Source organism: Paenibacillus rhizosphaerae, from assembly GCF_014192015.1.
GTDB lineage: Bacteria > Bacillota > Bacilli > Paenibacillales > Paenibacillaceae > Paenibacillus_AQ > Paenibacillus_AQ rhizosphaerae.
The window spans coordinates 1-230,686 of record NZ_JACHXJ010000004.1 but is presented as its reverse complement, the minus strand read 5'-3'; the positions used below and the strand labels follow the sequence as shown (position 1 = coordinate 230,686).

General features: G+C 54.4%; 203 protein-coding genes, 9 tRNA genes, 1 rRNA gene, 1 other RNA gene and 2 pseudogenes. 63 read left to right on the top strand and 153 right to left on the bottom strand.

The window, feature by feature from the left end; genetic code table 11:
* Nucleotides 1–1,261: 1,261 nt before the first annotated feature.
* The 5 genes from FHS19_RS23170 to FHS19_RS23150 are packed head-to-tail and all read right to left on the bottom strand — an operon-like array spanning nucleotide 1,262 to nucleotide 10,971.
* Nucleotides 1,262–1,927 (bottom strand): beta-mannanase, encoded by a 666-nt coding sequence (locus tag FHS19_RS23170; protein WP_183584179.1) that lies wholly within the window; start codon nucleotides 1,925–1,927, stop codon nucleotides 1,262–1,264.
* Nucleotides 1,928–1,946: 19 nt separating this feature from the next.
* On the bottom strand, nucleotides 1,947–3,227 hold the full coding sequence (locus tag FHS19_RS23165) for a vWA domain-containing protein (RefSeq protein WP_183584178.1): 1,281 nt from the start codon (nucleotides 3,225–3,227) through the stop codon (nucleotides 1,947–1,949).
* A gap of 37 nt (nucleotides 3,228–3,264) precedes the next feature.
* Nucleotides 3,265–5,751: a transcription initiation factor TFIID gene (locus tag FHS19_RS23160; protein WP_183584177.1), complete on the bottom strand. Its 2,487-nt coding sequence runs from the start codon at nucleotides 5,749–5,751 to the stop codon at nucleotides 3,265–3,267.
* Nucleotides 5,752–5,754: 3 nt separating this feature from the next.
* Nucleotides 5,755–9,144, bottom strand: a complete 3,390-nt coding sequence (locus tag FHS19_RS23155) for a tubulin-like doman-containing protein (RefSeq protein WP_183584176.1) — start codon at nucleotides 9,142–9,144, stop codon at nucleotides 5,755–5,757.
* Nucleotides 9,145–9,186: 42 nt separating this feature from the next.
* Nucleotides 9,187–10,971 carry a vWA domain-containing protein gene (locus tag FHS19_RS23150; protein WP_183584175.1) on the bottom strand — a complete coding sequence of 595 codons (1,785 nt, stop codon included), beginning with the start codon at nucleotides 10,969–10,971 and terminating at the stop codon, nucleotides 9,187–9,189.
* Nucleotides 10,972–11,314: 343 nt separating this feature from the next.
* Here FHS19_RS23150 and FHS19_RS23145 point away from each other — a divergent pair, with 343 nt between their 5' ends.
* The 4 genes from FHS19_RS23145 to uvrA all read left to right on the top strand — a co-directional run bounded on the left by FHS19_RS23145 (nucleotide 11,315) and on the right by uvrA (nucleotide 17,056).
* Entirely contained in the window at nucleotides 11,315–11,464 is a 150-nt protein-coding gene (locus FHS19_RS23145; protein ID WP_163880163.1) for a hypothetical protein, read from the top strand.
* Entirely contained in the window at nucleotides 11,457–12,392 is a 936-nt protein-coding gene (locus tag FHS19_RS23140) for a hypothetical protein (protein WP_183584174.1), read from the top strand. Before FHS19_RS23145 ends, FHS19_RS23140 begins: the two co-directional genes overlap by 8 nt.
* Nucleotides 12,393–12,407: 15 nt before the next feature.
* Nucleotides 12,408–14,198: a hypothetical protein gene (locus tag FHS19_RS23135; RefSeq protein ID WP_183584173.1), complete on the top strand. Its 1,791-nt coding sequence runs from the start codon at nucleotides 12,408–12,410 to the stop codon at nucleotides 14,196–14,198.
* Between the two features lie 314 nt (nucleotides 14,199–14,512).
* Nucleotides 14,513–17,056, top strand: a complete 2,544-nt coding sequence (gene uvrA, locus FHS19_RS23130; protein WP_183584172.1) for an excinuclease ABC subunit UvrA — start codon at nucleotides 14,513–14,515, stop codon at nucleotides 17,054–17,056.
* A gap of 210 nt (nucleotides 17,057–17,266) precedes the next feature.
* Here uvrA and FHS19_RS23125 read toward each other — a convergent pair whose 3' ends face one another.
* Nucleotides 17,267–19,651, bottom strand: a complete 2,385-nt coding sequence (locus FHS19_RS23125; RefSeq protein ID WP_246426774.1) for an Ig-like domain-containing protein — start codon at nucleotides 19,649–19,651, stop codon at nucleotides 17,267–17,269.
* Between the two features lie 251 nt (nucleotides 19,652–19,902).
* Between FHS19_RS23125 and FHS19_RS23120 the strand changes: the two genes are divergently transcribed.
* Nucleotides 19,903–20,958 (top strand): serine hydrolase domain-containing protein, encoded by a 1,056-nt coding sequence (locus FHS19_RS23120; RefSeq protein WP_183584171.1) that lies wholly within the window; start codon nucleotides 19,903–19,905, stop codon nucleotides 20,956–20,958.
* 149 nt (nucleotides 20,959–21,107) lie between these two features.
* Here the strand turns inward: FHS19_RS23120 and FHS19_RS23115 are convergent, their stop codons facing one another.
* The 8 genes from FHS19_RS23115 to FHS19_RS23080 all read right to left on the bottom strand — a co-directional run bounded on the left by FHS19_RS23115 (nucleotide 21,108) and on the right by FHS19_RS23080 (nucleotide 29,436).
* Complete coding sequence (locus tag FHS19_RS23115) at nucleotides 21,108–21,833, bottom strand: DsbA family oxidoreductase (protein ID WP_183584170.1); 726 nt, start codon at nucleotides 21,831–21,833, stop codon at nucleotides 21,108–21,110.
* 198 nt (nucleotides 21,834–22,031) lie between these two features.
* Nucleotides 22,032–23,441, bottom strand: a complete 1,410-nt coding sequence (locus tag FHS19_RS23110; protein WP_183584169.1) for an MATE family efflux transporter — start codon at nucleotides 23,439–23,441, stop codon at nucleotides 22,032–22,034.
* Between the two features lie 149 nt (nucleotides 23,442–23,590).
* On the bottom strand, nucleotides 23,591–24,538 hold the full coding sequence (locus tag FHS19_RS23105) for a helix-turn-helix transcriptional regulator (RefSeq protein WP_183584168.1): 948 nt from the start codon (nucleotides 24,536–24,538) through the stop codon (nucleotides 23,591–23,593).
* A gap of 67 nt (nucleotides 24,539–24,605) precedes the next feature.
* A complete protein-coding gene (locus tag FHS19_RS23100; protein WP_183584167.1) occupies nucleotides 24,606–25,505 on the bottom strand; it encodes a sensor histidine kinase in 900 nt (299 codons plus the stop codon).
* Between the two features lie 21 nt (nucleotides 25,506–25,526).
* Nucleotides 25,527–26,291 (bottom strand): DUF2705 family protein, encoded by a 765-nt coding sequence (locus FHS19_RS23095; RefSeq protein ID WP_183584166.1) that lies wholly within the window; start codon nucleotides 26,289–26,291, stop codon nucleotides 25,527–25,529.
* A complete protein-coding gene (locus FHS19_RS23090; RefSeq protein WP_183584165.1) occupies nucleotides 26,284–27,207 on the bottom strand; it encodes an ABC transporter ATP-binding protein in 924 nt (307 codons plus the stop codon). The genes FHS19_RS23095 and FHS19_RS23090 overlap by 8 nt, the downstream gene beginning before the upstream one ends.
* A complete protein-coding gene (locus FHS19_RS23085; RefSeq protein ID WP_183584164.1) occupies nucleotides 27,204–28,652 on the bottom strand; it encodes a serine hydrolase domain-containing protein in 1,449 nt (482 codons plus the stop codon). Before FHS19_RS23085 ends, FHS19_RS23090 begins: the two co-directional genes overlap by 4 nt.
* 88 nt (nucleotides 28,653–28,740) lie before the next feature.
* On the bottom strand, nucleotides 28,741–29,436 hold the full coding sequence (locus tag FHS19_RS23080; RefSeq protein WP_183584163.1) for a response regulator transcription factor: 696 nt from the start codon (nucleotides 29,434–29,436) through the stop codon (nucleotides 28,741–28,743).
* Nucleotides 29,437–30,069: 633 nt separating this feature from the next.
* Between FHS19_RS23080 and FHS19_RS23075 the strand changes: the two genes are divergently transcribed.
* The 6 genes from FHS19_RS23075 (at nucleotide 30,070) to FHS19_RS23050 (ending at nucleotide 37,071) form a co-directional block, all read left to right on the top strand.
* On the top strand, nucleotides 30,070–30,960 hold the full coding sequence (locus FHS19_RS23075; RefSeq protein ID WP_312887307.1) for a carbohydrate ABC transporter permease: 891 nt from the start codon (nucleotides 30,070–30,072) through the stop codon (nucleotides 30,958–30,960).
* Complete coding sequence (locus FHS19_RS23070) at nucleotides 30,961–31,845, top strand: carbohydrate ABC transporter permease (protein ID WP_183584162.1); 885 nt, start codon at nucleotides 30,961–30,963, stop codon at nucleotides 31,843–31,845. It begins immediately after the preceding gene.
* A gap of 187 nt (nucleotides 31,846–32,032) precedes the next feature.
* A complete protein-coding gene (locus FHS19_RS23065) occupies nucleotides 32,033–33,418 on the top strand; it encodes an ABC transporter substrate-binding protein (protein WP_183584161.1) in 1,386 nt (461 codons plus the stop codon).
* Nucleotides 33,419–33,678: 260 nt separating this feature from the next.
* Entirely contained in the window at nucleotides 33,679–34,677 is a 999-nt protein-coding gene (locus tag FHS19_RS23060; RefSeq protein WP_183584160.1) for a LacI family DNA-binding transcriptional regulator, read from the top strand.
* 66 nt (nucleotides 34,678–34,743) lie between these two features.
* Nucleotides 34,744–35,733 (top strand): N-acetylglucosamine kinase, encoded by a 990-nt coding sequence (locus FHS19_RS23055; protein ID WP_183584159.1) that lies wholly within the window; start codon nucleotides 34,744–34,746, stop codon nucleotides 35,731–35,733.
* A gap of 12 nt (nucleotides 35,734–35,745) precedes the next feature.
* Complete coding sequence (locus FHS19_RS23050; protein WP_183584158.1) at nucleotides 35,746–37,071, top strand: 6-phospho-beta-glucosidase; 1,326 nt, start codon at nucleotides 35,746–35,748, stop codon at nucleotides 37,069–37,071.
* A 220-nt stretch (nucleotides 37,072–37,291) separates the two neighbouring features.
* Here FHS19_RS23050 and FHS19_RS23045 read toward each other — a convergent pair whose 3' ends face one another.
* The 11 genes from FHS19_RS23045 to FHS19_RS22995 all read right to left on the bottom strand — a co-directional run bounded on the left by FHS19_RS23045 (nucleotide 37,292) and on the right by FHS19_RS22995 (nucleotide 53,837).
* Complete coding sequence (locus FHS19_RS23045; protein ID WP_246426806.1) at nucleotides 37,292–38,491, bottom strand: multidrug effflux MFS transporter; 1,200 nt, start codon at nucleotides 38,489–38,491, stop codon at nucleotides 37,292–37,294.
* A gap of 544 nt (nucleotides 38,492–39,035) precedes the next feature.
* Nucleotides 39,036–39,869, bottom strand: a complete 834-nt coding sequence (locus FHS19_RS23040; protein ID WP_183584156.1) for a carbohydrate ABC transporter permease — start codon at nucleotides 39,867–39,869, stop codon at nucleotides 39,036–39,038.
* A gap of 26 nt (nucleotides 39,870–39,895) precedes the next feature.
* Nucleotides 39,896–40,774 carry a carbohydrate ABC transporter permease gene (locus tag FHS19_RS23035; RefSeq protein WP_183584561.1) on the bottom strand — a complete coding sequence of 293 codons (879 nt, stop codon included), beginning with the start codon at nucleotides 40,772–40,774 and terminating at the stop codon, nucleotides 39,896–39,898.
* Between the two features lie 194 nt (nucleotides 40,775–40,968).
* On the bottom strand, nucleotides 40,969–42,303 hold the full coding sequence (locus FHS19_RS23030; protein WP_183584155.1) for an ABC transporter substrate-binding protein: 1,335 nt from the start codon (nucleotides 42,301–42,303) through the stop codon (nucleotides 40,969–40,971).
* A gap of 163 nt (nucleotides 42,304–42,466) precedes the next feature.
* Entirely contained in the window at nucleotides 42,467–43,285 is an 819-nt protein-coding gene (locus FHS19_RS23025; protein ID WP_183584154.1) for a response regulator transcription factor, read from the bottom strand.
* Complete coding sequence (locus FHS19_RS23020) at nucleotides 43,263–44,948, bottom strand: sensor histidine kinase (protein ID WP_312887306.1); 1,686 nt, start codon at nucleotides 44,946–44,948, stop codon at nucleotides 43,263–43,265. Before FHS19_RS23020 ends, FHS19_RS23025 begins: the two co-directional genes overlap by 23 nt.
* Nucleotides 44,949–45,291: 343 nt before the next feature.
* Nucleotides 45,292–45,753 (bottom strand): pyridoxamine 5'-phosphate oxidase family protein, encoded by a 462-nt coding sequence (locus tag FHS19_RS23015; protein ID WP_183584560.1) that lies wholly within the window; start codon nucleotides 45,751–45,753, stop codon nucleotides 45,292–45,294.
* 194 nt (nucleotides 45,754–45,947) lie between these two features.
* A complete protein-coding gene (locus FHS19_RS23010) occupies nucleotides 45,948–46,361 on the bottom strand; it encodes a YugN-like family protein (RefSeq protein ID WP_076173024.1) in 414 nt (137 codons plus the stop codon).
* Between the two features lie 91 nt (nucleotides 46,362–46,452).
* Entirely contained in the window at nucleotides 46,453–47,418 is a 966-nt protein-coding gene (locus tag FHS19_RS23005; protein WP_183584152.1) for a LacI family DNA-binding transcriptional regulator, read from the bottom strand.
* Nucleotides 47,419–47,722: 304 nt separating this feature from the next.
* Nucleotides 47,723–50,329 (bottom strand): WD40/YVTN/BNR-like repeat-containing protein, encoded by a 2,607-nt coding sequence (locus FHS19_RS23000; RefSeq protein WP_183584559.1) that lies wholly within the window; start codon nucleotides 50,327–50,329, stop codon nucleotides 47,723–47,725.
* 289 nt (nucleotides 50,330–50,618) lie between these two features.
* Nucleotides 50,619–53,837 carry a copper amine oxidase N-terminal domain-containing protein gene (locus tag FHS19_RS22995; RefSeq protein ID WP_183584151.1) on the bottom strand — a complete coding sequence of 1,073 codons (3,219 nt, stop codon included), beginning with the start codon at nucleotides 53,835–53,837 and terminating at the stop codon, nucleotides 50,619–50,621.
* A gap of 248 nt (nucleotides 53,838–54,085) precedes the next feature.
* Between FHS19_RS22995 and FHS19_RS22990 the strand changes: the two genes are divergently transcribed.
* The 4 genes from FHS19_RS22990 (at nucleotide 54,086) to FHS19_RS22975 (ending at nucleotide 58,741) form a co-directional block, all read left to right on the top strand.
* Entirely contained in the window at nucleotides 54,086–54,781 is a 696-nt protein-coding gene (locus FHS19_RS22990; protein WP_183584150.1) for a response regulator transcription factor, read from the top strand.
* 2 nt (nucleotides 54,782–54,783) lie between these two features.
* Nucleotides 54,784–55,788 (top strand): sensor histidine kinase, encoded by a 1,005-nt coding sequence (locus FHS19_RS22985; RefSeq protein WP_183584558.1) that lies wholly within the window; start codon nucleotides 54,784–54,786, stop codon nucleotides 55,786–55,788.
* 270 nt (nucleotides 55,789–56,058) lie between these two features.
* On the top strand, nucleotides 56,059–56,832 hold the full coding sequence (locus FHS19_RS22980; RefSeq protein ID WP_183584149.1) for an ABC transporter ATP-binding protein: 774 nt from the start codon (nucleotides 56,059–56,061) through the stop codon (nucleotides 56,830–56,832).
* Nucleotides 56,807–58,741, top strand: a complete 1,935-nt coding sequence (locus FHS19_RS22975; protein WP_183584148.1) for an ABC transporter permease — start codon at nucleotides 56,807–56,809, stop codon at nucleotides 58,739–58,741. The genes FHS19_RS22980 and FHS19_RS22975 overlap by 26 nt, the downstream gene beginning before the upstream one ends.
* An 86-nt stretch (nucleotides 58,742–58,827) precedes the next feature.
* On the opposite strand, the gene FHS19_RS22970 is transcribed toward FHS19_RS22975, so the two are convergent.
* Nucleotides 58,828–59,877: a CotH kinase family protein gene (locus FHS19_RS22970; RefSeq protein ID WP_183584147.1), complete on the bottom strand. Its 1,050-nt coding sequence runs from the start codon at nucleotides 59,875–59,877 to the stop codon at nucleotides 58,828–58,830.
* A gap of 348 nt (nucleotides 59,878–60,225) precedes the next feature.
* On the opposite strand from FHS19_RS22970, the gene FHS19_RS35045 reads away from it, so the two are divergent.
* The 4 genes from FHS19_RS35045 to FHS19_RS22950 all read left to right on the top strand — a co-directional run bounded on the left by FHS19_RS35045 (nucleotide 60,226) and on the right by FHS19_RS22950 (nucleotide 66,207).
* Nucleotides 60,226–61,008, top strand: coding sequence for a hypothetical protein (locus FHS19_RS35045; protein ID WP_183584146.1), 783 nt, complete (start codon nucleotides 60,226–60,228; stop codon nucleotides 61,006–61,008).
* A gap of 205 nt (nucleotides 61,009–61,213) precedes the next feature.
* Nucleotides 61,214–62,557, top strand: a complete 1,344-nt coding sequence (locus tag FHS19_RS22960; RefSeq protein ID WP_183584145.1) for an arsenic transporter — start codon at nucleotides 61,214–61,216, stop codon at nucleotides 62,555–62,557.
* Between the two features lie 13 nt (nucleotides 62,558–62,570).
* Entirely contained in the window at nucleotides 62,571–63,233 is a 663-nt protein-coding gene (locus tag FHS19_RS22955; protein WP_183584144.1) for a YwrJ family protein, read from the top strand.
* A gap of 337 nt (nucleotides 63,234–63,570) precedes the next feature.
* Nucleotides 63,571–66,207, top strand: coding sequence for a winged helix-turn-helix domain-containing protein (locus tag FHS19_RS22950; RefSeq protein WP_183584143.1), 2,637 nt, complete (start codon nucleotides 63,571–63,573; stop codon nucleotides 66,205–66,207).
* Here FHS19_RS22950 and FHS19_RS22945 read toward each other — a convergent pair.
* The 4 genes from FHS19_RS22945 to FHS19_RS22930 form a co-directional block, all read right to left on the bottom strand.
* A complete protein-coding gene (locus FHS19_RS22945; RefSeq protein WP_312887305.1) occupies nucleotides 66,176–67,399 on the bottom strand; it encodes a sensor histidine kinase in 1,224 nt (407 codons plus the stop codon). The two genes, FHS19_RS22950 and FHS19_RS22945, sit on opposite strands and share 32 nt — an antisense overlap.
* A complete protein-coding gene (locus FHS19_RS22940) occupies nucleotides 67,396–68,070 on the bottom strand; it encodes a response regulator transcription factor (protein ID WP_183584142.1) in 675 nt (224 codons plus the stop codon). The genes FHS19_RS22945 and FHS19_RS22940 overlap by 4 nt, the downstream gene beginning before the upstream one ends.
* A 110-nt stretch (nucleotides 68,071–68,180) precedes the next feature.
* Entirely contained in the window at nucleotides 68,181–68,978 is a 798-nt protein-coding gene (locus tag FHS19_RS22935) for an ABC transporter permease (RefSeq protein WP_183584141.1), read from the bottom strand.
* Nucleotides 68,979–69,947 carry an ABC transporter ATP-binding protein gene (locus FHS19_RS22930; protein ID WP_183584140.1) on the bottom strand — a complete coding sequence of 323 codons (969 nt, stop codon included), beginning with the start codon at nucleotides 69,945–69,947 and terminating at the stop codon, nucleotides 68,979–68,981.
* 447 nt (nucleotides 69,948–70,394) lie between these two features.
* Here FHS19_RS22930 and FHS19_RS22925 point away from each other — a divergent pair, with 447 nt between their 5' ends.
* Both FHS19_RS22925 and FHS19_RS22920 read left to right on the top strand, forming a co-directional pair.
* Entirely contained in the window at nucleotides 70,395–72,140 is a 1,746-nt protein-coding gene (locus FHS19_RS22925) for an ABC transporter ATP-binding protein (protein ID WP_183584139.1), read from the top strand.
* Nucleotides 72,137–73,942 (top strand): ABC transporter ATP-binding protein, encoded by a 1,806-nt coding sequence (locus tag FHS19_RS22920; RefSeq protein ID WP_183584138.1) that lies wholly within the window; start codon nucleotides 72,137–72,139, stop codon nucleotides 73,940–73,942. Before FHS19_RS22925 ends, FHS19_RS22920 begins: the two co-directional genes overlap by 4 nt.
* Before the next feature lie 257 nt (nucleotides 73,943–74,199).
* Here FHS19_RS22920 and FHS19_RS22915 read toward each other — a convergent pair whose 3' ends face one another.
* From FHS19_RS22915 to FHS19_RS22900, 4 genes are all read right to left on the bottom strand, one after another.
* A complete protein-coding gene (locus tag FHS19_RS22915) occupies nucleotides 74,200–75,108 on the bottom strand; it encodes a phosphotransferase family protein (protein ID WP_183584137.1) in 909 nt (302 codons plus the stop codon).
* A 187-nt stretch (nucleotides 75,109–75,295) separates the two neighbouring features.
* Nucleotides 75,296–75,682 carry an inositol monophosphatase family protein gene (locus tag FHS19_RS35040; protein ID WP_281382583.1) on the bottom strand — a complete coding sequence of 129 codons (387 nt, stop codon included), beginning with the start codon at nucleotides 75,680–75,682 and terminating at the stop codon, nucleotides 75,296–75,298.
* A 235-nt stretch (nucleotides 75,683–75,917) separates the two neighbouring features.
* Nucleotides 75,918–76,154 carry a phospholipase D-like domain-containing protein gene (locus FHS19_RS22905; protein WP_183584136.1) on the bottom strand — a complete coding sequence of 79 codons (237 nt, stop codon included), beginning with the start codon at nucleotides 76,152–76,154 and terminating at the stop codon, nucleotides 75,918–75,920.
* 139 nt (nucleotides 76,155–76,293) lie between these two features.
* Nucleotides 76,294–77,157: an SGNH/GDSL hydrolase family protein gene (locus tag FHS19_RS22900; RefSeq protein WP_183584135.1), complete on the bottom strand. Its 864-nt coding sequence runs from the start codon at nucleotides 77,155–77,157 to the stop codon at nucleotides 76,294–76,296.
* Nucleotides 77,158–77,574: 417 nt separating this feature from the next.
* Between FHS19_RS22900 and FHS19_RS22895 the strand changes: the two genes are divergently transcribed.
* On the top strand, nucleotides 77,575–77,742 hold the full coding sequence (locus FHS19_RS22895) for a hypothetical protein (RefSeq protein ID WP_183584134.1): 168 nt from the start codon (nucleotides 77,575–77,577) through the stop codon (nucleotides 77,740–77,742).
* Nucleotides 77,743–77,885: 143 nt separating this feature from the next.
* Here FHS19_RS22895 and FHS19_RS22890 read toward each other — a convergent pair whose 3' ends face one another.
* On the bottom strand, nucleotides 77,886–79,184 hold the full coding sequence (locus FHS19_RS22890; RefSeq protein WP_076173052.1) for an alpha-glucosidase/alpha-galactosidase: 1,299 nt from the start codon (nucleotides 79,182–79,184) through the stop codon (nucleotides 77,886–77,888).
* A 323-nt stretch (nucleotides 79,185–79,507) separates the two neighbouring features.
* Here FHS19_RS22890 and FHS19_RS22885 point away from each other — a divergent pair, with 323 nt between their 5' ends.
* The gene (locus FHS19_RS22885) at nucleotides 79,508–80,386 is read left to right on the top strand and encodes an AraC family transcriptional regulator (RefSeq protein WP_183584133.1); all 879 of its coding nucleotides are present in this window, start codon (nucleotides 79,508–79,510) and stop codon (nucleotides 80,384–80,386) included.
* A gap of 267 nt (nucleotides 80,387–80,653) precedes the next feature.
* Here the strand turns inward: FHS19_RS22885 and FHS19_RS22880 are convergent, their stop codons facing one another.
* From FHS19_RS22880 to FHS19_RS22845, 8 genes are all read right to left on the bottom strand, one after another.
* The gene (locus FHS19_RS22880; RefSeq protein WP_183584556.1) at nucleotides 80,654–81,133 is read right to left on the bottom strand and encodes an SRPBCC family protein; all 480 of its coding nucleotides are present in this window, start codon (nucleotides 81,131–81,133) and stop codon (nucleotides 80,654–80,656) included.
* 116 nt (nucleotides 81,134–81,249) lie between these two features.
* On the bottom strand, nucleotides 81,250–81,564 hold the full coding sequence (locus tag FHS19_RS22875) for an ArsR/SmtB family transcription factor (protein ID WP_183584132.1): 315 nt from the start codon (nucleotides 81,562–81,564) through the stop codon (nucleotides 81,250–81,252).
* A gap of 296 nt (nucleotides 81,565–81,860) precedes the next feature.
* A complete protein-coding gene (locus FHS19_RS22870; RefSeq protein ID WP_183584131.1) occupies nucleotides 81,861–83,234 on the bottom strand; it encodes an alpha-L-fucosidase in 1,374 nt (457 codons plus the stop codon).
* A gap of 16 nt (nucleotides 83,235–83,250) precedes the next feature.
* Nucleotides 83,251–84,924, bottom strand: coding sequence for an ABC transporter substrate-binding protein (locus FHS19_RS22865; protein ID WP_183584130.1), 1,674 nt, complete (start codon nucleotides 84,922–84,924; stop codon nucleotides 83,251–83,253).
* Between the two features lie 13 nt (nucleotides 84,925–84,937).
* Nucleotides 84,938–85,837: a carbohydrate ABC transporter permease gene (locus FHS19_RS22860; RefSeq protein ID WP_089549307.1), complete on the bottom strand. Its 900-nt coding sequence runs from the start codon at nucleotides 85,835–85,837 to the stop codon at nucleotides 84,938–84,940.
* 12 nt (nucleotides 85,838–85,849) lie between these two features.
* Nucleotides 85,850–86,812, bottom strand: a complete 963-nt coding sequence (locus tag FHS19_RS22855) for an ABC transporter permease (protein WP_183584129.1) — start codon at nucleotides 86,810–86,812, stop codon at nucleotides 85,850–85,852.
* 222 nt (nucleotides 86,813–87,034) lie between these two features.
* Nucleotides 87,035–89,365, bottom strand: a complete 2,331-nt coding sequence (locus FHS19_RS22850; RefSeq protein WP_183584128.1) for a helix-turn-helix domain-containing protein — start codon at nucleotides 89,363–89,365, stop codon at nucleotides 87,035–87,037.
* Between the two features lie 174 nt (nucleotides 89,366–89,539).
* On the bottom strand, nucleotides 89,540–89,992 hold the full coding sequence (locus tag FHS19_RS22845; protein ID WP_183584127.1) for a VOC family protein: 453 nt from the start codon (nucleotides 89,990–89,992) through the stop codon (nucleotides 89,540–89,542).
* A gap of 172 nt (nucleotides 89,993–90,164) precedes the next feature.
* On the opposite strand from FHS19_RS22845, the gene FHS19_RS22840 reads away from it, so the two are divergent.
* Nucleotides 90,165–90,590 (top strand): Lrp/AsnC family transcriptional regulator, encoded by a 426-nt coding sequence (locus FHS19_RS22840; RefSeq protein WP_312887330.1) that lies wholly within the window; start codon nucleotides 90,165–90,167, stop codon nucleotides 90,588–90,590.
* A gap of 154 nt (nucleotides 90,591–90,744) precedes the next feature.
* Nucleotides 90,745–91,296 (top strand): GNAT family N-acetyltransferase, encoded by a 552-nt coding sequence (locus tag FHS19_RS22835; RefSeq protein WP_183584125.1) that lies wholly within the window; start codon nucleotides 90,745–90,747, stop codon nucleotides 91,294–91,296.
* Between the two features lie 13 nt (nucleotides 91,297–91,309).
* Here the strand turns inward: FHS19_RS22835 and FHS19_RS22830 are convergent, their stop codons facing one another.
* From FHS19_RS22830 to FHS19_RS22815, 4 genes are all read right to left on the bottom strand, one after another.
* The gene (locus FHS19_RS22830) at nucleotides 91,310–91,585 is read right to left on the bottom strand and encodes a hypothetical protein (protein WP_183584124.1); all 276 of its coding nucleotides are present in this window, start codon (nucleotides 91,583–91,585) and stop codon (nucleotides 91,310–91,312) included.
* Nucleotides 91,586–91,637: 52 nt separating this feature from the next.
* On the bottom strand, nucleotides 91,638–93,236 hold the full coding sequence (locus FHS19_RS22825) for an ATP-binding protein (RefSeq protein ID WP_183584123.1): 1,599 nt from the start codon (nucleotides 93,234–93,236) through the stop codon (nucleotides 91,638–91,640).
* A 196-nt stretch (nucleotides 93,237–93,432) separates the two neighbouring features.
* A complete protein-coding gene (locus FHS19_RS22820; protein WP_183584122.1) occupies nucleotides 93,433–94,281 on the bottom strand; it encodes a MurR/RpiR family transcriptional regulator in 849 nt (282 codons plus the stop codon).
* 67 nt (nucleotides 94,282–94,348) lie between these two features.
* Nucleotides 94,349–95,485 (bottom strand): serine hydrolase domain-containing protein, encoded by a 1,137-nt coding sequence (locus FHS19_RS22815; protein ID WP_183584121.1) that lies wholly within the window; start codon nucleotides 95,483–95,485, stop codon nucleotides 94,349–94,351.
* A 355-nt stretch (nucleotides 95,486–95,840) separates the two neighbouring features.
* Between FHS19_RS22815 and FHS19_RS22810 the strand changes: the two genes are divergently transcribed.
* Both FHS19_RS22810 and FHS19_RS22805 read left to right on the top strand, forming a co-directional pair.
* Nucleotides 95,841–96,158: an LSm family protein gene (locus FHS19_RS22810; protein WP_183584120.1), complete on the top strand. Its 318-nt coding sequence runs from the start codon at nucleotides 95,841–95,843 to the stop codon at nucleotides 96,156–96,158.
* A 46-nt stretch (nucleotides 96,159–96,204) separates the two neighbouring features.
* Nucleotides 96,205–96,498, top strand: coding sequence for a transporter (locus FHS19_RS22805; protein WP_183584119.1), 294 nt, complete (start codon nucleotides 96,205–96,207; stop codon nucleotides 96,496–96,498).
* A gap of 116 nt (nucleotides 96,499–96,614) precedes the next feature.
* Here FHS19_RS22805 and FHS19_RS22800 read toward each other — a convergent pair whose 3' ends face one another.
* The 5 genes from FHS19_RS22800 to FHS19_RS22780 all read right to left on the bottom strand — a co-directional run bounded on the left by FHS19_RS22800 (nucleotide 96,615) and on the right by FHS19_RS22780 (nucleotide 101,694).
* Nucleotides 96,615–97,793 (bottom strand): MFS transporter, encoded by a 1,179-nt coding sequence (locus tag FHS19_RS22800; protein WP_246426773.1) that lies wholly within the window; start codon nucleotides 97,791–97,793, stop codon nucleotides 96,615–96,617.
* Nucleotides 97,794–98,117: 324 nt separating this feature from the next.
* Nucleotides 98,118–98,789, bottom strand: a complete 672-nt coding sequence (gene msrA / locus FHS19_RS22795) for a peptide-methionine (S)-S-oxide reductase MsrA (RefSeq protein ID WP_183584118.1) — start codon at nucleotides 98,787–98,789, stop codon at nucleotides 98,118–98,120.
* A 21-nt stretch (nucleotides 98,790–98,810) separates the two neighbouring features.
* Nucleotides 98,811–99,317, bottom strand: coding sequence for a DedA family protein (locus FHS19_RS22790; protein ID WP_183584117.1), 507 nt, complete (start codon nucleotides 99,315–99,317; stop codon nucleotides 98,811–98,813).
* A 140-nt stretch (nucleotides 99,318–99,457) separates the two neighbouring features.
* The gene (locus FHS19_RS22785) at nucleotides 99,458–100,555 is read right to left on the bottom strand and encodes a threonine aldolase family protein (protein WP_183584116.1); all 1,098 of its coding nucleotides are present in this window, start codon (nucleotides 100,553–100,555) and stop codon (nucleotides 99,458–99,460) included.
* Between the two features lie 236 nt (nucleotides 100,556–100,791).
* A complete protein-coding gene (locus FHS19_RS22780) occupies nucleotides 100,792–101,694 on the bottom strand; it encodes a hypothetical protein (protein WP_183584115.1) in 903 nt (300 codons plus the stop codon).
* 164 nt (nucleotides 101,695–101,858) lie between these two features.
* Between FHS19_RS22780 and FHS19_RS22775 the strand changes: the two genes are divergently transcribed.
* Together FHS19_RS22775 and FHS19_RS22770 are read left to right on the top strand one after the other, a co-directional pair.
* Complete coding sequence (locus FHS19_RS22775) at nucleotides 101,859–102,596, top strand: response regulator transcription factor (RefSeq protein WP_183584114.1); 738 nt, start codon at nucleotides 101,859–101,861, stop codon at nucleotides 102,594–102,596.
* Entirely contained in the window at nucleotides 102,574–103,935 is a 1,362-nt protein-coding gene (locus FHS19_RS22770; protein ID WP_183584113.1) for a sensor histidine kinase, read from the top strand. The genes FHS19_RS22775 and FHS19_RS22770 overlap by 23 nt, the downstream gene beginning before the upstream one ends.
* Nucleotides 103,936–104,027: 92 nt before the next feature.
* Here the strand turns inward: FHS19_RS22770 and FHS19_RS22765 are convergent, their stop codons facing one another.
* From FHS19_RS22765 to desA, 3 genes are all read right to left on the bottom strand, one after another.
* Nucleotides 104,028–104,627: a response regulator transcription factor gene (locus tag FHS19_RS22765; protein WP_116233021.1), complete on the bottom strand. Its 600-nt coding sequence runs from the start codon at nucleotides 104,625–104,627 to the stop codon at nucleotides 104,028–104,030.
* Nucleotides 104,624–105,766, bottom strand: a complete 1,143-nt coding sequence (locus tag FHS19_RS22760; protein ID WP_183584112.1) for a sensor histidine kinase — start codon at nucleotides 105,764–105,766, stop codon at nucleotides 104,624–104,626. Before FHS19_RS22760 ends, FHS19_RS22765 begins: the two co-directional genes overlap by 4 nt.
* 68 nt (nucleotides 105,767–105,834) lie before the next feature.
* Nucleotides 105,835–106,893 (bottom strand): Delta(5) desaturase DesA, encoded by a 1,059-nt coding sequence (desA, locus tag FHS19_RS22755; RefSeq protein WP_183584111.1) that lies wholly within the window; start codon nucleotides 106,891–106,893, stop codon nucleotides 105,835–105,837.
* A 283-nt stretch (nucleotides 106,894–107,176) separates the two neighbouring features.
* Between desA and FHS19_RS22750 the strand changes: the two genes are divergently transcribed.
* Together FHS19_RS22750 and FHS19_RS22745 are read left to right on the top strand one after the other, a co-directional pair.
* Nucleotides 107,177–108,145 (top strand): hypothetical protein, encoded by a 969-nt coding sequence (locus tag FHS19_RS22750; protein ID WP_183584110.1) that lies wholly within the window; start codon nucleotides 107,177–107,179, stop codon nucleotides 108,143–108,145.
* A 203-nt stretch (nucleotides 108,146–108,348) separates the two neighbouring features.
* Entirely contained in the window at nucleotides 108,349–109,092 is a 744-nt protein-coding gene (locus FHS19_RS22745) for an MBL fold metallo-hydrolase (RefSeq protein WP_246426772.1), read from the top strand.
* Nucleotides 109,093–109,200: 108 nt separating this feature from the next.
* On the opposite strand, the gene FHS19_RS22740 is transcribed toward FHS19_RS22745, so the two are convergent.
* Both FHS19_RS22740 and FHS19_RS22735 read right to left on the bottom strand, forming a co-directional pair.
* Complete coding sequence (locus FHS19_RS22740) at nucleotides 109,201–112,653, bottom strand: S-layer homology domain-containing protein (RefSeq protein ID WP_183584109.1); 3,453 nt, start codon at nucleotides 112,651–112,653, stop codon at nucleotides 109,201–109,203.
* Nucleotides 112,654–112,980: 327 nt separating this feature from the next.
* Nucleotides 112,981–113,952, bottom strand: a complete 972-nt coding sequence (locus FHS19_RS22735) for an acetylxylan esterase (RefSeq protein ID WP_183584108.1) — start codon at nucleotides 113,950–113,952, stop codon at nucleotides 112,981–112,983.
* 293 nt (nucleotides 113,953–114,245) lie between these two features.
* Here FHS19_RS22735 and udk point away from each other — a divergent pair, with 293 nt between their 5' ends.
* Nucleotides 114,246–114,881, top strand: coding sequence for a uridine kinase (udk, locus tag FHS19_RS22730; protein ID WP_183584107.1), 636 nt, complete (start codon nucleotides 114,246–114,248; stop codon nucleotides 114,879–114,881).
* A gap of 193 nt (nucleotides 114,882–115,074) precedes the next feature.
* Here the strand turns inward: udk and FHS19_RS22725 are convergent, their stop codons facing one another.
* Nucleotides 115,075–115,989: a polysaccharide deacetylase family protein gene (locus tag FHS19_RS22725; RefSeq protein WP_183584106.1), complete on the bottom strand. Its 915-nt coding sequence runs from the start codon at nucleotides 115,987–115,989 to the stop codon at nucleotides 115,075–115,077.
* Complete coding sequence (locus FHS19_RS22720) at nucleotides 115,961–117,283, bottom strand: MFS transporter (RefSeq protein WP_183584105.1); 1,323 nt, start codon at nucleotides 117,281–117,283, stop codon at nucleotides 115,961–115,963. The genes FHS19_RS22725 and FHS19_RS22720 overlap by 29 nt, the downstream gene beginning before the upstream one ends.
* A 252-nt stretch (nucleotides 117,284–117,535) precedes the next feature.
* Between FHS19_RS22720 and FHS19_RS22715 the strand changes: the two genes are divergently transcribed.
* Nucleotides 117,536–117,820, top strand: a complete 285-nt coding sequence (locus tag FHS19_RS22715; RefSeq protein WP_183584104.1) for a hypothetical protein — start codon at nucleotides 117,536–117,538, stop codon at nucleotides 117,818–117,820.
* 95 nt (nucleotides 117,821–117,915) lie between these two features.
* On the opposite strand, the gene FHS19_RS22710 is transcribed toward FHS19_RS22715, so the two are convergent.
* From FHS19_RS22710 to zwf, 6 genes are all read right to left on the bottom strand, one after another.
* Nucleotides 117,916–120,123 carry an ABC transporter ATP-binding protein gene (locus FHS19_RS22710; protein ID WP_183584103.1) on the bottom strand — a complete coding sequence of 736 codons (2,208 nt, stop codon included), beginning with the start codon at nucleotides 120,121–120,123 and terminating at the stop codon, nucleotides 117,916–117,918.
* Nucleotides 120,124–120,164: 41 nt separating this feature from the next.
* A complete protein-coding gene (locus FHS19_RS22705; protein ID WP_183584102.1) occupies nucleotides 120,165–120,728 on the bottom strand; it encodes a DUF1854 domain-containing protein in 564 nt (187 codons plus the stop codon).
* Nucleotides 120,725–123,019: an ABC transporter ATP-binding protein gene (locus tag FHS19_RS22700; RefSeq protein WP_183584101.1), complete on the bottom strand. Its 2,295-nt coding sequence runs from the start codon at nucleotides 123,017–123,019 to the stop codon at nucleotides 120,725–120,727. Before FHS19_RS22700 ends, FHS19_RS22705 begins: the two co-directional genes overlap by 4 nt.
* Before the next feature lie 295 nt (nucleotides 123,020–123,314).
* Nucleotides 123,315–123,980, bottom strand: coding sequence for a fructose-6-phosphate aldolase (gene fsa, locus FHS19_RS22695; RefSeq protein ID WP_183584100.1), 666 nt, complete (start codon nucleotides 123,978–123,980; stop codon nucleotides 123,315–123,317).
* Nucleotides 123,981–124,021: 41 nt separating this feature from the next.
* On the bottom strand, nucleotides 124,022–124,915 hold the full coding sequence (gene gnd, locus FHS19_RS22690; protein ID WP_183584099.1) for a phosphogluconate dehydrogenase (NAD(+)-dependent, decarboxylating): 894 nt from the start codon (nucleotides 124,913–124,915) through the stop codon (nucleotides 124,022–124,024).
* Nucleotides 124,916–124,991: 76 nt separating this feature from the next.
* Complete coding sequence (gene zwf / locus FHS19_RS22685) at nucleotides 124,992–126,494, bottom strand: glucose-6-phosphate dehydrogenase (RefSeq protein WP_183584098.1); 1,503 nt, start codon at nucleotides 126,492–126,494, stop codon at nucleotides 124,992–124,994.
* 300 nt (nucleotides 126,495–126,794) lie between these two features.
* On the opposite strand from zwf, the gene FHS19_RS22680 reads away from it, so the two are divergent.
* Complete coding sequence (locus FHS19_RS22680; protein WP_076173085.1) at nucleotides 126,795–127,112, top strand: winged helix-turn-helix transcriptional regulator; 318 nt, start codon at nucleotides 126,795–126,797, stop codon at nucleotides 127,110–127,112.
* A gap of 133 nt (nucleotides 127,113–127,245) precedes the next feature.
* Here the strand turns inward: FHS19_RS22680 and FHS19_RS22675 are convergent, their stop codons facing one another.
* The 4 genes from FHS19_RS22675 to FHS19_RS22660 form a co-directional block, all read right to left on the bottom strand.
* Nucleotides 127,246–128,064 (bottom strand): SDR family oxidoreductase, encoded by an 819-nt coding sequence (locus tag FHS19_RS22675; protein ID WP_183584097.1) that lies wholly within the window; start codon nucleotides 128,062–128,064, stop codon nucleotides 127,246–127,248.
* Nucleotides 128,065–128,139: 75 nt separating this feature from the next.
* Nucleotides 128,140–128,718, bottom strand: a complete 579-nt coding sequence (locus FHS19_RS22670; RefSeq protein WP_183584096.1) for a TetR/AcrR family transcriptional regulator — start codon at nucleotides 128,716–128,718, stop codon at nucleotides 128,140–128,142.
* Nucleotides 128,719–128,954: 236 nt separating this feature from the next.
* Nucleotides 128,955–129,530 carry an NADPH-dependent FMN reductase gene (locus FHS19_RS22665; protein ID WP_183584095.1) on the bottom strand — a complete coding sequence of 192 codons (576 nt, stop codon included), beginning with the start codon at nucleotides 129,528–129,530 and terminating at the stop codon, nucleotides 128,955–128,957.
* Nucleotides 129,531–129,668: 138 nt separating this feature from the next.
* Nucleotides 129,669–130,007 (bottom strand): antibiotic biosynthesis monooxygenase family protein, encoded by a 339-nt coding sequence (locus FHS19_RS22660; protein WP_183584094.1) that lies wholly within the window; start codon nucleotides 130,005–130,007, stop codon nucleotides 129,669–129,671.
* A 268-nt stretch (nucleotides 130,008–130,275) separates the two neighbouring features.
* On the opposite strand from FHS19_RS22660, the gene FHS19_RS22655 reads away from it, so the two are divergent.
* The gene (locus tag FHS19_RS22655; protein WP_183584093.1) at nucleotides 130,276–131,349 is read left to right on the top strand and encodes an LCP family protein; all 1,074 of its coding nucleotides are present in this window, start codon (nucleotides 130,276–130,278) and stop codon (nucleotides 131,347–131,349) included.
* Nucleotides 131,350–131,565: 216 nt separating this feature from the next.
* Here FHS19_RS22655 and FHS19_RS22650 read toward each other — a convergent pair whose 3' ends face one another.
* The 10 genes from FHS19_RS22650 to FHS19_RS22605 all read right to left on the bottom strand — a co-directional run bounded on the left by FHS19_RS22650 (nucleotide 131,566) and on the right by FHS19_RS22605 (nucleotide 140,490).
* Nucleotides 131,566–132,159 carry a YdhK family protein gene (locus FHS19_RS22650; protein ID WP_183584553.1) on the bottom strand — a complete coding sequence of 198 codons (594 nt, stop codon included), beginning with the start codon at nucleotides 132,157–132,159 and terminating at the stop codon, nucleotides 131,566–131,568.
* A 305-nt stretch (nucleotides 132,160–132,464) separates the two neighbouring features.
* Entirely contained in the window at nucleotides 132,465–133,250 is a 786-nt protein-coding gene (locus FHS19_RS22645; RefSeq protein ID WP_183584092.1) for an AraC family transcriptional regulator, read from the bottom strand.
* A 7-nt stretch (nucleotides 133,251–133,257) separates the two neighbouring features.
* Complete coding sequence (locus tag FHS19_RS22640) at nucleotides 133,258–133,854, bottom strand: LysE family translocator (protein ID WP_183584091.1); 597 nt, start codon at nucleotides 133,852–133,854, stop codon at nucleotides 133,258–133,260.
* 190 nt (nucleotides 133,855–134,044) lie between these two features.
* Entirely contained in the window at nucleotides 134,045–134,428 is a 384-nt protein-coding gene (glxB, locus tag FHS19_RS22635) for a methylglyoxalase (protein ID WP_183584090.1), read from the bottom strand.
* A gap of 63 nt (nucleotides 134,429–134,491) precedes the next feature.
* On the bottom strand, nucleotides 134,492–134,770 hold the full coding sequence (locus FHS19_RS22630) for an ArsR/SmtB family transcription factor (protein WP_183584089.1): 279 nt from the start codon (nucleotides 134,768–134,770) through the stop codon (nucleotides 134,492–134,494).
* A 127-nt stretch (nucleotides 134,771–134,897) separates the two neighbouring features.
* A complete protein-coding gene (gene phnX, locus FHS19_RS22625) occupies nucleotides 134,898–135,743 on the bottom strand; it encodes a phosphonoacetaldehyde hydrolase (protein ID WP_183584088.1) in 846 nt (281 codons plus the stop codon).
* Nucleotides 135,740–136,834, bottom strand: coding sequence for a 2-aminoethylphosphonate--pyruvate transaminase (gene phnW, locus FHS19_RS22620; protein ID WP_183584087.1), 1,095 nt, complete (start codon nucleotides 136,832–136,834; stop codon nucleotides 135,740–135,742). Before phnW ends, phnX begins: the two co-directional genes overlap by 4 nt.
* Before the next feature lie 53 nt (nucleotides 136,835–136,887).
* On the bottom strand, nucleotides 136,888–137,886 hold the full coding sequence (locus FHS19_RS22615) for an extracellular solute-binding protein (protein ID WP_183584086.1): 999 nt from the start codon (nucleotides 137,884–137,886) through the stop codon (nucleotides 136,888–136,890).
* 242 nt (nucleotides 137,887–138,128) lie between these two features.
* Nucleotides 138,129–139,748: an ABC transporter permease gene (locus FHS19_RS22610; protein ID WP_183584085.1), complete on the bottom strand. Its 1,620-nt coding sequence runs from the start codon at nucleotides 139,746–139,748 to the stop codon at nucleotides 138,129–138,131.
* On the bottom strand, nucleotides 139,741–140,490 hold the full coding sequence (locus FHS19_RS22605) for an ABC transporter ATP-binding protein (protein WP_183584552.1): 750 nt from the start codon (nucleotides 140,488–140,490) through the stop codon (nucleotides 139,741–139,743). The genes FHS19_RS22610 and FHS19_RS22605 overlap by 8 nt, the downstream gene beginning before the upstream one ends.
* A 306-nt stretch (nucleotides 140,491–140,796) precedes the next feature.
* Between FHS19_RS22605 and FHS19_RS22600 the strand changes: the two genes are divergently transcribed.
* Nucleotides 140,797–141,561, top strand: a complete 765-nt coding sequence (locus FHS19_RS22600; protein ID WP_183584084.1) for a DeoR/GlpR family DNA-binding transcription regulator — start codon at nucleotides 140,797–140,799, stop codon at nucleotides 141,559–141,561.
* A gap of 69 nt (nucleotides 141,562–141,630) precedes the next feature.
* On the opposite strand, the gene FHS19_RS22595 is transcribed toward FHS19_RS22600, so the two are convergent.
* Nucleotides 141,631–143,022, bottom strand: a complete 1,392-nt coding sequence (locus tag FHS19_RS22595; RefSeq protein WP_183584083.1) for an MATE family efflux transporter — start codon at nucleotides 143,020–143,022, stop codon at nucleotides 141,631–141,633.
* Nucleotides 143,023–143,428: 406 nt separating this feature from the next.
* On the opposite strand from FHS19_RS22595, the pseudogene FHS19_RS35365 reads away from it, so the two are divergent.
* Together FHS19_RS35365 and FHS19_RS22585 are read left to right on the top strand one after the other, a co-directional pair.
* Nucleotides 143,429–143,590: pseudogene (locus FHS19_RS35365) on the top strand (S-layer homology domain-containing protein); the annotation flags it as partial.
* A 157-nt stretch (nucleotides 143,591–143,747) separates the two neighbouring features.
* Complete coding sequence (locus FHS19_RS22585) at nucleotides 143,748–144,122, top strand: hypothetical protein (protein ID WP_183584082.1); 375 nt, start codon at nucleotides 143,748–143,750, stop codon at nucleotides 144,120–144,122.
* Nucleotides 144,123–144,176: 54 nt separating this feature from the next.
* Here FHS19_RS22585 and vanT read toward each other — a convergent pair whose 3' ends face one another.
* The 5 genes from vanT to FHS19_RS22560 all read right to left on the bottom strand — a co-directional run bounded on the left by vanT (nucleotide 144,177) and on the right by FHS19_RS22560 (nucleotide 148,461).
* A complete protein-coding gene (gene vanT, locus FHS19_RS22580; protein ID WP_221224072.1) occupies nucleotides 144,177–145,388 on the bottom strand; it encodes a serine racemase VanT catalytic subunit in 1,212 nt (403 codons plus the stop codon).
* Nucleotides 145,385–146,209 carry a D-alanyl-D-alanine carboxypeptidase family protein gene (locus FHS19_RS22575; protein ID WP_246426771.1) on the bottom strand — a complete coding sequence of 275 codons (825 nt, stop codon included), beginning with the start codon at nucleotides 146,207–146,209 and terminating at the stop codon, nucleotides 145,385–145,387. The genes vanT and FHS19_RS22575 overlap by 4 nt, the downstream gene beginning before the upstream one ends.
* The gene (gene vanG / locus FHS19_RS22570; RefSeq protein ID WP_183584081.1) at nucleotides 146,206–147,267 is read right to left on the bottom strand and encodes a D-alanine--D-serine ligase VanG; all 1,062 of its coding nucleotides are present in this window, start codon (nucleotides 147,265–147,267) and stop codon (nucleotides 146,206–146,208) included. The genes FHS19_RS22575 and vanG overlap by 4 nt, the downstream gene beginning before the upstream one ends.
* Before the next feature lie 254 nt (nucleotides 147,268–147,521).
* Nucleotides 147,522–148,136 (bottom strand): DUF2812 domain-containing protein, encoded by a 615-nt coding sequence (locus FHS19_RS22565; RefSeq protein ID WP_183584080.1) that lies wholly within the window; start codon nucleotides 148,134–148,136, stop codon nucleotides 147,522–147,524.
* Nucleotides 148,123–148,461 (bottom strand): PadR family transcriptional regulator, encoded by a 339-nt coding sequence (locus FHS19_RS22560; RefSeq protein WP_183584079.1) that lies wholly within the window; start codon nucleotides 148,459–148,461, stop codon nucleotides 148,123–148,125. Before FHS19_RS22560 ends, FHS19_RS22565 begins: the two co-directional genes overlap by 14 nt.
* A 249-nt stretch (nucleotides 148,462–148,710) precedes the next feature.
* Between FHS19_RS22560 and FHS19_RS22555 the strand changes: the two genes are divergently transcribed.
* Complete coding sequence (locus FHS19_RS22555; RefSeq protein ID WP_183584078.1) at nucleotides 148,711–149,043, top strand: hypothetical protein; 333 nt, start codon at nucleotides 148,711–148,713, stop codon at nucleotides 149,041–149,043.
* 40 nt (nucleotides 149,044–149,083) lie between these two features.
* Here FHS19_RS22555 and FHS19_RS22550 read toward each other — a convergent pair whose 3' ends face one another.
* On the bottom strand, nucleotides 149,084–149,812 hold the full coding sequence (locus FHS19_RS22550; protein ID WP_183584077.1) for an amino acid ABC transporter ATP-binding protein: 729 nt from the start codon (nucleotides 149,810–149,812) through the stop codon (nucleotides 149,084–149,086).
* Nucleotides 149,805–151,256 carry an amino acid ABC transporter substrate-binding protein/permease gene (locus FHS19_RS22545; protein WP_183584076.1) on the bottom strand — a complete coding sequence of 484 codons (1,452 nt, stop codon included), beginning with the start codon at nucleotides 151,254–151,256 and terminating at the stop codon, nucleotides 149,805–149,807. Before FHS19_RS22545 ends, FHS19_RS22550 begins: the two co-directional genes overlap by 8 nt.
* A 352-nt stretch (nucleotides 151,257–151,608) precedes the next feature.
* Between FHS19_RS22545 and FHS19_RS22540 the strand changes: the two genes are divergently transcribed.
* Genes FHS19_RS22540 through FHS19_RS22530 form a run of 3 tightly spaced genes read left to right on the top strand, consistent with a single transcriptional unit; the run spans nucleotide 151,609 to nucleotide 154,751 of the window.
* Entirely contained in the window at nucleotides 151,609–152,274 is a 666-nt protein-coding gene (locus FHS19_RS22540; RefSeq protein ID WP_183584075.1) for an ArsR/SmtB family transcription factor, read from the top strand.
* Complete coding sequence (locus tag FHS19_RS22535) at nucleotides 152,247–153,392, top strand: cysteine desulfurase family protein (protein ID WP_183584074.1); 1,146 nt, start codon at nucleotides 152,247–152,249, stop codon at nucleotides 153,390–153,392. The genes FHS19_RS22540 and FHS19_RS22535 overlap by 28 nt, the downstream gene beginning before the upstream one ends.
* A 54-nt stretch (nucleotides 153,393–153,446) precedes the next feature.
* Nucleotides 153,447–154,751, top strand: a complete 1,305-nt coding sequence (locus FHS19_RS22530; protein ID WP_183584073.1) for an MFS transporter — start codon at nucleotides 153,447–153,449, stop codon at nucleotides 154,749–154,751.
* Nucleotides 154,752–154,973: 222 nt separating this feature from the next.
* Here FHS19_RS22530 and FHS19_RS22525 read toward each other — a convergent pair whose 3' ends face one another.
* The 4 genes from FHS19_RS22525 to FHS19_RS22510 form a co-directional block, all read right to left on the bottom strand.
* On the bottom strand, nucleotides 154,974–155,354 hold the full coding sequence (locus FHS19_RS22525; protein WP_246426770.1) for an SgcJ/EcaC family oxidoreductase: 381 nt from the start codon (nucleotides 155,352–155,354) through the stop codon (nucleotides 154,974–154,976).
* Nucleotides 155,355–155,778: 424 nt separating this feature from the next.
* Entirely contained in the window at nucleotides 155,779–157,167 is a 1,389-nt protein-coding gene (locus tag FHS19_RS22520) for an FAD-dependent oxidoreductase (protein WP_183584072.1), read from the bottom strand.
* A 355-nt stretch (nucleotides 157,168–157,522) separates the two neighbouring features.
* Entirely contained in the window at nucleotides 157,523–157,969 is a 447-nt protein-coding gene (locus FHS19_RS22515; protein WP_183584071.1) for an Hsp20/alpha crystallin family protein, read from the bottom strand.
* Nucleotides 157,970–158,167: 198 nt separating this feature from the next.
* Nucleotides 158,168–159,109, bottom strand: a complete 942-nt coding sequence (locus tag FHS19_RS22510) for a helix-turn-helix transcriptional regulator (RefSeq protein ID WP_183584070.1) — start codon at nucleotides 159,107–159,109, stop codon at nucleotides 158,168–158,170.
* 142 nt (nucleotides 159,110–159,251) lie between these two features.
* Here FHS19_RS22510 and FHS19_RS22505 point away from each other — a divergent pair, with 142 nt between their 5' ends.
* Complete coding sequence (locus tag FHS19_RS22505) at nucleotides 159,252–160,430, top strand: epoxide hydrolase family protein (RefSeq protein ID WP_204797571.1); 1,179 nt, start codon at nucleotides 159,252–159,254, stop codon at nucleotides 160,428–160,430.
* Between the two features lie 68 nt (nucleotides 160,431–160,498).
* On the opposite strand, the gene FHS19_RS22500 is transcribed toward FHS19_RS22505, so the two are convergent.
* Together FHS19_RS22500 and FHS19_RS22495 are read right to left on the bottom strand one after the other, a co-directional pair.
* A complete protein-coding gene (locus FHS19_RS22500; RefSeq protein ID WP_183584069.1) occupies nucleotides 160,499–161,386 on the bottom strand; it encodes an ADP-ribosylglycohydrolase family protein in 888 nt (295 codons plus the stop codon).
* Nucleotides 161,387–161,488: 102 nt separating this feature from the next.
* Entirely contained in the window at nucleotides 161,489–162,067 is a 579-nt protein-coding gene (locus FHS19_RS22495; protein WP_246426769.1) for a TetR/AcrR family transcriptional regulator, read from the bottom strand.
* 251 nt (nucleotides 162,068–162,318) lie between these two features.
* On the opposite strand from FHS19_RS22495, the gene FHS19_RS22490 reads away from it, so the two are divergent.
* From FHS19_RS22490 to FHS19_RS35760, 4 genes and pseudogenes are all read left to right on the top strand, one after another.
* On the top strand, nucleotides 162,319–162,753 hold the full coding sequence (locus FHS19_RS22490) for a DUF6526 family protein (protein WP_183584067.1): 435 nt from the start codon (nucleotides 162,319–162,321) through the stop codon (nucleotides 162,751–162,753).
* Between the two features lie 25 nt (nucleotides 162,754–162,778).
* A complete protein-coding gene (locus FHS19_RS22485) occupies nucleotides 162,779–163,270 on the top strand; it encodes a DUF6022 family protein (protein ID WP_183584066.1) in 492 nt (163 codons plus the stop codon).
* Complete coding sequence (locus FHS19_RS35765) at nucleotides 163,270–163,674, top strand: DUF6220 domain-containing protein (RefSeq protein WP_221224071.1); 405 nt, start codon at nucleotides 163,270–163,272, stop codon at nucleotides 163,672–163,674. The genes FHS19_RS22485 and FHS19_RS35765 overlap by 1 nt, the downstream gene beginning before the upstream one ends.
* Before the next feature lie 88 nt (nucleotides 163,675–163,762).
* Nucleotides 163,763–163,861: pseudogene (locus tag FHS19_RS35760) on the top strand (S-layer homology domain-containing protein); the annotation flags it as partial.
* Nucleotides 163,862–163,939: 78 nt separating this feature from the next.
* On the opposite strand, the gene FHS19_RS22470 reads toward FHS19_RS35760, so the two are convergent.
* The gene (locus FHS19_RS22470; protein ID WP_183584064.1) at nucleotides 163,940–164,725 is read right to left on the bottom strand and encodes a hypothetical protein; all 786 of its coding nucleotides are present in this window, start codon (nucleotides 164,723–164,725) and stop codon (nucleotides 163,940–163,942) included.
* 292 nt (nucleotides 164,726–165,017) lie between these two features.
* Here FHS19_RS22470 and FHS19_RS22465 point away from each other — a divergent pair, with 292 nt between their 5' ends.
* Nucleotides 165,018–165,710 (top strand): hypothetical protein, encoded by a 693-nt coding sequence (locus FHS19_RS22465; protein WP_183584063.1) that lies wholly within the window; start codon nucleotides 165,018–165,020, stop codon nucleotides 165,708–165,710.
* A gap of 127 nt (nucleotides 165,711–165,837) precedes the next feature.
* Here the strand turns inward: FHS19_RS22465 and FHS19_RS22460 are convergent, their stop codons facing one another.
* The 3 genes from FHS19_RS22460 to FHS19_RS22450 all read right to left on the bottom strand — a co-directional run bounded on the left by FHS19_RS22460 (nucleotide 165,838) and on the right by FHS19_RS22450 (nucleotide 168,878).
* Nucleotides 165,838–166,914, bottom strand: a complete 1,077-nt coding sequence (locus FHS19_RS22460; RefSeq protein WP_183584062.1) for a bifunctional glycosyltransferase family 2/GtrA family protein — start codon at nucleotides 166,912–166,914, stop codon at nucleotides 165,838–165,840.
* A gap of 31 nt (nucleotides 166,915–166,945) precedes the next feature.
* The gene (locus tag FHS19_RS22455; protein ID WP_183584061.1) at nucleotides 166,946–167,962 is read right to left on the bottom strand and encodes a phosphodiester glycosidase family protein; all 1,017 of its coding nucleotides are present in this window, start codon (nucleotides 167,960–167,962) and stop codon (nucleotides 166,946–166,948) included.
* A 286-nt stretch (nucleotides 167,963–168,248) separates the two neighbouring features.
* Nucleotides 168,249–168,878, bottom strand: a complete 630-nt coding sequence (locus FHS19_RS22450) for an HD domain-containing protein (protein ID WP_183584060.1) — start codon at nucleotides 168,876–168,878, stop codon at nucleotides 168,249–168,251.
* Nucleotides 168,879–169,137: 259 nt separating this feature from the next.
* On the opposite strand from FHS19_RS22450, the gene FHS19_RS22445 reads away from it, so the two are divergent.
* On the top strand, nucleotides 169,138–169,467 hold the full coding sequence (locus tag FHS19_RS22445) for an ArsR/SmtB family transcription factor (protein ID WP_183584059.1): 330 nt from the start codon (nucleotides 169,138–169,140) through the stop codon (nucleotides 169,465–169,467).
* Nucleotides 169,468–169,569: 102 nt separating this feature from the next.
* On the opposite strand, the gene FHS19_RS22440 is transcribed toward FHS19_RS22445, so the two are convergent.
* Nucleotides 169,570–169,713 carry a hypothetical protein gene (locus FHS19_RS22440; protein WP_183584058.1) on the bottom strand — a complete coding sequence of 48 codons (144 nt, stop codon included), beginning with the start codon at nucleotides 169,711–169,713 and terminating at the stop codon, nucleotides 169,570–169,572.
* Nucleotides 169,714–169,857: 144 nt separating this feature from the next.
* Here FHS19_RS22440 and FHS19_RS22435 point away from each other — a divergent pair, with 144 nt between their 5' ends.
* From FHS19_RS22435 to FHS19_RS22415, 5 genes are all read left to right on the top strand, one after another.
* Nucleotides 169,858–170,280, top strand: a complete 423-nt coding sequence (locus FHS19_RS22435; protein WP_183584057.1) for a hypothetical protein — start codon at nucleotides 169,858–169,860, stop codon at nucleotides 170,278–170,280.
* A 130-nt stretch (nucleotides 170,281–170,410) separates the two neighbouring features.
* Nucleotides 170,411–171,202 carry an ATP-binding cassette domain-containing protein gene (locus FHS19_RS22430; RefSeq protein WP_246426767.1) on the top strand — a complete coding sequence of 264 codons (792 nt, stop codon included), beginning with the start codon at nucleotides 170,411–170,413 and terminating at the stop codon, nucleotides 171,200–171,202.
* 2 nt (nucleotides 171,203–171,204) lie between these two features.
* On the top strand, nucleotides 171,205–172,086 hold the full coding sequence (locus FHS19_RS22425) for an ATP-binding cassette domain-containing protein (protein ID WP_183584055.1): 882 nt from the start codon (nucleotides 171,205–171,207) through the stop codon (nucleotides 172,084–172,086).
* A complete protein-coding gene (locus FHS19_RS22420; protein ID WP_183584054.1) occupies nucleotides 172,068–172,811 on the top strand; it encodes an energy-coupling factor transporter transmembrane component T family protein in 744 nt (247 codons plus the stop codon). Before FHS19_RS22425 ends, FHS19_RS22420 begins: the two co-directional genes overlap by 19 nt.
* A 19-nt stretch (nucleotides 172,812–172,830) precedes the next feature.
* Entirely contained in the window at nucleotides 172,831–173,403 is a 573-nt protein-coding gene (locus FHS19_RS22415) for a hypothetical protein (RefSeq protein ID WP_183584053.1), read from the top strand.
* A gap of 45 nt (nucleotides 173,404–173,448) precedes the next feature.
* Here the strand turns inward: FHS19_RS22415 and FHS19_RS22410 are convergent, their stop codons facing one another.
* Entirely contained in the window at nucleotides 173,449–174,339 is an 891-nt protein-coding gene (locus tag FHS19_RS22410; protein ID WP_183584052.1) for a cation diffusion facilitator family transporter, read from the bottom strand.
* A gap of 240 nt (nucleotides 174,340–174,579) precedes the next feature.
* Nucleotides 174,580–176,763, bottom strand: a complete 2,184-nt coding sequence (locus tag FHS19_RS22405) for an alpha-galactosidase (protein WP_183584051.1) — start codon at nucleotides 176,761–176,763, stop codon at nucleotides 174,580–174,582.
* A 305-nt stretch (nucleotides 176,764–177,068) separates the two neighbouring features.
* On the opposite strand from FHS19_RS22405, the gene FHS19_RS22400 reads away from it, so the two are divergent.
* Nucleotides 177,069–177,926: an AraC family transcriptional regulator gene (locus FHS19_RS22400; RefSeq protein ID WP_183584050.1), complete on the top strand. Its 858-nt coding sequence runs from the start codon at nucleotides 177,069–177,071 to the stop codon at nucleotides 177,924–177,926.
* Between the two features lie 124 nt (nucleotides 177,927–178,050).
* Here the strand turns inward: FHS19_RS22400 and FHS19_RS22395 are convergent, their stop codons facing one another.
* Complete coding sequence (locus FHS19_RS22395) at nucleotides 178,051–178,539, bottom strand: MarR family transcriptional regulator (protein WP_183584049.1); 489 nt, start codon at nucleotides 178,537–178,539, stop codon at nucleotides 178,051–178,053.
* 165 nt (nucleotides 178,540–178,704) lie between these two features.
* Between FHS19_RS22395 and FHS19_RS22390 the strand changes: the two genes are divergently transcribed.
* Entirely contained in the window at nucleotides 178,705–179,448 is a 744-nt protein-coding gene (locus tag FHS19_RS22390) for an NADPH-dependent oxidoreductase (RefSeq protein ID WP_183584048.1), read from the top strand.
* 49 nt (nucleotides 179,449–179,497) lie between these two features.
* Here the strand turns inward: FHS19_RS22390 and FHS19_RS22385 are convergent, their stop codons facing one another.
* From FHS19_RS22385 to FHS19_RS22330, 12 genes are all read right to left on the bottom strand, one after another.
* On the bottom strand, nucleotides 179,498–179,710 hold the full coding sequence (locus FHS19_RS22385) for a cold-shock protein (protein ID WP_183584047.1): 213 nt from the start codon (nucleotides 179,708–179,710) through the stop codon (nucleotides 179,498–179,500).
* An 80-nt stretch (nucleotides 179,711–179,790) separates the two neighbouring features.
* The gene (locus tag FHS19_RS22380) at nucleotides 179,791–179,991 is read right to left on the bottom strand and encodes a cold-shock protein (protein WP_108463893.1); all 201 of its coding nucleotides are present in this window, start codon (nucleotides 179,989–179,991) and stop codon (nucleotides 179,791–179,793) included.
* Between the two features lie 364 nt (nucleotides 179,992–180,355).
* Nucleotides 180,356–180,722: a transfer-messenger RNA gene (gene ssrA / locus FHS19_RS22375) on the bottom strand.
* A 233-nt stretch (nucleotides 180,723–180,955) separates the two neighbouring features.
* Nucleotides 180,956–181,438 (bottom strand): SsrA-binding protein SmpB, encoded by a 483-nt coding sequence (gene smpB / locus FHS19_RS22370; RefSeq protein WP_076173150.1) that lies wholly within the window; start codon nucleotides 181,436–181,438, stop codon nucleotides 180,956–180,958.
* A 235-nt stretch (nucleotides 181,439–181,673) separates the two neighbouring features.
* Nucleotides 181,674–184,289 (bottom strand): ribonuclease R, encoded by a 2,616-nt coding sequence (gene rnr, locus FHS19_RS22365; protein WP_183584046.1) that lies wholly within the window; start codon nucleotides 184,287–184,289, stop codon nucleotides 181,674–181,676.
* A gap of 210 nt (nucleotides 184,290–184,499) precedes the next feature.
* Nucleotides 184,500–184,733 (bottom strand): preprotein translocase subunit SecG, encoded by a 234-nt coding sequence (gene secG / locus FHS19_RS22360; protein ID WP_183584045.1) that lies wholly within the window; start codon nucleotides 184,731–184,733, stop codon nucleotides 184,500–184,502.
* 345 nt (nucleotides 184,734–185,078) lie between these two features.
* Entirely contained in the window at nucleotides 185,079–186,365 is a 1,287-nt protein-coding gene (eno, locus tag FHS19_RS22355; protein WP_183584044.1) for a phosphopyruvate hydratase, read from the bottom strand.
* 192 nt (nucleotides 186,366–186,557) lie between these two features.
* The gene (gpmI, locus tag FHS19_RS22350) at nucleotides 186,558–188,102 is read right to left on the bottom strand and encodes a 2,3-bisphosphoglycerate-independent phosphoglycerate mutase (RefSeq protein WP_183584043.1); all 1,545 of its coding nucleotides are present in this window, start codon (nucleotides 188,100–188,102) and stop codon (nucleotides 186,558–186,560) included.
* A 1-nt stretch (nucleotide 188,103) separates the two neighbouring features.
* Nucleotides 188,104–188,856 carry a triose-phosphate isomerase gene (tpiA, locus tag FHS19_RS22345; RefSeq protein WP_183584042.1) on the bottom strand — a complete coding sequence of 251 codons (753 nt, stop codon included), beginning with the start codon at nucleotides 188,854–188,856 and terminating at the stop codon, nucleotides 188,104–188,106.
* A 64-nt stretch (nucleotides 188,857–188,920) separates the two neighbouring features.
* A complete protein-coding gene (locus FHS19_RS22340; RefSeq protein WP_183584041.1) occupies nucleotides 188,921–190,102 on the bottom strand; it encodes a phosphoglycerate kinase in 1,182 nt (393 codons plus the stop codon).
* A gap of 173 nt (nucleotides 190,103–190,275) precedes the next feature.
* Nucleotides 190,276–191,286, bottom strand: a complete 1,011-nt coding sequence (gene gap / locus FHS19_RS22335; protein WP_076173156.1) for a type I glyceraldehyde-3-phosphate dehydrogenase — start codon at nucleotides 191,284–191,286, stop codon at nucleotides 190,276–190,278.
* Between the two features lie 79 nt (nucleotides 191,287–191,365).
* A complete protein-coding gene (locus tag FHS19_RS22330; protein WP_183584040.1) occupies nucleotides 191,366–192,403 on the bottom strand; it encodes a sugar-binding transcriptional regulator in 1,038 nt (345 codons plus the stop codon).
* 240 nt (nucleotides 192,404–192,643) lie between these two features.
* On the opposite strand from FHS19_RS22330, the gene FHS19_RS22325 reads away from it, so the two are divergent.
* Both FHS19_RS22325 and clpP read left to right on the top strand, forming a co-directional pair.
* Nucleotides 192,644–192,718 (top strand) — tRNA-Arg (locus FHS19_RS22325).
* Between the two features lie 207 nt (nucleotides 192,719–192,925).
* A complete protein-coding gene (clpP, locus tag FHS19_RS22320; protein ID WP_076173158.1) occupies nucleotides 192,926–193,522 on the top strand; it encodes an ATP-dependent Clp endopeptidase proteolytic subunit ClpP in 597 nt (198 codons plus the stop codon).
* A gap of 556 nt (nucleotides 193,523–194,078) precedes the next feature.
* Here clpP and FHS19_RS22315 read toward each other — a convergent pair.
* The 12 genes from FHS19_RS22315 to FHS19_RS22260 form a co-directional block, all read right to left on the bottom strand.
* Nucleotides 194,079–195,182 (bottom strand): PdaC/SigV domain-containing protein, encoded by a 1,104-nt coding sequence (locus FHS19_RS22315; RefSeq protein WP_183584039.1) that lies wholly within the window; start codon nucleotides 195,180–195,182, stop codon nucleotides 194,079–194,081.
* A gap of 342 nt (nucleotides 195,183–195,524) precedes the next feature.
* The gene (locus FHS19_RS22310) at nucleotides 195,525–196,580 is read right to left on the bottom strand and encodes an ABC transporter substrate-binding protein (protein WP_312887297.1); all 1,056 of its coding nucleotides are present in this window, start codon (nucleotides 196,578–196,580) and stop codon (nucleotides 195,525–195,527) included.
* Between the two features lie 80 nt (nucleotides 196,581–196,660).
* The gene (locus FHS19_RS22305; RefSeq protein WP_183584037.1) at nucleotides 196,661–197,467 is read right to left on the bottom strand and encodes an ABC transporter permease; all 807 of its coding nucleotides are present in this window, start codon (nucleotides 197,465–197,467) and stop codon (nucleotides 196,661–196,663) included.
* Entirely contained in the window at nucleotides 197,464–198,315 is an 852-nt protein-coding gene (locus FHS19_RS22300) for an ABC transporter permease (RefSeq protein WP_183584036.1), read from the bottom strand. The genes FHS19_RS22305 and FHS19_RS22300 overlap by 4 nt, the downstream gene beginning before the upstream one ends.
* Nucleotides 198,312–199,286 carry an ABC transporter ATP-binding protein gene (locus tag FHS19_RS22295; protein ID WP_281382574.1) on the bottom strand — a complete coding sequence of 325 codons (975 nt, stop codon included), beginning with the start codon at nucleotides 199,284–199,286 and terminating at the stop codon, nucleotides 198,312–198,314. The genes FHS19_RS22300 and FHS19_RS22295 overlap by 4 nt, the downstream gene beginning before the upstream one ends.
* Nucleotides 199,287–199,570: 284 nt before the next feature.
* Entirely contained in the window at nucleotides 199,571–200,326 is a 756-nt protein-coding gene (locus FHS19_RS22290) for an SIMPL domain-containing protein (protein ID WP_183584034.1), read from the bottom strand.
* A gap of 155 nt (nucleotides 200,327–200,481) precedes the next feature.
* On the bottom strand, nucleotides 200,482–202,020 hold the full coding sequence (locus tag FHS19_RS22285; protein ID WP_183584033.1) for a methyl-accepting chemotaxis protein: 1,539 nt from the start codon (nucleotides 202,018–202,020) through the stop codon (nucleotides 200,482–200,484).
* A gap of 239 nt (nucleotides 202,021–202,259) precedes the next feature.
* Nucleotides 202,260–202,529, bottom strand: a complete 270-nt coding sequence (locus FHS19_RS22280) for an HPr family phosphocarrier protein (RefSeq protein WP_076173171.1) — start codon at nucleotides 202,527–202,529, stop codon at nucleotides 202,260–202,262.
* Between the two features lie 100 nt (nucleotides 202,530–202,629).
* The gene (gene whiA, locus FHS19_RS22275; RefSeq protein ID WP_183584032.1) at nucleotides 202,630–203,559 is read right to left on the bottom strand and encodes a DNA-binding protein WhiA; all 930 of its coding nucleotides are present in this window, start codon (nucleotides 203,557–203,559) and stop codon (nucleotides 202,630–202,632) included.
* Between the two features lie 5 nt (nucleotides 203,560–203,564).
* Entirely contained in the window at nucleotides 203,565–204,551 is a 987-nt protein-coding gene (mgfK, locus tag FHS19_RS22270) for a gluconeogenesis morphogenetic factor MgfK (protein ID WP_183584031.1), read from the bottom strand.
* Nucleotides 204,552–204,565: 14 nt separating this feature from the next.
* Nucleotides 204,566–205,465: an RNase adapter RapZ gene (rapZ, locus tag FHS19_RS22265; RefSeq protein WP_076173174.1), complete on the bottom strand. Its 900-nt coding sequence runs from the start codon at nucleotides 205,463–205,465 to the stop codon at nucleotides 204,566–204,568.
* A gap of 97 nt (nucleotides 205,466–205,562) precedes the next feature.
* Nucleotides 205,563–206,513, bottom strand: a complete 951-nt coding sequence (locus FHS19_RS22260; protein ID WP_183584030.1) for an ROK family glucokinase — start codon at nucleotides 206,511–206,513, stop codon at nucleotides 205,563–205,565.
* Between the two features lie 402 nt (nucleotides 206,514–206,915).
* Between FHS19_RS22260 and FHS19_RS22255 the strand changes: the two genes are divergently transcribed.
* The 4 genes from FHS19_RS22255 to FHS19_RS22240 are packed head-to-tail and all read left to right on the top strand — an operon-like array spanning nucleotide 206,916 to nucleotide 210,341.
* Nucleotides 206,916–207,869 carry an ABC transporter ATP-binding protein gene (locus tag FHS19_RS22255; RefSeq protein WP_183584029.1) on the top strand — a complete coding sequence of 318 codons (954 nt, stop codon included), beginning with the start codon at nucleotides 206,916–206,918 and terminating at the stop codon, nucleotides 207,867–207,869.
* On the top strand, nucleotides 207,869–208,606 hold the full coding sequence (locus tag FHS19_RS22250) for an ABC transporter permease (protein WP_183584028.1): 738 nt from the start codon (nucleotides 207,869–207,871) through the stop codon (nucleotides 208,604–208,606). The genes FHS19_RS22255 and FHS19_RS22250 overlap by 1 nt, the downstream gene beginning before the upstream one ends.
* On the top strand, nucleotides 208,606–209,742 hold the full coding sequence (locus tag FHS19_RS22245) for a sensor histidine kinase (RefSeq protein ID WP_183584027.1): 1,137 nt from the start codon (nucleotides 208,606–208,608) through the stop codon (nucleotides 209,740–209,742). Before FHS19_RS22250 ends, FHS19_RS22245 begins: the two co-directional genes overlap by 1 nt.
* On the top strand, nucleotides 209,739–210,341 hold the full coding sequence (locus FHS19_RS22240) for a response regulator transcription factor (protein WP_183584026.1): 603 nt from the start codon (nucleotides 209,739–209,741) through the stop codon (nucleotides 210,339–210,341). Before FHS19_RS22245 ends, FHS19_RS22240 begins: the two co-directional genes overlap by 4 nt.
* 145 nt (nucleotides 210,342–210,486) lie before the next feature.
* On the opposite strand, the gene FHS19_RS22235 is transcribed toward FHS19_RS22240, so the two are convergent.
* Nucleotides 210,487–211,041, bottom strand: a complete 555-nt coding sequence (locus tag FHS19_RS22235; protein WP_183584025.1) for a helix-turn-helix domain-containing protein — start codon at nucleotides 211,039–211,041, stop codon at nucleotides 210,487–210,489.
* A gap of 118 nt (nucleotides 211,042–211,159) precedes the next feature.
* On the opposite strand from FHS19_RS22235, the gene FHS19_RS22230 reads away from it, so the two are divergent.
* Nucleotides 211,160–211,744 (top strand): LysE family transporter, encoded by a 585-nt coding sequence (locus FHS19_RS22230; RefSeq protein WP_183584024.1) that lies wholly within the window; start codon nucleotides 211,160–211,162, stop codon nucleotides 211,742–211,744.
* Between the two features lie 67 nt (nucleotides 211,745–211,811).
* On the opposite strand, the gene trxB is transcribed toward FHS19_RS22230, so the two are convergent.
* The 27 genes from trxB to FHS19_RS22095 all read right to left on the bottom strand — a co-directional run.
* Complete coding sequence (trxB, locus tag FHS19_RS22225) at nucleotides 211,812–212,759, bottom strand: thioredoxin-disulfide reductase (protein ID WP_183584023.1); 948 nt, start codon at nucleotides 212,757–212,759, stop codon at nucleotides 211,812–211,814.
* 39 nt (nucleotides 212,760–212,798) lie between these two features.
* On the bottom strand, nucleotides 212,799–214,526 hold the full coding sequence (locus FHS19_RS22220; RefSeq protein ID WP_183584022.1) for a tetratricopeptide repeat protein: 1,728 nt from the start codon (nucleotides 214,524–214,526) through the stop codon (nucleotides 212,799–212,801).
* Nucleotides 214,527–214,791: 265 nt separating this feature from the next.
* Nucleotides 214,792–215,739, bottom strand: coding sequence for a ribose-phosphate diphosphokinase (locus tag FHS19_RS22215; protein ID WP_183584021.1), 948 nt, complete (start codon nucleotides 215,737–215,739; stop codon nucleotides 214,792–214,794).
* Between the two features lie 165 nt (nucleotides 215,740–215,904).
* Complete coding sequence (hisJ, locus tag FHS19_RS22210) at nucleotides 215,905–216,729, bottom strand: histidinol-phosphatase HisJ (protein ID WP_183584020.1); 825 nt, start codon at nucleotides 216,727–216,729, stop codon at nucleotides 215,905–215,907.
* A gap of 12 nt (nucleotides 216,730–216,741) precedes the next feature.
* Nucleotides 216,742–217,440 carry a bifunctional phosphoribosyl-AMP cyclohydrolase/phosphoribosyl-ATP diphosphatase HisIE gene (hisIE, locus tag FHS19_RS22205; protein ID WP_183584019.1) on the bottom strand — a complete coding sequence of 233 codons (699 nt, stop codon included), beginning with the start codon at nucleotides 217,438–217,440 and terminating at the stop codon, nucleotides 216,742–216,744.
* Nucleotides 217,437–218,195 carry an imidazole glycerol phosphate synthase subunit HisF gene (hisF, locus tag FHS19_RS22200; protein WP_183584018.1) on the bottom strand — a complete coding sequence of 253 codons (759 nt, stop codon included), beginning with the start codon at nucleotides 218,193–218,195 and terminating at the stop codon, nucleotides 217,437–217,439. The genes hisIE and hisF overlap by 4 nt, the downstream gene beginning before the upstream one ends.
* Nucleotides 218,196–218,291: 96 nt before the next feature.
* On the bottom strand, nucleotides 218,292–219,032 hold the full coding sequence (hisA, locus tag FHS19_RS22195) for a 1-(5-phosphoribosyl)-5-[(5-phosphoribosylamino)methylideneamino]imidazole-4-carboxamide isomerase (RefSeq protein ID WP_183584017.1): 741 nt from the start codon (nucleotides 219,030–219,032) through the stop codon (nucleotides 218,292–218,294).
* 45 nt (nucleotides 219,033–219,077) lie between these two features.
* Nucleotides 219,078–219,698 carry an imidazole glycerol phosphate synthase subunit HisH gene (gene hisH, locus FHS19_RS22190; protein ID WP_183584016.1) on the bottom strand — a complete coding sequence of 207 codons (621 nt, stop codon included), beginning with the start codon at nucleotides 219,696–219,698 and terminating at the stop codon, nucleotides 219,078–219,080.
* A gap of 2 nt (nucleotides 219,699–219,700) precedes the next feature.
* Nucleotides 219,701–220,303 carry an imidazoleglycerol-phosphate dehydratase HisB gene (gene hisB / locus FHS19_RS22185; RefSeq protein ID WP_183584015.1) on the bottom strand — a complete coding sequence of 201 codons (603 nt, stop codon included), beginning with the start codon at nucleotides 220,301–220,303 and terminating at the stop codon, nucleotides 219,701–219,703.
* Between the two features lie 4 nt (nucleotides 220,304–220,307).
* A complete protein-coding gene (hisD, locus tag FHS19_RS22180) occupies nucleotides 220,308–221,603 on the bottom strand; it encodes a histidinol dehydrogenase (RefSeq protein ID WP_183584014.1) in 1,296 nt (431 codons plus the stop codon).
* 55 nt (nucleotides 221,604–221,658) lie between these two features.
* Nucleotides 221,659–222,291 (bottom strand): ATP phosphoribosyltransferase, encoded by a 633-nt coding sequence (gene hisG, locus FHS19_RS22175; RefSeq protein WP_183584013.1) that lies wholly within the window; start codon nucleotides 222,289–222,291, stop codon nucleotides 221,659–221,661.
* 79 nt (nucleotides 222,292–222,370) lie between these two features.
* Nucleotides 222,371–223,564: an ATP phosphoribosyltransferase regulatory subunit gene (locus FHS19_RS22170; RefSeq protein WP_183584012.1), complete on the bottom strand. Its 1,194-nt coding sequence runs from the start codon at nucleotides 223,562–223,564 to the stop codon at nucleotides 222,371–222,373.
* Between the two features lie 208 nt (nucleotides 223,565–223,772).
* Entirely contained in the window at nucleotides 223,773–224,309 is a 537-nt protein-coding gene (locus FHS19_RS22165; RefSeq protein WP_183584011.1) for an acyltransferase, read from the bottom strand.
* A 7-nt stretch (nucleotides 224,310–224,316) separates the two neighbouring features.
* Nucleotides 224,317–224,958: a pyrophosphatase PpaX gene (ppaX, locus tag FHS19_RS22160; protein WP_183584010.1), complete on the bottom strand. Its 642-nt coding sequence runs from the start codon at nucleotides 224,956–224,958 to the stop codon at nucleotides 224,317–224,319.
* A 7-nt stretch (nucleotides 224,959–224,965) separates the two neighbouring features.
* The gene (lgt, locus tag FHS19_RS22155) at nucleotides 224,966–225,997 is read right to left on the bottom strand and encodes a prolipoprotein diacylglyceryl transferase (protein ID WP_183584009.1); all 1,032 of its coding nucleotides are present in this window, start codon (nucleotides 225,995–225,997) and stop codon (nucleotides 224,966–224,968) included.
* Between the two features lie 12 nt (nucleotides 225,998–226,009).
* Nucleotides 226,010–226,951: an HPr(Ser) kinase/phosphatase gene (hprK, locus tag FHS19_RS22150; RefSeq protein WP_183584008.1), complete on the bottom strand. Its 942-nt coding sequence runs from the start codon at nucleotides 226,949–226,951 to the stop codon at nucleotides 226,010–226,012.
* Between the two features lie 187 nt (nucleotides 226,952–227,138).
* Complete coding sequence (locus FHS19_RS22145) at nucleotides 227,139–228,263, bottom strand: ABC transporter ATP-binding protein (protein ID WP_183584007.1); 1,125 nt, start codon at nucleotides 228,261–228,263, stop codon at nucleotides 227,139–227,141.
* A gap of 105 nt (nucleotides 228,264–228,368) precedes the next feature.
* Complete coding sequence (locus tag FHS19_RS22140) at nucleotides 228,369–229,544, bottom strand: PucR family transcriptional regulator (RefSeq protein ID WP_246426766.1); 1,176 nt, start codon at nucleotides 229,542–229,544, stop codon at nucleotides 228,369–228,371.
* A 121-nt stretch (nucleotides 229,545–229,665) separates the two neighbouring features.
* A tRNA-Lys gene (locus FHS19_RS22135) sits at nucleotides 229,666–229,738 on the bottom strand.
* Nucleotides 229,739–229,745: 7 nt separating this feature from the next.
* Nucleotides 229,746–229,831: transfer RNA gene (locus tag FHS19_RS22130), tRNA-Tyr, on the bottom strand.
* Nucleotides 229,832–229,839: 8 nt separating this feature from the next.
* Nucleotides 229,840–229,912 (bottom strand) — tRNA-Phe (locus FHS19_RS22125).
* A 115-nt stretch (nucleotides 229,913–230,027) separates the two neighbouring features.
* A tRNA-Asp gene (locus tag FHS19_RS22120) sits at nucleotides 230,028–230,104 on the bottom strand.
* An 11-nt stretch (nucleotides 230,105–230,115) separates the two neighbouring features.
* Nucleotides 230,116–230,191, bottom strand: a tRNA-Thr gene (locus FHS19_RS22115).
* 6 nt (nucleotides 230,192–230,197) lie between these two features.
* A tRNA-Val gene (locus tag FHS19_RS22110) sits at nucleotides 230,198–230,273 on the bottom strand.
* 9 nt (nucleotides 230,274–230,282) lie between these two features.
* Nucleotides 230,283–230,359 (bottom strand) — tRNA-Met (locus FHS19_RS22105).
* A gap of 30 nt (nucleotides 230,360–230,389) precedes the next feature.
* A tRNA-Ser gene (locus tag FHS19_RS22100) sits at nucleotides 230,390–230,481 on the bottom strand.
* Between the two features lie 112 nt (nucleotides 230,482–230,593).
* A 23S ribosomal RNA gene (locus FHS19_RS22095) occupies nucleotides 230,594–230,686 on the bottom strand; the annotation flags it as partial.

Sequence of the window (230,686 nt, the reverse complement as noted above, 5' to 3'; positions counted from 1 at the left end):
CGCTGATGATCTTTCGTGAGCTGGCTCGAAGAGCCGCTGATATCTCTCGTTTTGCGGAAGCAAAACATCGAGAATAGCTTCCTCGAGCTGTGTCAGAGAAGCTGAGCCCGCTCCGATGCCGGATCATTCTTCCGATCGCTGTTGCCTCCAAATTTCCTGATTTGATTAACCCTGTTAAAGGTCGAAATTCCGAGGCAAAGGCGACCGCTGCCGCTTCTCCAGAATGATTCCGTCCTCTCCGCTGGGTCATCCTCAGCAGCCTTTTTATCCTAGGCCTAGCCTTGCAGCTGCTTAAACTTTTAGGGAGTTCTGTTAGCTCGGCATCCAGCCGTTCAGTGCAGCCTACCCTCAGCGCTACGATCTCCCCTAGGCTCCAAACTCAAATCTCTGAACATCATTCTAATATCTAATCGTCAAGTTTCTAAGTGCCATGCTCTAATCTATCAGCTCTAATCTTCCAGCTTTAAATGCTTAAGCTCTTTTCACTCCAAGCGCTTCTCTCAAAACTCTGCTCCCTTAATGTATACGTCCTGCTAATCTATTCGTTCTGGTCGTCTTCTCGTTCTGCTAATCTATTGTTCCAACTCTACCGCGAACCTTCAAACTCCATTCTGCAACTTTACAGGTCTATTCCGCAAGCTTGCGCACGTTTAGTCCTATAATTCGTCTCTCAAAGCTAACCATCCACCCCTGTATCTAAGTCCGTTCACTCTAACCCTTATTTTACTAGTTTAATAGTTCATATGTTTAATCTCTATATTCTATCGTACATTCACTGCCAACAAGCAACCGGCATGGCCATGTCCCCGAATCGGCTCACACAAGTCAACCCTAAGCTATCCAGCTTCCGCCCGCTCCTCTGTGTCTCATAGATTCCTCCTGCCAAGCGAATGATGGAACATCCCGAGTCTGCTCACAAACACCCATGCAAAGCGGGATATGGCACACCTTGAATCTGTCCACAATTCTCCAGCCAAGCAAACACCACAAACGCTTCCTGACATGCTCAATATGGAGCTCCCGGATACTGCCCACAAACGCTCCCTCGCCATGTCCCAAGGAGCATCCTGATCCACCCTCAAATGCCCCCTGCCAAGCGGAATATATGGACCGGAGAGTTTACGTGCTTCCTTTGAAATCGTGTTATTCCCTTCTAACCTCATCCAAATAACACGATTTCAACAGAAGCCGAAGGGGCATATATGGAGCGACCCAACAGAAGCCGAAGGGGCATATATGGAGCGACCTATATGGAGCGACCCTAGCGTCCCTGCACCAACTCATACAACTGCCCGTACTTCTTCCCGTCCGTAAAAAACAGGCGCACGTAGTCATTTTTGCCCACCTCGATGGCGGGCAGCACGTTTTTCCCCGCCTCGAAGTTCATGACGAACGGATACATCGTTCCGTCTTCCTTATTGGCGGGGTAGCTTCCCTGCTTCTTGACGTAGCAGAGCGCTTCCTTCGGGATCGGTACCTCGGTCGTCACCCGGATTTCCACGGTCTTGAACTTCTGCAGCCATCCGCCCTTCTCGCGGATGGAGACGGTCACGCGGGCTTTGCCCGTGCTGAATGCGGCACGATTGCCCCCGTCCGGCTGGCGGAACAGTACGGCCTCGCCTTGTTCTGTTACCGAAGCATAGACGGTGTAGACGACGCGTCCGACGCCCTCGATCCGGTCGTGGTAACCGTTGTTCGCTTTATATTCGTTTCGGGTATACAGCCTCAGCTTGTCGGAAGGCGAATCGGACGGAGCCGAAGCTCCGCCCTCCCCCGCATCCTCCGCAAAAATTTCAAAGGCTCTGCCGATGTACACGGCCTGAACCCCCTCCGGCCATTGCCAGCGGAGGGTGCAGCGGTCCTCGTCCAGCTGGTGGGACAAGCCGCGGATGACCGGGTCGCCCGGCTGTGCATCGATAAACCGCATAAGTCATGCGCCTCCCTGCTTAGAATCCTCTGCTCGTGTTGTCTTTCTGGCGCCGGTCGAAGCCGGACTGCGTCCGTCCGGCCTGGCCCGGGCGCTGAAGTCCGGCCGCGAGCTTGCCGTTCTCCTTCACCGGAATGACCCCGGTGAACAAGGCGAGCACGCCGGCCAGGATCAGGCATGACAGCAGGCGGACCATCTCGTCGCCGACGGTGTGGCCAGACAGGCCGAATTCGAGCACGGCTCCGGCGATCAGGCCGGACGCCACGCCGCCAATCCCAAAGCTGCGGGCCAGGTAGCGATTATCGAAAATAAGTCCCAGCGACAGGCCGATCGCCCCGCCGATGAGGGCGATGAAGGCGATGTGCAGCATCCGGTAATAGACGCTGTCTTGCGTCGGGCCAGTCCGTTCGGTCAGAAGTGTCCGGTCACCTACGTCTTCATAGATTTGCTGGAAGACCGGTGACAGGTCGCCCGCATTGGACACGTCGTAATACTGCCCGCCCGTCTCCCGGGCAATGTCCTGCAGCAGCTGCGCCCCGTCCGCCTGTACGAGGCTGAGCCCGATTGCGTTGACGGCGATTTGGCGCTGCTTGTACGCTGCGAGGGCGCTGTTCAGGTCAACATCGCTGATGCCGTCCGACAGCAGGATAACCATCGTGTTCCGGCTGGCGTCATTCGTTTCCTCGATATGCTTCATCGTATCCGCCAGCGCCAGGCTGATGTTCGTTCCCACGTCGGTGGCTTCAAGCCCGTCGATTTCGGAGATGACCTTATGTTTGGCATCCTTATTTTTGACCTTCATGAACGGCTGCAGCAGGGTCGTCTGGTCGTTAAAGACCATCACCGCCACCCGGTTGTCGCTGTCCATCCGGTTGATCAGGTTTTTGGCCGCGGTGTAGCGGTCATTGTCGGGATCGGTCTCCCCCATGCTTCCGGAATTGTCGATGACCAGGGCAATGTCCTTGACCGGCTTGGCATGGCCGGGATTGATTTCGTAGACAAACTCCAAAACCAGGCCCAGCACGAAAACCAGCACCAGCGTGGCCGGTACGAGCAGCTTCCAGGAAGTCCCCATATAACGCTGCCTCCAGGACGGCCCGTTCAGGCGTGGTGACATCATCTCCGCGATGAGGCACCCGGTTCCGATGCAGAGGGCCAAAATCCCCATATATAATCCAATGGCCACGATTCGCGGAAGATCGCTGCCCCACACGTGCAGCACGACCTCTCCGATCACGTAGCCGGCCGCGCCGCCGATCAGGCTGAGGAGCAGCAGAAGCAGATTGATTTTACGCTGCATGATACCATGCTTCCTTTCTTAAGTGGCGCCCGGGCTCTTACCGAAGTTCCGGCAGCTGCCCGGGATCCACACCGTGAAATTCGTAGCCGTTCTGGACATACGTCTCATAATAGGCTTTGCCGTTGCGGTAGTACATCAAGTCCTCCAGATGAAATCCGCCCATCAGGTTCAGCTTCTCGACACCGCTGCTGCGCTTTTCGTGTACGACTCCCAGCTTGTAGATCCGCGAGGTCTCGTCTGCCCCAAGGGCATACCGGACAAATTCGCTGTTGACATCGCCAAAGAAATACTTCTCCTCATAGCGGTGCTCCTGCGTATAGTCGAACAACCGCACGTTAATGACCGCATGCTCCTCCAGGGTCCGGTACAGCATCTTGAACAGATCTTCCTTCGACAGCACCTGCTTGTTGCTGTAATCGATCGTTACGTTAGCCCGGCGCAGCAGTTCATCCTCAAAGGTCTGATCAAAAGGCTCCGCCGTCAGCAAATCACGCTCCACGACAGCAATGAGCCTCTCCAGCAGCCTGTCGGTCCCTGCAGCTGCCAGAGCGGACAGGTTCCCGACATAACGTTCCTCGAAAAAGATATACGCCCCCCGCTTCGCCTCCAGGTCGCGCATGATGTCCTCCGTCACGAGTCCGTAGTACTCCATAATGTTCTGCCCGATATAATCGTCGGCCGCCCGGATGCTCTGCTGAGCGGTGGCATGCAGCTCGCCCTCCAGCTGCTCCAGCCGCTGCGCCTGCCGCTTGTAGTGGCCGTGAAGACGCTCCAGCTCCGCTTCGTAGCGGCGGTACAGCTTCAGTTCGGTCTCCAGGAGCAGCAGCTCCAGCTTGCGCTGGTAGATCGTCTCCAGAAAATAGCGGATAAAGCTTCGCACATTATGCTTGTCCATCAGCGGCCGTTTCGGAAAAGGCAGGCTCTCCACCAGCTCGCCGTAATACCGGTCGAGCTCGGCCCGGTCAGCCTCCAGCTGGCCGGCCATATCGCGTATCCGGGCCCGCAGCGCCTCCAGTACGCCGCCGGCCCCGTCTTTTTCGCCGGTCCATGCCGCAATGTGGAAAATGCTGATCTCCGGATGCTCCGCCATCCGCTGCCGGACGATGGAATCGAGCTCTTCCGCCCCGTCCAGGCGGCCCAGCGCTTCGCTTGCCTCCTGCTCGTAGTTGGCTTGAAAATACCGCCGGCATCCGTCACCGAACAGCGCCTCCTCCGCTTCGCGAACGGACATACGCTTCAGCGAAGCGAAGCCGACCGGCCGGGTCATCATGCCGTTCATTTCCTCAATCCGGCTCCCGTCCGGCACCAAATGGTCCGCACGCGATGAAATTGCCGCCGGATCGAGCCCGAAGAACGCCAAGCGTTCCTTGATGCCGAGTTCCCTACCGGTCTTCATCCGGAGCAGCAGCTGACTGTAGAAATGGTACAGTACCGTTAGCGCAATCGGCTGGTTCGGACGTTTGACCCGAGAGAAACCGGCGGAGACATAGCCCTGCCGGCCGGACTCGGTCATGATGTTGTTTTTGAAGGAGGTATTGTTATAGCTTCCCGCCTGTCCGTCAACCTGATGCTCCTTCTGCTTGCGGTTCTTCAGCAGGCCGAGGTGGCAGATGATCTCATAGTTGTCCTGCATGCCGTCCGGATCGGCGATGCCGCGCTCGTTTTTGTCCGACAGCACGTACACCAGGTCGAACAGCGGCGATGCCGGATGCGTCACCGGAATGGACAGCCCGTCCTCCGTGACATGCAGCGGCGCGGAGAACGTGTACTCCGGGCGCTGCATCATGTCCAGCTCCCGCAGAAAAGCAATGGCTGCGGAGCTGGCGTACCCGAACGACTCCAGCTGCTCCCGTTCGCTGATCAGCGCGTACAGGTCCATCTGTACCGACTTGAAGGACTGGCTGAAAATCGACTGGGCCAGCAGTGAAATTTCCGGTATGAACACATTAAGCGGGTCGTCGACCCGCGTAATGACAGAGAGATGGATCCGGTCGAACGAGGAATACATCCGGCCGTAATCCGCAATATGATGACTGATACGGCGGATTGCCTTATTCAGCTCGAACAGCTGCTTTTCGTTCCGGTAGAACGCCCGGTACAGCTCTTTGCGTATCGTTTTGGGATCATTCGGCACAGCGGAGTCGTCCAACCGAAACCGGCTCAGCAAGGAGCCAACGTCTTCGGAACGCACTTCGCTGAACCCGTACCCTGGGGCTTCGAACCGTCCGTCTTCATAATTGCCCCTATCGGCCCTGAACGCTAAAGCGCCGGGGGTCCCGCCTGAAGCGGCAGTGCCCCGATCCTTGCCCGACGCCGTGCCGACATGGAAATACGTCACTCCGGCGCTGTTATCCCACTTTTGCCGGTGGATCTTCATGATCGGGCCGATGGCGTCCGCCGTCTTGTCGCCGATAAACAGAAGCACAGCCGGATAATGGATGCTGCTCTGGTCGTCTCCCTTACCCGTCAGGCTCTCCTGGGCCGCGGCATAGCTGGATGCAAATCGCTCCAAAATGCTGCTCATCGCTTACTTCAGCCTTCTGCGGATATCGTTCAGCTTGGAAGAGATCTGTCTGTAGAACTGGTAGCGGTCTTCCCCGTCCGCCAGCTCCACCTTCTCGTATTCGAGACGGTCGCGGGCTTCCAGGAAGGTCGCCGACAGCTCCTCCAGCTTGGTGAGCAGCGGGGTAATATCCTCCGAAGCGGTCAGCTCGGCATCCCGGCGGGACGATTTGCGCAGCATGGTGCTGCGGCTCTTCTCATCCAGCCCGCGGAAATGCTTGAACACTTCGTATTCTACGTAATTGACGCTTTTCATCAGATTGGCGAACGGCTGCCACGCCTCTTCTTCCGGGTCGCGGTCGTAGACGTACAAGGCACCCTTCTTGCAGATCGTGCCGGTATACATCGCTTCGATAAACTGGTCCAGCCATTTCTCCTCATCCTGATGCCGGCTGATGATGTCCTCCAGCTCGGCAGCCTTAGCGGCGATGGCGGTATACTTGGCCAATTCGGCCCGCACCCGGGTGATGAGTTCTGGCGAACGGATCAGGTTTTCCTTGGCCAGATCCTCAGTGATCGAGCCGAAGATATCCTTCGATCCTTCCCGCTCCAGCCCCTCGCTCAAGTAACGCTTCAGCTCGGTCAGTGCCCGCTTTACTTCGCCCAGATTCGGCTTGGCGGCATTCAGCTGCATGTCGTACGCGCGAAGCGCAGACGCCACGTCAAACGGCTTCGTAAACACCACCGCGTAGCGGTTGCTCGTGTTCTGGTCGGCATCCTTCAGCTGAACCACCTTCAGCTGCAGCGCCTGGTCGAACTCGGTGCGGACACGGGCGTTATAGTTCTGCACCCGCGGGTTGACGTAGGTCTCGCCCCACGATTTTTCCGGAATCGGCGAAGGCAGATACGTCCAGTTCACGCGGTCGGTCTGCACCAGGTGACGGCCGATGCCTTCTTTGTCCAGAATCGTGCGCTCGTAGCTCTCCTCGTACACCTTAAGCGGCGTATAGACGAACAGCGGCACGCCGTTTTTCGTGTTCAGCCAGAAGATCCGGTTCTTCACTTCACTCTCTTTGACGGTAAAATGCGACTTGCCCACCGAGTTGTTCTGGTAATTGCGGATCCCCTTCAGGATGCTCGGCGCCTGCACCGGCACGGAGACAAAACCCCACGACGGGAAGTATAGATTGCCTGCGCTGTTGCTCAAGTGGAAGACCGGCACAGCCTCTTCGTCCAGCTTGCTGGCAATGTTCCGCTCTACGAACTTCTCGATCGACTCCTCCTGGCCAAACTTCATGATCAGGAAGTCTTCCATCGAACGGGTGATAAGGTCGCCAAACTTGTCGGTCAGGAATTCCGATATGGAGCTGACCACGTCGATCTCCTGCTCCCGAATCCAGCGGTTCGAATGGTCCAGCAGCTCCTGCGCAAAGTCACGGATCAGGTCGTCCACGTCCTTCTGCTCCATCATGCGGTTAATGACCTTCGAGATGTCGGGCACGCTGACCAGATTCCAGTAGTAGGTTTTGTTGCCCTTGTGATCCTGCTGCTCCTCACCGTTCAGGAGAATGTCTCCGTTTTTGGCGAAAATGGAGTTCAACGCGTTCAAAATTTCGGTATATACGTTATAAATGCGGTTATTTTCCTTGTTCAGCAAATCGTACAGATCCTCGTAGAACTCGATCATCTGCTCGGTGCGTTCCACGTCCGCCATCAGCCAGTATTCGTTGGTTTTGGCCTCGATGTAGACGTTTTTCTTCTTTTCTTTGGATACGAAGGCGCTCTTTGCATCGCCCAGACGCTCGTCCGCCTGCTCCCGGGCTACCTCGATGTCCCGCGGAATGCGGGTCAGGTTCTCACGCAGCGTCTCAATATAGGAGAGCAGCATTTTGAGCAGGCTGAACCCCTTCTCCGTGTAGATCAGTCGAGACACGTAGAACGGCCCTTGCTGCGGGTGCAGGAACATGCGGCGGATCTGGTCGCTGAACTGCGCCACGATTTCGCCCGGCAGCTGCTTCTTCGCCTTGATATATTCCTCACGGGCCCGCGCCAGGAAATTTTGCTCCAGCTCGGTGTCCATGTTGATGACCTGATTTTTAACAACGTTCGTGTAGCTCAATCGCTCGCTGTTCTGGTAGCCTGGCAGCGGCTCCGGCACGCGCGATTCAAACGTCTTCACCATCGTGTCGAGATCGACGCCGAGCTTGCGGGCGAACTTCTCCACGTCTTCCTGATTCGGCGCTTTTTCGAACATCGTTTCCATTTTGCCGAACAGGCGGTATGCCAGGAACGTCGTCATTTCCTCAATCGGAAGCACGGCCGACGAGGCGCCGATGATGTTGTAATCGTAGTTGGCCGGATACGCCTTGTTCATTTGGGCAATGTTCGTGCGGATGTTGCTGATGTAGTCGTGAATGGCGAACTCTTCGCCGGACTGCTTCTCCTCGCTGGCCATGAAGTTCGTAATGTTCTCGGCAGTCACGTTCATGCAGTAATCATAGGCATTTTCCAGCAGTTTGCCTTCCGTGTTGGTTGCCGAAATGAGATGGCACAGATTAAACGGCGGCAATGGCGAGTTGACGGTCAAAATGTTGCCGTACTGCTGCTTGAACCGCTCCCCGCGCGCATCCACGTTCATCCAGTAATCGAGCTCTTTGAGCGCCGCATAGCCGTTCTTCTTGATGTACTCACGCGTATGTTCGCTAAGGCTCTTGTTTGCCAGGTTGATATCCGGCGTGAACAGATAACCGAGCGTGTTGACCCGGTCGATCCCGGCGGAGCCATGGTCGCGCTCGATAATGCCGCGGACGATATAGGCGATGTCCAGGAAGCAGCCGCTTCCGGTACCGCCGGAGAGGCCGGTCAGCAGGAACACCATCAGCTTTTTGTTGGTGCCTACGGACAGCGTCTTGATCTTCTTGTCGATGGCCTGCACGACCTGGTTGATCTTCGTAAAGAGCAGCAATCGTCCCGCCTGGCGGACGCCAGCCGCTCCGTTCATGCCGTCGGTGATGCTGAGCTCGGGCGACAGCCAGTCCGTAATGTACGGCTCCAAAATGCTGCGGTTCTGCAGCAGTCCGCCGATTTCGGCGTTCGACAGCAGCACGAATTCGTTGATCGGATCAAGCCCCACGCCCTTGTAGCGCTTGTTCCGATCCTGCTCGTTCGTTTCAAAAGCCAGAAACTCAACGTTGTCCGGCTTGTCCATCTTCTTCTTGGAGAGTGGGTCTTCGGGCAGCTTAAAGCGCCGGTTGATCTGATATTTCAGGCGCAGCAGCGCATCGATGCCGGTGCCGCCGAGGCCGATGATCAGAATCGGGTTGTCAATCGTGTCGACCCGGATTTTTTCGCTGACGATGCCGCCGCCCAGCGACACGTCCAGCTGCTGTATATGTTCTCTAACGACCGGTTTCATAGGTTCCCCTCCTGGAAAAGGTGCACGGATATGAATAACCTGTTACACCAAATATTCAAATTGTATGGTTTTGTCAATCTGCTGCAGAGATACGCTCAGGCGGTCTCCGCTCTTCAGCTCCACGCCGGCGGAAGCATCCAGCACGCGGCCGGAACGCTCGATCGTGCAAGGCGAAGCATTCTTCAGCACCAGGCGGTCGTTCTTGCCCGGCGTAAACATGATCTTGTCGGTTTCTTTCAGTTCCGGCGCCAGCTGCAGCAGCTGGTGCAGGTTGAATTTGCCCCGGAATGAGGTCAGCTTCTTATATTGCGGATACGTCTTTTCCCCGGTATTCTCGTCGCGGATCTCGATAACCATCTGCCCGACAAAACCCCGGTTCGCCTTCTTCACGGCATTTAAAATGAAATACGCCGCGGCCGCAATGATCAGAAGTGCAATGATCCCGATCACGACGAGCATGGTAGGGAACGGTTTATCCTTGGATGCTCCTGCGGGAGCCGTACCGGTGCCCGAGCCTGATGCCGCCGCCTTTGCGCTGACGGTCACGGGTTGGGATTCGCGGTAGAAGCTCTGGTCCTCCGCACGCACCCTCAGTTCATACTGGTGCTTGGCGGGAATTTCATAAGAGCCTTCGAAATGATCCCCTTGATTTGTCAGCTTAACTTCCTCGGTCTTGCCCGTATCCAGGTCCTTCACCAGAAGCTTGGCCGCCATGCTGCCGTACAGCGCCTGGTCCTGAAGCTTCTGGCCGCTGCTGACCAGATACGACTTGATCTCTATCGTGTCACCCGGCTTCACCGATTTGGACGGCAGCGGATCCATCGTCAGGTCCAAATCATAGTTAAAGACGAGATTGATGTCGATTTTGTCCTTCGGAACGCCCTTCACCTGAAGCTTCCAGTCGCCCTGCTTCGGCTTCAGCAGCTTGACCAGCGAGTACGTCTTCGATTTGGAGCTCAGCACGTTCGCCGAAGGAATGGTTTGAGCCTTCCCGGCAGGGTCGGTCAATTTCACGTCGACCGGGCTTCCGGACATCATCGAAATGTTCGCTTCCAGCACGTTCGCATTCGGAACGCTGATGGTCACTTCCTGATAGCTGCCGTTCGCGGTGATCGACTGCACCGGAACGATCTTCAGCTTCTGATGGCTGGCGAAAATTTCGCTCAAGATTTGCGGCAGATCGTCCGCCGAGCTGGTGGAAAAGGACTTGGCCCCGGTCTTGCTGGCCAGATCCGCCAGGGCGGCCTTGTTCAGCTTGCCGTCGGCATTCAGCCCGATCGTGTAGATCGGGATGCCTGCCTGCTTCGCTTCCTGCACGGCAGCGTCCAGCTGCTGGTCGGCCTGCTGCTTCGTCTTGCCCGATTTGGGATCGAGCTCGTTGTTGCCGTCCGCCAGGACGACGATCATCGGCTCGTGGCTCTTGTCCATGCCCTGCTTCAGCACCTTCACGGCTTCATCCACGCCGACCGAAATGTCGGTGTAGGCGCCGCGGTCAAGCTGGTCAATGAACTGCTTCAAATCTTCCTTGTCCGCTGCGGACTGGATCTCAAGCAGCGCCTTCTCCCGCTGGATTTTGTCCGTGTAAGAGACAATTCCGACCTTATCCCCCTGAGCGGACAGCATGTCGATGAACATCTTCATCGCCTCGCCGCTGATCCGGTTCGGATCGCTCGCCTTCATCGAATTGCTCGCATCCATCACCAGCACGGCGTCAATCTGGGAGGACGGCTGCCCCGCAGCCGATACCGGCGGCAGGAAGCCGCACCATGACACGAGCAGCAGCACCCCGGCCAGCAGGCACAGCGTCCATTTATTTTTTAAATGCATAGGGTTTCTCCTTCACAACGTTAGTCTTCGGTTTCCAAATATTCGAGGTCAGTATTCCGCAAAATTCGACCTTTCCTAGCCGCAAGAATGCCACTATTAACTCTAGGCAAAAAGTCTTAAATATTCCTTAAGAAACGATAAAAAAACGTGAAGCACCGTTTCTAGTTTCATTCCATATTCAGTAGAAACTTCCATGACAGGCGCTAAAATATCCCAATCTATAACATTATGATATAATTATACCTGCCAAAGTTCAATGTTTACAGGAGATCCGCGGGTTGTAGGCATTAGGACCTAACTATCAGCTTGCATAATTATCCATCCGATAGAAAGGAATATCGATATGATTGCTTACGGATGTCTCGCCGTTTTGTTTCTTTTTGTTTTGATCAAATCCGTCAATTATTTCAGACGCCAGAAGACCGCGCCGCTGCCGGAAGAGCTGGACGAAACGCTGCTCACCATCGCCAATCCGGGAGACCGCCATGGTTAAGAAGAAGCCGGTACGTCTGCGCCCTTATTATAGAACGAGATATGCCTATCAAAAGTTAAGAGTTTGCAAACATTGCCATCATTTTACCATCCTGTGGGAAGACACGTGCGCCAACTGCGGCCGGCACGCGCTGATCCCGGTCATGGACCAGGCAGAGAGAAACGCCAAGCAGTCAATGCAGACCGAAAGGCTTGCCGCCCTTCTGCTCACACTGATGGCGGTGCTGCTGAGCCAGACGTTCCTGCAGATCGCCGTCTGCCTGGGCGGGGGCATCCTGCTGACAGTCCTGCTGTGGCTGCTTCAACGGCGCATGCTGCCGTCCGAGACCCGCCGCCAGCTGGACAAGCTGCTCCACGGCAGCCAGCGCCTGATCCTGGAAGGCATCTATTTGAATCTGTCCACCGCCTCGGCCGCCATGAAGGATGACGAACAGATCGGTTACGAGATTCTGCGGGAGATTGGCACGATCGTGCATAACGACCGGATCCGGCTGCAGCAAATCGTGCTGCTTCAGTCGTTCGTGCTGCGCAAAGACATGGATCTCGAGCTGGAGCCGCTGCTGATCGAGGATTTCGATTCCGATCTGGCCGCTTATATCGGCGAAATCGCCAAGGTCAAACGCGAGCTGATCAAAGCCAGCGCCATTCGTTATCTGCTCATTCACGAGCGTTACATCCTGCAAATGAAGCAGGGTGCCAGCATTATGACGGCGGCGGCCGGCGCCGCTGTGCGGATGAAGAAGTACGTGGACATGTATCCTGACTTCATCCGGCGCTACGCGCGCGGCCTGCCGCGGGAACGGTTTTTGCGGCTGTACCAGATCGTGCGGCGCCATCCGAACCAGTCCTGGGACGGTCTCCGCGACGAGGTATCCGCCATTTATAATGAAAAATACCGCTGGGACCCGGATTTTCAAAAATGGGAATAAAGAGGCCATAAAGATATGACGATGAAAAACGCGCTAACCCTGCGCAATTTGTATATTTTGCTCTGCGCCGCGGTTGTGGTCCTGATCGGAGTCAAGGGCTATGACATAAACCGGAAGATCGATTGGGTCGCACAAGCGGATCAATACTACGACCGGAAAGATCTGATCAGCGCGGAGGAATGGTATCAAAAAGCCGCCGCAAACCGGTCCATACGCTATAAGGAGGATTTGATCGCCTCCCGCCTGAAAGAGCTTGAGCCGATCACCTCCATGAAGCAGTCGCTGTCCCGCCTGGATCGCCGCGCGGAGACTGCGGCCGGAAACCGGGATTTTGCCGGGCTCATGAATGTGTACGCCGACTTGGTTGCCGCCAAGAAAAAATATATGGCAGCCAGCCAGCCGCTGGCCTCCTACTATCCGAAGATCTCCGCCATGTACGGGATTTCGGAGGATCTGACCAAGGATTTCAAGCAGTTCCAGTCCCTCTTTTACCAACGGGCGAAGGATCAATTGGCCCAGGGACAGGTTAACGACAACGCCTTTAAATGGAATCTGCTGGCCATTCCGGCGGAATTTTATGGCGGCGCGGGAGCCAAAAGCAAGCAGTTAAGCGGAAAATTCCAATCGTATGACGAGGCCCTGATGACCCGTATGGCGGGTGCCGGGCAGTATCAGGACATGCTGGACTGGTCGATGTCCATGATGACCGAATACACCAGCCGCAGCTTTAAGGCGAATTGGGTAAAAGAGAAAGCCGATTCCCTCACCCGTACCCTGCTTACAAAGGACGTACAGGGAGACCAGGCGGCCAACTTTGCCGCCCACGCCAAGATATACGCCGAATATATGGCTGGCGCCGGCATAAAGAAGTCGGCTGTCCAGGATTACATCACCCGGCAAATCGGCACCTGGCTGAAGAGCGCCGACCGCAAAGTGAAGAACCATAAGTATGAAGAGGCAATCGCGATCTACCAGGCCTTATCCGGCTACGAGGATACGGAAGACAAGATCAAGGCGGCCCAGCTGGCCTGGACGGTTCACGATCCGGTCCGCCTGCTGCAGAGCGCCGATCCCTCCCCCTCCTACGACTTCGTCAGCGGAGGAGCGGAGCGCTTCGGCGGCAAAGCCTATGCCATCGGGGCGGATGGCAATAACACCGTCTACTTCGCCCGGATGAACGGCGATGAGACGGTGCAGGGTTACAGCAGCCATGATTTCCCGCAGGGAGCCGCCATCCGGAAAGTCTCCATCGAACCGTCGCTCAGCACGGGCGCCACGCCGGTCATTCTCGTCGAGGCGGACTCTTCGACCCGGAAGGCGCTGTATGCCGCTTATGAGGTCCGGGAGAACGGCATGGTCCAGCTGTTCCAATTCAGCGCGGACGGCTATAGCGTTCAATCGGACAAGTCGCTCCTGGTGACGAATCCGGAGGTCGGCGGAGGCGGCTTGACCGGCGGGACGAACACTGCCGGCAGCACGGCGCCGGAGGCGGTATACGAGCGGCGCGGCGATGCCTATGAATTTACGGGCTTCCAGCAGGACTATACGGATATCGTAGCGACCGATCTGCCGTTGCATCCGGGAGAGAAGGTCCGCTTTACCATCTATGTCGTCCAAAGCGGCCAAGGCGAAGGGCTCGCGGAAATGGAAGGGTCGTATATCAAACTGAGGGGCAATTTCCAATTCACCGAGGGCAGCGTGACCGTCATCGGGACCTATAACGAGTCCGAGGAGATGTACCCGGACGGCGATCAGACCGTCGAGCCTGTGAGCGTACCGGTCGTAGACGTGGAACGGTTGGAGTAGATTCGGGAGGTTCGGTTGCTTCCAATAAGGGTTAGCCCTGCGAGGACAGCTATTCCTGCAGGCAGATACGCTATGGCTTTACCCGATGTCCGATCAAGACGAAATCTGGCCTTCAGACCAATTCTAAAAGAATATCGTGTACGAACCGTTCGTGAATCGTTCTTAAAATCGTTCGTGAACATGAATAGGCCACCGCTTCAGCGGCGGCCTTTTTGTTATGACATCCCTCAATTACGTCATCTTTTGTCGTATATAAGAACTATTCTAAAGACGACTAAGATACCCTATCGCAAACGAAAGAGAGGGATGGATTCGTGGATGACTATATCGAAATCGAAGGGGCGCGGGAGCATAACCTGAAGAACATTTCGCTCCGCATTCCCAAACGCAAGCTGGTCGTACTGACGGGCTTGTCCGGTTCGGGCAAATCGTCGCTCGCAATGGATACGCTGCAAAAGGAATGCCAAAGGCAGTATATGGAGTCCATGGGGATGGTGACGGACTTCATCAGCAAACCGCGGGTGGATTCCATTCGCGGCCTTTCCCCCTCTATCAGCGTCAGCCAGCATGTGACCAACAGAAACCCCCGGTCCACCGTCGGGACCGTTACAGAAATCTATACGTACCTGCGTGTGCTGTACGCCAAGCTCGGGGTGCGGGTATGCCCTGCTTGCAGTCAAAACATTCACCCCGTTTTCGAAGATACCTCAGCAGCATCCGATGAAGTTCTTGAACCATCGGAAGACGCTGCAGAGGAGCCTAAGCATATGCCCTGCCCACACTGCCATGCCTCGATCCCGAAGCTGACGATGGCCCACTTCTCCTTCAACAAGCCTGAAGGAGCTTGCGCGACCTGCACGGGAATTGGCATCGTGACCGATATCGCCATGGATCAGCTTTTGCAGGAAGACCACAGCATCTTGGAAGGAGGCGTCACGCTCTGGGACGGCTGGGTTCGCGAATACTATGCGGACGTGCTGCTGGCGGCATCTAAACATTACGGCTTTCCCTACGAACCGCACCTGCCCATTCGTAATTATGACCCGATCGCGCGCGACATGCTGCTTTATGGCGCAGCCAGTGAGCAGTTCCAGCGGTACTACCCCGGCGTCAAGCCTCCCAAATCCGTAGCCAAGGGCAATTTTGAGGGCCTGGTCACCCAGCTGCTTCGCAAATACCGGGAACATGACGGGGATCCGGAAGGAGCGGGCTCTAAAAAGGGGGACCGGTATTTTATGATGCAGACCTGCCCCGATTGCCGGGGATCACGATTGGGGAGGGAAGGCCGGCTCGTTACCATTCAGGGAACGACCATCATTGAGGCGGCTTCATTCACCCTCCTTCCGCTCTATGCCTGGCTTAAGCAGCTGGAGCAGCAGCTGACAGGCGAAAGCCTGGCCGTATGGGAGCCCGTCTTCAATGGGTTGGCGGACCGCATCCAGCGGCTGATCGACGTCGGGCTCGAATATCTGTCGCTGGACCGGAAGGCGAGCACGTTATCCGGCGGGGAAGCCCAGCGGCTGCGGCTCGCTTCGCTGCTCGGTTCGGGTCTCACCGGGGTTCTATATGTGCTGGACGAGCCCACGGCCGGACTCCATCCGCGGGATACCCACAAGCTGATCCGCGTGCTGAAGCGGCTTCGCGATTTGGGAAATACCGTGCTGGCCATCGAACATGACACCGATGTGATGAAGGCGGCGGACCACCTAATTGAGATTGGGCCCGGCTCCGGAAAAGAGGGCGGAACCGTCGTCGGCACCGGAACGATCGAACAGTTGAAAGCGATCCCCGATTCCGCTACCGGTCGGTATTTACGGGAGATGGACATTACCGGCCTTCCGGTTACGCGGAGAGCGGGCAGCGGAAGCAAGCTCACGATCGAGCAGGCTTCCGCCCATAACTTGAAGCGGTTGACCGTCAGCTTTCCGCTGGGATGCCTGATCACGGTGACAGGGGTCTCGGGTTCGGGCAAATCCACCCTTCTCTTCGACATCCTTGAACCTGCGGCAAAATCCCATCTTCGTTTGTCCGGCGATATGCCGGGCAACTACGAACGCATCACCGGTCTGGAGCTTATCGACAAGGTCATTGCCGTCGACCAAGCCCCGATCGGAAAAATTTCGCGATCCAATATCGCGACCTACACCGACCTGTTTACCCCAATCCGCAGCTTATTCGCGGATCTGCCCGAGGCTCGCAAACAACGGCTAAGTCCCAAGCATTTTTCTTTTAATACGCCGGGTGGCCGGTGCGAGAAATGCCGCGGCATGGGCACCCTGCAGCTCGATATGCACTTTCTGCCGGATGTCGAGGTGCGCTGCCCCGTATGCCTAGGAAAACGGTTCACAGAGGTTGTGCTGGCCGTAAAATACAAGGGCTTCAGCATTTCGGACATCCTGAACCAGACCGTCCTGGAGAATGCCGCCCTCTTCGAGGAGCCGGTCATTGCCGATATGCTGAACCTGCTTAGTGAAGTCGGGCTTGGCTACCTGCAGCTGGGACAGCCCACGACGACGCTGTCGGGCGGAGAAGCCCAGCGGATCAAGCTGGCGAAGGAGCTCGGCAAAAAAAGCAGGGGGCATACCTTGTACTTGCTGGATGAACCCACGACCGGGCTTCATCCCAGTGATGTCCGGCATCTGTGCAGTCTGTTAAACCGGCTCGTGGATGCCGGCAACACGGTCATCGTGATCGAGCACCATCTCGAACTGATGGCCGCGTCCGACTGGATCGCCGATTTCGGCCCCGAAGGCGGCGATGCCGGAGGGCAATTGATCGCGCAGGGTACACCGGAAGAGGTCGCGGCAGTTCAGGCCTCTTATACAGGCCGCTATCTGGCCGAGCATCTGTCGCACTGATCGCCCGCTTCCCCTTTGCCATGGCTCCCTGCGGCATGACCCTTAATACGAGCTCGAACGGGAACAGACGCCTCACAATGTTTCTTTCGAGATACTGCGCTGACTGCAGAAGGAAAAACCCCCTACTTGCGCGGGCAAAAAAGAATCACCCTTGATCACATGGACCGTGGGTGATTCTTAATATTCGGATCGCTTTTATCCGCTTATGTTCTATTGTACCGTCACAACCACCTTGGTCGATTTGCCGCCGAAGCTGACCGTGATCGTCGCCTTGCCTTTGCCGTGAGCCGTGATCTGGCCGTCCTTCACCGTGGCCGTCAAAATTTTGGATGACTTCCAAAGGGCCGGCTTGGAGACGTCCACATCCGTTCCATCCATGTAGGTCGCCGTGGCCGCCAGTGTCAGCTTGTCGCCGACGTGCAGCGTCACGCTTACCTTGTCGGTCTGCAAATATTTCAGCGTATCCACTTCGACCGGAATCCGAACCGTCTTGTTGGCGTACTTGGCCGTCACGGTCGTTTTGCCATAGGCGGCGGCCGTAATGACTCCGTCGTTAACCGCTGCCACCTTGTAGTTTCCGGTTTTCCATTCCGCCTTGGACGTCACATCCTTGGTGCTGCCGTCGCTGAACGTCACTTCCAGTTTAACGGTGGCTGTTTTATCCTTGGCTTTGCCTGCCGTCTTCAACGATACCGCAGTTTCGCTCGCCTCAATGGCGGAGATGACGTCAACTTCCACCGGGATCGTTACTTTTTGTCCGCCGTACTCGGCGGTAATGTTGGCTTTCCCGCTCTTCAGACCGGATACCAGACCGTTATTGTCTACTCCGGCAACCGTAGAGCTGCTGGACTTCCAGGATGCTTCCTTGGTCACGTCCACCACTGTACCCGTGGCATCCTTCGCAGTCAACGTCAGCTGCTTCTTGTCGCCGGCGGACATGATCACGAGCGTCTCCGACGCTTTCAGGTCGCTGACCAGTCCAACTTCCACGGTCATCGTGTAGGATTTGCCTTCGTATTTGGCCGTAATCGTCGCGGTTCCTGTCGCCACGCCGGTGATGAGTCCATTTTCATCGATGTCGGCAATATCCTTTTTGCTTGTGCTCCATTCCACTTTGTCCTTGGACGAGATCGTCTCGGCCGCACGGTCCGCACCGTAATCCAGCACGATGCTCGCCTGGTAGGTGGCGTCCACTTTCAGGGACAGCTTTTTTACCGGCAGCGAGATGCTGAGCGGCATGTCGACCGCTACGGATGTCGATACCGTGACACCGCCGTAGGTTGCGCTGACTTGGGATTCCCCTTTTTTGAAAGCCGTCAGATTCCCGCCGCTGACATAAACGACGTCCTCATTGCTGGATTTCCATACCGCTTTGCTCTCTACCTTCTCGGTTTCCCCGTTCGCATAGGTAGCGATCAAGTCCAGCTGTTTCGTCTTATCTCCCGTCAAGCTCAGCGCGACCTTCTCGACCAGATCGAGGTGGCGGGGTACGTCAACGTCGACATTCATGGCCACGCTCTTGTCCCCGTATTTGGCGGTAATGATGGCTGCGCCCGGCGCGATGGCCGTAATGACGCCTTTGTTCACATAAGCGACCTTCTCGTCGCTGGAAGACCATACGGCATCTCCCGTAATGTCTACCGGATCCTTGTCCGGATACACCGCTTCAACCTTGATCGGCTGCGTGGTGGTATCTCCTGCATGGAGGAACATATCCTGCTTGTCCGCCTTCAGGCGGATCGTCTTGTCGACATCGACCTGGATCGTTGCCGTTTTCGTGCCGTATTTTGCCGTAATCGTCGCGGTTCCCGGCCCATAAGGGGTAATCTGCCCCTTGATGACGTCTGCCACGCCTTCGTTGCTCGACGTCCACTCGGCGTCTGCCGCAACGTTATCCTTGGTCGTGCCGTCCGGATAGGTCGCTTTCAGCGTCACCGGAACCGGCGTCTTCTCGCTCAGCAGCATGGACACCTGCGCAGGGTCCGCATCCAGCCGCTTCACCACTTCCACGCTTACCGGAATCGTTACGGTCTGCTTGCCGTAAACCGCCGTCAGCGTCGCTGTACCCGGACCCACCGGGGTCACCGTTCCGTTCACCACTGTCGCCACGCTGGCGTTATCCGTCGACCAGTCCGCTTTGCCGGAAACTTCCTCTGTGTTATTGTCCGTATAGGTTGCGGTCAGCTTGATCTGGGGCTTGTCCCCCAGCTTCAGGTCCAGGCTCTGCACATCTTTCGTAAGCGCCTTGACCTTCTTCGTTACGGTCACCGTTACCGATTCGGATACGTCTCCGAATACGGCTGTTACCGTTGTCGTACCTTCGCTCTTCGCGGTTACGGTACCATTATATATGGTGGCAACTACGTTGTTCGAGCCGCTCCAGCTCGCCTTTACCGTCAAATCTGCCGTTGAATTATCCGAATATACACCCGTCGCGGTCACTTTTGCCGTATCGCCGATTTCAAGGGTAAGCTCATTTTTGGACAAAACCAGCTTGGTCAGATCCGCTGTAGCGGCCCAGGTCGTTCCGGCATAGGCCATGCACAGCACCATAACCAGGGACATGACCAGTACCCTTTTTAATCTGATTCGCAATGTAAATTCCCTCCAATTCCCTTATTTTGAGTAGAAACAAAAAAAGACCCTACCTCCCATATCGGTCTGTCCAGCCAAGAATGTTAGTTTTTTGGAGATTTTCTGCATTTTTTTCGATAAAAACCGCCGTTTCATTCTACAATTCTGCGCGTCACGCACGCTAAAAAAGGGTAATCCTCTAATTGGTAAACCTGCTAGCGAAACCTGTTCGGGGGTCAGGGCGTCTAATATAGATAGGAGGTGCCAAAAGCATGATCATTCCTGACCATGAAATCATTGAAGAAGCCAATTACCTGGTGCAGGAGCATTACGGGGAAAGAAACCCGCTAAGCGTCACCATCGGCATTCTGGAGAACGGGGACCATTTTTACACCGGCTGGGGACAGCCTCCGGGCTTCGATTACGCATCAGCCATCTATGAAATCGCATCCGTAACGAAAGTTTTTACGACCTCACTTCTGTGTATCCTGCAGCGTCAGGGCAAACTGCAGCTGAGGGATACCGTAGGCCAATACATACCTGAAATCGCCTCTAACGCCAAAGTCAGCGCCATCACGCTGGAACAGCTCGCCACGCATACTTCTGGACTCCCGCGGCTGCCGGCCGGTCTGAAGCAGACCGTGACCGACAAACTGAATCCGTACCAAAACTACACCGAGCAGCATCTGCTGCAGGACCTGCTGAAAACCAAACCCTCATCGGGCGGAAGCTTCGAGTATTCCAATCTCGGCGTAGGCCTGCTCGGGCTCATCTTGAGCCGCTGCACCGGCCGGAGTCTGGAACAGCTCATGCGGGAAGAGATTTGCGGGCCGTTATTTATGGAGGACACGCTCTTTGAACTGAATGAAGAACAGCAGTCCCGTCTCCTCCCTGTGTATACGGCCAACGGCAAGCCGGTTCCCCACTGGGATCTGGGCGTTCTCGCCGGCGCGGGAGGCTTGCGTTCCACGGCGCGGGACCTGCTCCAATTCGCGAAAGCGAACGTCGGTATGGGCTCGGCCCCGATCACAGCCGCGCTTCGCGACGGTCAGAAGCCCCGTCACCGGGTGCGCCGCGGCGAGGACGTCAGCCTCGGATGGATGGTCAAAACCGGCATCTACCACGACCGGATTCACTGGCATAACGGCGGAACGTACGGCTCGAGCAGCTTCCTGGGCTTTCACATGGAAAAAAACACAGCGGTCGTCGTGCTGTCCAACAACGGCAGCTTTGCGATGAAAATGCTGTCCATGATGAGGCCCCAGAAACGGCATGTGGACGAGATCGGCTTCCAGCTGTTCAAGCAGCTGACCAAAACGGTCTATTAACCGGTCGAGCCGCATCTTCATAAAATCCTTAATAAAATAACAGCCAAAAAGGCTGCCTCCCGGATTGCTCGCAAGCCCGGTTGTAGGCAGCCTTTCTTCTTCTAACAGCCTTTATTCAATTTCAGGCGCCTTGCAGGCAAGCGCAGCGTTTACGCCTTTTTATCCGTCGGCACCTGGCAGGAACCGTCCGTGCAGGAGAGGTCATCCCCGTCAGCACTGTTCCCCAGCAGCGTCAGCGGATGCTCCTCTTGCCAGATGCTGTCCAGCGCTTCGGCAAACACCTGGGTCGGCTGCGCGCCGGAAATGCCATATTTCTGGTTGATGACGAAGAACGGCACGCCGTTGACGCCGAGCCGGCCCGCATCTCCCTCGTCCTTGCGGACATCGGCCGTGTAAGCATCGCTCTCCAGCATGGAGGCTGCCGCAGAGGCGTCCAGCCCGATTTCGCCGGCCAAGCGCGCCAATACCGCACGGTCTCCCAAATGTTCGGAATCGGTGAAGTACGCCTTGAACAGCCGCTCCGTCATTTCGTACCGCTTGCCGAACTCCCCGGCCCACTGCGTCAGACGATGCGCGTCAAACGTGTTGGTCGGAACCAGCGTATCAAAATTGTACGTGAGCCCTACCGTCTTGGCCTGCTCGGTCATGTTGTCGTTGGCCGCCTTGGCCTGCTCCCAGCTCATGCCGTACTTGGAGGCCAGAATGCTGTGAATGTCCTTGTCGTTGTCTTTCGGTGCGCCCGGGTCCAGCTCGAAGCTGCGGAACACGACCTCAACCTCATCCTTGTGCGCGAACGGCTCAAGAGCCGCCTCGAACCGGCGCTTGCCGATATAGCAGAACGGGCAGGCAAAGTCCGACCAAACTTCGATTTTCATATGCAAACCTCTCCTTTTGGGGTGATGTTCTTTGATAGGTAAACTGATACTATTTCCATCACAGTAAGAGTCAAAAGAAAAGCAGTCACTCGGATCAACCAACTGTAACTGCATCAGGTACATTATATCGTGATTACCGGGAGTGCGCAACCTGCCTTGCGCCTGTCTCCCGTTATATCCAGCCGTCTTAACCCTCGGTTAACCGGTCGTCGGCACCGTTGCCGGCACGGCCTCGGGTCCGTCCTGCGGTTCGATCAGCGCATGCTTCTCCCAAGCCCGGCTCCGCCAGCGGAAATACATCATGACGGCACGAGCCCATTCGTCCGCGGCAATGGCGAGCCACACGCCGGCAAGGCCCATGTGAAGCTTGAATATGAGGAAGTATCCCAGCGGCAGAGACATGCATACCATGGACAAGAGCCCCATATATACCGGGAACTTGGCGTCTCCCGAAGCGCGCAGCGAGTTGATAATGACGATGTTGACGGTTCGGCCGGTCTCCAGCACGATGCTGAGCAGGATGACCTGCGCCCCCATTTTGATAATGAGCGCATCGTTCGTAAACAAGCCCATCAGCGGAACGCGGAACAGGATAATGATCAAGTCGATGGCGATCGTGGCGGCCAGCGCCCACTTCACACTCTGAAACACCCGGGTGTAGGCGTCCTGATTGCGTCGTTCACCGACGTAATGGCCGACCATAATGGCCGTGCCCATGCCGATCGCCATGCTGAACAAATAGATGTACATCGAGATGTTCACGGCATACTGCCGGGTGGCCATTGCCTCTGCTCCAAGGTAGGTTACGTACAGGGTGAAGGTCAGCTGGCACATTTGGTATACGATGCTTTCCAGAGCCGACGGAATGCCGACATTCAAAATTTTCAGCACGAATTTCTTCGACAGACGGATGTAATAACGCCATTCCACGTGCACTTCCATGACCCGGTACAGCAGCCAGAAGAAGATCAGCAGGCAGACCAGGCGGCTGAATACTGTCGAGATCGCCGCTCCCTGAACACCCAGTGCGGGCAGGCCGAAATGCCCGAAGATCAGCGCATAGTTCCCTGCCACGTGAATGATGTTCATCAGAAGCGACACAACCATCGTTTCTTTGGTGAATCCATGGGTCCGGATCGTTGCGGCGAGGGCGTTAATCAGCGCCTGCAGGAAAATGCCGCCTCCGACGATCTGGATATAGGACTCGGCGTACCCGTAAATTTCCCCGGTCACGTTAAGCAGGCGCAGCATCATTCCGCCGAAGGCGAGAAAAATAACGCTTAACAGCACCCCTACGGCCAGGTTCAGCGTGATTGCATTTCCGGTCACCTGCGCCGCGTCGCTGAGTTTCTTGGAGCCCAGGTACTGGGCCACCACGATCGCCGCCCCGCTGCCGATCACCTCCAGCACGAGGATGGCGATGGAAATAATTTGGTTGGCGGCGCCGACGCCGGAGACGGCATTATCGGAAACCGAACTGAGCATCAATGTATCGACACTGCCCATCAGCATGAACAGGAACAATTCGAGAAATATAGGCCAGGTGAGGCGGACAAGACTGAGCCGTTTTTCTGACCGTGCAGAAGGCTCTTGAACAGTTGTGGTCATGAGTCAGAATTCACCTTTCTTTCAAACGTATTCTTTGAAACAAAGGTATGTTAGCACAGTTTTCATGAAAATACATGACATTTAACAGAAAAACACTGAAAATTTAATATTCTTTTTTTGGTAAGCCCTTACTTCCCTAAAAATGACTGTTATTCGTACCGGGACAGCAGTTCAGCGAGTTTTTCGCGGATCAGACCGACCAGTGCCTGAGGCACTTTCACGGTCGCATTCGTTCCCAAGCCGATAAAAAATTGGGCGTAAAACGAAAGGTCTTGCTCCGGAATCATTCCGTCTACCCAGCCGGTCCCGTCCTCGCGGATATGCAGCTTGGATTCCAGCCACAATTCTCCCTCGCACCGTTCCACGCCTTCCGGGGTCAGTTCCACATAGCAGTGAAGCTCCGCCGAGTCCTCCCTGTGAAATGATTTCCGGTTCCCCAGATGCACATGGCTGAGGTTGACAGCTTCAAGGCCGGTTGTATCCTCGGCGGCGTCCGTCATTCGGTCGCACCGGAACAGGCGGAAATCCTTCCGCTGGAAGCAGTACGCCGGGCAGTACCACAGTCCCTGACTGGCGTAGATGCCGATCGGCTGGATCTGCCGGACCGAGCTGCCGCCGCGGGATTCGTAAACGATGCGCAGCACCTTCTGGTTCACGGCTCCGTCCAGCAGGACGGACAAATGGGGCGCACCCGCCCGCCTGGACGGTGTAATAAAGTCCACCCGGTTCTTCATCCGGTCGATCCGGTCGCGTACATCCCCGGGCATGTAGTGGTAGAATTTCTGGAGCGCGGACGAGCTCTCCGTCTCAAACGGGATATGGACATAATGCCGGAGGCCGTGCACCGCGAAAAAGATCGCCACCGCCTCTTCCTCCGTAAAGGCGATCGGGGGCAGGATCCGTTCCTTCAGTACCTGGTAGCCGCCGTGCGGCCCCACTTCCGAATATAAAGGCACGCCGAGCTCGCTCAGCTCCTGCAAGTCCCTTAGGATCGTCCGGGTGGACACCCCGAATTCGTCGGCCAGCTCCTTGACTTTGAAGCGGCGCATCCGGTTAATCGTCATCATCAGGTCGAGCAGTCTTTTGGATTTGGACATGTTGGCACTCCCGTTACTGGATTTGGCGGCACAGCTTGCTTAGTGACAAGGTGGTTCATTTCCTATTTCAGCTTCGATTCCACCCACATCTTATCTCCAAGCATCCGTCTTGGAGCCCCGCGGTCAATCGCCCATCCATCTTTGACATGAGACTATAAGCAATAGATAGCCCCAAGCCTGTTCTTCGACTTGATCTTGACCGATCCGCTGTGTAGAAGCGATCAAACAGGTGGTCTACGTCTTGCTCGCTCAAATTGGCCGCTTCATTCCTGAAGATGAGCACAACATTCCCCTCCTCCTGCTTCAAGCTGATCGCTACCTTTCCTGTCGCATGACGGATTACATTGCCGATCAGATTTTCGAATACACGTCTGACTGCTGACGGATCCGCTTGGGCAATCAGCGGTTCATCCGTTATGTTAAGTTCGGGTTCCAAGCGCCGCTCAACAAATTGATCATAAAATCCGGTCAATACTTCCCACAACAATGCATTGATTTGCACGGGTTCAAGCTTGAGCTGATAATCCGCAGATTGCACGAGAGACAGCTCAAAGAACTCATGGAGTAAGGTATGTAATCGATCGGCAGTAGCTCTGATGATGGACAAATACTCCTCCCGTTTCTCTACCGTGACGGAATTGGCTCCCAATAATTTGGTATACCCGATGATAGCCGTTAGCGGCGTTCTCAAATCATGGGACATATTCGCGATCGCTTGCCTCAATTCGATATCACTGCGTATCCGATCCCTGTTCGACTGGACCGCCAGATCGATTAATTGATTGATATTTCCGGCAAGCGCCTCGATATCTTTGTCCAGCAAAGCAATGTCGACCTTTTTCCCGCTCAGGCCTTGATAGAAGCGTTCGACCTGGGTCGATATTCGTCGCATTTCCTTTTTGATCCACACCAGACGAAGGAGAAAGATGAACATAAGCAGAACTGCAGCGGACGTTACATAGATCATGGATCTCCCCCTTCACTGCCTTTATTTAATCTCTTTCCTCTTAAACGCCAAATTTCCGCACCACATCACAATTAGAAGGGTGCCAAGTCCGACTGACAAAGACTGAATCATATCGGGGGCGGTCATCACCATTCGGAAGGAATCAATAAGATGATGGAATATCGAATAGCGATACAAAGCGTCCAATATCCCCGGTAACGGTCTCAGAACTTCCGCTACGGAAATCAATAATGCAATGACGACGGAAATAATAATCGTTTTCCCGCTATCTTCCGCAAGCAGAGCGATTAGCATTAACAAGGCGACGCAGGCAAGCATATGAATGAGGAACAAGCCCATCCCTCTTGCCAGGAAGCCCAGTGCCGACGGGTCTGTCATTTCGCCAAATCCGAACAATAGCTTCCCGCCTGTGATTACAATTAACGGACAAGCTACAGTTAGCATTACGGAACCGAGTACCAATACGATAAACTTAGCTAGAAAGATATGACTTCTGCGATTTCCGCTCATGACGATATTCTTGACGACCCCTATTGTAAAGTCATTCGCGACAAAAAAACCGGCAAACGTACTCAAGAATAGCATGAAGTAGAACGGGGCTGTAGCAAGTGGAAGGGAAGAGAACAGCTCTAGCCCCGCTTCCATATACAAGTTATCCATCTTCCACCATCCGATGGTGATCAGAATGTGCAGGAGGGCAAAAACAACCGTCGCAATGAGGATCAATGTCCAGAAAATTTTATTTTTGCTGAGTTTGAACAGCTCCGTACGTAACAAATTAATCATGAAGTTCTCCCCCGACCCGTTTGGTAAAATAGCTTTCCAAGTCATCCCCGCCTGGCGCCAAATATTCGATGACCAGGCCGCTCCTTGTCAAAGCCATAGATACCCTTCTGACATCGTGATAGAGACTGTAGAGCTTGATCGTGCCATCCGGCAGAACTTCATAATCAGGCGCGCCCAGTTCCATCTCGAGAACCGTTGCGGCCTGGCTTGGATCATCGACCCGGATACGAAGGTGCTGCTTGCACTTCTCATTTAATTGTTCATGGGTCAATTGCTCGAGCAGTCTGCCTTTATGAATAATGCCGTACTTCGTTGCCATCTGATGCAGCTCGCTCAAGATATGGCTGGAGATTAGAATCGTAAGTCCCATCTCGCGATTCAGCCTCTTGACCAGCTCTCTAAGCTCCACGATGCCCCCAGGGTCCAGGCCATTCGTCGGTTCATCGAGTATAAGCAGCTCCGGGTCGCCCAGCAAGGCGATGGCCAAGCCCAAGCGCTGCTTCATACCGAGCGAGAAGTTCCTCGCCTTCTTCTTCCCCGTATCCTGAAGCCCGACAAGGGCAAGCGTCTTCGCTATGCATGCCTTACCTGGGATCCCCCGGAGCAATCGATGGACTTCAAGATTATCGCGGGCTGTCATATCGGGATATAAGGTTGGGCTTTCAATGATTGCCCCTACGCGCTTCCGGGCTTCAATCAACCCCGCCTCGCCGCTTTCCCCGAACAAGCTGACGATTCCGCTCGTCTGCCGGGCCAGCGCAGTCACGATACGTAGCAGCGTGCTTTTTCCTGCCCCGTTTTGCCCGATGAAACCGTATATATCTCCCTTTTCTACAACCAAGTTTACATGATCCAAGGCGGTCTGTCCCTTGAACTTCTTCGTCAACCCGATAGTTGTCAGAACAGACTCTTTCACTTGGAGTTACCCCCTTTAATCCGATAATTGATTCTTGTCCCTGTGATAAACACCGCACATAAGAAGATGATGGATAACAGAATCGCCAGAGCCGGCCATAAACGAAAAACATCCAGAACGGTCGAGCTATTATCCTGCAATTGCGGGACAATAAACATTAACCATCCGATCCCTGCAATAGGGATCAATTGAGGGATTAACCGCAGATAGTATCGCAAGGCTGAATGGTGCTGGCGTCGATCGGACCACTTCTTGCTGCGTAAGATTCCCCTGATCCCAAAGACTACATACAGCAACGTCAGTACTCCGACCGAGCAATCAATAAGGGTAGGTACCGATGCCTTCAATGCAGGCGCTTGTCCCTCGGTTAGTTGGATAATGCCATCGCTTATCGCATAAGCGTGCTCGAAGGTGGTGGTGAAGCTATTAAGCATGACAGCTATGGCATAGCCACTGCTCGGGATGACGCTTTGCTGAGCCTGATAGCCGGATAATGCTCCGCTATGCTGTATTCGTTGCGGCGTAACTTCCGAAGCGCTGAGCGACCAGCCTAGACCGTAATGTTCACTTCCAGGCTGTGGGGAATAGGATTCATCCAATAAGGATAAAGACAATAATCTTTTCCCTGATGCGCTTATCCCCTTATGGGTATGCATCACGAGCCATTCTCCCATATCCGCCGCTGTCGTCACGATCCCCCCTGAACCACTGAACATTTGCTCCATCTCTGATATTGGAACTGCCGCTCCGTAGGCTGAGACATACCCAAGAGGTAACCCGGGAACCGCGTCGCCAGCGTTCACAAGAGAGAGGGAGTCGTCCATGCCGAGCGGAGAGAACACCTTCGTGTCCAGATACTCGGCGAACTCCATGCCGCTTAATTTCTCCACCAACCATGCCAGGATCCAATAGTTCGCATTGCTATAGAAATGGCGCTCCCCGGGATTGGACTGGAGCTGCCATTGTTGCACACGCTTGGCCCCTTTTTCTAAGGTATCCGCCTGGGGGACAATAGTCGGGTTCGGAATCCCGGAAGTATGGCTAAGCAGTTGACGGATGGTGACTTGCTCGAACCTATCATCGTTCATCTTTAGCTCGGACAAATATCGAACAACCGGGGCGTCCAGTTGGATTGTTCCTTCATCCACGAGCTGCAGCACGGCAAAGGCGGTAAAGGCTTTAGACACTGAACCAATTTTCATTAAGGAGTGTTCCGTCACGGGTCTTCCTTCGGAATCATGCCCGTAGCCCTGCGCGTGGATGACCTCGCCATCCTTAACAATGACAATGGATGCACCCGGCAGTCCATTCCGTCCCAAATAACGTTCAACATAGTTGTCTACAGCGCCCTTGTCGAGTACAGGCGCAGCATAGGTTGAGTGAGGAAAATATAGAAGCGGGGCCAAGAGAGCGATCGCCATGACTACAATAATTATTTTTTTCATTGCCATTCTCCTATCGGATCTGATGTTCTTTCATTCTAATCATCAAATCCTAATAGGATATTAACCAACATCTTAAGAAAACATTAATTCATCCTTTCAGTCGATATCCCATTCCCCAGATGGTCTCGATATACTCAGCCTCCGGGTTGGCCTGCGCCAGTTTCTTTCTTAAATTGCTCATATGCACCGTAATCGTGTTGTCATCACCCAAGTAAGCCTCACCCGATGCCGCCTCGAACAGATTCTGCTTCGTAAAGACTTTCTTCGGATATGACATTAACAGTTCCAGAACAGCAAATTCTCTAGCGGTCAAGACCACATCGGAGCCGTTTACCGATACCATCTTCGTATCGATGTTCAAATGAATGTCTTTGTACGTCAATTGACGGATCGGATCGGGTGCCGCAACCCGTCTATATCTGCCGAGATGGATGTCGATCCTTGCCAGCACCTCTTCAACATCAAAAGGTTTTGTAATGTAGTCGTCCGCTCCCATTCTTAAAACGGCGACTTTTGACTGCTGTTCCCCTTTGGCCGATATAATGATAACCGGGAGTTTACGATCCGGTCCTAACTGCTGAAGTAATTCTTCGCCGCTTAGACCGGGAAGCATCAAATCGAGCAATACCATGCTCCACTCCCGCTCCTTGGCCAAATACAACAAAGCTTCCGTGCCGGAATAGGCCGATTGTGCAACATATCCGCTACGGGTTATCATTTCGCACAGCAACTTATTAATTTCATTATCATCTTCAACGACCAATATTTTCACTATTGCGTTCATTTCATTCACTCCAAACTGCCACCAATGCCTCTAGTGTCCATAAATCTTTGTAAACGAGCAGCCGTATCCTTTTTAAGAAGTATGATTCATCATCTTTTGATCCGGATCAGTCGGCGGTTGCAGGGTCACGTCCGGCTGCCCCGTCTAATATCATTAATTCTTGCCATTTTCGAGATTACCTTTATTTCGTTATTCTGCCCAATAGCTTAATGAGGCCGCCCGATTCATTCCGCAGGGTTCCCAAGTTACTTCCAGGGTATTCTTAATGTTAGATTATATCACAAATCCTTAACAAAATAAGACGTGATCGGGTTTCTGCCAGCTTATGAAGGGGGACTTGTCTGCTTCCGTCCTGAGAAACGACATCACATACGCCTCTCTTCCTGTAAAATAATAAGTATTTCGCAGCCAAATGTAATCTTTCATAACAGGTAACGCTTACAACACCGAAATTTAGTATTGATTATTTGCAGACCATCCACTATGATAATGGCAACAGGCAGGAGGTGAAAGTTAAAGCACTTTAACTTTTAGAGTTACATTCCGTTACTTTGCTAAATAGTACGGTTTTAATCGCCCAGAAGTTAAAGCGTTTAAACTTTCATTAACTTTGTGAGAAAGGTTGGTGCACCCGTGACCCATCGCGAAAGCAGGCGGCAAACGCTGTACATGTACCTGTTTATTTCCCCCTGGCTCATCGGCTTTCTGGTTTTTGCCTTGTATCCCCTCTTGTCCTCGCTTTATTACAGCTTCACGGACTACGACATCATTCACCCGCCCCAATTTATCGGCCTGGCCAATTATGCGGAGATGTTCGGCAATGATCTGTTCTGGAAATCCGTCACGGTGACGCTGAGGTATACGCTCATCAGCGTGCCGATCCAGCTGCTGCTCGCCCTTGGATTTGCCCTGCTGCTGAACCAGAGGATTCCGCTGCGCGGATTTTTCCGGACCGCGATGTATTTCCCGAGCATGGTATCCGGTGTGGCGATGTCGCTGCTCTGGTACTGGATTTTCAACCCGCAGATCGGGCTGTTCAACTACATGCTCTCCTGGTTCGGCATCAGAGGCCCGGCCTGGCTCATGAACCCCGACACGGCTCTATACGCCTTGATGATTATGTCCTTCTGGACGGCTGGCTCGGGCATGATCCTCTTTCTGGCGGGACTGCAGGGCGTTCCGGCGAGCCTGGTGGAAGCCGCCAAGCTGGACGGGGCGGGACGCTTCAAAATTTTTCTCCATGTCACCCTGCCGATGATCTCGCCTGTGCTGCTGTTCCAGCTGATCATGGGCATGATCGATTCCTTCCAGGTGTTTACCCAAGCTTTTGTCATGACCCAGGGCGGCCCGAACTACTCCACCTGGTTCTATGTCTACAACCTGTACACCAGCGCCTTCAAAGAGTACCGCGCCGGCTATTCCTCCGCCTTGGCCTGGGTGCTGCTCGTCGTCGTCATGCTGTTCACCGCGCTCGTGATGAAGCTGTCGAACCGATACGTTCACTACGAAGGAGGCAAACGCTAGATGAGTACCCTTCCGGCCGCTGGCCCACAAGCGAACAACGCCGTCCCCAAGCGGCGGCGCAGCGCGGACCCCGTAGGCATTGTCAGCTTCATCGCGCTGGTCGTAACCACCTTTCTTATGCTGCTGCCCCTGTTCTTCATGGTATCGACATCGCTGAAGTCGAAGAAGGAAATGCTGAAATTTCCGCCGACCTTCCTGCCGGAAAGCTGGCAGTGGAGCAATTACAAGGAGATTTTCGAGACGCTCTCCTTCGGCACGATGTACATGAACAGCCTGATCATCGGCATTCTTACCGTGGTCGGCACGCTGCTCTCCTCGGCGCTAGCCGCCTATGGCTTTGCCAGATACCGCGGCAAGGGGAGCAGCACCTGGTTTCTGCTCATGCTGAGCACCATGATGCTGCCCTACCCGGCGATCATGATCCCCCAGTTCATCCTCTTCTCGAAGCTGAACTGGATCGACACGTTCCTCCCCCTGATCGTCCCGGCGTTCTTCGGCTCAGCGTACAACATCTTCCTGCTGCGCCAGTTCTTCTCAACGCTCCCTGATGAGCTGTTCGACGCCGGACGCATCGACGGCTGCAGCGAGTTTCGCATGTGGCGCCAAATCGCCCTCCCGCTCTCAGGACCGGCGCTCGCCACCGTGGCGATCTTCGCCTTCATCTACAGCTGGAACGATCTGCTGACGCCGGTGCTATACCTGAGTTCCACCGAGAAACTTACGCTGCCGGTCGGCATGGCATCCCTGACTTCATCGCGCTTCCGGATTCCGCCGTGGCACCTGCTGATGGTCGCTTCCGTGCTGGCCATGCTGCCGATCGTGACGCTGTTCGCCGTAGCCCAGAAGCGGTTCGTGGAGGGCATCGTGCTTACCGGGATCAAGTAAAGACACGGATCTATTGGGAAGCCCGTCGTCCCGGCGGCAGCGGTCATCTGCAAGCGCCATCCGGGGCGACGTCGAGGCCGGCATGCTGCAGGCACCTTCCCCACAGGGGGCAGCGGACCGGATTTTACTTCAACTAGTTCAGACAGCAGCACCACCCATTACATGAAGGCAATGGAGGTATCGGTTCATGAACAGGAATAGGAAAAGATCAGGTTTTGCCCTTCTTCTGACGACGCTGATGCTGGTGGCTGCCGCGCTCTCCGGCTGCAGCGGCGGCAAATCGGCGGGCGATGTGACTTCCGGAGGCGATAGCTCCGGAGGGGGCGATAAAGGCGGCACAGTGACGATTACCCACTACACGATCGATTCGGAGGACCGCACGTTCGTCGAGAAGCTGATTCCCGATTTTGAAGCAAAGCACCCGAATATTAAGGTTAAGGTCGAAAAAGCGCCTTACGAGCAGTTTGACAGCAAGCTGCAGACGCTGATCGCCGGCGGCAAATCCCCGGACGTCACCAGCCATTACGGCTCCGGTGGATTTGCGGAGTACTACAACAAGGATATGCTGCTGGATCTGACGGACATTATCCAGGAGGACGGCTTCAAGGCCGCGGATTACGGCATTCCGGACAACTTGATGAACATCTACAAGGTAAAGGAGCGTACTTACGGCATTCCGGTCAATATGTACGTCACCCTGATGCTCTATAACAAGGATATGTTTGACGCCGCGAAGGTACCTTACCCGCCGAGCGATTATGAGGACAAAAGCTGGACGTTCGACAACATGGTCGAAGACGCCAAGAAGCTGACCGTCATTTCGGACGACATCGCAAAAACCCAGTACGGCGTGGACTTCACCTGGGCCGAGCGCGATAACCGCCCTCTCTACTTCGGGGCCGAGCCTTATTCGGAGGACACCTGGACCAACGGCGGCGTCCCTTCCGCAACTCATTTCGATTCGCCGGAAGTGATCGCAGCCTATAACAAGCTGTTTGGATTGATTTTCAAAGAGAAAGTCTCCCCGACGACCGAGTGGAGCCAAAGCGTCGCCGGTCAGAACGGCGATCCCTTCGTCGCCGGCAAAATCGGCATGTCCGTCAGCGGTTCGTGGAGCCTGGCCGGGGCCAACGATTTTCCGTTCAAAATTGGCGTGGCGGCCGTGCCTTGGGGCGGCAATGACAAGGTGCGCAGCACGCTGTACGTCGATCCGCTCATGATCCTAAAGGGCTCCAAGCATCCGAAGGAGGCTTTTGAATGGATCAAGTATCTGGTCACCGCCGATGTGCAGGAGAAGTCGATCGAGCTTAGCGGAGGCAACCCGCCGGTGAATACGCAGGCAGCCGAGGCTTATTACAAACACTTTGAAGGCGTTGACCCGCAGGACATTAAGAACGTGTACGAAGGCGCCGTCAAATACGGCTTTGAGTCTTATAACCACCTGATCACGAACTACTCGCAAATCAACGACATGTTCATCAACGAGATGCAGCCGATCGAAAGCGGGCACAAGACGGTAGAGGAAGTCATGCCGACGATTCAGAAGAAGCTGCAGGAGATTATCAAACGGTAAAGGGAGCGTTTGTAGAGCATTGTAGAGCAATCTCCCCTACCATCGTAAGAATGTCCTCCTAGGTGGAGCGGATCATGACTTTATAATGTAGTTATTGGACTCGATTCGTTATACGTTTTACGGTTTAACGGCGACCGGATGCCGTCCTCTGCGGGCGATATCCGGTATATGCCATCCCATGCTTCGCGGACAGACTTCCGTCCATGTATACTAGGGATAAGTTTATAGGTTCGGAAAAATCTGCCCAAGGAGAAATGAAGATGAAAGTGAGTATTTTTGACGTTGCCAAAAAATCGGGGCTGTCCGTCGTAACGGTATCCCGCGTGTTGAACGGAGCCGAAACCGTCCGGGAAAAAAACCGGCAGAAAGTGCTCGATGCGATCAAAGAGCTGGGATACCACCCGAACGCCGCCGCCCGGAGCCTTGCCCGCGGGAAAACCGGCATCATTGGCCTTATTGTAACGACGCTGCAGGATTCCTTCTTCGATGCCGTCGTCAAGGAGCTGAACGAAGTGTTCGCGCTTCACGGCTACTATCTGGCCATTTCGGTATCGACGGGCATCGGTTCGGACGGGAGCCATTACCTGATTCAGGAGGACCGGGTGGACGGGCTCATTCTCCTCTCCCCCATGGAAGAAGACAACTATATCGTGGAGCTAAAAAAACGCGGCATTCCCTACGTACTGATCGATAATCAGAAGCCGGAAAACGACAATTTCTCGGTGACGATCGACAACTTCAAGGGCGGCTATGCGGCGGCAAGCCATCTGCTCGATACCGGATATACGTCCATCGCCCATTTGTGCGGACAGGAGATGTTCCGAAGCACCCGGGAGAGACGCGACGGATTTATGCAGGCGCTGTCGGAGCGGGGACTGACCCCCTTTGAAATCGTAAACGGGGGCTTTGAAATCCGGTTCGGCTACAAAACGGCTGTCCGGTGGTTGAAGGAAGGACGGCTTCCGCAAGCGGTCTTCGCTGGCGACGACAATATCGCCCTCGGCGTGGTGAACGCGCTGACGGAGGCAGGCGTTCAGGTACCCGGCCAGGTAGCCGTCGTTGGTTATGACGACCAGACGATATCCTCCCAGCTTCATCCGTATCTGACGACGGTACGCCAGCCTGCCGACCGGATCGGCATCGCCGCAGCCGACATGCTGCTGAAGCGGATCGACGGTACGATGAAGCGCGGAGCCAACTTGAAAATCGATCCGGAGCTCATCGTCCGGGAGTCTTCCGTTCCTGGGCATCGGGCCTGAGTTTCAAAGCTTCCGGATCATCATGTTCGGCAAAAGCATGAATTGATCATATAGGAGTGACAACTATTGGCTTACTATTTGGGAATCGACGGGGGAGGTACCAAAACCTATGCCCTGCTCACCGACGGGCAGGGGCAAGTGCTCGGCAAAGGCCAGAGCGGCAACGGGAATCATCAGATTGACGCCGCCGTGGCCGCCGAGAGCATTCGCAGCGCCGCTTTCGGTGCCATCGCCGACGCCGGGCTGCAGCTTGCGGACATCCGCCACACCTTCTTCGGCTTGGCGGGAGCCGACCGTGAGCCGGACTACCGGATCCTGCATCCCATGATCCGAAACATGGGCTTCACGGATTATTCAGTAGACTGTGATACCATCATCGGTCTCCGGGCCGGGACGAAGCGGCCGTACGGCGTCGCCCTCATCTGCGGCACGGGCACCAACGCCGCCGGCCGAAATCCGGCAGGCAAGCATGTGCAGTGCGGCGGCTTCGATTATATGTACGGCGATTTTGGCGGAGGCGGGGCCTTAAACATTGAGGTGTTCCGCTCCGTCATCCGCGCCTGGGACGGACGCGAGCAGCCGACGCAGCTGACGGAGCTGCTGTTGTCCCTGCTGGGCTACGATACCGTCGGCGAAATGTTCGACGACTTCTATGATAACCAGCGCAATGTGCCGGTGGACGCCGCGCGCCTGCTGTTCGCAGCCGCTGCCGGTCAGGATGCGGTGGCGCTCGAAATTTTGAACCGCCAGGGCGTGGAGCTTGGACAGTCGGCCGCTGCCGTCATCCGTAGGCTCGGTATGGAGAACGAGGCCTTTGACGTGGTGCTTGCCGGCAGCCTGCTGACACGGGGTGACCGCGGCTGGATCCGCGGTCCGATTGAAGACGCCGTCCGAGCCGTGGCACCGGCCGCTTCGGTCGTGACGCTCGCGACGGAGCCGGTCGTCGGCGCCGTATGGGCGGCCATGGAGGCGGACGGCATGATGATTCCGGAGCAGGTCTATGAGCAAATGCGGCTGTTCCGCGATTTTGAGCTTATTAACCAAACTACCCGATAGGAGTGAAGGATCATGACTTCAAAGCAGGGGTTGAAAATAGCAGTGATCGGCGGGGGCTCCTCGTATACGCCGGAGCTGGTGGAAGGGTTTATCCTGCATCACCGTGAGCTTCCGGTCCGCGAGCTGTGGCTGGTCGATATCGAGCCTGGCCTGCGGAAGCTGAACATCGTCGGCAGCCTGGCGAAACGGATGGTTGAGAAGTCGGGACTGCCAATCGAGGTACATCTGACCACCGACCGCCGCAAAGCGATCGAAGGCGCCGACTTCGTCAGCACCCAAATGCGCGTAGGCATGCTGGATGCCCGGGGACGCGACGAATCGATCCCGCTCAAGTACGGGGTCATCGGTCAGGAAACGACCGGTCCCGGCGGCATGATGAAGGCGCTGCGCACGATCCCGGTACTGCTCGATATCTGCCGGGATATGGAGGAGCTGGCGCCAAACGCCTGGCTGCTTAACTTTACCAACCCGGCCGGTATGGTCACCGAAGCCATCCTGAAGTATTCCAAGGTCCGCAGCATCGGATTATGCAACGCACCCATCGGCCTGATCAAACAGACTTCGGCCAAATACCAGGTCGCCCCCGACTGGGTCTACGCTGAGTTTGTGGGCCTGAATCATCTTCACTGGGTCACCCGCGTCGATGTCGAAGGCGAAGACAAACTGGATGAACTGCTTGCCGATACCGCCGGTTACAGCGCTTCGAACGTGCCAGCCCGCGAATGGAACCCCGAGTTCCTGCAGTCCCTGCGGGCCCTGCCCTCCTATTATTTAAAGTATTTTTACATGACGGACGCGATGCTGGAGGAGCAGCTCGAATCCTTTCATCAGGGCGTCAACCGCGCCGAGGTTGTGAAGCGGGTCGAAGAGGAGCTCTTCGAGCTGTACAGCGACCCGGATCTGAAAGAGAAGCCAAAGCAGCTGGAGCAGCGCGGCGGCGCCTTCTACTCCGAAGCCGCCGTCAACCTGATGCGGTCGCTCTATAACGGCACCAATGACATCCAGACGCTGAACGTGGCCAACCGCGGGACGCTGCCGTTCCTGCCCGAGGATGCCAGCATTGAGGTCAACTGCGTCGTGACGAAAAACGGGCCGCTCCCGCTGCCGGTGACGCGTGTCCCGCGGATGGCCGTCGGCCTAATCCAAGCCGTCAAAACCTACGAGCAGCTCGCCATCGACGCTGCGGTCACCGGCGACCGTGGGCTGGCAATCCAAGCGCTGGCCCATCACCCGCTCGTGCCGTCGGTCGAAGTCGCCATCAAGATGCTGGATGAGATGCTGGAGGCCAACAAAGAATACTTGCCGCAGTTTTTCGGGAAAACACCGGCACATCCCTGAGGCAGAGGGATGGACTCAAAGGATAATCGGATGATCGTGACGCCTGCCCGCGGGTGAACCCTTTTTACCGCAAATCGATGCAGATTGGCAGTACTGCCGCTGCAAAACACACACAAAAAAACCTTGAACGGCATGTTCCCGTTCAAGGTTTTTTCAGTCCTCGCCGCAGCAGCGGCCCGGTGGCCGCCTCCCGGCCATGCCCCCCGCGGTGCCCCCGGCATCACAGCCCTGCCGAGGCGTCCGCCGAGCCGGCTTGGCTGGCACGCGTGTGCCTGCGCACCAGCAGCACGTAGCACAGCACGGCGCCGACGTCCGCGCAGGCGATGACGATGCCTATCGGCAAGGCCGAGGTGCTGCCTCCGATGCCTACGAGCGGGCTGACGATCCCACCGAAGATGTAGGAGAGCAGCCCGAGCAGCGCCGAGGCGCTGCCCGCTGAGCGGCCGTAATCCTGCAGAGCCAGCGAGGAACCTGCGGTTCCGACGATGCCGACGCAGGATACGACCACGAACAGCGGCGGCAGGATCGCCGCAAGGCCTGCCCCGGCGGCGAGCAGGACCAGCAGCAGCACACCGCCGATCGTCGCGAGGGTAATGCCGGTCACGAGCAGCTTTCTCTCGCTGACGCGTCCGGCCAAGCGGCCGGTGATCTGCCCCGCGATAATGATGCCGAGCCCGTTCGTGGCAAAGATCACGCTGAACATTTGCGGGGATACCCCGTAAATTTCCTGCAGCACGAACGGCGAGCCGGAAATATAGGCGAACATCGCGGCTGAAATGAAGCCTGAGCTGAGCGCCAGGCCCATGAACTTGCCGTCGCGCAGCAGCTTGCCGAACGTCTTCACCGTGCCCTGCGCCCCGCCGCCGGAGCGGTTGCCGGGCGCCAGCGTCTCCGGCAGCCCGAGCATGACGGCCAGAAGCATGGCGACCCCGATGGCCGTCAGCACGATAAATACCCCGCGCCACGAGGTCACCTGAAGCAGCTGTCCACCCAGGATCGGCGACAGGATCGGTGCCGCCCCGTTCACCAGCATCAGCATGGAGAAAAACTTGGTCAGCTCGCTCCCCGAATACATGTCCCGGACGATCGCCCTCGATATGACAATCCCCGCTGAGCCCGCGATGCCCTGGATGAAACGCAGCACGATCAGCAGCTCAATCGACGGGCTGAAGGCGCACAGCAGCGACGAAACCCCGTAAACCACCATCCCGATCATCAGCGGCGTGCGGCGCCCCCTCACATCGCTGATTGGCCCCGCCAGCAGCTGGCCTACCGCAAGGCCGATGAGGCAGGACGTCAAGCTGAGCTGGGTCAGCGAGGCCGTCGTATGCATCGATTTGGCCATTTCCGGCAAAGACGGCAAATACATATCAAGCGAAAACGGACCGAAGGCCGACAGCGCCCCCAGCACAATAATCATCCAGATCCGGTTCGCTCCCGGTCCGGGAGTGGCTGAAGCCGCAGAGCCGCCTGCCTTCGCATCCGTATGTGAACGTTTATTCATAAGTTCTATCTTGTTCCCCCTCTGTGTTTCCTGCTCCGATGCATGGCATGATAAAGTAAAATTCTCTTCACTCGATAGATTGAACTAAAGTTGTGCATTAATCTTCTTATTATAACGGGCCCCTAGAGGCCTATAACATTTCATTTCTTTAGTTCATTCTATATAGAGTATCATATTTCCCTCGCAAAATGAGCGCCATCCTATATTTCCAGTAGGTCACGCTGTTCCCCATTCCTTGTAGCTTCGGACATCCCGCCTTTCCGCCGCCTGCGGCCACAAAGAAAAACAGCCTGGCCAATGAAAATTTGGCCACGCTGCTGCTTCTTCGCTTATAAAAAAACGTTTAGCGTCGTACATTCCAAGAGGACAGACCTCTTTTAGCGAATGTTTTTCTTGTGAGATAAGGATGGTTACCCAGGGGAGTTTATACTTTCTTATCTCTAAACATAGACACAACCTGTTACCCCTTGATCCCCGACAGCGTGACGCCCTCAATGATATACCGCTGACCGATAATATACACAATAAGCACCGGAATCAGCGCGATCGAGGCGCCGGCCATCATGAGCGTCCAGTCCGTGGAATACATGCCGCGGTACAGGTTCAGCATCATCGGGACGGTAAATTTTTCGGGAGTGTTCAGGAAAATGAGCGGATAGAAGAAGCTGTTCCACATGCCGAGGAACGTGAAAATGCCGAGCGCCGACAAAGCCGGTTTCACCAGGGGCAGCATGATCCGCGCATAAATCGTCCAGCGGTTGGCACCGTCCACGATGGCGGCCTCCTCCATCTCCTTCGGAATGCCTCTGAAAAACTGGCGCAGCAGGAACACGCCGAAAGCGTTAAACAACGCGGCGGGCACAATGATGGACAAGTGCGAGTCCAGCCAGCCGATGCTTTTCATCATCAAATACAGGGGAATGATCGTGACTTGCCCCGGCACCATCATCGTCGCCAGAAACAGGACGAAGAGGGGCTCCCGGAAAGGAAAGCGGATCTTGGCAAACGCGTAAGCCGCCATCGAACAGGTGAACAGCTGCGAAGCAACGACGATCACGTTAATGTAAAAGCTGTTGAAATACGCCCTTCCGAAGGGCAAAGCCGTTAACGAGGTTTTGAAATTGGACCACACGAACGGATCGGGGATCCATTTCGGCGGCACGATAAAAACTTGGGACAGATCCTTGAGCGAGCTGAGCAGCATCCATACAAACGGCAGTGCCATAATGCACGCGCCGATCAGCAATATAATGTGAAGCAGGACGGTGGACAAACGTAGTCCTCTGGTCTGCATGCGTTCTCCTCCTTATCCGGTCGATTCTAGTCCTCGTAATGGACCCAGCGTTTGGACATTTTCATTTGGAACAGCGTCAGCGCCAAGATCATGATGAACAAAATGACTGCGGTCGCCGTGCTTTTACCGAACGTAAAGTCCACGAACGCCGAATCGTAAATGTGAAACACGATCGTATAGCTCGCTTTCGCGGGCCCGCCGGAGGTCATGACGAACGACTGGTCGAACACCTGAAACGAACCGATGATCGTCATAATCGTCACGAAAAAGGTCGTCGGAGACAGCAGCGGAACGGTTATATTGACAAACTGCTGCCATTTGCTGGCGCCGTCAATCTGTGCCGCTTCGTAATAGCTGGCGGATATGCCCTGCAGCCCGGCCAGGAACAAGACCATATTTCCGCCAAGCCCCATCCAGACGCTGAGCATGGCGATCGACGGCATGACAAACCGCGTGTCGGTCAGCCAGCGGGGACCGTCGATCCCGAACCACTCCTTCAAATAAAGGTTGATCAACCCGAAATCCGCGTTAAACAGCCACATAAATACAACGGCGACTGCCACGGACATCGTAATGTTCGGCATAAAATAAATGAGTCTGTAGATCAGCTTGCCTTTTACCCGATTCAGGCCCACCGCGATGAGCATCGCCAGAATAATGCCCGTAGGCACGGTTAGCACCGTATAATACAGCGTGTTGACCACGGAGATCCGAAAATCCTCATCCTTGAACGTGTTGATGAAGTTATCCAGTCCGACAAACTGCTTCTCCCCCATCCCGTCCCATTTCATCATGCTGAGGACGAAAGCCGAAATCAGGGGAATTAAGGAGAACAGCAGCAGCCCGACCAATTGGGGAAAAATAAAGACATAGCCCCATATGCCATCCGATGTCTTGCTCGTCATCGCGGTCTTCCGTTTGTTGTCCGGCTGCAAGGCCGGCGCAGAAGCCGTTCGATCGGCCGTCTGATTCTGCATAAACATCCACCTTCCTCTTGCGAATTACGCCTTGTGAAGCGCTGGCCGTCAGCCGCCGGCCGGCATGGAAAGAGGGAAGGAACGCTGCGCTGTGCCATGCGCTCCTTCCCTCCGGACTTTCGTTATTTGCCGTTTTTATAATCGTCGATTTTTTTGTTGGCCATGTCCTGAATGTCTTTGAGCGATGCGTCCAATTCGCCGTTCTTGAGCCACAGTGCCTCGAACTTGGAAGTGATATCCGTGCTCAACCCTGGAATGCCGGCCTCGAACGGAGTCAGCGAATAACCTACCTCGCGGGCATCGAGGAACAGCTGTGCATGCTCCGGCAGGTTGCCTTCCAGAACGACGTCATCCACGCCTTGAACGGACGGTACGGCATTACCTCCGCCTTGCAGACGGAACTTCTGGCCATCCGTGCTCAGAAATTCGGAGTAGAAGGTATAGGCGGCGTCTTTATGCTTCGATGCGCTGTTCATGACCAGAAATGCCGTCGGAATTCCGGCCGGTTCAATCTTGTTCCCCGTGTTCGTCGGCCAGGTCACGACATCGTACTCCAGGCTGGAGTTTTTCTTGAACAGCGGCAGATACCAGCGTCCGGCTCCGACGAACCCGACTTGGTTGGACATAAACATGGCGTCACCGCCCTGCCCCTTCGGCAGCGTACCGGCAAATGTAATATTTTTCTCCTTCACGTTATCGTACAGGAACTGGAACGCTTCCTTCGCCTTCGGATCGTCATAGCCGATGAACTTGCCGTTGTCGTCGTAAACTTTGCCGCCGTTTGCCGTTACCCAGCTGTAATAGCTGTTCCAGGAGTTATCCAGCACGTAACCGTACTTTTTCGAGTCGCGGATTTTCTCCACCATGCCTTTGAACGCGTCCCAGGTCCATTGACCCTTCGCCTGAAGGTCGGCCGGCATCTCCGTAATTCCCGCGTCATTCAGCACTTTCTTGTTGTACCACAGCACCATCGGATTGCAGTCGACCGGCACGCCGTAGATTTTGTCGTCACGCTTGGCCGCGCCCCACAGCCCTTCAAAGTAGTCTTCCGGTTTGATTTTGCTGTCTGCCGCCGTCATTCTCGGCGTTACTTCCTCGATGCTCTTATTCTCGATCAGTTTCACGACGAAGCCATCGCCGGCATAAAACACGTCCGGAGCAGTTCCTCCCGTCAGCTGTGTCAAAATTTTCTGGTCGTATTCTCCCGGAATCGGAATCAGCTCCGCCTCAATGTCCGGATGCCTCGCGTTGAAATCCTTCGTAAACTCTTGGAAGCGGGTCAGCTCTCCGGGATTTCCCCAGGTCGCCCATTTAATCTTGACCTTCTCCCCGCCGCCTTTGCCTTCTTCCGCCACCGCTCCCTGGTTGTCGCTGCTGCCGCCACCCGATCCGCATGCCTGCAGCACAACCGACGCCAACAATACCACCGCGAGCAAGGACTTTCTCAGCTTCTTCATTTCTTTACTCCCCCATTCAAAAAGAGTAGTCATCGGCTTAGCACCTTGATGTGAAAACGCTTACGTGATTATTATAAAACGGCGTCCTACGCCTTTTGAACGGCACATATTTCCGAAATCGTGTCATGTTTTCCTGTGTTTTTGATCTATAAGTTGAACCAGCTCATCTGCGCGGCATTCCCTGGAATTCCGCCGGCGTCAGTCCGACGACCTTTTTGAACTGCTTGCTGAAATGCTTGGTGTCATTGAAGCCGGACATCTCCGCGACCTCATATACTTTCATCGTGGGATTTTGCAGAAGCTCTTTGGCCCGGTTCACCCGCAGCGTAATCAAGTAATCGATGAAATTATGTCCGGTGACCCGCTTGAACATTTCACTGAAGTAGTTGCGGCTGACGCACACCTTGTCGGCAACCTGCTGCAGAGAGATCGACTCTGTAAAATGCTCCGAAATATATTCGACCGCCTGCTGGACGATCCGTTGGTGCAGCGATTTATCCGGAGGCGGACAATCTGCAGGGAGGGGCAGCGGCATCACCGCAACCGCCGGATCTGCGCTGTTTTTTTCCTTGTACTGCTCCAGAATACGGTGATCCTCCTTCTCCTTCTGCAGGCTGTGGCGCATTTCATACAGCACCGTTTTCAGCGATTCCGCACTCAGCATCGGCTTTAGGATATAGTCAAAGGCACCCAGCCGGATCCCCTCGCGGACGTACTCGAAATCGCTGTGGCAGCTGAGCAGGAGCACCTTGACCCAAGGACAGATCTCCCTCGTCCTGCGCGCCAGCTCAAGCCCATCCATGACCGGCATGGCAATATCGGTAATCAGAATGTCGATCTCCTTGCTTTCGACCCATTTCATCGCCCGCTGGCCGTTGGAGGCTTCCCCCACCAGCTCGAATCCGTTGACTTCCCATTCAAAAGTAGACCGAATCCCCATTCTTGCGATGGCTTCATCATCAACCAACAGCACTTTGTACATCCTGATCCCCCTTTAAATTTGAAAAAGTAATCGTGACCTCCGTCCCCTGCATGAGCTCGCTGGTCACGCTGACCCCGTATCCGCTGCCGTAATACAGCCGAATCGTTTGATGCACATGGCGCAGCCCGATGTTGGTCATCCCCCGGTGATGGTGGGCACGCTCGTCGGCGAAGATGTGGGCCAGCCGCTCTTCGCTCATACCTACGCCGTCGTCGGCGATGCTGACGATGACCTCCTCCCCCTCTTGGCGTGCGCGGATCTCAATCGTGCCCGGTTCGTCTTTGGGCGCGATGCCGTGGAAGACCGCGTTCTCCACGATCGGCTGCAGCAGCATGCGCGGAATCGGAATTTGCTTCAGCTCATCGGGACAATCGATCAGCAGACTGATGGCATTGTCATACCGGTACCCTTGAATGACCATGTATTTCTGCAGCAGGTCCAGCTCCTCGCCTAACTGGATAAAGACGCCGCTGCGCCCCATACTGACCTCGAGCAGCTGGACGAGCGAGGTGACGGCTTGGTCGACATCGTTCGTGCGGTTCAGCTTGGCCAGCCAGCGGATCGAATTCAGCGTGTTGTACAGAAAATGCGGATTGATCTGGTACCGGAGCGCCCGGATTTCAGCTTTCTTCTTCTCGGATTCCTCCTTGGCAATCCGCTCGATGAGCAGCTCGATCTGTTCGATCATCTTGTTGAAGCTGCGTCCCAGCTGGCCGATTTCGTTGCGTCCGACGCTTCGGCTGCGGATGGTCAGGTCGCCGGCTTCCCCTTTGCGCATCAAGCGGCTCAAGTTGACGAGCGGATTCCCGATTCTGCGTGTAACGTAGTAGCCCATGCCGATCGCCAGCACGATCGAGCAGAGGGTAATTAACACCGTCAGATTGCGGATACTGGCTGAATCGGCTGTCATCTCCTCCAGCGGCACGACGCCGACGACGCGCCAGTCGTTGTCGAGCTGCTCGGGAATCATCAGCGTATTCCGCCGCCCCTCCCGAAGCTGCGTCTTCCGGGCCGGCAGCGGCAGCTTCGACGTTTGGCCGTACTCGTCCGGGTCGGGATGGTAGAAATACTGATTCCGGTCGTTGACGATGTAGACGTATCCCGTATCGCCGAATTGAACGCGGTTCAGCTCATCGATCAGCACGTTCCCCATCACCTCGACAAACATGACGCCGATGATTTCACCGGTTTCCCAGCTGCGAATGGCCCTGCCTAGACCAAACACCGGGAAGCCCATCCCGGTCTTTTTCAGGTATGAGGTTTCGGAAAGCCCAAACCATACGGTATTCCCGTTCGCCTTCAAAATGGCTTTGTACCAGTCGGAATCCCACTGATTCGGGATCGACATGAGGGAGTCTGCGCTGAGCACCGAGTTTTTGCCTTTGACATCAAAAATATAAATATCGAGAATTTCCGGTGAATTGATCATAATCGAGGTCAGCATATCTTTACCGTCCTTCACCTTGAGCGTCGTTTCATAGGCGTTGTCGCCCTGCCTTTGCTCCAAAATGTTGTGGACGATTTTGCTGTTTAATACCATCATCGAGGAGTCATCCAGTTTCTTGAAAAACATGTTCAGCTTGTCGCTGACCTGCACGATCGTTAGCGCGGCCACCTTGCTGACCTGCTGTTCCACGATCAAGGACGATTTGTGGTAGGACAAGAACCCTCCTATAAGGACAGGAAGAGTCATCCCGAAGAAAAAGAAGAGGAATAGCTGTACAACAATCGAGTGTAGCGGGGGAAAGCGCGTGAGGAGCCAGGATCTCATATGCGAATCACCCTCTTTTTCCAAGTGTGAATTTCGTAATGTTATTGTATATACGAATGATTGCGCTTTCAAAGCATGTTGCATAAATTCCGAACAAAGCACGAAAGATCAGAAGAAAAGCCTTACCGACGTAATCTTAAGGAAGCTGAGCCGCGTTTTGCGGCATCCTCAGACCAGTCATTCGCCCAGTCTGGGGATGCGCGGAAGCGCCCTTTATCGGCATTCGGCAGCCTTTCTACAGCCTCAGCTCGGTTAACGTTTCATACCAGCGGGTGAGCACGGCTTCGGGCTCCTTAAAGTCGACCTGAATACCAGACCTAATGTCCGCGTACGCAGCCACATCCGCACGGACGGATACGATATCCGCCTCGAAGCGCTCCCGCGGATGCTTGGCTGCGGGAAGCACCGGCAGAAGTCTCAGTGCCAGCTTTACGTAGTAAGCTTTGCCGGAGTAGACCAGAACGAGCATTGCTTGTCCCGTGCGGATCATATTTCGGGTCGTCGCGGTTCCGTTCCACATGGCCAGCCGGACCAGCCCCGGGTTCAGGGCGACGATCTCGCCTGCGCTGATCATGGCCGTATGCGGCCACCCCTCCTCGGTTACGGTCATCAGCATCATCGCTTCATGCTGCTTCGTGATCAGCTCCCTGCCGTCCAGCAGCTTGTACAGCTCGTCCGGAAGTACCGCTGTCTCCATGTATTTCATCGACCGACACTCTCCTTTCTTATGGTTTTCCCTATTGTACTCTATGAAGCAAACAATGGCTGTATAAAAAGAAACACGTAGGCTCTGCCAAATCCAGGCAGTTTCCGCTCCGCTTTCAATTACAAAACAAAAAGCAGCCCGGCCAAACGAATTTGACCAAGCTGCTCTAATTTACGGCGAAATCCTTAGGGTAAGTACCCCAGCTCCACTTCCTGCAGAACGCTTCTTGCGCGCTGCACCCACTCGTCCTCCAGATGTGCGTCAGGATCGAGCGGTGCCTGAAACTGGTCGAATAAGGCGCCGAGCAGATGGGGCATGGCATGCTTGTCAGTTCCCGTGTTGTATACGTACTTGAATACGAAAGGACGTCCCAGCTTAACAGTCGCCCGGCAGCCGCCGCATTCGCCGTCCAGATTGCCTTTGGTTACATGAAAAGGGATCCGCAGCCACACCATTCTTTCCTGGTCAAGGCGCTTATCCAGATAGCCGTGCTTGTAATCCCAATTGCCGGCCAGCGAAAAGTCATGCTTGCATAGGTAGCTGTCAATATTGACGAATTCGTCTTCCACATTTTCGAGTCTGGACTCCAAATTGATCATTCCTGCATCCTCCCTGTCGGTTTACCTTCAGGATGAGCAGGAATATCTTTCTTTATACTTCAGCGGCCGCCGTCCGGCGGGATTAGTCTGATTAGACCGGCTTAACCGACTCCGCCTTGACCAACGTCACATAAATCCGCTCATTTTCGACCGGCTTGCCTTCAATGATTTTGATCAGCTGCTCGGAAGCGAGGGATCCCCACTTTTTCTTGGAATAATCGATCGTCGCAAGCCTTGGGCGGATGTACTCCGACAGCTCGATATTATCGAAACCGATGATATGGATGTCTTTGCCCATCTCTAAATCCGTTTCGGATATATAATCATACATGCCGATGGCCATTTCGTCATTCAGGCAAAAGACCGCCACCGGACCCGCGAATTCCGCAGCAATCTGTTTGCCGGCCCGCTCGCCTCCCGAGCGGTTAAAGTCACCGGGAATTTCAATGCATTCCACGTCGCTGCTTCGTTCGACCGTTTGTCTGACCGCCGCTATACGCTGCTTCGAGTCGTAAGAGCCCTCGGGACCGGTAACCACGTAAATTTTCCGGTGTCCGAGGTCGATCAAATATTCCATAGCCAGGCTGGCTCCAGCTTTGTTATCAAGAAGAACGTGATTGATATTCGGATGGTTCAGCTCCCGATCCAGCACCACCAGCCGGTGCCCAAGCTCGGCAAAGTTCAGCAGCTGCTCGTCCGAGAACGTGTGGTCGAGGATCAGCGCCCCGTCAAACAGCTTCTCGGCCAGCAGCCGGTGCGACTGGGGTCCGCTGCATACCACCAGATCGTATCCTTTTTGAATCAGCGTGCCCTTCATTCCCTGAAGCAGATCTCCGTAGAAACCGCCGCTAAAATCCGGCAGAAAGGCCCCGATAATTTTCGATTCCTTTTTCTTCAGGCTTCGTGCCGCCGCATTGGGTACATAATTCAGTTCTTTGGCGATGGCCAAAATCCGGGCGCAGGTCTCATCCGTCACCTTCGAGCTTCCGTTCAGCGCGTAGGATACCGTTGATATGGATACGCCGGCTTTTTTGGCAATATCTTTAATGCTGGCCACGGCTTCTCACTCCAATCGTTTGGCTTCTCATTTCATTTTATCATTCTGTTTGAATCGTTTCGACACCGGTGCCCCGTTCCCCTGCACAACAGCGCTTTCATACAGGCTACATTTCATTTCTACCAACGGCGCTTGACCTGTTCGTGAAAAAGAAAAGGACCGCCCGGGCAGCGGATTTGCTGTCCCGGGTCGGCCCCTCAAATATACCGCTTCCGAATGGCTGGCTGCCGATCGTGGGCAGTCCTCGCCGCATGGACGGCAGCAGGTCTTCTTTAAATGTGAATCCCTGCGCGCATGTTTCGGGTTACTTCTTGGGATTGTACTCGACCGTAACCTCAAGGCTTGCCTTGTTCCCCATCAGGTCGGCTGCTTCCAGCACAATCCGGTTTTTCCCGCTGGCCAAGGTCAGTTTATGATTGAACTTGCCGTTCACGACTTTTATGGTAAAAGGCTTCCCGCCATTTAAGGAAACACTGATCGAGGAATCTTTCACAGCCTCGTTAACGCGGCCGGAGAGCACGTAGTTCCGGTTGTTTTGCGGTTTGCCTTTGTCGTCAACCGTGATGACCGGTGCCGTTGTATCCGAGCTGCCGGCCATATCGCCAAGAACAATGCCGAGACCGTTGGTCGCCAAGTATACGCGGCCGTAAACCCTTGGATCCCCGGTGATCGCCGTGTTGGCCGAACCAAACTGCTGGTCGTCATTGATACGGATCCACGTCTTTCCCGCGTCATCGGAGCGGTAAATGCCATCCACGTTGTTGATGGTGGCATGGGCATACAGTGCCATATATTTCTGGCCCGGAGCCGCTTTGCCGAAACCGATGGCCGCCGCGTCCTGGATCTGTCCCAGCTTCGTAAAGGTGCGTCCCGAATCCGTGGAATGCCATAATCCGTAAGGGCTGTCCTGGTTCGTGTTGTCTGCCGCAGCGGCTACCCAGATGTCTCCTTCCATACCAGGCACAGCTTTGAAGTTGCTTGTCAGGTTGGTTGGCAGGCCCGCAGCTGCCTTGGCGAAGGTTGCGCCTCCGTCCTGGCTGACATAGAACATGCCGTCCGCAATCGCATAAAACTTATTCGGATTCACCCGGTCCGAGGATACTCTCGCGCCGCTTGGAACTCCCGACGAGGCCGCCCAGGTGGCCCCCAGGTCGCGCGAATAGCTCACCGGCTTCGGAGCAGCCGAGTTGGATGGGCTCCAGACGATGGAGGACCCGTCCGCACCGACCGCGACGTATCCGCCCTGCGTGGCATCGTCGGATGCCGATGTCCAGGCGTTGGCCGCCGGTTTCCACGTCTTGCCGTTATCCGTGGACACGCCCATCCTCGGGTTCGCCCCGTCGCTGTTGCCGACGCGGACGACGATGTCCGGGTTCAGTTCAGCATAGTCGATATCCGTGCTTGTCCCGATATACGGATTCGTAATCATGGCCGGGGCCTTGGTCAGATCCTCGTGGCGGAAGCCGCCGATGTCCCCCATGGCGCTCAGGAGATGGGCTCCGCTCGGCGGGCTGATCAAGCCGAGAACCGCCGTCTCCTCGATCCCGTCGGCCATGACGGAGATGTTGACGTTTTCTCCTTTATCCAGGGCAGTCACGTTCTCTGACCCGTATAGCGTCGCGCCCGTACCGTACATGATCCGATCCGGGTTGAACGGATCGATCTCCAGGTCGCCGATCATCCATCCGAGCTTCGGATTCTGTTCAGGCAGATTCTTTTTCTCGCCCCAATCCAGCCACGGAGACAGGGAGTAGTCAATGGTATAGTTGTTCATCCTTACCGGGTCTTTGGCGTAATCCAGCGTCCAGAACGGCTTCCACGTCTTGCCGCCGTCCGTGCTCCGGTAGATAAATTCATCCGGCCACCATTTGTTCATCGTGGCGACCATGATCGTATCCGGGTGCTGCGCATCGACGGCAAGGCCGCCGTACGGGCTGTCTGTGGAACCCGCGCCGGTCGGGCTGATATCGGTCCACTGCCCGGTTAACGTATCGTATTTCCAAACCGAGCCTTCACCGCCGTTATACGGGCCCACCTCCTTGGTGTAGGTCACATAGAGGCTGCCGTTCTTCGAAAGCACGCCATGGTGCGGGATGAACCCTTGGTCAGGCTGTCCAGGCACCGGTTCCCAGGTTTGACCGCCGTCGGTGCTCCGATAGATGCTGTGCTCGGTATCGGCGACTCCCGCGTAAATCGTCTGGGTTGTTTTTCCTTTACTCCCCGTCGACGGGTCAAACGTTACCCACACGACACCGACGAGATCGTTGTAGGGGTCCTTCACGTTGCCGGCTGCGGTGAAGCTCTCAACTTTTTTCCAGGTGACTCCGTAATCAGTGCTGCGCCACAGCCCGTTGCCGCTGCGGGTACCCATGTAGAGAATGCGGTTATTGTTTGGATCGATCGTCAGCCGTTCGCCCATCGACCTTCCCGGCATATTTCCCCCGAGTTTAAAAGGAAGCTCCGTGCGCTGCCACGTCTCCCCTTTATCCGTAGAGCGGAGCAGCACGCCGTTCATATCGGTCCAGTCGTTGGTGTAGGTTCCGGCCGCCACGTACAAACGGTTGGTTTCCACCGGATCCGTCGCCAGGGTGTCCACGCCAAGCATGTTCCATTCTTTTGCACTGACAAAGTCCAGCAGCTGCTTCCATGTCTTCGTGGCCGGGACCCAGCGGTAGGCCCCTCCGATATCCGTCCGGGCGTAGATCAGGTCCTTTTCGCTCGGGTTGTAAACGATCCCCGGAACAAAACCTCCGCCGACGACCTTGACCCGGTCCCAGCTGTACGTTTGGACAGGTGCCTTGGGTCCTTTTCCATTGTTCGCCTTGTCAGCGGACACCGGGGGGCCCACCGTACCGGCCAGCGGCAGTGCGATGGAAGCGGCGAGAACCAAGCTTAACGTCTTCTTGAACATCATTGCCCTCCTCAATCATTAAATGGATTGGTTATTCGAAAGCGTTTTCGAAAAAATGCGATGATGACTGACATGAGGATTTGCTGCAGCTGCAGCACTTTATGTAAGCGGTTACCAATGATGAGTAAATTTATTGTAAGGGCAAAGACTGCCATAATAATACCCTAATAATTGGATGATTTTTCATGCGAAAATTAGACATGCACAATGAAAACAGCTCCTGGAATCAATCATCCAGGAGCTGTGATTTGCACGGCCGATGATCGGCAAGTTAACGCGAATCCCGATGTCAGCCCTTTGTTTTGCTGGAGACAGCTGTTTTGGCTTCCGCCTTCTTCAGCAGTTTATAGTCTTCGGATGTACCCGGCGTCCCTTGCGGCGAGTCCTTTAGCACTTGATAAATGCTGCCCTGATCGCTCACCAGCTGATTTTTGACGTATTTCTTCGCATCCTCCTCGTTGTTAAAAGCCGTTACGAACATAAAGCCCGTTTCGGAGGAAAGCACGCTTTTGGAAGCCTGGTCCCCTTTCAGCACGGACAGAACGTACACCAGGTAGCTTGCATGCTTATTCAGCTCCTGACCGTAAATATCTTTGTCGCCCGCCTGGAAAGCCGTCTCGTAAGAACCCTTGTTGGCTTTATCGACTTTCTTGAAGCTGTCCGGTACCTCCTTGGTGGATTTCGCCGTCATGAACGTAGTGGATCCAACCGGCACGGCAAACACCTTGTAATAATCGATGGTGCTTTCATCCGCCGCCTTCGCAAAGGTAACCTTGACCTCTTCATCCTTCAGCTCCGAGGCGGTAACACGGGTCACCAGCGTCGGATTGGACTGCAGTTTGATTTCATCCGAAGGTGTGGACAGAACGTTGCCCCTGCCGTCCGGGCTCATCACCGACAGAATGAACACTTTATAGGCAACTCCGTTCTCAATAAAGTTGCCGTCAATATCCTTGGCGTCAGAGCTAAGGGTTTGTTTATAATTGCTTCCCTTCGATGCTATCGTGTAGATCTTAACATCCGATGCTCCGTCCACCTTCAGTACGTTCGCCTTATCGGTCGGCACCACTAAAATGCGGTATTCGTACAAATTGCGCTCATCCGCCGCTTTAGTAAAGGAAACCTCCAGGTCGCTGCCGTTGTTTCTGTCCCCTACGTCTGAAACATTCACATTCGTTGCCGGGCTTGCGGTCTTCGTGGTCAGCGTGATCGGCGCGGAAGGATCAGACAGCGCATTGGTGCCGTACGCTCCTACGGACAAAACGAACACTTTGTAGCTGACGTCATTCTTGATGACGCCATTATCGACGTCGCGGGCTCCGGCTTTCAGCACGCCCCTTAAATCGGATCCCGTTTTATCAACGGCGGTATAAGCAGAGCTAGACACTTTTTCCGCATCGGAAAGGCCGAAGAAACGGGCCGAATCCGCCTCGACGACGAGAATTCGGTAACCTTTAATGTTGCTTTCGTCCTTGGCTCGATTGAAAGTCACCTGCAGATCTCTTGCATCGCCGTTATCGCCGATATCCGCCGCCTTCACATTCGTGGCCGGGTCGACCTTCACGTTGCCCGACAGCGTGATGGATGGCGAATAGGAGGAGAGAGCGTTTGTTCCGGCGTAGCTGCCCGTTCCTACCGACAGAACAAATACCCGATAGGAGATGCCGTTCCGGATGGCGTCCCCATCCACATCCCGCGCTCCCGAAGCGAGGGCTTTGCTGACGTTGCCGCCATTCGGCGTGATTGCCGTGTAGTTCGAGCTGCGCACCGCGTTGGCGTCATTCAGGTCAAACCGACCGGCATCCCCATTTTTCACGACGAGAATGCGGTATTGGCCAATATATCTTTCGTCGCCGGCGCGCTTAAAGTTCACGAGCAGATCCCGGCCGTCGCCGTAGTCGCTAATGTCGCTGACATTCACATTGCTTGCGGCATCGACGTTACCGTTGCCGTAGAGCACAATGGAAGAAGACGCCGAAGACAGCGCATTGCTGCCGGAATAGCTTCCCGTTCCCACGGCCATAACGAACACGCGGTATACAACGCCGTTCGCGATCAGCGATCCGTCGACATCACGCGCTCCGGAAGACAGTACCTGGCTGAGGTTATAACCGGTTTTGCCCACCTGCGTGTAATAAGCGCTCGGAACATTGTTTGCTGCCGAGAGGCTAAAGCTGCCTGCCTTGCTGTCCTTCACGACGAAAATCCGGTAAGAACCGATACGGGATTCGTCGGACACCTTGTTGAAGTTCACGCGCAGGTCCCGGCCGTCGCCATAATTGCTGATGTCATCCACGCGGGTAATGACCGGCGCGGATACCGCATTCGCCGCCAGCGTAATGGACGATGAAGCGGCGGACAGCTGCGAGGTGTAGCTGCCGGTATTGCTGACGGACATTACAAACACCGTGTAAGGAACCCCATTCCGAATCAGCTCGCCGGAAGTATCCCTTGCCGAAGAAGAAAGATTGCCGGACAAGGTCGTTCCAGCTTTGTTCACCACCGTGAAGTTTGAGGACGGCACCTTGTTCGCAGCCGCCAGGTCAAAGCTGTTCTTATCCTTCGTTTTGACCACATAGATGCGGTAATTGGTAATATTGCTCTCGGTTTGGGCCTTGGTAAAGCTGACGGACAGGTCCCGGCCGTCCCCGTAGTCGCTCGCATCGGACACTTTGATGTTCGAAACCGCCCCAACGGAAGGTACCGAAGACAGCGAAATCGTCTGGGATACGCCTGACAAGGCGCTATTCCCCTTTTTGCCTACAGTCAGGACAAATGCCGCATACGACTGCCCCGACCGGAGCAAATCGCCGTTCACGTCTCGGGTCTGGGACGACAAGGTAATCGACACGTCATCCCCGTTCGGGCGGATCGAAGTGTAGCTGCCGGTCGAAAGCGCCTGGGCGAGATTGAAATTGTACGCATTTCCCGATTTGACCATCAGCACCCGATATTCGCTTACGCCGGACTCCGGCGAAACTTTCGGAAAGCTGACCTCCACATCGCGTCCGTCACCGTTTTTGGAAATGATCCGGGCCGAAACATAAGCCACGGCATTTACCGGGCCGCCGGATGTCGTGATCGTTACCGTCTTGTTAGAAGCATTCCAGTCGACCTTTTCGCCCAGCGCCTCGCTGACAAACCGGACAGGCACCATTGTGCTGCCCTTGTAGATCTGTCCGGGCACATCCAAGGTCAACGTCCGGTTGTTAACGACCGCGGACGTGGAGCCGATCTTCAGCACGATCGTCGTTTGGTCCCGTTTCGCGGTGACGGTTTTCGTCTTCGCGTTCCAGTCGACCGTGGCGTCCAGCGCCTCGAAGATGGCTCTCATCGGGAGCATGGCCCTGCCTTTCACCATAATGGGAGCCTGGGAGGAGTACAGCTTCTGGCCGTCAATATAAATCGAGATTTGACTGGCGGCAGCCGCTGCCTGCCCCTGATTGGCGCCGAGGGCGACCGAGAAGATCATCACGGCGGCCAAGAGCGTTAACCAAATTTTTTTCACAAACGCGCCTCCTTTTGCTTTTCCTGATATAGAAAATATTGACTGTGTAATATCAGACGGAGGAAGCCGGCGAAAAGTTATCTGCTCCGAAAAAATATTTTTCAATGGGATCTCGGACCATTATTCGATGTCCCCGTTTCCCGTATAGAACCTGAGCGGTCTGAATCCCGCAGCGGTTTACGTGTATAATGATACTGAGTTAGCAATTTCCGGAATACGAGTACTGCTTTCATAAGGAGAATTCGGATATGTATAAAATATTGATCGTCGAGGACGATCCGAAGATCGCCGGTCTGCTTCAGTCCCATATTCAAAAATACGGAGACGAAGCCATCGTGATTCACGATTTCGACCGCGTCATGGACGAGTTTACGGCGGCCGCCCCCCATATCGTGCTGCTGGATGTCAACCTGCCGAGCTTCGACGGCTACTATTGGTGCCGGCAGATCCGTCAGGTATCGACCTGCCCGATCATTTTTATTTCGGCCCGCAACGAAAAAATGGACCAGGTCATGGCCCTGGAGAACGGCGGCGACGATTATATTACGAAGCCGTTTCACTACGAAATCGTGATGGCCAAAATCCGCAGCCAGCTCCGCCGCGTCTACGGGGATTACGCCGCCGCCGGCGAGCGGACGGTCGAACAAGCCGGGCTCGTCCTGTATCCCGAACGGATGGAGCTGAAGCTGGGGGACAAGCGGATTTCCCTGACCCGGAAGGAAACAATCCTGATCGAGACCCTGCTGGAACGCAGTCCGCGGCTGGTCTCCCGGGAGACGATCCTCGAGAAGCTGTGGGACGACACGTTCGTGGATGACAACACCTTGAGCGTCAATATTACCCGCGTCCGCAAAAGGCTGGCAGAGCTGGGCATCGGGGAGGCGCTGGAAACGGTGCGCGGCTCGGGCTACCGTCTCAATATGGCATGGAAGGATGAGGCATGACGGTGAAGCTCTTCATTCGTGACCATATTCCGCTGCTGATCTTCACGATGCTGGAACTGCTGGCCGTTGTGGCTGTGTTCTGGTTTGACGGATACGACCATCCGCTCACGGCGCTCTATGGCATTTTTCTCGGCCTGTTTATATTGGCCGGATATCTCATCTTTCGCTTCTTCAGCCAGCGGCTGCTGTACATGCGCTTATCCCGTCCATTCGAAGCCTTGAACGAGTCGATCGCCGCAGGCGGTACCGCTCCGGTGTCCCAAGCCTTCAACCACCTGCTGGAGACGCAGTACCGGCATTATCAGAACCTGCTTCAGACCTGGGAACGCAAGCAGCAGGAGCACCTGACCTTCATGAACCAGTGGGTGCATCAGATGAAGACGCCGGTATCCGTCATCGAAATGATTACGCAGGGCGAGGACGATGAGCGTCTGCTCAGCATATCGGAGGAAACGGACCGCATCCGGCGCGGCCTGGAGATGGTGCTGTACGTGTCCCGTCTCGAAACCTTCGAGCAGGACTTCAGCGTGGAGCCCGTCGGCCTCAGGCAGGCCGTAAACGAGACGGTGCACGAGCTTAAGCGGTATTTTATCCGCAGTCATGTATATCCGGAAGTTCAGGTGGACGACGGGGTTACGGTGCAAACCGATGCCAAATGGCTGCGGTTCATGCTCGAGCAGCTGTTGTCCAACGCCATCAAATATGCCGCCGGCACCGGCAGCAAAATTACGGTTTCCGCCACGATTGAAGACGATCGTTCCTTGACCCTGGAAATCCGCGACCGGGGCGTCGGCATACCGAAGGCGGACCTCGGACGGGTCTTCCGTCCCTTCTACACCGGTGAGAACGGCCGCAGGTTCAAGGAATCGACGGGTATGGGGCTGTATCTCGTAAAAGAGGTCGCGGACAAGCTGGGCCACGGCATTCGCATCGAATCGGCGCCCGGGGAAGGGACGGCGGTCCGCCTCCATTTCGAGCGCTCGCAGGTACAGGCGCGGAATCGCTGATTCCGGCGCCTTTTTTGCCGCGTGTCCGAGGCAAGCCAAGCTTACGGGCGGTGACATAAGCTTACATCCGTGTAAGTTTGCTGAAAGGTCCTTCCATAGGAGATTTCGGCTCCATCGCTTACACTGGACCTAGGGTGACCCCGCAAAGCATCCCTATACACCGATACGCCATCACGGATGTTGCGGGGGGCTGAAATTGAACGGACCGCCGGTTCCGCCGCTCTCCCGCGTGCGGGCAGGTGTCCGGGTTGAAGAGAAGGAGTGCTTCGGATGACGGACATTTTATCCGCCAAAAATATAGGCAAAATTTATAAAGGCATGGTATCTTACGAGGCTCTGTCCAATATCGATTTAACGATTCAGGAAGGCGAGTTCGTCGGTATCATGGGGCCGTCCGGCAGCGGAAAAACAACCCTGCTGAACATCGTGTCGACCATCGACCGCCCGACCTCGGGCGAAATCCGCATCGGCGGGCAAGACCCGTACCGCCTGTCCCAGGATCAGCTGGCACGGTTCCGGCGCCGGGAGCTGGGCTTCGTCTTCCAGTCGTTTAATCTGCTTCATACGCTGACGGTGAAGGAGAACATTATACTCCCGTTAACGCTGGATGGTGTCGGCGTGCAGGAAATGAACGAGCGGGTCGCCGCGCTGACCGAGAAGCTTGGTATTACCTCCATACTGGATAAGCGGACCTACGAAATATCCGGGGGGCAGGCGCAGCGAACCGCGATCGCGCGGGCGCTGATCCACCGGCCCAAGCTGCTGCTGGCCGACGAGCCGACAGGCAACCTGGACTCCAAGGCGGCGCGCGACGTGATGGAAATTCTGGAGAAGCGCAATCAGGAGGACGGGGCCACGATGCTGCTCGTCACCCACGATCCGGTGGCGGCGAGCTACTGCCACCGCGTCATTTTTATCAAAGACGGCCAGCTGTACAACGAAATCCATGACGGGGACAACCGCGCGGCGTTCTACCAAAAGATCATCAACGTGCTGTCGCTGCTGGGAGGGAACGGACATGAATTTTCGCCAGTTCGCCTTTAATAACGTCTTCCGGAACAAGCGGGCGTATGTAGCCCATTTTCTGAGCAGCGCCTTTTCGGTCATGATTTTCTTCATCTATGCCCTGCTGCTCTTTCATCCCGACCTGAAGGGAAACATCGTGTCCTCCAGCGGAACGCTGAGCATGCTCGGCTCGATAGGGCTGCGGGTGTCCCAATGTATCGTGTTTATTTTCTCGTTTTTTTTCCTGCTGTACTCGGCGTCTTCGTTTATCAAGCTGCGCAAAAAAGAATTCGGCATTCTGCTCCTGCTCGGCATGTCCCGCAAACAGCTGAACCGGATGCTTTTTATTGAAAATATCGCGATCGGCGCCGCCGCCATTATCGCCGGGATCATCGTCGGTGCCGTGTTCTCGAAGCTGATCCTGCTCATCTCCGCCTCGATGCTGGCGATCGTCGACGGGCTGCCCTTTTACCTGCCGGGAAAAGCGATCCTGCTGACGGCCGGGGCTTACCTGATTCTGTTTCTGCTGGTCGCTTCCTTCACCTCGGTGATGACCCGGAAAGGCACGCTCATCGAGCTGATCAAGGCGGAAGATAAGCCCAAGCCCGAGCCGAAGGCATCGGTCCTGCTGTCCGTCCTATCAGCCCTGCTCATCCTGCTCGGCTACGCCTGCGTGTTTCTGTTCGTGCTGCGCCGGATGTTCTCATTCCTGCTGCTGCTCGGCGGCGTGGCGCTGGTCATCGTCGGCACGTACTTCCTGTTCACCCAGCTTAGCGTGTACGTGATGAGAGCGATGAAGAAGCGGCCCCGTATCTTCCTCAAGCGGACGAACCTGCTGACGATCTCCGAGCTGATCTACCGGTTGCGGGACAATGCCGTGATGTTCTTCATGGTTGCGGTCATTTCCGCCACCGCTTTTACCGGAATCGGAACCGCGCTGGCCATTGGCGACCCCGGGCTCGCCGCGATGAAGAATCCGTATGCGTTCACGTACGATTCTTTCAATGAGTCAGACCATAAAAATTCATTTGAGCAGAAGCATGTCCGCCTGATTGAAGACACGCTGCGGAGAGAGGGTTTTGACTACCGCAAAGTATCCTTTATCCCGACTTATTCGGATAACGGGTTCATGCTGATCAAGCTGGACGATTACAACCGTCTGGCCAAGGCCCTGGGTTACGAGCAGGAGACGCTTCGCGAAGGGGAAGCGTTCGCAACGCCTTCGACGGTCACGCAAACCAGCGAGTTCAAGCTGGACGGATTAACCCAGGACAGCCTGACCCTGACGAAGGAAGGCTCGGAAATGACCCTGCATCTGCTTAAAGCGCTGCCGCATATCGTCGTACCCAATACCACCAATGTGTATGTCGTGTCCGACGCAGACTATGTGAAGGTGAACGCCGGCAATCTGCTCAAGATCGTCTTAGTGCAGTTTGTCGTCCCGGACTGGCATCACACCCTGCGCATCGCGCAGGAGCTCCGTGACACGATTAATAATGACGTCGATGAGTCGGGATATATGAATTACAACTTCCAGGCGCTCGTCATCGACTGGGTCCAGTCCCGGCAGCTGAACGGCATGCTGCTGATCGTCAGCGGGCTCGTCGGGATCGTGTTCTTCACCTTCGCCGCAAGCTTCATCTACTTCCGTCTCTATGCAGACCTGGCCCGGGACGAAGAGCAGTACCGGATGATCTCCAAGGTGGGCTTAAGCCGGAGGGAATTGGGGCGAACCGTCTCGAGACAGCTGCTGCTGATGTTCTTCCTGCCGATGCTGGTGGCGGTCATCCACAGCAGCGTTGCCTTTCTGGCCCTGCAGCAGCTGGTCGACTTCTCCGTCGCTTCGCATACGCTGGCCATCTTTGCCACGTTCCTGGCGATCCAGGTCATCTATTACTGGATCACGCGCTGGCGCTATTTAAATCATTTGCATCAGAAGATGATCTGAAGCTGGGTAAATCCCGTGGAAGCAAGCCTTGGTACGTGCAATCGTGCCAGGGCTTGTGTTATGTAGCCGGGGGAGCGATGGCTCGCTCAAAGCTGCTCCATTTCATTCCTGATATCCCGGCGTCGGTCTTCAATATATTCCCTGATGACATCCGGTTCCGAGTCAAACATACCGATATCCCACTTATATTTGGGATCGTCATAGATGTCCTGAGCAATGGCGCTGTGCATTTTCTTGACTACAGGCATCAGGCGCGACACGGTAAAGGTAGATTCCAGCGTCCGCTCAAGGATTCGCTTGTACTTCTGCCTGTACGCCTTGTAAGCCAGCACCTTTCCAGTCAGCACGTTGTATCCCTTAATCCTGACCAGGTCGGATTTTACAGCTTTACCATAGCAGTTTCTGCCCCAGGTGCCCTCATAATCCCAAGGGATCATTCCATACATGTTGCGCTTGCCGTATTCGAATATCGTATAGTTCTGGAGGAACCCGTCGTAATTTCCCGTCAGCACCGCCCCGCATAACCAGCGTAAATAATTGTCCATATCCAGGCGCTGCCGAAGATAATCGCTTAGCTCGGTCCCCTTTTTCCGGTTAATGCTTCGGATAAAGTCACCGAGACGATTCCTGTCCGTTTCGTCGCCCTTAATGAAAGCGTATCCTGACAGCAATCTGCTCGACTTCGCATTTTTTTCCGGCATGGCAAAGTCGGCATTATCATTGACCGCATAGATGATGCTTCGTGCATGGAGCCCCCTTTTGCGGAAAAAAGCGGACTTCACCGCCTCGATTCTTAAATACACCCCTTCCTTATTTCCATTCATATAAAGCACGCAGTGTTTCGTCGAGGGGCTGGGGACGCCAAGCACATTAAAATAATGAAATGAAAGGGCGTTTCTCATCAGGGACGGATCATCGTGTTCCGCGTTAAAGTGGTACGTCGCCTTGGCCGTCCGAATCTCATAGGATTTTTTCGGATATTCACGGGTATGGCCCCCGCGGTAACGAATGCGAATCGGAGTCCTCCGGCCATTCATGCTCATCGTTCCACTGACAAACGAATCGGACCATATGTTGCTCTCCAGCTTTTTCATCGCCGAATCCTTTAACTCGATTCGGTAGACAGGCAGACCCATGCCGTAACCGCCCTTCTAGATTGAATCGCATGATCAACGGCCTGCCCGGCCCGCTGGGGCTGAGCACGGCGTGATCATTTGCCCTATTTAGGCTTTGTTCAACCTATGCGGCCCCGGCAGTTCACGTAAGGGCTGCCGCCTTTCTAGTGTAAAAACTATTCGGCAGACATAGAAAGATAGACTCCGGTTTGATTTCGGATAATCTAGTATTTTCGGCTAGTCCCCTTTTTTGCAAGACACATATAAATAGATTACAGATAGACTCGAAGGACAAATAAAGCCCTTCATGAGACTATCCAAACTATCTTGGAAGGGGTAATTGGTATGTCGTTAGCAGGTCTTAACACAATGAACTCCATTGGGAGCGAGGTGAAAATCAATCGCGGCGGGCCCGATTCGATCGTAGGTGTTCTGGTGGGCGTACAACATGGTTACCTGGCCGTTGCGACGAAAGAGGGCATCGTCTATGTCAACAGCACCCATATCAAAAGCATCAGCAGCACAGGCAAATCCGGAGGGGCAAAAGCCATGACGGCGAACCCGGTTATGGCAGGAAACTTCGCTGGATTGCTGCATTCGCTCCGCTACCAACGCGTACAAATTAACCGCGGCGGCCCGGAAAAAGTCGAAGGTGTCGTTGCGGATGTGAACCAATCCACATTGACACTGGTAGCCAAAAATGATGAAGTCATCAGTATTCCGATATACCATGTAAAATCCGTTATGGTAATCGGCTCGAACACCAGTGGAGGAAACAAGAACAAGAGCGGCGGTAACAAAAACCAATCTAAAGGCAACCAATCTAAAGGCAACCAATCTAAAGGCAACCAAACCAAAGGCAACCAAACCAAAGGCAACCAAACTCGGGGTAACCAAACCCGTGGCAACCAAACCCGCGGCAATCAAACCCGTGGCAACCAAACCAGAGGCAACCAAACCAGAGGCAACCAAACCAGAGGCAACCAAACCAGAGGCAACCAAACCCGCGGCAACCATACCAAAGGCAACCAAACCCGCGGCAACCATACCAAAGGCAATCTGACAAGAGGGGCCATGGAATGGGCTAGCAGATCCTGGAGAAAGCCCAAACCGATCAAACGTACGGTACGCAAGCGCAAAATCAGTAAATAAGCCATGACTGCATTCAACAAAATTGACCCTTCGCGTTGAATCCAATCCACAAAGGGGGGAATAAGCCATGTATGTATTTATTGCAGTTTTAATTGCCGGAATCCCGTTGTACTGGATGATACGTCCAGGAAAAGCTACACGGACAGCAGATCCAGTCATTCAGCCAGTATCCAGTGTTCTCCCCCTGGGAGGTGAGTCAAAGTAAATGTCTGACTACCAAATGTGGCTAACAGTCGGCGTATTTGCCATCACCGTCATTTTCTTGATGTGGCGCCCCCGCGGAATCAACGAATCCATTTCCACCACCGCCGGAGCATTTATTCTGCTCGCCGCCGGGGTCGTCCCTTTAACGGACCTGATCACCATTTTCAACATCGTTTCCGGAGCCGCTGTGACGATTCTGTCTACGATCGTGATGTCCCTGGTGCTGGACAGCGTCGGTGTTTTTCGCTGGGTTGCTCTCAACCTGATTGAACGGGTAAACGGTTCCGGCCGAAAGTTGTTCTGGTATGTGATCCTGCTCTGCTTCCTAATGACGATTTTCTTTAATAACGATGGCAGTATCCTGATCACAACGCCCATCATTATTCAAATCTGCTCAATGCTGAAATTAAAGCCGCATCAAAAAATACCGTATCTCCTGTCCGGCGCACTCATCGCAACGGCATCCAGCGCACCGATCGGCGTAAGCAACCTGGCGAATCTCATTGCGCTTAATATCGTAGGCTTGGACCTGAACAGCTATACCCTAATTATGTTCATCCCCTCCATGATCGGGATCGCAACGATCGCCCTGCTGCTCTACCTCTATTTTCGCAAACAGATACCCGTTACCATCTCCCGTAACCCCGCCCGTGATTATTCATTAGTTAACATACACCCGCTTCAGCAGCCAACGGAAACCAGAACCCAAATCGACTGGTGGCTGTTTCGGGTCAGCATCTGCATCGTAGTCCTCTTCCGGGCAGGTTTTTTTCTAGCAGCAAGCTTGGGTATACCGCTCGAGTATGTCGCAATCACCGGGGCCGCCCTCATCGTCTTCGTCCGCTGGTTTCGGACCAAAACAGGGATTAAGGACATTGTTACGAAGACGCCTTGGCATATCCTACTGTTCGCCTTCAGCATCTATATAATCGTCAAAAGCCTGGATAACGCCGGGTTAACCGCCGCTTTAATCAACGGATTACAACCTTTTGCCGGCATGGGTGAAGCCAGTCTGATCGCCGCATTCGGACTTTTGTTGACCCTGTTGTCCAATATCGTGAATAACCTGCCGTCCGTCATGATCGGAACTTTAGCGGTGCTCGGCATGGGACTTGATCCGCAGCATGTCCATCTAGCTTATATGGCAACGATTATCGGAAGCGACATCGGTTCATTGTTGACGCCCGTCGGAACCCTCGCTACCTTGATATGGATGTTCATGTTAAGAAGCAGCAAAATTCATATCACATGGAAGCAGTATATGCGCGTTACGTTCATTGTGATACCTGTCGGTCTAATCGTCAGCCTCGCCAGCCTTTATCTCTGGACCCAATATGTCATATGAAAGGAGGCAAGCTATGGAGTCCATCCGTTCTCTACTTGGAAAAACAATAGAATTAAAGGTCTCGGGCTATAAAATCCCGATCATCGGTGAACTCATTGATGTCGGCAGTGATATTTTGGTCCTCTACTCGGAAAACAAATATATTTACACTCCGGTACACCATCTTCAGCACATGAAGGTCATTGAGGAGGTCGAGGATTCGTCTCAGGCTAACAAAGAGCCCGTTCTTGACCATGCCCATATTTCTTTTCGCAAGATGCTGATGAATGCAAGGGGAATATTTACGGAAATCCATCTTGGCGGTGCCAGTTCGATTCATGGGTATGTAACCAGCATTATGAATGATTATTTCCTTTTCTACTCCCCTGTTCACCATACTGTATATATCCCGCTGCATCACGTGAAATATTTGTCTCCGTACCCTCCGAATATGACCCCCTATGATTTGAGCGATTCGCATTTTCCCGTGCAGCCGGCAGCACCGACCTTATCACGGAACCTGGAACAGCAGCTTGAAAAATTCCAGAATGGTCTGGTCGTGTTCGATTTAGGTGAATCCCCCCTCAAAGCCGGGCTCCTCAAAAAAGTAGACAGTCATATTATAGAGCTGATCGAAGCGGGAGGCGAAACCATCCTTCTTCACACGGATCATATCAAATCCATTCATCTTCCCTAACTAAAAACAGCCAATCAGAGCATGCTCTGGTTGGCTGTTTTTGCATAACGCCGGAATCCGGTAGGGGGGCCGTTTCCGGTTCTAAGGGGGGAGCTACGCGCAGAGCTGTGGGGAAGGGACCTAGGGTCCAGAAGCAGGAATCCTGCGTGCGGAGAATGGCGTTGTTTGGTTAGCTGGGGCGACCGGCTTATCGTCTCGCCTTCCGATCTGCGCATATTTTAACCGAAGAACAGGCCTTTGGCGATTAACGAAAGTTAACGGACCGGCCTTTTTTTTATATAATGAGAGAAAAAAGTACGGAAAAGGCATCCATTTTGTCGGAAATTTGGAGGATACGATGATCACGCGGACCGATGCAATCATGTTAAAAACAAAAATCACCTTGCCCCTTCCAAAAGATGGCCTGGTCGATAGAGAACGCCTTCTTCAATCCCTGTCGGATGGAGTTCATGGCAGACTCACCTTGATTTACGCCCCTGCCGGCTCAGGCAAAACTACCCTGTTGACGCAGTGGGCCCGAAGCCGAAGCGAAAGCTGCGCCTGGCTGGCGCTGGACGGCCGTGACAACGATCCGGTCCGGTTCTGGCGCTATGCGGCGTTTGCATTGGCGGAAGTCATGCCGGACCCGGCAGCCCCGCGAATGCTTGAGCTGGCCGATGCCCTGCCGGCCCTGTCGGCAGATGCATTCTTGGATGCGTTAATCAACGAGCTTCATGGACTGTCCGGGCCTGTAAGGCTCGTATTGGACGATTATCATTGGATAGAAGATGACCGCATTCATAACGGCTTGTCTTACCTGATCGACTACATGCCCCCCACGCTCCATGTGACGATTGCGAGCCGCAAGGAAGTACCTTTTCCGGTGTCAAAATGGCTCTCCAAGCGGGAATGCGCCGTCATAGACGCCGGCAGGCTCCAGTTTACCCGGCACGAGTCCGAACAGTTCTATCAAAAGTCCGGCATCATGCGGCTGACCCCGCTGCAGATCGACCGGATTGCGGAACGGACCGAGGGATGGGCAGCCGGCCTGCAGCTGGCTTCGCTCTCTTTAAGAACGGCCGAAGACGTAGACCGATGGATTGATGGCTTCTACGGTGACCACCGGGATGTGGCCGATTACCTTCTTCAGGAGGTGCTTACGCAGCTTCCCGCCGACCTGAGATCGTTCGTGCTGACGACGGCCGTTCTCGACCGGATGGATGCGGACATATGCAGCCTGCTCACGGGCGACCCTGCCAGCGGGGACAAGCTTGAAGCGGCCCGACGGTTCAATTTATTCCTCATTCCGCTGGACGTGAAGCATAAATGGTTCCGCTACCACCATTTATTCGCCGGATTTGTCCGGGAACACCTCAAGCGGCATCAGCCCGAAGAGTGGATGCGGCTGAACCGGCTGGCAAGCCGGGGCTTTGCGTCCCGCGGATTGCTGGACGAAGCCGTCGACCATGCCATGGCTGCCGGAGATTACACCGAGGCGGGCCGCCTTCTCGAGCAGCATATTCCAGCCGTGCTGGAGCGCGGAGAAGTTTCCGTCCTGCTGCGCTGGTTCGAGGGATTCCCGCCGGCGCATGAGCTGTCCTTGGAGCTGTCGCTCCTGTACGCGTTCGTGCTGGTGCTTACCGGGCGTTTCGGCCAGGCGGAAGCCCGACTCGGCTCACTGGAGGCGACGACCCGGATGCTGAAGGAATCGGAGCGGCTGAAGCAGCTGCAGAGCGGCATCCTGTTCGTCCGTTCCAATTTGATGTTCGCAAGCGGAGACTTCACGAATTGGTTTGCCTTCATCGGCACCATGCTGGACGATATTCTGCCGGCTGACCCGACCTATTATATGTTTAACTACAACAAAACGGAGCCTCTTGTGAGACGGACCGCGCTGGGGCTAAAAGGAGTCCTGTCCGCGGATACGGAAAAAATCGGCGCGCTGTTTATGGGTGTGCTCGCCGCCCATGGCTGGCAGCGGTCGCTCATTCATCTTTACGTGAAGCAGTCGCTCGTTGAAGGATATTATGAATGGAACCGTCTCGGCGAAAGCCGCCAAATGCTCCAGGAGATGACGGCTCTGACCGAGGAATTGAACGTACCGGGACTGCGCCTCCCCCTGCTGATCATGAAGGCCCGCCTGCTCATTGCGGACGGGCGGACCGCCTTGGCACATGACGTCATCGACGAGGTGCTGGAAGCCCCGCTCTCATTATCTGCCGGCTGGGGCACGCCATGGATCCATCTGCTGACGGCATTCAAAATCCGCATGCATCTTGCGAACGGGCAGATGCCGGCCGCCAAGAAGCTGATGGCCCGGCTGGGGCTGTCCGCCAAGGACAAGCCGACTTTTCAGCGGGAGTATGAATTGATGACGCTCGTGCGCCTGCTTGGCAAGCAGCGAAAGGAGAACGAGGCGCTGCGGATTCTGGAGCACCTGCTGCCCCAATCCGAGCGCGAGCAGCTCGTTTCCGGCATCGTGGAAAACCACATCCTGCAGGCGCTGTTGAAGGAACGGCTGGGGCAAAAAACGGCCGCCCTCCGCCACCTTCATACCGCCCTGTTCCTGGGGGAACAAAACGGATATATCCGGAGTTTCGTGGATGAGGGCAAGCCGATGATGATGATGCTTGGCCGGTATGAGGCGGCCGTCATTCGCGGAGAGTCCGGTGGAAGCCATGAGGACGTTGGAGCCGGGCCCTCGGGGGAAGCGTCCGGGGACTACGTCCGCAAGCTTCTTGAGCAATTCCCCATGGCCATGCAGGAGACAGCGGCTGCGGCTGCCGCTCCGGCCTCAGCTGAGCCGCTGAGCCGCAGCGAATCCGAGCTGCTCCGGCTGATCGGCCAAGGGGCCAGCAATAAGGAGATGGCCGCCGAACTGGCGCTGTCGGAAGGGACCATCAAGGTCTACTTATCCCGCCTGTACGAAAAGCTTGGCGTATCCTCGCGGACCCAGGCGCTCGTTACGGCCCGGCAGCTCGGTCTGCTGTCTTAGGCAGCCGGACCGTCATCTCCGTGCCTTCTCCCGGAGCGCTTTCGACCGAGACGCTGCCGCCGTGCATCTGCACGATTTTCTGGATAATCGACAGTCCCAGCCCGCTTCCCCCGCCGGAGCGGGTTCTTGATTTATCCGCCTTAAAGAATCTTTCAAAAATTTGCTCGAGGTCTTCGGCCGAGATACCGATGCCGGAATCCTTGACACGAACGACGGCCTCCTGCCCGCTTTCCTCGAGAAAAACCTGGACCGTTCCGCCCTCCGGCGTAAACTTAATCGCATTGTGGAGCAGATTCACCCAGACCTGGCTGAGCAAATCCCGATCCGCCTCGATCGTCACGGGCTCAAACTCTACGGACATATCCAGATCCTTGCCCTGCCACTGGGGCTCGCAGGCGAGAACAAGCATCTGCAGCTGTTTGTCCAGCCGGATGGGCTCGACGTGAAACGGATGCTTGTCGGAATCAAGCGACGCCAGTCGCAGCATATTCTCCGACAGCCGGGAGAGCCGCACGCTCTCCTCCTCAATAATGTTCAAGTAATGGTCCCGCTGGCCGGGGCTCAGGTTCTCCTCGCGCAGCACCCGGGCAAAGCCGCTGATTGAAGTCAGCGGGGACTGAATCTCATGGGATACGTTTGAAATAAACTCCTGGCGCATATGCTCCAGGTTGTTCAGGTCGGCGGCCATGTTGTTGATCCCTTTTACAATCCCGCCCCAATGACCGTTCTCGCCGAACACCGGAATTTCCACCTTGAAATCGCCCTTGGAGATCCGTTTCAGCGCATCGATGACCAATTGGTAAAACTCTGTCTGCCGCCGCTGCGCAAAACGAGAAATAATCGAGATGGATACGCCGAAAATGACAAAGCCCAGCACCGAGTTCAACAGCTGCCTTACGAGGGGCGAGATGTGCCAGCGAAGGCCGTGAGTTAAATAGAACGCAGCGGTCCAGCAAACGATGAGCGCAGACAGCACAAGGATCATGAAAAAGATGATCCGGACGCGCAGCCACAGGCTCGGCGGCTCGCCGTCCATGCCCCGAATCTCATTCTCTCTGCGCTTCGCAATTTCTTCCCGCTTTCTTCTTCGCTCTTCCCTCCGGAGCCGGTGAGCTTCCTGCCGGTCCGCCGGCCTCGCCCCGCTCTCTCGGTTCATCCGCTGCCAGGTCTCGTTATGTTCCCGATCCGTCATGACAGCACCTCAAGCCGGTAGCCGAGGCCGCGGATCGTGCGGATCTGAAAGCGGTCCTGCTGGTCGGCAAACCGCTCCCGCAGCCGCTTGATATGCACATCGACGGTCCGTTCGTCACCTTCATAGTCATAGCCCCAAATATGCTCAATGATTTGATCCCGGGAAAACGTCTTGCCGGGATAGCTGCCAAGCAAAAACAGCAGCTCGAACTCCTTTAAAGGGAGCGTAAGCGCAGCCGATCCTGCGTAGCATTCGTACGTTTTGCGGTTCAGGCGCACGTCGCCAAACTGGATTTCCTGCGAGGCTGATATTTTATAACGCTTGAGCAGCGCCTTCACCCGGACGGTCAGCTCGAGCGGGTCAAACGGCTTGACGAGATAGTCGTCGGTCCCAAGCTCAAACCCTTTGACCTTCTGCGAGGTTTCGCCCTTGGCCGTCAGCATCAGCAGCGGGATGTCATAGGCCGCATCCAGCTCGCGGCACAGTTCCCAGCCGTCCATGCCCGGCATCATAATATCGAGGATGACCAGATCGGCCTTGAACGACTCCATCGCCTCCAAGGCTTCATCTCCGTTCGCCGCCTCCGCTATCGTGTAGCCCTCATTTTTCAGCAGATGGCTGACGAGCTCCCGGATATGGGGATCGTCGTCGACAACCAGTATATGAGCCAAGTCGCCTCACTCCTTTCTATCATTGATATGGAATGAACACGAACGTTCGCAGTTATGCGTCCATGCATTCATGCCCCAACCGATGGGGCTATTTGCGTCCTACCTGCATTTTAACGATTCCGTTCCGATCTCGTAAACATCCATGTGCCGACGACCGTGAAGACCAGGAAAAATCCGGCCATCACCAGCAGATCCGTCACCGGATGGTACAGTACGACCTGCGAGTAGACCGGTGTCCCGGAATAAAATACCGCACGGGCCAAATCGATGCAGTACGTCATCGGCATAATATGGGCGAGAAAGCCGAGAATGCCGGTGGAATGCTGGATTGGAATCATCGCTCCCGACAGGAACATCTGCGGCATGACGAGCAGCATCGAACCGATATCCGCCGTTTTACTGTCTTGGACAAACCCGATGAAGAAAATACCCAGCGATCCGCCGATCAGGCAGAACAGCGGCGTAATGAGAAACAGCCACACGATATGCATGCCGCCCAGCGGAATTTGCATCAGGAGTGCGACGATCAGGATGCCAAGCAGCCCAACGATGCTGGTGAAGCTTGAACCAATCATTTTGCCGAGGATAATGGAATACCTGGAGATCGGGGACACGTACAGCTCCTGCGTCAAATTCTGGTTCCTTTCCTCGATCAGGGAGCTCATCCCTGTGATAAGGCCTGTGAACACGCTGTTGACGATCATGCCGATCATCATGAACTGTAAATAATTGTATCCGAGATTGCCGGCCATGTTCTGCGACAGGCTTCCGCCGAAGATGCCGATAAAAATGATCGGAAAGACGATGCTCACGATCATCAGCACCGGATTTTTGATGCCCTTCGTAATTTCCCGCGCGGCGATCGCCACAACCGCGTTGCTTTCTTTTTGCGCTTTGGTCATGAGCATTTAGACCGCCCCCTTTCTCGATTCGTCGTTTTGACTCTGCTGCACCAGGCTCAGATAAGCTTCCTCCAGCGTCTGCTGGTGCACTTCCATCCGGCTTAACGGCGTATGCAGACGGGCTACGAGGGACTGTGGCGTTTTATCCTGAAAACGGACGCGGAAGCACTGCTCCTCCTCGGTAAAAGAAACCTGAAGCGCCTCCAGCTCCGCCCGCAGCGCCTTCCGGTCGCCGGCGTCGATCAGCATGCTTTTGTCGCCCAGCAGCTTGTGCTTGATCTCTTCCGGCGTTCCGAGCACCGCCACTTTGCCGTGCGTGATCATGCACACCCGGTCGGCTTCCTCCGCTTCTTCCAAATAGTGCGTGGTCAGGAATATCGTAATGTTTTCTTCCTTGCGGATCTTCTGCAGGTAAGCCCACAGCGATTGGCGGGCGGAGGCGTCCAGCCCCTGCGTCGGCTCATCCAAAAATAAAATTTGCGGCTTGTGCATCAAGCTGCGCATGATTTCCAGCTTGCGCTTCATCCCGCCGGAGAAGCCCTTGACCTTCTTGAACAAATTGTCGTGAATGCCGACGATGGCGGCCAGCTCCTCGATCCGCTGCTTGTATTCCTTCGGCATCATGCTGTAGAACGGCCGGTAGGCGTAAACGCCATAGATGCTGACGTGAAGGCGGATGTTCTCTTCCGCCGTCAAATCCAGGTCCAGGCTCGGGTTCTGAAAAATAATGCCGACATTCCGGCGCACTTTCGCCGCTTCCTTTTCCACATCGTAGCCGGCGATCATGACCGTGCCTTCGGTTTTGGACAGCGTGGTGGTCAGAATCGAAATCGTGGTCGTTTTCCCGGCCCCGTTCGGGCCCAGGAAGGCGAAGAATTCGCCCCGCCCCACCTCGAAGCTGATCCCGTCCACGGCCGGGCGTTTGCCGCTTTTATATTGTTTTCGTAATTGTTCTACGCGAATGATGGGTTCCATCTTCATACCTCCCTTAATTCTGGGTCACCAGCCGGGCACGCAGGAAGCAGCGCCGAACTTGTGAACGGTACTAAGATTAAACCCACATTATGAACTGAATATGAACTGATGGGACTCCGCATGCGGATCATGCTTCCGATCCCTGTTATTCCCAGATTTCCATGGAACGGTTAGAAAGTTGAAATCCGGAAATAAAGGGGACCACTTCGTTTCTTCAGCATGAATCCGCCTGCTACGCCTGAAGGCAAGGGGGATGGCATGCACTGCAAGCCTTGCAGCCACCCTGAGATAATAAACGCCGATAAAGTTTGGATTTAATCAAACTTTATCTTGAATCGCTTCCAAATTATTGTATGATGGATATTATTTGCATCCGGTCAATTATGAAAGCCGGGCGAAAGCAAGTCACCATACATAAGGTTTCGTTTGGAATTGGGGGGTTTTACCATGCAACAATCCGCAAAGCCGTCGATGTCCTGGCTGCTGAAATACTTGAAGCCGGTCCGGGGACGGCTGCTTCTGCTGCTTATTCTGCTGCTCGCCTCGACCGGAGCCCAGCTGGTCAATCCGCAAATTGTGCAGCGATTTATCGACACGGCCGCCGAGAACGGCATCGTCTCCAGCCTGCTCGTGCTGGCGGGGATTTACCTGGTTTTCGCCGTGCTGAACCAGGTCCTGACCGTAGCGATCAGCTATCTCGGCAACGACGTGTCCTGGCGTGCCACCAACCAGCTGCGCGGCGACCTGCTGAAGCACTGCCTGCGGCTTGATATGCGGTTTCACAATTTGAAAACGCCAGGCGAAATGATCGAGCGGATCGACGGGGACGTCACCAACATGTCGAACTTTTTCGCCATGTTTATCATCAAGGTCATCGGCAGCTTCGTGCTCCTCGCCGGCATTCTCGGCTATATGTTTACGATCAATTGGCCGATTGCCTCGGTCATGACCCTGTTCACCTTGGCATCCATCGGAGCCATGGTGTTCATCCGCGATCTGGGGGTCACGTCCTCCAAGGATGAGCGCGGCGCCAGCGCGGCACTGTTCGGCCTGATCGAGGAACGGATCGCCGGCATTGAGGACGTTCAGGCGAACGGCAACGTGCCGTACGTGATGAACCGGTTCTACCGCGCCATGCGGAATGTGTTCCTCAAAGGACGCAAAGCCTGGATGCTGCGCGTCATTCCCTGGAATACGACGGTCGTGCTGTTCGCCATCGCCGTGACGGCGGTGCTGATGCTCGGCGTCCATTATTTCCTGACCAAGCAAATTTCGCTCGGCACCCTGTTCCTCATTTATCAATACACCCAAATGCTGAACGATCCGATCGAGCAGCTCGGGGATCAGGTTCAGGAATTCCAAAAGGCCAAATCTGGCATGCTGCGCTCCCAGGAGCTGCTGGCAAGCCGCACCGAAATCATGGAAGGAACGCAAACGGCGCTGCCTGACGGAGCGCTCGGCCTGGAATTCGACCACGTCCATTTCAGCTATAATCCGGATAGGCCGGTGCTGCATGATATTACGTTCACCGTCCGGCCCGGCGAGCGCCTGGGCATCATCGGGCGTACCGGGAGCGGCAAGTCGAGCCTCAGCCGGGTCCTGCTTCGTCTGTACAATATCAACAGCGGCACCGTCCGGGTGGGAGGCGTAGACATTCGCGACCTGAAGCTCGAGGCGCTGTACCGCCGGGTCGGCATGGTCACGCAGGACGTACAGCTGTTTGACGGCACGCTCCGGGACAATCTGACGCTGTTTGACGGCAGCATCCCGGACGACTATATTCTGGGCACGACCGAAAGGCTCGGACTTAAGCAATGGATCGACTCGCAGCCGGAAGGTCTGGATACGCATCTGAAGGCCGGCGGCGCCTCGCTGTCCGCCGGGGAAGCGCAGCTTTTCGCCCTGACACGGGTTTTTCTGACCCAGCCCAGCCTGGTGATCCTGGATGAGCCGTCTTCCCGGCTGGACGCCGCTACCGAAGCGATGCTGCAGTCTGCCGTGGATCAGCTCATGCAGAACTGTACGGGCATCGTGATCGCGCACCGGCTCTCCACGCTGGAGCAGGTTGATCACATCATGGTGCTTGGCGACGGCCGGATTCTTGAATTCGGGGAACGGGAGGTATTGGCAAAGGATCCATCCTCACGCTACGCCCAGCTGCTGATTACCGGACGAGAGGAGGACTTGGCATGACCGTAACCCGGTTTATCCAGCGCCTGTTTACGTATAACATCTCGCTATTTATTGTGAACGGCCTCTTGTGGGGCCTGTTTCATTCCATGCCGCTGCTGCTGGGCCTGGGCATGCAGTGGTTCTTCGACAGGGCGACCGGCCAATCGCATAACTATTTGTGGCTCGTTGCCCCGCTCATTTTTATCGCTCTGGTCCGCATATCCCGGACCGGCGTCTTTTTCTGGGCCTTTTTTAAATGGGTCACCTATATTTATGACATCCAGGCGATTCTCCGCACGAATATGCTGAAGGGCATCATGCGCTGGCCCGGACGCAACCTCCCCGCCTCGCCGGGAGAAGCCGTGAGCCGGTTCCGCGAAGACGTTGACGAAGTGGTCGAATATGTGGAGTCCTGGGTCGATTTCTGGGGACGGTTTGCGTTTGCTATCATCTCCCTGGTCATCATGGCCCGCGTCAACTGGCAGATCACCCTGGTTGCGATTTTGCCGCTGGTTGCGGTGACGCTGCTGAACAATCTGTCCGGCAACCGGGCGAGACGCTACGGCCAGCAAAACCGTGAAGCCACCGGGCGCATTACGAGTTTCATTGCGGAGTCCTTCGGCGCGGTGCAGGCGCTGAAGCTGGGGCAGGCCGAGGAGCATGTCCACCGGCGCTTTGTGGAGCTGAATGAGTCACGCCGGCAGGCAGCGCTGAAGGATAACCTGTTCAAACAGTGGATGCGCTCGCTCAATCAGCATGTGCTCAGCATTTGTACCGGCATCATCCTGCTGATGTGCGCATCGGCGATGAAAGCCGGGCAATTTACCGTCGGCGATTTCGCCCTGTTCACCTCCTATTTGACCAATATCGCGTTCAGTATTTCCCTGTTCGGATATATGGTCTTTCAGCATAAAAGACTTAAAGTGTCCCTGGACCGCATGAGCATTCTCTTCCGGCCGGGGGAGCAGGAGCGGATCATGGATTTCAGCGAAACGTACCTATTCGGCGAACCGCCCGAGCTGCCGGTGGTCGAGCGCAGCCCCGATGACCAGCTGCACACGCTGGAAATCCGGAACCTCTCCTACACCTATCCGGGCTCGGAGAACGGCATTGCCAATGTGAACTTTGCGGTGAAAAGGGGGCAGTTCGTCGTGATTACCGGTCGGATCGGGTCCGGCAAATCGACCCTCGTCCGCACGCTGCTCGGCCTGCTGCCCAAATCGGGCGGTGATGTGCAATGGAACGGCCGAGTCATCGATCCGGCAGCGTTTCTGGTTCCGCCGCGGTCCGCTTATACGCCGCAGGTTCCGCGGCTGTTCAGCGATACGCTGCAGGAGAACATCGTTCAGGGCAGCCCGCCCGAAGCGGATGCGCTCACCCGGGCGATCCGGCTGGCCGTCATGGAGAAGGATATCGAGGACCTGGAGAAAGGTCTCGATACTTTCGTCGGACCGAGAGGCGTCATGCTGTCCGGCGGCCAGATCCAGCGCGCCGCCACGGCGCGTATGATGATGACCGAGTCCGACCTGTTTATCTTCGACGATCTGTCGAGCGCGCTCGACGTCGAAACGGAGAAGAAGCTGTGGGAGCGTTTGTTCCATGAACGCGACGTCACCTGCATCGCCGTATCCCACCGCCGGGCGGCGCTGGCGCAGGCCGACCATATCATCGTGATGAAGGACGGCCGCATCGAAGCGGAAGGCAGCCTGGCTGAACTGCTGGAATCCAGCATCGAGATGCAGCTGCTGTGGCAAGGCGAGCCGACGGATTCCTCGGAATCCGATGAGCGCGCCGATAGCAAAAACATGACGGTGAGGGTCTGATCCACCATCTGATCATAACGAAGAGCAAACACCCCCGGCTTCAATAGAGCCGGGGGTGTTCATGTTATTTTTCATTTCCGGGAATTCCCGCAAATCAATACGTCCACCAGTTGCCGGACATCACGAGAAGCGAGAACAGCTTGATGCTGTCCTCATAGTATCCTTCGCTTGAGCTGCCGGCCGTATATGTCCACACGGAGTTCAGCCAAGTTTCTCTATCAGCCTACCTGATTTCCAATTATTTGTAAAATATATTTTTATATGTAATCCAACAGCTGCACGGCATTACGCCGCATATCCTCCGTGCGCTGCCTAAATGCGCAGTAGGCAATGTGGTCAAGGCCGATGTGGAGCAAGCAGCAGCGGAGCCGCTCCTCCATTTGAGAAGGAAAGCCACCCTGCCGTTCCCAGAAATGCTTCAGAACCTGCTGCAGATCGATCTCCTGCCACTGTGGATACCAAGGCCACCAGTAAAGAAGCCAGGCCATGTCATACAAGGGATCGCCGTAAATGGCATTTCCCCAATCGATGATGCCGGTCAACCCGCTGCGGTCTACCAATACATTCCGGTTCAAAAGGTCGCAGTGAGCGATACCTCTGTACCCTGGAAGACAGGGTGCGAGCCGCCGCAAAGTCGCGACGCCTCTATCAAATATTTTTGACTCCGCGGGAAATGAATCCAGACGCTCCCGCCAGCCGGGGAGCCGGTCCCTCGGTCCGGCCACGGACAGCAGCTCCTCACTCCAGCTTGCACGACGGCCTCCAAGACGCCACTCTTTACCATGGCTTATCCTTCCTGTATCCATCTGCTGAAGTCCCGAGAGCGCATCAAGCAGCCCCGGAAGGATCAGCCGCATTTCCCCAGCCTCAAGCTCATCCAAATGCCCTCCACGGACCCACTTCGATACGGCATAAAAACCTTCAGATGTCTCTCCGATCAGGGTGACCTCGGGAACGGGTACCATTGGCGGGGCGGAGGCGCCCATGGCCTGATCCTTTTTAAAATCCTCCACATGACCGCCGAACCGGATCACCATGTCCTGACCGTCAAGCGTGAATGCGTAAGCCGTCGACCAGTCTCCGGCACCCACCGGGGCAATATCCTTAGCCCGGCTGCCAAAACGGCTGTTTATAAAGCGGACTGCACCAAAAAGATCTGTGTTCACGGGGCTTCCTCCTTTAATAACCGCAGAACGATCGTTTCAGAGCCGGACCTCCTCTACCGAGAGTGAATCCGGTACTGCGGGAAATCGCTGCGGATGACTTTATGAAACAGGATTACAAGGAGTCTACCAGCCATATTCCCCCGCTTCAAGTACCAAAAAGGTATGACAGCCACATAGCTTTATATCATCAATAGCCCAGCACCCCCGTAATGCCACTGCATAGTTCCCGGCTTCCTGCAATAACGCCGGATGCCCCCCATGTAAACGGCCCGCCGTCCATATCGGTCGCGATTCCGCCTGCCTCCTCAATCAGAAGGGCCCCGGCCATCCAGTCATAAACTTCCTGCCCGTGCTCCCAATACGCATCCATCCTCCCGCAGGCCACATATGCCATCTGGAGCGCAACCGAACCGAGCATTCGGATCACGGTTGTCTCCGGCAGGAGCTTCCCGGTACTCCAGGCGGTCAGCCGGACATTCTCGGGCCCCTTCTCCCCCTTGTTCGGCGGGGCAGTGACCAGCAGAGCGTCGGCAAGTTTGGTTTTCTGCGCCACGGCAATCCGTTCCCCGTTCAGATAAGCGCCCTATCCCCGCATCGCATGAAAAAACTCCCGTCGGTTCGCATCATACACTGCCGCAAAAACCGGCTGCCCCTCCTCGATCAGGCAGAATGAGGTCGACCAGAAGGCAAAGCCCTGATGCATTCAAGTTCGTTTTCATCTTTCGTCCACCTCCTCTGGTAAATAATCCATTTCGCTTAATCGTATTATTGAAAACTACTAATGTGAGTCTAAAAAGGGGAGACGCCTTCTATTCCAGCATCCCGCGATACGGATCCATCATCCGCTCGTAGTGTTTTCCGTATTTCTCTTCCAGCTCTCCGCTAAAGTCCTGCTCAATCCGGTCGGCGATGACATCGTGGAAAAACGCATTGTTCAGCATCTCGATCACCGACGGGTGGTCCGTCTCCAGCGCAGACAGCTTCAGTGATTTGCCGAAGCTGCCGATCAGGGCCGTCCTGCCGTCGCACGATCCTATGATTTTCATGAATTCAACCGTATGGGAAATCAAAAGACCGGTAAAGAGCGCCCCCTACCGGTCTTCCTATGACTTGATTTGTGTTTACGGCTTACCAGATCGTCCGTAATCACATCGGTCGGAACGACGAACTCGTCAGCCCCATAAATTATTCGTTGTATGACATGAGGGTCTTTACAAGCAGGGAAGCGTAAAATTCCGAACCGCTGCGGTTCAAATGGACGCCATCCCGGGAAAAGAGGCCGTCTTTGCCTTTGCTGGCTGAATACCAGTCTACAATCGCAGCATTGCTGAATTCATTGGCAACTTCCGCCAGATCTCTGTTAACGGTATCCTCCCATTGCCGCGGAACGCGTGTATTCACCAACAGGACCCGCTTGTCCTTGCCCAGCGACTGCAGCAGGGATCTTAATTGTTTCTTGTTAAAAGACCCGTTGGTGCCGAGTTCAATAATAACCCGGTCGCCGAGCCGGCCCTGGGCCTTCAACCGGTCGACGGCATCCCCGGCCTGACGCATTTGCCGGCCGACCTTGCCGTCCACGACGATGCCGGGAAGCATCTTCTCCAGGAAAGGCGCAGCGTCCAGCATGACAGAATCACCGATGGCGGTAACGCCTTTGCCGGAAAGAGGCAGCGAATCCGTGGTCTTGGTTGCGGCAGCAGCTTGCCGCCCGGTTGGCTCTTTTTTCTCAGCAGTTTGAGTCGGCTTGTCCGCCGGGTTGTTTGGTGCGATCGACTGCTCCCTGTCTGCCTTTTCATTCGTCTTTTCTTTCATCTTTTCTTTCGTCTTTTCTTTCATCTTCATATTCGTTTTTTCATCGTCGGACGCATATGTATGCTGCACCGGTTGAGCTGCTGCTCCTCCCGCTTCGACAACACGTGCGGCCGGCTCGGTCTTGTTCAAGACGTAATAACCGCAAGCGGCCATGATCAGAATCACGGGAATGAGAGTACATAGTACGATGGGGCGAATAGTACCTTTACCGGCGAAAAACAATCGGGTTCTTTTCAAGCTGAATCCTCCTCTACGTAAAGGCTCTTCGATTATTGATAGGAGCATCGAAGGCAGCCCAAAACTTTCGAAGTAGGATACTTTATGATCGATAAACTGCCAATTATTCATATCAAATAGCGATGATAGAAAAGCTCCTTGCAGATCCTGCAGTCTAGCCGGGCTTAATCACCGGGATGCCTTTTAAAACTATGATTGAAAGTTATTTGGATTATTTGACGCCATGTACTGCAAAAGAACAAAAGGCGCCTGTAAATGCCTATATGATCTAATCACTAGGAAATCTTCCAACAAACGGGAAGTCGGAAACGTTATAATAAATAACAACCGATAGAGAAAAATGCCGAATATTTGTCCCGTCACCTGAACCAGACATTAACAAAGGCGGGATCATCTCCAATCGAAAGGGGAATGGCTATGGATTTTCGCAACCCTCCGGGACAGTATGACCCCGACGTACACAAGAAGCGCCACGAAGATAAGGTAAATCAAGGAGCCGGCCGCGGGTTTCTCTGGAGCCTGGTCAATCTGCTGATCGGTCTCGCCATTGTAGCTGTGATCATCCTGTTGGTATGGCTGTTTTGATGCTCCACATCGGCGGGAATACAGCGGCCTGTCCGCCACCGGACTGCCGCATGAAATACGCAAAACGGGCTTACCCGTCTCTGCCTCGAAGCAGCAGAGAGAGGTAAGCCCGTTCATTTTTCATATCACAGTGATGCCCTTATTTATTTAAATTCAGGCAGCCAGCTGCCGTGCGCCTCGATGAGATCGTCGCACAGCGCCACGATATCGTCGATGGACAGCTCCGCGGACGTGTGCGGATCGAGCATGGCCGCATGGTAGATGTGCTCCTTTTTCCCGGTAACGGCCGCTTCCACGGTGAGCAGCTGCGTGTTGATGTTCGTGCGGTTCAGCGCGGCCAGCTGCGGCGGCAGATCGCCCACGTACGTCGGAGTCACGCCGGATGCATCCACCAGGCAAGGCACTTCGACGCAGGCTTCCTTCGGCAGGTTCGTGATCAGACCGGTGTTCATGACGTTGCCGCCGATCTTGAACGGCTGGTTCGTCTCCATCGCTTCCATGATGTAGGATGCATACTCCTTAGAACGGCTGTGCCCAATGCTTTCGCTGGCAAACAGCTTCTCGCGCATTTCCTTCCATCCGTTGATTTGGTTGACGCAGCGGCGGAGGTATTCGTCCAGCGGAATGTTGTATCTTTCGATGAGTTCGGGATAATTGCGCTTGATGAAATATGGATGGTACTCGGCATTATGCTCGGACGATTCCGTGACATAGTAGCCGAAACGCAGCATCAGCTCGAAGCGTACCATGTCGTGATGCTTCTCCTTCTGCTTCTCGGCGGCACGGCGCTTGATTTCGGGGTACAGGTCCACCCCGTCCTTCTTGACCTCGAGCAGCCAGGCCATATGGTTGATACCCGCGATTTTGGATTCCACGCCAGTCGGATCCATTTCGAGTGTTCTGAACAGGTCGGATACGCAGTGCTGCACGCTGTGGCACAGACCGACCGTTTTCACGCCGCCCACGGTGTTCATGACGTTGGTCAGCACCGCCATCGGATTCGTGTAATTGAGGAACCAAGCGTCCGGACATACCTCCTGAATATCCTTCGCAAAGTCCAGCATGACCGGAATCGTGCGCAGGTTGCGGAAAATCCCGCCGATGCCCAGCGAGTCGGCAATCGTCTGCCGCAGGCCGTATTTCTTCGGCACCTCAAAATCAGTGATCGTACAAGGGTCGTACCCGCCCACCTGAATCGCGTTAATGACATATTTGGCGCCGCGCAGCGCCTCTTTGCGGTCTGTGTACGCCTTGATTTGGCAGGTGCTGCCCAGCGTCTCCTTGATGCTGTTCAGGAGCCGTTCCGAATCGTTCAGCCGCTCCATGTCAATATCGAAAAGGGCAAGCTCAAACCCCTGCAGCGCTGGGGTCGACATGACGTCTCCGAGCACGTTTTTTACAAATACCGTACTGCCTGCACCGATAAACGTAATTTTGGCCATATGGATTCAATCCCTCCCGTAAATGTTGGCTCTCTTCAAGCCCGTCGCATGACCTAAATATATAGGCGCGGCCCTGGAAATAACATGGAGCAACCCCTGCAATACCTGTCATAATCCCATTTTAGAATTCGCTTTCATCTCGTTTTTGAGCCGTTTTACCTGTTATAATGTAAAAAAACGTCTATCGACGTACCTTCACAGAAGACAGACCGCGTTTAGCGGAAGTTTTTCTTGCGAGATCAGGAAGCGGAAGATCCGAAACTTATACTTTCTGATCTCTTAAAAAGGTTTTGCGAGACAGACAGGAGGGACTCAGAGCGCAAATGACCCGGATCAATGTCGACTACTATATGCCCGCTTTGCAGGGCCAAACGGATCTTTGCCTGCACTTTTTCGGCATGGAGGAATGCCTGCCGAGCCATTCGTGGGGGCCCGGGCTGCGGGACGCCTACATCCTGCACTATGTTCACAGCGGCACAGGGACTTTCACCACCGGCGGCACCACCTACCGGCTCGGCGCAGGGCAGGGCTTCCTGATCGTGCCGGATATGCTGGTGCATTACACGGCCGACGAATCCGATCCGTGGACGTATACGTGGATCGGATTTCAAGGGGTGCTGGCTAAGACGCTCCTGCAGCGCGCCCATTTGAACGCGTCCCATCCAGTCTATGAGGCGGGGCTGGACGGCGGCTTTCCGCAGTTTTACGGACAGCTGCGCACCGCGTTGGAGGGGCCTGGCGGCGACGTGCTCAGCCAGGGCATCCTCTACGGGCTGCTGGGTGAGCTGATTCGGGACTGCCGCAACAACGGCGAAGCGCCGAGGCCCACCACCTCGAAGGAAGCCTACGTCCGCAAGGCCGTCGGCTATATCGAGAGCAGCTACAGCCAGAAGATCAGCATTCAGGACATCGCCCGTTCCGTCGGACTGGACCGGACGTACCTGTCCGGCCTGTTCAAGGACCAGTTCGGCATGTCGCTGCAGGCGTTCCTGCTGGAGTACCGGATGAAACGCGCCGCCATACTGCTGCACAACCTGGAGCTGTCGGTAAGCGACGTGTCCCGCTCGGTCGGCTACACGGACCCGTTCCTGTTCTCCAAAATGTTCAAAAAAACGATCGGCTGCTCGCCCCGATCCTACCGGGAGCAGCAGATTTCCTCGGGCAGCTGGGGAGCAGATCATTCTGCAAAGACATTGTTTTAACCATCGGAAAAATAGAAGCTTCACTTGCCCGATTCCGTTACTTGCATCGGTGTCTGCCCATCCGAAATTCGCAGTAAGCACGTGGGATCGATGATAAGCGCCGCTTTCCATTTTTGCAGGCTATGGCTTCCCCGCCGCCGAATGTACGCTTTGAGGTGCCCGAAACGCCAGCTGATGACCGTTCCAACGTCACACAAAAAAAGCCCCCGGTCCCATCGGACCGGGGAAGCTCCCTGCTGTACATCCCGGCTGCCGGCCGCTCAGGGCTTATCCCCGCCGCAGCTCCGCAAACCGCTCGCAATATTGCGCATATTTCCCTTCCCAGATGTCCTTCCGGGAAGCGATCGTCCGGCCGTCGAGCAGCGCCTCGATAACGTCCAGGCAGACATCCCATCCGGCAACGTCCTTAGGCGTATGATCGGTGACTTGGACGATCGTCTCGATCAGGACGAGGCGGCAGCCCTGCGGCTCCGGATACAGCTCAAACCGGACGCGGTCCTCCGCCCAGGTGTATTCCAGGACCGACAGCGGCTTCAGCTCCAAAATTTTGAATTTTTCATAAGTACCGTCCTGCATATCGAATGAGATGACTCCGCCTTCGCGCAAATCTTCGACGCGAAGCTCGGAAAACCACTGCTTCAGCTGGTCGTTCTCGGTCAGCGCCACCCATACCTTCTCCACCGGGTGCTTCAAATGCCGCACGAACCGCACCCGGGTTCCCTGTTCGTCCTGTTCAACCACGGCCATTTCATTGGAATTCACGGCTGATCCTCCTTTTTCACATCCTCTGAAAGTTTATCATTCCGTCAGGTTACCCAATCGAATTCAAATTTTCCCCTACCCCTGCGGCAGGTATTTCCGGCTCAGGGCTTTTCTTCATCGAGGAAGCGCTCCAGATCATCCAGCTTGCCGGACCAGTACCTGCGGTAGGGCCCGAGCCAATCGTCAAGCTGCTCCAGCGGCTTCGCGTTCAGGCTGTACATCCGCTTCTGGGCATCGCTGCGGACGGTCACCAGCCCCGCTTCCCGCAGGATCCGCAAATGCTTGGACACCCCCGGCTGGCTTAGGGACGACAGCTCCACAAGCTCCCCCACAGAGCGGTCCCGCACACGCAAGTATTCCAGCATGCTCCGCCGGTTCGGTTCGGATAACGCTTCAAACAGTTTGTCCGTGTTCATGGTTATTATATTACCCATTAGTTATATAAATGTAAAGGAATATAATGATGCCACATCGTTCTGCCACAACAAAGGAGCCATCCCTCCAAGCCTCCGCACATGCTGCCTAGGAAGAAAAGCTCCCAGGGAAAGCACACGGCTGCCTAGTATGAGATGGCCCTAAAGGTTACAGGGTCAGGGTTTGCATTGCAGTTAAATCCGGCAGAGCTCAAAGCCGGCTCCCGAAATGGCTTCCACTGCGGTCGACCGGATGAATTCAAATCGTATCTTAAGCGGGAGTCTACTGCACGGCTTGGTTAACGCTCGGCCCCATCCGCGAATACCGACGTCCCCCGCAAGCGTGCCCAGTCGGCTACCCGGGCGGGATCGCCTTCCCACAGCCGCTCCCTGCCCCATTGATTCGCCTCAGGCTTGCCTTCGCATTCCACGCGGATCACCGGGAAGAGCCGTGTCGGAGCCTCCAGCGGCAGCCCGTGAATCCACAGCTCATCGCCGTTCTGTTCGAACGCGAGCTCCTGCCCCGTGGTCAACAGCTTGACGCCCTTCACCCGGGTGGTCAAGTCAGCCAGCCTCATGTCCGGGCGGCCGTCCCAGAACCGGATGATCAAATACAAGTTGTTGCCGCGGGTCGTCTGCCGTCCGCGGGTAATAAACTCGGTGACGGAGCCTCCGTCCGTGCCGTACACTGCCTCGCCGTGCACCTCCAGCCAGCGCCCGATCTCCAGCGCCCGCTCCACGAATTCGGGCGGAAGCTGCCCGTCCGCCGTCGGGCCGACGTTGAGCAGGAGGTTGCCCCCGTGGCCGCCGCCTTTCTCGGCGCTTTCGCACAGCATGTCAAGCAGCACGTCCGCCGGACGCCACCGCTCGCCGATTACATGGCTCCAGAGCCGCCATGTCGTCACCTGACACGACTCCCACAGCCGCTTCTGCTCGGCATGGATCACATGCTCCGGGGTGCCGAAGTCGCCGAGCGTATCGGAATCGCCGGCACCCACGCCCCCGTCGGCCCGATACCCGTCATGGGCGGCGGAATAACCGAGCCGGTTGTTGATAAGAATATCCGGCTGCAGTGCCCGCATTTCCTCCACCAGCTTCACACTCTGCAGATCGTCCGCATTCCGGGGCCACACCCCGTCGAAGAAGAAGTGGTCGATCTTTCCGTAGTTCGTCAGCAGCTCTTTGACTTGGGCGTGAAGATAGGCGCGGACCTTCTCCCACCCCACCGGATCCTTGGCCGGACCGTCGAAATACGCCGGCAGCCGCCAATCGATCCACGAGTAATACAGTCCGATCCGAAGCCCTTCCTTGCGGAAGGCCTCGGTGTATTCACGGACAAAATCCCTTTGCGGAGCCTGCTTGGCGCTGGAGTAGTCCGTATAAGCGCTGTCCCACATGCAGTAGCCGTCGTGGTGCCGGGTCGTAAAGCAGGCATATTTAAACCCGGCTTTTCTCGCCGTATAGGCCCACAATTCGGGATCGTAATGCTTCGGGTTCCATGCGCAGGCCTGCTCCGCATACTCCTTGTGGTCCAAATGCTCACGGAACAGCACCTGTTCCCCGCGCCCGTACTGCGCGTAAGGCCCCCAATGGATAAACATCCCGTAACGGCTCTCGGTAAACCACTTCCATTTGTCCGGAACGGTAAAGGCGTGCGATTGAATAGCGGTCATGATCGAAGTTCCCTCCTTACGATTGGGTCTCGGATGCCACGGATTTGCGCGCATCGTACGCTTCCTGGTAGATTTCCAGGTATCGGTCCAGCCCCATGCTCTTCAGCGTCGACAGGTACTCGTCCCACTGGGCGCTGATGTCGGCGTCGCCGATAATGAAGCGCGCCATCATTTCGTTCGTGTAATCGAAGATCGTCTTGGACAGGTCGGCCAGCTCCTGCGATTGGTCCACTGTAAAATTGAGCGGCGGCAGCACTGTCTCGACCTTGACGCGATAGGGCTCATATTTGGTCTTCGTCTCGTTGTACAGGATCGATTCCAGCGGGTTTTCCTTGTCCTCCACGGCGCCGAGGCGCAGCGAATTCGGACGGTAGGCGATGCCGGTCTGCGCCCAGTGCTTGTTCTGCGTCACCCCGAATTGGGACATGTCTTTATAGACCGCCTGCTTGCCGTTTAATCCGATTTCGCCTTCTTTGGCCCATCTCCAGTCCTTATCCGGCTCTCCGATCGTTGAGCGCAGCGTCATTTCCCGGTCGTACAGGGCGTCCGCGAAGCGGAAGGCCGCCGCCGGATTTTTCGCCTTGTTCGTGATCACGAACTGCCCCGGGGCCACCTGATAAGGATCGTACTGCGTCACCTGAATCCCTTCCGGGCCTTTCAGCGGAGGTACAGCGACATAATCCTTCCACCGGCCGCTCGCACCGCTTAGCTGGGTGAGCACGCTCATATTAGGGCCGGAGGCGGCGCCCAAAATCGGCAAGTCCGGATTTTCCCCCAGCTGAACGAGCTGCGCGGGATCCCGGGTCAGCGATTGCGGATCCATCAAGCCTTCGGCGTACAGCTTGTGCAGGAAGGCCAGCCCTTCCTTCCAACCGTCCTTGACGAACGGAACGTCGACTTTGCCCTCATCATTCACATACATCCGTGTATATGGCGCGTATGTGAATGAGTTCATCAGGAAGTTTTCCACACTCGTCGTCAGGGTCGAATTTTGCGTCGTCTGCGGCGCTCCCGAGAACGGGATTTCGTCGGCCTTCCCGTTTTTATTCGGGTCCTGGGTCTTAAACGCCTTCAGCACCTCATAAAATTCATCGATCGTGGCCGGCATCTCCAGATTGAGCGCCTTCAGCCACGGCTCGTAGATCCACAACTTCTGTCGCATGGAGCAGTGGTAGCATTCGTTGGGAGCCGGCAGGGCGTAAATGTTCCCGTCAGCCGAGGTGATCGTCGGTTTGACCAGCGGACTTTCCTCAAACATTTTTTTCGTATTCAGGCCGTATTTCTCAATGTAATCGTTCAGAGGAAGAATGACCCCCTGTTCTCCGTACAACGCCTGCTGCTCCGGCGTGACGTTCATGCTCATGATGACGTCTGGCAGGTCGCCGCTCGCCAGCGCCAGGTTGAGCTTTTCGGCCGTTGCAATTTCCCACTCCACATGAATATTCGTCTTTTCTTCGAAGTATTTGGTGAATTCGTTCGTGTTGAAATCTTCGACAGCCGGATTGGCGCCGATCATGACCTTGAGCGTCAGTTTGTCGTTCACGATCGGAAACACGCCCGCATCGCTCACCGCTTCACCGGCACCCGGCTCCGCCGCCGGCGCGCCTCCCGAATCCCCGCTGCCGCATGCGCCGAGCAGGCCGATCATGACAGCGGACATGAGCAGCAAAGACAGAAACTTTCTTTTCACACCGATCATCTCCTTATCCCTTTAATGAGCCGATCATGACGCCCTTCACCAGAAATTTCTGAACGAAAGGATACACGACCAAAAGCGGAAAGATGGAAATCACAATCAAGGAATACTTCAGCAAAATTTTGAGCGCCTCCCTGCGGGCCGCATCCTGCGGATCGGCTGCCAGCATCGCCGTGTCGACATCGTTCTGGATCAGAATATCGCGAAGCACGAGCTGCAGCGGGTAGTGGTCCTGGGATTTCAAATAAATCATTGCGTTGAAATACTGGTTCCAGTTGGCCGACGCATAATACAGCGTGATCACGGCGAGGATGGGTCCCGACAGCCGGATGACCACCTTCCACAGAAACTGGAAATCGTTGCATCCGTCCAGCCGTGCCGCCTCCAGCAGCTCGTCCGGTATGGACATTTGAAAATACGTCCGGGCGATGATGACATTCCAAACGGTCAGCGCTCCCGGAATGATCATGGACCAGATCGTATCGAGCATACCGAGCTCCCGCACCAGCAGATAGCTGGGGATCAGTCCCCCCGTAAACATCGTCGTGAACATGAATAGAATCATGAATACGTTTTTGCCGTACAGGTCTTTACGGGACAGCGGATAAGCGGCCAGCACCGTCAGGAAGACGTTGAGGGCGGTGCCTGTCACGGTGTAGACGACGGAGTTTTTAAATCCGGTCCATACCATCTTGTAGTCGAACACAGCGGCATAGCCTTCCAGCGTCGGACGCACCGGCCACAGCCATACCTTGCCGGACACGACGGCATTGGAGTCGCTGAAAGACGCGCTGACAATGTACACGATCGGATAGAGCACGCTGATAAAAAACAGGGTGACAATGGCGCCGTTCACGAGCGAGAACACCTTGTCCCCCCGGGAATCATTGCGCAAAGTGCCGTTCATGAGCTTCCCTCCTTACCACAGACTTGCCTGCTTCGACTGCTGTGCGATCTTGTTGACCACGATGAGCAGCACCAGGTTAATGACCGACTTGAACAAACCGATGGCGGTCGAGTACGAGTAATTCGCCACCTGCGAGGTCAGGCCGACCTTGTACACGAATGTGTCGATAATCTCGGACGCCTTCAGGTTAATAGGGTTCTGGAGAAGGAGCACCTTCTCGAAACCGACGTCGAGCACATGCCCGGTGCTCAGGATCAGAAGGATGATCGCCATAGGCATGATGCCGGGCAAGTCGATATGCCACATCCGGCGCAGCTTGCTGGCCCCGTCGACTACGGCCGCTTCATGCAGGGCAGGGTCGATTGCGGCAAGCGCCGCAATAAAAATGATGCAGTTAAAGCCCGCATGCTGCCAGACGTCCGACCAGACATAAATGGAAGAGAACATCGAAATCTCGCCCATAAAATTGATCGGCCCCACACCGATAAAGCCGAGGAGCTTGTTGACGATTCCCGTTCTCGGGTCGAGCAGCTCCCGGATAATCCCGACGATGACGACGATCGAGATGAAATGCGGGGCGTACGTGACCATCTGCACCGCCCGCTTGAATACCCGCCCCCGCAAATAGTTGAGGCCAAGCGCCAGCAGAATGGGAAACGGAAAGCTCGCAGCCAGGTTGTAAAAGCTGAGGATCAGGGTATTTTTCAAAATCCTCCAAAAGTCGTACGAATGGACAAAGCGCTCAAAGTGCTTCAGCCCGACCCACTCGCTTCCCCAAATTCCTTTGGTCACAATAAAGTTCTTGAAAGCGATTTGGGCGCCATACATGGGTACGTACTTGAAAATGATCAAATACAGGAGCGGCAGCGCCATCAGCACGTATAACTGCCAGCTGTGGATCAGCTTCTTTATGGCAGGTCTCCTTTCCGTCCTGCGCGCTGCCCTTGTCTTTCGCCCGGTCACCGACATGCTCATTTCATTTTCACCCCCTTGATTGGACCCAGCATAGACCGGGACCGCCCAAGGTGTAAATTGCCTGTTCCCCGGCGGGTTTACCCTCGTTCAGAAAGGCCGTTGACCTTTGTTCGGCTTGTATACATTTCGTAAGATTCGAGCGTATTTGTCTTAGGCAGCCGGACGCTGGCGGGGTATCTCTGTAAAGCGAAAAGGCCAGGATATCCCTGGCCCAAAAAGCGCTTAAACATCCTGACGGTGGAGAGGGGACGCCGGTTTCTTATGTGCGATATCGCGGTACGCTGTCGCGCTGATGCCGCTGCCGCGCTTGAAGGCCCGGCAGAAGGTGCTGGACGAGTGGTAACCGACCTGCTTCGCAATTTCCCGGATCGGCAGGCCGGTCCCGGACAACAGCTGCTTGGCTTTGTCCATCCGGAGGTTCTCGACGTATTCGGAAAAATTGACGCCCGTCTGTTCTTTGAAAAATTGCGACAGGTACCCCTTGGATATATGCAGATGATCCGCCGCGGCATCGAGGCTGAGATCCGCCTGTCCGTATTGGTGATGAATGTAGTCCACCGTATCGCGGATCAATTGGACGTTGCGGCTCTTCTTGCGCCGATCGATGTCGTCCGAAATTTCCGCGAATCTCTCCGCCGCGTTGTCAAACGCCTGCTTCGGGTGATTGGCCGTGCCGAGCTGCTGCAGCAGGTGCCTCATGTCCGCCTGCTCCTTCACCATCAGCTGATCCTGCACTTTGACCAGGCAGCCGACCAGGTCGAGAACGAACAGCTGCTGCATCCCCAAGGGAAGATGCCGCTCCTCGAAATTTTCCCGGTACAGGGAAGCAAGCAGCTTCCCGACCTCCTCCGTCTCGCCTGCTTTGATGTAATTCATAAGGCGGTTTTCCGATTCCGCCGGAAAATAAAAACCACGGTGATCATGAGCCAGATCCTCGAACCAGATGGACTGGCTGGTCCCGGCTTCCTGCAGCCGGGAGAGCGCCTGCCTCGCTTCTTCAAAGGATTCCGGCACTTCAAGGAGCGAGGTGCGGTAGCCTCCCATCGCGAAGCCTGCCTGGAGCGCGTGGCGGCTGATTTCCAGCGTCAGCTGCTGCAGCTCCCGTTCCACCGTCTTGCGGAAGGCGCCGGGATCGCCTTGTCCGTTGACGAACAGAACGGCGATTCTATCCTCGGCGACCGGGTAAGTGAAAGGACAGCCCTTCAGCGTCCGGCCCAGCATATCCTGGATGAGGACGCGTTCGATATCGAGCTCGCGCAGCTCCTCCTCCTGAAACCGGTGTCCGCCGCGGTGAAACTGAACGATTCCGACGGCGCAGCCGCTGCCCTGAATATCGGCGTTTTGATGCTTCAGCAGGGATTCGACGTGTTCAGCCATCAGGTATTCTCCCTGAAGAAGCCGCCCGAAGAACGACTCTCGCAGCAGCGGAGCCTGTCTTTCGATTTCCTGCTGCAGTTCGTCGTTGTTGTCGATCAGGCGCGCGAGCGAGTGCTGGATATAGCCGTACATATCCTTTGGCCGCTTCAATTCCCCGCCGTTCAGCCGGGATGTCAGGGCAGTTGTGATGTTCACGATCGGCCTGCCGCTCCGGGTGGCGAACAGATAGGCAAGGATGAGGCCAACAATCAGGAACGCCAGGAGAATGGTCACGGTGGTATGCTTGATGGCCATCACTTTACTCAGGACGACATGGGGCGGCTGGGCAACGACATAGGACCATCCGTTATAAGACGAGGTGGTGTAGGTCATCATCATGCCGCCGGTAGCGGCTGAAGCCTCGATCACTCCGGATTTCGCTCCCGGCGGCAGGCTCTGACGGGTCACCATGTCGCCGCTTGACAGAGACGTAACCAGGCGTCCTTTCTCATCCACGATGGATACCCAGCCCCCGTCGGAGATGTCGATTCCCCGCAGAAGCGACTGCAGGCGCTGGTTGTCCACCAGAATCATCAGCGCCCCCTGAATATGGCCGGGGTATCCGAGAGATTGGACATAGGCCAGCAGATCCGTCGTCTTGCCTTGATACACCGTGGATCCGGACGACATGATTTCCCGGTTGCGAAAATTGCCGAGAAGATCATTCCTCCAAGCTGCGTAATCCTTGCTGGGGTCCGAGAACATGTAACGGTAGAACGAGGGAAGTTCATAAGTGGAATCCGGGGATAGCGCCAAATCGCTATTTTTGAAGATTAGATAGTAGTTGAGAATAAATCCATTGGCTGCATTGTAGCTGTAGAGGCTTTTTTGCGTCCTGTACACCTTGTACGCCGTTGTGTCCCGGAACGGTTCCTTCACCTGCTGAAAGCTTTGAACGGCCGGATCGCTTTGCAGCTGCAGGGAGATCCGGTTAATCTCGTTGAAACGGCTGTCGACCGTTTCCTTCACCTGGTCCAGCATCTGCAGGTTGCTGTGCGTGACTTCCTTTTTCACCACATCATAGGTTTGCCTGTAAAACAGGGCCCCTGCAAGCAGGGTAAACAGCATGAATAAGAAATAAGGGATCATGAATCGAACGAAAATGTACTGGGTTTTCCATCCATTGGCCCATCGCATGGATCACTTCTCCTCTCTTCATTCTGGATGCCGATTCGACAAAACCCATCGCGAAACATGTCTAAATATCAACATTGTAAGTGCTTTCATAAGTTTTATCAACGAGTTTGTAAGGTTAGGTGACATACAAAAAAGCAGCCGAAGCCTTCGGCTGCTTCCATCGCACACGGAACCTCAGCGGGTTCCCACGTTAAAATCCACTTCTTCGACCAATTCGATAATTTCGCCGTTCGGGCTGTGCAGGACCGCATTGCGGACCCTAAGCGGCGGCTCACCCAGCTCCAGATTCCCCGGCTCCACATAAATTCGCGCCCCGTGAGCGAGTGCCTTGTTCACCATCTCGTCCACATGATCCACGTAGAATGCCAGATGGAGCAGGGCGCCGTGCTTCACTTCCTCGCGCGAAGGCGCCTTATCCCCCTCGGCCGGAACTTCGGCGCCTCGGTCGAACACCTCAATGCAAGTCCGCCCGTCAGGCGACACCAGCATCGAGGCCGTCTTGATTTTAAACGCAGGCAGGCTCCATGAGTGACCGACCGTAAACCCGAGAACCCGGATATAAAAATCCAGCGTTCCTTCATAATCCTCCGCCTGAATGGCCGCGTGGGCCAATCCTTTCACGCTCATTCCCATCTCTCCCTTTGTGCTTCTTGTATCGTTTTCATTTTATAGATTCATTTCCGCGATCGACATGCATGGAATAAGGAATTTGGCCGTCAAGTTTTGCATAACATAAGTTATTTTCGTATGCTTACCTTATCTTTTATCAAAATAAGGAGAGATGGCGAATTTGAGCACGGTGGTTGACGATACGGACCTGAAAATTTTAAAGCTTCTGCAGCATGAAGCGCGAATGCCGATCGCCCAGATCAGCAAGCAGATCGCCATGTCCCAGCCTTCCGTGAAGGAGCGAATCGTTAAGCTCGAGGAACGGGGCGTGATCGCGGGGTACAGCACAGACCTGAATCTGCGGGAGCTGCAGCGGGGAACGACCTCTTTTATCCTGATGAAGACCGAGCACTGCAGCGAGCTGGTGGAATTTTGCACGCAGTCCAAGCAAGTGACGGGCTTGTTCCGTATCAGCGGGGAGTACAATTATCTCATTCACGTCCAAACGGGATCCGTCGACGAGGTAGCCGACTTCCAGGACGCCCTGGCAAGGTTCGGACCGTCGAAATCGCATATCAGCCTGAAAAATATATTGGATCACCGGATTTTGCTGTGATGAAGCTGGTGTTTCCTTATTCTGCCGAATGGGAGGAGAACCGTAATGACGGCACAGCTTGTATTTCGTTAAGTCAGAGCCCCGCCTTCGGATTGCAAGGTCGCATTTTGATCCCTTTTCAAAATTCAACCGCGAATCAGGAGGATACAAAGAAATGGATATTCAGATCAGGGAAATGACAGACCGGGACCACCCGGAGCACATTCAGATCGACGGCAGCTTTACGGTAGATTCAGAGCTCATTTTGTCCGTTACGGAACAAGGGATCGGTTATACGGTCAGGCCCGTCGTGCCCAGTTACCAAAAAAGCTACCCCGACGAAGCGGATCAGGGCGACAGCGGAAATTTGTCGGAGTACATCGGCCGTCCGGACCGCGCGGTCTACCTGGCCTTGGCGGGAGATCAGGCCGTCGGCCGGATCATGCTGGCGAAAAGTTGGAACCGGTACGCCTATATCGAGGATCTTCGGGTGGATCGGAGCGCCCGGGGACACGGCATCGGCCGGAAATTGATCGAGCAGGCGGTGCTCTGGGCCAAGGCCGGCCACACGCCCGGCCTCATGCTGGAGACGCAGAGCAACAACGTGCGGGCGTGCCAATTTTATGAAAGCTGCGGATTTGTCATTGGAGGCTTTGATTCTTACCTATACCGGGGCTTGAAAGAGCATGCGCAGGAAACGGCTGTTTTCTGGTACCTGTTGTTTTAGCGGTCAACGGATGTCAGCTCAGCATATAAACCGCGATGAAGATCAGAACCGCAGCGAGGATTAAATAATTTCTCGTTCTAACGGGAAGCTTGTTGGCTTTCGGGCCGATGACCTGACGGTGGAAGACGAACAGCAGCATCAGATCTGCAAGAAGCACCAGCAGCATCAGATCCATTCTGCCGTTTATTCTCGCCGTCAGGTTTTTTTCTGCAAAACCGCAAACGCATAATCCGAGGAACAAGTACACGACATTTCTGACGATTTCCACCAACGTACCGATCGTCTTCATCCCAGGATCACCTCTCTTCTCTGAAACCCATTTTGAGCCAATGAATGTTCATTCAACCGATCGGCAGTCCCATTTCCACCGTCGTTCCCTTGCCGGGCTCGCTTGTAATGTTCAGGATGCCGCGGTGGGAAGCTATAATCTTCTTCACGATCATCATGCCCAGACCGTATCCCTCCAGCTTGGTCGTATGGAAAGGCTCGCCGAGCCGCTCCAGCACCTCTCCGGGCATGCCGATTCCGTTGTCCATGAACCGGATCCGCTGGTAACCGCCGTCTGCCTCGAGCACGATGTCGATCCGGCCTCCGCCGGGCAGCGCCTGAATGGCATTTTTCAGGATGTTCAGGAACACCTGCTTGATCTGATTGCGGTCACAGGATATTTTCTCCTCCCGGATGCAGGTGCACCGGATGCGGACGTTGCTCTTCGCCGCCTCAATTTCGATCAGGCTCAGCACTTCCTGCAGAATCGTCATGCACCAATCTTCCCGGAAGCGAATTTCCTGCGGTTTGCCTAAAATGAGGAACTCACCGACGATCAGGTTCATCCGGTCCAGCTCCGACATAATCAGGTCATAATGCCGCAGTCCCGAGGTCGGACCAGAAAGCTGAATGAGGCCCTTGACGGTGGTCAGGGGATTGCGGATCTCGTGCGCAATGCCGACCGCAAGCTGGCCGGCGAAGACCAGCTTCTCCGTATTCCGCAGTACTTCCCCGGTCCTTTTCATTTCCGTAATATCCCGCAGGGTGCCAATAACACGGCAGAGAGAGCCTCCCCTATCAAAAACCGGCAGAACGTCCAGCATATAATAGCTGTCGGAGTCCATCCGGGTGTTCTGCAGCTCCACGCCGATGCATTCCTCCTGTCTGGCCAACACCCGCTCGAAATAGGGGGAAACCAGGCGGTGCTCCAGCACCGGCGCACCCAGATATAGATGCTTGTCCCCGCCGTCCAGGCGGAGCATCCTCAGGTATTGATCGTTCATGTCGATAATCCGGCCGGTGGCGTCCGTCACGACAACCCCTTGGTAATTTGCCTCCAGCAGTACCTGGTTCAACGTGTGAAGGTGGGCGTTATTCCGGCGAAGCAGCATTTCCCGCTCCACGGAATCGACCATGGTACACAGCAGGGTCAGCAGGTGCGGATGGGCCGAATCGACCCCGGTCATCAGGGAGAGCGTTCCAAGCACCGCCCCGTCCTCCCGGTGGAAAGGGGCTGAGTAGCAGGCCATGCCATGGAGCGCCTCGAAGAAATGATCTTCGCCCAAGGTTTGAAACGGACGCTTAAACCGCAGGCACAGCGGAACCGAGCCCGTGCCGGTTTCCTCGTTATAGCGAACCCCCTTGGTAACGCCCAGCTCCGCGATGGCCTCGAGAAACATCGGCTCGCCGTAACATTCGAGCAGATACCCCCACTGGTCGGTCACAGTGACCAGGATCGGTGTCCCTTGAATGGTCGAAAGAAACTTGTTGACGAAAAACAGAATGATATCGATGTATTCCTTATAAAAGGATACCCGTTCCTCCAATTCCTCCTTGGTGTAACGCTTGCTGAGGACGGGAAACTTGGCGGGGTCAAGGCCCCGCTGCCTGTAGTGCGCGTTAAAAGCCGCAATGATCTGCCGATCATCCATTTGGCCTATCTCTTTATCCATTGCCTATACCCCATTTATGCCGATATTCCATCCCAAGATGACACTCAATTCCCTCTATTCTATCATCCTTTGGGACGGAAGCGTCTGCATAATATGAAGATTTTTCCTGAAAATAAATCATCCCCTTCCCGCAGAGCCGTCAATGGCTTAGGAAAGAGGATGTATTAGGATAAGGATAAGCCATAGCCTGTTCCGATCAGCGGCCCGTCAGGCGCTTGATAATCTCCCGGCTTTTCTTCAAATACCGGACCGATTGATCGTATTCCCGGCTGGCCACGCCCAAATATAAAATATCGATGACGTTCAGTTGGGTCATCCGCGACGACATGGCGCCGCTGCGGATTTCGTTCTCCGTCGATGACGTGTAGAGCGGATAATCGGCCTGTGCCGACACGGCATTGTTACCGTATTTGGTGATGGAAATCGTCTTGGCTCCGCAGGCGCGCGCTTCCTTCAGGCATTCGATGACGTGGGCCGTCTCGCCCGAATACGAAATGCCGACCGCCACGTCGCCTGGATTCAGCATGACCGCCGAGGTCAGCTCCAGATGCGGATCGGTAAAGGAATGGCTTGTCTTGTTGATCCGCAAAAATTTGTGATGCGCATCCTGCGCGATCAGATGGGAAGCCCCGAGACCGTAGAAAAAAATTCGGGAGGCTTGGCTTAACGCCTCCACCGCAAGTTCCATGGTCTTCGGATCTAGAATCGTAACCGTGTCCCGGATCGACTGTATGTTGTTGGCGGACACCGTTTGGATAATTTGCTCCATGGAATCGCCCGGGCGGATCTCCCGGTACTCATAGCGCTCCTCGCTCTGGTTCAAGTCTCCGGCCACCTTCAGCTTCAGCTCCGGGTATCCTTTTACCCCCATGGACTTGCACAAGCGGATGATCGCCGCCTGGCTGCCGCCGCTTTCCGCCGACAGCTGCGCTACGGACATGTCGAGTATGCTGTGCGGATAGCTGAGAATGTATTCAGCCACTTTGTGCTCTGAGGGCGTAAGGTCGTCCAAAATCTCTCGCAGTCTGACTAGTCCCCCGTTCATGATGCTCTCTCCTTTGCCCGTATCGTATCGTAGCAGATCTCATCTCTGCTCGTTCTCGTTCACATCGTTATCCATCTCTGATGGCGGCGGTAATCGCGTTGTGCACCGCCGCCCGCAGCACGCCTACGCTGCCGCTTCGGCCGTAATAGACCCGGTTGGTGAGCAGCACCACCGCCAGGTCCAGATCGGGCTCCACCCACAGGCTGGTCCCGGTAAACCCGGTGTGCCCGTAGCTGCGCGGGCCCATCCAGTCGCCTGAGGCATCCCAGCGGTCCCCTTTCAGGACCCAGCCGAGCCCCCGGTTCGCCCCGGCGATGCCGGCGGTATAGGTCCGGGTTGCAGCCCTCACGGCCGCCGCCGACAGAACGGGCCGCGGCTGGCCGCCCGGCGCGGCTTGCTCCGGCACGGCGCCGCCGGCCAGCCACATCCGCGCATACCGCGCCAGATCGCTGGCGGTGGCGAACAGGCCGGCGTGCCCGCAGACGCCGCCGAGGGCGCGGGCCTTCTCGTCGTGGACCACCCCCTGGAGATGACCGCCGGCAGCGCGGTCATATTCCGTCGGGGCGGTCCGCGCCCGCAGCCCTGCTGGCGGGGCGAAGACGGCGCCGGCCATGCCGAGCGGCTCCCATATCCGCGCCTTGGCCGCCTGTTCCAGAGGCATGCCCGCCGCCTTCTCGGCGATCCGGCCGAGAAGGAGGAAGCCAAGATCGCTGTAGACGGCGGCCGTGCCCGGCGGATACTGCAGCGCCGCGCCGGTGACCGCCTCCCACATTTGGGGCTGCGTCCAGCCGTGCGAGTGGATATTCCGATCCGCCGGCAGACCGGAGGTATGAGTGAGCAGCTGTCCGATCGTCACCTCTTCCCGCCCCTCACCGGCAAACTCGGGCAGCCAGGCGGCAGCTTTTGTACCGAGCGTCAGGACGCCGTCATCGATCAGCCCGAGCACAAGCGGCAGCGTGACGCTCACCTTGGTCAGCGATGCACAATCATACAGGACATCCGGTCCGGCCGGGAGCGGATGATCCGGACCCGGATCTGCCCTCCCCGCTGCATGAACCCATTCCTTCCCGTGCCGGGTGACGGCCAGCACCGCCCCGGGTATCACCCCGGCGGCCATCTCCCGCTCAATGGCACGTCCGGCGGCCTCGAGCCCTTTCGGGTTCAGGCCAAGCGCCTTAGCGCCTTCCGCTATACCAGCGTACATGATCTTCCCTCCCGCTTTTCGGCTCCCTCCAGGGTCGTAGCAGACTCAATAGGCGCAAAATGTCCAGAACTGACCGGAGCATATCCATAAACACCCGCCAATAGGTCAACAAACTTACTTGTATGCTGCCTTGAGATGTTAACATTTCTGGTGCCTATTATATCGCTTGCGAAATTTTATTTCAACTTACAACAAATATTTAGAAATTTTTATTTAAAATTGGCAGCATCCATTGATCCACAGCCATTAAGGACCGTCCCTACTGATGTTTATGACATTTTGTTCATTTTAAGACACTTCCGTCTAGGCATCTGCATAGGATGCAGCAGGTCAATTCCAAACGGAGGTCAACATCATGAGTGTTCAATATTCAGGCTATCAGCACCAAACGCTGTACCAGGCAGAGCCTCATATGAGCCAAACGCTTCATTCGGCTCGGGACCGCTTCAACCAGCTGTGCCGCCAACATGTCAATAAGCATGTCCGGATTGAAACGCTGGACGGCGATGTATTTGAAGGAACCCTCTTGCACTGCGACAAGGGTATCGTGTATATCCAAATTCCGCAGTCATCCGGACACCGGGCTTTCATCCCCGGACGTCCCCTCTTCTTCAACCAAACCATCCTGCCCCTGGTCCTGTACGAACTGCTTGTCATCAGCTTACTAGCGTGAGCACGCCATAACTATGCTCTAATGAGCAAGGAAAGGAGTCATCCCCATGGCATTCATGCCCCCTTTTGGCCCTCAAGGCCAGCTGCAGCCGCCTTCATCCCCTCCGCCGCAATTTACGCCTGCGCAGACCGGCGCATCGGCGCTCGCTGTGGATCCCGGCGCGATTTTCGGCTGCCTCTTCCGCAATACGTTTATTTGGACCGTACGCGGTCCGGGTTTCTGGTTCTATCCCGTCTTCGTCGGCCGGACCTCCGTTGCCGGATTCCGCTGGAACGGATTTTTCTGGACGTACTCAGGACTGGACCTGAGAACCATCCGATCGTTCTCCTGTTTTTTCTAGAACCGCCCCGACTCACAAACACAGCGGCGGTACCCCGGGGACATGGCGCACCCCGGCGTACCGCCGATTTTTCATGGAATCATATATGTTCAGGATGGCTGCCGCATCCGCAATCGTCACGCTAGACTCCGGGATACCTTCCTGCCCAGAAGGAAGCAGACGATAGCCGCTCCCAGGCCCAGTGCGACCACCGGACCCGCGACCCAGGGATTGTACAGCACGGTGGAGGTGGCGCTGACCACGGCTCCTCCCATGCCTGCCCCGGCCGCCAGGCCTAAATGGGTCACCGACGTATTCAGGCTGAGCACGAGCCCGGAGGATTCCGGCGCTTGCTGGATAAAGTAAGTTTGAATGGCGGGCGCAGTTACAAACATCGCAAACATCATCACGCCGATCAGAATGAGGTCCGGAACGAGCCAGGAAGAAAACGCCGGCAGCAGCGACAGGGCCGCGGCATGAACGAGCAGACCGGCCAGCAGGAGACGTACGGCCCCCCACCGGTCCACGGCGTAGCCCCCCAGTCGGGAGCCGATGACCCCGAGAATGCCGAAACCCAGCATGGTCACCGCCACATCCGCGGCGTTCATGTGAAGTACGCTTTGCAGAAACGGGGTCATATAGGTATACATCACCGAATTCCCTGTCTCCCGGAACAGCGTAATGAACAGGGCACTTACGATAACTCCGCTGCCCAACAAGCGCAGCTGGCGTCCCAAGGGTACGGGTTCATCACCTTCCACGGCCGGAAGGATTCGGTAGATCGCCGCCATAATCAGCAGACTCAGCGCTCCCAGCAGGATGAAGATCATTCTCCAGCCGATCCAGCCTGTAATGGCGATGCCAAGCGGGACTCCCAGCACCATAGCCAAGCTGAAGCCAAGAATAATCGTGCCAATGGCGCTGCCGACCTTCTCCGCCGGGACGAGCTTGGCGGCGGCGCTGAATACGACGACCAGGTACACGCCCGAACCGATGCCTAGAATGATGCGTGAGGCGATCAGCAGGGCAAAATGGGTGCTGGCAAAGGACAGTCCACAGCCGGCTGCGAAAACCAGCAGCGCGCCCAGCATGACCTTTTTTCTGCCGAGACGAGAGGTCAGTGAAATTAGAACCGGCGTGCCGATCGCAAAAGCTAAAGAATACGCCGTAATCAGCTGCCCCGCCGCACCGACGGAAACGTTCATATCGCCGGCGATTTCACTGAGCACGCCGCTGACGATCAGCTCTGAGGTGGCGGTCAGGAAAACGCCCAGCGTCAGTAAATAAATATAGAACCGATTTATTCGTTGGATCATGTTCATACCCTCCATATATACGACCGGCAGCCGGTGAATCCGAGGCATGGCCGGCACATGCCGGAGTGCACCCTGAAGCCGATACTCATAGAATCAATGAGCGCAAGACCGGTACAGCGCCGGGCCACGTCTGGCATATCAACGTGCACCGTTCTTCCGCTTGATTGAATTATATGTGAGGTACAAACAAATCGTAAGAACGCAAATGATTTGGAGATAATCCTGCCATTTTGACCAGCTTACAATTTGTAAGTGTGTTTTGAGTTACACAAAAAAACCAAAGGAGCCCGTTCTCCTTCGGTTTGCTTATCCGTCCGTTATATATCACCATTTAATCCGCTTGGCCGTATCCAGCAGCAGGCTTCGCTCCTTGTCCGGGAGTAGCCAGGTATGGATCTCTTTTTGTATTCGCTCCAGGCTCGTATATCCTTTGGCCAGTCCGTTCAGCCTGGCGGCCAGCGTGGAATGCACCAGCTCCTCATGCGACGGATAGAGCCGGCTCAACTGCTCGATCGCATCCGGATGCCTTTTCAAGTAGTATTTCTGGTGGTGGTCTTCCGCCGGGTACCAGGTCGTAAGGGGAGCGATTTCCGTATCCGGCTTCCCCTTTCCCTGCTCTTCGCGCTGGACCAGAACCTGACGAATCGTCTCCAGCTGTCCATCACCGTGATAGAGCAGCAGCGACAAATACTGCCTGCCTTTGTAATCGTTAATATTCAAGGGGTTGTGATTGTCCCAGAACGCGTTCAGAATGTCGGAATAAGAAATGACGCCAGGGTCATACACGACCTCGACCGTTTCTGTATGATCACCCATGTCCCGGTATGTCGGATCAGATGTCGTTCCTCCACCATAGCCAACCCGCGTCCGGATCACCCCCGGCATATGGCCGAACAAAGCCTCCGGACTCCAGAAACAGCCCATGCCCAGCGTCGCCATCTCCGGAGCAATACCTGGCTCTTGAGAATGAATGGATCCGGAATTTTGTACGCTCATTGGTTTCACTCCTTTCAACATTTAGGCGAACATCGTGCTGATATCGTCGACCTGAAGGCCCAGCGTGCTGCCGATCAGAAAATACAGCAGCGTCCATACGAATGCCGTCGTGTAAGAGACCAGTGCAAAGCGGCGGTAAGCCATCCCTTTCATGCCGACGGCATACGGCGTCACGTTTCGCAGAACGGGCAGGAATACGCTGATGCACATGGCCATATTGCCGTATTTCCGGTTCAGCAGCTCCGCTTTATTAATATACTTGGCCATTCGCTTGGACCTGGTCAGACGGTCGAGCAGGCGGCTTGCCGCCAGACGGCTGACGACAAATCCGACGGTCAAGCCCGAACAGATCCCCAGGTAAATCGTGATAAACGAAGAGACCGGTGCCAGATGCCCCGTCCCGGCAAGCACCCCGCCGATCATGACCACCACCTCGTTCGGAAGCGGGAGGCCAATAACGCCTAAGCACAATACGAAAAAGAACGCAACATAACCCACCTGCTCAATGAGTCCCATCAGCGTATCCATACTCTTTCGGTTCCTCCCATACCCAGCAAAAATAGTCCATCCTGAAGCCCTTTAGGCGCGCTGCCAGACAGGCCCCACCTTTTAACGTATGCCGCCTTCCGGTCCATTAAGAATCCCATCCTCAACAGTTAGACCTGTTCTTAGCCCATCTCTTCCTTCAGCTTCCGGTCCAGCGCCCGAAATGCGTCCCGGATTTGTTCTTTGGGCACCTTGGCATACAAGTCCCCAATGCTGACTTCATAGGAGGACTCCCATGCCCCATTATCTTTTACATAATGATTCAATTGAATGCCCGTTTCGCTGATGATATCCACCAGCAGCGCCTCGAGCCGCTCTTTGCCAAGCTGGATATGGACGTGAAACATGTTCGATACGGGAACGGCCGGCCTTGTGGTGACGCCGTGGCATTCGTTATACAGCGCGGCAAGCTCCTTGGCTTCCTCATAATACCGCTCCATCCGCCCAATGCGCCGGTCAAAATAATAATCAGCGCTGACGACATACGGATACAGGCTGAACAGATCCCCACCGTGCCGTCTCTTCCATACCTTCGACCGCTCTGTAAAATCCGGACTTCCCGCCAAAATCGCACCGGAAATGCCTCCGATGCCTTTATAAAAAGAAACATAGACACTGTCGAAAAGCGAGCAGATTTCCGCGGCGGTTTTTCCATAGTAAGGTGTAACCTCGAATAGTCTCGCTCCATCGAGATGCAGGCGGATGCCCTTTTCACGGCAATAGGCGGAAATCGCTTCGAGCTCGCCGTAGTCCGGCAGCTGGCCGCCGATTTCGCGCTGAGGAAGCTCCAGAAGGAGACAGGCTACGTCTTCCGGCATCTGCTGAATGTCCTCCAGCCGGATCAGGCGTTCCTTGTCCGCCAGCAGCACCGGTTCAATATGATGCAGCTCTTTCAAACCGTCTTCCTCGTGGATTTCCAGGTGGCACAGCGGGTGATATGCCACCTTCTTCACCTGCTTCTCATCACACCAGATCCGCAGCGCGATCTGCTGGGCCATCGTCCCGCTCGGGAAGAAAACGGCTGATTCCTTGCCCAGGTACGCCGCCATCTTGTTCTGGAAATCCTCGATCACCTTACCTTTGCCGTAGGCATCGCTACCGAGGGACCCGTCCACCTCCCGGAAGGCCTCCTTCAGCACTTCCAGATTTCGGGGACCGTGTCCCCCCAATACATATTCCGCCTGCTTGCCTGCTTCTGCCAATGTTTTACCCTTATTCATTCGTCCGGACCGACTCCCTTTCAACTCGCGCATTGCAACCGGACCATCGCTTACGTCCGGCCGTTCACGTGACATGTTCAACAACGATCGTTGTTTGCTGTCTTTAGCATACTAAATCTTTAAAGGGAGATGCAAAATTTTTTGCGCACGCAAACAGCCCCGCTCCAACCGGGGCTGAATCAGGGGCTGCTTTCATATCTCCTCTATGTGTCTGTACGGACTGCTCAATGGAACGATTAAGATTTTGCCGCCGCTTCAAGCTCCTTGATCTGCGCCTTGTATTGAACGAGCAGCTTGGCGAGCGCGTCCTTAATGGCCGCCTCATCCTTCGATTCAACCGCCTCATGCAAAGCGATGTGGGCCTTCATAAAGGCAACGGCAGACTCGCTTGCTTCCTTGCTGACGGCAATACTCAATGTTTTGGGATGCTCCGGATCGGCTGCCGAGGCTGAATCCGTCTTGCCGACCTCATTCTTCAAATCCATCAGCTTGGAGATAATGATCTTGGCAGGTCCGAGCGCCTTGGCCTCATCCACAGGTTTGGCTAGGTCCGTCGCTCCGGATTTCACCAGCTCCTTGATCTGGCCCAATACCTCAGCTTTGTCCAATTCTTTGAGCTGGCCCAGCACCTCGGTTTTATCGAACACCTTGATCTGATCCGGCACATCGGCTTGCCCCAAATCCTTGGCCTGACCCAGGACATCGGCCACCTCGTCCTTCAACTTGTCCAGGATTTCAATCCGGATCTTCTCCCCCGGAATTTTCACTGCCGGCTGAAGCGTCTCTGTAACCGGAGAAGCTTCGCCCGCTTTTACTTTCGCTGCTTCTTCCACAGGAACCGCCTTAATGACGCTGAAGAAGCGCGGACCTTCTCCTGCCACCTTTTTGAACTGCTCCAATGTCTGCTTCCAGTCCTCTACGGTGTCCGGCGCATATTTCTGGGCCAGCTCGAGCGGATCTGCTATGGCGGATTTAATCACCGCTCCCTTTATTGCCGGTATCGCAGCCACCTTGGTTGGAACATCGGAAGAAACTTGAGGCTGTTCGCTCGCGTCTGCATTCGTAACGGCCGGGGCAGCAACTGCGGACATGAGCAGCGCAGAGGCGACCGTCTTTTTCAACCATGCGTTTCGAATCATTGATTCAACACTCCTTTTAGGTTGGATATGTGTTACATGTCCCAGTCTACGGAACGATTGTGGCAGCCCGCCGGTGAAATTATGGAAAAACAATGGCAGAATTCCATAGGCAGGCACCCGCTTGATATACTGGAGTTGAATTTCCAATCCGGGAGGTACATGGGATGAACAACAGTCATGTCATCGCCGTGGTCGATGATGATGAACATATAAGGGATCTGGTCGAGGCGTATTTGCAAAAGGAAAACTACCGCACGGTCGGCCTCGGAAGCGCAGAGGAAGCCTGGAATCTGTGGCGGACGGCACCGCCGGACATGTGGGTTCTGGATATCATGCTTCCGGGCATGGACGGCTACGAGTTTTGCCGGCGGATCCGGCAGGAGGCGGAAGTACCGATCATTATGATCTCGGCCAAGGACAACGAGGTCGATAAAATTTTGGGTCTGGAGCTGGGCAGCGACGATTACCTCGTCAAGCCGTTCAGCCCCCGCGAGCTCGTCGCCCGCATCAGACGGCAGCTCCATCGCTGGTATAAGCTGAGCGGATCCGCCGATGCTGCAGCGGGCCTGTCCCATTCGCTCCGGATCGAGTTGGGCGGATTGCACCTGATTCCTGACGAACGGCGCGTATTTTGGCACGGGGAAGAAGTGGACCTGACCAGCAAGGAGTTTGCGATGCTTCAGGTGCTGGCCGAGCATCCGAACCGTGCCTTCACGCGGGACGAGCTGCTGACCCGGGTCTGGGGCGACGACTATTTCGGCAGCGACCGGGCGGTCGACCACTTGATCAAACGGATGCGCAAAAAGCTGGAGCATGTACCGATCGAAGCCATCTGGGGACATGGCTACCGGTTAAGGCACGAAGGAGGCGACATTCACAATGAAGCTCGTGCATCAGATTAATTTGGCCTTCGGGATCGCGCTATTGCTGGTCCTGTCCGTTACGGCCGTGGTGATCCATTTCGTCCTGCTGGACCACCTGATCGGCTCCCAGAAGGAGGATTTGAAGGCTATGGGGGCCGTCATATCCGCCAAACTGCGGGTCGACACCATTCAAACCGTTGCGGCGGAGTTGTCCACGGAACCTGCCTTGCCGGTTAAAATGGCGGACACCAGCGGAGTTGCGGCTATCTTTACGGATATCCAGGGGAAAAGCGTACCCGTGACCGCCCCGAATCCTGCCATGAAGATCGCTGAGGCCGTGAAGGGCGTTTCCGGCGAGCAGGCTTTTAAGGACATCGTAGAGGGGACGGACAAAAGGTTTATCACGTCCGTAAGTATCATGCCCCAGGGAACGCTTACCCTGCTCACGCCGGTAAGCCGGGTCAAGACGATTGAACAGGCGCTGCTGAAACGGCTGCTGATTATATTCGGGGTCGGGGGTGCGTTCATGGTCGCATTCAGCCTCTTTATCACAAAGAAGCTGATCCGGCCGCTTATGAGCCTGCAGGAGGAACTGATCAAGGTCAAGGAGCGCCGGTTCTCCGAGGTCCGCTTCATCAGAGCCGGAGGCGAAATCGGCTCCGTGGCGGAGTCCGTGTATGACATGGCCGGGGAGCTGGACCGGTTTAACCATGTGCAAAAGCAGTTTTTCCAAAACGCGTCGCATGAGCTGAAAACCCCGCTGATGTCCATCTCGGGCTACGCGGAGGGCATTCGCGACGGGGTGTTTGAGGGAGAGCGGGTCCATAAAGGCCTCGAAATCATTATCAGTGAAAGCAGCAGACTCAAGAAGCTGGTGACGGAGATGACTCTGCTGGCGAAGCTGGACAGCGAGGAAGACGTATTCCGCAAGAACACCGTGTGCCTGAAGGAGCTGATCACCGAAGCGTCGGAACGCTTGAATCCGCTGCTGGTCAAGAAGGGGATCCGGCTGCGGATCGATTACGAACCGCTGTCCGGCCGTTTTGACATCATCGCCGACCGGGACAAGCTGCTTCAGGCGCTGCTGAATGTCATGTCTAATGCCGCCCGCTATGCCGTTGAACAAATGGATGTACACGCCAGGTTCGTGAAGGATCGGATCGAAGTGACCGTCAGCGACGATGGGCCCGGTATACCGGGTGAGCTTCTCCCTTTCCTTTTCCACCGGTTCGTAAAGGGCAAGGACGGAGAATCCGGCTTGGGGCTGGCGATCTCCCGGGCGATCGTGGAGCGGTGCGGCGGGTCCATCGCCGCAGGCAACCGACAGGAAGGCGGGGCCGTGATCTCGATGAGCTTTCCGGCCGCTGCAGGCGAATAGAAGCCTGTTCATACAAAAATGCCCCCTGGAAACGGACCCGGTAAACCTTAAGGTTCATCCAAAGTCTATTCCAAGGGGTCTTCGGGATCGGATCATTTGAACCAGCCCTTCTCTTTGAAGCGAGTAATGGCTTCCACCCGATTCGTGACTTGAAGCTTATCCAGAATGACGGAAATGTAGTTCCGGACCGTTCCTTGCGTGATATCCAGTTGACTAGAGATTTCCTTCGTGTTCTTCCCGTCGGCAATCAGGCCGAGTACGTCCTTTTCCCGTGGGGTAAGCGGATTTTCCTGGCCGGAAGCATCGTCCACGAGCTCTGTCGCATAAATCCGTCTGCCCGCCATGATACTCCGAATGGAACTTGCCAATTCCTCGCTGGGGCTGTCTTTTAACAAGTATCCATATGCCCCGGCCTTAATGGCCCGCTCGAAATAGCCAAAGCGTGCAAAGGTCGTCAGAATCATCACCTTGCAGCCGCTTCCTTTCAGTTCCTCGGCCGCTTCCAGTCCGCTCTTTCCCGGCATTTCAATATCCATGATACAAATATCCGGCTTCAGCTGTTGAACCAGTTTCACGGCATCCTCGCCGTTGCTCGCTTGGCCCACAACCTGCATATCCTTTTCCAAATTGACCAGCGAGGCAAGCGCACCTCGCACCATTCGCTGGTCCTCGGCTATAACGATTCGGATCATATGACGACCTCCTTATCCGGGTGTTTAACGGCGTTGGGCACTTTAATGATCACCTTCGTGCCCGGATCGATGCCCGCGGTGATTTCCATGCTGCCGTTTACGAACTCCAGCCGTTCTTTCATCCCGCGCAGTCCGCTTCCTCTGGCCAAGACCGGGTCCGTTTGGATTCCAATTCCATTGTCGATGACCTTCATCGTCAGCTCGGTTGCAGACGACTCGATGACGATCGAGCAGACGGTAGCGCCGCTGTGTTTGACTACATTCGTCACCGCTTCTTTCAGGCACATGCTCAGCACATTTTCAACCAATAACGAGGTATTGCTGAGAATCGGGTCTCCTGCCATAACAAATTCAATCTCGGCTGCCTTAAGGATCTGCTTGATGCGGAACATTTCATCTTCGAGGCGCGTGCCGCGCATCTGCGTGACCATATCCCGCACTTCTTTCAGAGCATTTCTTGCCGTTTGACGCACATCGTTGATCTCAGCCTGCGCCTGAGCCGGGTCCGTGCTGATTAATCTGCCGGCCAAATCACTCTTCAGCCCGATAAGGGACAGCTTCTGACCCAGCGTATCATGGAGATCACGGGCAATCCTTTGGCGTTCCTCCAGCTTCACCAGTTCGGAAATCCGCTTATTCGCATCCTCCAGCTGTATCTCCAGTTTCCCTCGCTTGTTCCGATAGTATGTGGTGACAGGCAGCAGAATCACCGCGATCAGACTGATCAGAACAAACGGAATTTGGGTAATCATGACGGGATTCTGCGTTACATATTCATAATTCACCGTGACCATCGTCGTGACGAGGTGAATCGTATACAGCGTGACGAATCCAACCCGGTGATGGATATTTCCGATAAAGAACGCAACGAACAGCGCGAAATAGACATAACCAAAGATCAGGGTCATTGCCAGGGATATCAGAATCTGAATGGACGTCCAAAAATACAGCCACCAGCCTTTGGATACAAACGACAGCACATAGCAGCCGAAGAACGCCAGAATCATCAGGGTGCCGAACACCACATGAACCGTGGACGAAGAACGAAATATGAAGTAAAAAGGGACAATATAAAAGATGACCCACACGTAGGGACTAAGTCCTGTGCTCCTGTGGAAAATTTGATACCATTTCTGCAAGGCCGTTCCTCCCGACGTGCGAACGATAGTTTTTCCTTGTAGTTTATCATAAACGCCGGATCACGGCGCTATTCCCCTTGTATGCCCGCTCTGCTGGCTTTTATGGGTTTAGATCCACGCTCGCTTTGCCGCCGTCCAAGTTTGATCTGCTTAAAGCTGACAAATGTTTTATTCTTCTCGTCCCACAGCCGGAATTTAAGAGAGGCCAAGCTCGTCGCGAGCGTAATTGTCGTAGCCTTCTGAAGCGGCGGCGTCGAATTATGCGCCTTTTCCAAATTGTAATTGGGCACCTTCGGGCTCAAATGGTGGACATGATGGAAACCGATATTGCCTGTGATCCACTGCAGCACCTTGGGCAGCTTGTAGTACGAGCTTCCTTCCACCGCAGCTTTTACGTAGCTCCATTCGTCCTCATTTTCAAAGTACGAATCTTCAAACTGATGCTGCACGTAAAACAGCCAAATGCCCAGCATCCCGGATACGAATAAAATCGGGAGTTGTACCATCAGGAACGCCTCCCAGCCTACCGCCCAGCACATCGCTGCATACAAACCGACAATCGCTGCATTCGTCACATGGGTGTTGATGCGTTCCTTCCGCTTCGCTCCTTTACGGTTAAAACGGTACGATATGACAAACACGAAGATCGGCCCAAGTCCGAGCATAACAACCGGATGGCGATAGAACCGGTAAGCCAGCCGCTTAGTCCATGACGCCGCAGCATATTCATCCACCGTCATCACCCACATATCGCCGATCCCCCGTTTATCCAGGTTGCTGCTCGTGGCATGATGAATGGAGTGCTCGTTCTTCCACTGCTGGTACGGCACAAGCGTCAGAATCCCCGTAATCATACCGATGATTTCGTTCGCCCGCCGATTCTGAAAGAAAGAATAGTGACAGCAGTCGTGAAAAATAATAAAGGTCCGAATGGCGAATCCGGAAGCAATAAGGGTTATAGGAACAGTTATCCAATACGATACGGATAAGCTTAAATATGCAGCGTACCAGAGCAATAACAGAGGTCCCAGGGTTGTCACAACCTGCATGATGCTCGATTTCGTATTGCTTTTCTCAAAGGGGGCCATTTCTTTTTTTAGATTGGTGACCTTGGTTTGTGTTTTCATCTGTCTTCCTCCCTGAATGAAGCATGCCGTCATACTCGGGGCTTCCGAGGACGTCTTCTAGCCTAAGTATAGGAAACCAGACCGTCACCGAGTAGTCATGAACATCAGGTAGGGAGTATGACAAACGTCATATACGGAGGCATAAGAGAAGGACCAACAGGCTCTTTAACTCAGCCCCAAAATAGTACATCTGCTCTTGCAAAGAAAACAACCCATAGGCGGGTGTCACCTCGGGCTCCATGTGAATAGGTTATAGTATTAAATCCAAATATGGAGGTTCCCCATGATTACGAATGGACATCCGTACGGGCCGTGCTGGCAGCCATGCGTGGACCCGTATGCTTATGCTTACAACCAGCGATCCTCTTATCCATACGCCCTTCCCTATATGTGGCCCCAATACGTCTATCCGGTTCCCTACCGCACGTACTACGCATATGACACGAACGGGCAGCTCAACTCGTATCCTTATCCGTTTGCCCCCACCACTCCGCAGCCGTTCTCCTATGACTGGAACCGGGTTGAGCCCACGCCTCAAGGTTACAAATTCAAGATTAACCCTTCTACCGAGAAAACAGAGCTGGCAAACCCTGAGAATACGGCAGTCAAACCTGAGGCTGTAAAGGAAGCTCCCGTGAAAAGTGAAGCGGCAAAAAGTGAACCCGTCAAGGAAAAGGCCGCAAAAGAAGAACCTGTGAAAAGCGAAGCCGTAAAGGGTGAGCAAAAAGCCGAATCCACAAAAGGTGTTCAGATGAACACCTCCATGGAAATCGGCGGCAAGCACGGCGTTGGCGTCAGCGCCAGCGGCCAGATGGACAGCGCCGGAGTAAGCACCCAAGCCGGCACACATGTCGGCGGCGAATCTTACGGACTCGGCGTTCAAGGTGAAGCCGGAGTAAGCGGCAGCCACGGCCTCAGCTTCGATACCGGCGCCCAACTGGGCGGCAAATACGGCCTGGGCGTCCATGCCGACGGTCATGTCGGCATCAAGCAGGGGATCGGCTTGACTACGGAAGCCCAGCTTGGCGGAGATCACGGCGTCGGCGCCTATGTGAACAGCCAGGTCGGCGGCGGGCAGGGAGCCGGCGTCAGTGCAGGTGCCCATGTGGGCGGCGATCACGGTCTTGGGGCGCATGCCGGGGCGCAGGTTGGCGGCGGCAAAGGCGTCAGCTTCAAGGTCGGCGGCAATGTCGGCACCCATGACGGCGAGCTCGGCCTGAACTTTGGAGGCTCCGACAAGAAGAAATCCTAATATTTATGCGATTACGGCGGGAGGCCCACAGGCCTTCCGCCTTTTTATGCGGAAGTCCAGTCCCTTTCTCCGCCTGGTTCAGGGATGTTTTTTCGATCGGCACACTGCCCACGTATCCTTACGCCGGCTTGAATCGTTAATCTGGTAGGGAAACTTATCTTCGTAACCCGTTTGCTATTCCCTGACTATAAGGAGGTGTTCCCTTGATCATTGAAAATGGTGTAAGCATGCTGGAACTGCAGATTGATGGATTTGGCGGCCCCCAAACGTTACACCCGACGCTCGTATGGGACGGCCAGGACGCGGTGCTGATGGATACCGGAACGCCCGGCCAGTGGGGACGGATCCGGACCGAAATGGAGCGGCTCGGCGTACCGGCGGAGCGACTGCGGGCAATCGTGCTGACTCATCAGGATATCGATCATATCGGCAGTCTACCGGAGATTCTGCGGGAAGCCGGCGCCAGCATCAACGTATACGCCCACCCGTTGGAAAAACCGTATATTGAGGGGGAACGCCCTCTAATGAAGGCAACCATGGAGCACATGGCCTGGCAGCTCGAAGGCTTGCCGGAAGGAGAGCGCAGGCGGATTGTCTCTTTTCTGATCGCCAACCTGCCTAAGGGCAGAGTCGATCACACGCTGGAAGACGGGCAGGTGCTGCCCTATTGCGGAGGAATCGAGGTGATTTACACACCTGGACATACGCCGGGACACCTCAGTCTGTATCTGCAACGGAGCCAAACGCTGGTCGCCGGGGATTCGATGTTCAGCGTCAACGGCAAGCTTATGGGAGCCCACCGCCCTTCCACACCGGATATGGACACGGCGGTACGCTCGCTGCAGAGGTATCTGGATTACGGGATCGAGAGCGTCATTTGTTATCACGGCGGTCTCGTCCGCGGCCCTATTCGGGCTCAGCTTGAGGCGCTTGCGGGTATGGACTGACCTTTCTTATTATTCCTCCCGTCCTACGAAGCCGCATCGGCTGAACGAAAAAAAGCTGCGGGAATATTCCCGCAGCTTCCTGTTGCATGCTTCATAGCGATTCAGCGATTAGATGAGGCCTGACTTCTCCAGCAAGCGCTGAAGGATTTCGGCCGTTTCCAATCTGGTGATCTCTTTCTTCGGCTGCAGTTGACTTCTAAGGCCGTCCAGCAGCTCGTTATGAACCGCTTCGGCCACGGCCTGAGCCGCCCAGCCCGACACGGCCTCACTGTCCGCAAATACGGAGAGTGCATGGCTTACGCCTTCCTGGTCAGCGCCGGATTCCAAACGGGCGAGCTTGCCGGCCCGATTGAACATGACCAGTGCCTCCTCGCGGGTGATCGTATGGCCGGGACGGAAGGTACCGTCGCTGTAGCCGTTCACGATGCCGTATTTCTGGGCGAGGGTTACAGCTTCCGAATACCAATCGGCGGCCTTCACATCGGCATAGCTGCTCGATTGGCCGCCACCGGCAAGTCCTAACGCGCGGACCAGAATCGCCGCAAATTCCGCGCGGGTCACCGTACGGTCAGGATCAAACCGGCCATCCCCCGTTCCCTGCAGAATCAGGCGGGAGGCGAGGTCCTGCACGACTTGCTGCATATGCCCGCTTACATCGCTGAAGCTTGTGCTGTAGCCAACAAGGGCGAATGTGCCGCCGCTTAGACTGTTCACGACTGCAGTGCGGCTGCCGTTCTCTCCGGCCAACCGTGTAGGCACCGGATGCACGGCTCCGTTCTCGTCCAGCATGACTCCCGTAGACACAATACCTTCGCTTGCTGCCGGAACCGGCAGGATATGTTGCACATAAGTGCTGTACGGACTAATGTTCAAGCTTTGACCCTGGAGTGAAGCGGCAATCCGGAAATCTACCGGTGCGGTCACCAACTGCAGCCCCATCTTTTGGGAGGCTGCCTCCAGCTGTGCTGCCTTTGCCGCATCAGACCGATAGATGATGATCTGGACGCTCATCCCCGTAACATCACCTGAAGCTTGGAAGAGCCGGGCTAGTCTTGATGTGCTGATCTCAGAAACCGGAATCTGGTAGCTTCCGTTTGCGGTTTGGATCACCAGCTGGCTTGCGCCGGTTTCCAAAGCTCTCAGCGATTCTACCGTCAGCCCCAGCGTCGTTGTACTTGCCGCCTGCATGACCGGAATCGTGACGGATTGTCCCGGCCCGGCCTGACTTAGCATGGCCTGCAGCTTCGACGGTTCAAGAACGGCCGTCACCGATGTCTGCCCGTTATTGGTAGCCGTCGTAGTTTGGAGCACTCCGTCATAGGACTTTCCGTTCACAACGACCGGTGCAGGAGCGCTGGCGGTCGAGCTTCCCGAAGACGTTGGCGCTGTTGAGCCACCAGTGCTGCCGCCATTGTTGTTCGATCCGCCGCCGCTGCCACCCGTGTTTCCGCCACCGCCGGTAGATCCACCGTTACCGCCGGAGCTGCCATCACCGCCGGGGCTGTTATCTCCGCCGCCGGAGCCGCCATCACCGCCGGGGCCGTTATCTCCGCCGCCGTTTCCGTTGTCGCCGCCATGATCCGGCGGAGTTACCGGCGTCCATACCGCATAGAGCGTTATATTTTCCGAACCGACCGGAATGGTGTCGCCTTCCTTATACAGCGTGCCGCTTCCGTCCGAATGCTGGCTCCACCCGGCAAAATCGTACCCGTCTTTCTTAAGGCCGCCGGTATTCCCCTGTACGGTTACGTTATCTCCAGCGCCATAAGCTTGTTCGTCCACTGGGACAACACCTGCTGAACTGCCGTTATCGTTGTACGTCACCGAGTACTGCCTGGGACCGGGATCGGAAGGATTTGCGTCAGAGACCGTTACCGGACTGAAGCGGATCGCCTGGTTGCTTTCGATCATAGACAGTCGATGCGAATAGAGCAGGTAATTTTGGGACAAGCCCTGACCGGCTTGAATGCCGATCGTTGAAGCCTCGCCGTCATCGTATTCGCGGTTTTCTATCGTGATGTTCGGATATTGATATTGGACATCCCCATTTTCGAATAGAATCGCCTGGAACGTAATCGGGGCATCGGCATTATAAAAATACACGTTGTTCCATTGCACGATATACTTCCGGTCCCCTTCCTCCCCGATCATTTTCGTCAGGATTTTGGAATGGGGATCGTTAGGATTCAGCCTCAGACCGGATACATAGGCCTGCAGTGCAGGCGGTGCATCAACATCAGGGTATTCCTCTGGACCCGAGGTGGAGTAGTTGTCAAAATAAATTCCTCCGTTAATGTCAACCCAGACCTGGCCGTACTTCTTTCCGTAGAATGAAAATTCGAACGGAAGTTTAACTTCCTTGGACGCATTGTAGGTTTGTCCGCCGAAATCGACCGCCTGTCCATCGGCCGCATCCAAGCTGTCGTCCATCCCTTCCAGCTGTTCTAAGGTGTACGGGACAAGAGGATCAGCGTCTACTGCAAAGTAAGTATGGATCTCGTGGCCCTCAACGAGCGTTTTACTTGGGAAACGGTTCACCCCGGTAACCGGCTTCACCAGAGCCGATCCATAAGGGTCACCGTCAACTGTGGCCTCGACGAGGTAAGGTCCGCCCTTCGGCAGGTTTACCTTATAATGAACCGTGTGTGTATTTTCGTCGTATTTAAATCCTTCATCGCCTTCGCCTACTGAGATCCCGAGGCTGTTTCCGCTCGCCACCAGCACTCTCAGGTCGTCCACCGATTCGGGTGCAACAGGGATATCTCCTTCAACGGTCGCAACCGGACGCCACGTATAATCGGCGCTGTCCACAATCTCATCGCTGTTTTCATTGCCGGGAACCGCCGCCACACCTGTGCTATCTTCTTGCTGCACCTTGGCGCTCATCCATTCGAAGCCGATTCCAGGCAAATCTCCAGGCTCGCCGGAATTCCCGGGAATCGGGTCGCCGAGCCCCTCATCTCCGGTATCAGTTTCGCCGCTTTCACTTCCGCCAATGCCGCCGGTTTCCCCGGAATTTGAGCCTACAGTCCCCTCATTGCCGTCGCCCGTGCCCCCGGTCGTGCTGTCGCCGACTTCGCCGCCGCTAGTGCTACCGTCTTCTCCGGCTCCCGTGCCGTTCTCGCCAGCAGGATTATCCGGCTCTGTGCTGCCGCCATCTGAGCCGCTCGATCCGCCGCTGCCTTCAGAGCCCTCAGAGGATGTACCTTCCTCGGAACCACGGCTGCCGCCAATTTTAACCGTCTCCACCCGGAACGTGATCGGATGCGGGTCTTCCAGATCCACGTGCGGAATCCATGGATTATCGTACGGGTTAATGGAAATGACGAAAGGCTCATTCGGCGGGTTCTCGCTGGTCTCCTCGTACAGAAAATCTTCCTGATCGTTATAAGAGCTTACTCTCAGCTTATAACCCTCGCCATAATCGTTGTCGCTAACATAAAAAACAAACGGATCCTCCTGCGGCTCCACTGCAATTTCGGCAAATGCTGCCATCGGGTACAGCTGCTGCAGGCCGAACATAAGCACGGCTCCCAGACTTAGCTTTTTTAATCGGTGCATTTCCTGTCTCTCCTTGCTCTTTTAGGTATGAAAATCATCCCGATCCAATGCCAGTTATAAGCCTTACCGCCCAGGCCTTTTGGATCAGATTCAAAAAGGCATCCCTATCGTAGCAAGGCAAACAGGCGCCAACAATTAACGAAAGTTAACTGAGCCGCCAAAATTCGATATTTTTAGCTTTGAACTCATCCGAAAGTATTGGCTTTTGCGAGCCTGAATGTCCGGCCGTCAAGCACCAAAAGGCATCCCTGGCTGGCGCTCGGCCGCAAGGGATGCCTTTATACGAATCATACGGGATTAAAAAAACAGGTACCGAAGTATCTGCGGCTATTCCTGCTGGAGCCCTTTCATAAACTGCACGATCTTGTCGTGCAGGCCAGGGAGCCCTTCGTGGCCGAAATCCGGATAGATTTCAAGCTTCACGGACGACTTCATTTTATTAATGGCGGCAAACTGGGTCGACGGCGGACAAATCGTGTCCATCAAACCGACGCCAACCATGACATCGGCCTCAATGCGCGAAGCCAGGTTCTGAATATCGATATAGCCGAGCTTGGTAAAAATTTCGTCCTCGCGCTGATGCTGCGGGTCGAACTTGCGGAAATAGGTGCGGAGTTCCTCGTACGCATGAACGCTGAGATCCATCTCCCATACCCGCTTATAGTCGCTCAGGAACGGATACACCGGGGCAGCCTTCTTGATTCTCGGCTCCAGCGCGGCACACGCGATCGTCAGTGCGCCGCCCTGCGACCAGCCCGTCGCCCCCACGCGGTCCGCGTCGACCTCGGGGAAGCCCATCACGATCGCCGCCAGCTGTGCGGTGTCCAGGAACACGTCACGGAAGAGCAGCTTGTGCGGGTCCTTGTCGCTTAAGCCGCGGATGATATGTCCATGGTGCGTGTTGCCGACCACGCCGCCCTTATCCTCGGACAAGCCGCCTTGACCGCGGACGTCCAGCGACGCGATGGAGAAGCCCATCGCCGGGTAGACCATTTTATCCATCCAATCCCCGCTGTCTCCCGTATAACCGTGAAAGTGCAGCACGGCCGGGTGAGGCTGGGTGGCTCCTTTTGGCCTGGCGTACTTGGCATGAATTCTCGCGCCGTTCACCCCGGTGAAATACAGCGAAAAGCATTCGGCAAACGGCACTTCAAAATCCGCTGGAACGAGCTCTACCTGCGGATCGACAGCCCGCATTTCTTCCAGTGCCTGCGCCCAGTATGTATCAAAATCATCCGGCTTCGGGCTTCTTCCTTCATACTGCTTCAACTGGGACAGCGGCATATCTACGAGTGGCACAATCATCAACCTTTCTTTGTTACAATGTTAATTGGGTTATTTTTAATCTTAATTACATTCGCTCGTTACCGTTTTATTTCCTGCCCGTGCCTGCAGCCAATAAGAAGCTATCCTCGACAAAGTTTGGTAGCCCGTCACCACTAACTTTTTTGTCCATAGCGCTCTTCCTTTCTCACGAACGGCCTTACCATTTTTCTCATAACCCCGACATGATGAAAAAAAGCGGCGGCTGTGCTACAATACTTGGGTTGTAGTTGCAGGTGGCATTTCATTTAGGGGGTACACGACTCGTCATGCTTATTATTGGTATCGCCGGCGGCACTGGCTCCGGCAAAACGACGGTGGCCCGTTCGGTCATCGATCGTCTCGGTTCGGGAAAGGTCACCTTCATTTCCCAGGACAATTATTACAAGGACAACCCTCATCTTAGCCTGGCGGAACGGGAGCTGATCAACTATGATCATCCGTTCGCCTTTGATAATGAACTACTTATCGAGCATTTGAGCCAGTTAAAAGAAGGCCAAACTGCTTACGCGCCGGTGTACGACTTTACGGTTCACGCCCGCTCCTCGGTCGACAAGGTGGAGCTGACGCCGAACAATATCGTCATCATCGAAGGCCTTCACGTCCTCTCGGACGAGAAGCTGCGCGAGATGCTCGACATCAAGGTGTTTGTGGACACCGACCCGGACGTGCGTATTCTGCGGCGCGTCCTGCGTGACATTGAGGAACGCGGACGCAGCATCCAGTCGATTCACCAGCAGTACCTGGCCACAGTGAAGCCGATGCACGAGGCCTTTATCGAGCCGTCCAAAAAATACGCCGACCTCATCATTCCCGAAGGCGGGGAAAACGAAGTCGGCATTCAGCTGCTGTCGATCCTGACGGAGAAGTTCCTGACGGGCGACCGGGACTGGTCGGACATCTAAACACAGCTTGGATCGGTTATAGAACCGTTGATTCTCAGCTGCAGCGAAAAATAATCCGGACAAGCAAAAACAGCCCTTCGCCATCGTGTGCGAAGGGTTGTTTTTTTATGCATATGAAAGGATCATATTTATGCCGAAAAATCGGAGCCTTAACCCCTCCGCACAACCGGCAGCTGTGCCCCTCTCCGCCGCTTTATTTCCGGGCCAGCTCCCGGATCAGCCGGAAAGCCGAACTGAAGCGCGGCCGCCTGAGGTGCTCCTGAACATAGCCATAATGGGTCAGCTCCACGCCCGCATCCTTCAAAGCGTACGCAAAGTCGTCATCAAAGGGCAGCCGGAACTCCCATACCCGCTTCTCCCACTGCGGAATGTTGGCCAGCATCCACGCATCCTCCGCGCCGGGATGAATGTAGGTCTCTGAGACGCCGTCCGGCAGGGCGTACAGCTTGGCGATGATCGACCGTTTGAAGCTGTCATACGTTTCCCCTTCCACCAATCCGAAGGGATGGGACAGCAGATAATCGGGGATCGGCACCCCGAAGGTGTCCGCCAGCGCCGCTGCTTTGGCTACCGGACGTTCAATACCGCCCAGTGAACGAAGGAGCGGGTCATCGGGGTGGATGTAGCGGAAGAAGCGGGAAGGCAGGCCCCAGCGCGAAATTTTCCAAAAGGTCTGGGGCAGCAGGCTGCGCCCCGTTTCCATGCCGTACAGGCTGCCCATGTGGTTGTCAACATGGCTGATTCGAATGCCGGCCTGCTTCACCCGTTCGTACTGGGCGTCAATCTCCTTCACGACGGCCCCCGTCTCCGCGCCCAGCTCAAACTCCCTGACCGTCCGGTACTGCTTGCCCTCGGCATCATGCAGCGACGGGTGCCCGGTCAGACTGCTCCAGCGCAGGGCATCGAACTCGCTCGTCAGGGTCAGATGCAGCCCCACATTGGGCTGCCGGCGGCGCGCGGTCCAGTCGGCTGCCTCTTCAAAGCCGGGCGCCACCGCCATGATCGTCGCCGAGGAGACCTTGCCCTCCTCGAGCAAATGCATGATGGCCCGGTTCATCGCCGGGCTCTGTCCGAAATCGTCACAGTTGATGATGAGCCTCTTGGCCATGCTTCATCTCTCCTTTCCCCGTCATATGAAAATCAAATCGGCCCATAAAGGATATCACAACCGATATGACCAATAAGCATAACGGTACGACGCTGATCAGGTAACGAAACGTCGCTTCCGGATTCGATCCCGGATTGTCACCGCTTTCATAACCGAAGATCAGACCGACCACGTAAAAGGCCAGCGCCGAAATCAGCCCGCTCGAACGGGTAATGAATCCGCTGACTGCAGTATAGATGCCCTCGCGCCGCCGCCCGGTACGCTCCGCATCCTCATCGATGATGCGCCCGCTGACCATCGCCGGCGTGACGAGAAAACCGGCCAAACCGAAGCCCACCGCAATGCCGGCTGCCACGCCGCTCACCAGGTTGTAACCGAACCAGAGCGGAATAACCGACAGGCCGTACAGGATCAGCGACAGCCGCCAGGCTCTCACGCCGTCCATCCGGCGGACGATCCAGTACCATACGCCCACGAGCGGTATGACCGACACAAACACGGCCGCCAGCAGAATCGACACCTGGCCCTCCGAAATCCGCAGCACGTATTTGGCGTAGAACGGGATCATGGAGCTGACCAGCCCGTTTACGGTCTGGGCGAACGAGTTCGATACGTTGAAGATCCAGAACTTCTTGTTGCTGAGCGTTTCCCTAAAGGCGGCGCCCAGCTTCATCGGTTCCGCGTTGCCGGGGTTGCGCTGCTCCCGCACGCTAAGCATGCAGATGAGCATGCAGATGCCAAACACGAAGGCGTACACGATCGCCATATTGGAGAAGTTGATCGCCGCGTAAATGATAGGTGTCAGGGCAGTGGCGATCAAAAGAGCCAGCACCTGATAGCCCTGCTGGATGGCGGAGGCTTTGGCCCGGATCCGGTCGCCACGAAACAGCTCGGGAAACAGCGCCCCGTAGTTGACCCACAGAACGGTCGCCACCGCCTCATACAGCACGAGCGTCACGAGGAACCAGGTGAACAGCCCGTTTTGCGACAACTCGCCCGGCGGAGAGAAGACCAACACGAAGGTGAGCATAAACAGCGGAATGGAAGCAAACACCCACGGCCTGCGCCGGCCGTAACGCGTCTCGGTCCGGTCCGACCAATAGCCGAACAGCGGATTGTTTACCGCATCCCAGACAAGGAAAATGGTTCTGGCGAGCGTGGCGAGCCCGACGCCAAGTCCCAGCTTTTCCACATAAAAATAGCTGTAAAACGAACTGAATGCCTGACTCGGAACCATCATCGCAAACATCCCCAGCGCAAAGGCGTACGGCGAATTTACCCATCGGCGCGCCATGTGTATTCCTCCCCTAAGAGAATAGGCTTCTTGGCCTAAGGCCTTACTGAAATACTATTCAACAAATGGATGATTTTACCTGTATGCGGCAGCGAAAAACCATTTTAAAACCAACTTCGCAGATTTTAACGTGTTTTATGAATAAGCTATATCATCGGGATGAGCGGGTCATTCTCAAGCTTTGTCGCCATGCCGTTCATCTATGACATCATGCAAAAAATAAAAACAACGAACTCCCAGGAGGGATGCCGGATGGCATGGGTTGTCGGAGCGATCATCGTACTCGCTGCCTTAAGCTTAGCCTTTGAATTGAGTAAAGGCAGATCTGCAAAAAGAAAATATATCGTGTGGGGAATCACGACGATGCTGCCGATCGCATTTGTATTTTCGTGGCTCGTTGCGTTGATGTACGGGGACTGGATCGCTCATGACGGGTTCGCCGCCTTGGGTCTCTTAATGATCCTGATCCCGCTGTTCTTTTTGACCGGTGTGATTCTATTGCTGATTGGGCTCTTTACGAAGGAGAAGCAATCGTAACTACGGGACAAAAAAACAAAACACTCCAGCTCTATCACGATAGAGTCGGAGTGTTCAGTAAGAACTATACCTTTCACCCGCCGCAACCACCCCGGCTAACCCACCGCCTCGGCCTTCTTAGACATGTTGCGCTGCGCGGTGATGAGATTGTAGTAGATTCCTCTCTTGGCCACAAGCTCGGCGTGCGTGCCGATTTCGGCAATCTCGCCCTTGTCGAGGACGATCAGCCGGTCGGCATGCCGCAGCGTCGAGAGACGATGCGCGATCGCCAGCGTCGTCCGGTTGCGGGTGACCCGCTGCAGCGCCTCCTGGATGGCGCTCTCCGTATCGATATCGAGCGAGGCGGTCGCCTCGTCGAGAATCAGGATCCGCGGGTCGTTCAGCACCGCCCGGGCAATGGCCAGCCGCTGCCGCTCCCCGCCGGACAGGTTGCCACCGTTCTCCTCAAGGCGCGTATCATAGCCGTCCGGCAGGCGCAGGATAAAGTCGTGCGCGTTGGCGATCTTCGCCGCCTCAAGCACTTCCTCGTACGTCGCTTCCGGCTTCGAGTACCGGATATTGTCCAGGATCGTGCCGCTGAACAGAAATGTCTCCTGCAGCACGACGCCGATTTGCGAGCGCAGATGCGCCTGCTCGATCCGGCGGATGTCCACCCCGTCGATGAGGATCTCGCCTTCATTTACGTCATAAAAGCGGGATACGAGGTTGATCAGTGTCGACTTCCCTGAACCGGAATGTCCAACCAGCCCGATCATTTCCCCCGGTTTGATCTCCACATTGATTTCCTTCAGCACCGGCTCATACGATTTGTAGCCGAATATCACATTCCGGAACGTAATCGTACCCTCAATCGAATGCTTGACGGACGCCTCGGAATCCATCACTTCCGGCTGCTCATCGATCACGGAGAAGATACGGTCCACCGAAATAATCGCATTGGACAGCCATCTCGGCATAAACATCAGCCACGCGATCGGCCCGTAAATCATGCCGGCGTAACCGCTGAACTGCACCAGCTCCCCGAGAGACATCTGCTTGCTTAGAATCATATTACATCCGATGAGGAGCACGAGATACTGCCCCGTCTGGATCAGATAGTTCGAGATCGGTGACAGGATGCTGAATACTTTCTCGGTCTGGATGGTCGCCGCCGCAAACTCGGCGTTGTACTGTTTGAACCGCTTGACCTCGCGCTCTTCTTTGCCGAACGCCTTGACGACGCGGATCCCGCTCAGCACGTCGTGCAGGAAGGAGTTCGCCTTGTCGTACACCCTCCACTGCTTGCGGAACAGCTTCCACAGCACGCCTTTCCAAATGTACCGCTGGATATAGGCGACAAGGGGTGCCGGCAGCAGCACGACGCAAGCCAGACGCCAATCCGCGGAAAAGAGCAGCACGCTCGCGGATACGAGAATAATGAGCTGAAAAACGGCCGTCGTGAACAGCTCCTGCACCAGATTGCGGATCCGGTCCGTATCCGAGGTGACTCGGTTCATGATGTCCCCGGCCCGCTGCGTGGTCAGAAATCCGAGGGAAAGGTTCTGAATCCGCTCATAGACCAGCTTGCGCAGATCGGCCGCGATTTGCGAGCTGACCCCCGCCATGATCCGCCCTTTGATGATGCCGAGTCCCTCTCCGCCGACGAGGACGAAGAGCAGGCCGAGAATGGCCCAGACGAACACGGAAAAGCTCGGCGATTGGCCGGGAGGCGGCTGCAGCGAAGAATTCACCAGCAGCTTTTGAAAGTAAGGGCCCGCCATGGATATGGCGGATGCGGCAAATGTCACCGCAAGCCCGATCGCGAAGGTTTTTTTGTGATTCATCGCCACCGAGAACAACCGCTTGAAGGCCGCAGCCTTGTTCATGCATTTCCGGCATACCCGCGTTCCGCGGATGAGCGGTCCGCCGCAGTTGGCGCAGATCGGCTCTTCTTCATCATTGTAAATCCGGATCCTCCGCTGCCTGGACAAATCGTTCAGAATCTGGGCGATATAGCCGTATCGCGCCGCATGCCTCATGGACAGCCGGGTCAGAATAAATTTGGTACCGGCCTCGTCCCCTTCCAGCACGGCGCTGCCGATCAGCGGCACCACCTTGTATTCCTTCGCATCGGCTATCAGGCGGCTGTCGACTACGCGGCCCTCCAGCAGCAGGGCCCATTTCTGCTCGCCAATCACGAAATATCCTTCCGTCCGCTGCCCGCCCAGCGTCAAATCAACAGGCACGCAGTAGCGGATATGCTCCCCCACAGCCTGCGAGACGGCCTCCAGCTCGCGCTCCGGCAGTGTAAAATTAAGGTTCATGAATACCTCCGTCCTAGTATCGACAGGTGTCGAAGTTCAGCCTACATGCATACCTCAACCATCTTGTATTCCTTGTCGCTTAGTCGGTCCAAATGAGGGATGATAAAACGGTTGCCATCCACATCTACGATCAGGAGCCGGCTTGCCGTCATCAGCTTGACGCTCGCGCCGCCTCCGCGGACTGTAAACCGGCAGCGTCCCGAGGTGGTTTCCGCATCCCAATACGAATATCCGAACTCCTCTTTGACGGAGAGAACCTTCGAGATTTCCGGGGCAAAATACCTCAGCTCCACCTGCTCCTCCAGCATCCGCTGCGTTTCCTCCGGGAACTCGTCCAGGGAGCGGATCATCCCGATCTCCTCATTCTCGACGGTCCGAATCGACAGGTAGATCCGCTTGTTCGTATGGGGAAAAGAGCAATGTACATACACTCCGGCGTGCTCCTTGTCCCCCGTCTTCACGTTCAGCATATGGCCTTCCGTCAGAGTAAACACCGTATTGTCCGGGGACAAATAACGGATTTGCGCCGCCTCCGCGAGACCGGGACTGCTCCCGTCGTCCTCGGGCCGGAGAATCTCGCTAACACTTACATCCTTAAGCGTCATGCCGTAATCACCTCATTCATCTTCAGCGCCTCGTCATGCTTTTTGACCAGGTCGTAATAGGCCCCTTCCTTCGCCAGCAGCTGTTCATGCGTTCCTTCCTCCACGATCTTGCCATGCTCCAGCACGACCAGATAATCAGCGTTTCTTAGCGTGGACAAGCGGTGCGCAATCGCAATTGTCGTTCTTCCCTTGATCAGCGTATCGAGCGCCTCCTGAATTTGCAGCTCGGTCTTCGTATCGAGCGAGGCGGTGGCCTCATCCAGAATCAGTATTTTCGGATTGTGCAAAATAGCCCGGGCAATGCTGAGCCTCTGCTTCTCGCCCCCGGAAAGGTTATGCCCTCCGGTACCGACAATGGTATCGTAGCCATCCGGCAGTTTCTCGATGAAGTCATGTGCGCCGGCCACTTTGGCGGCATGGACCAAGTCAGCCAGGGTGCAGTCGGGATCGGCATAGGCAATATTTTCCGCGATGCTTCCGGACATGACATAGACGTCCTGGGATACGATGCCGATATGCGTCCGAAGGGACGCCATGGACACGTCCTTAATCGCAATGCCGTCGATCCGGATCTCTCCTTCATTGACGTCATACAACCTCGGAATCAGGTTGACCAGCGTCGACTTCCCGGCTCCCGAGTGCCCGACGACGCCAATCATTTGGCCGGGCCTTGCATGCAGCGACACGCCTTTCAGGATCGCCTTGTTCGGCTCGTAGCCGAAGGTGACGTTCGATATGCGGATTTCGCCCCGCACTTCCGTAAGCTGCATCGCGTTCGGCTTCTCCACCACGTCCGGCACCGCATCATGAATTTCAAAAATCCGCTGCGCCGCGGACATGCAGTAGGACCACCAGTTCATAATATTGTTCATAAACTGGATCGGCCCGTACAGCATGAGCATGTAGTTCATGAAGGTCATCACTTTACCGAACGTAAAGTCCCCCTGCATGACCTTCCAGCCGCCGAAAGCCCAAATGAGAATGCCGCCGATTTGCGTAAGAATGTTCAACACGGGAAACAAGGTCACGCCCATTTTGTTAAAAGACTGCTCCGCATCGGAAAAAGCCCCGCTGGCCCGCTGGAAACGGGCATTCTCCATCTGCTCCTTCCCAAACGCCTTTACCACCCGCGTGCCGCGGATCGTGTCGCTGATGATGGCATTCATCGCGCTGACCCGCTTATGCCGGCGGATGGACAGCCTCCACAGCTTGGGAAATACTTTGCGGACGAGCAGAAACACAAAGGGGAGAGGCAGCAGACACAGCAGAGTCAGCTTCCAATCCATGATCAGCAGAACGGTAACGATTCCGATGATGTTCATGGCGTTGACCACGAAATACGAAATGCCGTCGACGAAAAAATACTGCAGTTCGGTCGCATCATTGTTGATGCGGGTCATCAGCTGCCCGGTCTGTTTTTTCTCAAAGAAGCTTAAAGATAGCCGCTGCATGGCGTGAAACACGCTCGATTTCAGGTCAAAGGCAATATTCGCAGCCATCTTGGCGTTGATGACGCCGAAGATAACCCCAAACAGCAGGGACAGCGTCCGGAAAGCGATGATAAGCCCGATGACCAGTCCGATTTGGCCTGCGAACGTGCCTTTGCCGCCCAATGCCTGGTCGAACAGCAGCGTACCTTGAAAATAAGGAATGACCAGTCCCGCCGCCGAGTTCAGCAGCATAAACAGCACGATCCAGAACATCGAAACTTTGTACTTGCCCGCAAAGGACAGCAGCCTGCCGAAGACGGCGTGCTTCTTCATACATTTGGGGCAAACCTGGCGCCCCTCTTCGGGGTAGATCATGCCGCATTTCGGGCACGCGGCCCGCTCCTGGTCGTGCTGCAGCTCTTCCGGACTAAGCTCTTCGCTTTTCTTCAGCTTCTCGAAAATTTTGGCCAGGCTGGCTGCGCTCCGCATGCCGCCGTTCGTGAACGCGGCAACGGCCCTCTCCTCCGGAGTCTTGATGACAACCATGCCGGAGGCTACCAGATTGACAATGCTCAGTGAATCGATGTCCCGAACTTTCAGCGCCTCGAGCTCCCAGTTGGCTTCTTCTTTTGAGGAAAGCCCTTTCAACGGGGCGTTTGCTGCATACCCGCTGTACGTCTTCTCCCGCGCAGGCGCCTGATCATGGGACAAGATCAACAGCTCCTCACGGGTCAAAAGTACATACGTATCCCTGAACCCGTTCTCCAGGGCCCGGTCGCACAGCAGCCAGCAGAGCACGCTATCGCTTGCAACGCCGTGCTGCTCCAGCGCGTTCATGATTGCCTTTGGAAGTGTATCCATGAGTCCTCCAAATTCTGTTGTCTTTTTTCAGTCGTCTTATTAGGTACGAAATATCATACACCCTTTACCCCTCCCAAGAAAGGGAAAATTTACTTAAAACAAAAATTTTACACAATGAATTTTGGGTCAGCACCTGTTCCCTTCTGTTTCTCATCATTACAATACTCCTCCTCCTGGGGGTCAACCTCCTAAGCACATCTATTTTTATAAGCTAAAAAGGCCCCCCTTCGCCGCGGTGGCAGAAAGGAAGCCTTCTTATCCCAATATATAGCTTATTCAGCTGCGCTGCTGAATATTACTTCGTTGCGTTTTTCCAGTCGGCAGCAAATTTCTCGATGCCTTGGTCTGTCAGCGGATGTTTCACCAGTTGAGCGATAACGCTGAATGGAACGGTAGCAATATGCGCACCGGCCATAGCTACGCGGGTTACGTGATCCGGATGGCGAACCGAAGCGGCGATGATTTGGGTGTCCAGGTTGTGAACGCGGAACAGCTCAGCAATTTTGGACACGAGCAGCACGCCGTCTTCCGAGATGTCGTCCAGGCGGCCCAGGAACGGAGATACGTACGTTGCACCTGCACGTGCAGCCAGCAGAGCCTGGTTCACCGTGAAGATGAGGGTTACGTTCGTTTTCACGCCTTTTTTCGCAAGGTAGCGGCAAGCTTCGAGGCCGGCCAGCGTCATTGGCAGCTTGATCGTGATGTTTTTGTCTCCGCCGTTGATTTTGATCAGCTCATCGGCTTGTGCGATCATATCTTCTGCTGTTTCCGCATCCGGAGTAACCTCTGCCGATACGGATTCCACTTCAGGAACAGCCTTCAAAATTTCCTCGATGCGGTCTTCGAACTTCACGCCTTCTTTGGCAACCAGGGAAGGGTTTGTCGTAACGCCGGAAAGAACGCCGACTTTATAAGCTTTTTTGATGTCATCCAGGTTTGCAGTGTCGATGAAAAATTTCATGATTTCACAACCTCCACTTATTTTTTGTCTTTTTATTAGGATTAGTTCTTGACTACAGCATGGCCGCCAAATTCGTTGCGCAGCGCGGCAACCACTTTACCTGTGAACGTATCGTTATCCAGGGAACGGTAACGCATCAGCAGGGACAGAGCGATGACCGGTGTAGCGGTCTGCAGGTCAAGAGCGGTTTCCACAGTCCATTTACCTTCGCCGGAAGATTGCATAATTCCTTTAATTTCGTCCAAGTTCGCGTCTTTGGCAAAGGCTTTTTCCGTCAATTCCATCAGCCAGGAGCGGATAACGGAGCCATTGTTCCATACACGGGCCACTTTTTCGTAGTCAAAATCAAAATCGCTCTTCTCCAGCACCTCGAAGCCTTCGCCGATAGCAGCCATAAAGCCGTATTCGACGCCGTTGTGGACCATTTTCAGGAAGTGGCCGCTGCCGGCTTTGCCTGCATACAGATAGCCGTTCTCCACAGCGGTATCCTTGAAGATCGGTTCAACGATGTTCCATGCTTCCTGATCTCCGCCGATCATGTAGCAAGCGCCGTTACGAGCGCCTTCCATGCCGCCGGAAGTACCCACGTCGAGGTAGCTTACGCCGAATTCCTTCATTTGATTGTATCTTTCGATCGACTCTTTGTAATGCGAGTTGCCCGCTTCGATCACGATATCGCCTTTGGACAGCAGAGGTTTCAGCTCGTCAAGGACCGAGTCCACGACGGAGTGAGGAACCATGATCCACACGATTCTTGGCGTTTCCAGCTTGGATACAAGCTCTTTGATGCTTGCAGCGCCTTCGGCGCCTTTGCTCTTCATGTCTTCAACGGCAGCTGTGTTCAAATCGAACGCAACGACGCTGTGGTTATGATCCATCAAATTTTGTCCCAAATTCAAACCCATTTTCCCTAATCCAATCAATCCGACTTTCATTATAATTCCCTCCACACCATGCATTTTCTCTATCTTTGTTTATTGAAACCTTTACCAGTATGGTTTACAACCAGGATCAAGATTGACCCACGAGCACCTTTTCTTCTTCTTTCACAACCTCAGGCTCCGTATCCAGCCACCATTTGAAGCCGTCCTCAGCCAGCAGTTGGGCAGACGCTTCAGGTCCATTCGAACCTGCAGGATACGGGTGAAGCGGAACGCTGTCCTCCTCGAAGGCATCCAGAATCGGCTGCACATACTGCCAGGACAATTCGACTTCATCCCAATGGGCAAAGAATGTGGAATCCCCGCGAACCGCATCGAAAATCAGATTTTCGTAAGCCTCCGGCACGTCCTTTCCATTTTCATGGAAGTGAATGCGCATCGGCTCCAGCTTGGAATCGTTCCGCGGATTCTTTTTGTTCAACTGCATAAAAATGCCTTCGTTCGGATTGATTTCAATCACGAGAAGATTCGGATCGTTGGTGGTATTTTGTCCCTTCAACGGTTCCTTAAATTCAATGACGATCCGCGTAGATTTTTCCTTCATTCTCTTGCCTGTGCGAATGTAGAATGGAACGTCGCTCCAGAAGTAGTTGTCGATCCAGAGGCGCGTAGCGATAAACGTATCATTCTTCGAGCCCGCAGGAACGCCCGGCTCATCGAGATAACCGGGAACCGGCTTCCCTTGCATTTGACCGGCGGCATATTGGCCGCGGATCACGTTCTTCGCGACATCTTCCTTCTGCAGCGGACGAAGGGACTGCATGACGTTCTTCTTCTTCATGCGGACTTCGTTCGCATCGCCTCTGCCCGGTAGACGCATACTAACCATCATCAATACTTGCAGCAAATGATTCTGCACCATATCGCGGATCGCGCCCGAGTTGTCGTAGTATCCGGCTCTCTCTTCTACGCCGACGGTCTCACTTGCCGTAATTTGGACGTTGGCAATGTGATGGTTGGACCACAGCGCTTTGAGAATCGGGTTGGAAGACTCAAGGATCTCCAGGTTTTGCACCATCGGCTTACCGAGGTAGTGGTCGATGCGGTACACTTCGCTTTCATCAAACGCTTTGCTGAGCTGCTCGTTCAGATGGCGCGCAGACTGCAGGTCGTGTCCGAAAGGCTTTTCGATAATCAGACGTTTCCATCCGCTTGTCGAACCAAGTCCGCTGTTTTTAATATTTAAGGCGATCACGTCAAAAAACTCCGGCGCCACCGAGAGATAAAACATGCGATTCTGAGGAATGTTCAATTCCTGTTCACGCGACTCTACTAGGCTCCGCAGCTTATGGTAATCCTCCACTTGATTGGCATCAAGGTCGGTATACCGGATCGTTTGGAGAAAAGCCTCCAAAGCGGCCGGATCGTTTACGGTTCTTCTTGAAAAAGTTTGCAGCGATTTCGCTACGTTTTGCTGAAAATCTGCACTGGATTGTTCTCTGCGGCCCAAGGCGATAATCGAGAACGCTTCAGGCATCTTTTTATCTATAAACAGATTGTAGAGTGCAGGGTATATTTTTCTCTTTGCCAGGTCCCCTGTTCCTCCAAACAAGACAAATGTCATGTTGTCCACGTATGACTCCTCCATTCCATTCCCACCAAAAACCATGCGCATGCTGGCAGCTAAATCCGTTGCAACAAGGTTACTTTTAATAACCTGTTGAATTCACATTGGCAATCATAAACCCATTTAAGCGATTAGTCAACAGATTCTTGTCCAAATTATGAACGGAAATAAAATCCCTTTAATGACAGCGCTTTCTATGATATTATAATGGCAATGTATGGACATTGACGGCTGGATTTGGGAAACCTGACAGAGATCATAACTTGTTAATATTAAGTAACCAGTGCACACAAGGGGGTCAGCACTATGGATGAGAAACGCGCCAGGCTTTTATGCGAAAAGGTAGAGCTCGCACACCAGATTACGGGAAAGAAGTGGGTTAGCCTGATTGTTCACACCCTTATGGAGGAACCAAAGCGTTTTAGCGAAATTCATGCATACATCCCTGATCTCAGCAAACGCATGCTCAACGAACGCATTAAAGAGCTGGAGGATAACGGTATCATTATCCGCAATGTCATTACCGAGCGGCCGATCCGTACGGAGTATTCTCTGACACGTAAAGGGACCGAACTCGGCAGAGCGCTTCAAGCCGTAGAAGAATGGGCCGAGAAATGGTTCTAACCCGAGCCGGTATCATCATGCTTATCATTTGCAAAAAGGAAAAAGATCAACCCCATTGGAGTTGATCTTTTTTAAATTGCCACCATTTTCGATAGAATGTTCATTCTATTCCGGTTATATTATTCCCCCTTTATTACATAAATGGTTTTCGCATCGTCTCTAAGAATTCTTCAATCGGTACGGACTGTCTGAGCCTAACCAATTCATGGGCCTCATCCCCGACCAGCGTGCGGAACTGCGTGCTCTTGCCGGTGGCCAGATCCGATATGACACCGACGATCGTTTGGGGATCATCCAGATCGGCCCCGCCCGCTTGTTCAAACAGGTTTTTCATCTGGGCTGTTAGCCGATCATAATCTTGAATGTCGGGATTCGTACTCCAGACGACGTTGTTGATGAAATTATTGCCTGAGGATCCCCCTTGCTCCACTAACCTCAGCTCGATATTCAGCGGCTTCAGTTCATAATAGAGGCCTTCCGTCAGTCCCTCAAGGGCAAATTTGGACATATTGTACAAAGAGCCCAGCGGAACCGCACTCGTCACGCCCATATAAGAGCTTATATTGATGAACATCCCGCCCCCGTTCGCGCGAAAATGGGGCAAAACGGCCCGGATCACGTTAATCGGTCCCCGCACGTTGACGGCGAACTGCCAGTCGATGGCCTGTTCTTCAGCCAGCTCCAGCGCCCCGTAAGCGCCCATCCCGGCATTGTTCACGACGACGTCGATGGTGCCGAATGCCTCGATCGCCTGCTTCACGGCCGTTTGAACCTGCTCAACGTCGGTTACATCCAGCCGAAACAGTTGAATATTGCTGTATGCCGTCAGCTCCGTTTCCTTTTCCGGCGAGCGCATCGTCGCCGCCACATTCCAACCCATTTTCGCAAAGTGGATGGCCGTTAATTTCCCCAGCCCCGAGCTGGTTCCTGTAATTAATATCGTTTTGCTCATTGTATTTGCTCCTTTTCATTATTATATCGAACGTTCATTCTAATGGGCTGAAAAAACCACACCTTCGGTGCGGAGTTATTTGGCGACCGACTTCCAGCAGGAGTTAATCACCGTTTGAATCACTTCATCCGTCAGCGTAAAATGCTTCTGTAAATGCCCTTTGACCAGGTAAGCCATCGTGCCGTAATGCATCTGAACCATCATGGCCGGCTCCTGCTCGATGAACAGCTGGTAATCGATCGCTTTGGCGTACAAAGCCGCCATCGGCTTACACCAGCCGCCCTCATACGATTCCCTCTTGACGGCATCGGAAATATAAGGCGAGAACGAGTACTGCTCAACAAACTGAGAGGCTTCCGGGTTCATCAGGTTAATCTCGAACACCTTCTCCCAGGCGCGGTTAAAACGCGTCCGGACCGGTTCTTTGGCGTCCATCCCCCGTGTGACATATTCTCCGTTGTATAGAACGATCGCTCGATACAGCTCGTTAATAATTTCTTCCTTACTTGAAAAATAATGATAAATACTTCCGGTAGAGACCCCTGATTCCTTGGCGATCAGCGCCATCGACGTCGCCTGGAGCTCTTTTTCGATAATAATCCGCAGCGTCGTTTCCAGCACTGCCTGCTGAACTTTGTTGTATTTCTCAAACATGATCGGTTACCTCCAGCCTGCATTCGTTTTACGATAGAACGTTCATTCTAATCTTAGGCGTCTTTGACGGTATTGTCAAGGAATACTCGTTTGAAGGGCAGGTGCATGCCTGGATGCATACAAGCTATACTATAGTAGAAAAAAACTATTTTGGCACAGAAGAGATCTCTCCCTATGCAAAAAGCCAACCCGGCATTCTCCTCCGGATTGGCTCCTGCGAATGAATAGAGAGCTCGTTAGGCGTGAGCCTTCTCCTTCAGCCGGACGGTCTTCAGTGCCTCGCTCCAGGACACGAGCTGATCAAGCATGGCGTGAACCGCCGCCTCCTGATGGGCTCCCGGCTTCAGGACCGTGTAATTTTCAAAATCGGTATGCAGGGACAGTCCCACCTGCGCGCGAACGTCGGCTACCATCAGCTCCCCAAGGATCAGACGCAGCGCCTCTGCTGCTCGCGAGCCTCCGCCGCCGCCATAAGCCACGATGCCTGCGGCCTTGTTGTTCCATTCATGGTACAAGAAATCGATGGCGTTCTTCAGCGCACCGGGAATCGACTTGTTGTATTCGGGAGTCACGAACACGTAGCCGTCAAACTCGGCGATTTTCTTCGACCACGCTACCGTATGATCTTTGGTGTACTGTCCCATGATCGGGGACATCGGCTCATCGAACAGCGGCAGCCGGTAATCCACGATATCGATCAGTTCAAATCTGGCGTCGCTCCGCCCGCTTGCGATTTCATGCACCCAGCGGCCGATCGCCTCCCCGTTCCTTCCGGGTCTGGTGCTTCCAATAATGATTCCAATGTTGGTCATGATTTGATTTCTCCCTTCCATATCCCAAATCGTTTTTATCATCAGAATGACAGCAAGCACTTACTGTCACTCTGGGTGCACTTCATGGTTCCTTTGCTAGCTGACCCTCCATAAGCTGTCCAGCCCTCGGCTCCCTACTTACTCGATCGTTGCCCCAAAAGCGGCCTCGACCGTAAAGTAATCGCCTTCCGCCACTTCGATCAGATCTTTGACCTTATCGTAATGTGTGGAGAAATCCGCCTGCTTGAGCCAGGTTTGATGTGACTCTACACTTTCAAAAAGAGTAACGGCTATGGCCCGGTCTCTATGCGATGCGCGCAAGAAGCGGCTTCCGAGCACGCCCTTGACACTGTCGCGCTCTGCAAAAGAATGCAGTTCCTCCGTCTGAACCCGAATGAATTCGTCCAGCTTCCCCGGCTTCACCTTAAATGTGTTGACCCAAATGACCGGCTGGCTGGCGTTATTACTCCCCCCCATCAGAAATCCCTCCTTAGATCAAACTGCAAATATCGCTCTCCAAAAATGTCCGTCAGTGCTTACTGTCATTTATGAATCCATCTTATTCCAGCATGCGGTGAATGTCAAGGAGTTCTATTAAAATTCTACCTCAGGATCCATCATGGGCTCGATAAAGGTTCTACTTTATACATTGTATAATGAAATCTATGTAAAGTTGCTCGCTTGTAATATTTATAGTATACATATGTATAGTGCTTTTTTTGATAGAACAGGATTGGAGGATGTTATGCAACCACGTTCCACAAAGAAGAAAATGAGCCGGCTCCGCAAGTGGATGCTCAGCATCACGGCCGTCATCGCGCTCCTGCTGATCGGAGTAGGCGGATTCCTTGGATTTTTGCATCATAAAGCGATATCAACCTTACATAAAATTTCGGCTGCCGCCGAATATTACGCACCCCAGTCCCAGCAGCAGGAACCGAGAGAGACTGTCAGCGAGCCGCCGGTTGAAAGCGTAACCGAGGCAGACATGAAGCCGATGACTTTTCTGCTCGCCGGAATTGACAACCGCGAAGGCAGCGGCGGGACGATCAATACCGATGTAATGATTATGGGTGCGCTGAATCCTGAAAAGAAATCGGCAAGCTTGTTGTCCATCCCCAGGGATCTAAAAATCAGCCAATCCCAGCTGGGGACGCATAAAGCCAACTACTATTACGCCCATTACTATATCAAGGACAAAAAGGCGGCCATGGCCGACACGAAGGAGTTCTTCGGCGATTTGTTCCATTTTCCGGTCGATTATATGGTGATGATCAACTTTGAAGGATTCCGTCAAATCATCGATGCCGTCGGCGGCGTGGATGTCGACGTCGACATGGACATGCGCTACAAGGATACGGCAGACGGCACGGATATCAATTTGCGCAAGGGCATGCAGCATCTGGACGGCAAGGAGGCGCTCGACTTCGTCCGGTACCGGAAGTCCAACGACGGATCGTCGCCGTCTTCGGATTTCGACCGGAACCGCCGCCAGCAGCAGGTGCTGAATCAGGTCCTGGACAAGCTTACTTCATTTAAAGGCGTCAGCCAATGGGGACAGGTACTTGACATTATCGGGGAGCAGGTCCAAACGGACATTCCTGCCAAGAATATGGAGCGGTGGCTCCTCAATTATAAAAAAATGAAACCGGATCAGATCCAGATGCAGACCGTGGAAGGCCAGTGGAAAAGCCCTTACGTGTATTGGAACGAGCAGCAGCTCAAAGACGCACTGACCGCCTTGGCCGGCGAGCTGGACCAAAAGCCGAAGAAGCTGTCAACACTCGGGAACCGCATCGGCCTGTATTCAGGGGAGTAACTCATCCGCCTTCCCGGAAAGTAAAGATTGGAATCCCCGACTCATACTCGCGTGAGCACCTTTAGCACCCTTAGAGGGTGTTTTTTTACACTCGGCGCTTGTCCAATACTGAAAGGGGCGGTCGGATCCGTATAGCTGCCCTCCTACGAGCGTCTCCCGGAAATCAACAAAGGGCCATTTGATCGTGGCCCTTTGTTGTTTGGGGTTTTCAAGCGATTATTGGGCAGCCGACAGCTCGCTTCCCGTAACCCACATATGGTTTGTGACCGGATTGCCGCCCGTCGTTGGCTCGTAATCCACCATATACACCGTCGTTTTCTCAGCGGAATCGATGGTGGCCTTGGCGCCCTTCATTCCAGGCATATGATCCGCCTCCAGAACGACCTCGTCACCGGGCTTGAACGGCTCGGCACCGGCGTTCTGGACCTCCTCGTGGATCACCCACTTATGGTTCGTCACCTTAGGCCCCCCGGTCGTCGGCGTATAGGAGACGGCATAAGCCGTCGTGTCATACGCACCGACGATGGTAGCCTTGGCGCCCTTCATCCCTTTCATGTGGCCGGCCTCGATGATCGCCTGGCTTCCCACTTTGAAGGCCGGATTCGCCGCTTCTTTCAGCCCTTCGGGGACTTCCCCGGAGCCGGAATGGTGCATCTCGTCCATCTGGTCCATGTTCATGTCCGAATCGTCCGCTGCGTGCTCGTGCTGCGACGGAGTCACGGATGCCGGTTCTGACGCGGTGTCATTGTTCTGGCACCCTCCCAGCAGCAGCATGGCCGCGGCAATGAGCATAAGCCATTGATTTTTCATCATATCAGCACTCCTCTTCGTCTTCAGAATGACTGTCCTCTTTCAATATACCCTAGTACCCTATACTATAATCATGAACATTTCATGACATCCATTGTGCCCGAAACATTTCCTTTTAAAACGCCGCGCGAATAAGGCAGCCGTTCTATCCGGTTCCATGAGGGAGATGTTAACGAGAGGGCCAGCCCGGCGGACAGGATCTTCATCCATAGAGTTGGTCGCAGTGTTCCAAACACAAAAAAAGCCCGCCATCCCTTCGGATGACGAGCCGCAAAAACCAACCTATAAAAGCGAAGATAACGAGGTCAGATCTTCCCCTCCAAGTAAGACAAATATTCGAATGCCGTCGTGCCGTACACATGCTTGTAGTGGCGATTCAGATGGGCGAGATCCACAAAACCGCAGCTGCTCACTGCCAGGTAAATATCCCGGTGCTTTTCGATCAGCTGCCGGGCCCGCTCCAAGCGGCAGTTCAGGAAGTACTGGTAGGGTGAGAGTCCGGTGTTGGCTTTGAAGGCCCGGATGAACTGGTATTTGGACATTCCAAACTCCCCGCTGATTTCGTCCAGGCGAAGCACATGCTCCAGGTTCTCATGAATCCGTTCTTTAGCTTTACGGGTGAACGACGGGGCCTTGATGTCCATCGGCCGCAGGATGTCCTGCGAAAAGTGGCCCGCAACCCGAAACAGCAGCTCACTGCATACATCTTCGGATTGGCCGCCGGCGACGGCACCCGACAGATCGAGAATGCTGCGCCGCAGCCCCTCATCGTATACGATGGGCTGAGAGAAGCGGAGCACTTCTTTTTTTCCCAAGGCCTCCAGGAACTGATCCGGGTGAATATAAAGCATCACATAATCGATGCCCGTGCGGTCCTGCGACCAGCCGTCATGCGTCTGCTCGGGATGAAACAGCATGACGCCGCTGGAGTGGGAGGACTGCAGGCTCCCCTCCAGGTCATACTGCTGAACGCCGCGGAGGGTGACGCCGAGCGCGTACTCTTCGTGGCAGTGCTTTTTGTACGTAAAATCGGCAATGCTCGCCGACAGTGCGGTAATGCCTGCTGCCTGCTTATACTCGAACCGTTCCATCCTCCGCTCACCCCCTCGCGATGTCCGTGATCCCGGATACCATTATGGCCGAGTATACCAAAAGCAGGGCGAAAACGGCATTCGAAATTTTTTGGTATTTTTGCAGAATCCCCTTGAGCAGTGTGCCGAACAGCCCCCAGGAAAAATAAGCGGCCACGCCGATCAGCGAGACCAATCCCACAAACAGGGCCAAGACCCATCCTGATGAATAATACGGCATGACGTAAATGGGAATGACGGTAATGGTGAACAGCACCACCTTCGGGTTCAAAAACTGCATCCAAAATCCCGACATAAAGGACGCCGTCTGCTTGGCCGCCGCCTTGGACACATCCATGCGGTAAATCTGGTAAGCCAGGTACAGAATGAACAGGCTTCCGGCGATCCGCAGCACCGTCAGGACGACGGGCATCCCCGTAACCAGCTCACGGTTCACCACGACCGAAGCGGCCACCAGCAACGAGTAAGCGATAGAAGCCCCGGCAATATATTTGGCCGCTTTCTTGAAGCCTTCCTGCCGGACCGCCGCCAAAATCACGATATTCGATGGTCCCGGCGTAAAGGTAACAATGACACAGTACAGCAGAAAAGAAGCAATGTTCATGTTGGATACTCCTCACACCATCGTTTTTTAGCATTATAGGGTGCGGAGCCGGTAAGCGGATAGTACATTATTGCAGGGGCTTCTTCAGCCGATCTCCAGAAGATAAAACCTATTTAATAAATATAACCCCATCCCTACAAAAGGACAGGGTTAACATCAAAGTAGTTAATCCATCAGAACCGGCATGAAGTCACTTCTGCACAATCTGAATAAGGTTGCCGCATGTATCGTCGAAGACGGCTATGGTGAGATCGCCCATTTGGGTCGGCTCCATTGTAAACTTCACGCCGTTTTCCAATAGCCGCTTGTACTCTGTATCAATATCCTCCACCCCAAACATCGTTGCCGGGATGCCATCAGCAAATATCTTCGATTGGTACTCTTTGGCGGCAGGATGGTCATTCGGTTCGAGTAAGAGCTCGGTACCGTTCTGCTCGTCGGGAGAAACAAGCGTGATCCACCTGTATTCGCCGACGGGCACGTCCTCCTTTTTTACAAACCCCAGCTTTTCCGAATAAAACTTCAGTGCCCGATCTTGGTCTGATACAAATATACTGGTCACAACGATTTTCATCCTTCTTTGCCTCCTTTGAAAGTTATGGTATTGGTGCTCTTGTTACAATCTGGTCCCATAAAATTACTTTACCCATCCTTCCAGCAAATGTTTAAGCGGCTCGTTGTTGAATATAATGACCCGATATTTCCCCTTTTTTTCTGTCTTGACGAGCCCCGCCTCTTCCAATGCAGCAAGATGTTTGGCAATCGCCTGCCGCGAAATGGAGAGCTCATGCTTCATAATGAGGCGTGCCGTCAGTTCATACAACGTCAGCTCGTTGCGATCGGATAGCTCGTCTAACATAAGCCGCCGAGTCGAGTCGCTAAGAGCTTTGAATATAGCGTCTTTGTCCCCGTTCATAAATCCATTATAAGCAACTTCAAGGTTGCATGTAAAGAATAAGCAACTGAAAAGTTGCGCGAATGAACTAGGTCAATACAAAAAACCGCGCCGAAGCGCGGTTAGGTGACAGCTGCACTGTATGCCATTAAAGCTCTGCGGTCTGCAGCCGCTGTGCTTGTTCTCGACCCGGGCGTTCGCCCTTGTCCAGCATATGGTTGATCGTTCCGATGAGTGCCGGCAGCCCGGCCAGCGTATCGATCGTAAAGTCGGCCCCGTTCGCCAGGAACGCCCGTCTCGTGCGCTCTATCGCCTCGTCCCGCTCATCCGCGGACAAGCAGTCGTATTCCTCCTGGCTCAGGCCCATCTCCGAGCTGCCGATGACGACGCCGACCGACCATACACCGGCCTGCACGCCTTCCTGGATATCGGAGGCCGTATCGCCGGCCTTGACGACCTTCCAGGATGCGGACAGCTTCAGATGCTCCATGTTGCGGAAAATCATGTACGGATACGGTCTGCCGTAAGATCCTGTTTCGTCCGGTGTGACAAGATGGTCGGGAAAGTACCCTTTGTCCCGTGCGCCCTGAGTGACGATGTCCATCATAGAACGCGTATACCCTGTAGTCGAGCCGATCTTCAGTCCGCCCGCCCGCAGTGCTTCCATCGCCTCGATCACGCCGGGTATCGGATCCGTATATTCGGAAAGGGAGGCCATCAGCGCAGGCTCAAACGCGGCGTACAGCCGATGCACATCCTCTTCGCTGAAATCCCGTCCGTACTTGTTCTTCCAGAGGGCAGAAATCCTCGGCATCGACAGCATAGCGCGGATGTGGTCGATCTTGAGCATGCCCATCGGTCCCCTGGCTTCCTCCATCGTGACCTCAATACCGGCCTGGCTGAAAATATCGACAAATACGTTCACCGGCGCAAAGCAGCCAAAGTCCACGGCCGTTCCGGCCCAATCCAAAATTACGCCCTCGATCCGGTTCATCGCTTCATCCCTCCCATATATTCCTCGATTATACTGCACAACTGCTTGATGTCCTCCTCATAAATCTCCCCGATGTTGCCGATGCGGAACGTATCGAAGTTCGTCAGCTTGCCGGGGTAGATCACAAAGCCCCTTTCCTTCACGTAGGCGTAAAAGTCGGCAAAGCTGAAATGCCCGTCAGGGAACAAAAACGTCGTAATGATCGGCGACTGCTTCGCCTCATCGATATAGGCGTGCAGCCCGATGCCAGCCAGCCGGTCGCGGAGCAGACGGTTATTCCGGCGGTAGCGTTCGAACCGGGCCGGGACGCCGCCCTCATCCGCCAGCTCGGCAAGCGCCTTGGCAAAGGCCGCCACGACATGGGTGGGCGAGGTAAACCGCCATTTGCCGTCCTTGTCCATGCCCTTCCATTGGTCGTAGAGATCCAAAGACAGGCTGCGCGCCGTGCCTTGAAGCTCCTTCAGCTTCTCCAGTCTGGCAATGACAAATCCGAAACCGGGTACGCCTTGAATGCATTTATTGGCGCTGCTGATCAAATAGTCGATTCCGAAGCCCGGGACATCGATCGCGATGCCGCCGAAACTGCTCATGGCGTCAATGATGAGCGTTTTGCCATACGCTTGGGACAGCGCAGCTACGGTTTCGAGCGGATTCAATATGCCCGTCGTCGTTTCGCAGTGAACCATCGCGATATGGGTAATGGAAGGATCGGCTTCAAGCAAGCCGCGAAGCTCCGTTTCGTCGGGATGCTCGTTATAGTCGATCCGATATTCCGCATAGTTCAAGCCGATATACCGCGCCATCTGGACGATCCGCTCACCGTAGGCGCCGTTCGTGATGATCAGCACCTTGTCCTGATCGGAAATGGCCGTGGTCATGACCGATTCGACCGCAAACGTGCCGCTGCCCTGCATCAGCACGGCGGTGTATTCTGCGGGATCAGCGCCGGCAATGCCGAGCAGCTGGGATCGGATCCGCTGCGTAATCGATTTATAGTCATCGTCCCAGGTGCAGCGGTCCAGAAACATTTCCTCCTTCACCGTACGGGTCGTGGTCAGCGGTCCCGGGGTTAACAGCTTGTATTGGTTCATGGGTAAGTCACTCCCTGCCGTGTATTGGGTTCATTCTTGGACGTCGTCATCTGTTATTTGGCATCGTTAAAAAACTTCTGGTGCTCTTCGAGGAGCTCCACCGTCAGCGGCTTGGCGAACTTCATCGATTGGGCTGGCTTGTTGACGTCTTCCACCGTCTCGCCTTGGTAGAGGGCGACTGGATAGTTCGTGATCAGGTCCTTGCGCGCATCCTTGATGATCGTCTCCGCCATTTTCATGGCGAGATCGGTCGTGGCGTTCTTCTTATCGACCACCGCGATCGATTCGGTCAGCGAGAAGTTGCCTTCCGACGGGTCGACATAGTCGATCGGCACTCCCGAGGCCTTGGCTTTGACCGCCTGGTGGCGCAGTCCGAAGCCTGCGGCAACCTCGCCGGCTTCGACTTTCTTGATCGGGCCGGAGCCCGAGCTCTCCAGATGCGGGCCGACGTTTGCGATCAGATCGTGCAGCACCTGCTTGCCTTCCGCTTCTCCGTACTGCGTGATGACGGCCTGCACGAGCAGCCAGCCGGTGGAGGAGTCCATAATATTCGGGATCGATACCAGGCCCTTGTATTCCGGCTTCGTCAGGTCCTTGATCGATACCGGCTTCTCCAATCCTTTTTGCTTCAGTACCTCGGTATTCACGAAGATCGATCCGGTATTGGCCAGGATCGGCGTATAGTAGGACGGATAGGAATCCATGACGTTAGTGGTAAAAGACAGGTCCTTGTACATGTGGTATTTGCTCTGCGAGCTGTCGATAAAATACGAGCTCATCGTGATGAGATCAGCCTCGATATCGCTTCCCTCCGCCATCAGCTTCCCGCCGAGCTCGGAGGTGCCGAGCGACTGCAGCACGTATTTGCCGTCGTAGCCGGCATTTTTCAGCGCGGTCTTCATGGCGGCCACCGCTTCTTCATCGCCGTTGGTGTAGATGACGACCTTCTTGGATTCCTCCGCTTTACTGCTGCTGCATCCGACCAGGGCGAATACGAGGCTGATGGCGAGCAGGGTGAGCAGAAGGCCTTTGAACGTTTTGGACTTGGACATGGGTTAATTCCCTCACTTCAGATAAATGATGGTAATGCCGGCTTACTGTCTGCTTTCGTGCTTTCCGAGGCCGTTCCGGGTCAATATCGATTTTCCGATCGCTATTGGCAAACGCTGCGCTTCTCCAAACCGATTTCGTCCCCTCCGCTGAGCTTGGCGAATGAGAAAATGATATGAAAACCAATTCAGATCGTGTCATTACCCGAAGGCGCAGTCTCCCTTGTGGCGAGCTAATCCCGGGCTCACCGCTGCACCGCCCTCCTTCTCTGCAATATTTCGCACAGCACCTTGATCATCAGGTTGGTTGCGAAGATCAGCATGGACAGCACGAAAATCTCATTAAACTTGGCAAAATGCTGCAGTTCCTTGATTTTGCTCGCCACCACCGACGTCTGGGCCGACACCAGAAAGATGATGCCGCTGATCGTCACCATCGCGTTGACGAAGAAGTATCCGAACATCTCGACCACCGTAGCGGCCGAATTCGGCAGCACCACCCGCCAGACGGTCCGCAGCCAGCTGTCCCCGAGCAGTTCCCCGGTCGTTTCCCAGGATGGGTTCATCCGCGAAAGGGCGTTTTTGGCCATCAGGTATGGCGTCGTAAACAAATGAATAATGTTGCACAGCACCAGAATCGTAAACGTCCCCTTCAGACTGCTCCCGTTCAGAAACAGCAGGTACGAAATTCCCAGCACCATGCCCGGCACCGTGTTGGTGATCATCGAGATGGTATCCGTAACTCCCCGCCATCGCAGGTTCGTGCGCACATTGAGCAGCGCGGCCGAATAAGCAGCCAGGGTGCCAAAGACGGATGTCAGCAGCGCGACCCACAGCGAATGCTTGTACACCCCTGTGAGATCTCCGGATTCCAGCACGCTCGTCACATGCTTGAAGGTAAACGTTAGATCGTACGGATATCCGTTCATCCACGGTGCGATAAACATGACCGCAAAGATAGAGAGCATGCCAAGCACGACCACCAGGGAGAGGACCCCGAAGCCCGTATCCCGTACGGGGTGCTTGGGCAGCGGCGTATCGGCCATTTTGTCAACGTGGAAATTGAGCTTCTCCAGCGCCTGCAGCAGCCAGATGCCGAACACCGCCGGGATCAGCATGACGATCGCAACGACCGCCCCCTGGTTAAAATCCGGGATGGAGCCGAGCATCACCTGGTACAGCTGTCCTGCCACGACCTCGTAGGTGCCGCCGACCGACGCCGGAATCCCGAAATCGGTAAAGCTCAAAATAAACGACAGGATCAACGCGCCGCCCAACGCTCCCGCCAACGGACGCAGCACCGTGTTTTTGAAGCTGCGCAGCGTGCCGTCCCCCATCAGCCTGGAGACGATGATGAACTTCCGGTCCACATAGCGGAACGCATTGTGGATCAGCAGAAAGGCCGGCGGCAGGGTGTAAATGACATAGCCGAGCAGCAATCCGTTGAATCCGTAAATTTCAAACCAGTTCCGTCCCGTGATCCGGGTGATTAACCCCTGGTTGCCGAAGGAGTACATGATCGCGAACCCGTAGGTAATCGTGGGCAGGAGCATCGGGAGCGCGACCAGAATTCTTACTGCGCCCTTGATGGGCCGGTACACGTTGGTACAATGAATACAATAAGCGAGAATAAAGCCAAGCACCGTCGTGATGAGTGCGGTCAGCGCCGATACTTTAACACTGTTCAGAATGGAGCGGGTCAGGTCCCGGTTGCTCCACACATCGGTATAGTTGGCGAGCGTAAAGCCCTGGTCGTTTTCCAAAGAGCGAATCAGCAGCACCACCAGCGGGATGAACAGAAACACGGCGAACAGCAGTAAGATCAGGATGAAAATCACCCGCATTTCAAGCTTGACTTTATGCATGAGCTGCACCAAAAAGCTGGTATATGTTCTGCCGTTTGATCTTCAGCTGCCGGATAATAAATTGTTCCACGAAAGCATCCGCCGGCTGCTGGATGATGTCCTGCGGCGTGCCGTATTGGGCGATTTTGCCCTGGTTGATGATCAGGATTTTGTCCGATAGGGTCAGCGCCTCTTCCGGATCGTGGGTCACAATGATCGTCGTCAGCTTGAACTCCCGCGCGATCGATTGAATCCGCTGCTTGATCGATTCCTTGATCACCCCGTCAAGGGCGCTGAGCGGCTCGTCCAGCAGCAGGATTTTCGGCTTGGTGACCAGCGTTCTGGCCAAGGCCACCCGCTGCTTCTGCCCCCCGGACAGCTCGCTGATTCTTTTTTTCAAATGGGGCCCGAGCTCCAGAAAATCAATGGTCTCCTGAACCTCCTCCTTGCTGATCCCCTTCTTGTTGCGAAGTCCGTATACGATATTGTCGTAAGCGTTCAAATTCGGGAACAGGGCATAATCCTGAAACACGATGTTGAAACCTCGCTTGTTCATGGGCACCCGGCTGATGTCGGTGCCGTTAAACAGGATCTTGCCTTGATCCATACCGGTTAACCCGAGAATAATGCCGAGCAGGGTCGTCTTCCCGCTTCCGCTCGGACCGAGGAGCGATACGATTTCGCCCGTTCCGATCTCGAGACTGATGTCTTCCAAAACTATCTTTTCGTCGAATTGTTTACGAATATGCTGCAGCTTGAGCAGACGGCTCACCTCCCATAAACACAACCCAAGTATAAGAAGCGAATGTCAATCCAAATCGGTCATTGTGTAAAACAAAAGTAAATTATGCATATGTTTTTCATATATTCTGACTAACTCTAATCGAAACAACAGGGAAAATGCGTGCTAATTTATGCGTAAGTAATAAATCAGTCGTGCATCATGTTTGGAACCAGGGGCTTCTACTCTGCAGTTTTTCTATTGATGTTCAAGGCGTCTGTCGGTACACTTGAGGTACATTCAGCGATTAGCCCAAGTTGTTCAAGTCATAGATTACAGGTGAAAAATATGCTGCCATTAGAACGACAAAAGAAAATCATTGATCTTCTGAAAATCCGCAAGGTTTTGAAAATCAACGAGTTGACCGAAGAACTGGGCATCTCTATAGACACACTTCGCAGGGATATCAATGTGCTGACCAATCAGGGGAAAATCGTCAAAATCTATGGCGGGATCAAGCTGGCCGAACCCAAGTATGGTGAGCCTTCCATGGATGAGCGCATGATCGACCGGCTGGAGGAGAAGGAGCGAATCGCCCGGAAATGCTGCGAATTCATACAGGACGGGGACTGCGTTTATATCGACAGCGGCTCGACGACGTATCATATAGCCAAATACATCAAGGACAAGAAGAAGCTGACGGTGATTACCAACTCCATCCCGGTCATTACCGAGCTGATGAACACCGACATTGAGCTGATGATCATCGGGGGAAAAATCCGCAAGGATGAGCAGTCGGTCGTGACGTTTGAGTATATTTTCAACTTTCATGAGCTGAACGTCCGGAAGGCGTTTATTTGCTGCAGCGGCATTACGACCGAGCGAGGAATTTCCGATTATAACCTGGAGGAAGCGACCACGCGCAAAAAAATGATCGAACTGTCCAGGGAAGTGTTCGTCGCCGCCGACAGCAGCAAATTCGGCCGGGACGTCACCATTGCGATCGCGCCGCTGGACAAAATCGATGCGATCGTGACAGACAACCTGGTGGACCGCAGCTATGCCGCCAAATTTAAAAAGACGCAAACGAAGCTTATTATTGCGGATGAATAGCGGAGCAACGATAACGCAAAAGGACTTTCCCTGATCGGCTGACAAGCCGGGGAAAGTCCTTTTTAAAATTCAATCGATCAAGCGGTGCTGATACCACTTCTTGCCCAGAAAACGCAGCAGGAAGACGGTGCCGCGCACGCCCCACTCGCAGTTCATCGCCAGCCAGACGCCGACGATTCCCCAATGCAGCACAATGCCGAGCACATAGCCCAGGATGACCCGGAACAGCCACATCGACAGCATGGAGACCATCGAGGTGAACTTGGAGTCCCCGGCAGCCCGCAGCGCCGACGGCATAATGAAGCTGATGGCCCACAGCGGCACTTGCGCGATCAGGTTGATGAGCAGGACCGTGAAGATGTCCCCGACGATCTCCTTCGGCGGATGGAACAGGCTGACCAGCGGATGGAACAACGCCATCATGATCACACCCGTCAGCACGAAGGAGAAGGACGCCAGCCACAGGAACGTCTTGGTGAACTTGCGCGCGTCCTCCACATTTCGCCGTCCAATACACTGTCCTACCACTGTCACCAGCGTGAGCGAGAGAGCGTTCGCCGGAATTTGGGAGACGCCTGCCAGCGACCCGCTGATCGCATTGGTAGCGATGGCATAGGTGCCGAGACCGACGATGAAGATCTGGGTCAGCATTTTACCGCCGTTAAAGAACATCTGCTCCGCTGCAAACGGTATGCCGATGGAAAAGATTTTGCGGAGCATCTTCAGGTTCACCTGAATGATCGACCGGAGCTGGAAATGCAGATCCGTGTCCCTTTTGACCAGGAAGTACAGCGCGCAGGCGGCCGCCAGGTACCGGGCGATGTTGATCGCGATCGTCATGCCGAGCACGCCCATGTGCAGCAGGTTGATAAATACCAAATTCAGCACGACGTAGGTCAGGTTCATGAACAAGGACAGCATGAGCGATGCCCTTGATTTGCCAATCCCCCGCAGCGCGCCGCACACCGCTTCAGTAATGGCGATCCCTACAAAAGACACGCCGCCTCCGAGCAGATATACTTTGGCATTGTCCATGACTTCCGGCGAGGCCGCCCCAAATAGCACGCTTAGCAGTGGTTGGTGGAACAAGACCAGGATTAAGCTGAGGGCAAGCGCCAGGATCGCGCAGGCAGAGATGGTGCTTGACGCTGCTTTGGAAACCATCAGGTCGTTGCCGCTGCCCTTATACTGCGCGACGACGACCGTTCCGCCCGTCGACATGGCTATAAAGACGCTGACCAGAAAAATATTGAGCGAGTCGACCATATTGACGGCACTGATGGCAGCGACCCCGGCCGAACTGATCATGGCGGCGTTGACCATGTTCAGCGAAATAATAAACGCCTGGTCGATCAGAATCGGAATGAACAGGGAAATAATCTGCCGGTAATCGATCGATTCACCGGTAAGATGTTTGTCTAGCAGGCGCTCGGTGTTCGCCTTAAACTTTAGCTGATACAAGGGATCACTTTCTTTTTGTCGGATTAGGCATCTGGCAGCATGCCCACGTTTTTATAAAATGAAAAAACCCTTCGGATAGAAGAGTCGGCTTGCCAGGTATGCGGATCTATGGGTCCACAAAGGACTAACGTCATATGCAAAACGTCTATCGACGTAATCTTGAAAAAACAGCTCCTCAAAGGTCTGCCGTGTGAATCAATCATACATATCGTATAGCAGGTTGGCTTTTTTCCTCTGGTTGAGGTTATCACCGGGGGTGGTCCCTGTCAACGGTTAATTTCTGTGTTTTTTTCAAGGCATGAAAATATAGCTTATTCCGGGCCGATTAAGAGGGATTTACGAATCAGCAGCGAATACAATGGAGTTCTGAAATGAATGGTCCGCTGGGCGCACCTCGTTTAACGACGACGCCCTGATCCCCGCTTGGGCGAAGCCCGTAGCGGCCGCACTAGAGGAGGGCAGCCTGACCGTGGGCCGTAACGGCCGGATTTTTGCGGCCGCAGCCCGGACATCCCGTGCCGAGGCCATCGTCCTGCTGGTTCGCCTGATGGACGATCAGCAATCCTAGACCGGGTACAACAACGCTTTAAAACGGCCTCACAAGTAAAGAACCACCGCTTGCATTGAACTGTCCCCTCGTTGTTAGGCATCCGCTAACCGTTGGAGGTTCGTTCACAAGGCGGTGGTTTTTTGTATATATCACACAGGAAAGGAAGGGAAGCCCAATGAAACGAAGGCGACCTAAAGCCAGCCAAATCGTTCTTACACTGATCTATCCCATGGCCTTCTTCTGCTTTTTGAGTCTGGATCAGCCGCTGGATTCGTGGACGATCCCTATTGCTGTTTTGATTCTATTTAGCTTACTGTGGGAAAATCTGACCTATCTGCTGATTTCCAACCTATTAACCTGGGTTGTTGCTATTCCCCTGTGGTTGGTCATCATGGAGCCGAAGGAAGAACAAACCTTCGCTATTTTCACAGCTTCTCTTCCGTTCATTATGCTGCTATTTGTGGGTTTCGTCCTCATCCCGGAAACGCTGATCGTCTCCGTAAAAAACTACATCATAAAAGAGTTCAAGCGCCGTAATACAGCGAAGTAACGGGGTAACCCCAACCATAGCCATAAGCGCAAAAAAAGCCGCTGTACCCAGCGGCTACTCAACATATATGCGCTGTACCCGGCTGCCAATCCGGCTGACGATTTCGTTGGTAACCGTTCCGCAGCACGCGGCGATCTCGCCGGCGGTGATCCGCTCATCGCCATCCTGGCCGATCAGCGTCACGGTGTCACCCTGCCGTACGCCGTCGATGCCGGTAACGTCGACGGTTAGCTGATCCATGCAGATGCTGCCGATGATGCGGGCCCGCTGCCCGCGGATCAGGACTTGTCCGCCCACGTCCGACAGCATCCTCGGAACACCGTCGGCATAGCCGATGGATACCGTGGCGATCCGAATATCGCGTTCAGGTACGAAGCGGCGTCCGTAGCCGACCGGCTGGCCGGCCTGCACCTCCTTCACCTGCGTCACGGTCGCCTTGAGCGCCAACACAGGCCGCAATTCGGCCTGGCACCGCACAGCGTCGCCCTCCTGGCTGAGCAGGCCGTACAGCGCGATCCCCGGACGGGCCCTGTCATAGCGCAGCTCCGGGTAATTCAGCATGCCGTAGCTGCTCTGCAGATGCACAAGGCCTGGATCGATGCCCGCTTCCTTGATTTGCGCGATCACACCATCAAAGTGGGCGATCTGCCGGCGCGTAAATTCGGTCTCCTCCGGCCCAAGTCCGTCTGACATGGACAAATGACTGAATATGCCCGTCACCCGAAGATTAACAAAGTCAAAGCACCGCAGAATCGACTCCGTATCTTGGTGGGGTACCCCGAGCCGGTTCATGCCGGTATCGATTTTGACATGAACCTCCAGGTCGATACCGCGCGCTTCCAAGGCCTGCCCGTATTCCAAACTTACCATCGTCTGCGTCAGATGGTACCTGGCCAAATCAGCGGCCCTCTCTGGATCGGTGTAGCCAAGGATTAGAATTTCTCCCTGGATGCCCTGTTCCCGCAAAAGGATCCCTTCCCCGATTTCCGCCACGGCGAAGCAGTGAATCCCCGAACGGTTCAGATACCGCGCGATTCCTACAATGCCGTGTCCGTACGCATTGGCTTTGACCACCGCCATCAGGCGGCACCCGGACGGGAGAATCCGCTGAAGTTCCACGGCGTTATGCCGCAAGTGCTCCAGTTGGATTTCCGCCCACGCCCGGTGGGATAAGGTAGGCCGGGCCTCTCTCTTTTCGCTTGGAGAAGTAAGCGAGTATTCCCATCTCACAGGGAACGTCTCTGCCCGAAGACGATGCGCCCTCAACCCACCAGCCCCTTCCGCAAATCATGGAAGATGGTGATGATGCAGCCGTCCACATTGTTCCCCGAGCACTCCACCCTCGTCTCAGGGCGGACCTTAATCGTCAGCACCTGCTCATCTTCATGCACAGGGACAAAGTATATTTCCACGAGATGTTCCTTTACCTTCTTGAACAGATGAGGACCCTTCAAGGTAAACTGCTTCAAGTAGTCTGTGTATTCCTCCAGGCACATCCCATACTGCTCCATAAGGATGGCATGCGGCACGCCCACATAGCGAAAATGCCAAGGCTCGCAGGCAATGTGCGTGAGATGCTCTTTGCCCTGCTTGTAACGCTGGATGAAGCCATGCTCCGCTGCAAGCTCTCGGAAGGAGGCATAAACGCCGCCCTGCGGAAACGACGGGCATAAATAGTCGACCCCCGTATGCTTATCGCCTACATCGGCCGCCAGCCCGGTCTGGTGTTCGCTTTCTCCGGGACGAGCCACGTAGCTCGCTGTAAAAATCTCTCCGTTCTCCACCAGCGATCGGTCATAGATGCGCTGCTGCTCCATAGCGGTTCGGTAGCCGCTGACTACTCCGATGCTGCTTCGGCCCCCGCAGGCATCCAGCAGCGCCTCAAGCTGCTCCAGGCACTTGCGCTCCAGACGCATCACCCGTTCATGAGTGCTGGCATGAGCGAGTGATTCCACAGGCGCGAGGCTCTTGGAATAAGGCGCCTGGCGAAGCGGGTGCTCGCTGTTAATGAGGGTCAGGTGTCCCCGGTACACCATGCCCGGCTGGATATGAATCACGCGGCCTTCTGTGCCTACAACCCCGATCATCGGACCACCTCCATCGCTTCGGCCAGCTGGATCAGCCGGTCCATCAGGTCCGGATACGGCAGGTGGCTGGCCCGCATCATGTTCGGATAACGGCTCGCCGCCGTGAAGCCCGGCATCGTGTTCACTTCATTGAATACGATCCGGTCCCCTTCGGTTATAAACATGTCCACCCGGGCCAAGCCGCGGCAGCCGAGCGTCCGGTAGATGCGGCGCGCAGTTTCTTTGACCCGTTTCGCCGTTTCCTCCGAAACCCGTGCAGGCAGGTGGATCGTCGAAGAAATCAGCTGATATTTTTCCGTATAGTCAAAAAACTCGCCCTGCAGCTCGATCTCATCGATTTCCCCAATAAACGGTTCCCGATGACCCAGGACCGCGCAGCCCACCTCAAAACCGGCAATGTTCTGCTCGACCACCACCTTGTCGTCATGCTGCAGCGCCTCACGGATGCCGTCCATCAGCGCCAGTCTGTCGTACGCCTTCGTGATACCGAAGGAGGAACCGGACTTGGCCGGTTTAACGTAGACGGGATAGCCGAGCGTCTCAGCCGATTTAGCCGCCGCATACAAGTCGTCTCCTGCGTGGACCGTCACCGAATCCGCCACATTCACACCGGCCGCCTTGACCAGCTTGCCGGCGACCTCCTTGTCCATACAAAGGGCAGAGGACAGCGTGCCGCAGCCGACAAAAGGAATACCCGACAGCTCCAGCAGCCCTTGCAGCGTGCCGTCTTCCCCATTTTTGCCGTGAAGAACCGGGAAGACGACGTCCACTTGCGTCATCCGGTATTCCGTCCCAACCAACTCCACGATTCCGCCTATTTCCCTGCTTGGCGGCAGAAATGCCGGGATGCACCCGGGATGCTGATGCCAGCGGTCCCCGCGGATTCCCTCCGGATCTCCATGATACCTCAGCCAGGCTCCCTCCCGGGTAATGCCGATGAGCACCAGCTCATATTTGGCCTTGTCCAAAGAATCTATGACGGAAGCCGCCGATTGCAGCGATACTTCGTATTCTGTTGAGCAGCCGCCGAACAGCACGGCGATCGTTTTTTTCTGCATCTCTTTCTCCCCATTTCCGGTCCGGTGCCCGCTCCGCGTGAGCGCCTGAGCGTGAACCTAAGATGCTTTTGATTATAGGGAGAGGATGTTAAGCAAACAGAAATTAATATTAAAGGAAACCTAAAGAAAGATTAAAGAGGCCCTGGCACTCCGCCAAGCCGTAAACCGATGTTGCCAACCTGGCTGCCATTCACTAAAAAAAGGGACGACGGCTGCAAGCGCAGCATCCCCCTATTGGCTCCCAATCGACATGATTACTGCCGCTGGGATTTGTCGTATTCCTTTTTGGCTTTGTAGGCGAAAACCGAGTAGACGATGATCATGACCGGGATGACCGCCCAGATCATCCCGCGGAACAGCGCGAACGGCGTCTCGAACAAGAATGCCTGCCAAAATTTTGGACCGTTCATCTCCCACAATCCCGGCGTGTAATACAGCGATTGGGGCTTCAGAATGACGGACGCGTCAATGGCATCGGTCGAAATCAGCGCCGCGAAAATCGGGATAAAGCAGCAGCAAAGCGTCATCCACATGTCGGAAATCCGCTTATACCGGGCCGCCTTGGAGTCGGTATCGGAGAAAATATCTTCATTCCCCTGGTTACCGTTCTGCTTAAAATACTGCGCCCCCGACCCCTTCGTACCGGCGACATGCGTCCAACCGCTGTCCTCGAACAGGGCGACATAATCCTCGAAGTCCCGCTGATTCTTAAACGTGCGGAAATCGATCCGGTAATTGGCTTCTTCCGGTGCGCTTCGCTCGAATTGATAGCCGAAGGATTTCCGGACGAGCGTATAGCCTTGCCGGGCCATGTCGTTCAGCCACTGTTCTTCCTGGTCCAAATTCGTAAAAATTTTATATTTTTTCATGCTGCAACTCCTCCTTGCCCCACTGCAAATCGGTCACTTCGATCATGTGCCGCATCCGCTCGTAATCCTGCCTCAATATTTCCCGTCCCAGATCCGTGATGACATACACCTTTCGGCGGCTGTCCTCGCTCGCGGTTGGCTGAATAAATCTCTGCTTCAGCAGATTGTCCACCGCCCCGTACAGCGTGCCGGCCGCCATCCGGACCTGCCCCGCGCTGAGCACCTCCACCTTCTGCATAATCAAATAGCCATGCGCCGGTTCCAGCAGCGCCAACAAAATATAATATACCGTTTCGGTCAGCGGTAAATGTTTATCTCTGCTCAATGAAGTGCCTCCCTTTTGCTCAGTCACACTTTATATCGTTCAACTGTATACTTACACTATATACAGTGTCACTGTATATTGCAATAGCAAAAAGACCAAAACCCGCATGTAGCGGGCTTGGCCTTGTTTTTCAAAATAATCCTATTTTACTTCCGCACCATTCAGCCTTACCTTATCATCCACCGCACCACTCTAAAAATCACAAACAAGACCGCGCTGATGCACACTAAAAGCAGCCCCTCCACCACGATGGAGTCAAACAGCCCGGCGGGCGCATTTCCAATAAGCGTGGCGATGCCTGCACCCGCGAACTGCGCTGCAATCACCAATACCGAATCCAGCAGCGCGCGGTACCACCGGACGCGTTGGCACCCGTATGCACCGGTCAGCACCAACAGCACCACATTCATCAGCGTTACGGCCATCGACGCGGAATTGTCCGCGAATGCGCCTTCCGAAATGGGCCAGGAAGGCATCCACGCTGCGGCCAAAATCACTGCCGTGAGCAAAAAAGCCCGGCCAGGCAGCCAACGCTGCCCGACCAGGCTCTCATCCAATTCAAACCGCTGTGATCACCGGTAACGGTTCATCACGTACTCAGCTCACATACGCTATGGCTTGCTTACAGCACCTTCTCCAGGAAGCTGATCATACGCTCGTTTTTCGGCCGGCCGAACACTTCCTCCGGCGGCCCCTCCTCAACGATGTAGCCGCCGTCCATGAAGACGACCCGGTCCGCCACTTCGCGGGCGAAGCCCATCTCGTGCGTGACGATTATCATCGTCATGCCTTCGCGGGCCAGATCCTTCATGACGCCGAGCACCTCGCCGACCATCTCGGGGTCGAGCGCGGACGTCGGCTCGTCGAACAGCATGACGTCGGGATTCATCGCGAGTGCGCGGGCGATCGCCACCCGCTGCTTCTGCCCGCCCGACAGCTGGCTCGGGAACGCGTCCGCCTTGTCGGCGAGTCCGACCCGCTCCAGCAGACGCATCGCCGTTTCGCGCGCCTGCTTCGCGTTCATCTTGCCCAGCTCCATCGGAGCGAACATGATGTTCTTCAGCACGTTGAAATGCGGAAACAGGTTAAAATGCTGGAACACCATGCCGATGTTTTCACGCGCCTTGTTGATGTCCGTCTTTGAATCGTTCAGATCCTGGTCATCCACGATGACCCGGCCTGCAGTGATGTCCTCAAGCCGATTGATGCAGCGGAGAAACGTACTTTTGCCGGAACCGGAAGGGCCGATCACGCACACGACCTCGCCTTCCTTCACCTGCATATCGATCCCCTTCAGCACCTGGTTAGCGCCGAAGCTCTTCTTTAATCCTTCAACCCTGATTTTACCCACGACGCAACCTCCCTTCCAAGAAGCCCGAAAGTTTCGTTAAGATCGTAATGACGATCAAATACATGATGGCTACGACCAGCCAAATATCAAATGACGAGAACGTTCTGGCGATAATAATTTTACCGGATTGGGTCAGCTCGACCAGACCGATCGCCGACAGAATCGACGTATCCTTCAGCGTAATGACCAGCTGGTTGATAAACGCCGGAATCATGACGCGGATCGCCTGCGGGATGATGATCTTCATCATCGCCTTGCGGTACGGTAAACCGAGCGAACGGGCCGCTTCCATTTGGCCGCGGTCGATCGACTGTATGCCGCCCCGGATGATTTCCGTTACATACGCACCAGCATTCAGAGTGAGCGTCAGAATGGCCGCCAGGAACAGCGGCATCGTGAAGCCGAATGCCTGCGGAATACCGAAGTAAATAAAGAAGGCAAGGACGATCAGCGGAATGCCGCGGAAAACATCGACAAATACCGTCGCCAAGCCGCGGAGGAACTTATTGCGTCCCACCTTCATAAAGCCGAAGATCAACCCCAGGATAAAGGCGAAGAACAGCGATACGATCGTGTACAGCAGCGTCTTGCCCAGTCCCGTCAGCAGCGGTGGCAGCGAATCCTGAATCAGTCCCCAGCGGCTTTGGTTCGCGGGTCCGGATGCATTTTCACCGAGATACTTCTCGAGAATCTGGTCATACTCCCCGCTGGCTTTGAGATTGGTCAGACCGGTATTGAACTTTTGCATCAGCTCCTGATTTTTGCCTTTGCTGACCGCAAAGCCGTAGGAGCCGCCTGCTTCCTTCTCGGTTACGATCTTGAGTCCATTGTTCTGGTTCACGCCATAAGCCAGCACGGGGTAATCGTCAAAGCAGGCCACGGAGTTTCCAGTTTTGACATCGTCGTACATTTGCGAGGAATCGTCGAACGGGACGATGGTAAACCCGTATTTCGAGGCGATGGATTCGGCGAAGCTGTAGCCTTCTGTACCGGTCTTTACGGCTACTTTTTTCCCTTTTAAATCCTCGTAGGTCTTAACGTTGTTATTACTTTCACTGATGGCCATCACCACGCCGGATTCGAAATAGGACTCGGAAAAGTCGAATTTCTGCTTCCGTTCGTCGGTAATGCTCATCCCTGCGATGACACCGTCCACCTGGTTCGCCTCCAGCGCCTGGACGGCTGCGTTAAAGCCCAGCGGCTTGATCTCATATTTAAAATTCTGATCTTTGGCGATGGCCTCCATCAGATCCATGTCGATCCCGACAAACTTGCCGCTGACGTCCTGAAACTCAAACGGAGCAAACGTAATGTCGGTACCAATGACATAGGTTTTGCCGGAATCCGGCGCAGCTGCGGCGCTTCCCGTCCAACCGGACCATCCGGTCACTACGAGGAGCAGCAGCGCTAATGACAATAATGATACCTTTATGGATGATTTCATGTGTCCTCCCCTTCTCGGTCAATGCCGAATGTTGTCCCCTTCATACTTTCTCTTTCTGGCGGCAGGTATTTTCCCACCTGGTATCCTATTTTACCAAAAAACCAATCATTCCTAAAAATACATTTTCAACCAGGTAATTAGCAATTTATTACTAAGACTAACACAGTCCGCGGATAAAGGAAGCAAGTTAGCTATCATTCATTACCCATTCAAGACAGGTTTGCCTAACCTTCATGGGAACTTTCGTAAAAACTAGTCAAGCATTGAACTCATTATTACCTTGACGGTCAAAGATAACCGCGACTATAATTCAATCAATTAATTGAATATTATAGCAAGGCGGTGGATAGATATGGACCACGATCTTCCCGTTCGTGCTTTCAAAGACGACTTGTACCGGCAGTTTGCCCGAATCGGGAAATGCTTGTCCAGCGATAAACGGCTCGAACTCATGCATTTATTATCCCAAGGACCCAAGTCCGTTGAGAAGTTGGCCGAGGCCACAGAAATGAGCGTAGCTAACGTATCGCGGCATCTCCAAATTTTACTGGATGCCAGCCTGGTGAAGTTTAGCAAGCGGGGGACGTATGTCATCTACTCCTTGGCTGGTCCTCATATTGAGGGTTTTTTGAATGCTCTGTGGCGAATGAGCGATATGCAGCTGGCCGACATCACCCGAATGAAACACGACTTTCTGAGTCGGTGTGAGGATGTACAGACCCTGTCATTACATGAAGTACTGAGCAAAATGGACGAAGGCAGCATGATGTTGCTGGATGTACGCCCGGCCGATGAATTTGAGGCAGGACACATTCCAGGGGCGATATCCGTTCCCATGGAAGAGCTTCATCAATATCTGCAAAGTCTGCCCAAGGGAACCCAAATTGCCGCGTATTGCCGTGGACCTTACTGCGTTTCATCAGCCGAGGCGGTGGAGAAAATGCAGCGTGAGGGATTTACAGCATTCCGGTTGGAGGAAGGAGTTTACGAATGGCGGGAATATCAAACACAGAGGTAACGAAACGCATTTATCTGGACTATAACGCCAGCACCCCGTTAGATCCGGAAGTGCTCCAGGAAATGCTGCCGTTTTTCGAGCAGCATTATGGCAACCCTTCTTCGTCGCATTGGGCGTCAGCCTCACTCCAAGAGACGATCGAGCAAGCCAGACGCCGGATTGCCGAAGCGATAGGGGCGAACACCAATGAAGTGATTTTTACCAGCGGCGGAACCGAGGCCAACAATCACGCTTTAAAAGGGGTTTACTTTGCATCCACCCAGCCCAGACGCCACATCATCACGACAACCATCGAGCATCCGGCCATTCTCAATCCCTGTGCTTTCCTCGAAACACTCGGCGCTGAAGTGACCTACGTTCCCGTCGATCACTGGGGCAGAGTGTCACCGGCGGATATTGAGCGTGCCATCCGTGAGGATACTATCCTCATTTCGGTCATGCACGCCAACAGCGAGGTCGGAACGATTCAGCCTATTGAAGAGGCGACCAGCATCGCCAAACGCTACGGTATCCTGATGCATACGGATGCTGCACAGTCTCTTGGCAAAATCCCAGTGAACGTCGATGTCTTAGGCGTTGATTTGTTATCCATCGCCGGCCATAAGCTGTACGCGCCCAAGGGCATCGGCGCACTTTACGTGCGTGAAGGCACGGCTATTGCCCCTTTTGTACATGGAGCCGACCATGAATCCGGACGGAGGGCAGGAACGGAAAATGTGCCTTATATCGTCGGATTAGGCAAAGCCGCAGCACTGGCAGCGCAGAAGACCGATTCCCGGGAAATCCGAAACCTCCGCAAGGCATTAAAAGAGGGGCTCAAGGCTGCCTTTGGAAACCGGGTCCGCTTTAATGGTGATCCCGACAACCATCTGCCCAACACGCTAAACGTAAGCTTCCTCGGGCTGAGCGGGCAGGAGATTTTGAGCCGTTGTCCCGAGATCGCCGCTTCCACCGGGTCCGCCTGCCACTCCGGAAGCACAACCCTTTCTCCGGTGCTGCGGGCTATGGGCCTTAGCGATTACGAAGGACTGGGAGCGATCCGGTTCAGCCTGGGCCGTTACACCACCGCAGAAGAAGTGGAGACCGTCATTGCTTTATTCCAGGACCGTCTGCAGTGAGGGAGCTGTCAATCATATTTCAATCGGTTCGTTTAATATAGGGAGGAAAAATAAATGTCAGAGACCACGGTTGTAGAAAGAGTGAATCCCCTCCCTGCACCTCTAAGGCAGTACGTTGATTCGCCTGAGAGGCAGCGGCAGCTGTATAAAAGGACGATGTTGATCGTCATCATTTCGCAAATTTTTGGCGGGGCGGGCCTGGCTGCGGGGGTTACAGTGGGAGCGCTGCTTGCCCAAGACATGCTTGGATCCGACAGCTATGCCGGGATTCCTTCCGCATTAATTACGTTAGGGTCAGCGGCGGCAGCTCTTATCGTCGGCCGTCTGTCCCAACGGTTAGGCCGCCGGACGGGGCTGGCTGCGGGCTTCCTTACGGGCGGTCTTGGTGCGATAGGCGTCGTTGTGGCAGCTCTTATAAGCAATCTCGCACTTCTCTTTATTTCGTTGTTGTTGTACGGGGCCGGTACGGCCACAAACTTGCAGGCTCGTTACGCCGGGACAGATTTGGCCTTGCCAACGCAGCGGGCCAAAGCGATTAGCGCCGCTATGGTCTTTACGACATTCGGCGCGGTGGCCGGACCAAATCTGGTCAATATGACGGGGCGCTTTGCCACTTCCATAGGGTTCCCGGCGCTTTCCGGTCCATTCATGCTCGCTGCTGCGGCATTTATTGTAGCCGGCGTTGTCCTCCTCATCTTCCTTCGGCCGGACCCGCTGGTCGTGGCCAAGGCTATGGCGGAGGCACAGCAGGCAGATGAAAGCCTGAATGGCGCGCAGAACGCTCGCGTAAAGGAAGCGGGCGTTCATAAACCGGGCATCATTGTCGGTACGACGGTAATGGTGCTGACCCAAATCGTGATGGTGGCCATCATGACCATGACACCGGTCCACATGAAGCATCACGGACATGGACTGGGCCAGGTCGGCATCGTGATCGGCATCCATGTGGCCGCAATGTATCTGCCTTCCCTGATTACCGGCATTCTTGTCGATAAGTACGGGCGGACCCTGATGTCCTATGCCTCCGGTGTGACTTTGCTGTTGGCAGGCTTACTGGCTGCGCTTGCGCCTGGGGACTCGATGATCCTTCTCGTTCTTGCCCTCGCGCTTCTGGGTCTGGGCTGGAACTTCGGCCTGATCAGCGGAACGGCTGCTATTGTCGATGCAACGACACCTCTTACTCGCGCGAAAACCCAAGGCGCGGTGGATGTCCTCATCGCCTTAGCCGGGGCATCGGGAGGAGCGTTATCCGGCATGGTTGTGGCCCAATCCAGCTACTCTACACTTTCTTTGGCCGGAGGATTCCTGTCCCTGCTTCTGATTCCGGTTGTCGTCTGGTCGCGGAAAAAGAAGGCTTGATACAAACTTTCAACCGGTATTCCATATGACCTTAGGAACCGCAGGATTTGGGTAATGAGGTGATGATCACGATAGCTCCCCCCTTTCGTTTTTTCAGGTTAGCAGCAGCGATTGCCGGCAGAACGAAAGGGGGTTCTTTTCTATGATTCAATCGCTCCCAAGCTGATGCCGATCAGACTGTCCCCTGTACCCGTCTCAACGAAGCTGCTGCTGCTGAACAGCTCAGCGGGAGCTCATCTTCGTGAATATTTTTTGCATCAGACCGGGTCCTGAAATCCGGCTGTTCTGAAATGCGGCGATGCGCCATTCGCCGTTTTGCTTTACAACCACATTGGTGTTGATGGAGTCGCGTTTCTTTGGCGCCTGCTTCTGCCATCTCATTTTGACGGCGCCCCATCCGTGAAAGATTGCCAGCTCCGGCGTAATAAAATCGATTTTCACAATCTCCCCGTTCAGCGTCGACCCTCTCAGTACTCCATTCCACAGCTCCTGATGCACATCGGCGATCGCCTTTCTTCCCTGCAGATGCTCGCCTTGAAAAGTAACATAGTCCGCGTGCTCGGTAAAGCATGCCCGTAAGCCTTGCCATCCCCTTTTCCCCAAGCCCATTTCAGCTTTTCAAACAGCTGCTCAATTTCTTTCCGGTCCTGTGCCTGATTGGTATTCATGTTCAATTCCTTCCTCTCCTTTGAATTCATTACCGCCTGTTATGCGGATTTCTTTGTCATTCTTGAAACGGTTCACGACAAGTAACTAGACCCATTAATTATCTTGATTTATACAATATCTTGATTTATTAAGATATTATGCAGCTGGCGGCGATTTGTCAATAGATCCCACTACGTTTTTTTATAAAATGAAGTACATTCCGCTCCAGCCTAACGGAAAAAGCAAAAAAAATCCGGCCCCTTCAGGCCGGAATCAAGCATGGTTATGGTGTTGGCAAGAAGCAGGCTGGCAATCCCGCTTCCCGCCGGAATGGAATTCCTCGTGGTTGGAATTAATCAGGAAATGATTCGTTATAACATTATACGGCTAATTTCGTTTGGACCGCGGCTTCCGGAGCAGTGTGCTCCTTCTTCATTTCCTCCATGGCGGCCAGTCCGGCCGTATTCAGCACGTTCCACGGCTTGTTGTAATGCGGCTGGAAGAAGAAGTCCACAAACGCCAGCTCCTGCACCGTCATCCGGTTCTGGATGCATATCGACAGCGTATTAGCTGCTTGGGTCATTTCCGCCCTCGACATCACCTGGGCTCCGACGATCCGGCCGCCGGCCGCTTCAAAGACCAGCTTCAGCATGACGTCATCGTAGGTCGGCATGAACTCTGGACGGTTGTTCTCATGAATTGTTACAGTTTTCACATTCAAGCCTGCAGCAAGCGCAGCGGCCTCGGTCATGCCCGTCGAAGCGATGTTCCAGTCAAACAGCCGGATGGCCGACGTTCCCTGGGTACCCTGGTAGCGCACAGTTGGCTGCACCAGGTTCATGCCGGCCAGCGTACCCATCCGCACCGCATTGGTGGCCAGCGGAATGTACATCGCCGTTCCCGTCGGATTGTAGCGTACGGCGCAGCTGTCTCCAGCGGCCAGCACATCGGGGTTGCTGGTGCGCATATAGTCGTCGACGATGATCGCGCCGTTCGGCAGCATGTCGACCTGGCCCTTCAGCAGATCCGTGCCGGGACGGAAGCCAATGCAGAGCACAACCATATCGGCTTCAAACGTGCCGTCCGTGGTGACGACCTCGCGCACTTTGCCTTCACTGCCGCGGAAGCCTTCCACCGTCCGGCCCAGGGCGAGCTGCACGCCGCGGTCCTTCAGCGTCTGCTCGGCCAGGTCTGTCAGATCGCGGTCAAGGTACTTGGCCATGACGCGGTCCATGTTATCGATCAGGGTGACCTGCTTGCCCAGCTCCCGGAACGCTTCGACCAGCTCGATGCCGATATAACCGGCGCCAATGACGGTGATGCGCTCTGCATCCGCGGCACGGGCAATGATTTCCTGCGCGTGGGCGTAGTTTTTGCACAGCTGGACATTGTCCAGATCGATGCCTTCCATCTTCGGAATAACCGGCCACGAGCCTGTGGTGACCACCAGCTTATCATAGCTGTCGGTAAATTCTTCGCCGGTCAACAGGTTGCGGACATTCATCGTCTTGGCGTTGGTGTCGACGGCCAGCACTTCATGCCGCATCCGAGTCACAGCGCCGAGTCCGGCCAGCTCTTCCGGATTGCTGTAGAACAATCCGCCTGCGTCCTTGACGACACCTCCGACGTGAAGGGCGATGCCGCACGACAGGAACGAAATGTTATCGTTGCGTTCGTACACCGTAATTTGGGCTTCCGGGTGCTGAACGGCCATGCTTTTCACAGCGGCGGTTCCGGCATGGGTACATCCAATGACTGCGACTTTCATGGTAATTCCTCCTTCAAGGGAATGAAATGGATGATTGTTAAACGGTACGGATAACTTAAATGGAAAAGCAGCGGAATGGAGGATGCTGCCTAGTTGTGAAATAATGCACAATATACTTCAAAAAAAATTTCCGTTGATTTAGCTGTCTTGATCTATTTGTGATTTATATCACAACCTCTTTATGGCTTAATCATACACTTTCCCTTTCACCATTGCAAGGGGTTTGTGAAAAAAATCTCAAAATTAATTTTTGGCTGCCTGAAATACCTTGTACAGCTTCTGCAGCGGTCATGCCGCGGGCATTATAAAAACAAAAAGCACCCCGTCCGGGATGCTTATATCTTTTTACATATGATTAGATGTCTTCGCGAATTTGAATGCGTTTGGTGCGTTGGTTAGGTTGTTTTGGAATTTCCATGTTCAGTACGCCGTCTTTCAGGGACGCGTTAATTCCGTCTGCATCAATATCGGGAACGTAGAAGCTGCGTGTATATTCGCCATAGCGGCGTTCTCTTCGGACGACTTGTTCGTCTCTGTTGTCCACGTTGTTGTCTTCCTTGCGAACGGCTTTGATCGTCAGGTAAGGCTCAGCGTAGCTGATCTCGATATCTTCTTTTTGAAAACCGGGCAGCTCCGCCTCCACCAAGTACGATTGTCCCGTTTCCCGGATATCGGTTTTGAAGGAAGTCAACGATCCTTTGAAGGATGTAAACCAGTCATCGCTGAACACGTCGTTAAAGGATTTCACCAATTGACCAAAGGCATCTTCTCTGCGTTTTCCAAAAGGAATCAAGTCAAACATGCTTCATTTCCCCTTTCGATTTGACCTTGTTTGACCTTACGACTATATTATATGCCTATGGATGTAAAATGACAAAAACGATGACAGCTGATTACACGCGATTATAGCCTGCTTTGACTCGTTTTATGGTGAATTTATCGTAAAAATTATTATTTTGACCTTTTCTGACCTTTATACAATCGTATGTAAATTTCTGCATTAATCCTTGTAATTTCCCGCCGTTTGCTCCGCCATATGCCGGATCCTCTCAGCTATATACTCCGGTTCAAGCACCCGCAAATCCGGACCGTAGCCGAGCAGCATGCCGTACATCCAATGGTTATCCGGGTAACTGGCACGGACCAGCAGTGATCCGTCCGCATCCGTCTCGACGTTCTCTACGCCAAAAGCCTCTTCCACCCGCACTCTCAGCCGCGGCTTAAAACGCAGAAGGAGAGAAATCGCCGGGCCGGTCTCCTGGTTCCCCCACCTTGCATCCAGCTCTTCCATGAGCACGCCGCGATGCGGGAATTGCTCCAAGTGCACCTTCAAGGCGCTCAGTCGGGAAATCCGGAACGTCCGGTAATCCTGACGGGTACGGCAGTAGGCATATAAATACCAGGCATACCCTTTCCAAGCCAGACCGATAGGCTCGACTTCACGCTGCTCGGCTGTGCCTTCCGTATTGGTGTAGAGGAAGGATACCACCGACCGGTGCCTGGATGCCTGCCGCAGCGAAACGAGGACGGATTTATCCTTGATTCCCCCTCCGTGCCACAGATTGGTATCAAACATGAGCGTTTCGCCCTCTTCCTCCATCTGCTCCTGCTCGGATTTGGCCACGAGCGCCTTGATCTTGGTCAGCAGATCGTCCATTTCCCGGTCATCCAGCGAAGCTTGTACGCCTTTTAAAGCGACGAGGATCGATTTCAGATCTTCCAAGGTGACGATCTGCCGCTCGATCCGGTACTTTTCCATAATTTCATATCCGCCATCCGTTCCCGCGTAGGACACGATCGGAATGCCCGCGGCGTTAATCGTCTCGAGATCGCGGTAGATCGTGCGCAGCGACACCTCATACTTATCGGCCAGGGTTTGGGCGTTCACCCTGCGCCGGCTCAGCAGAATCATGGTAATGCCAAGCAGCCGTTCTACTTTCAAGCTACCCCTCTCCTTTATCAAAGAAATGGAAGATTCACAAAAACGGAACTTTTTACATCCACTGCATTTCTCGCTGACATACTGTTGTCAAGGTGGGGCGCCTACAATAAAGACATCAGAACCCCCAAGGAGGACGTTAAAAATGAAAATGTTCGCTAGTGGCCAAACCAATCCAGGCACGATCCGCCCCTTCCGCTTGGAGACGACGCAGGCAGAGCTTCAGGAACTCAAGCAGCGCTTAAGCATGACCCGCTGGCCGGATGAGCTTCCGGGCGCAGGCTGGAACTATGGAGCACCACTCTCTTTTGTCAAAAACATGGCGGCTTACTGGGAGCATTCCTTTGACTGGGCCAAGCAGGAGCAGCGCCTCAACAGTTATCCTCAATTCACGACGACGATCGATGGCGCCAACATCCACTTCTTCCATATTCGTTCCTCCGAGCCGGGTGCGGTGCCGCTCATGCTCATTCACGGCTGGCCCAGCTCCCCTGTGGAATTCCTGAAGCTGATCGGCCCTCTGACCGACCCGACATCGTACGGCGGCGATGCCGCGGACGCGTTCCACTTGATCATCCCTTCGCTGCCGGGCTTTGGCATGTCGGGCCCGACGACCAAGGCGGGCTGGAGCCCGACACGTGCAGCCCAAGCGCTGGATGCGCTTATGACGCTCCTCGGCTATGAACAGTACGGCGTGCAGGGCGGGGATATGGGCGCCATGATCGCGCCGGAAATCGGCCGTATCGCCGCAGGCCGCGTCATCGGGGTGCATGTGAACGCGGCGACCATGGGCTTTGTGCCGTTCGGGGCTATCGAAGACGATGTATTTGCGTCGCTGACCGATGCCGAGAAGGTGCGCGTCGGGCGATTGGGGCATTTTATGAAGGAAAGATTCGGGTTTAACATGATTCAGTCCACCAGACCGCAGACACTCGCTTACGGGCTTCATGACTCTCCGGCCGGGCTGCTGGCATGGACCTGCGAATTGTTTAACGGTTTTGGCGATACGGTCGAAGCCGTGGACCGCGATGCGTTCCTCACCAACCTCATGCTGTACTGGCTGACGGGAACGGCTAACTCCTCTACGCGCATGTATTACGAGGGCGCCCACGACCCGGGTGTCTGGGCTCCGAAGGACGTTTCGCCGACCCCTGTAGGTGTCGCGGTATTTCAGTTATCCGACGTGGCGATCCGCCGCTTTGCCGAGCAGGGTAACCGCATCGTACATTGGAGCGAATTCGAGCGGGGCACGCATTTTGCTGCGATCGATGCACCGGATCTGATGATCAAGGACATCCGTACGTTTTTTCGGAATGTGCTGTAACGGTGAAAATAGCTAGGAATGGGGCACCTGAGGGGTGCCCTCTTCCCTTTTTTTGCAGCGGTTTCTTTTTACGATGACGATGAAGTCCTCAACGCACACAGCTCCGAGACCACCCGGTCGAGCTGATCCTTGATGAGGATGGTATCCGTATACTTAGCCGGAATTCCCTCATAGCCGTAATAGATGCCCGCCAGTCCGCCGGTGATCGCTCCGATCGTATCGGAATCGCCGCCCAGGTTGGCCGCCCGCTGCACCGCATCGCTGAAGTCGGTCGCGTGAAGCAGGATATGCAGCACCCATCGGAACGTATGGACCACGAACCCGCTGGGAGGACAGTCCGGCTCGTCCTCGATGATCCCTTCGTATTCGCTGCCCGCGGCTTCAGTCAGGATGGCTTCCCTTAGGTCCTCACCCCGTAATAGACGATCGGCAATGCGATTATAAATGACGCAAGCTTCCGCGCACCTTGGATCATAATGCGTCATGCGTGATTGCATGATCGTCACCCGCTCAACCTCGGCCGGGTCTTTGTAAGCCAGCGCAGCCGGCAGGCATCGCATCAAGGAGCCGTTCCCGCCGCTCTGACCCATGTCTGCGTGAGCAATAAAAGCGGCCTCGAACCAATCGCCCTCATATTTTTCAAACACATGCCGGATGATGTTTCCGATGTCTTTGGGCCGCGATTGATACCACTCGATAAAATAACGCCCGATCGCATCCATCGGCTCCGCGGGATTCTCCAGAATTCCCTGCGCCACGCAGAGCGTCATCATCGTATCATCGGTCACTTCTCCCGGTTCGAGCTGCCATACCCCGCCGCCAATGATCTCCGTCAAATAGCCGTATTGGGCTTTTACCTCCCGGACACTCATAAATTCCGTCGTTCCGCCAAGCGCGTCGCCCACGGCCACGCCGTAAAGGCCGCCCTTCAAGCGGTCGAGCATTTGGTCCTGCATACCAACACCCCCTATTCTGATAATCTGGAAAAGAAGCCCAGACGTTCTATTAGCTATGATTATACCAAAAAACCCAGCCTGGGAAGGCTGGGTTCTGTTCATTTATAATAGGGCAGATAAAGTATCCAAAACGCGGCCCGCAAATTGTGCCCGTTCTTCGGGTGACTCCTCTTTGCCCAAAAAGTTAATTTGGAACGCATGCTGGAAGCAGCTCCCCAGAAGTAAATCGGCAATCGCCCTCGAATCCGTGCCTCCCCCGATTCTGCCCAGCTGCTTCTCTTGATTCAAATAGGCTTCCACGGCCTCGTTTGCCCTATGGGGACCTTCATTCCGCAGCTGAAAGCCTTCTCGCTGACGAAGCAGCAGACCCGGCTCAGAAAAAATGGAACCGATCAGGGACATGGAGCTATGAAAATCCTCCAGCGCCGCAAGAGCAACCTGCTCCAGATTGCCCCGGACGGTTTCTTTACCCGCCATGGTTTGCAGCGACGATAAAGTACTCATCAAATGCTTCAATTGCCCCCGGATTACGTGGACAAATAAATCCTCTTTGCTGGAAAAGTGGTTATATAGCGATCCTTCCGAGCAGCCGGCAGCCCGGGCGATTTCCTTGGTTGTCGTCTTGGCCAGGCCATTCCTTAATAACACCTGTTCTGCGGCATCGGCAATTTTATTTTTCAAGTCCAATGGTATCCCTCACTCTATTGACATTGCAGTAATAACTGGTTATGCTTCCATTATGAGTGTGCACTCACTCATTGTCAAGCGAGCTAATCTGCTGGTTGAATGGGACTGTTTTACGGTATAGTGAGTGTGCACTCACTCATAAAAGCGATGACGCTGAGGAGCTAGCCTGTTCCTTTATGGGGTACTACTTCCCTCCTCTGGTGAGTGTGCGCTCACTCATATTATCTGGAAAGGAGGTTTTGAGGATGAAATCACAAAATTACAACAATCATGTCAGGATGGTTCCGGCGTTCCATTTTTTCCTGGTGCCCCTAGGTATCATTACACTGATCGCTTCCATCATCCATTTATTTGTCGCAGAGATGCACGGGATATCGCTGTTTTCGTCGTTGCTGTTCGTGTCGGTCTCCCTGATGGCGGTCATCACGATGATCTTCGCCCGGAGGTTCGCCTGCAAGGTTCAAGACCGCGCCATTCGGGCTGAAGAGAACCTGCACTGCTTTGCACTCACCGGCAAGCTGCTGGATCCCCGTCTGAATACGAATCAAATCCTTGCGCTGCGATTCGCTCCGGATGAGGAGTGGATGGCTTTATGCGACAAGGCTGTGAAGGAGAATCTGACCCCTGAGAGCATCAAGCGGTCCATTAAAGCTTGGAAAGCCGATGATGAACGCGTATAACCCCATAATGAATGGAGGACGAAATGTGAAGCATCTATCCGAAACATTAAGAGAGACGACCCTGCATGTGCTTGCTGCCCATACCCAGCAATATATCGATGAGCAATGGAAGCCGGTTTGGGAACGGCATCTCGAGGAGACGGAACGAATTTTTGCAAAAGGCGGCGATTCCGCCTATGGCTTCTACTGCCTTAAACTGTTTCAGCCTTTGGCTGCGGAGATCGCAGAGGCGGGATGGGTCACCCAGCCGGTTCTGCCGGGGACTTTTCCTCAATCGGAAGAGCACTGGGGGCCATGGGAAAACCGGGAAAGGCGATTTTGGAGCGTCATCCAACAAGACAACGGAAAAGCTCTCGGTACGCTGATTACCCGTATTTTTCACGATCATACCCAACTGCGTCTACCCCGACCGCCGCATATCTACGCGATTCATGAAACGGAGCCTTCAGAAATTTCCCATATTCTCATTCACGCCGACACCAATGTTCTGGATTCGCGAACGGACGGTGAGTCCTGATGGGAGACAGCTCCTATCGGCGGATGGCCCGGATCTGTTTCATGGCGCTCGCATGGCTGTTCACCGTCTCCGTCGCACTCCAGGTATTTCTCGCCGGGCTCGCCCTCTTCGTCAGCCCGGATAACTGGCTGCTCCATGCGAATTTCCCCAGATATTTCTCTCTGCTGCCTCTAGTTATGGCTGGGTTAGCCTGGACCGCCCGCTTGCCCGGGAAACTGATCCGAAGAAGTTTAGGACTGCTCGGCATGACAATAGGCATGTTTCTGACCGCGTTGCTGTCATCCCGAATCGGTGTGTTGTCCGCGCTGCATCCGGTCATTGCGATCATGCTCTTTTGGAGTAGTACCCTTATCCTCCGCCCGCTACGGGATCATCGTCCAAAGAATGGAACGATAAATCATTGATGAATAGGAATCCAAGACGAGGCGCCTTGAAGGGTGCCCGTTTTTCGTTCCTGTCGATGATAGAATCCATTTATATAAAAAAAGTACAGCCGGTATCGTTACCGGCAGCAATGGTAAGATCACGCCGCATGATCCACTCACCCGGGCTGAGGCCGCGGTGATTTTATATCGGATTTGGAAGTTATAGCATTGGTGAGTTGTCCTTTTGAATGGAAAAGAGACGCCGGTTAGTTGACCGGCGTCTCCTTTTTGACTCCAGAGCATCCTATCTGTGAACAGGTTCAAACCTGATCTGATCAGCAATCAATTTATTATTTGCGTTATCGAGTCTATAGGTGATCTGAAAATCACCTATGTATTGCGGAGAAATGCCAACGCTTGCACCTAACGTGGTGACGATTTGTTGATTCTTCATCCAATGATAGACGACGCCGCCAAAACTAAGCTTGTCCTGTTTAAAATGTATACCGGCAACCTGATAATCAAATTGATGTTCTTTTCCCTGTGACTTCACCTTAATGGCAAGAGTCTGGTCATTTTTCCGGGTAACCCCCGTTTCAATCTGATCGGCGACAATCTCTTGGTAGCTCTGCACCTTGATTTCGGAGAGATCTGTTCCGTCCAGCACGTGTAATTCATCGATATTCAGTCCCGTGCCTTTTCCCTTATTAAGGACGATCACCGCTTCTTCCTTCCCGTCGTCCGTAACATCCTTGTAGTAAATCCGTGGGTCCTCAAGCGTCGAAAAAATCCAATTAAACGTCTTTTTCACACCATTCACATCAACGGTTACGGATTCATACGAATATTGCCCTTCCTTAACCGGTGTTAGCTTCACCTCCTTGTTCTCCGAGGCCCAAGATTTAGCATCCAGTGACGGTTCCGCCGTATCCACATGTGCCTTTTGTTGCGAATCCGTTGTTACCTGAGAATTTGTTGGTGTACCCGTACCTGTTGGTTGGCTGTTCATCGTCTGATCTTTGCTGCAACCCACAAGAAAACCGAACATTAAAATCGAAGCCGTAAATAACGCAAGCTTGTTAATGACCATTCTCTCACTTTCACTAGTTGATGCACATCATTATATACGTCTTATTTACCATATAATTAAAGAAATGGTTTTTATTATTTGAAAATATCGTAACCTCTTATCTATAAACGCTGCTAGTCGTAAGAAGTAACGCCCCGGGAATGCCGATGACTGAATAACCCGACTTCTGGAAGTCAGCCAACTCATCCGTGAACGATGGAGTGAGTCTAATTGCTCCACACTCGAAGGAAAAAGCCCCCCGCGTCCAGAATATATGACCTATGAGCGTATGATGATGGGAGAGTGAGCGCACATGAGCGATGAGCAATGGCTGAAAGTTTCCGATTTGGCGGGACAGCTTGAAATTCCTCAGCCAACAATCAGGCGATACATGGACCGGCACGGACATCACTTGCATACGAAAAAGCAGCATAAAAGTTATCTGATATCTTCCGCGTCTATTCCCACACTGGCCCGGATCCGTGACGAATACTCCAAGGGGCTGAACGGGGAGCAGGTCGAGGAGGTGCTGCTGGGCCAATCATCCACGATCACGACCGTGAGCGATACCAGCGACCATAAGGATGAGCGCGTGAGCGGTAATCTTGCTGAAGCCTTATCAGTACTGGAGAAATCCGTGATCGACCGTTTTAACAGCCAGGAGCAGTTTAATCAGCATCTGCTCGAACTGCTGCAGCGTGAGCAGGAGAAAATCGAACGTCTTACCGAGCTCCTTATGAAACAGACCGAAGCGGCGGCGTCCTTGTCTCCAACGGTTCAAACCCAGAGCCGGAAACAGGCGGATCATCTAACGGAACGAAGGGTGAAGCGTCAGCTGGAGAGCGAGGCCTTGGAGCTCTGGCTTAACAAGCCTGCGGCGGAACGAACGAAAAGGAACGTGTTGTTTCAAAGGAAAGAGGACAGCGAGGCTAAGGAAAAATTTGTGAGGGATTACGTGCTGGAACATTACGTTAGCCGATTAAACGAGGAGTTTAATAAAAGCTAAATCTGTTCGAAAGGCATAAATAGACGAAAAAGAGCGGTCCATATTGGATCGCTCTTTTTTATAAAAATCCGGCCCGTATTTAGTGGAGCTTTCTCTTGCGATATATGGAACCCAACTCTTACAAAGTTCACACTTTCTTATATCTCTTAAAATAAGTTTTGGGCGGCCCACCCCCGGGACATGTCCGGGAACGGAACACGAATTTGCGCTGGCACCAGTAGCTGAACACGAACAAGGAGCCTTCCGTGAGCAGCTTGGCGATGAAAAGCGGAATCCCCACAACTTCGTGGAACAATACCAACAAGCCGTAATTCAATCCCATGATCAACGCGACCAGCGCAAAATATTTCGGAGCCGATTCGATCAGCCGGGGGGCGTCCTTTTTCGCGAACACATAGCGGCGGTTCATGGCATAGTTGAATATGGCGCTGCACAACCGCGAACCGACTACGGCAGCCAGCAGGCTGCCGGTAACGAACTGAAGTACGAAGAGCAGCAGGAAATCCAGCCCTGCCGAGAGTACGGACGAAGAGCAAAACTTCAGGATAGGAGCATAGATCCGGATGGAGTCCGCAACCGGGCGAAAATGGGACGATTTGTTTTTTTCCAAATAGACGGTATCAATGGGCACTTCATGGATCGGGTAGCCGTCTCCGCGTGCCTGCAGCAGCATGTTCATTTCATACTCAAAACGCTCCCCCGGAATGCTGCACAGACAGTCCAGCATCGCTGGCGAGAAGCCGCGAAGGCCGGTCTGCGTATCCGTGACGGAGCGGCCCGTCGTCAGGGCGTACACCAGGCGGGTCGCCTGGTTGCCGAACCGGCTTCGCAGCGGGACCCTGCCGGTAAAATGCCGGCAGCCGAGCACGATATGGCCGGGGTGTTCATCGGCCGCCGCGGCAATCCGGACGATATCGGACGGGAGGTGCTGTCCGTCACTGTCCGCGCACACAATCCCTCCCGTCTCACCTGCCTTCTTCAGGAAGGCGAAGCCGGTCTTCAAAGACCGTCCTTTGCCGAGGTTGTGGTCGTGGGTCAGCACGATGCAGCCGGCCTCACGGGCCGAATGAAACAGCTCCCCATAGGCCTCCCCGCTGCCGTCATCGACCACGACGATCCTGCAGCGGCAGGCCACTTTCAGGTCGGCAATCAGCTGCAGCAGTCTCTGGTCAGGCTCATAGGCCGGAATCAATACGGTTGTCATGTCGGTAGCCTCCTTCAGCTTCGTCGGTCCGTTATTCCCCAACATAAATAATGTCGCTGACGCCGCGTTCCTGGCCTTTGCCGCCAGGACGGTTGACGACCCGGCCCATAAAGTACATGGTCGATGAACCGCCGCCGTCGAGGTTGTAGGCCTCGGTTGCTCCCAGGTCCTCAAACAGATTCGCAAACTCGTTCAGCGTCATGCCCCGGCAATAATTCTGCTGCCGCCCGTCCACCACGACAAACACGTAATGATTCGGCGAAATGATGCCGATTCCCGTTCGCGGATTGGCCTCGTCGATCGTGCGGCTGCCGAAGTTGGTATCGATTTTGACATTATCGAAATCCTGAACCGCGGTGCCGTCTTTCACCAGCACCGGTCCAAACGAAAAGGTATTCATTACCCCTTGGGCCAGCAAATCCTCGGCGGAAACCGCCTCCTCGTTATACGATTTCATCGTGCCGTCACCGAACAGCGCCAGCCCGTCACGCGCAGGCTCATCACGGTACAAGGTGCCGTTACGGATGACGACGCCGTCATTCCGAAACCCGTAATAGTCCCCGTTGATGGCAAAAATGGCGTTGTTGCCGGACGCAATCTCCGAGGTGTGCTCGGTAATGTTGCGGCCGAAGGAATTATCCGCGAAGGCTGTCCGAAGGTTGGATGCGTTCTTCAGCTGAACATCGGCGACGTAATACGTAATTTTATCCTCGCCTGTACCGGTCTCCACCTGATTGATCGAGATATCGACGTTATCGCTCTTGTAGTTCCAATCGTCAGAGGTTGCGTTTGCCGCAGAGGCCGTGGATGCCGCAGGTTCTGTATTCGTAGATGTATTCGTAGCAGCTGTTTTCGTTGTACTCGCCGACCGCGTACCGGAAGCAGACGACGATATGGCCGCTGCCGTGCTGGGCTGGGTAACAACCTCCTCCACATGCGGGATCAAATAACGGTCGGCCAGCCCGTAGAGGATGCCGCCGACCGTGGCAACGGACAGCGTGAGACTGATGAGCAGAATGCGTTTGGACTTCTTTTTCTTATTGTTCATGGATGATTTACTCCTTGTGGCTGGAATGGATAGCCCTAGAGTAAACCCGTTTATTTAAATGGAGCTTAAATGGGAGAGGAAGCTGATGAAGTGGTGCAAGAAGTGGGGACCTGACGAAGGTGGCCATAGAGCGGCATGGCCTCATCTTGGTTCGAAGCATATATGTAAGGAAATATTTTAAAAAAAGAGAGGAAAAATCTATTGAAGCTGGAAAGCACGAGAGGGTGAACTGAGGTTCAAAAGGATTGAAAGGCAGGAGAATACAACCAATGGAGCCAATCATTCCTTATGTGGCTAAGGCTTCTTTCGTGATTTTTTCGATATCGATCGGGGATCTGGACCCTTCGCTGACTAAATCGGGGAGAATATGCTCCAAAAAGTAGTCGACGCAGTGAAGCTTGATTCCTTTAATTTTGATAAGGGCATCTCTATACATGACGATGAACTCTTTTTCTGTGTTTCCGCGCTGCAGCTCTGTAAAGGCCTCGTAGATTTGATCCAGTTTATCGGCTACTTCGAGTATTCTGCCTTCGACGGAATCGTCCTTGCCTTCGCGCAGTTGTCTGCGAAAAATCGGCTGAAACTCAGATGGAATATGCTCATCAATGAAATGAGCGACCATACCTTCCTCCACTTGCTGCAGCATCGCCCGCAGTTCGAGGGAGTGGTGCTTCACGGGTGTTTTAATATCCCCGATAAAAATTTCGCCGTAATCATGGCTGCTAGTAATTTCGTACAGCTTCTTCCAGTCCACCGTAACTCCGTTGGTTTCCTCAATGTCGGCCAGCGTTTTGGCGTACTGGACAACCTTCCAGGAATGGGCGGAAACGCTGTGCTCCTCAAATTTGAACTTGCCTGGACAACGAATGATCCGTTCGAGGTCGTTTAACGATTGAAAGTACGTATGAATTCCCATAGCTGCACCCTTTCTTTGTGTAAAATGGTTTATATACTGCTGTACGTCTAGTATACATTCGGTTTGTAAAAGGACCGTAAAGTGAGGCAAGAAGTTATTGGGAACCAGCGGATGGTTATCCGCGGAATACCCCGGCGACGGTCCCATTGCTCATTTCAAAAACATGATTTACACGACACCAAATGGTGTCTTATAATGAAGTTGTCACCAAAAGGTGTCACATCAATGAGACGACAAAAATGGCTTAGGAGAGAGTGCTGTGAGCGAGAACAATGAAAACCGGGATGTGTTTGACGCCGTTGCTGATCCAACAAGACGCCGACTGATTCGTCTGTTATCCGAGGCGGAGGAGCTCCCGCTTCATGAGCTGACCCCGCATTTCCAAATGGGCCGGACAGCGGTATCCAAGCATTTGACCATCCTGAAAGAGGCTGGATTGGTCATTGACCGGAAAGTCGGCAGAGAAACGCGATTCAGGCTGAACGCTACTCCGCTCAGGGAAATTCAAGACTGGGTGGCTTATTATACCCAGTTCTGGAGTACAAATATACTGCGCTTGAAGCAACTTTTGAAGGAAGAAGAAGATTGAGTCTGACATCCGGCTCCTAACCGGACCGTATTCCAGCCAGGTTAAAAAGACCACCCATAGAGGTGGTCTTTCTCATTGATCTAGAAGAGGTGGAACCGAACGCTACAGCCGTGGATCGATCTCCTGCTCCTGGGCGACCTCAAACAGCAGATTGGCCGCCGCTTCCTTATGTTCGTGCGCACGAACATGGCGCAAGTACCGGCATAGAAATCCGGTGATATAAGTGTCATGCGTGTTTCCGCTCACACGCTCATGGTAGCGCTCATAGTAAGGTTCACGTGTTAACCACCCGGTTCGCCTGCTCAATAGAATGAGATCGATACGGAAAAGGAGAATTCATGAACCGGTGCGGCATCCGCGTCACCCACGCCCTGAAAAACGGGCGCCTTCATGAACACGAAGCTGGATAACATCCTCTCCGTCACCAAGCAGGAGCTGCCGCTTGAGCGGGTGAGCGATATTTTGGCGCGGATCGGCGAGACGCTGGAGAACCGCAAAGCCGAAGTGCTCGTTCAAGTCATGCCGCGGTATAACCAGGAGCTGTCACGCATTCTGTATGCGCTGTGCTGTTTTGACAAGGAGGTGCAGTTTGACGCTCAAACCGATACCTACACGGTCAAGGTGTGCGTCATGGGGAATGAGAAGGAATTTCTGCTGTCCAAGCTGCGCTTCCTGAGAAAACGGGTGCGGGTGCTTGAAGGAGAGTATGTGAAGAGACGCATGCTGGAGGCTTCGGTGAAAGCGCTGGAGCGGTACGGTGTGGTGGAGGAAGTTACGGATAAGAATGAGGAAGCGTTAGACCCCGCACAATGAGCGGGGTTTTATGTTCATAAGCAAGTCGAAACGAATATGGCGTCAGGGCGTACCTGAAATCCCCTTCTATGGAAAACGGGATCGGAATATACATGATAAACGATGGTTTGAAAAAATGGGGGGCTCAGCAATGAAGCCTGTGCTTTCGTTAACAGACGTATGGCTGCGATACGATTCACACCAGCCTTGGGTACTTCGTGAAATCAACATTCATATTGACGAAGGAGACTGGGTAACCATCATCGGTGCGAACGGCTCGGGCAAATCGTCATTCATTCGTTTAATGAATGGTCTACTTCAGCCTACCAAGGGAGAAGTCATCGTTTGCGGTATGTCGGCAAGTGACCCCGAGAAATTCATCGATATTCGAAAAGAAGTCGGTATGGTCTTTCAAAACGCCGAAAACCAAATCGTAGGGATCACCGTTGAGGAGGATACGTCATTTGGATTAGATAACTTAGGCTTCCCTCGAGACGAAATCGCATCCCGGTGCCAGGAGGTTTGGAACGTACTCGGGCTGCACGACAAGCAGGACTCCCCTCCCCATCTTCTGTCCGGCGGAGAGAAGCAGAAGCTGGCGATCGCCGGCGTTCTTGTCATGCAGCCCCGGATCATCCTGTTCGACGAACCCGCCTCGATGCTGGATGCCAAAAGCGCACAACAGCTGTATGCGCTGATGGCCGACCTCCATCAAAAAGGCTGCACAATTATTGTCGTCACTCAGGAGGTGGAAGACATGTTTCATGGTAATCGCCTCGTTATGATGCATGAAGGCGGCATCCGTTATGACGGTTCGCCGCTGGAGGCTGTTAAGCAATCTTCCATTTTTCAGGATTGCCGGCTTCGTCCTCCTTTTAGGACTCGTATGCGCGACATCGCGGCAAATTGGGACATGGAGTCATGGCTTGAATCGGTGGAGTGATCATGGATATTCATTTAGAACGTGTAACCGGTGTTTATTCCCCGAAAACCCCTTATACAAAGACAGCTCTGGAGGGAATTTCACTCAGCATCCCATCAGGCCAATTTGTTGCGGTGATGGGGGTAAACGGAAGTGGAAAGACGACGTTGGTGCAATTGATTTGCGGTTTGCTTCACGCTGCCTCGGGTCACGTCAAGGTCGGACCATACGATATGAATAAAAAGCCCAACCGCCGCCGGGCTTGGAGGGCCCTTGGTTATTTGCCGCAATATCCCGAGCACCAAGTCACGGAAGACACCGTATTTAACCATATCGCTGCCGGGTTGGGGCATTTGGGGCTTACAGATGAGGGGATGAACGAGAGGGTTCAGCAATACCTAGAGGTGGTCGGCTTGTGCAGTGAACGATATAAGAACGCATCCCCCTTTCAAATCAGCGGTGGTGAATTACGCCGGATAGCTCTCGCCGGTGTGTTGGCCGCAGAGCCGAACATTTTAGTCCTCGATGAGCCGACGGCCGGCCTGGACAGTCTGGAGCGCCTATATATCCTCGCCTGCATCAAGCAGATTCATTTGAAAAAGGGCATAACCGTTTGTTACATCACACATCGGCTTGAAGAAGCGATGGAGTACTCCGACCGGATCCTTGTGGTGGAACAAGGCCGATTGTACGCTGATCTCCATCCTTCAGAAATTCGTTTGCGCTGGCGGGAACTTGAACCCATCGGCTTTGTGAAAACTCCCCTGCTTCGTTTCTTAGATCAATTCGAGAAAAGATTTGCCGGACATCGGACGCAAAGCATGTATAAAGAGGACCAACTGGTGTCCTACATCACGGAAATGTGTGCGGGGGGGAGTCAAGACGAGTGCAATGGCTTCGATTAATGCCTTTCGGCTCATTCATGAATACGGGCTCTTTTGTTCATAAGGCTGATCCCCGCGCCAAACTGATATTTTCTGCAACCTATCTTATCCTGGCCGCCACTTCTGACGGGTTACGAGATATCCTTATCCTTGCAGCCTCCTCCTTCGTGCTCATCTTGCTTTCTAAGCTTCCGGTCGCCTATTTATGGGGTGGACTACAAGGACTCCTGCCTATTCTATTTGTGTTGTTTGTGTATCATTTGCTGTTCAATCACAGCTTAACCCAAGCGATTGTAATTCCCTGCAAACTGGCATTCATGATCGTGACGACGACAACCCTAACATTAACGACCTCTCCAAGAATGCTTACGCAGGGGCTGGCAGCGATCCTGCATCCGCTCCGCTACTTTCGGTTTCCCGTCCGAAAATTCGTACTCATGTGTTCATTGGCATTTCGGTTTATGCCCTTGTTGATCGAAGAGATCGACATGATGTTTAAATCGGCCCAAATCAAAAACGCCCGTTCTGGCAGCGCCAGCCTTCGTACCACTCTACAGCGCCGCCTTAACATGTTCTTGGCTTTGTTGTATGCAGTCTTCCGGCGTGCGGACCAACTGGCGTTTGCTATGGAAGCACGCTGCTTCCCCGGAGTTGAACGCCGGGCGGATTCCTTGCGTATGGGCTGGCGCGATGCGGTCCTCATCGGATTTGCGCTCACGCTGGTTTTGATCCGTATTTTCATCTAAAGGTGGCGAGATATAAGAAATGGGCAAGTTCACGAATTACTGGGCTGGATCTGCTTCACGTGCGGGGATCGATGACATGCGGACTCGATTAGGTGCAGGGACATTGACGACAAGAAAAATGATTGCTGTCGCCTTTCTAGCTTCCATTTCCGCGCTGCTTCAAGCCATGGGCGGAATATTGCCGGGCATCGGCTTTTTGTTCAGTCCCTTTGCGACCGCCCCCATTGTCGTATCCTCCCTTTTATCCGCCGGCTCCGGATTGCTCGCTTATGCGCTCACGCTGCTGCTGCTTCTTTTCATCCAGCCCAGCGAACTGGTCGTATTTCCACTAACGACAGGATTATTAGCCCTTGGGATCGGGCTGTCCCTCTACTATTTCAAAACACGTTGGGCAGCTGTTCTGGTCGGATCGGTTGTATTATGCTCCGGCATCCTGCTGTTACTTAGCGTCTTTCGATTTCCCGTTCTTGGGCCGGCCATGTCGCCCGCTGTTGACTTCAAGGCAGCCCTTCTAATGTTTGCCTTTTCCCTCTTCTATAGCTGGTTGTGGGTTGAATTAAGCATGCTGCTGATTCGAAAACTAAACAAGTAAGATGCATCGAGTTTGAAGGCTCGGCATCATGCGCAAGCTTATGGGTTACTCTTCATACCATGGGTTTAAATGAACCATAACCTCTCCGACATCGGAGCAATGCTTCATAATCGTTTGTTTAATATTTTTGGAGATATCATGCCCTTCCTGAACACTAAGCTCAGCCGCCACCCCGACTCGAATATCAACGATTATATAATGGCCGTGGTCTCTCGCACGAAGGCGATCTAAACGCTTTACTTCCGGAACCGTTTTGACTAACTCCGTAAGCTCGTTCATTTTCTCCAAGTCCACGTTTTTCTCCATCAAAACATCGACCGAGGATCTTCCCATATGAATAGCCAGCTTTAACACCAAATAAGCGACAACGATTCCTGCAATAGGGTCGCCATAGGAGAGAATCGCGATATCATAACGATCGCCGAGCATTCCCAATGCGATGCCGATGACCGCTGCTATGGAAGCATAAACATCCGCAAGATGATCATAAGCTGTGGCAATGAGCCCGCTGCTACGGTGACGTTTTCCGATAGCCATGGTATAGACATAGAGAATTTGCTTCAAAATCAAAGAAAAAGCCGCAGCTGCCAGCGCGACGACCGTTGTTTTGTGCGGGGGTTCGAACAGCACCATGACGGAGTGATAGGCCATATATAGAGCGGCCAGCGCTAGAATGATGGCCACCACCCCTGCCCCCAGCACCTCTGCCTTCCCATGACCATAGGGATGATCCTCGTCCGGAGGCTGCTTGGAAATTCGCATGGAGCTGAGAGCTGCGCCCGTAGCGACGACGTCTCCTGCATTATGTACGCCGTCGGCTATGAGTACCGGACTATGGGATAAGAACCCAACACCGAGTTTAATAGCGGTTAACACGATATTACTTATGAAGCTGAGCCAAATGGCTAATGTCGATTGTTTGTCTTCATGGTTCACGTTTTTAACTCCTTACACATTCAGTAGCATCCGTGGTGAAACGATAGGTTTTAATAGTAGCGTACAAATACCGTGTGGGTCCAGAGAAACAGTGTTTGCGCGTCCCTAAAAAGTATGACTTGGCATAAAGAGTTGTACGGGTGAAAAATATTTTTACAAAACAAAAAAAGCCTCCAATCAAGGAGACTTTAAAAGGAGCTTAACTCTATTGGATGTTTCTACTCAGGCTTAGATCAATGGTTACGCCTTGCCGGGCCCGAGGGCCCGCAGTCTAAACCATCGGCTTTGATAATCTTTATGCTCGAAGGCAAGGGGTAAACCGAGCTGCATCAGCCGGTCTCCCCCAAAGATCGTTTTCTCCCCTCCGGTTCCGGGCTCCACTTCGTATTCCAGTTCTGGGTCAAGTCCGTCCAGACGCAAGGTCCGCTTGGGTGCGTTTGGCACGGCCATTACTTGAAAAGCGTAGACCAAGGCATCCTCTTGATCTTCCGAAACGAACATCCATGCCGACTCGTTCCCCTCGAACGGACTTTTCAGACGGTACAAGTCACCTTGCTGAACCAAACCGCGAATCTGCTTGTAGGCGGCGACTTGGCGTTTGACCGTTCCCTTTTCGTCATCGGTAAATTTCGTGAGATCCAGCTCATACCCGAAATTTCCGGACATGGCGACATTGCCGCGAAAATCAAGCGGAGTGATCCGTCCAACCTGATGGTTCGGAACCGCCGACACATGCGCTCCGATGGCGCTTACGGGGTAGACCAGGCTGGTCCCGTACTGAATCTTCAGCCGTTCCACCGCATCGGTATTATCGCTGGTCCAAGTTTGAGGCATGTAATACAGCATGCCGGGGTCGAATCGTCCGCCGCCGCTGGAGCAGCTCTCGAACAAAATATGCGGAAAATCGGTGGTGATTCGCTCGAGCAGCTCGTACAACCCAAGAACATAGCGATGAGCGGTCTCAGCTTGGCGCTCCGGCGGCAGGGCGGCAGACCCGATTTCCGTCAAAGCGCGGTTCATGTCCCATTTCACGTAAGCAACCGGCACGGTGGAGAAAATCGCAGAGAGCGAGTCATAGATGTAATCGCGCACTTCCTGGCGCGTGTAGTCCAGCACCAGCTGCCATCTGGCTTCGCTGCGTCTCCGCCCCGGAACGTGAAGGCACCAATCCGGATGTCTCCGGTACAGCTCACTGTCCGGCGAAATCATCTCGGGCTCGAACCAGAGCCCGAATTTCAGGCCCAGCCGGTTAATGCGCTCTGCAACATCCGCCAGTCCGTCCGGCAGCTTCCGGCGATCCTCATACCAATCACCGAGCGACGAATTGTCCGCATCCCTTTTGCCAAACCAGCCGTCATCCAAGACAAACAGCTCAATGCCCAGCTTGGCTCCCTCTTCCGCAATCGAAATCAGCTTGTCCGCATTGAAGTCGAAATAAGTGGCCTCCCAGTTATTGACCAGGATCGGCCGTTCTGCGTCCCGGTATTCCCCCCGGCTCAGCCGGGTCCGGTACAGGCGGTGATACGTCCGCGACATCTCTCCCAATCCTTGCGTGGAGTACACCATGACCGCTTCCGGCGTTTGGAAGCTCTCCCCCGGATTCAGCTGCCACGCGAAATCAAAAGAGTTCACGCCAATACCAAACCTTGTAGAGCCAAAGGAATCCACCTCCGCCCCCGCTTCAAAACCGCCGCTGTATACGAGGCTGAAGCCGAAGGCTTCCCCGTGGCGTTCCGTCGTTTCCGGCGTGACCAACGCGGCAAAAGGGTTGAACTGGTGACTGCTCATGCCCCTTTTGCTGTCGATCCGGGTTTCGCCTTGTTCAAGCAGTCTCCGCTTCACATTTCCTTCCCGGGCCCACGCTCCGGAAAGGTACACCATCTCCAAATCGCTATAGCCGGAGAAATCGACGCTGGCACTAAGGGCACGGCGAAGCCGAAGCTTCTTGTCCCCTTCGTTGATCAAATGAGCCGACCGGATGATCACGTTGCGATCCGCGAAGATGGAATACAGCAGGACAACCTTAAGTCCCGAGTAGGCATCCTTTAATATTAGCTCGAGCGTCTCCGCTTCGGACTCGTCCTCCGTATAAACGGCCGGAAGTCCGCTTAATGGCGGTTTTCCCTTCAGGATCCGGTAACCGTCGTACTTGAGCTCCGTAATCCTCGTCCCATCCTCCAGCTCGGCCTGGTACGCAGGATTCCGGAAATCTCCGCTGCCGTACTGCGGGTATTCCTGCGGCAGCCGGTCAAGCCCAGCCCCCGCGGGAGTGTGAATGAGGAGGTCGCCCATCGCTTCCCGATGCTTCAGTCTCCCACCCCAATATCCATGTACAGGATAACCGTTCACGATCTGAATCAAATAGCTCATGCCGGAAGACTGTAGATGAAACACCCCTGCTTGCTCTTGAACCATTACGCCCATTGGTAAACATCCTTTCTTTCTTGCCCATCGGTACTTCATGCATCGTAACATGGCCTCGAAAGACGGCCTGTGCCGCTTCGGTTTTTATAAACCATTTCATGCCTGCCATCAAAGGGCAATGCTCCGGCATGTTTGTATTCAACCTATCACTAAAACATGGCTTTAAGATGGATCATACGATTCAAGAAATACAGGCTTTTATACAAAAATCATATATGATCATACGATAGGCCGTACATGGCATGGTGCTCACTAGTTATGTTATTATGATAGGTATTCTATTTGTAAGGGGATGGGATTTACTTGTGTTAGAGTATCTGCCGCGAAGCAAACAGCACACTGAGCTGCATCTGACGCAATTTGGCATGGAGGATTGTATATCCGGTCATTATTTCGGGCCTGCCGTAAGGACTCATTATTTGCTCCATTATATTTTCAAAGGGGAGGGGATTTTCGAGGTAGGGGGAGTGAGACACCACCTTCGAAAAGGACAGGGGTTTCTGATTTGTCCCCATGTCGTCACCTATTATCAAGCCGACGAGGACAACCCTTGGTCCTACGGTTGGGTCGGTTTTAACGGCACGCTGGCTGAGCCTCTCCTTATGCAAGCAGGGCTAACTCCTTCATCCCCGATCCTGCATTATGACAGAGACGACTTGATCCATCAGTATTTGCAGTTAATGGCCCAGTCGAGGGAAAGCCGGAAAGCCCGAGAGACCAGGCTAACGGGGCTGCTGTATTTGATGCTATCTTTGCTGGTGGAATCCGGTCCGGAAGCGCCCACCGTACAAAGGGAAAGCCGAGCTGAGGTTTACGTGGAGCAAGTGAAGGACTTTATCGAATTGAACGTTTCTCAAAAAATGACCATCGAGGACATCGCCCATTTGATCGGACTCAATCGAAGCTATCTATGCTCTTTATTCAAACAGCAAACGAACATAAGCATTCAGGATTACCTGATTCGCTATCGAATGAATATGGCAGCTAAAATGTTGGGAAACGCAGACCTTTCGATCGGCGATATCGCCCGCTCAGTCGGCTACAGCGACCCCCTGCTCTTCTCCAAAATGTTCAAAAGAGTGAAGGGGGCCTCGCCGAAACATTATCGGAGCGAAGCCTTTGGTCCAAACCAAGATGGTCCCCATAGAAAGAACGAGGATTGAATAAGAAGTGCCAGTCCGCGTGGGGCAAGCTTCCCGACTAATTTTCAAGAAAGAATATATCCAAAATCGCCGTCGGTGTCGACGATTTTTCAATTTTCTTACCGATAGATCTTTAGATCTTAGGCTACCGCAGACTGGCCAGCTTCTCCAGAAAGTCTGCCACGATTTCCAGCGACGCCGCGTCGTAACTTGCCAACAGTTCCGTCGCTTTATGATCCTTCTCCTCATGAAATACCCGATGCAGCTCAGCCAATTCGGTGCCAAGCGCAGTCACAGAAAAATAAATTTCTTTCAGGTTTTCCGGCAGCTGGGTTTTCCGAATCAGACCCTGATCCAGCAATTTGCGGGTAATTTTGGAGACAGCGCCTTTCGTAAGGCCCATCTCGCGGGCAATATCGATCCCTTTAATGCCGTCTTTCGCATAGATGACGTCTAGAACGTGCAGGCTTGAGACGGATAGACGGGGCAGCAGCTTTTTCAGCCGGTCGTCGGAGATGCGCTCCATAAGCCAGAGCCGATCGCTGTCATCCTCGGCCTCGCTGACGAGGATCCGGTATATCGATTTTTCGATGCGGTTTTTAAGCTGAAGCAAATCATCATTCATATCTGGCATAAGGCAAGCCTACCTTTTTTTCTTTCCATTATATCATGGTTTCCAAAGAAACCATTTGACAAACCGGCACGTCCTTGTTATTGTGGTTTCCATGGAAACCATTCGGCTGGAACGTGGTCTTCATGCAGCTTCTGCAGAAATCACATTGATTTGGAGGGAATTTTTATGAATGAGGTTATCCAATTGATCCACCAGCATCGCTCCATCCGCAAGTTTACAAATACGCCGTTAACCGACGAGCAAATCGAGGCCATCGTCGACGCGGCGCAAATGGCACCAACCTCGGCGCATATGCAGCCGTTCTCGATCGTCGGCGTCACCGATCAGGAACTGCGCAACAAAATCGCGGAGCATTCGGAAAATCCGTGGATTGCGGAATGCGGGTATTTTTTTGTCTTTTGCGCCGATCTTCACCGTATGATGCTGGCCGCCGGCCCGGACCAACAGGAAAAAATGAGCCGCAACCTGAGCTACTCGTATTTTTATCAAACCTCTGTACTGAGTGCCTCTCTTGCCCTGCAAAACGCCAATTTGGCGGCTCAATCGATGGGGCTCGGAGCCGTCATCATCGGCGGAATTAACAGTGCCCTGCCCGCACTGGACGGATGGCTTGACCTGCCGGACTTTGTCATTCCTTTGGTCGGTCTTGCGGTAGGTGTCCCCGATGAATTCCCCGAGCAAAAGCCGCGGCTGCCACGGTCCGCCGTTTTTTTTGAAAACCAGTATAATCATGATCTTAAAACTCAAGTTGAAGAGTATGACCGGGAAGTGGAAGAGTATTATATCGCTCGAACGAACAACAAGCAGAAAGCCAGCTGGTCCGGGAAGTTCATCTCTATGCTGGATAAGGATTTGCCGTTAGGCGGGTATACGGAATATGTGAAGAGCAAGGGGTTTGATTTGAAGTAGGCCTGTCAGAAATGCAAACTCCACAACCTCATGAGGTTGTGGAGTTCATTTAATGCTTCGTCTGATTCGGACTTGTATTGGCTAAAATAGGCAGCATTTTCTCACTTTTCTCCATGAAGGAATTGCATTGGCCACAGACCGGTTGGATCAAAAAAACAAAGTTATCCCTCATCCAACCGTTGCACTTTTCATTGGTGCATGACCATATCGTTGTCATTTCCTCTGGAAGATCGATCATCAGTCTTTTCCGTGAATAGTACAAGCAGCATCCCTCTTTCTCTTCTGGAATCCTAAGTGAAAAAAGGCCCCGACACGATGTGCGGGACCTTTCTAATGACAGTCTTAGAGTTTTACAACATTCTCAGCCTGTGGGCCTCGATTGCCTTGTACTACATTAAATTCAACTCTTTGACCTTCATCCAACGATTTGAAGCCGTCGCTCACGATTGCACTGAAGTGCACGAATACGTCGTCTCCGCCTTCAACCTCGATAAAACCAAAACCTTTGTCTGCATTAAACCACTTTACTGTTCCTTTTTGCATGTTCAATTACCTCCATAATTCTATTTTTTACATGATCTTCGAGTTTCAAAAAAAAATCACATATTGTACAAGGTTACATCATCAAAATCTAACCCTCTACAATATGTGATCTCAGGTCGAAATTCCAATAAACTAACTATAACACAACTGGAGTTGAATAACAAGTGTTCTCTGCTTTTCCTTCCATTTCATGGAACTCACCTTATCCTGCAGTATGACACTGCAAAATCTTCCCCGGGTAGTATACTTAGTAAACCACAATGAAAGCGAAAAAAAATTTTGATTAAGAGACATTGTGCAGCCGTTCTAATAAAAACGGAGATGCAAAAAAGCGACCCGTTACGGGTCGCCTTTCTGATGCTCGTTATGGAGGCGAGGGGAGTCGAACCCCTGTCCGAAGATAACGCCACATAAGCTTCTACGGGTGTAGTGACAGTTTTGATGTCACCCTACCAGGCTCCCCGTCACCGGATCCCGATAGGGTCAGCCTGTTTGTCTTCTTCAGCTAGCCCCAGGCGGAGACTAGACAGCGTATCCCACTAAAGTTGAGCCCTCATCCCGGCACATGGGCGATGCAGAGCGAGAGCACGTGTGCAGGTTATTAAGCTGCTACAGCGTAAGAAGTTTGTTGTTTGCCAGTTATTATTGGCTTTAGCGTTGATGAAGTGGACGCGTCCCCACTACCCGCTACTCATGCTCGAACTATCCCCGTCGAATCCAAGAACGCCCCCTTATTAAAAAGGGCTCCTATTGGATTAGATTAGAACTGTTGAAGCATAAGAAGCAATCTATCCAGCATCCTTCCCCTCCATGAAGAAAGGATGATCAGAAGCATTTGTCATGTAAAAGGCCGGTCAAGCCATAACCTCTTACATACATAGTATATCACACATTCCGGCTAAAATGACACAGAGGTTGAAGGAAACGCAGGTGAAACTTGCCTATCCCTTCATATAACCCCAGATTACCGCGCGATCTTCTGCTTCTCGCGAAGTGCCCGCTGGATGTCGCGCTGCGCGTCGCGCTTGGCGGCCGATTCCCGCTTGTCGTACTGCTTCTTACCGCGGCCGAGGCCGAGCAGCAGCTTCGCGTAGCCGTTGCGGATATACACCTTGAGCGGAACGATCGTATAACCTTCCTGCTTGGTCTGTCCCAGCAGCTTATGGATCTGTTCCTTATGCATCAGCAGCTTGCGGGTCCGCGTTGGATCCGTCGGATTATAGCGGTTGCCCTGCTCAAACGGGCTGATATGCATGTTATGAATATGAATTTCCCCATTGCGGATCGTTGCAAACGCATCTCCGATATTGGCCCGTCCGTTCCGGATCGACTTGATCTCGGTCCCGGTCAGCACCATGCCGGCTTCGTACGTATCCTCGATGAAGTAATCATGGGAAGCTTTTTTGTTCTGGGCCAGGACCTTCCCGTCACTCTTCTTACCACCCATGCTATCACTCCTCCCACCCTTGCTATAACAGCAATGGACTTCCGGTGTACAGACACAAGGGTAAGCAGCTCAAGCACCCTAACCAGAGCGTCAAGAGGCCGCCGAGCCCGGCCGGTATACCAGAAATCCATTGTATCAACTGGACTGGGCAAAATCAAGATTTCGGCGAAAAGGCGCACGGGTGGCGCCCATTTCAGGCGAAGCCTGATTTAAAAGATACTGCCCAAGAACCCTTCTACTTTTTCTTCTTGCGCACGAAGGCGGCTGTGCCATTCTTGGCCGCACCCTTCTTCTTGCGCTTGCGGACGACGCTCTCGCCGCTGCTAGCATTGTCTTCGCGGGCGGCTGCCGCCCCGTCCCCGACAAAAATACCGCTGCGCGACGTTTTCTTCTTGCGGCCGCTGGACGGCTTACTGCCGCTCTGGCTTCCGCCAGGCGCCGGGGCGCCGTAGCCGCCCTTGCCGGAGCCGAAGCCGAAGCTTACCGGCCGCTTGGCTTCGCCGCTGCGGCCGCCTTCCCGCCCGGCGCCCTGCTGCGCTGCGCCGGCGCCACCCTCGCGGGCGCTCTTGCCCGGCCGAGCGCCCTGCCCGCCGCCACGGGCCGCACCGCGCCCGCCGCGGCCTTTCTCGCCGCCTTCACGGATGGCGGCGCCTCTGCCTACGCGGCCTCCGCCACGGCCGCCAAAGCTGCCGCCGCGCCGGCCTTCGGTGCGCGGCTTCATGTCCACCATCTCGAAGTCGATGGTGTGATCGTCCATGTTCACGCGCTCGACGCGGATCTTCACTTCGTCGCCGATCCGGAATACGCGTGACGTGCGCTCCCCGATGAGGGCCATGGAGGCCTCATCGAAATGATAATAATCGTCCGTCAGCGCGCTCAGCCGGATGAGGCCTTCGACCGTGTTCTCGAGCTCGATGAACATGCCGAAGCTGGTCACGCTGCTGATGATGCCTTCGAATTCCTCGCCGACCTTGTCGAGCATAAATTCGGCTTTCTTCAGCTGGTCCGTGTCGCGCTCCGCATCCACAGCCACACGCTCACGCTCAGAGGACTGCTGAGCGATATCCGACATCCGGGAAGCCAGGTACTCCAGCCGGTTCTCCGGCAGGACACCCTTATTCTCCAGCACTTCCCGGATGACCCGGTGAATGACCAGGTCCGGATAGCGGCGGATCGGAGATGTAAAGTGCGAATAATATTCGGCAGCCAGACCGAAGTGTCCGGACATTTCCGCGTCGTATTTCGCCTGCTTCATCGAGCGCAGCATGACCGTGCTGATGACCTTCTGCTCCTTTGTGCCCTGAATATCTTCCAGCAGGCCCTGAAGCGCCCGTGGATGCACAGAATTGCCACGGCCCTTCACATGGTGACCGAAGTTGGCCGCAAACGCCATGAACGTCTGGAGCTTCTCCGGATCCGGATTTTCGTGAATCCGGTACAGGAAAGGCACCTTCATCCAGTAGAAATGCTCAGCCACCGTTTCGTTGGCCGCCAGCATGAACTCCTCGATGATCTGCTCGGCGATCGAGCGCTCGCGCTTCACGATGTCGACCGGTTTACCGTTCTCATCGACGATCACCTTGGACTCCACGAAGTCGAAGTCCACCGCCCCGCGGTTCATCCGTCTCGCCCGCAGGCGCAGCGCCAGCTCCTTCATCAGCTTGAAGGTATCGACCAGATAGCTGTACCGCTCCGTCACTTCCGGATCTTCGTCGTTCAGGATCTTCCGGACGTTGTTGTACGTCATCCGTTCCTTCGTCTTAATCACGCTGGTGAAAATATCATGTCTTACGAGCTTCATATGCTCGTCGAATTCCATCTCGCAGGACATCGTCAGGCGGTCCACCTGCGGATTCAGCGAGCAGATGCCGTTGGACAGGCGATGCGGCAGCATCGGGATGACCCGGTCCACCAAATAGACGCTGCATCCGCGGTTGTACGCCTCCTTATCCAGCTCCGAGTTCTCACGGACATAGTAGCTGACGTCGGCGATATGAACGCCCAGAAGGAAATTGCCGTTCGGCAGGCGTTCTACGTTCACCGCGTCGTCGAGGTCCTTTGCATCCTCCCCGTCGATCGTGACGATCGTTTTGCCGCGAAGGTCGCGCCGTCCCTGCTCGACGATCTCCTCCTCGGTGATCGAGTCCGGCGCCTGCTCTGCTTCCGCCATCACCTCTTCCGGAAAAGCTTCCGGCAGCTGATGCTTGCGGATAATGGACAGGATGTCGACGCCCGGATCATCCTTATGCCCGAGAATCTCGATCACTTCACCCTCCGCAGCGGACCGGCCCTCCGGATAATTGACGATTTTGACAACGACCTTCTCCCCGTCGACCGCCCCGTTGAAGCTGTCCTTCGGAATAAAAATATCCCGGTTGATCCGTTTATCGTCAGGCAGCACGAAGCCGTACGCTTCATGGCCTTGGAAGACCCCTACGATCTGGGTAATCGCCCGGTTGACGATCCGCACCACTTCCCCTTCCAGCTTGCCGCCGGCCGGGCTCTTGGCCGTAACCCGCACCAGAACGGTATCCCCGTTCATGGCGCTCTTCATATCATTAGCTCCAATATATACATCCGGATGCTCCCGGTCTTCCGGGATCAGGAACGCAAAGCCCTTCGCATGAGCCTGCAGACGGCCCTTCAGAAGGTCCAGCCGTTCCGGCACGCCGTACCGTTCCGACCGGGTCCGTACGATGGCCCCTGCCTCCTCCATCGTGTTCAGCGTCTTCAAAAAGTCCTTGAAATCCAGCGCATCGTCAATCGCGAAATGCTGTTCCAGTTCCTGATACGTCATCGGTTGATATTCGGGATCCTGCATCAAATCAAGTATCATCTGTTCCGTAATCATCGTTTCATCACCTCAGGTGACTTGCAGGAATGCCTTCCGCAAGTGACTATGTAATCGTTCGTTTGTTGTATTTGTCCAGTAATATACACATACCCTAGTATACACGAATTTAATCGGTTGCATCCCTGCCCGTAAGCCTTAACCAACCTAAAAAACCTCCGCTCATCTTCCAATCGAAAAAGAGCGGAGGTTTTGGTGTGCTGCTATTCTTTACTTGACGACGACGGCCACTACAATGGCCAGGATAAAAAAGCATGCCGCGACGACGACCGTTACGCGCTGCAGCACGAGATCCATGCCGCGTGCCTTCGTTTTACCGAAAAGATGTTCCGCGCCACCGGAGATGGCCCCGGAAAGACCCGCGCTTTTCCCTTTTTGCAAAAGAACAACCGCGATCAACGCGATGGAGAAAATCACGAGCAGTACCTTCAACAAGATTTCCATTTGTTCCACCTCCCAATGGCTTAACATCTCAATTATATGAATGTCAAAATTTCGATTCCGTTATGGCCGGACTTAGTCAGTCATCCAGCGTACACAAACAGCATTTTTATTGTACCATAGCCCATTTGCGAACACAAGCTAAACCCGCACTGCACCGCCATTTCAGGTCCACTGACAAGCTAAAATAGCCCCACAACGTGGAGCTTATGCTTCGATGCTTATTCCAGATACTTTGCGGGGACCCCATAACAAGGATGCTGACTCCGCTAAAATTTATATTTCTGATCTATTAAAAAAAACGCCCCGGGGTTACCCGGAACGCTCTTTGAGAAAGGCTGTACAGCCTTATTTTTTCAGGTTGTAGAACGACTTCAGGCCGTTGTACTGCGCCAGTTCGCCCAGTTCGTCCTCGATTCGGAGCAATTGGTTATACTTCGCAATACGGTCCGTACGGGACGGAGCACCGGTTTTGATTTGGCCGGCATTCGTTGCCACGGCGATGTCAGCGATCGTGCTGTCTTCGGACTCACCGGAACGGTGGGAGACAACCGCTGTGTACCCTGCGCGTTTCGCCATTTCGATCGCATCAAACGTTTCGGTCAACGTACCGATTTGGTTTACTTTGATCAGGATGGAGTTGCCGATGCCTTCCTCGATGCCTTTTTCAAGACGCTCGGTGTTTGTTACGAACAAGTCGTCGCCAACAAGCTGGATCTTGTCGCCGAGTTTCGCGGTAAGGAGCTTCCAACCTTCCCAATCGTCTTCGGAGCAGCCGTCTTCGATCGTGATGATCGGGTATTTGTCGACCCAGGAAGCGAGCAGCTCAACGAATTCACTGGATGTGTAGGACTTGCCTTCGCCTTCAAGATGGTACTTGCCGTCTTTGAAGAATTCAGTGGAAGCGACGTCCATACCGAGGAATACGTCAACGCCTGGCTTGTAGCCGGCTTTTTCAATAGCTTCCATAATGGAGGACAATGCATCTTCGTTGGACGTGAAGTTCGGAGCAAAACCGCCTTCGTCGCCAACTGCTGTGTTCAGGCCTTTGCCCTTCAGAACGGATTTCAGGCTGTGGAAGATTTCTGCACCTGTACGGAGGGCTTCCTTGAACGTAGGAGCGCCAACCGGCAGTACCATAAATTCTTGAACGTCGACGTTGTTGTCGGCATGAGCGCCGCCGTTGACGATGTTCATCATCGGTACAGGCAGTTGTTTGGCATTGAATCCGCCGAGGTATACGTACAGCGGAAGGTCCAGGGCGTCAGCAGCCGCGCGGGCTACGGCCATGGATACAGCCAGGATGGCGTTAGCGCCCAGCTTGCCTTTGTTTGGCGTTCCGTCCAGTTTGATCATCAGCTTGTCGATGCCGAGCTGGTCGAGCGCGTCCATGCCGATGACTTCAGGAGCGATGATTTCGTTCACGTTCTTCACCGCGTTCAGAACGCCTTTGCCGAGGTAACGGTCTTTGTCGCCGTCGCGAAGCTCTACGGCTTCATGAGCACCTGTGGATGCGCCGGATGGAACGATGGCGCGGCCATGGCCGCCGGATTCCAGATATACTTCAACTTCAACTGTAGGGTTACCACGGGAGTCGAGGACTTCACGTGCGTACACATCAGAAATAATAGTCATTGTGCTAATCTCCTTTTCCACATTCGTAATTGGTTATTCAGACCACATTATATAGATTGAACTCAAGTTTCGAACCCGTTGTAACGGCCTTATCCAAGCCCTACAACACGAACTTCTTGAGTTCATTCTATATAGCTTGTCAGCTTCTACAGCCATTATAACGTATCGGATCACCGGAATCGAATTTTCCGCTTATTTGCGGCTTGCGATCATCGATTCGCCGGTCATTTCCGCAGGCTTCGGCAGCTGCATCAGATCCAGAATCGTCGGTGCCACGTCGGCCAGAATGCCGCCTTCGCGCAGCGTCACGTTCGCGTCGGTCAAAATAAACGGTACCGGGTTCGTCGTATGAGCGGTGAATGGGCGTCCCGCTTCGTCAAATACCATATCGGCGTTTCCGTGGTCGGCGATAATAATCGCTACCCCGCCTTTGGCAATAACGGCGTCCACTACTTTGCCCATGCACTCGTCGGTGACTTCAACCGCTTTGATCGTGGGTTCCAGCATGCCGGAGTGTCCGACCATATCCGGGTTCGCAAAGTTTAGAATGATCGCATCATGCTTCTCGGCTTCGATTTCCTTCACGCAGGCGTCCGCTACTTCGTAAGCGCTCATTTCCGGCTTCAGGTCATAGGTGGCGACCTTCGGCGAATTGATCAAAATGCGCGTTTCTCCAGGCAGCTCGACGTCGCGTCCGCCACTGAAGAAGAAGGTAACGTGCGGATATTTTTCCGTTTCGGCAATCCGCAGCTGCTTCTTGTTATTCTGCACCAGCACTTCGCCCAGCGTGTTGTCCAGGTTCTTCGGCTCGTAAGCAACGTAGCCTTCCACCGTTTCGCTGAACAGCGTCAGGCAGACGAAATGGAGGTTTTCCGGGAACTTCGGCCCGCGGTCGAATCCGCGGAAGTCCTTGTTCGTGAACACCTGGGACAGCTGGATAGCGCGGTCCGGGCGGAAGTTCAGGAAGACAACGGAGTCTCCGCTCTCCACCAGAGATACCGGATTGCCCTGCTCATCCACAATGACGGTTGGCTCCACAAACTCGTCGAATACCGACTTGTTGTAAGATTCCGTTACAGCAACCAGCGGATCGGTGTACTTCGGTCCATCCCCGTACACAATCGCACGGTAGGACTTCTCTACGCGCTCCCAGCGCTTATCGCGGTCCATCGCATAGTAGCGGCCTTGTACCGTGGCGATTTTGCCGATACCAACTTCCTTGATCTTGGCTTGCAGATCCTGGATGAACTTCTTGCCGGAATCCGGAGCTACGTCGCGTCCGTCCAGGAATGCATGGATGTAAACCTCATCGAGCCCTTCTTTTTTCGCAAGGTCCAGCATAGCAAACATATGCTCGATATGGCTATGTACCCCGCCGTCGGACAAAAGGCCGTACAGATGGAGCTTTTTGTTGTTATTCTTCGCAGCTTGCACCGCTTCGACCAGCGTCGGGTTGTTGAAGAACTCCCCTTCGCGGATCGATTTCGAAATCCGGGTCAAATCCTGGTACACGATGCGGCCTGCGCCGATGTTCAAATGGCCGACTTCGGAGTTGCCCATTTGCCCTTCCGGCAGACCTACCGCTTCGCCGGAAGCGGTTAGCGTCGTGTTCGGATACTTCGCCATCAGGCGGTCGTAGTTCGGTTTCTTGGCCTGCGCCACCGCGTTGCCTTCATTCGTGCTGCGCAGCCCGAATCCGTCCATGATGATCAGTGCTACGGGTCTAGGTGCGGTCATCTTACTTCGCCCCCTCAACGAGCTGGATGAACGAAGCCGGCTGCAGACTGGCACCGCCAACGAGCGCGCCGTCGATGTCGCTTTGTCCCATATATTCTTTTACGTTCTCCGGCTTCACGCTGCCGCCGTACTGAATACGAACTTGAGCCGCTACCTCTTTGCCGTACAAGCCTTCAACCAGGCTGCGGATATAAGAAATGACTTCGTTGGCGTCCTGTGCAGTCGAGGACTTTCCGGTTCCGATCGCCCAGATTGGCTCGTAAGCAATAACCACTTGAGCCGCCTGTTCTGCGGACAAGCCTTGGAACGCGGCTTCCGTCTGCACTTTGCACACGTCTTTCGTTTGGCCGGCTTCGCGCTCTTCCAGCTTCTCGCCGACGCACACGATTGGAGTCAGGCCATGACGGAATGCCGCTACAACCTTTTTGTTCACGGTCTCGTCGGTTTCGGCAAAATATTGCCGGCGCTCGGAGTGCCCGATAATGACATAGTCTACGCCGAGGTCTTTCAGCATCACGCCGCTGATTTCTCCGGTGAACGCACCATTGTCTTCAAAATGCAGGTTTTGCGCACCGATCTTGATCGATGTGCCTTTCACGGCTTCCACCAAAGCGGGAAGGTTCGTGAACGGAGCGCAGATAACGCTCTCCACGCCTTCGACTTCCGCTTTACCTTTGACTTCTTCGATAAAAGCTTTGGCTTCCGGAACGGTTTTGAACATTTTCCAGTTGCCGGCGATGATAGGTGTTCTCACACTTTTCACTCCTTTTTTGTCCTTGCGGGTCCGTACGTTCCGCGCTCTTTAGGGCGCTTCTCGCTTATTTGTCGTTCAGTGCCACGACGCCAGGAAGCGCCTTGCCTTCCATGAATTCAAGGGATGCGCCGCCGCCGGTAGAGATGTGATTCATTTTGTCAGCAAGATGGAATTTCTCTGCCGCTGCCGCCGAGTCGCCGCCGCCGATGATGGTGTAGCCTTCGGTTTGGGCGCAGGCTTCTGCCACTTCACGCGTACCGTTGGAGAAAGGATCGATTTCGAATACGCCCATCGGTCCGTTCCATACTACAAGCTTGGAGTTCTTGATGATCTCTGCATATTTGGCACGGGTTTTCGGTCCGATGTCCACGCCTTCCCATTTCTCAGGGATGTTGCCGACTTCGACGATGTCCACGTTCGCCTTGGCGCTGAAATCGTCCGCGATGACGATGTCGACCGGAAGCAGGAAGTTTTTGCCGAGATCCTTCGCTTTTTGGATAAATCCGAGCGCGACATCCAGCTTTTCATTATCGCACAAAGACAGACCGATTTCATAGCCCTGTGCCTTCATGAACGTGTAGGACAGGCCGCCGCCGATCAGAACGTTATCCGCGATGTTCAGCAGGTTATCGATAACGTCGATTTTATCCTTAACCTTGGAACCGCCGATGATCGCTGTAAAAGGACGCTCTGGGTTGGACAGTGCCTTGCCGAGTACGGAAAGTTCCTTCTCCATCAGCAGGCCGGATACAGCCGGCAGGTAGTGGGCGATACCTTCGGTCGAAGCGTGCGCACGGTGAGCGGCGCCAAACGCGTCGTTTACGAACAGGTCAGCCAGCTCAGCGAACTGCTTTGCGAGTTCCGGATCGTTTTTCTCTTCGCCAGGGTAAAAGCGGACATTCTCAAGCAGCAGCACGTCGCCGTTGTTCAGCTTCTCCACTTGCGCTTTGACCGTGTCGCCAACCGCTTCGTCAGCCTTTGCAACCGGTTTGCCCAGCAGCTCGGACAGACGCTCTGCCGCAGGCGTCAGACGCATGGACTCTACCACTTCACCTTTCGGGCGTCCCATGTGGCTGGCCAGAATTACTTTCGCGCCATGCTCGATCAGGTAATTGATCGTTGGCAGCGTCTCACGGATCCTTGTATCGTCGGTAATTTTGCCGTCTTCCAACGGCACGTTAAAATCAACGCGCACAAATACGCGCTTGCCGTTTACTTCTACATCACGTACAGACTTCTTGTTCATCGTATTGTTTCCCTCCGCACCCAATATTTTTAACAGGACAGCCTCATCGGCCCCGTGGTTCAGCATGTTAGGAATTCGGGCGATTTGTCCGCGAAATTCACTAAATTTACAAAGAGCGGAAACACAAGATGCCTGTTTCCGCTCGGGATGTTTTCGCTATGGGACGGCCGTTATTACTTAGCGATCTTAGCGAAGTATGCCAATGTGCGAACCAATTGGGAAGTGTAAGACATTTCGTTGTCGTACCAAGCAACGGTTTTAACCAGCTGTTGGTCGCCAACAGTCAACACTTTAGTTTGAGTAGCGTCGAAGAGCGAACCGAAGGTGATGCCTTTGATGTCGGAAGATACGATTTCGTCTTCAGTGTAGCCGTAAGTTTCTGGATCGGAAGCTTCTTTCATTGCTGCGTTAACTTCGTCAGCCGTTACTTTGGTGTTCAGAACTGTAACGAGCTCAGTCAGGGAACCTGTTGGTACAGGTACGCGTTGAGCGGCACCGTCCAGTTTGCCTTGCAATTCTGGAAGAACCAGACCAATCGCTTTTGCAGCGCCAGTGGAGTTAGGAATGATGTTCTCAGCAGCTGCACGCGCACGACGGAAGTCACCTTTTGGATGCGGAGCGTCCAGGGTGTTTTGGTCGCCAGTGTAAGCGTGGATCGTTGTCATCAAGCCTTGAACGATACCGAACTTGTCATTCAGCGTTTTGGCCATAGGAGCCAGGCAGTTCGTTGTGCAAGATGCGCCGGAGATCACTGTCTCTGTTCCGTCCAGTGTTTCATGATTAACGTTGTACACGATCGTTTTCATGTCGCCTGTAGCCGGAGCGGAGATCACTACTTTCTTAGCTCCACCTTTCAGGTGTTTCTCGGCAGCTTCTTTCGTTGTGAAGAAGCCTGTGCACTCGAGAACGATGTCTACGCCAAGGTCGCCCCAAGGAAGTTCTTCAGGGTTGCGGTTCGCCAGAACCTTAACTTCTTTGCCGTTCACTTTGAAGAAGCCGTCGTGAACTTCGATGTCTCCGTTGAAAGTGCCTTGCGTTGTATCATATTTGAGCAGATGGGCCAACATCTTAGCGTCAGTAAGGTCGTTGATGGCTACAACTTCGATGCCTTCCACATTTTGAATACGGCGGAAAGCGAGTCGTCCGATACGTCCAAAACCGTTAATGCCTACTTTTACACTCATTGAATAGTCCTCCCAAAAGTTCGTATTTTATTTATTCAAAACAGGTAGATACCTGTCATGACATCAAAAGGAATGTTGTTTACTCGCTGTCAATTTCCCGGCAGATCTCGATGGCGGCCGCTTCGTCAACCACCAGAATGTCCTCGTGGCCGAACTTAAGCACCGCATGGATCGCTTGGGCCTTGTTTCGGCCGCCCGCAATGCCGATGACGGTCTCGGTCCGCATAATATCCTCCAGCCGCAGCCCCAAAGTCATCATTTTATGAACGACAACGCCTTGTTCATTGAAATAGTAGCCAAAGGATTCGGCTACGGCTCCTTCCGACCGGATCTCTTCCACGGCGGCGGGATCCAGCCTTCTGCGGCGGGTCATCTCCATCGCGTCCCCGATGCCGTGCATGATGATGCGGCAGTGCCTGATGGCCTGCACAATCTCCTGGATGTTGCGGTCCTGTACCAGCGATTGATAAGCTTCATCGCTTAAGAGGTCCGGCACATGCAGCAGCCGGTACTGCGCGCCGACGCGCTTCGCCATGGTGGATGCGATCGTGTTCGCCTGAAACTCCACGCTTTCGCCCAGTCCGCCCCGTGCCGGCACGAACCAGCTGTTCTTCATCGACACGGCCGCCTGCGGCGTCAGCTGCTCCGCCACTTCAGCGAGCGTCGAGCCTCCGGTCACCGCTACGGTGTCCCCTTGGTTCATGACGCCAAGCAGCGCTTTGGCGCCCGCACGTCCCAAATCGCGCTTCGTGAGCGGCGACGATTCGCAATCCCCAGGCACGACAACGACTTTGCGCAAGCCGTACGTCCGGCGGATCTTCTCGCCCAGATCATTGAGACCGAACAGCACTTTTACCATCGGCTCCATCTGTTCGAGCAGCTTGCTTCCCGCCTCGCTGACCCTCATCCCAGAGCTCTCGATCTCGATCAGGCCCTGGGACTTGAGAAGATCCGTCTCGGCCCGCAGCACCCGTTCCGTCATATGCAGGGATGCGGCGAGCGTTCTCCGGCCGATCAGCTCCGAGAGCATGATCTGGTGAAGAATGGTGTATCTGGTCTTGAGAACGTCCACGAGATCAGGCAGAAGCTGCTTTTGTATCTCTAATATATCCCGCATTTCTTTCCACTCCTGCAACTTCGCTTCCCTCTCTCCCCTGGCCCTAAAATGTCCCGGGTCAACGTTTTAAGTCCCACCACTATTCTACTCAATAATGGCGCTGGTTGCAAGTAGTCCACTGACTATAATTCACATCCTCCTTTCCGCTTATACAGGATTTACCTGCTCCAAAAAAATTAATAACTTAGCTCTTGCATTTTGAGGCAAGTTATCATATAATAACTCTTGCTATTGAATTTTGCGCCCGTGGTCCAATGGATATGACGTAGGCCTCCGAAGCCTGAGATCGAGGTTCAATTCCTCGCGGGCGCGCCATTTTATTCAATAGAAGAGAACGCAGAACGGCGACCGTTCTACGTTATGTTTTTAACCAAAGACACTACAGCCAATCAGATGGCTATTTTTTTTACCCCGAGTTTGACTTTCTTTGACTTTTTGTTTGAAATTGTTTATCATGTGGTTAATACGGTAACAGTATGTATAGAATGACCTATTTTGAGCCAATTAAGGGAGGTTTTCCACGTGAGTTATATTCCTATGGTCGTCGAACAAAGCAACCGCGGTGAACGGGCTTACGACATCTATTCCCGTTTGCTGAAAGACCGCATCATTTTCCTGGGCACCGAAGTCAATGACGTGGTCGCCAATTCTATCATCGCCCAGCTGCTGTTCCTCGCAGCCGAAGATCCGGAGAAAGACATCCATTTGTACATCAACAGCCCCGGCGGATCCATTACGGCCGGTATGGCGATATTCGATACCATGCAGTTTATCAAACCGGACGTATCTACAATCTGCGTAGGCTTGGCCGCTTCCATGGGCGCGTTCCTGCTGAACGCCGGCGCCAAGGGCAAACGCTTCGGCCTGCCGAACAGTGAGATCATGATCCACCAGCCACTCGGTGGTGCGCAAGGCCAGGCTACGGATATCGAAATCCGCGCCCGCCGCATTCTGAAAATGCGCGACACCTTGAACCGCATCCTGTCCGAACGTACCGGACAGCCACTGGAGCGCATCGAGAAAGACACCGACCGTGACTACTTCATGAGCGCAGCTGAAGCGCAGGAATATGGACTGATCGATAAAGTTCTGGAAAGCACTCCAATCCAAGGCGTGTAAATCATCACGGCTTTGGAACCAGAGTAAAACAGGGAATCTCCCCGACTCGATCCGCTTAGGGATCACCGGGAGGCTCCCTGTTTTTTTTGTTTTGCCAGGCGCCGCGCAGGATGAGGCGAGCTTCATAGAGCATGATTCTCATAAGCATGACCACATCAATATATTGATGTATTATTCTTAATACGCGTCAAATATCATCTACATATTGATTTCCAACGGCATAGTATATATAACATATTTTCCCCTCTATACCAGTCAATTCGGTGTAGTTTTACGATGATGGGATTTCATATTCAGCGAGGCTGAACCGGCCCGACCAAGCAGCATGATTTCTTCTCGAAAAAAGGCAACGGCTACGTGCGCGCGATCAACATCGAGCCGCTGTCCGACGAGACGGCTGTCGCCACCAAGCAAAAACAGCCAAACCCCCGTTTTAGTTTAACGGGGGTTTGGTCGCATAAAGCATCCCTTGAGGACCGTTGACCGGCTGCTCGTTGGGATACATCGTTCTATATCGTCTGACTCTGCTTATATCATCTCGGCTGCTTCGGCTTCTTTATTTCGCCGCTTCGAACGGATCCGTTCCCTTTGGCAGCAGGTCGCTGAAGTTAAACGTATACGTCGGGAAGCCGGCGGCATATGGCCCGATTTCATACTGCTGGAAGAAGATCGTCAATCCGCTCTCCTTCACATAGTAGTCTGCATCCTTTTTCAGACCGTTAAAGCCGTCTGTGAAGCCGTCTTTGGTCGCTCTTTGCTTCAGCAGTTTGTCCAGCTTGGTCTTGGCGTCGGCCGAATTGTGGAGCAGGCTGTCGAGCGTCAGCTGTTTGCCGTCCTTCAGCGAGAACGTAAATCCTTCGCGAGCCGTCATGCCATGAGCTCCGCCTGTGTATTCATAAGCGTCCGTCACGATGCTCAGGACGCCTTGGCGGTTGTAAGTGACCAGGAAGGTTCCGTCAAACTCATACGGGTGCTCCACCTTTGCGTCGCGCTTTTCCGCTTTGGCCTTGGCTTCTGCAGCGAATGCCTCCGCCTTGTCTTTAAATACTTTGTTGATTGTCTCCTGGGCGTCCGCATTAGCCAGCCCGCTTAACTGAGGATAGCGGATCAGAATCGTTGCATTAGCGTCGCTCGCCTTGATGAGCTCGGTGGAGATCGTCACCTGGTTCATCTGGCGCTTGGACAGGCTCAATGTTTTGGAAGAAGCATTATACACGCCCTGAAAGCCCATATAGTCGTTCAGCAGTTTGAAAGGGACATACAGCTTGCCGTCGATCAATTTGCCCTCGTAGTTATTCGAATTGTCACCCACATAGCTTCCGTTGATATAAGCGCTGACCCCGTATTCGGAAACCTCCAGGTTCAGCTTCGTTACCCCGGATCCGACGGTGTACGTCTTGATACCCGGATTATAAGACAGCGGCAGACCGGCGGCATCGCGCAAAATGGACACCGGAATCATGGTGACCCCGTCCACCAATTTCCCCTGCAACGATAACACCTTGCCGTTATATTTCAACGCCACTCCCGGCTGCGCAGCCGGCTTCACGACCGGTTTTGTGGCTGCTGCCGATACCTGTGAACCTCCGAACACGCCGGCATTTCCGATCAACACGCCTGCGGCCAGCACCGCGGCTCCCCATTTCATTCCCTTATTCATCCCTATCAAATCTCCTCTCCAAACATTGCTGCTTGTGCTAGTCATATGATTTATTACCCACATTCACCACTTCCCTATTATAAAAAAGACCTCGGCCGATTTGTTTACAACCGGGGTTACAGTATTGTCGTTTACGCCAGCCAAAAGTATAACTCTCTTAACCTTTGTGTCCTTCCTGTGTACAAGGTCACAATGAAGCAGTCACGAGCATGGTCTGCCTGCGCAATCCGGATAAGCCGGATATGCTGCCCAGCAAAAAATCGCCCTGTTCCAGACCTCAACCACTGGGGTCTGGAAACAGAGCGATTTGCTTGGATTGCTGTATTTATCTGGTGACCAATATTACTCCCGTCCGCTCTTCAGCTCTGTCCAGTAGCGGTCATAGAGCTGCAGTGTATCCTTTACATCGCCGAGCCATTCCGTCCGGCTCAGCTCTTCTTCGGAAAGGTTGATCATATGGTTGTTCCGGTATTCCTCGCTGTGGAACTCCATCGCTTTGACGTTCGGATCGCTGTATCCGATCGACTCATAGTTCTTAGCGCTGACCTGCGGATCGAGCATGTAGTTGATAAACTTCTCGGCGAGCTCTTTATGCTCGGCCCCTTTCGGGATCGCATAGTTGTCCGAGAAAATCGTCCCGCCCTCTTTTGGCACGACGTATTCCACGTCCGGATTGTCCTTCGCGATAAAAGCGGCGTCGCCGGACCATACCGTTCCGATCCAGCCTTCCTCCTGAATCATCTTCTGCTTGATGGTATCCGTGTCGAAAGCAAGAACGCTCGGCAGGAGCTTCTTCAAGTCGTCCACGGCCGATTTGATTTCGCCTTCATCCTGGGAACTGTTCGAGTGCCCCTGCTTTTTCAAGGCCATGCCAATCACTTCGCGGTTGTCGTCCAGCAGGAGGACCTTGCCCTTGTATTTCGGGTCCCACAGATCCTCCCAGCTGTCGATGGTGTCCTTCACGTATTTTTTGTTATACGCGATACCCGTTACGCCGGAAGTGTATACGATCGAGTATTTATTGCCCGGATCAAAAGCAGGGTTCTTCAGCGATTCCTGAATGTTCGCGAAGTTCGGAATGTTGTTCATATCCAGCGGTTCCAGCAGATTGTTCTCGATCATCGTCCGGACCATGTAGTCCGAAGGCTGGATCAAATCGTATCCGCCGCCGCCTGCCTTGATTTTGGCCAGCAAATCCTCGTTGTTCGCATAGTTGTCATACGTAACCTTGACGTTGAATTTACTCTCGAAGTCCTTGAGCACCTGCTCGTCAAAATTGTCAGCCCAGCTGTAGATATGAAGCGTCTCCTTGGAAGATGAGCAACCTCCCAGGGATGCAACCGACACGAGGGCGAGTGCCCCAGCCAGTACGAGACCGGCGATACCCTTTCTTTTCACAGTAACATATCTCCTCTCTTTCTCCTTATAGCATGTAGTCCAGATCTTGTAGTTCAATCGTTCCATATCTTGCAGCTGCGTTAAATCGGCAGCATTTTATGCTTCTTCTGGCCTTTGCCGCGGTTGAGGAAAAACTGCGCCAGCAAAATCAGCACGACGCTCACCACGATCAGCAGTGTACACAGCGCGTTAATTTCCGGCGAGATTCCCCGCTTCACCTGGCCGTAGATGTAAATCGGCAGCGTAGTCGAGCTTGGCCCGGCCACGAAGAAGCTGACCATAAAGTCGTCCAGCGACATCGTAAACGCGATCAGCGCTCCTGAGATGACGCCCGGAAAAATTTGCGGCCACGTCACATGGCGGAACGTCTGCCAAGGGGTGGCGCCAAGGTCGGAGGCCGCCTCCTCCAGCTGCTTGCCCATTCCCGCAAGGCGGGCCGTCACGACGACATAGACATACGACATGCTGAACGTAATATGAGCGATGATAACCGTCGCTTTACCCAGCGGAACATGCATCTGGTTGAACAGCACCAGCAGCGACAGCCCCATAATGATATCGGGAATAATGACGGGCAGGTACATTAGCCCGTTCATGCTGCCCTTCCATCGCCGGCCAAGCCCCCGCAGGGACAAGGCGCCGACCGTCCCGAGCAGCGTCGCCACGATCGTGGAGACGATCCCGACGGTCAAGCTGTTCATGAGCGCTTCGAGCACGTGGTCATCGGTCATCAGCGAGGCGTACCAGTCGAACGTGAATCCTTCCCAGTCTCCGCTGAGCCTCGTGTTATTAAATGAATAAATAATAATCAGCAGGATCGGCACATAAATAAAAATCATCATCAGCACAGAGTGAATCCCCAGCAGGGGGTGACTTTTCTTCCTCATGCTCTTCCCTCCTTCGCACGGTCCGCCCGGGACTGCATTGCCCGGTTAAACAGCAGGATCAGAATGAGGGACGTGATCACAAAAATCACGGACAGCGCCGAGCCAAACGGCCAGTTTCGCGCCCCCAGGTACTGCTGCTGGATGATGTTACTGATCATCGTCGACTTGGCCCCGCCGAGAATGTCCGTAACGACGAACATCCCCGTCGTGGAGACGTAGACCAGCACACAGCCGGTCATGATCCCGGACTTGCTCTGCGGCAGCGTAATATGGCGGAACGCCTTCCAGCGGGTAGCCCCCAGGTCGCTGGCCGCATCCAGCAGCCGCTTGTCCATCTGCTCCAGCGCGACGTAAATCGGCAGCACCATAAACGGAATGAAGTTGTAGACCATGCCAAGCAGCACTGCGCCTTTGGTATACAGCATTTGCAGCGGCTCCTGAATCCATCCAAAATGGATCAGCAGCGTATTCACCACGCCCTGCGTGCGCAGCAGCAGCACCCAGGCATACGTCCGGATCAGGAAGTTGATCCAGAACGGAATCGTGATCAGCACCAGCCCCCAGGTCTGCACCTTGGGAGACGCATTGGCGATAAAATAAGCGAGCGGGTAACTGACCAGCAAGCATACAAAGGTCGTCACCACCGACAACACCAGCGTATCCCAATAGATTCCAAGATACAGAGAGTCGAAGAAGGTTTTATACCCGTTGAGCGAGAAATGAAAGACAACATTGCCCAGCGTGTCGCGACTCATCAATGACATGACCACGACGATCACCATCGGGACGAGCAGAAACAGCGCCAGCCACAGCAGAACCGGCGTAATCAGCAGCTTGGATCGTTTCATGCCCCGATGACCACCTCATCCCGCGGATTCCAGTCCACCCCGATCCGTTGGCCCATCTTCCAAGCCATCTCATCTTCGAAGTCCAGGGCGATCGTCACCATCATCGGTTCGCCATCGAGCTGGACGGTAAGCTTATGGACGTTGCCAAGATACAGCACATCCTGAATCACTCCGGTCTTGCGGGCCCCCTCAGTTTCCCGACTTGGGCGCAGTTTTTCCGGACGTACGGCAAACAGCTCGGAACCGGAACTGAAAATGTTGTTTTCTCCGACGAAGGTCGCGGCGAAAAGCGTCTTCGGCGCGGCGTAGATCTCCTTCGGCGTGCCGACCTGTTCGACTTTGCCGCTGTTCATGATCACGATCCGGTCGGACAGCATCATTGCTTCCTCCTGGTCGTGCGTAACATAGACAAAGGTGATGCCCAGCGAGCGCTGCAGATGCTTCAGCTCGGACTGCAGGCTCTTGCGCAGCTGCAGGTCGAGCGCGCCCAGCGGCTCGTCGAGCAGGAGCACTTTGGGCTTGTTCGCGATCGCTCTCGCGATGGCCACCCGCTGCTGCTGTCCGCCGGACAGCTGATGCGGATAACGCGAAGTAAGCGCGGTTAGCTGAGTCATCTGGACGGCTTCAGCAACCCGTGCTTTTTGCTCTGCCTGGGGCAGCTTTTTCATTTTCAAACCGAAGGCGATATTGTCTCCGACGGTCATATGCGGGAACAGCGCGTAGTGCTGGAACACCAGGTTCAAGTCCCGCTGGTTAGGCGGAAGCTTCGTGACGTTCTGCCCTTCCAGAATGATCTCGCCGTGAGTCGGCTGTTCGAATCCGGCAATCATGCGTAGTATGGTCGTCTTACCGCAGCCGCTAGGCCCGAGCAGAGTCAGGAATTCCCCTTCTTCAATGTTCAGTGACAGCGGATGCACGACAACTTGTCCTTCAAAATGCTTCTCAATCTGGACAAGTTCAATCATATGCATCAACCCCTTATCCATTACTAAGAAAAAAGCCATATCCATGGGTATGGCTTTTTCGGTAAATTATAATTCTCCGTTACGATCAACGGAAGTTGTCTATAACTGTTGCTGCATGTACAATTTTTCGCATATTCACTATAACGTTTTTTGACCCGTGGTACAATACCTTTCTGCGTTTTCCCGCTGGAAAAGGGGGGATCAGGACCCACATCTGCGCAAAAAGCCGCCGCTTCAAGAGACGTCTGTCCCCAAAACGGCGGCTTGGCTCGGATCAAATCAGCCCGTTCTTATTTCATTTCGTACTGCACACTCACCTGCGTCGATACTTTCACTTCGCCAGGCTCAACCGAGGTGGCATTGCCAGCGCTGCTGTCTGCAGTCATTTTAGCCATGGAAGATTCGGCATAGATGATCGGGTTCTGCGCATCGCCTTGGCTTACGACCAGGACGACACCCAGCTGGCGCTTAGCAGCCTTGGCAATCGCGCCCGCTTTCAGATCAGCGTTAGCCATCGCTTTCTCAATCACTTGTGCCTCATATTGGTCACGGTTCTCAACAGAGAACTGTACGCTCTCGATGTTGTTGGCGCCGGCACTGGAAGCGGCATCAAGCAGCTGTCCAACCTTGGACAGGTCGCGGTACGATACCTGCAGCGTATGGTGAGCCGTATAGCCCGTCACTTTTTGTCCGTCCTTCTCGTTGTAGGTGTAGTTCGGCTGCACATAGAAAGTCGTGCTCTTGATATCCTTGTCTTCGATTTTCCACGTCGTCTTCAGCAGCGCGGTAATTTTTTGGATTTTGTCTGCCGTTGCCTTTTGCGCGCTTTGTGCCGTTGCCGCCTGCGAATCCACCCCGATCGACAAGTATGCGATATCCGGTTTGACCGAGATCTCACCCTTGCCCACAACGTTGATGACATTGCGCTGTACATCCTGGTCCGCATAGACGGTGGTCGAGCCAGCCAGTCCGGTCACGCCCGCGCCTCCGGCCAAGAGCGCTCCCGCGATCAGCACGGAACCTACCGGTTTGAGCCATGTTTTCATTACCTTCAGCCTCCCTTTTTATACTTCCAGTGTATCCATATAGCCGAAAGCGCAAGCGCGGCCGCCCTTACCTTCCAACTGTATTTGTCTACTAGACGTAGGGGGCTGTTAAATGTTGCACATCTTAGAAAAATAATCTTATGCCTACAAAACGATCAGCTGACGATCGATTTCAAGTGGCTCTGCGCTTCCTTAATGCCGGCCAGGCTCTGCTCATTGTTCCCGAGGAGGGACTGCAGTGTCGCCGACAGCTCCTGCAGTGTAGCCGACGTTTGCTCGTTCACCGACGCAAGATGCGAAGTGGACTCGTCAATGGAACCCGAGAACGTATCCACTTCGTGAATCAATCCGCGGTACCCGTCCGAAATCTGCAGCAGTCCGGCCACCGACTCTTTAATGGATTCAAAGGCTTCGTACGTCTCATGCGTCATCTCGCTGCTCTTCTGCATTCGCTCCGCCACTTGATCCATCCGCATCAGGGTGTCGCTCATCAGTTCGGAGAAGCTGTGAAGCTGGAGCGAAATTTTCTCCGCCGAGTCCGAGGCATTCTCCGCCAGTTTGCGGATTTCCCGGGCGACCACGGCAAAACCTTGCCCATGTTCGCCTGCCCGTGCCGCCTCGATGCTGGCGTTCAGCGACAGCAGGTTGGTCTGGTTCGCAATCTCCTGAATGGTCTGGCTGAACTGCGTCGTTTCATGCACCTTTCCGGTCAAGCTTTGGATATCCTGCGACATGGCGCCGATTTCTTCCTTGAATTCGATAATCGCTTCGTTCAGCTGCTCCACCTTGTCCTTGCCGGATTCCGACAGCCGGTTCGCCGTACCTGTCCGGCTCAGCAGTGTTTCCGTCGAGCTGGACATCTGCTTGATCATCTCGTTCATCCGCTTAATGGACTCGTTAATGGCATAGGTGGAATCCACCTGGGAGGATGCCCCGCCCGATATTTCCTGAAAAGCGGCGTTCATCTGCTGGAACGAGGCTGTGTTATCCTCGACCGCTTGCGTCAAGTCATCGATGCTGCCGGTCACCGCAGCCACGCTTCCCAGGACATGTTCCTTTTGTTCCTTCTGCTCGGCCAGCAGCCGCTCGGTCTGATCGCTGGCCGCTCTCATATTGTTCATCAAGGACCGGGTCACCCGCAGCAGCAGGAACACCATGACGCATACAAGCGCATACATGATGATGATCGCTGACGGTCCGTCTTTGGAACCGGTTCCGAGCTGAACCGCATCGGCCTTTTGCAGGCACAGGTAGAGCATCAATCCCAAGCCGTACAGCATCGTGATTGAGGTTAATACGATACGCAAGGTGATCAGCGCCAAGACGAGCAAATAGTATATGGAAAACAAGCTGCTCGGGCTGGAGGAATTCACAGCCTGAATGAGGATCGTCAGAGCCACCCCCGTAATGGCAATAACCGCCGCCTGGTGAATCAGCTTACGCCGGACTTGGCTGTACACCATCACCAGCAGAACCACCAAATCAATCAAAAAGCTTACGTTGTTGAGACTCGTCAGATCGCCGAGGCTTCCCAGCTTGATCGTGGACACGGCCATCAGCGTCGAGATCAGAATCGCGATCAGCAGAATCCGGTTTCTGCCCATCGCGTCCCGCTCCGCGATCGTCAGCCTCCGTCCTTTCCCCGACCCTTCAGCATCCTCTGTGTTGGTTGTGGTACTGTTCCATTTCCCCATACGTTGACCCCTCTTTATTAAAATAATGAATCCGGGCTTCCCCGCTGCCGCCCCTTGCATGACGGCTATAGCTATGATATCGGATGCCGGATTTATTTTTATAAGAGCCAAATCGTCCCAAACCACGCCTGACAGCAAAAAACAGCCCGCTCTCCCAAGGAGAAACGGACTGCTTTGTGCAGAAAATGGCCTCCGCGCCGCATCAAACGCAGCCGCAGGGCCCATTCTATAATTGTTTATTATTGGTTTTCAAGCTCTTCTTTGCCCACCAAGTTGACTAAAGCGGTTACAGCCTGTTCTGCGTCCGCCCCTTCAGCACTGATGTTTACTTCCGTACCCGAGCTAATGGCAAGGCTCATAATTCCCATGATACTCTTGGCATTCACCTTTTTATCATCTTTTTCCACGAAAATTTCAGACGAGTACTTATTCGCTTCTTGGACGAACAATGCTGCCGGTCTGGCATGGAGACCCGTTTTCAAACGGACAACTACCGGGTGCTTTGTCATGGAAACTTACCCCCTATTAGATCAATCTGTATAGCTCACACACATCACATTTTATAACATTATACCATTATACCATGAAGGAAACTAGAAGAAAAAAGGCTCAGCCGCCACGAATCTTCTCGGCCATTTCGTCGATCTTGCGCAACCGGTGGTTTACGCCGGATTTGCTGACGGTGCCCTTCAGCAGTTCACCGACTTCCTTCAGGTTCATATCGGGATGGGCCAATCTCACTTCGGCCACTTCCCGAAGTTTGTCCGGCAGATTATCAAGGCCCACTTCCTTCTGTAGCAGCTTGATGTTATCGATTTGCCGGACGGCGGCCCCGATTGTCTTGTTCAAATTCGCGGTTTCACAGTTTACGATCCGGTTGACCGAATTCCGCATATCCCGCATGATCCGCACATCCTCGAATTTGAACAAGGCCTGATGGGCCCCAATCAGGCTTAAAAATTCAATGATTTTCTCGCCTTCTTTAATATACAGTATGAACCCCTTCTTGCGCTCTATACAACGGGCGTTCAGATGAAATTCATTGGCGAGATCTACAAGGGCCTGGCAGTGCTCCTCATACATTGAGGCGATTTCAAGATGGTATGACGATCCCTCCGGATTGTTCACGGAGCCCCCCGCCATAAAGGCACCACGTAAATATGCCCCTTTGCAGCATGGCTTGCGGACCAAATCCGGATGAATGTGCGATGTGAACAGGAAGCCCTCGGAGACAATCTTCAGCTCCTTCAGTATTTCCTGAACCTGTGCAGGAATACGTACGATGTACACATTATTTTTCTTCAAACGCATTTTTTTACGCACAAGGAGCTCGGTATGCGCCTGGAAATGCTTTTTGATCAATGTGTAGATACGTCTGGCGATGGCCGCATTCTCTGTCGATATATCCAGAATAACCTTTTTATTGGAAAGCTGGACGGCCCCGTTCATCCGGATCAGTGCCGACAATTCAGCCTTTTCGCAGCAGGGCTCTGCTTCGATCAGGGTCAGTTCTTTTTTAGTCAGCGCCGCAAACGACACGGGACTCACCTCTTTCGTTTAATCCAATTTTGAACCAGCTGGTAAATATGTCGGCTCAGCTTATCGGCGTCATGGCGCAGATAGGTCCGGAACAGGACCAGCGTATCGGCGATAACCTTATAGCCGAGACTGGTGACCTCATCGTAATCGAGCTCCACCGGCTTTGCGCCCTTCTCGGCATATTTGTCCTGCACCTGGGTCGGAATTTCGCCGCTGTTCACGATGACATAATCGAACAGATGCTTGCCGACATGGTCATATACCGCCTGAAGATGGTCGCTTACGGTGTAGCCGTCCGTCTCCCCGGGCTGCGTCATGACGTTGCACACGAAAATCTTGATCGCGTCCGAAGACATAACCGCTTCGGCCAGCTTCGGAACGAGCAGATTCGGCAGAATGCTCGTATATAGACTTCCCGGGCCGATCAGGATGGCATCCGCCTCCCGGATGGCCTCGGTCGCTTCCGGAAGCGGCTCAACATGGGCCGGCTCCAGAAACACCCGCTTGATCCGCCCGCCGGCTTCCGGAATTTTCGACTCGCCGGTCACGATGGTGCCGTCCTCCATCTCTGCGTTCAGGATCACGGCTTCGCCCGCCGCGGGAAGCACCCGCCCCCGTACGGCAAAAACGCGGCTGAGCTCGCGCACAGCCGTTACAAAATCACCGCTGATGTCGGTCATGGCCGCCAAAATCAGGTTCCCCAGGCTGTGCCCGGCCAGTCCCGAACCGCTGGAGAACCGGTATCTCAGCATTTCCGACAGCAGCGGCTCCACGTCGGCCAGTGCCGTCAGGACGTTTCGGATGTCCCCTGGAGGGGGCATCTGCAGCTCGCTGCGAAGGATACCCGAACTCCCTCCATCGTCTGCTACGGTGACGACAGCCGTGATGTCTAGCGGCATTTCCTTCAGTCCCCGGAGCATGACCGACAGTCCGGTGCCCCCGCCCATCACGACGATCCGCGGACGGTCACTTCTTTGTTCTGCCACTGTCATCACTTCCACTCTCTTTAATGCCGATCACGTTCAGAATCCCGATGGCTGACGGAGACCGTCTCAGTCTCGCTGGCTCCCAGCATTTTGCCCAGGTACTCGGCGATCGCCACCGAGCGGTGCTTCCCGCCCGTACAACCGATGCCGATGATTACCTGGCTCTTGCCTTCCTTACGGTATTGGGGAATCAAGAAATGCAGCATATCCAGCAGCTTCGTCAGAAAAGCCTGGGTTTCAGGCCACTTCATGACATAGTCATACACATCGCTGTCCTGACCGGTGTGTGGACGCAGGCTATCCACATAGTGGGGATTCGGAAGAAAGCGGACGTCAAAGATCAGATCGGCATCGATCGGAATACCGTACTTAAATCCGAATGAGGTTACGTTGACCGAAAGGGTATTGCTTTCCAAATGGGAAAATCTCGAGATAATTTTGTCCTTCAATTGTCCCGGCTTCATATTGCTCGTATCGAGCACCACCGTGGCCGAGCTCTTGAGCTCTTCCAGCATTTTGCGCTCCAACCGGATGCCGTCCAGCGGCATGCCCTCCGGCGCAAGCGGATGCCGCCGGCGGGTCTCCTTGTAACGCTGCACGAGGACCGAATCGGTCGCCTCCAGGAATAGAATTTCGCAATGAATCGTGAAGTGGTCCTTAATATAATTCAATGATTCGGATAAGGCCGTAAAGAACTCCCGGCCGCGCAGGTCAATGACCAGCGCCACCTTCGCGATTTTCCCCTTCGATTGTTCAATCAGTTCCGCAAATTTGGGAATGAGCACCGGCGGTAAATTATCCACGCAGAAAAATCCCAAATCCTCCAAGCTTCGTACGGCCAAGGATTTACCTGCCCCCGACATGCCTGTAATAATAATCAGGGTGGCCATGGCCGACGCAGTATTATTCTCTTCCAGCATCAGCTTTCCCCTCCCTTATGGAATATGGGCCCGACATTACTTGGTATACCCAGGTCACCCCTCATTTTAACCCGCGGGTGACCTTTACCTAATCCCCTTACGAACGGAGCAGCAAACCGGCTGCGCCGACGATGCCCGCATCGTTGCCGAGCTCGGCAGGAAGGATCGATACCCCGCGCTGCAGCGGTTCCGGCGTCAGCTTCGCATAAACTTCCCGAACTTCGTTAAACAAGATGTCTCCCGCCTTGGATACGCCGCCGCCGATAATGAATACTTCCGGATTCAGAATCGCCGCTACCGCAGCCATCGACTTGCCCAGGTAGAAGGCGGCGCGGTTCACGATCCGCAGCGCCACTTCGTCGCCGGCTTTGGCTGCGTCAAAGACTTCCTTCGCCGCGATATGCTCAACCATCGACAGGGAAGTGCGGTCCCCGCGCTCTACCGCATCTTCGGCCATACGGATAATGCCAGTTGCGGAAGACACGGTCTCTACGCAGCCCATTTTGCCGCATCCGCACTGAATGGCTTCCAGATCAGGCACGACGGAGATATGTCCCAGCTCGCCGGCAAGTCCGGAAAAGCCTTGATAGATTCGGCCGTTAATGATGATGCCGCCGCCTACACCGGTTCCGAGCGTATAGCATACGCAGTTGTCGATGCCGCGTCCGGCACCGCTCCAAGCCTCTCCAAGCGCGGCCACGTTCGCGTCATTATCTATTTTGATCGGCTTGCCAATTTTTTGCTCCAGAATGGAACGAATCGGTACATCCCGGAAACCTACGTTCGGCGCGAGGATGATGATCCCTTCACGGACGTTGGTAAATCCGGCAACCCCGGCCCCGACGCCCGCCAGCTGATCCCAGCTGTAAGGGGACTGCTCTACGATATGGCGCACATATTTCTCAATATTGTTGATAACCGTATCGACGCCTTTATCTGTTTCCGTGGGACCTTCATACGTTTGAATCAGCTGTCCCGCTTGATTGCAGATGCCCACTTTAATGGTCGTTCCGCCCAAGTCGACACCGACGTAGATTTGCTCAGACATGTTACAAGCCACCTTTTTTCCTCAATAATAGTTTGCTCCTACTGTACCAACTATAATTGAAGCCCTCTCTCCGGTCAAGAGAAGCGGGCCTTACCCGAAAGTGGGTCCATCGCTTCTGTTAGAAGGCTTGCCGGACCTAGCCCCAATATGAAAACCCTGTAAGAAAAACGTCTATCGACGTACCTTCAAAGAAGACAGACCACGCTGCTTCCTGATCTCGCAAGAAAAACCTCCTTTAGACGAAGCTCCGAAACTTATACTTTCTGATCTCTTCAAAAAAGCATGACAATTGTCACCCCCATTCCATGACAGAGTCCACTAACGAAGGCGTGCCCCCCTCGTCTATCATAACGATAGATCAGTCAAATACGGATTCACCTGATAAATAGGAGGAAATGCGAAGTGGAACATATTGCCGAACTGCAGCATGTCACGAAACGTTTTGGAAGCAAGGCCGCGGTCGATGACGTTTCGTTCACGATTGACAAAGAATCCATCGTGGCCGTCCTGGGGCCGAACGGCGCCGGGAAAACGACGACGATCTCGATGATGCTGGGACTTCTCGAGCCTACGGGCGGCTCTGTCCGGCTGTTCGGGCAAACCCCGAAGCAGCCGCAGGTCAAGCAGCGAATCGGGGCGATGCTTCAGGATGTCAGCGTGATCGACGGCCTGAAGGTGCGCGAAGTGCTGGCCCTGATCCGCAGCTATTACCCCCGGCCGATGAGGCTGGAGGAGCTGGCCGCCCTGGCCGGGTTCACCGAGGAAGACCTGGGTAAACGGGCGGAGAAGCTGTCCGGCGGCCAGAAACGGAGGCTCGGATTCGCCTTGGCGCTGGCGGGGAATCCCGATCTGCTGTTCTTCGACGAGCCGACCGTCGGCCTGGATACGCCGGCACGCCGCTCCTTTTGGGAGCAGGTCCGAGCGCTCTCGGACCGGGGCAAGACCATCGTCTTCTCCACGCATTACCTGCAGGAGGCCGAGGACGCCGCGGATCGCGTGATTCTGTTCAATCACGGCAAAATTGCCGCCGACGGCACTCCGCAGGCGATTACGGCCAAGCTGACGAGCCGCTCTGTGACCTTTACCACCGATACAAGGTCGCCTGAGGGCCATGCTCTGACGAGTGCCGATATCGAACGGCACATCCTCGAGCGCCTGCTCCCGGTTCCCGGCGTCCACGACTGCGCCTCTCAGGACGGCCGCTGGACCGTCACGGCAGACAATACCGATACGGTGCTGGCTGCGATTTTCCGATACCATCTTCCGGTCCATGATATCCGGACCCAGCAGGGCCGGCTGGACGACGCTTTTGAAATCATGATCCAAAATGACGACACACAGGGGGCTGTTTCCTAATGCAGATGTTATTCATGCAGTGCCGGGCCGAAATGCTGCGGATTATCCGCAATCCGTACTACGTCTTTTGGTCCCTGCTGATGCCGATCGTGTTTTATTTCATTTTTACCCGTCTCGTCAATTCCGGCATTGAAGGCGCCTCCGAGTGGCAGGCACGTTACCTGATGTCGATGACTTCCTTCAGCGTGATGGGCTCGGCGATCATGACGCTGGGCATCCGCATGGTCCAGGAGCGCACGCACGGTTGGTCAGTCTTTATGCGGATTACCCCGCTGCCTTCCAGCATTTATTTCTTTGGAAAAATGTTTGGCCAGATGGTCATGCACATGTTCTCTATTATTGTTATTTTTACTGCAGGCTTCCTTATGAACGGCGTCCATTTGTCGGCCGGTCAGTGGGTTGGCAGCGGACTGTGGATATGGCTCGCCTCCATCCCCTTCCTGGCCTTGGGCACCCTGGTCGGGACGATAAAAAGGGTCGATACCGCCAGCGGCGTCAGCAACATGGTGTATATGATTCTGGCGATCGTGGGCGGCATGTGGTTTCCGATCGACAGCTTCCCGGCCTTCCTGCAGAGCCTAGGCAAGTGGCTGCCCTCCTATAACTTTGGAAGCGGAGCCTGGGATATTGCCGCGGGTCATTCCCTCAGCTGGCCGCCGGTATTGATTTTGCTGGGATATCTCATCTTGTTTATGGTATTATCCACCTATATACGAAAGAAACAGGAAGCGGTGTAATGCCATTGGCACGTCGAAAAACAGAGGTTTTTCCAAGGGCTCTCGGGTTTTCCCCCTATGTATGGCTCGTGTATATAGTCATTCCGTTGTTCAACATGGCCTTTGAGCGCGGGATCAAAATGGTGCTTGGCTACGCGATGATCGTGGTCTTTATCGTATCGTATCGTCAGCTCTTTTTCTCCGAAAGGCTAACGGCCTTCTGGCTTACCGTTCAGATGGTTATTATTGTGACGTTGTCTTTGTTCTACCTCCCTTTTTATTCGTTTATGGGCTTTTTTACCGCCAACTTTATCGGTAATTATCAGGATAACCGGAAATTCAAGATCGCTTTGGCTGCCTTCGCGGCATCCATCCTGCTCCCGATCCTCGGAAACGTTCGTCATCTGACGGTATCGGACTACTTAACGCTCGTTCCCTTTATTATGATTATGTTGATGACCCCCTTCGGCATGCGTTCCATGAATCTGCGAAAGCAGCTGGAAGTGCAGCTGAACGAAGCCAAGGAGCAGATCGAAAGTTTGGTCAAAAAGGAGGAGCGGCTGCGTATTGCCCGTGACCTTCATGATACGCTGGGACATACGCTGTCCTTGCTTACGTTAAAAAGCCAGCTGGTCCAGCGGCTGACGGACAAGGACCCCGAGAAGGCGCGGCTGGAAGCGCGTGAAATGGAGGAGACTTCCCGCGCGGCTTTAAGACAGGTGCGTGAGCTCGTGGCCGATATGAGGACGTTGACGGTGGCGGAAGAGATCGAAGAAGTGCGCTCGATTTTGCATAGCGCCGATATCGCCTTGGATTGCGACGGGGATACGCGCCTGACTGGGATTCCCGATCTGACGCAGAACATTCTCAGCATGTGCCTGAAGGAAGCAGCGACCAACATCATCAAGCACAGCCGGGCCACAGCATGCGGCATTACCATTCGGCAGGGAAGCTCCGACGTCCGGATGGTCATTCGGGACAACGGCGTCGGCCTGGAGGAAAGCGGGCTGTCTACGAGCCAGGGCAACGGGCTGAAGGGCATGTCCGAGCGGCTGGCATTGATCGACGGAACGCTGGAGCTGTCGTCTTCCGGCGGGACCGAGCTCATCATTACCGTGCCGATTATCATGAAAGGGAAGGGGAGTGTTACGGCATGATCCGTATTCTGATCGCTGAAGACCAGCGTCTGCTGCGGGGCGCTCTCGCTTCGCTGCTCGATATGGAAGAAGATATGGAAGTGGTGGGCCAAGCCGGCGACGGCCAGGAGGCCCTGGACCAGATCCTGTCATTACAGCCGGACGTCTGTCTGCTGGACATCGAAATGCCCGTCATTACCGGGCTTGAGGTCGCCGAAAGGCTCAAGGCGCAGATGACGGCTTGTAAAATCATGATTTTAACGACGTTTGCTCGGCCGGGTTATTTTGAACGGGCCGTCAAAGCAGGCGCCTGCGGATATTTGCTGAAGGATGAGCCGAGCGAAAAGCTGGCCGAAGCCATCCGGCGGGTCATGGCCGGCCACCGTGAGGTCTCGCCCGAGCTCGTCTTCGGCTCGTTCCGGCAGGAAAACCCGCTCACCGCGCGGGAGCGCGACATTTTACGGCTGATTGCGGAAGGCAAGACGGCCAACGAAATTGCGGCGATCCTGCACCTGTCGCACGGCACCGTTCGGAACTATATTTCCGAAACGCTGAACAAACTGTCGGCCAAAAACCGGATCGAAGCCATTGGAATCGCCGAACAGAACGGTTGGCTTTAAGAAGGACAACAGCAAGGCCATACTCTTCAAAAACACGATCGGGGACCGGCTCATGCAGCCGGTCTTTTTGCGCCGGTGCAAAAAGAGTTCCCTTTCTCGGATACGAGTCCTGAGTGATCTGTACCCGCGTCGCCTTCTTCCAGCTTCAAGCCGGATAATAGATGACCATGCTTAATCTCGTCAGTGAGCCGCCGGAATTATGGTATGTATGCGGCCGGTCGGCCTTGAACCGGATCGAATCACCGTTCCCGATGGTGTGCTCGCTGTTGTTCACACGGACGGTCAATTCCCCCTCGTACACCGTAATGTACTCCTCCGTTCCCTCACCATGCGATTCTGAAGCGAGAAAGCCCCCTTTATCGATCTCGACCGCGTACATCTCGAAACGCCGCTCCTCATCAAACGGGAAATAAGGATAGACCCGGTATTTGCCGTTGTCTTCGGATAGCTGCTGGACTTCGCTTTTCTGAATCACTTTAGTGTCGGGCTGGGGGTGATTAATCAGCGACGTGAATGAAATTTTCAGACCGTTGGCGATTTTCCAAATGGTTGTGATCGTCGGGCTTGATTCGCCCCTTTCGATCTGGCCGATCATCGTCTTGCTGACCCCCGTAAGTTCCGCTACTTTTTCCAAACTGAGCTTTTTGTTGTCGCGGATGCTCTTCAAGTTTCTCGCGATGATTAGATTAATCTCTTCCATGGCACACCTCTTCCAATTGATTATGTACAATATAGCGGTCATAATGTACAATATGATGCATAAATGCGTTATAGCGTATTTTTCGGACATGATAACATACAAGCGGAGGAGACCCAAAATGCCTGTATTTTCGTTTCTGGTCTATATTGTAGTGAGCACCTTTACCCCGGGCCCCAATAATTTCATGGCGATGCTGTTTGCCCACCGGTATGGTTTTCGACGAACGATCCGATTCTGTCTGGGCGTTGGCGCCGGTTTTTTTGTCGTTGCGCTGCTGTGCAGTTACTGCAATCTGCTGCTTAAACATCTCATTCCCGGCATCCGGTGGTGGATGACGATTCTGGGAGCGGCCTACATGCTGTATCTCGCCGTTAAAATCATGTTCCACCGCAAGAAAGCCGCGAGCAGCGGAGAGGACAAAAACAACCGCTTTCTGACGGCGGTGCTGCTGCAGTTTATCAATCCCAAAGGAATATTGTACGCCATAACGGCCGTATCGACCTTTATTCTCCCGTACCACTCTTCCCATCTGGCCTTGATCAGCTTCTCTTTGTTTATGGCATTGTTGAGCGTGATGAGCACCTTCTGTTGGAGCATGTTCGGCTCCATATTTCAGCGATGGCTGTCGGCGTACCAAACCCCGTTTAACGTCGTGATGGGCCTGCTTCTCGCATACAGCGCGGTTTCCATCTTAATCGAATAACGCTCTCCCCTTCTTATGTAAAAAGGAGCCGTCCCCGGCTCCTTCTCTATGTTCGTATTGATCGGCTTTACAGCGTTTCGCTCCAGTCATGCACCATGCTGCCTTCCAGGAACTTCTCGCAGTCCATGGCGGCCATGCATCCGGTACCGGCAGCAGAAATCGCTTGACGGTAACGCACGTCTTGCACATCGCCGCAGGCGAATACGCCCGGGATGTTCGTTTCGGTCGTTCCCGGCTTCACCTGGATGTAGCCGATTTCGTCGGTCGTAATCTGGCCGTCGAGGAACTTGGTGTTCGGCGTATGGCCGATCGCCACGAAGACGCCGTCCGCTTCAATCAGCTCTTCTTCGTTCGTTTCATTGTTGCGGACCTTCAGTCCCTTCACGCCGTGCTCGCCGGCCACAATTTCAAGCGGCGTGCGGTTAAGCGACCATATGATTTTTTCGTTATCACGGGCGCGGTCCTGCATAATTTTGGACGCTCTCAGTTCTTCTCTCCGGTGAACCAGCGTAACGCTGGAGCCGAAGCGGGTCAGGAAGCTGGCTTCCTCCATCGCGGAGTCCCCGCCGCCGATCACGACGATCTTTTTGCCGCGGAAGAAAAATCCGTCGCATGTCGCGCATGTGCTGACTCCGCGTCCGACGTTTTCCTGCTCGCCCGGAATGCCCAGGTATTTGGCCGAGGCGCCTGTGGAGATGATCACGGATTCCGCCTCAATCTCTCCCATGCCTTCCACGGACAGCTTGAACGGGCGCTTGGAGAAATCGACTTTGTTGACCCAGCCGGTTTTAAACTCGGCACCGAAGCGCTCCGCCTGCTTGCGCATGTTGTCCATGAGCTCAGGGCCCATAATGCCTTCCGGGAACCCAGGGAAGTTCTCCACCTCAGTTGTGGTGGTCAGCTGTCCGCCGGGCTGCATGCCTTCGATAACCAGCGGCTTCATGTTGGCGCGTGCCAGATAAATCGCGGCCGTCAGGCCGGCAGGTCCTGTTCCGATAACGATGGATTTGTACATTAGAATTGCCTCCTTTTCGAACGGAAATGAATGGGTCTATTAGATATTCTCCGTAAATGGCCGGAAAATATCATTGCTTTCTTCATCCAGTGAGCATACGCTGTCGATCCGCTTGACGTTGCGGCTCACCGTGGAGACCGAAACGCCATAGCGCTGGGCCACCTCCTGGTAAGTCAGGGCACGTCCGTGCTTCTTGGCCGTCAAATATTCCAGCGCCGCCGACCAGCCCTCCGCCTGCCTGATGAGAGGCGTCTCGGGATACAGCTTATTGATAAACTGGTGCCATAATTGCTGAACATGGTTTTTCTGTGCGTGGTCAGCCACCGTTTCCATGCTTTTCAATGCCTTGTCGACGACAGACTGCAGCGTCCCGTTCCACTTGGGCAGACCCGCAGCCACTTCACGGTAAGCCGCTACTTCGGCGGCCGCTCCGGGAAGTTCAGAGCTCTCCACCCCGAGATCCCGAAGCACCCGGCGCGCTTCAGCTTTGAGCTCGCCCAGAACGTCAGGATCTTCAAGGAAGGTCATCAGCGTCTCCTTGACTTCGTCATCGGCAATCCAGGCCAAAGCACGGATGACCTGCAGCTTGGTACCGGAATCTCCGTATCGGAGCGCCCAGGAGAAGGAAGACCGGATCAGCGGGTTGTGCTTGATTTCCTCACACATACCCTCCCCGTCCTTCTCCCACCGCTTCAATTGCTCTTCAAAGGGCAGATGATATTGGTAGCTGAGCTTGACGCTTCCGCCGAAGCCTTCCTTCAGCTGGTCCAGATAAAACCGGGGAATGCCCGATTCCGGGTCCAGCTTCATGGCAGTACTCCAGTAACGGCCCGCTTCCTTGCTCCTGCCGCTGTTATAAGCGGCGACCGCCGTGTAATGGTACAGGCTCGGATCACCGTTGATCTCGTCATCCTTCAGCAGGCGGCGGAAATGACCATAGGCCGCTTCATGACGTCCCAGAATGCCCATCGTCGTCGCGAGCTTGAATACATGCTCCTGGTGAAAAGGAACCGTTACCTCCAGCATCTTCATCAGGCCATCTAATGCTTCAGTATCCCCTTCATGCTGGTAAAAAACCGCCAGGTTGCACAGTCCGTGCAAATTTCCCGGCTCCAGGGACAGCACTTCGCCGATGGTCTCCTTGGCTTTGCGGAACAAGCCCATGTAATAATAAGCAAGGGACAAGTTGTTGCGCGCCGCAAGAAAGTCGGGGTCTTCCTTCACGATGCCTTCCAGCAGCTCGGCTGCCTGGGCAAACTTCCCTTCTTCCATCAGGGACCGCGCGCGCTCGTGCTCCACGATGCCCCCGCGGCTCTTGATCCGGCTCAGCTTGGTCGGCCGCTTCAGCTCATACTGAAGCAGCTCCATCATTTCTTCCGCTTCGTCCAAAAATTGCCCGGCCGGGTCCTCCTCCAAATACGTGACCAGCGCGCGTTCCGCTTCCTCAAAGTTCTCCATGTTGGCGTAATTGTTGGCCATATAGAAGTAACACTCTGTCATGGTCGCATCCACATGCTCCAAAATGTGCGCAAGAACGGCGTTTGATCCTTCATAATCGCCCATCTCTGATAATATACCCGCCATATTGCAATGATTCACCGGATTTTCCGGTTCATATTCAACAGCTCTGCGAAAATATCGTAATGCCTTATCGTATCGGTGCCGGTCCAGAGACCGAACCGCTCGTTCAAAAAAGAAATTGGCATCCATTTGAATGGGTATTACTTTTTGGTGTAGGTCCTCCGCCCGCAGATGGTAATCGTTCATTCCTAAGCAAGGCACCTCCTTGATTGCTAGACAGAGCGAACTGAAGCCACCGCTTCGACCCACTTGAATCAGGGCGTACATACGCTGAACATTAAGTTCAATCTATCCAGAACAGTATACCATAAGATGCAAGGGGCATCTAAGGCATAATCTACTATAAGAAAAATGTACATCGACGTACATTCTTAGAAGATAGACCGCGCTTAACGGAAATTTTACAAACCACGTTTATCCCCCGCAAAAGCGCAAAAAGACCCCGGGGCAGCTATACCCCGGCGTCCTTGAATAAAGTGGCGATCGACCCGCCCTCGATAATAATCCGTGTGGCCCGCGCCAGCATCGGCGCAATCGTCAAGATGTGCAGCTTCTCCGGCCGCGCCTCCGGGATGGCGATCGAATCGGTCACCACGATCTCCCGGATATGGGGATGGTCGAGCCGCTGCAGCGCGTCGCCCGAGAACAGGCCATGCGTGGCGCATACGATCGCTTGGGACGCCCCGCGTTCCTTCAGGCCCTCGACCACATTGACGATCGTCGATCCCGTATCGATCAAATCCTCGATAATGATCGGCGTCCGTCCCTTCACATCACCGATGACATGCGTAATGACGGACTCGTTATGCGCAGGTCTCTTCTTGATCATGATCGCAAACGGGGAATCGAGGTGATTCGCCAGCTTCTCCGCGGTGGATGCCCTTCCGGCGTCCGGCGACACGATGACCGGCCGGTCGATTTGAAGCGATTTCAAATGATCGCTGATGAGGTCCAGCGCTGTGAGATGGTCGACGGGTATATTAAAAAAGCCCTGAATAGCAGGCGCATGCAAATCAACGGTAATGACCCGGTTCGCCCCGGCCGTCGTCAGCACGTCCGCCACCATTTTGGCCGTAATCGGTTCGCGCGGTGCGGACTTGCGTTCCTGGCGGGCATACCCGTAGTAAGGAACAATGATGTTCACCGTACGGGCCGAAGCCCTCTTGGCCGCGTCTATCATGACCAGCAGTTCGACGAACAGTTCATTAATGGGATGGGACAGGGACTGCACGAGGAAGACGTCGCAATTGCGGATGCTTTCCTCATAGTTCACATAGATTTCCCCGCTTTTGAAACGGGAAAGCTTGACGCTGCCCAGCTCCGCACCCAGCATGTCGCAAATTTTTTCAGTTAGAACAGGATTCGATGATCCGGAAAAAATACGCAGCTTATGTTGCATACGACCCTCCTGATAACCCGTCTTCTATACTTAGATTATACATCGGTTCGCTCCCGGAATGAAATCGCGCCGATGAGTCCGGCGGAAAAAATGTTTCCGTCCCTATCATCGGCGCCACTTCAAACGGCTCTAAGCCCGCAGCAGACCGTACACTTACAAGGCTGCTTATACCTCCAACGGAATCCGGCTGCGCTTCCGCCCCTCAAAAACAACAAGTTCGCGGAAGCCAACCTCCCAGAGCATGCTCCTAGCAGCTTCCAGGTTCTCGCCCAGCTTGAGCGGATCATGAGCGTCTGATCCCACCGTAAGCGGAATGCCCAGCCGATGGGCCTCCTCCAGCATACGCCGGGACGGGAACATTTCCGCGCATGGCTTGGACAAGCCCGACGCATTCAGCTCCATCGCCACGCCGCTGGCCGCGACAGCGGCAAGAACGGCGTTTTCCAGCGCTTCTACTTGGCTCGCCGCCTCGGGGCCTGGACGGTACCCGAACCGCTTGATCACGTCCAGATGGCCCATAATGTCGTAAAAGCCGGTGGCGGCCGCCTTTTTCACCGCATCGTAATACGTTTCGTATACCTTGAGGACATCCTTGCCTTCCCAGCCTTGCACCTGACGGTGGTCCGTAATGTCCCATTCGCCCAAAAAGTGCACCGAGCCAATGATGTAATCCCAAGGGTATGCGTTCACGATCTTCTCGATTTCGGCCTCATAGCCCTCGATATAGTCGCCCTCCAGGCCGACCCGAATGTCGATTTGGCCGCGGTAACGCTCCTTCAAAGACAGGCACTCCTCCACATATCGCGGAAGCTCTTCCATCGGCATCGCCATCTCCGGGTAATACGAAGCCGGGTCCACATGAAGCAGCGGCATATGGTCGGACAAACCGATCTGTCCCAGCCCGATCTCAACCGCGCGGCGCACATATTCCTCGAGTTTGCCTACCGCATGGCCGCACCGGACATGGTGGGTATGATAATCGATGTACATGGCGGCTTCCCCCTAATCCCGGCGGGGGCGCTCGTGACGGCGGTCCAGCTCGGCCATAATATCATCCAGGGGCAGCTTGCGTTCCTGCAGCAGCACCAAAAGGTGATAGATCAGGTCGCTGACCTCAAGGCGCAGCTCGTCGTTGTCCTTGTTTTTGGCCGCGATGATCGTCTCTGCGGTTTCCTCGCCGACCTTTTTCAGGATTTTATCGACGCCTTTGTCAAAAAGATAGGTCGTATACGCGCCTTCCGGACGCTCTTTCTCGCGTTCCGCGATCACCTGCTCGAGCTCCTCCAGCACCGCAAAGCGGTGTCTTCCTTCGTCCGCCGCGTCGGTGCCGGCTGATAGCCCCTGTCCCGGAACGGCAATGCCGCGGTAAAAGCACGTTTCCTCGCCGGTATGACACGCCGGACCCTTCGGATGTACCAGGAACAGCAGCGTATCCCCGTCGCAGTCATAGCTGGCCGACACAATGCGCTGGGTGTTGCCCGACGTCGCTCCCTTGTTCCACAGCTCCTGCCGCGAACGGCTCCAGAACCAGGTCTCCCCGGTTTCGATCGACCGCTTGAGCGATTCTTCGTTCATATAAGCCATCATCAGCACTTTGCGTGTTGTGGCGTCCTGAATAATGGCGGGCACGAGGCCGGCCTCGTCATAACGGATTTGTCCCTGCATCTGCTCCAGGGAGAACTGCTGTATGTTGCTGCTCATCGGATTTCAACCCCTTTTTGCTTTAAGTCCTGCTTTAATTCCGGTATCGATATTTCCTTGTAGTGAAAAATGGTCGCCGCCAGCCCAGCGTCCGCCTTCCCCTGCGTGAAGACTTCGGCAAAATGCTCCTTCGTTCCCGCTCCGCCTGAAGCGATCACCGGAATTCGGACAGCGTCTGCAACGGCCGCGGTGAGAGGAAGGTCAAAGCCGTCCTTCGTGCCGTCAGCGTCCATGCTCGTCAGCAAAATCTCTCCCGCTCCGAGGGCTTCGGCTTCCTTCACCCAGTTCAGCGCCCGGATGCCCGTCGCTTTGCGTCCGCCGTGCGTGTAGACCTCCCACTCGCCCCAAGCCTCGTTAAACTTGGCGTCGACGGCCACAACGATGCACTGCGAGCCGAACCGGCGCGCCCCTTCCGATACGAGCTGGGGATTCAGGACGGCCGCCGTGTTAATGCCGATTTTGTCCGCACCGGCACGCAGAATCCGCTTCATGTCATCGACATGGGAAATACCGCCGCCCACGGTGAATGGAATCGCGATTTCCCCTGCGGTTTTCCGCACGACCTCCACCATGGTGGCGCGTCCTTCCACCGACGCCGAAATATCCAGGAATACCAGCTCATCGGCGCCTTCCTTGTCGTACAGCGCCGCCAGTTCCACCGGATCGCCCGCGTCCCGCAAATTTTCAAAATTAACACCCTTCACCACACGGCCGTCCTTAACGTCCAGGCAGGGAATGATTCGTTTTGCCAGCATGGGCCTCGCTCCCTCTCTTTTCGTGCTCACATGGTAGTTTCCCTACCGGTGATTCCTTTATATCTGCAAAAGAGAGCTTTTCGCTCTCTTTATCACTTAAGCTTGTTCAGCGATTCGCCGCAGCGCATCCGTAAGCTGAATGCTGCCCGTGTACAGCGCTTTTCCGACGATGGCTCCGCCCACACCGTCGCCGCGGTGCCCGCTGAGGTTCAGCAGGTCCTCGGTGACCGTCACGCCGCCCGACGCGATCACGGTGCGTCCGCTGGCCTTGGCCAGCGATACGATGGCCTCGACGTTCGGCCCCTGCATCATGCCGTCGCGGGAGATATCGGTAAAGATAAACGTTTCCGCTCCTTTGGCCGCCAGCTCCTTAGCGAGTTCCTCTGCCTTAACCTCCGATGTCTCCAGCCAGCCGCGGGTCGCGACATAACCGTTCCGCGCATCGATACCGATCGCCACGCGATCACCATAGGTGCCGAGCACCGCCTCAGTGAAGGCGCGGTCCTCGATCGCCGCCGTGCCGATAATGACCCGGCTTACGCCAAGGCCCAGCAGGCGCTTCACGTCGTCCAAGGTGCGCAGTCCGCCCCCAACTTGAACGGGGACTTGAACGCCTTTGGCAATGGCTCCAATGACCTCGTCGTTCACCGGGCGTCCTGCCTTGGCGCCGTCCAGATCCACCAAATGAATATAGGCACCGCCCTGCGCTTCCCAAGCCTTGGCGGCCTCGAGCGGGCTGTCGTTATAAACCGTTTCCTGATTGTAATCTCCTTGAACCAGCCGTACGCACTTGCCTCCGCGAATATCGATGGCCGGATAAATGATAAATGAAGACATCGTTCTCCCCGCTTTCCTGTTATTCCGCGCCGGGTCCGGAAGGTGTTAGACCTTCGCTCCCGCCAGCCGCAAAAAGCTGTGCAGCAGCTGTACGCCCAGCTCGCCACTCTTCTCTGGATGAAACTGCATGCCGTATACCGACCCCCGGCCCACGATTGCGGTGACCGGGCGGCCGTAATCTGTTACCGCCAGCAGATCGGCGGGTTCGTCCGGCAGCACATGATATGAGTGGACAAAGTACACATGGCCCTCCGTTAGGCCGGCTAAGAGCGGGCTGTCCTTTTGCACAAACTGCAGCCGGTTCCAGCCCATGTGCGGCACCTTCAGTTCCCCGTCCGGGAAACGGACGACCTGGCCCGGCAAGATGTTCAGCCCTTCGTGATGGCCATGCTCTTCGCTGCTGCTGAACAGCAGCTGCATCCCAAGGCAGATGCCAAGCAGCGGCTTGCCGCCCTCAGCAGCCTCCCGGACTACTCGGTCAAGCCCGGTCTCGCGCAGGTGCTCCATCGCGTCGCCGAACGCGCCAACGCCGGGCAGGATGACACCGTCAGCCCCAAGAATGGCTTCGCGGTCGCCCGTCACAAGCGCCTCGGTGCCAAGGCGTTCGACGGCCTTGCTGACGCTGTGCAGGTTGCCCATGCCGTAATCCACAATGGCGATCGTCACGGTTACAGCACTCCTTTCGTTGATGGAACCCCCGTAACCCGCGGATCAATGCTGGTCGCCTCATCCAGCGCGCGTCCCAACGCCTTGAAGACCGCTTCGATCATGTGGTGCGTGTTCTGGCCGTAATGAACGATGACATGCAGCGTGATGCGTGCCTCCAGCGCCAGCTTCCACAGAAACTCATGCACCATCTCGGTGGAGAAGCTTCCGACTTGGCTGGAAGGATACTCCGCCCGATACTCGAAATGCGGACGATTGCTCACGTCGATCACGACCTGAGCGAGCGCCTCGTCCATCGGAATGAACACGTTCGCGTAGCGCTTGATGCCCCTTTTGTCGCCAAGGGCTTCCCTTAATGTCTGGCCGAGGCAGATGCCGATGTCCTCCACCGTATGGTGGTCGTCAATCTCGATGTCGCCCTTGGCCGTCACCTTCAAATCAAACTGGCCGTGCTTCGTAAACAGGTCCAGCATATGATTCAGAAACGGCACATCCGTTTCCAGTTCGGATACCCCGGTGCCATCCACGCCAAACGTCAGCTGAATGTCAGTCTCGTTCGTTTTGCGGCTGATGCTTGCACGGCGTTCGCTGCCTTGATTAGCCATTTTTCTAGTCTCTCCCTTCGATTTCACGTTTCAACCGAACCTCAATGGCCCGGGCGTGTGCTTCCAGCCCCTCGCCGCGCGCCAGCTCCATAATCGCTTCGCCGTTCTTCAGGAGCGCTTCCTTACTGTAGTAGATCATGCTGGATTTTTTAATGAAGTCATCGACATCGACCGGCGAAGAAAACCGGGCCGTGCCGTTTGTCGGAATGATGTGGTTGGGTCCGGCAAAATAGTCCCCTACCGGCTCCGAGCTGTACGCTCCGAGGAAAATCGCCCCGGCATTCTCGATCAGCCCGACGATCGCCATCGGATCCTGGACCATCAGCTCCAGGTGCTCCGGCGCCAGCCGGTTGACGACCGATATGCCTTCCTTCAGCGACTCCACCACGATGATGGCTCCGTAGCCCTCCACCGATGCCGCCGCGATATCCCGGCGGGGCAGGCTCTCGAGCTGCCGCTTCACCTCGGCAGCGACCGCGTCCGCCAGCTGCCGCGAAGGCGTCACCAGAATCGCAGACGCCATTTCGTCATGCTCGGCCTGGGATAACAGGTCGGCTGCCACGAATTCGGGGTCGGCCTGCTCGTCGGCCAGCACGACGATTTCGCTTGGACCGGCGATGCTGTCGATGTCAACCGCACCGTACACTTCCCGCTTGGCCAGCGCAACGTAAATATTGCCAGGCCCGCAGATTTTATCCACCGGCGCGATCGTCTCCGTGCCGTACGCCAGCGCCGCGATGGCCTGGGCGCCGCCAACCCGGTAAATTTCATGGACGCCGGCTTCCGCGGCCGCCACCAGAATATACGGGTTGATGCCTTCTTTCCCGCCCGTCGCCGGCGGTGTCACCATGACGATCTCCGGAACGCCCGCTACCTGGGCGGGAATCACATTCATCAGCACGGACGACGGATAGGCCGCTTTCCCGCCCGGCACGTAGACGCCAACCCGCTTCAACGGGCGGATGATTTGCCCCAGAATGCTGCCGTCCGGCTGCAAATCCATCCAGGAGTTTCTTTTCTCTCTTTCGTGGAACGCGCGAATGTTACGCGCCGCAGCCGAAATCGCTTCGACGAACGATGGCTCGACCTTCGTGTAGGCCGCCTTCAACTCCTCTTCGGTCACGCGCAGCCCGGCTGATGTCAGCTTCGTGCGGTCGAGTTCTTCCGTGTACCGGAGCAGAGCTGCATTCCCCTCCTGCTTAACATCCTGCACGATCCGTTTGGCGGCCGCATTCTGCTCCGGCGTGCCGTACTCGACCTCCCGTCGCAGATCAAAATCCTCAACCGGTACGATTTTCATTCCATTCTCCCCCTCTGCTATCCCTTCGCCATCCACTCTGTCTGGCTTTGTCCGACTATACCGAAGTGGAAATCACTTTCTGAAGCCGGTCGCAGAGCGACTGGATTTGCCCGTTCTTCATCCGGTAGCTCACCCGGTTGGCCACCAGGCGGCTCGTAATTTCAAAGATGCTGTTCATTTCCACCAAACCGTTTTCCCGCAGCGTCTGCCCGGTTTCGACCATATCGACGATCCGGTCGGAGAGGCCGATAAGCGGCGCAAGCTCAATGGAGCCGTTCAGCTTAATCACCTCGACTTGCTGCCCCTGCTCGCGGAAGTACTGCGAGGCCACATTCGGGTACTTCGTCGCCACGCGCTGCTGAATGCCCGGCTTCCAGTCGGGCAGCCCAATCACGGACATCCGGCATCGGGCGATGCCTAAATCCAGCAGCTCGTAGACATCGCGATTTTCCTCCATCAGTACGTCCTTGCCGACGATGCCAATGTCCGCAGCACCGTATTCAACGAAGGTCGGCACATCCACCGGTTTCGCCAGGATAAATTCCATGTCCAGGTCCGGCAGCGGAATGACCAGCTTGCGCGACTCATCGACCTCTTCCGGTATCGGAAGACCGGCTTCACGGAACAATGCCGACGCTTTTTTATAGATCCGCCCTTTCGGCATCGCTACTTTTAAAGTTTCTGCCAACGTTCTCCCTCCTGCTTCTAATTGTTGATCTTTCTTCATTCGCTGCTTATGTTTTTCTTTTCCTCCGGGTGGGTTCCTACTACCCCGCACTTCCGCCAAAAGTGATGACCTCTCCGTACACTTGGCTGGCCGCCACTGTATCCGCGGTGACCGGGTCGCTATGGTCTCCGTCGATCAGCAGGGTGACGACCGACCGTCCCTCCGCACGCATTCTCGCCGCCTCTGCCAGGCCTTCCTTGCGATGAGCCGCGTCATAACGGACGAGGACAGGCAGCCCGGCCGCTTCCTGCACGCTGTTAACGCCATCCAGAATACGGTTCGTTTTCAGCGCAAATCCCGTTGCCGGAACGTCACGTCCAAACTGCTTCAGCAGATTGTCGTACCGGCCGCCGCTGCAGACCGGAAAGCCAAGCTCGGATGCGTAGCCTTCAAACGTCATTCCCGTATAGTAAGAAAAGTCTCCGATCATCGTCAGATCGATGAGCACATGCTCCGACACACCGTACGCTTCAAGCACTTCCCATACTTTGCACAAATGGCTGATAGATGCTCTTGCGAGTGGATGACCGCTCAGTTCCAGCGCCTGATCGCAAATTCCCTGGCCTCCGCGCAGACGGAGAAGTCCTTCGAGCCCATTTCGCTGTTCATCCGTTACACCCAGCTCGCTGATCGTTTTGCGGAAACCGACGAAGTCACGGCTGAGCAGGCCCTCTTTCAGCGACTGCTGTGCTTCGGTTGATCCAGGTAGGATTTCATCAAACAACCCGTTGAGAAATCCGACGTGGCCCATGGCGATTTTAAAAGAAGACACTCCTGCCGCCTTCAAAGACTCGATCGCCAGCGCCACGACCTCAGCATCCGCTTCGGGCGAATCGTCACCAACGAGCTCGACACCGGTCTGAAAAAACTCCGCTTCCCGTCCGGCTTCTTCCTCGATGGCACGGAACACGTTCGCGTGGTAAGACAGCCGGATGGGCAGAGGCTCTTCCTTCAACAACGAGGAAATCACCCGGGCGATCGGAGCCGTCATATCCGAACGAAGCACCAGTGTGGTGCCCCGGTTATTCAACAATTTAAACAGCTTGCGGTCTGACGTGGAGCTCGCCACGCCTACCGTATCGTAATATTCCATCGTCGGCGTCATGATTTGCCGGTAACCCCAGCGGCTCATGCAGTCGAGCACGTCGCGCTCGATCCGGCGCAGCTTGGAGACGGCATAAGGCACATAATCGCGGACGCCTGAAGGCTTTTCAAAACCTTTCGGTTTGGTCACGTCCCATCACCTCAAACAATTTATATTTCTTTATCACATTAAAGTGCTACCATACTACCAAAGTAAAGAATAATGGCTATATTAACACGAAAAGGCAGATTCGTCAATGTCATACGTTTCACTCCCGATGGCTTTGCCCCGGCTTGATACAAAAAAAACATTCAAAATCCAAGCTTTTGAATGTTTTTCGTATGTGCGCCCGCTGCCTTCAATCCGATGCTGACACTGACGGGGGCTGCTCGTCCTCCTCCGTCTTCGAAGCTGAACGTCTTAGCTCACGCAGCGGGTTCCCGCCGACGAAGGCACCTGCCGGTACGCTCTTGTGCACAACAGACCCGGCGGCGATGACAGCCCCGTCCCCAATCGTGACTCCCGGCAAAATGGTCGTGTTCGCTCCGATCAGCACATTGCTGCCGATCAGGACTTGTCCCAGCCGGTATTCCTTAATCAGATATTCGTGTGCGAGAATCGTTGTGTTGTATCCGATCACCGAATTGTCCCCGATGGTAATGTTCTCCGGAAAGAATACGTCCACCATGACCATCAGGCCAAACGCGGCATGCTCTCCCACCTTCATCCCCAGCAGGTGACGGTAGATCCAATTCTTTAACGGAAGAATGGGGCAGTACCGGGCCACTTGAATGCATATGAAATTTTTAACCCCTTTCCAAGGGCTGACCGTTCTATAGATTTGCCACAGCGCGTTCGGGCCTTCGACCGGGTAACGGGTCACGTCTCTGCTCACAATCGCCTTACTCCTGTTCCACCAAGGAATATAAATCGGTCATATCGTGCAGTATGTAATCTGGATTGTACTCGCGGAGCACCTTCTCGCCTTTCAGCGACCAGGCAACCCCGGCAGACCTGGCGCCTGCCGCCTTGGCGGATTGAATATCCACCGGGCTGTCCCCGACCATCAAGGTTGCTGCGGGATCCGCTCCAAGCTGGCGGATGGCCGTCAGCACCGGTTCTGGATGCGGTTTAGGATGCTCGACGTCCATCACCGTCACGACAGCCTTCATATACTTGTCCAGCCCGAACATCTCCAGCACCCGGAACGTCCCCGGCTTGTTTTTGGTGGTCACAACCCCCATCGTAATGCCACGCCGATGCAGTTCCTCAATGACTTCCAGCACATGCGGAAAGGGCTGCACCATCTCGTCGTGATGGGCGTCGTTATACGTCCGGTAAGCCTTGTGAAAATGAGTCACGTCCTCGCTCCCCGAGAAAAACTGGAGCTGCTGTTCCAGCGTCATTCCCATTTTCGGAATGATCACTTCCCGGGTCAGGGGAGTCGGGATATGCTTCTCCAGTACATGCATAAACGAGCTGATAATCAATTCGTTCGTATCAATAATCGTTCCGTCCAAATCAAACAGTACGGTATCCATCATGCTGTCGTTACTCCTTTTTGTCCTCCACTATGGCGTTCTCCTCGCGGCGGTCGGGGGTGGCAGCAGCCTCCACTTTAGTATCATGATCCAGCGCGGTTGCTTCCGGTACTGAATCTTTCGGCGCTTTCGTCGAGACGATCGGATCCAGATAGTGCTCCTTCGCCTGTCCGGTTGTACGGCGCACGATGATCAATACGATGGCAACGATAATAATCAGGATCGCCAGCAGCTGGGAAATGCGGACATTTCCGTAATTCGGGTCAAGCGCACCATGCTCGAATCCCATCCATTCCATCGGTTTCCATAAACCGTTAACCATTGATGCCAGCCATTCCGGACCTTTAAAGGCAAGGCTGTCCGTCCGCAGTCCTTCGATAAAGAACCGCCCGATCGAGTACCATATAAAATAAGAAAGGAACAATTCGGCCGCACGCAAAAATCTTTGCCGGCGGAGAATAAACAAAATAATGATGCCCACCAGGCTCCATAACGATTCGTACAGGAAGGTTGGATGGTGGTATACACCCTCAACGTTCATCTGGTCTACGATAAAAGAAGGCAAATGCAGATTGTTCCGCAGGAAAAATTCATTTACCGGCCCGCCGTACGCTTCCTGATTCACATAGTTGCCCCAGCGCCCGATCATTTGTCCCGTCAGCAAGCTGGGTGCACAAATGTCGGCAATGCGCCAGAAGTTGTATCCTCTGTAACGGAAATAAATGATCGCGCAAATGATCGCCCCGATCAGCGCACCGTAGATGGCAATCCCGCCGTTCCATATTTTAAAAATGTCCAGCAGGTTATTCTTGTAATCGTCCCACATGAAGGCCACGAAATAGATCCGCGCCCCGATAATAGCCGACGGTACTCCGAGCAGCAGCAAGTCCATAAAAAATTCAGGCATAATGCCGAATCTTCTGCCTTCCCGGATGGCCAGGAGGAGGCCTACCAGCGCCCCCAAGCCCAGGATCAGACCATACCAGTGAACCGACAGGGATCCAATCGAGAAAGCGATCGGATTAATTAGCAATGTAGCCATGTATCCACTCTCCTAGTCCATATCGTCCATATCTTCTGCAATGGTGGCTGTGAGCTTATTCGTAAACTGCAGGGCCGCATTCAGACCCATTTGCTTCAGCCGGTAATTCATGGCCGCCACTTCGATGATGACCGCAAGGTTACGTCCCGGACGTACCGGAATGGTCACGAGTGGAATGTCGGTATCGATGATTTTGGTCGTTTCTTCATCCAGCCCGAGCCGGTCGTACTGCTTATCCTGCTGCCAGGCCTCGAGCTTCACGACAAGCGTAATCCGTTTGTTGTTCCGGATAGCCCCTGCTCCAAACAGAGTCATGACGTTGATGATCCCGACACCGCGGATCTCCAGCAGATGGCGAATCAGCTCAGGGGCCGATCCGTGCAGCTGAAAGTCTGAGGTCTGCCGGATTTCCACCGCATCATCAGCGATCAGCCGGTGGCCCCGTTTGACCAATTCCAGCGCGGTTTCACTTTTGCCGATGCCGCTGCTGCCGGTAATTAGCATGCCTACCCCATAGACGTCGCACAGTACGCCATGAATGGTAGTGGTCGGCGCCAGCCTTCTCTCCAGAAAGCCGGTAATCCGGCTGGACAGGATTGTCGTCGCCATATTGCTCCGCAGGATGGGCAGGTCCTTTTCCTGGCTAAAATGGATCAATTCCTCGGGCACTTCCAGCCCTCTCGTAACAACGATACAAGGCGTTTCCTCGCTGCTGCACAGGCGTTCCATCCGTTCTTTCCGTTCTTCTGCCGTAAGCATGGCAAAAAAGGCCAGCTCGGTTCGTCCCAGCAGCTGCACCCGTTCCTCAGGATGATATTCAAAATAACCTGCCATTTCCAGACCCGGTCTGTTTAAATCGTCTGTCGTGATGGCCCGTCTCAGGCCGTGTTCCCCTGAAATGACCTCCAGCTGAAATTGCTGGACCAATTCAGATACTCTTACTTTCTTAGCCATTTCACGTCTCCCTTTCTATCAGCTGGCTCTTCTGTCAGCCGACTGCCGCCGGTCAAACCATGAATTTTCTAATGTACCCATCGTAAATGATATTTCCCATGAATGCAATGTCAGCCGCCTATTCGCTCCAAATACAAAAGAGCCGCCCGAAAGGGCGGCTCTTCATCTTCAGGCATTCCGCCTGGAATTAGTCAGCCAACAATACGTTCAGCTCAGACTCTTTGTCAAAGATATGAATTTTGTTCATGTCGACAGCCAAGCGTGCGCTGTTGCCTTCACGAGTCGTAGAACGTCCGTCTACGCGGGCGATAACGGTATCGTTACCCAATCCGCTCAGGTAGAGGAGCATTTCGTGACCCAAGTTTTCTGTTACGTCCACATGGGCTGTGAAGATCGTATTCGGAGAAGCTTCCAGGAATACAGGCTCTTCATGAATATCTTCCGGACGAACGCCCATGATCACTTCTTTGCCGATGTAGCCTTTGCTCTTCAGGATTTGCGCTTTACCGCCTGGAACTTCTACATCAAGTCCTTGGGACTTGAAACGTACAGAACCGTTGGACTCGCTGAGTGTTCCGGTAATAAAGTTCATGGTAGGCGATCCGATAAAGCCGGCAACAAACAGGTTGTTTGGATTGTTGTACAGTTCTTCCGGAGAAGCGGCTTGTTGAATAATGCCGTCCTGCATAACCACGATACGGTCACCCATCGTCATGGCTTCCGTCTGGTCATGTGTTACGTAAATACAAGTGGTTTCAAGGCGTTTCACCAGTTTAGTGATTTCCGCACGCATCTGACCACGAAGTTTAGCGTCCAAGTTGGAAAGCGGTTCGTCCATCAGGAAGACTTGAGGATCACGCACGATCGCACGTCCCAAGGCAACACGCTGACGTTGACCACCGGAAAGGGCCTTTGGCTTACGATCCAGCAAATGCTCGATATCGAGGATTCTCGCAGCTTCACGTACACGTTTATCAATTTCATCCTTTTTCACTTTACGCAGCTTCAGACCAAAAGCCATGTTTTGGTATACGTTCATGTGTGGATACAAAGCGTAAGACTGGAACACCATCGCGATATCGCGGTCTTTAGGAGCTACATCGTTCACGACGCGGTCGCCAATGTAAAGCTTACCGTCAGAGATTTCTTCCAGACCGGCGATCATACGAAGCGTCGTAGATTTACCGCAACCGGAAGGGCCTACCAACACCAGAAACTCCTTATCCTTGATATCAAGGTTGATATCCATAACTGTTGCTTTGTCAGAACCCGGATACTTTTTGAAAATATGCTCTAAACGTACACCTGCCATGTGAATTTGCCCCCTTAGTGTATAGTTATGAAATCGAATACATTATGATAGTTATATATTACCCAACATCTCGCAGACTGGCTATACACAATCTGCACAAAAAACCTATTTTCTTTTCGTCACTTTATACAATAGCATCGTCAGCTTTACCAAAACCGCGTCCCCAAAGCTTCTAACGTCCAAATTGGTCTCTTGTTTGATCTTATCGAGCCGGTATAACAGGGTGTTCCGATGAATATATAGACGCTTCGCCGTCTCGCTGACATTGCAATCGAGCTGGAAGAACGTCTCCAGCGTCGACAAGGTCTCATTGTCGCTGAACAATACGCCGTGGTCCCCTGCCTGCTCGAGAAAGCGGCGGCGCTGCTCCATCGGAATGCTGTAGATTAAACGCTCAAGCAGCAGCTCCCACGGAAAATGGACATGCTCCGACACATGAAATGTCCGTCCCAAAAAAATGGTTTCCCGCAGCATGCCTACCGTGCCCGGCAGTGACTTCAAGGGGATGAACGAAGGTGCGGCGGATAGATGAAAAGCCCCAACCCATTCGCTTGCAATCAGCTCATAGAGCCCCATACAGAACGCGGGGAGCATGTCTGTTTCCGATTCCCCGTTATCCTCATCCTTCTCGTCATTGCTGCCGGCCACGAGCTCTTTTCTGGCCAAGATGAGCCACTCGTTGTCACGGAGAGCTGCAAGCACCACCTCTCCGTCGAAGTAGCTGCGCAGCAGCTTTTTCAGCTGGCTTCCCTTAACATCGGAGGCATGGATACTCTCACAAGTCAGCAAAAAGGGAGTCATCTCCACGGAAAGCAAACGCTTTAGTTCCAAATCGTCAGGCAATTCAGCATCGCCGCGTCCCAGATCGAGCTGCTCCTGAATCCATTGACTTAGCCTCTGGAGTTCCCGTTCCTCATCCCCCTGGGCTTCCACGGCATCACCCGTTTGCTCTCTTACCGCAGACAGCAGTACACCGATCAAGCGGGCTACTTCCTCATTGACCCGTTCCGAGCTGGCTTCAATCACGTGTACCCGCCCGTTCTTGATAAACAGCGGGAACCAAACCTTGTCCTCCACCATGACCACATCTCGGAGGCTTCTATGCTCGGTCTGCTTCCCGTTCTTCGTAGAAGCCTTGCCAGACACCGAAACAGGCAAATAAACCGACTCCGACTGCTGTTTGCTCAGCTCCTTCATATGTAACGTTCCGCCTACGACTTGCTCCAACTTGCTTCGTAATGTTTCCATCTCCACCATTGATGTCATCCACCACTTTGCCATTTTTATTAATCATCTTACCATATTCCCATATAAAATCGAAAACTGCACTTCGTATGCACAACAAACAGTACAGTCTAAAAAACAAAAAGACCACCAACCGAAAGGTTAATGGTCTTTGTGATGAGCCATGAAGGACTCGAACCTTCGACACCCTGATTAAAAGTCAGGTGCTCTACCAACTGAGCTAATGGCTCTTACAACTGGTGGAGGCTGATGGATTCGAACCACCGAACTCGTACGAGAACAGATTTACAGTCTGCTGCGTTTGGCCACTTCGCTAAGCCTCCATATAAGGTGGCTCGGGACGGAATCGAACCGCCGACACGAGGATTTTCAGTCCTCTGCTCTACCGACTGAGCTACCGAGCCATACATGCAAAAATAAAGCGGGTGATCTTAATCTTCCCACTTTACGCTGTGGAAATTCACTATGCAATACATCATCTTTAATCTATATCAAGCATATAGATTAAGTAAATAATAATGGCGGGACCGACGGGATTCGAACCCGCGGTCTCCTGCGTGACAGGCAGGCATGTTAGGCCTCTACACCACGGTCCCGCATTATTAGATGGTGCCGGCGAGAGGACTTGAACCCCCAACCTACTGATTACAAGTCAGTTGCTCTACCAATTGAGCTACACCGGCATATGATGGTGGAGGCTGAGGGGATCGAACCCCCGACCCTCTGCTTGTAAGGCAGATGCTCTCCCAGCTGAGCTAAGCCTCCAGGTATGTATGGTAGCGGCGGAGGGGATCGAACCCCCGACCTCACGGGTATGAACCGTACGCTCTAGCCAGCTGAGCTACGCCGCCATACTAAAACTTGCTAAGATGTGATTCAAATGGCGGAGAGAGAGGGATTCGAACCCTCGCACCGCTTACGCAGTCTAACCCCTTAGCAGAGGGTCCCCTTATAGCCACTTGGGTATCTCTCCAAGCACAACCTCGGCATACAAAATGTACAACCAAGAGTAATTTCGAAACACATTCAGGAATTTGACTCCCTGAAAACTAGATACGAAACGAATCTGTGTTTTAATGAATATTTTGGATAAGCCCTCGACCGATTAGTATTGGTCAGCTCCATGCATTGCTGCACTTCCACCTCCAACCTATCTACCTCGTCGTCTACAAGGGGTC

Excerpts from the sequence above, each read along its gene's own strand:
- FHS19_RS22890 (WP_076173052.1), bottom strand. The coding sequence starts at position 79,184 with ATGGCCAAAATTACGTTTATCGGTGCAGGCAGTACGGTATTTGTAAAA.
- FHS19_RS22425 (WP_183584055.1), top strand. The coding sequence starts at position 171,205 with ATGGATATTCATTTAGAACGTGTAACCGGTGTTTATTCCCCGAAAACC.
- FHS19_RS22405 (WP_183584051.1), bottom strand. The coding sequence starts at position 176,763 with ATGGGCGTAATGGTTCAAGAGCAAGCAGGGGTGTTTCATCTACAGTCT.
- FHS19_RS22820 (WP_183584122.1), bottom strand. The coding sequence starts at position 94,281 with ATGAACGGGGGACTAGTCAGACTGCGAGAGATTTTGGACGACCTTACG.
- FHS19_RS23065 (WP_183584161.1), top strand. The coding sequence starts at position 32,033 with ATGAACAGGAATAGGAAAAGATCAGGTTTTGCCCTTCTTCTGACGACG.
- FHS19_RS22285 (WP_183584033.1), bottom strand. The coding sequence starts at position 202,020 with ATGGGGAAATGGAACAGTACCACAACCAACACAGAGGATGCTGAAGGG.
- FHS19_RS22340 (WP_183584041.1), bottom strand. The coding sequence starts at position 190,102 with ATGAACAAGAAGTCTGTACGTGATGTAGAAGTAAACGGCAAGCGCGTA.
- rnr (WP_183584046.1), bottom strand. The coding sequence starts at position 184,289 with ATGATTACGGAACAGATGATACTTGATTTGATGCAGGATCCCGAATAT.
- FHS19_RS22855 (WP_183584129.1), bottom strand. The coding sequence starts at position 86,812 with ATGAGCATGTCGGTGACCGGGCGAAAGACAAGGGCAGCGCGCAGGACG.
- FHS19_RS23160 (WP_183584177.1), bottom strand. The coding sequence starts at position 5,751 with ATGAGCAGCATTTTGGAGCGATTTGCATCCAGCTATGCCGCGGCCCAG.
- FHS19_RS22215 (WP_183584021.1), bottom strand. The coding sequence starts at position 215,739 with ATGCAACATAAGCTGCGTATTTTTTCCGGATCATCGAATCCTGTTCTA.
- FHS19_RS22950 (WP_183584143.1), top strand. The coding sequence starts at position 63,571 with ATGATCACGCGGACCGATGCAATCATGTTAAAAACAAAAATCACCTTG.
- FHS19_RS23105 (WP_183584168.1), bottom strand. The coding sequence starts at position 24,538 with ATGTCCAAATCCAAAAGACTGCTCGACCTGATGATGACGATTAACCGG.
- udk (WP_183584107.1), top strand. The coding sequence starts at position 114,246 with ATGCTTATTATTGGTATCGCCGGCGGCACTGGCTCCGGCAAAACGACG.
- FHS19_RS22390 (WP_183584048.1), top strand. The coding sequence starts at position 178,705 with ATGAATGAGGTTATCCAATTGATCCACCAGCATCGCTCCATCCGCAAG.
- phnX (WP_183584088.1), bottom strand. The coding sequence starts at position 135,743 with ATGAACCGGATCGAGGGCGTAATTTTGGATTGGGCCGGAACGGCCGTG.
- FHS19_RS22980 (WP_183584149.1), top strand. The coding sequence starts at position 56,059 with ATGACGGACATTTTATCCGCCAAAAATATAGGCAAAATTTATAAAGGC.
- FHS19_RS22315 (WP_183584039.1), bottom strand. The coding sequence starts at position 195,182 with ATGAATAAGGGAATGAAATGGGGAGCCGCGGTGCTGGCCGCAGGCGTG.
- FHS19_RS22875 (WP_183584132.1), bottom strand. The coding sequence starts at position 81,564 with ATGAACACGGACAAACTGTTTGAAGCGTTATCCGAACCGAACCGGCGG.
- FHS19_RS23100 (WP_183584167.1), bottom strand. The coding sequence starts at position 25,505 with ATGATCTATGTAACGTCCGCTGCAGTTCTGCTTATGTTCATCTTTCTC.
- FHS19_RS22740 (WP_183584109.1), bottom strand. The coding sequence starts at position 112,653 with ATGCACCGATTAAAAAAGCTAAGTCTGGGAGCCGTGCTTATGTTCGGC.
- FHS19_RS23040 (WP_183584156.1), bottom strand. The coding sequence starts at position 39,869 with ATGCAGACCAGAGGACTACGTTTGTCCACCGTCCTGCTTCACATTATA.
- eno (WP_183584044.1), bottom strand. The coding sequence starts at position 186,365 with ATGACTATTATTTCTGATGTGTACGCACGTGAAGTCCTCGACTCCCGT.
- FHS19_RS35765 (WP_221224071.1), top strand. The coding sequence starts at position 163,270 with ATGGGAGACAGCTCCTATCGGCGGATGGCCCGGATCTGTTTCATGGCG.
- FHS19_RS23115 (WP_183584170.1), bottom strand. The coding sequence starts at position 21,833 with ATGAAAATCGAAGTTTGGTCGGACTTTGCCTGCCCGTTCTGCTATATC.
- FHS19_RS22540 (WP_183584075.1), top strand. The coding sequence starts at position 151,609 with ATGGACCACGATCTTCCCGTTCGTGCTTTCAAAGACGACTTGTACCGG.
- FHS19_RS23015 (WP_183584560.1), bottom strand. The coding sequence starts at position 45,753 with ATGGAGACAGCGGTACTTCCGGACGAGCTGTACAAGCTGCTGGACGGC.
- FHS19_RS23135 (WP_183584173.1), top strand. The coding sequence starts at position 12,408 with ATGACGATGAAAAACGCGCTAACCCTGCGCAATTTGTATATTTTGCTC.
- FHS19_RS23010 (WP_076173024.1), bottom strand. The coding sequence starts at position 46,361 with ATGATCAATTTGGAGTCCAGACTCGAAAATGTGGAAGACGAATTCGTC.
- gnd (WP_183584099.1), bottom strand. The coding sequence starts at position 124,915 with ATGAAAGTCGGATTGATTGGATTAGGGAAAATGGGTTTGAATTTGGGA.
- FHS19_RS22815 (WP_183584121.1), bottom strand. The coding sequence starts at position 95,485 with ATGTACGCTGGTATAGCGGAAGGCGCTAAGGCGCTTGGCCTGAACCCG.
- FHS19_RS22600 (WP_183584084.1), top strand. The coding sequence starts at position 140,797 with ATGCTGCCATTAGAACGACAAAAGAAAATCATTGATCTTCTGAAAATC.
- FHS19_RS23095 (WP_183584166.1), bottom strand. The coding sequence starts at position 26,291 with ATGATTAATTTGTTACGTACGGAGCTGTTCAAACTCAGCAAAAATAAA.
- FHS19_RS23080 (WP_183584163.1), bottom strand. The coding sequence starts at position 29,436 with ATGAACGCAATAGTGAAAATATTGGTCGTTGAAGATGATAATGAAATT.
- hisJ (WP_183584020.1), bottom strand. The coding sequence starts at position 216,729 with ATGTACATCGATTATCATACCCACCATGTCCGGTGCGGCCATGCGGTA.
- FHS19_RS22330 (WP_183584040.1), bottom strand. The coding sequence starts at position 192,403 with ATGCGGGATATATTAGAGATACAAAAGCAGCTTCTGCCTGATCTCGTG.
- FHS19_RS22380 (WP_108463893.1), bottom strand. The coding sequence starts at position 179,991 with ATGCAAAAAGGAACAGTAAAGTGGTTTAATGCAGACAAAGGTTTTGGT.
- FHS19_RS22670 (WP_183584096.1), bottom strand. The coding sequence starts at position 128,718 with ATGTTTGAGAAATACAACAAAGTTCAGCAGGCAGTGCTGGAAACGACG.
- FHS19_RS22925 (WP_183584139.1), top strand. The coding sequence starts at position 70,395 with ATGCAACAATCCGCAAAGCCGTCGATGTCCTGGCTGCTGAAATACTTG.
- FHS19_RS22975 (WP_183584148.1), top strand. The coding sequence starts at position 56,807 with ATGAATTTTCGCCAGTTCGCCTTTAATAACGTCTTCCGGAACAAGCGG.
- fsa (WP_183584100.1), bottom strand. The coding sequence starts at position 123,980 with ATGAAATTTTTCATCGACACTGCAAACCTGGATGACATCAAAAAAGCT.
- FHS19_RS22800 (WP_246426773.1), bottom strand. The coding sequence starts at position 97,793 with ATGATCCAACGAATAAATCGGTTCTATATTTATTTACTGACGCTGGGC.
- FHS19_RS22870 (WP_183584131.1), bottom strand. The coding sequence starts at position 83,234 with ATGACCGCTATTCAATCGCACGCCTTTACCGTTCCGGACAAATGGAAG.
- FHS19_RS22920 (WP_183584138.1), top strand. The coding sequence starts at position 72,137 with ATGACCGTAACCCGGTTTATCCAGCGCCTGTTTACGTATAACATCTCG.
- hprK (WP_183584008.1), bottom strand. The coding sequence starts at position 226,951 with ATGGCTAAGAAAGTAAGAGTATCTGAATTGGTCCAGCAATTTCAGCTG.
- FHS19_RS23035 (WP_183584561.1), bottom strand. The coding sequence starts at position 40,774 with ATGACGAGCAAGACATCGGATGGCATATGGGGCTATGTCTTTATTTTT.
- FHS19_RS22585 (WP_183584082.1), top strand. The coding sequence starts at position 143,748 with ATGAAACGAAGGCGACCTAAAGCCAGCCAAATCGTTCTTACACTGATC.
- FHS19_RS22810 (WP_183584120.1), top strand. The coding sequence starts at position 95,841 with ATGAGTGTTCAATATTCAGGCTATCAGCACCAAACGCTGTACCAGGCA.
- mgfK (WP_183584031.1), bottom strand. The coding sequence starts at position 204,551 with ATGACAGTGGCAGAACAAAGAAGTGACCGTCCGCGGATCGTCGTGATG.
- FHS19_RS22955 (WP_183584144.1), top strand. The coding sequence starts at position 62,571 with ATGGAGTCCATCCGTTCTCTACTTGGAAAAACAATAGAATTAAAGGTC.
- FHS19_RS23070 (WP_183584162.1), top strand. The coding sequence starts at position 30,961 with ATGAGTACCCTTCCGGCCGCTGGCCCACAAGCGAACAACGCCGTCCCC.
- FHS19_RS22710 (WP_183584103.1), bottom strand. The coding sequence starts at position 120,123 with ATGAACCTTAATTTTACACTGCCGGAGCGCGAGCTGGAGGCCGTCTCG.
- FHS19_RS22835 (WP_183584125.1), top strand. The coding sequence starts at position 90,745 with ATGGATATTCAGATCAGGGAAATGACAGACCGGGACCACCCGGAGCAC.
- FHS19_RS22250 (WP_183584028.1), top strand. The coding sequence starts at position 207,869 with ATGCAGATGTTATTCATGCAGTGCCGGGCCGAAATGCTGCGGATTATC.
- FHS19_RS22465 (WP_183584063.1), top strand. The coding sequence starts at position 165,018 with ATGAGCGATGAGCAATGGCTGAAAGTTTCCGATTTGGCGGGACAGCTT.
- FHS19_RS22825 (WP_183584123.1), bottom strand. The coding sequence starts at position 93,236 with ATGGATAAAGAGATAGGCCAAATGGATGATCGGCAGATCATTGCGGCT.
- FHS19_RS23150 (WP_183584175.1), bottom strand. The coding sequence starts at position 10,971 with ATGCATTTAAAAAATAAATGGACGCTGTGCCTGCTGGCCGGGGTGCTG.
- lgt (WP_183584009.1), bottom strand. The coding sequence starts at position 225,997 with ATGGCTACATTGCTAATTAATCCGATCGCTTTCTCGATTGGATCCCTG.
- FHS19_RS22700 (WP_183584101.1), bottom strand. The coding sequence starts at position 123,019 with ATGGATACACTTCCAAAGGCAATCATGAACGCGCTGGAGCAGCACGGC.
- FHS19_RS22545 (WP_183584076.1), bottom strand. The coding sequence starts at position 151,256 with ATGAAATCATCCATAAAGGTATCATTATTGTCATTAGCGCTGCTGCTC.
- trxB (WP_183584023.1), bottom strand. The coding sequence starts at position 212,759 with ATGTACAAATCCATCGTTATCGGAACAGGACCTGCCGGCCTGACGGCC.
- FHS19_RS23120 (WP_183584171.1), top strand. The coding sequence starts at position 19,903 with ATGATCATTCCTGACCATGAAATCATTGAAGAAGCCAATTACCTGGTG.
- FHS19_RS22555 (WP_183584078.1), top strand. The coding sequence starts at position 148,711 with ATGGAGTCAAACAGCCCGGCGGGCGCATTTCCAATAAGCGTGGCGATG.
- FHS19_RS22775 (WP_183584114.1), top strand. The coding sequence starts at position 101,859 with ATGAACAACAGTCATGTCATCGCCGTGGTCGATGATGATGAACATATA.
- FHS19_RS22845 (WP_183584127.1), bottom strand. The coding sequence starts at position 89,992 with ATGAGCGTGAAAGGATTGGCCCACGCGGCCATTCAGGCGGAGGATTAT.
- FHS19_RS22990 (WP_183584150.1), top strand. The coding sequence starts at position 54,086 with ATGTATAAAATATTGATCGTCGAGGACGATCCGAAGATCGCCGGTCTG.
- hisIE (WP_183584019.1), bottom strand. The coding sequence starts at position 217,440 with ATGAGCAGCAACATACAGCAGTTCTCCCTGGAGCAGATGCAGGGACAA.
- gpmI (WP_183584043.1), bottom strand. The coding sequence starts at position 188,102 with ATGACCGCACCTAGACCCGTAGCACTGATCATCATGGACGGATTCGGG.
- FHS19_RS23110 (WP_183584169.1), bottom strand. The coding sequence starts at position 23,441 with ATGACCACAACTGTTCAAGAGCCTTCTGCACGGTCAGAAAAACGGCTC.
- rapZ (WP_076173174.1), bottom strand. The coding sequence starts at position 205,465 with ATGCTGGAAGAGAATAATACTGCGTCGGCCATGGCCACCCTGATTATT.
- FHS19_RS22880 (WP_183584556.1), bottom strand. The coding sequence starts at position 81,133 with ATGGCCGTGGTTGAACAGGACGAACAGGGAACCCGGGTGCGGTTCGTG.
- FHS19_RS22615 (WP_183584086.1), bottom strand. The coding sequence starts at position 137,886 with ATGTCCAAGTCCAAAACGTTCAAAGGCCTTCTGCTCACCCTGCTCGCC.
- FHS19_RS22895 (WP_183584134.1), top strand. The coding sequence starts at position 77,575 with ATGGATTTTCGCAACCCTCCGGGACAGTATGACCCCGACGTACACAAG.
- FHS19_RS23085 (WP_183584164.1), bottom strand. The coding sequence starts at position 28,652 with ATGAAAAAAATAATTATTGTAGTCATGGCGATCGCTCTCTTGGCCCCG.
- hisB (WP_183584015.1), bottom strand. The coding sequence starts at position 220,303 with ATGGCTAATCAAGGCAGCGAACGCCGTGCAAGCATCAGCCGCAAAACG.
- FHS19_RS35045 (WP_183584146.1), top strand. The coding sequence starts at position 60,226 with ATGAACTCCATTGGGAGCGAGGTGAAAATCAATCGCGGCGGGCCCGAT.
- FHS19_RS22260 (WP_183584030.1), bottom strand. The coding sequence starts at position 206,513 with ATGTCTGAGCAAATCTACGTCGGTGTCGACTTGGGCGGAACGACCATT.
- FHS19_RS23155 (WP_183584176.1), bottom strand. The coding sequence starts at position 9,144 with ATGAAACCGGTCGTTAGAGAACATATACAGCAGCTGGACGTGTCGCTG.
- FHS19_RS22660 (WP_183584094.1), bottom strand. The coding sequence starts at position 130,007 with ATGGGGGGGAGTAATAACGCCAGCCAGCCGGTCATTTGGGTCAACACA.
- FHS19_RS22790 (WP_183584117.1), bottom strand. The coding sequence starts at position 99,317 with ATGGATACGCTGATGGGACTCATTGAGCAGGTGGGTTATGTTGCGTTC.
- FHS19_RS22850 (WP_183584128.1), bottom strand. The coding sequence starts at position 89,365 with ATGCGATGGGCCAATGGATGGAAAACCCAGTACATTTTCGTTCGATTC.
- FHS19_RS22720 (WP_183584105.1), bottom strand. The coding sequence starts at position 117,283 with ATGGCGCGCCGATGGGTAAATTCGCCGTACGCCTTTGCGCTGGGGATG.
- FHS19_RS22960 (WP_183584145.1), top strand. The coding sequence starts at position 61,214 with ATGTCTGACTACCAAATGTGGCTAACAGTCGGCGTATTTGCCATCACC.
- FHS19_RS22780 (WP_183584115.1), bottom strand. The coding sequence starts at position 101,694 with ATGATTCGAAACGCATGGTTGAAAAAGACGGTCGCCTCTGCGCTGCTC.
- FHS19_RS23170 (WP_183584179.1), bottom strand. The coding sequence starts at position 1,927 with ATGCGGTTTATCGATGCACAGCCGGGCGACCCGGTCATCCGCGGCTTG.
- FHS19_RS22715 (WP_183584104.1), top strand. The coding sequence starts at position 117,536 with ATGGCATGGGTTGTCGGAGCGATCATCGTACTCGCTGCCTTAAGCTTA.
- FHS19_RS22645 (WP_183584092.1), bottom strand. The coding sequence starts at position 133,250 with ATGGAACGGTTCGAGTATAAGCAGGCAGCAGGCATTACCGCACTGTCG.
- FHS19_RS22515 (WP_183584071.1), bottom strand. The coding sequence starts at position 157,969 with ATGTTTGACTTGATTCCTTTTGGAAAACGCAGAGAAGATGCCTTTGGT.
- FHS19_RS23145 (WP_163880163.1), top strand. The coding sequence starts at position 11,315 with ATGATTGCTTACGGATGTCTCGCCGTTTTGTTTCTTTTTGTTTTGATC.
- desA (WP_183584111.1), bottom strand. The coding sequence starts at position 106,893 with ATGAAAACACAAACCAAGGTCACCAATCTAAAAAAAGAAATGGCCCCC.
- FHS19_RS23060 (WP_183584160.1), top strand. The coding sequence starts at position 33,679 with ATGAAAGTGAGTATTTTTGACGTTGCCAAAAAATCGGGGCTGTCCGTC.
- FHS19_RS22860 (WP_089549307.1), bottom strand. The coding sequence starts at position 85,837 with ATGAACGGCACTTTGCGCAATGATTCCCGGGGGGACAAGGTGTTCTCG.
- FHS19_RS22455 (WP_183584061.1), bottom strand. The coding sequence starts at position 167,962 with ATGAACAATAAGAAAAAGAAGTCCAAACGCATTCTGCTCATCAGTCTC.
- FHS19_RS22450 (WP_183584060.1), bottom strand. The coding sequence starts at position 168,878 with ATGGGAATTCATACGTACTTTCAATCGTTAAACGACCTCGAACGGATC.
- ppaX (WP_183584010.1), bottom strand. The coding sequence starts at position 224,958 with ATGATGGATACCGTACTGTTTGATTTGGACGGAACGATTATTGATACG.
- glxB (WP_183584090.1), bottom strand. The coding sequence starts at position 134,428 with ATGAAAATCGTTGTGACCAGTATATTTGTATCAGACCAAGATCGGGCA.
- FHS19_RS22770 (WP_183584113.1), top strand. The coding sequence starts at position 102,574 with ATGAAGCTCGTGCATCAGATTAATTTGGCCTTCGGGATCGCGCTATTG.
- FHS19_RS22945 (WP_312887305.1), bottom strand. The coding sequence starts at position 67,399 with ATGACGGATCGGGAACATAACGAGACCTGGCAGCGGATGAACCGAGAG.
- FHS19_RS22830 (WP_183584124.1), bottom strand. The coding sequence starts at position 91,585 with ATGAAGACGATCGGTACGTTGGTGGAAATCGTCAGAAATGTCGTGTAC.
- FHS19_RS22565 (WP_183584080.1), bottom strand. The coding sequence starts at position 148,136 with ATGAAAAAATATAAAATTTTTACGAATTTGGACCAGGAAGAACAGTGG.
- gap (WP_076173156.1), bottom strand. The coding sequence starts at position 191,286 with ATGAGTGTAAAAGTAGGCATTAACGGTTTTGGACGTATCGGACGACTC.
- FHS19_RS23030 (WP_183584155.1), bottom strand. The coding sequence starts at position 42,303 with ATGAAGAAGCTGAGAAAGTCCTTGCTCGCGGTGGTATTGTTGGCGTCG.
- FHS19_RS22240 (WP_183584026.1), top strand. The coding sequence starts at position 209,739 with ATGATCCGTATTCTGATCGCTGAAGACCAGCGTCTGCTGCGGGGCGCT.
- FHS19_RS22655 (WP_183584093.1), top strand. The coding sequence starts at position 130,276 with ATGCAACCACGTTCCACAAAGAAGAAAATGAGCCGGCTCCGCAAGTGG.
- FHS19_RS22785 (WP_183584116.1), bottom strand. The coding sequence starts at position 100,555 with ATGAATAAGGGTAAAACATTGGCAGAAGCAGGCAAGCAGGCGGAATAT.
- FHS19_RS22930 (WP_183584140.1), bottom strand. The coding sequence starts at position 69,947 with ATGGAACCCATCATTCGCGTAGAACAATTACGAAAACAATATAAAAGC.
- FHS19_RS22535 (WP_183584074.1), top strand. The coding sequence starts at position 152,247 with ATGGCGGGAATATCAAACACAGAGGTAACGAAACGCATTTATCTGGAC.
- FHS19_RS22430 (WP_246426767.1), top strand. The coding sequence starts at position 170,411 with ATGAAGCCTGTGCTTTCGTTAACAGACGTATGGCTGCGATACGATTCA.
- FHS19_RS22290 (WP_183584034.1), bottom strand. The coding sequence starts at position 200,326 with ATGAAAACATGGCTCAAACCGGTAGGTTCCGTGCTGATCGCGGGAGCG.
- FHS19_RS23050 (WP_183584158.1), top strand. The coding sequence starts at position 35,746 with ATGACTTCAAAGCAGGGGTTGAAAATAGCAGTGATCGGCGGGGGCTCC.
- FHS19_RS22970 (WP_183584147.1), bottom strand. The coding sequence starts at position 59,877 with ATGGGTCTGCCTGTCTACCGAATCGAGTTAAAGGATTCGGCGATGAAA.
- FHS19_RS22750 (WP_183584110.1), top strand. The coding sequence starts at position 107,177 with ATGATTACGAATGGACATCCGTACGGGCCGTGCTGGCAGCCATGCGTG.
- FHS19_RS22505 (WP_204797571.1), top strand. The coding sequence starts at position 159,252 with ATGAAAATGTTCGCTAGTGGCCAAACCAATCCAGGCACGATCCGCCCC.
- FHS19_RS22235 (WP_183584025.1), bottom strand. The coding sequence starts at position 211,041 with ATGGAAGAGATTAATCTAATCATCGCGAGAAACTTGAAGAGCATCCGC.
- FHS19_RS22300 (WP_183584036.1), bottom strand. The coding sequence starts at position 198,315 with ATGAAACGATCCAAGCTGCTGATTACGCCGGTTCTGCTGTGGCTGGCG.
- FHS19_RS22530 (WP_183584073.1), top strand. The coding sequence starts at position 153,447 with ATGTCAGAGACCACGGTTGTAGAAAGAGTGAATCCCCTCCCTGCACCT.
- FHS19_RS22490 (WP_183584067.1), top strand. The coding sequence starts at position 162,319 with ATGAAATCACAAAATTACAACAATCATGTCAGGATGGTTCCGGCGTTC.
- FHS19_RS22435 (WP_183584057.1), top strand. The coding sequence starts at position 169,858 with ATGAACACGAAGCTGGATAACATCCTCTCCGTCACCAAGCAGGAGCTG.
- hisF (WP_183584018.1), bottom strand. The coding sequence starts at position 218,195 with ATGCTGGCAAAACGAATCATTCCCTGCCTGGACGTTAAGGACGGCCGT.
- FHS19_RS22280 (WP_076173171.1), bottom strand. The coding sequence starts at position 202,529 with ATGACAAAGCACCCGGTAGTTGTCCGTTTGAAAACGGGTCTCCATGCC.
- phnW (WP_183584087.1), bottom strand. The coding sequence starts at position 136,834 with ATGAACCAATACAAGCTGTTAACCCCGGGACCGCTGACCACGACCCGT.
- FHS19_RS22460 (WP_183584062.1), bottom strand. The coding sequence starts at position 166,914 with ATGACAACCGTATTGATTCCGGCCTATGAGCCTGACCAGAGACTGCTG.
- FHS19_RS22680 (WP_076173085.1), top strand. The coding sequence starts at position 126,795 with ATGGATGAGAAACGCGCCAGGCTTTTATGCGAAAAGGTAGAGCTCGCA.
- FHS19_RS22905 (WP_183584136.1), bottom strand. The coding sequence starts at position 76,154 with ATGAAAATCATAGGATCGTGCGACGGCAGGACGGCCCTGATCGGCAGC.
- FHS19_RS22640 (WP_183584091.1), bottom strand. The coding sequence starts at position 133,854 with ATGAACATTGCTTCTTTTCTGCTGTACTGTGTCATTGTTACCTTTACG.
- FHS19_RS22765 (WP_116233021.1), bottom strand. The coding sequence starts at position 104,627 with ATGATCCGAATCGTTATAGCCGAGGACCAGCGAATGGTGCGAGGTGCG.
- FHS19_RS22520 (WP_183584072.1), bottom strand. The coding sequence starts at position 157,167 with ATGAAAGTCGCAGTCATTGGATGTACCCATGCCGGAACCGCCGCTGTG.
- FHS19_RS22610 (WP_183584085.1), bottom strand. The coding sequence starts at position 139,748 with ATGCATAAAGTCAAGCTTGAAATGCGGGTGATTTTCATCCTGATCTTA.
- FHS19_RS22675 (WP_183584097.1), bottom strand. The coding sequence starts at position 128,064 with ATGAGCAAAACGATATTAATTACAGGAACCAGCTCGGGGCTGGGGAAA.
- FHS19_RS22500 (WP_183584069.1), bottom strand. The coding sequence starts at position 161,386 with ATGCAGGACCAAATGCTCGACCGCTTGAAGGGCGGCCTTTACGGCGTG.
- FHS19_RS22395 (WP_183584049.1), bottom strand. The coding sequence starts at position 178,539 with ATGCCAGATATGAATGATGATTTGCTTCAGCTTAAAAACCGCATCGAA.
- FHS19_RS22245 (WP_183584027.1), top strand. The coding sequence starts at position 208,606 with ATGCCATTGGCACGTCGAAAAACAGAGGTTTTTCCAAGGGCTCTCGGG.
- FHS19_RS22145 (WP_183584007.1), bottom strand. The coding sequence starts at position 228,263 with ATGGCAGGTGTACGTTTAGAGCATATTTTCAAAAAGTATCCGGGTTCT.
- FHS19_RS22650 (WP_183584553.1), bottom strand. The coding sequence starts at position 132,159 with ATGAAAAATCAATGGCTTATGCTCATTGCCGCGGCCATGCTGCTGCTG.
- FHS19_RS22630 (WP_183584089.1), bottom strand. The coding sequence starts at position 134,770 with ATGAACGGGGACAAAGACGCTATATTCAAAGCTCTTAGCGACTCGACT.
- FHS19_RS22305 (WP_183584037.1), bottom strand. The coding sequence starts at position 197,467 with ATGAGGAAGAAAAGTCACCCCCTGCTGGGGATTCACTCTGTGCTGATG.
- FHS19_RS22805 (WP_183584119.1), top strand. The coding sequence starts at position 96,205 with ATGGCATTCATGCCCCCTTTTGGCCCTCAAGGCCAGCTGCAGCCGCCT.
- FHS19_RS22705 (WP_183584102.1), bottom strand. The coding sequence starts at position 120,728 with ATGACGCTTAAGGATGTAAGTGTTAGCGAGATTCTCCGGCCCGAGGAC.
- FHS19_RS23025 (WP_183584154.1), bottom strand. The coding sequence starts at position 43,285 with ATGTACAAAGTGCTGTTGGTTGATGATGAAGCCATCGCAAGAATGGGG.
- FHS19_RS23165 (WP_183584178.1), bottom strand. The coding sequence starts at position 3,227 with ATGCAGCGTAAAATCAATCTGCTTCTGCTGCTCCTCAGCCTGATCGGC.
- FHS19_RS23140 (WP_183584174.1), top strand. The coding sequence starts at position 11,457 with ATGGTTAAGAAGAAGCCGGTACGTCTGCGCCCTTATTATAGAACGAGA.
- FHS19_RS22470 (WP_183584064.1), bottom strand. The coding sequence starts at position 164,725 with ATGGTCATTAACAAGCTTGCGTTATTTACGGCTTCGATTTTAATGTTC.
- FHS19_RS22885 (WP_183584133.1), top strand. The coding sequence starts at position 79,508 with ATGACCCGGATCAATGTCGACTACTATATGCCCGCTTTGCAGGGCCAA.
- FHS19_RS22935 (WP_183584141.1), bottom strand. The coding sequence starts at position 68,978 with ATGCTCATGACCAAAGCGCAAAAAGAAAGCAACGCGGTTGTGGCGATC.
- smpB (WP_076173150.1), bottom strand. The coding sequence starts at position 181,438 with ATGGGTGGTAAGAAGAGTGACGGGAAGGTCCTGGCCCAGAACAAAAAA.
- FHS19_RS23000 (WP_183584559.1), bottom strand. The coding sequence starts at position 50,329 with ATGTTCAAGAAGACGTTAAGCTTGGTTCTCGCCGCTTCCATCGCACTG.
- vanG (WP_183584081.1), bottom strand. The coding sequence starts at position 147,267 with ATGCAGAAAAAAACGATCGCCGTGCTGTTCGGCGGCTGCTCAACAGAA.
- FHS19_RS22575 (WP_246426771.1), bottom strand. The coding sequence starts at position 146,209 with ATGATCGGGGTTGTAGGCACAGAAGGCCGCGTGATTCATATCCAGCCG.
- hisD (WP_183584014.1), bottom strand. The coding sequence starts at position 221,603 with ATGAAAATCGTACCGGTTGAGGATTTTGATCTGCGACGGGAGGTCGAG.
- hisA (WP_183584017.1), bottom strand. The coding sequence starts at position 219,032 with ATGTCTTCATTTATCATTTATCCGGCCATCGATATTCGCGGAGGCAAG.
- msrA (WP_183584118.1), bottom strand. The coding sequence starts at position 98,789 with ATGAGCGTACAAAATTCCGGATCCATTCATTCTCAAGAGCCAGGTATT.
- FHS19_RS22415 (WP_183584053.1), top strand. The coding sequence starts at position 172,831 with ATGGGCAAGTTCACGAATTACTGGGCTGGATCTGCTTCACGTGCGGGG.
- FHS19_RS22140 (WP_246426766.1), bottom strand. The coding sequence starts at position 229,544 with ATGGCAAAGTGGTGGATGACATCAATGGTGGAGATGGAAACATTACGA.
- FHS19_RS22665 (WP_183584095.1), bottom strand. The coding sequence starts at position 129,530 with ATGACCAACATTGGAATCATTATTGGAAGCACCAGACCCGGAAGGAAC.
- FHS19_RS22230 (WP_183584024.1), top strand. The coding sequence starts at position 211,160 with ATGCCTGTATTTTCGTTTCTGGTCTATATTGTAGTGAGCACCTTTACC.
- FHS19_RS22725 (WP_183584106.1), bottom strand. The coding sequence starts at position 115,989 with ATGGCCAAGAGGCTCATCATCAACTGTGACGATTTCGGACAGAGCCCG.
- secG (WP_183584045.1), bottom strand. The coding sequence starts at position 184,733 with ATGGAAATCTTGTTGAAGGTACTGCTCGTGATTTTCTCCATCGCGTTG.
- FHS19_RS22220 (WP_183584022.1), bottom strand. The coding sequence starts at position 214,526 with ATGAACGATTACCATCTGCGGGCGGAGGACCTACACCAAAAAGTAATA.
- FHS19_RS23045 (WP_246426806.1), bottom strand. The coding sequence starts at position 38,491 with ATGATTATTGTGCTGGGGGCGCTGTCGGCCTTCGGTCCGTTTTCGCTT.
- FHS19_RS22295 (WP_281382574.1), bottom strand. The coding sequence starts at position 199,286 with ATGCATATGATTGAACTTGTCCAGATTGAGAAGCATTTTGAAGGACAA.